The sequence below is a fragment of the Pseudomonas guariconensis genome (genome assembly GCF_024127895.1).
GTDB classification, from domain to species: domain Bacteria; phylum Pseudomonadota; class Gammaproteobacteria; order Pseudomonadales; family Pseudomonadaceae; genus Aquipseudomonas; species Aquipseudomonas guariconensis_B.
Genome location: NZ_JAMYBK010000003.1, coordinates 1 through 226109, shown reverse-complemented (window position 1 = coordinate 226109; position 226109 = coordinate 1). Strand labels below are relative to the sequence as shown.

Here is a 226109-nt window from a genome sequence, read left to right as displayed (position 1 = left end):
AGGCGCGCCTGCAGGCTGTGCAGGGTGGTGGTGCTGAAACCGGTGCCGACCTTGCCGGCATAGCGCAGCGCGCCGCTGTCGTTGTCGTGCAGGGCCAGCAGCAGGGCGCCAAGGCCGGCGCGGCTGCCCTTCGGGTCGGTATAGCCGACGATCACGAACTCCTGGCGTTGCTTGCACTTGAGCTTGATCCAGTCGCTGCTGCGCCGGCCTCGGTAGGGGCTGCCGGCGCGCTTGCCGATCAGGCCCTCGAGCTGCAGGCGGCAGGCGCTGTCGAGCAGGGCCTGGACCGGCTGCTCGAAGTCGGCGGAGTACCTGAGCAGGTCCGACTCGTGCCCGTCCAGCAACTGGCGCAGCGTCTCCCGGCGTTTCTCTAGGGGCACCTGGCGCAGGTCCTGGCCGCCGAGGAATGGCAGGTCGAACAGGTAGTAGATGATGCGTTCGTCGTGCTCGGTGTCGAAGGCGTTCTGCAAGGCTTGGAAGTCGGCCATGCCGTGTTCGCCGGGCACCACCACCTCGCCGTCGAGCCAGGCGCAGGCCAGCTTGAGTTTGCCCAGGGCGGCCACCTGGCGCGGCATTCGGGCACTCCAGTCATGGCCGTTGCGGGTGAACAGGCGCACGTCGTCGCCGTCGACGCGGGCGAGGATGCGGTAGCCGTCGAACTTGACCTCGTAGCGCCAGTCGCCGGCGGGCGGGGCGTCGACCAGCGTGGCCAGTTGCGGTTGCAGCAGTGCTGGCAGCTCGGCCTTGCCGGGGCGCTTGCGGGGGCTGGCGGGGCGTTCGCTGGCGGCGCTGGCCTTGGCTCGACGAGGCACCAGGGTGCGTTCGCTGAGGACGCTGTCGGGCTCGGCCTCGACGATGCAGTAGTCGGCCTCGCTGCGCGCCGCGCCATCGTGGGACTTGACCAGCAGCCATTGCTCCTTCTTGCCAGCCAGGTGGGTACGGAACAGGTTCCACGCACCGGCCAGCTTCTCGCCCTGCAGGCGAAAGCGCAGCTTGCCCTTGGCGTAGGCGGCGTGGGGGTCGCCCTCCGGCTGCCAGACACCGCGGTCCCAGACGATCACGTCGCCGGCGCCGTAGTGGCCTTCGGGGATGTGCCCTTCGAAATCGGCGTAGTCCAGCGGGTGGTCCTCCACGTGCACCGCCAGGCGGCGCACCGTGGGGTCGAGGGAGGGGCCCTTGGGGATGGCCCAGCTCTTGAGGGTGCCGTCCAGTTCCAGGCGGAAGTCGTAGTGCAGGTGGCTGGCGTCGTGCTTCTGGATGCAGTACTGCAGTGCGTGGGCCTGCTGCCCGTGGCGACGCTTGCCGGACGGCTCGGGCGTGGCGTCGAAGTCGCGTTTGCGCTGGTACTCCTGCAGGGGCTTGGCCATGGCGGGCTCCGGGACGGTTCGCGGGTCTCTAGAGGTGGGAGGGAGCGCTGGCGGGGAGAGTTCAAATTTTCGAGGCGGCTGGTGCCGCCATCCAGCAGAAACTCTGAATCATTGCCCCGCGTCGGCAGTCGACCAGATGAACCCACCTGACGGAGAGCCGTGATGCCCCAGCCAGACGACCCGAAACACCGGCCACAGGCCGAGATCGACGATACCGAGGACCGCATGGGCAGCGTCCGCGAACTGGACTTCAGCGACCGTCACGACGAGCGCGAGGGACGGGCCGGCGATGAGCGCCCGGCCCAGGAGGTGGCCCAGGACTACCCGCCGCGGCGGGTGGCCGAAAGCGGCATGAGCGGTGGCGAGGTCCTGAGCGACAGCTTGCACGAGGACAACGTCACCCTCGACGACCTGAGCCCCGACACCCTCCATGACCAGAGCGGCGCCCGCGACCCCCGTGAGCCGGGCGGCAGCGGAGGGCCGGCGGACAAGACCCTGCGCCGGGTCGAGGAGCACGAGATCGGCGGCGGCATCGGCCTGGACGAGGCCGAGCTGGCCCGCTCCGCGCCCCTCGACGGCGAACCCTGGACCGACCGGGTATCGCCGGTGGAAGGGGATGACGATGATCGAGAAAGGAGCTGAGCATGAGCGAGCAACGTTGTGCCTGTAACCATTGTTCCTGCACGGTGGACGCCAATGCCCTGTTGCAGGATGGCAAGGCGTACTGCTGCGAGGCCTGCGCCACCGGCCACCGCAACGGCGAGCCGTGCCGCATGGCCGACTGCAAGTGTGGCGAAGCGGTGCAGCCAAGGGAAGCCAACGTGGACAATGCGCTGGACGAGACCTTTCCGGCGAGCGACCCGATATCGCCGTGATGTACCTGGGGGCTGGTGCGTTTGGGGCTGCAAAGCGGCCCCAACTGCTCGACCGACCAATGGCGTCAGATAAAACGAACGGGCCCCCGGCGCCTTTCATCCAACCAGGTGTGATGACAGCGACTTTCCCGAGGGAGACGACGATGACCCCTGACTCGAGGCAACAAGGCGGCATGCACCCGAACGCCCCGACACCACCTGACGGCCCGATCGACCCAGAACGGCCCGATATACCCGACCCTGACGACGATCCGCTGATGAACGAGGAGGAGGGCGGTGGCAGGGAAGACGATGACCCTCGCGCGGTGAGCCAGGAACGCAAGTGGGTCGAGTCGTACCCTGGCACCTGCGCGCGCGACAAGGCCAGGCCCAAACCCGACTAGCGGCTGGCCAACACCTGGCCCTCGCCCGACCGTCCGATTCCGCGCTCGGGCCGGCCAACGGCGGTTGCGTCCTGCTGGCCTTGCGCTATGGTGCCACTACCGACACGTATAAGACTAAAGTCGTAGGAGGCGGCATGAGAATTCGCGGTGACGTTTACTGGTCTTGGGCAGACCCGACCCTTCATCATCGGACACACGACGAGACACTCGACGACGGTACCTGCATCGATGTGCGGGTGAGACTGTCGCGTACAGGCGCCACGCAGATGTTCATCGGCGTCTATGCGCCATCCGGCATGGCGATGCACGAGGAGGCGTTCGACTCCCGTCCGGGCGAGTCGATGACCCGGGCCCTGGCCTGGGGCGTCGGGCGCGCCAGGCGGATCGTCAACGACGCTGCGCTGCAGACGCCGAGGTCCCCGGCCAATGTCGAGATGGCCGTTGCCTGCACCGGCAGGTAAGTAGCCTCTGTCGGGCGGCGGGGTGCGATGCCTTCAGTCGCAACTGCCGCCCGAACCACTGTCACCGCTGTCACTGGAAGCGCCGGGGCGGTGACTATGCAATCCGACGGTGTTACGCGTACAGTCCCTCGGAATCGTTTCTTGCCGAGGAGTCCGTCATGTCCTGCGCCTTCACCCTGATGCAATCGCCCGTCGGCACCTTGACGCTGGTGGCGCGGGGCGAGCGGCTGGCTGCCGTGCTGTGGGAGGCGGAGCGGGAGAACCGGGTGCGCCTGGGCGGGCTGCACCGGGACGATAGCCACCCCGTGCTGGTGGAAACCGCCCGCCAGTTGGGCGAGTACTTCGCCGGCCAGCGTCAGCGCTTCGAACTGGACCTGGACTTCGCCGGCACCGACTTCCAGCGTCAGGTGTGGGCGGCGCTGTTGACCATCCCCTTCGGCGAAACACGCAGCTACAGCGAGATCGCCCGGCAGATCGGCAGCCCCAGCGCCGTGCGGGCGGTCGGCGCGGCCAATGGGCGCAACCCGATCTCGATCATCGCCCCGTGTCACCGGGTGATCGGCGCCTCGGGCAGCCTCACCGGTTTTGCCGGTGGCCTGCCGGCCAAGCAGTACTTGCTCGCCCTGGAGGGGCGGCAGAGCCTGGCGCTGGACTTCTAGTCGCCGGCGGCTTCACTCCAGCCAGGCCAGCAGCAGGCAGGCCAGCGCCGCCACCAGGGTACCGGCCGCCAGGCTGTAGCGCCGATGGGCACGCCGGGCGTGCTGCTCCACCTCACGCAGGTACTGGCCAGGCGGCGGGGCGTCCGGGCGGTGGCGCAGCCCCTCGGCGATGTCGGCCAGGCGCCCGCGGATCAGCAGGCCGGTCAGGTAATAGGTGCAGGCATAGCTGGCCAAGGTCGTCAGCAGGTATTTCATGCTGGCAGGTCATCCAGTGGCAGGGCTTGGGCGCTGGCCAGCGAGGTGTCCAGCAGGAGCAACCCCTGCGCGTGCCCATCCAGCGCTGCCAGCAATCGCCCCCGATCGTCCCAGGCGGCGCAATGGCCAGCGCCGACGAAAGTGTCTGCCGGGCCGACGCAGTTGGCCAGCAACACCGGCATGCCAAGGCGCCGGGCCACCTCGGGATAGTGCGTGAACCCTTCTTCGATCCCCTTGGCGGTCTTGGCCACGCTGGCCAGGTAGATGTCTGCGCCCATCGACCTGGCCTGTTCGGCATGCTCGAAGAACATCGACTCGTAGCAGATCGCCGGCGCGACATGCCGGTCGCCGAGGGGAAAGACCAGGGGACGGTCGCCTGCGACGAAAAAGGGCAGTTCATCGCTGTGCAGGCGCTGCTTGGCATAGGCCAGGCGCGGCGCGTGCGGGCGCAGGATCGGCAGGCCGATGTGCACCCCATCTGCCGCCGGTAGCGGCAGCCCGACCGCCACGTTGACGCCATGGCGATCGCACAAGGCTTGCAGGGGATCGAGCAACGCCGAATCGGCGGGGTGCGCCAGTTGGCGGGCGAGGGAGGGTTCGTAGCCCGTCAGGGACAGTTCGGGAAAGGCCACCAACTGCGCGCCCAACTCGACGGCGCGCTCGATGCAGTGCAGGTGACGGCGCAGGTTGCCTGGCAGATCGCCCTTGCGGCTGGCCAGTTGTACGGCGCATAGCTTCATGGTGCTTCCATCCCTGGTGAAGGCGAACGGCAGAGGATACCCCCGGCCGGGTCGCCTGCACCAGCGGCCATCGCGTCGGGCTCAAGAGGCCGGAAGCGGCGCGAAGCGTTGGCGGAACCAGTCGTCGAGCATGGCCTTTTCCGCATACAGGCGGTCGCTGCTGCTGGCCTGGCGGCCCGGGCGGCTGAGGTACATCTTGTCGCTGACCCGCTCCTGGGCCTGGCGATCCGGCTGCCCAGGCTGGCTCAGGGTGTAGCTCAGGTCGATGCTCGGCCAGGTGATCTCGCGCATGAAGCGCACGTCGTAGGCGCGGCCGTGCCAGGGCTCGTAGCGGCCGGCCAGGTCGATGTCGCTGATGGCGATGCGCAGCTGCTGGCCAGGCTGCAGGTAGCGCTGGCCGAGCTTCTGCAGGTGCTGGGTCAGGCTTTTCATGACGTAGGCATCGGCGCCACGCTCGTAGCCCTGGCTATCGAGGCTGGCATCGCGGAATTTCTCGGGATGGTCGAAACGGACCTCGACCTGCGCGGTCGGGGTGCCTTGTGCCATGCTGTCGAATGCCAGCACCATCAGCACGGTACAAGCGAGGGCGGTACGCATGATGCACCTCCGGTGGCGGACTGCTTTGCCCCTCTATTCTACGCCTGACGCTGGCCAGCTAGCAGAGGATCGATGCCATGAACCGTTTCAGGCGGGTAGCCGCCAATACAAGGGGACGCGACCTGGCGGTGGGCGATATCCATGGCCATTTCGCCCGCCTGCGGCAGTGCCTGGACACGCTGGGCTTCGACCCCGAGGTCGACCGGCTGTTCAGCGTCGGCGACCTGGTGGACCGCGGCCCGGACAGCCTGCAGGCCCTGGACTGGCTGGCCCGCCCCTGGTTCTACGCGGTACAGGGCAACCACGAGGCGCTGGCGATCAATCACCTGCGCGGCGGCCGGCTCGACCTGGACATGTACCGCGCCGCCGGTGGCGGCTGGTTCCTCGACCTGCCCAGGGCCGACCAGCAGCGTTATGTCGAGGGATTTGCCTCCATGCCCATCGGCATGGAGGTGCAGACCGTCGACGGGCTGGTCGGCCTGCTGCATGCCGACAGCCCGTTCGCCGACTGGCCGACGCTGCGTGCGCGCTTGCAGGCGGCGGACGACCCCGCGGTGCGTGAGGTCTGCCAGTGGTCGCGACGTCGCCTGCGCGAAGGCGATACCCAGCCGGTCGAGGGGCTGCGGGCCCTGTTGGTGGGGCACACGCCGGTGGTGCGGGCCAAGCGCCTGGGCAATGTCTGGCACCTGGACACTGGCGGCTGGAGCAGCGGGTTCTTCAGCCTGATGGCACTGGACTCCCTGGAGTTGGTCAGCCCAGCAGCAGGTGCATGAGCACGGCGGCTGCGAGCAACATCAACATGGCGCCCGATGCCCGTTCCAGCCAGGGCAGGGCCCGGGCGAAGCGACGCAGCACCCGCTGGTTGCCGATGGCAACGGCCACCAGCAAGTCCCAGAGCAGGACGATGGCGAACATCCAGCTGCCGTAGGCCAGTTTCCAGGCCGCGCTGCTGCTGGCGACCATGCTCGCCAGGCTGGCGTAGAACAGGGCGTTCTTCGGGTTGAGGATGCCGGAGGCGAAGCCCATGCCCAGGCTCTGCAGCCAGCCGTGGGCTGCCTGGGCGCAGCGCCCGGCGGCGGGTACCAGGTTGCTGTGGCCCGCGTGCCGCAGGAACAGCGCACCGATGTACAGCAGGTAGGCGCAGCCGGCCAGTTGCAGGGCAATGAACAGGGCGCTGCCGTCATGCAGGGCCGACATGCCCGTAAAGGCGGCGCCGATGAACAGGCCATTGGCCAGGGCGATGCCCAGGCAGGCCCCGCTGGCTACGCGCCAGCCGGCAGTGGCCGAGGTGCGGGCGACCAGGAAGAAGTCGGGCCCGGGGGACAGCAGGGCGAGGAAGTGGGCGGTGGCGACGATCAGGAACTGCTCCATGGGGGCGGGCTTCTGTGGCAAGGGACGAAAGCCGCAGTCTGTCGCTGGAGGCCCAGTGGCGTATTGAAGATTATTGCGGGGTAGGGACATTGCCGGTGCAGGTCCTTCTCTGGGGCCGCCTCGCGCCCCAGCAATTGCCAACCCCCTACGCTGTTAACTGACGCCCTGCCGATAATGCCCTGGCGTCACCCCCGCATGGGCCTTGAACACCCGCTGGAAATGGCTCTGGTCAGCGAACCCCAGGCGATAGGCGACATCCGCCAGCGCCAGGCCCTGGCGCAGCAGCTCGCGGGCCCGGTTGATCCGGGCATTGAGCAAGTACGCATGAGGCGTCATCCCCGTGGCGGCCCGGAAGGCGCGGATCAACTGGTAACGACCCAGGCCGGCCAGCTCCGCCAGCCGGGCGAGGCTCAGGTCCGCCTGGCTGTCCACCTGGATACGCTCGATCAGGCCGCGCAGGGCCGGCAGGTCCAGCGCCGGCACCGGTGCGGCGTCGAGGGTGGGGCAGACGGCGAAGTCATGGTCACCGATGAACGCCACCAGCGCCGCTTCCTTTTCCGCCGGGCTGGCAGCGGAAAAAAGCAGCGCGTTGAGCCGGCAGAACTGGCGATACAACGCCGCCGAGCGGGTGATACGTGCCGGCGCCCCCGGTTCGCCCGCCGCCACCCCCGACTCCAGTCGCAGGCGGCGCAGCCAGTCGGCATCCAGGTGCAGCATCTGGTAGCTCCAGGCCCGGCCCGGTTCGGGGTTGCAGGCATGCACCCGCTGCGCCGGCACCAGCACCAGGGTGCCGGGCGTGAGGCGCTGCCGGCCGGCACCGGCGCCGCTGAAATGGCTGGCGCCGGCGTCGACCGCGCCGATAGAGAACGTCGGGTGGCTGTGGGCCTTGTAGCAGGCCCGGCTGTGGCAGGCGCGGCGGCTTTCCACGAAGGGCAGGGCCGGGTCGCGCCAGAGTTCGCTGTGGGTCGAGGGCATGAGGGGGCCTGCTTGCCGGTTGCCGGGACGTGCAGTCTAGCCCCGAAGCCACTGTTACGGCCATTCGCTGCACCACTGTGCTTGACGTGGAGGGTGCCCGACGCGAGGCTGCTGTCGTTACCATGGAGAACGATGATGGACCTGTCGAGCCTGCTGCTATTCATCCCCGCCTGCTTCGCCCTGAACATGGCGCCGGGGCCCAACAACCTGCTGTCCCTGCACAACGCCAGCCGCTATGGCCTGCGCACTGCCTGTGTCGCCGGCGGCGGGCGGATCCTCGCCTTCAGCGGCATGATCGCCCTGGCCGCCATGGGCCTGGCGGTGGTGCTGCACACCAGCGAATACCTGTTCCTGGCGATCAAGGTGGTGGGCGCCGCCTACCTGTTCTACATCGCCTGGCAATTGTGGCGCGCACCGGTGGGCGAAGCCGTGGTGGTCGGCGACCATCCACGGGGCACCTGGCGCCTGGCGCGCCAGGAGTTCTGGGTGGCGGCGGGCAACCCGAAAGCCATCCTGATCTTCACCGCCTTCCTGCCGCAGTTCGTGTCCGTCGGCAGCGCCACGCCGGTGAGCGAGCAGTTCCTCTGGCTGGGCGTGCTGTTCCTGCTGCTGGAGTGGGCCGCCATCGCCCTCTATTCCGGGCTGGGCGCTTATCTGCAGCGCTGGTTCAGCCGCCCGAGGCCACGCCGGTTGTTCAACCGGGTCAGCGCGTCGCTGCTCGGTTGTGCCGGGCTGGGGCTGTTGGCGGCGCGGCGCTGAGGGTCAGTCGCGGTAGAAGGTCTGCACCAGGTGGTAGCCGAACTTGGTCTTGATCGGGCCGTGCACCACGCGCAGGGCCTTCTTGAAGATCACCTGGTCGATGGCGCCCACCAACTGGCCGGGGCGCACCTCGCCCAGGTCGCCGCCACGCTTGGCCGACGGGCAGGTGGAGAACTTCTTCGCCAGCACGTCGAAGGCCTCGCCCTTGGCGAGGCGTTGCTTGAGCTGTTCGGCTTCGGCAGCGGTCTTGACCAGGATGTGGCGGGCTTGAGCTTTCATGGGGTACCTGTGCTTCGGGCGAAAAAGGGCGCCATTATGCCTGATCGCGCAGCTCCGCGCGGTCGCGGAACTGTTCCAGGGCCTCGGGGTTGGCCAGGGCATCGGTATTGTTCACCGGCAAGCCATGGACCACGTTGCGGATCGCCAGCTCCACCAGCTTGCCGCTGATGGTGCGCGGGATGTCGCTGACCTGGACGATCACCGCCGGCACGTGGCGCGGTGTGGTGTACTGGCGGATGACCTGGCGGATGCGCTGGCGCAACGCATCGTCGAGCTGCAGGCCCTCGCGCAGGCGGACGAACAGGACCACGCGCACGTCGCCCTTCCAGTCCTGGCCGATGGCCACGCTTTCGAGCACCTGCTCGACCTTTTCCACCTGCCGGTAGATCTCCGCCGTGCCGATGCGCACGCCGCCGGGGTTGAGCACGGCGTCGGAGCGGCCATGGATCACCCAGCCGCCGCTCGGACGCTCCTCGGCATAGTCGCCCTGGGCCCAGATGCCGGGGTACTGGCTGAAATAGGCATCGCGGTAGCGGCTGCCGTCCTGGTCGCCCCAGAAGCCCAGCGGCATGCAAGGGAAGTTGCGGGTACAGACCAGCTCGCCTTTCTCGCCGGTCACCGGCTGGCCGTGCTCGTTCCACACCTCGACCGCCATGCCCAGCCCCTTGCACTGGATCTCGCCACGGCGCACCGGCAGCAGCGGGTTGCCGAGCACGAAACAGGAAACGATGTCGGTACCGCCGGACATCGAGGCCAGGCACAGGTCGGCCTTGATCCTGCCGTAGACATAGTCGTAGCTGTGGGGCGACAGCGGCGAGCCGGTGGACATGAGCAGGCGCAGGCTGTCGAGGCAGTGGCTGCGGGCCGGTTCCAGGCCTTCCTGCTCAAGGGCGGCCAGGTATTTGGCGCTGGTGCCGAAGGCCTGGATGCCTTCGGCGTCGATCAAATCGAGCAGGCGCTCGGGGCCGGGATGGAAGGGCGAGCCGTCGTACAGCACCAGGGTGGCGCCGACCGCCAGGCCGCTGGCCAGCCAGTTCCACATCATCCAACCGCAGGTGGTGTAGTAGAACAGCACGTCGTTGGCCTTGAGGTCGTTGTGCAGGCCGTGTTCCTTCAAGTGCTGCAGCAGCACCCCGCCCGCACGGTGGACGATGCACTTGGGCACGCCGGTGGTACCGCTCGAATAGAGGATGTACAGCGGATGGTCGAAGGGCAGCGCCACGAAGCGCGGTTCGCCGCCGGGTTGGAAAAAGTCCTGCCACAGGCTGACACGCGGCGCGTGGAACTCCTCGGGGCGTGTCTGCGTACGGGTATGGGGCACGACCAGCAGGTGTTCCAGGCCGGGCAACTGGGCGGTGACCTGGTTGATCTTCTCCACCTGGTCGATGGTCTTGCCGGCGTACTGGTAACCGGCACAGGCGATCAGCAGTTTCGGCGCGATCTGGCCGAAGCGGTCGATGATCCCGTGCAGGCCGAACTCCGGCGACGAGCTGGACCAGATCGCCCCGAGGCTGCTGCAGGCGAGCATGGCCACCAGGGTTTCCCAGGTGTTGGGCATCACCGCCGCGACCCGGTCGCCGACCTGGATGCCCGCTGCCTGGAGCGCCTTCTGCAGCCCGGCGACCTGGGCGGCCAGCTGGGCGTGGGTAAGTACCTGACGGGTGCCGTCCTCGCGCACGGCGACCAGCGCCGGGCGGTCATCGCGCCGGTGCAGCAGGTGTTCGGCGTAGTTCAGGGTGGCCCCGACGAACCACTGAGCCTCGGGCATGCCTGGGCCTTCGTCCAGGACCTGGGTCGCAGGTGTGTGCCAGTTGACGTGAAAATACTCGGCGAGGGCCTGCCAGAAGGCCGGGCGCTGCTCGACGCTCCAGCGGTGCAGCGCGGCATAGTCGTTGAGCTGGAGGTTGAACCGCAGGTTGACCCGGCGGCGGAAGGCATCCATCCGGCTGGCCTCGATCCGCGCCGTGGAGGGGCGCCAGAGCACATCGTTCATGCCGAAACCTCCAATGCAATCGCAGGGCTTGCCCTAATGCTAGTCGGTCAAGCGGCACTGGGGCTGCTGCGCAGCCTATCGCTGGCAAGCCAGCTCCCACAGGGCCCCCGTTGCCCTTTCGATTTCCGGAAAGGCTGGGTGACCTTCCACAGGGCAGAGAGTGAGTGGGCACCAATGGCCTGTGGGGAGCCGGCTTGCCGGCGATGGGGCGCGCAGCGCCCCTCAATGGCCGGATGCTCGCGCTTATTCAACTTTAGCCTTTTGCACATCCTCCGACGCCGACCACACCCGATAGCGCACCTCGACGCCCTCCGGCACGTACACCACCACGGGCAGCTTGCTGTTGTAGCGCAGCATGAAACCCTCGCCGACCACCGGCACGAAGGCCTCGGTCTGCTTGCCGTCGGGGCAGGCCATCAGGGTGGTGGCCGGACCGCCGACCTTTTCCAGGCGGTAGTAGCTGTAGCCCCAGCCTTCCAGGGTGTGCTCCTGGAGGCTGCCGGCCAGGCGCTGGCGGTTGCAGTCGACCATCAGGGTCTTGCCGGCCAGGATCTCCAACTGGTGCGCTGACTCGTCGGTTTGTGCCGGCAAGTGGATGACCTGGCGGGTGAAGCCTTTTTCTGCATCGGGATAGGGCGCGACGTCCTTGAGTTCGGCGGCCATCGCCGGTACGGCGCTGGCCAGGGTCAGGGAAAGGATTGCGGTGAATGGGATTGGGCGCATGGGGCCTCCTTGCAGATAAACGGATGCAAGACCGTGCCAGGCCCCGGCCGGCCCTTATTGGGCCAGCCAGCCGCCATCGACGTTCCAGGCGGCGCCGCGGACCTGGCTTCCGGCCTCGCTGCAGAGGAACAATACCAGTTCGCCGAGGTGCTGGGGTGTCACGAAGTCCAGCGAGGGCTGTTTTTCGGCCAACAGCTCACGCTGTGCCTGCTGCGCATCGCCGCTGGCCGCGGCGCGGTCGTCGATCTGTTTCTGCACCAGCGGCGTGAGTACCCAGCCTGGGCAAATGGCGTTGCAGGTGACGTTGCTGGTGGCGGTTTCCAGGCCGACCACCTTGGTCAGGCCCACCACCCCATGCTTGGCCGCCACGTAGGCGGCCTTGCCGGTGGAGCCGACCAGGCCATGCACCGAAGCGATGTTGACGATCCGCCCCCAGTTGCGCGCCCGCATGCCGGGCAGCGCCAGGCGGGTGCCATGGAACACCGCCGAGAGGTTGAGGGCGATGATCTTGTCCCAGGTCTCGACGGGGAACTGCTCCACCGGCGCCACGTGCTGGATGCCCGCGTTGTTGACCAGGATGTCGATACCGCCGAACTCGCGCTCGGCGAGGGCGAACAGCGCCTCGATCTGGGCCAGCTCGGACAGGTCCGCCGGGTGGTGGGCGACCTTGACGCCGTGGCGGGCGATGTCGGCGAGCGCTGGGGCCGGGTCACCGAAGCCGTTGAGCAGGATGTTCGCGCCCGCCGCGGCCAGCACCTGGGCGATGCCCAGGCCGATGCCACTGGTGGAACCGGTGACGAGTGCGGTCTTGCCTTTGAGTGTCATGCAGGAAGCTCCTTAGACGATGCCGGTGGCGTAGAAGGTGGCGATGACCACGAATACCGCCAGGGTCTTGATCAGGGTAATGCCGAAAATGTCCTTGTAGGCCTCGCGGTGGGTCAGCCCGGTCACGGCCAGCAGGGTGATCACCGCGCCGTTGTGTGGCAGGGTGTCCATGCCGCCGCTGGCCATGGCCGCCACCCGGTGCAGCACTTCGAGGGGAATGCCCGCGGCATTGGCGGCGGCGATGAAACTGTCGCTCATGGCTGCCAGGGCGATGCTCATGCCACCGGAGGCGGAGCCGGTGATGCCCGCCAGCAGGGTCACGGTGATCGCCTCGTTGACCAGCGGGTTGGGGATGCCGCGCAAGGCATCGGCCAGCACCAAAAAGCCCGGCAGCGAGGCGATCACCGCACCGAAGCCGTATTCCGAGGCGGTGTTCATCGCCGCCAGCAAGGCGCCGCCGACCGCGCTGCGGGTGCCGTCGGCCAGGCGCTGGCGGATGCTGCCGAAGGCGCACACCAGCACCATCAGGATGCCCACCAGCAGCGCCGCCTGTACTGCCCAGATGGCGGTCAGCTTGGCCACGTCGCTCTGCACCGGCGCGCTCATGCCCGGTAACTGCAGGGTGTGGCTGGCGCCGTACCACTGGGGGATCCAGTGGGTGAACAGCAGGTTCATCACGCCCACCAGGATCAGCGGCGAGAGGGCCAGCCAGGGGTTGGGCAGGGCTAGGTCTTCGGCGGTCTCGGGTTCGTTGCGCAGGTTCTTGCCGTAGCCTTCGCCGGCCCGCTGGGCCTTGTTGCGCTGGCGTTGCAGGTAGAGCATGCCGGTGCAGAACACGAACAACGTGCCGATCAGCCCCAGCCAGGGCGCGGCCCAGGCGGTGGTGTTGAAGAAGGTGCTGGGGATGATGTTCTGGATCTGCGGGGTGCCGGGCAGGGCGTCCATGGTGAAGGAGAACGCACCCAGGGCGATGGTCGCCGGGATCAGGCGCTTGGGGATGTCGCTCTGGCGGAACATCTCGGCGGCGAACGGGTACACCGCGAACACCACCACGAACAGCGAGACGCCGCCATAGGTGAGCAGCGCGCAGACCAGCACGATCACCAGCATGGCCTGGCGAGTGCCGAGCAGACGGATGGCGGCGGCGACGATCGAGCGCGAGAAGCCCGACAGTTCGATGAGCTTGCCGAATACCGCGCCGAGCAGGAACACCGGGAAGTACAGCTTGATGAAACCGACCATCTTTTCCATGAACACCCCGGTGAAGGCGGGCGCCACGGCGGACGGGTCGGTGAGCAGGACCGCGCCGAGGGCGGCGATGGGGGCGAAGAGGATCACGCTGTAGCCACGGTAGGCGGCCAGCATCAGCAGGGCCAAGGCGGCGAGGGCGATGAGCACGGTCATCGGGGAAGATCTCCTGGAGTGGGTCTTGTTTTTATCGGTGGCCGGGAGATAGCGGGAATCGTGCCAATTAATTAACTATATGATTTAAAAGGATTTTTACTGATTCGCCGAAAGGTGTGTCTCTGATTGGAGACCGGAGTCGCCTGCTTCGCGGGCAAGCCCGCCTCCACAGGGCCCTGCAAACCGCATCCTTTGTGGCCGGCTCGACCCCTGTGGAAGCCGGCTTGCCGGCGATGGGGCGTTAAGCGCCCCCAAGATCCGGCTCGGTCTCTATTTGGAGACGAACGTCTCTCTATTGAGATGAAACCCCCAGCGCCACCATCTTCTTGTACAGCGTAGAACGCCCCAACCCCAGCAACTTCGCAGCCTGCGGCACATTCCCGGCACACCCTGCCAATGCCTCGGCAATCAACGTGCGCTCGAACGCTTCACAGGCTTCCCGGTAGCCCAGCCGAACAGGCTCAACCGGCTCCAGCGGGCTCAACGGCCCGAGCGCCGAGCGCAGGTCGGCGGCTGTCAGCCGTGGCTGGTCGGCCAGCAAGGTCGCCCGCTCCAGCACGTTGCGCAGCTCGCGGATGTTCCCAGGCCACGCATGCCGGCCCAGTAACGCCAGGGCCTCGGGCTCCAGTTCGTACTGGCTGCCCAGTTCGGCGAGGATCGCCTCGCACAGGGCCGGCAGGTCCTCGAGGCGCTCGCGCAGCGGCGGTACCTGGATCGGCAGCACGTTGAGGCGGTAGTACAGGTCGGCGCGGAAGCTGCCACGGGCCATGGCGGCCTGCAGGTCGATAGAGGTGGCGGCGATGATCCGTACATCGCTGCGCAGCATCTGGTTGGAGCCTACCGGCTCGTACTCCTTCTCCTGCAGCACGCGCAACAGCTTGCTCTGCAGGGCCAGGGGCATGTCACCGATCTCGTCGAGAAACAGCGTGCCGCCTTCGGCCAGTTGCAGCTTGCCGCTGCGGCCCTTGCGGTCGGCGCCGGTGAAGGCGCCGGGTGCGGTGCCGAAGAACTCGGCCTCCAGCAAGGTCTCCGGGATCGCCGCGCTGTTGACGCTGACGAACGCCTTGTGCGCCCGTGGCGAGGCGGCGTGGATGGCATGGGCCAGCAGTTCCTTGCCGGTACCGGTCTCGCCCAGCAGCAACACTGGCGAGTCGCTACCCGCGCCACGCCGGGCCCGGCGCTTGGCCTCGAGGCTGGCGGCACTGCTGCCGACGAACTGGGCGAAGCTGTACTTGGCCTGTCGGGCGCGCAACTGCGAGCGCGTCGAGGCCAGTTCCTGCTGCATGCTCGAATAGCGCTTGAGCAGGGGCGAGAGGCTGCGCAGCTCGTCGAACAGGGCGAAGCCGATGGCGCCGATCAGCGTGCCCTGGTCGTCGTGGATCGGCAGGCGCATGACCACCAGCGGCTCGTTGGCCGTGTCGAGCATGTCGAGCAGGATCGGCCGGCCGTTGCTGACCACCTCGCGCATCAGGCTGCCGGGGATCACCGCCTCGCAGGGCTGGCCGATGGCACTGGCGGCGTCGGCCAGTCCGAAACGCCGGGCGTAGCGCTCGTTCATCCAGACGATGCGTGCCTGGCGGTCGACGATCACCGTGCCCTCGCTGGACTGTTCGATGATCTCGAACAGCGAGCGGATCGCCAGTTGCCGTACCTGGGGGTAGTCCTTGAGGCTGTCGCTTTCGTGCATGGGGTGGGCCTGTGGATGGCAGAGGCTGGATGATGAGTGTGGTCTGTGGGGCACTGACAACCTACCCCCGTGGATCGAACGCCTCGCGCATCGCATCGCCGATGAACACCAGCAACGACAAGATCAGCGCCAGGGCAAAGAAAGCGGTGAACCCCAGCCACGGCGCTTCCAGGTGCTGCTTGCCCTGGGTCACCAACTCGCCCAGCGAAGCGCTGCCGGCCGGCATGCCGAAGCCCAGGAAGTCCAGGGCGGTGAGGGTGGTGATGGCGCCGGTGAGCATGAATGGCACATAGGTCAGCGTGGCGTTCATGGCATTGGGCAGGATGTGCCGCAGCATCACCTGGCCATCCGCCAGCCCCAGGGCGCGGGCGGCCTTGACGTACTCCAGGTTGCGCCCCCGGAGGAACTCGGCGCGCACCACATCCACCAGCGCCAGCCAGGAGAACAGCGCCATGATCCCCAGCAACCACCAGAAATCCGGCTCGACGAAGCCGCTGAGGATGATCAGCAGGTACAGCACCGGCAGCCCCGACCACACCTCCAGCAAGCGCTGGCCGAGCAGGTCGACCCAGCCGCCATGGTAGCCCTGCAGGGCGCCGGCGGTGACGCCGATCAACACGCTCACCACGGTCAGGGCGAAGGCGAACAGCAGCGACACCCGTGTGCCGTACAGCACCCGCGCTAGCACGTCGCGGCCCTGGTCGTCGGTGCCCAGCCAGTTGCTCGCGCTCGGCGGGCTGGGCGTGGGCACCTGCAGGTCGTAGTTGGGCGTGTCGGCGCTGAACGGGATCGGCGCGAACAGCATCCAGCCCCCCTGGCCCTCGATCAACTGACGCACGTAGACACTGCGGTAGTCTGGCTGGAACGGCAACTGCCCGCCGAACTGCTGCTCGGTGTAGCGCTTGAGCGCCGGGGTGTAGAGCTCGCCCTGGTACGACAGCAACAGCGGCTTGTCGTTGGCCACCAGCTCCGCGCCGAGGCTCAACAGCAGCAGGCCGGCGAACAGCCACAGCGAGATCCAGCCCCGGCGGTTGCGCCGAAAGCGCTGCAGGCGACGGCGGGCGATGGGCGACAGCATCAGTGCGCCCTCGTGTCGAAGTCGATGCGCGGATCGAGCAGGGTGTAGGCCAGATCGCCGAGCAGGCGGATCAACAGCCCCGCCAGGGTGAAGATGAACAAGGTGCCGAACACCACCGGATAATCCCGCGATACCGCTGCTTCGTAACTCATGCGCCCCAGGCCGTCGAGGGAGAAGATCACTTCGATCAGCAGGGAGCCGGCGAAGAACACCGTGATCAGCGCCTGGGGCAGGCCGGCCACCACCAGCAGCATGGCATTGCGCAGCACATGGCCATACAGCACCCGGCGCTCGCTCAGGCCCTTGGCCCGGGCGGTGACCACGTACTGGCGGGATATCTCGTCGAGGAAGGCGTTCTTGGTCAGCAGGGTGAGGGTGGCGAAGCCGCCGATCACCAGGGCGCCGACCGGCAGCACCAGGTGCCAGAAGTAGTCGGCGAGCTTGCCCAGCAGGCTCAGCTGGTCGAAGTTGTCCGAGACCAGACCGCGCACCGGGAACCAGTTCAGCGAGGTGCCACCGGCGAACAGCACGATCAGCAACAGGGCGAACAGAAACGAGGGCAGGGCATAGCCGATCACGATCAGCGCGCTGCTCCAGGCGTCGAAGCGGCTGCCATGGTGCACCGCTTTGCGGATGCCCAGGGGGATGGACACCAGGTAGGTGATGAGCGTGGCCCAGAAGCCCAGCGACAGGGTCACCGGCAGTTTCTCCAGGATCAGGTCGGTGACCTTGGCACCACGGAAGAAGCTCTTGCCGAAGTCCAGCCGTGCGTATTGGCCGAGCATCAGCCACAGGCGCTCGGGGGCGGACTTGTCGAAGCCGTACTGGCGTTCGATCTGCGCGATCAGTTTCGGGTCCAGGCCGCGGCTGGCCCGGGACTCGCCGTGCACGGCTTCGCTGCGCGCGCCGGGTGCGCCGCCGCCGATGCCTTGCAGGCGCGCCACCGCCTGCTCCACCGGGCCACCCGGTGCGGCCTGGACGATGGCGAAGTTGACCAGCAGGATCGCCAGCAGGGTCGGCACGATCAGCAGCAGGCGGCGCAGGATGTAGGCGGTCATGGCGCAGTCTTCCGGCGTTCGGCCATCTGCTGGTTGGTCAGCGCCGTCGGGCTGACTTCCCACCAGGTATCCAGGCCCTCGTCATAGGCGGCCTGCACCTTGGGCAGGCCGAAGCGGTTCCACCAGACCGTCGAGCTGCCCGGCGGATAGTAGTTGGGGATCCAGTAGTAGTTCCACTGCAGCACCCGATCCAGAGCGCGGGCGTGACGCAGCATGGCGGCCTGGCTGTCGGCGCGGACCAGGCCATCGAGGAGCCTGTCCACGGCCGGGTCGCGCAGCACCATCAGGTTGTTCGAGCCAGGGTCGGTGGCTGCCGCCGAGCCGAAGTAATTGTACAGCTCGGCGCCCGGCGACAGGGTGACCGGGTAGCCGGTGACGATCATGTCGTAGTCGCGGGCCATCAGGCGGTTGATGTACTGGGCCGAGTCGACGTTGCGAATGTTCAGGGTGATGCCGATCTGCGCCAGGTTGCGCTTCCAGGGCAGCACCAGGCGTTCCAGCCCGGCCTGGCCGTTGAGGAAGGTGAAGCTCAGGGGCTCGCCTTGGGCGTTGACCAAGCGATCGCCCTCGGGCCGCCAACCGGCGGACTGCAGCAGCGCCAGGGCCTGCAGCTGCTGAGGGCGGATAATGCCCGAACCGTCGGTGACCGGCGCCGTGAACACCTGCTCGAAGAGCTCTTCGGGCACCTGGCCACGCAGCGGTTCGAGCAGCTTGAGTTCCTCGGCGTCGGGCAGCGCGCGGGCGGCCAGCGGGGTATTGGAGAACACGCTCTGCTGGCGGATGTACAGGTTGCGCATCATCTGCCGGTTGCTCCACTCGAAGTCCCAGAGCATGGCCAAGGCCTGGCGTACGCGGCGGTCCTGGAACAGCGGCTTGCCGAGATTGAACACGAAGCCCTGGGCGTTCTGCGGCTTGGCCGGGCCGAGGTGGGCGCGTTGCAGGCGGCCGTCGTCGAGGGCTGCGCCGTTGTAGCCGATGGTATAGGCGGTGGCGGAGAATTCGCGGTTGTAGTCGTAGCCACCGCCGCGCAGGACCTGGCGCGCCACCTCGGTGTCGCCGAAGTATTCGATGCGGATGCGCTCGAAGTTGTAGCGCCCGCGGTTGACCGGCAGGTCCTTGGCCCACCAGTGGGGATCGCGTTCGAAGGTGATGCTGCGGCCGTTGTCGATCCGCCCGATGCGGTAGGGGCCACTGCCCACCGGCTTGTCGAAGCCGGCACCGCTGGCGAAGTCGCGCGTCTGCCAGTCGTGTTCGGGCAGCACCGGCAGGCTGGCCAGGTCCAGGGGCAGGGTGCGGCCATGGGGCTGCCTGAAGTCGAAGCGCACCTGCCGTGGGTTTTCGACGGTCACCTTGGCGACGTCGGCGAACTGGGTGCGGAACTTGAGGCTGCCCTTGCTCATCAGCAGCTCGAAGGTGAAGCGCACGTCCTCGGCGCGCACCGGCTTGCCATCGGCGAAGGTGGCGCGCGGGTCGATCTCCAGGCGCAGCCAGGCATCGCCGGGGCCGCGCTCCATGCGTCGGGCGATCAGGCCGTAGACGGTGTAGGGCTCGTCATAGGCACGCACCGCCAACGGCGCATAGAGCCAGCCATCGACCTCGCTGACGCCGATGCCTTGGTCGATGTACGGCAGGATGTGGTCGAACTGGCCGATCTCCACCGCCGAACGACGCAGGCTGCCGCCCTTGGGGGCGTCGGGGTTGACGTAGTCGAAGTGGCGGAAGGATTCGGGGTAGCGCGGGGCTTGGCCATAGACGGTGAGGGCGTGGCTGGGCGTGGCCTGGGCGGTGATGGCCATGCACAGCAGTGCAAGGCAGGTCAGGAGCCGCAAGCAGCATTGCGCCTGCCCTGCAGCCCATCGCCGGCAAGCCGGCTCCCACAGGGGCCAGTGGCGTTCACGAATCATCTGCCATGCAGCGCATGCTGTGGGAGCCGGCTTGCCGGCGATGGGGCGCGAAGCAGCCCCAGATGGCCGCTTGGCTGGCCGGCATGGGAGCGAGCCCGCCCCCACGGGAGACAGCACCGGCAACGGTGAATCAGTCCTGGCGGCTGGTCACTTCCAACAGGTGGTAGCCGAACTGGGTCTTGACCGGGCCTTGCACGGTGTTGAGCGGGGCGCTGAACACGACGGTGTCGAACTCGCGGACCATCTGGCCCGGGCCGAACGAGCCCAGGTCGCCGCCCTGGCGGCTGGACGGGCAGGTGGAGTTGGCTTTGGCGACTTCGGCGAAGTCGGCACCCGCTTCGATCTGCGCTTTCAGTTCGTTGCACTTCTCTTCGGTGCTGACCAGGATGTGGCGGGCAGTGGCTCGGGCCATGGGAAACTACTCCTTGGGTGAAAAAGGCAAGCCTAGCGCACTTGTCCGCGAAATGTCTCGCAAGGCTGCCACAAGATACCTACAAGCGTTCCGCAGCCTGGCGCAGCAGCGCCTCGGTCGAACGCCAGCCCAGGCAGCCGTCGGTGATCGACACGCCATACTTCAACGGGCCCTTGCCCAGGGCTTGGCAGCCGTCGAACAGATGGCTCTCGAGCATCACCCCGACGATCGAGCGATCGCCCGCCAGGCGCTGGCCCAGCACATCCTCGAACACCGCTGGCTGGCGCGCCGGGTCCTTGCCGCTGTTGGCGTGGCTGCAATCGACCATGATCCGCGCCGCCAGCCCGGCCTTGACCAGGCCCTGGCGCGCCTGGGCGATGCTCGCCGCATCGTGGTTCGGGCCCTGGTGGCCGCCGCGCAGCACCAGGTGGGTATCGGGGTTGCCCAGGGTCTCGATGATCGCCGGGTAGCCCTGGGCATCCATGCCGAAATGGCGATGCGGGTGGGCGGCGCTGCGCATGGCGTCGCAGGCGATACCCACGCCGCCGTCGGTGCCGTTCTTGAAGCCGACCGGCAGCGCCAGGCCGCTGACCATCTCGCGGTGGATCTGCGACTCGGTGGTGCGCGCGCCAATGGCGGCCCAGCCGAGCAGGTCGTCGAAGTAGCCAGCGGCCATCGGCTGCAGCAGTTCGGTGGCGACCGGCAGGCCGCGCTCGAGCATGCCCAGCATCAGCCCGCGGGACAGGGCGATGCCGGCGTGCATGTCGTCGCTGCCGTCCAGGTGCGGATCGTATGCCAGGCCTTTCCAGCCGACCGTGGTGCGGGGTTTCTCGACATAGGCGCGCATCACCAGCAGCAGCTTGTCGTCGACCTCACGGCTGAGCTGGGCAAGGCGGTCGGCGTATTCCAGGGCCGAGCGTGGGTCGTGGATCGAACACGGGCCGACGATCACCAGCAGACGTGGGTCGCGGCCTTCGAGGATGGCGCGGATGGCCTGGCGCTGGACGTGGACCTGCTGGGCGAGTTCGTTGGCGAGTGGCATCTGCTGCTTGAGCAGGTGGGGGCTGGGCAGACGCTGGCTGACGGCGGTGTTGGCAGCCTGGGGCTGGTTCAGGGGCAGGGCGAGCGAAGAGGATTGCATGGCGTTTTTCCCTGGGCGGACGGCGGGTTCGGGCCCGCGCGGTCGGCCCTATCGAGGTGTTCGACAAATATTCGGAGTGCTGTGCACAGCGTTGCCACCAGTGGTCGACCGAACGGAGGCGGCAGGCTGGCCCGAACGGGATTGGCTAAATCGCCAGGCGTAGGTGTCGGCGTAGGAGTAGGTGGCGTAGTTCATGGATCTGTCCTCGGTATGAATCGGTGTTTTTTCAGGCCCTGGAAACGCAAAACCCCCAGTCGGGGGGCCGACCGGGGGTTTGAGTATTCTCGTGTTCGGCGGCCCCTCGAAGGTGGGCGCCGTGTGGGTATCAGCGGCGCCTAGTGGCTAAACCAATACCCAAAATAAAAGCTGGCAACGACCTGGCGACCGGCAACGGCCAGCACTGGGCGCGGGGTGCGACCGGTGTGGTTGGCGTGGTTGCGAAGGCTGTGGGTCATGATGCTCTCCAGTGAATGGTCCCGAGCTTACTGCACCTTTAGCGTTGCGTTCAATGGATAAATGCTATGGCGTTGATTGGCAGCTGCAAGCTGCAAGAAAAAGCAGACGGCGCCTGTACGAGCCGAGCACAGCCCTGACATTCTGCGCCGATCAGCTTGTAGCTTGCAGCTCGGTTAAAGCGGGTAGTGCTTCAGCTCCCGCGCGATCAGCATCCGCTGGATCTCGCTCGAGCCTTCGTAGATCTGGGTGATCCGTGCGTCCCGGTAGTAGCGCTCCACCGGATAGTCCTCCAGGTAGCCATACCCGCCATGCACCTGGATCGCCATGGAACACACCCGCTCGGCCATCTCAGAGGCGAACAGCTTGGCCTGGGACGCCTCGGACAGGCATGGCTTGCCGGCACTGCGCAGGCGCGCGGCATGCAGGATCAGCAAGCGTGCGGCATTGACCTGGACCTGCATGTCGGCCAACAGGTTGGCGATGCTCTGGTGCTCGGCGATCGGCTTGCCGAACTGCACGCGATCGCGGGCGTAGGCCAAGGCCGCCTCGAACGCGGCACGGGCGATCCCCAGCGCCTGGGCGGCGATGCCGATGCGCCCACCCTCGAGGTTGGACAGGGCGATGGCCAGGCCCTTGCCGCGCTCGCCGAGCAGGTTGGCGGCGGGGATGCGACAGTCGTCCAGGGTCACCGCGCAGGTGTCGGAGGCGCGGATGCCCATCTTGTGCTCGCTGCGGTCGACCTTGAAGCCCGGGTTGTCGGTGGGTACCAGGAAGGCCGACAGGCCCTTCTTGCCCAGCTCCGGGTCAGTGACCGCGAAGACGATCGCCAGCCCCGCGCGGCGGGCATTGCTGACGAACTGCTTGGCCCCGTTGATCACCCAGTGGCCATCCACCAGCTCGGCGCGGGTCCGCAGGTTGTGGGCCTCGGAGCCGGCCTGGGGCTCGGTCAGGCAGAAACAGCCGATCACCTCGCCACTGGCCAGGCGTGGCAGCCAGGCCTGCTGCTGCTCGGGTGTGCCGTAGGCCAGCAGCGGGCCGCAACCCACCGAGTTGTGGATGCTCATCAGGGCACCGGTGGCACCATCGCCTGCCGCGATTTCCTCCACCGCCAGGGCGTAGGCGACATAGTCGGTGTAGCTACCGCCGAAGTCCTCCGGCACGATCATGCCGAGCAGGCCCAGCTCACCCATCTTGCGCACCACGCCATCGTCGATCCAGCCGGCCTTCTCCCAGGCCTGGGCATGGGGCGCGATCTCGCCACGGGCGAAGTCCCGGGCCATGTCGCGGATCATGATCTGTTCTTCGCTCAGTTCCACGTCTTGCATCTGTGTACTCCCCGGCTCACAGGCCTTCGAAGAATTGTTCGACCCGCTGGCGCGTCAGCCCGGCGAGGGTCGGCGGGTTCCAGCGTGGCTGCTTGTCCTTGTCGATGATCAGGGCGCGCACGCCCTCGATGATGTCGCCATGCGCGAACCACTGGCGATCCAGGTGCAGTTCCATGGCGAAGCACTCCTCCAGGCCCAGGTGCCGGCCACGGCGCAGCATCTCCAGGGTAACCGCCATGGCCAGGGGCGAGCGGCTTTCCAGCTGGTCGGCAGTGGCCAGGGCCCAGGGATGGCTGTCGCCGATGCTCACGGCGCGCAGTTGCTCGATGATGCTGGGCAGGTCGGGCAGGGCGAAGAAGTGGTCGATCACCGGGCGCAGCTTGGCCAGGGGCGCATCGTCCAGCACCTGGGTGCCGAGCTTGGCGAGCAGCCCCTGCAAGTCCTTGAGCGGATGGTCGCTGAAGCTCAGGCGGTCGAGGGCGGCATCCAGGGCGGTGATCTTCTCGCTGGGCAGGTACCAGTCGGCCAGGCCGCAGTACAACGCATCGGCAGCCTGGACCTGGGTACCGCTGACCCCGAGGTAGGTACCCAGCTCCCCTGGCAGGCGCGAGAGGAAGTAGCTGCCGCCTACGTCGGGGAAGTAGCCGATGGCCACCTCCGGCATGCCCAGGCGGCTGCGTTCGGTGACCACGCGCAGGTCGGCGCCCTGGGCCAGGCCCATGCCGCCGCCCAGGGTGAAGCCGTCCATCAGCACCAGCACCGGCTTGCGGTAGCGGTGGATGCACAGGTCCAGGGCGTATTCCTCGACGAAGAAGGTGCTGTGCAAGGCATTGCCGGCCTTGAAGCTGTCGTGCAGCGAGCGGATGTCGCCACCGGCGCAGAAGCCCTTGGGGCCTTCGCCGCGCAGCACCACGGCATGCACCTGCGGATCCTGCGCCCAGTGGTCGAAGTGCTGCCGTAGGCTGCGCACCATGTCGAGGGTCAGGGCATTGAGGCCGGCGGGGCGGTTGAGGGTGAGGTGGCCAATGTGGTTGCGAACTTCGGCCAGGACATGCTCCGTTGCCGAGGTTTGAGCGTGCGCGGTCATCGCGTTCTCCCTGCTTTGTTATTGATTTTCCAAGTGAAGTCTGGAGTTCGCTGGAGGATCGCAGGATCCTGGCATGCGAATTTGCGCGGCACAATCGGCAAATCTGCAGGGTGTTCCTGCATTTTTGCCTTATGGGTGCCGCCTCCTGACCGGGTATTGCCACTTTAGCCCTGTGACACGGGCGAACAAGGTACTACTTTCGTGGATAGGCCATCGGGATGGCAGGCTGCTCCGTTCGATCGGAGCGGCCTGCGCCGGCTCACCCTGAAGGGTGATGGTCGAGCCGTGCGCTGCGTGAAACAATCCTGGCCACGATAACCCTGGCGGGGAACAAGAACATGAGCAAAGACCGGCTGAAATCGCCCGACTGGTACGCGCAGATGGCCCGTGTCATCGATGCCATCGGTACGCCCGGCTTCGTCGAGGCCCTGTTCGCCGCGCTCAACTGCCTGGCCCCCTCCCAGGCCATCACCGTCTTCCTCTACCCACGCAAGGGGCTGCCTTCGGCGCTGTTCGAGAAGGACGAAGAAGGGCCCTGGCTGCCCGAGGGCAATGTGCAGAAGTACCTCGACGGCTACTACCTGCTGTGCCCGTTCTACCGCGCCTGCATGGACGGCATCGCACCCGGTTGCTATCGCCTGAGCGATGTCGCCCCCGACCATTTCAAGCGCAGCGAGTACTACCTGTCGTTCTACCAGCACGCGCACCTGGAGGACGAACTCAACTACATCGTCCCCCTCGGTGCGCACCTGTCCATCGCCGTGGCCCTGGGCAGCACCCGGCGCCTGGCCAGCCAGCAGGTCGGCGACCTCAAGTGCGTGGCCCCCTGGGTGCAGGCGGTGGTGCAGCGGCACTGGGGGCGCCTGGATGCCGACGCGTTGGGCGGACGCTTCGAAAGCGCCCTGGGCCGGCAGATCAACGCGGCGCTGAACAACTTCGGTTCGTCCTTGCTGACCGAGCGCGAGTGCCGCGTCGCCCAGTACCTGCTGCGCGGCCACTCGACCCGCTCCCTGGCCGAGCGCCTGGGCATCAGCGAAGACACGGTCAAGACCCACCGCAAGAACCTCTACACCAAGCTGGACATCGCCAAGCAGTCCGAGCTGTTCTCCTTGTTCATCGACGCCCTGGCCCAGGCCCAGGAAGGCTTGAGCAAGGACCCGCTGGAAAGTTACCTGCGAAGGCGCTGAGCCACCGCATCACCTTACCCGAACCACCACAACGACCGGCCGCCACGGCGGCCGGTAGGGAGTCCTGCGTGCATACATTGAGCGATTGGCAGCAGCGTGCTGCACGGCAAAGCTTCATCGACACGGCCCTGATCGACGGCCGCCCCGTGGCCGCCCGCTCGGGCGTCACCTTCGAGGCGATCAACCCGGCGACCAACCAGCTACTGGCCCAGGTCGCCGCCTGCGGCGAGGCGGAGATCGACCAGGCGGTGCGCGTGGCCCGTCGCGCCTTCGAACAGGGGCCTTGGGCACGCATGGCACCGACGGCGCGCAAGCGCGTACTGCTGCGCCTGGCCGAGCTGATGCTGGCCCACCGCGAGGAACTGGCGCTGCTCGATTCGCTGAACATGGGCAAGCCGGTGATGGATGCCTACAACATCGACGTGCCCGGCGCGGCCAATGTCTTCGCCTGGTACGGCGAGGCGCTGGACAAGCTCTACGACCAGGTGGCGCCCACCGCTGCCGATGCCCTGGCCACCATCACCCGTGAGGCCCTGGGTGTGGTCGGCGCGGTGGTGCCGTGGAACTTTCCGCTGGACATGGCCGCCTGGAAGGTCGCCCCGGCGCTGGCCGCCGGCAATAGCGTGGTGCTCAAGCCGGCCGAGCAATCGCCGTTCTCGGCCCTGCGCCTGGCCGAGCTGGCCCTGGAGGCCGGGCTGCCCGAGGGCGTGCTGAACGTGGTACCCGGCCTGGGCGAGCAGGCCGGGCGTGCGCTGGGCCTGCACCCGGACGTGGATTGCCTGGTGTTCACCGGCTCCACCCAGGTGGGCAAGTACTTCATGCAGTATTCGGCGCAATCCAACCTCAAGCAGGTGTGGCTGGAATGCGGCGGCAAGAGCCCGAACCTGGTGTTCGACGACTGCCGCGACCTGGACCTGGCGGCCGAAAAGGCGGCCTTCGGCATCTTCTTCAACCAGGGCGAGGTGTGCTCGGCCAACTCCCGGCTGTACGTGCAGCGCTCGATCCACGACGCATTCGTCGAGCGCCTGCTGGCCAAGGCCCGCGACTGGCTGCCGGGCGACCCGCTGGACCCGGCCAGCCGCGCCGGGGCCATCGTCGATGCCGGGCAGAGCGCCCGTATCTGCGCCGCCATCGAACAGGCCAGGGCCGACGGTGCACGCCTGCTGTGCGGCGGTGAGCGCCTGCGTATCAACGGCTCGGACAACTTCATCGCCCCGACCGTGTTCAGCGACGTGCAGCCGGGCATGGCCCTGGCCCGCGAGGAGATCTTCGGCCCGGTGCTGGCGATCAGCGCCTTCGACGACGAGGACGAAGCCGTGCGCCAGGCTAACGACAGCGTCTACGGCCTGGCCGCCTCGGTGTGGAGCGACGACCTCAACCGTGCCCATCGCGTGGCTCGGCGCCTGAAGGCCGGCACCGTGTCGGTCAACACCGTCGATGCCCTGGACGTGGCGGTGCCCTTCGGCGGCGGCCGCCAGTCCGGCTTCGGTCGCGACCTCTCGCTGCACGCCTTCGACAAATACACCCAACTGAAGACCACCTGGTTCCAACTGCGCTGATACCCCTCCACGGAGAACAACAATGAACGCTTCTTTCCAGCCTCAACGCGAAACCCGTGACTACCAGTCCGCCGACGCCGCCCACCACATCCATGCCTTCCTCGACCAGAAGGCGCTCAACGCCGAAGGCCCACGGGTCATCGTCCGTGGCGAGGGCCTGCACCTGTGGGACAACGACGGCAAGCGCTACCTGGACGGCATGTCCGGCCTGTGGTGCACCCAGCTCGGCTACGGCCGCAAGGACCTGACCGCCGCCGCTGCCGCGCAAATGGACCAGTTGCCGTACTACAACATGTTCTTCCACACCACTCACCCGGCGGTGATCGAACTGTCCGAACTGTTGTTCAGCCTGCTGCCGGGGCACTACAGCCACGCGATCTACACCAACTCGGGCTCCGAATCCAACGAGGTACTGATCCGTACCGTGCGCCGCTACTGGCAGGTGGTTGGCCAGCCGAGCAAGAAGATCATGATCGGCCGCTGGAACGGCTACCACGGCTCGACCCTGGCGGCCACTGCGCTGGGCGGAATGAAGTTCATGCACGAGATGGGTGGCTTGATCCCTGACGTTGCGCACATCGACGAGCCGTACTGGTACGCCGAAGGGGGCGACCTGAGCCCGGCCGAGTTCGGTCGCCGCTGTGCTTTGCAACTGGAGGAGAAGATCCTCGAGCTGGGCGCCGAGAATGTCGCCGGCTTCATCGCCGAGCCGTTCCAGGGCGCCGGTGGCATGATCTTCCCGCCGGAAAGCTACTGGCCCGAGATCCAGCGCATCTGCCGCCAGTATGACGTGCTGCTGTGCGCCGACGAGGTGATCGGCGGCTTCGGCCGTACCGGCGAATGGTTCGCCCACCAGCACTTTGGCTTCGAGCCGGACACCCTGTCCATCGCCAAGGGCCTGACCTCCGGCTACGTGCCCATGGGCGGGCTGGTGCTGAGCAAGCGCATCGCCGAGGCGCTGGTGGAGCGGGGCGGGGTGTTCGCCCACGGCCTGACCTATTCGGGCCACCCGGTGGCGGCGGCGGTGGCCATTGCCAACCTCAAGGCCTTGCGCGACGAAGGCATCGTGCGCCGGGTCAAGGACGATACCGGCCCCTACCTGCAGCGTTGCCTGCGCGAGGTGTTCGGCGAGCATCCGCTGATCGGCGAGATCCAGGGCACCGGGCTGGTGGCGGCGTTGCAGTTCGCCGAGGACAAGGCCACCCGCAAGCGCTACGCCAACGAGAACGACCTGGCCTGGCAGTGCCGGACCTATGGCTTCGAGGAAGGGGTGATCATTCGCTCGACCCTGGGGCGGATGATCATGGCGCCGGCGCTGGTGGCCAGCCGCGGCGATATCGATGAGCTGGTGGAGAAGACCCGGATCGCCGTGGACCGTACCGCGCGGGGGCTGGGGCTGCTGTAAGAAGGGGCCGTTTGGCGGGCCATCGCCGACAAGCCGGCTCCCAGATATAGCGCCACCCTGAAGTTGAGCGCTATCTCTGCTGGAAGCCGGCTTGCCGGCGATGGGCTGCAAAGCAGCCCAGTCTTCACAATTCTTCACAAATATATCAAATGAGACAAAATTGACTCATTGAGGTTTCACCCATATCATTCGGGCCGTTTTTATCGAAGGCTCGGGTGAATCATGAGCAATTTACGTGCAATAGGGATGGCCGGCTGCCTGGCCATGACGGTCGTCCTGGCCGGCTGCGACCAGGCCGAAACGCCACCGGCGGCGGAAGTGGCCTATCCCGTGGAAACCGTCACGGTGGCCAGCGAGCCGCTGGCCCTGGCCTCGACCTTGCCAGGCCGGGTCGAACCGATGCGGGTGGCGGAAGTCCGCGCCCGGGTGGCCGGCATCGTCCTGCACAAGCGCTTCGAGGAAGGGGCCGACGTCAAGGCCGGGGACGTGCTGTTCCAGATCGACCCGGCACCGTTCAAGGCGGCCCTGTCGCGCGCCGAAGGCGAGCTGGCGCGGGCACGCTCGGTCATGCTCGAGGCCCAGGCCAGGGTGCGCCGCTACGCGCCACTGGTGAAGATCCAGGCGGTCAGCCAGCAGGACTTCGACACGGCCAGCGCCGACCTGCACAGCGCCCAGGCCACGGTGCGCTCGGCCCAGGCGGATGTCGAAAGCGCGCGCCTGAACCTGGGCTACGCCACGGTCAAGGCACCGATCTCCGGACGTATCGGCCGTGCCCTGGTCACCGAAGGGGCGCTGGTCGGGCAGGGCGATGCCACGCTGATGGCGCGCATCCAGCAGCTCGATCCGATCTACGTCGATTTCACCCAGCCGGCCGCCGAGGCCCTGCGCTTGCGCCAGGCGCTCAAGGACGGTGTGCTCGCCGCGGGCGACGACCAGGCGCTCAGCGTGCGGGTCGAGGGCACCGACTATGAGCGCCAGGGCTCGCTGCTGTTCACCGACGTGGCGGTGGACCGTGGTACCGGCCAGGTGATCCTGCGGGGGCGCTTCGACAATGCCGACGGTATTCTCCTGCCCGGCATGTATGTGCGCGTGCGCACCCCGCAGGGCACCGACCACCAGGCCATCCTCGTGCCACAACGCGCCGTGCGGCGCGGCAGCGATGGCGAGGCACGGGTCATGCTGGTGGGGACCGACGGCCTGGCCGAGGCGCGCGAGGTGCGCACCGGCGCCATGCACGGCGCCCGCTGGCAGATCACCGAGGGCCTGCGCCCGGGCGACCAGGTCATCGTCGGCAGCCCGGCCGGTCTTGCGCCGGGCATGCCGGTGTCGCCGGCCCAGGTACAACAGGCCGCGGCGCGGTGAGGCGGGGGTAAGCACAGATGTCCAGGTTCTTCATCGAACGGCCGAACTTCGCCTGGGTCGTGGCGTTGTTCATTTCCCTGGCGGGCTTGCTGGTGATCCCGTCGTTGCCGGTGGCCCAGTACCCCAACGTGGCGCCGCCACAGATCACCATCACCGCCACCTACCCTGGCGCTTCGGCGAAAGTGCTCGTGGAGTCGGTGACCAGCATCATCGAGGAGTCGCTCAACGGCGCCAAGCACCTGCTGTACTTCGAATCCACCAACAACGCCAATGGCATCGCCGAGGTGGTGGTGACCTTCGAGCCCGGCACCGATCCGGAGCTGGCCCAGGTCGACGTGCAGAACCGCCTGAAGAAGGCCGAGGCACGCATGCCGCAGGCCGTGACCACCCAGGGTATCGAGGTGGAACAGACCAGCGCGGGCTTCTTGCTGGTCTATGCGCTGAGCTACAAGGAGGGCGCCGGTCGCAGCGACACCACAGCCTTGGGCGACTACGCCGCGCGCAACATCAACAACGAGCTGCGCCGGGTGCCGGGTGTCGGCAAGCTGCAGTTCTTCTCCTCGGAAGCGGCCATGCGCGTGTGGGTCGATCCGCAGAAGCTGGTGGGCTATGGCCTGTCCATCGACGACGTGGGCAACGCCATCCGTGGGCAGAACGTGCAAGTGCCCGCCGGCAGCTTCGGCAGCGCACCCGGCAGCAGCGAGCAGGAACTGACCGCGACCCTGGCGGTGCACGGCACCCTGGACGACCCCGAGGCCTTCGGCCGCATCGTCCTGCGCGCCAACCCGGACGGCTCCCAGGTGCGCCTGGCCGATGTGGCGCGCCTGGAGGTCGGCCTGGAGAGCTACAACTTCTCCTCGCGCCTCGATGGCAAGCCGGCGGTGGCCGGTGCGGTGCAACTGGCGCCGGGCGCCAACGCCCTGCAGACCGCCGCGCTGGTCAAGGAGCGCCTGGCCGAGCTGTCGGCGTTCTTCCCCGAGGGCGTCGAGTATTCCGTGCCCTACGACACCTCGCGCTTCGTCGACGTGGCCATCGAGAAGGTCATCCATACCTTGATCGAAGCCATGGTCCTGGTGTTCCTGGTGATGTTCCTGTTCCTGCAGAACATCCGCTACACCTTGATCCCGTCGATCGTGGTGCCGGTGTGCCTGCTCGGTACCTTGATGGTCATGAAGCTGCTGGGGTTCTCGGTGAACATGATGACCATGTTCGGCATGGTCCTGGCTATCGGCATCCTGGTGGACGACGCCATCGTGGTGGTGGAGAACGTCGAGCGGATCATGGCCGAGGAGGGCCTGGCACCAGAGGCCGCGACCATCAAGGCGATGGGGCAGGTGTCCGGGGCGATCATCGGCATCACCCTGGTGTTGGCGGCGGTGTTCCTGCCGCTGGCGTTCATGTCTGGCTCGGTGGGCGTGATCTACCAGCAGTTCTCCCTGTCCCTGGCGGTGTCGATCCTGTTCTCCGGGTTCCTGGCCCTGACCTTCACCCCGGCGCTGTGCGCCACGCTGCTCAAGCCGATCCCCCAGGGCCACCATGAGAAGCGCGGCTTCTTCGGCGCCTTCAACCGTGGGTTTGCCCGGCTGACCGAACGCTACTCGGGCATGAACAGCGCGCTGGTCAAGCGCGCCGGGCGCTACATGTTGGTCTATGCCGGGATCGTCGCCATGCTCGGCTACTTCTACCTGCGCCTGCCGGAGTCGTTCGTGCCGGTGGAGGACCAGGGCTATGCCATCGTCGACGTGCAGTTGCCGCCGGGCGCCAGCCGCGTGCGAACCGACGCCACCGGCCAGGCCCTGGAGCAGTTCCTGATGTCGCGCGAGGCGTTGGCGTCGGCTTTCCTGGTCAGCGGTTTCAGTTTCTCCGGCATGGGCGAGAACGCCGCATTGGCCTTCCCGACCTTCAAGGACTGGTCCGAACGCAGTGCCGAGCAATCGGCGGACGCCGAGGCGGCGGCGGTCAATGCGCACTTCGCCGGGCACGGCGACGGCACCATCACCGCGGTCAACCCACCGCCGATCGATGGCCTGGGCAATGCCGGCGGCTTCTCCCTGCGCCTGTTGGACCGTGGCGGGCTTGGCCGCGAGGCCCTGCTGGCGGCGCGTGACCGCTTGCTGGCGCAGGCCAACGGCAACCCGGTGATCCTCTACGCGATGATGGAAGGCCTGGCCGAGGCACCGCAACTGCGGCTGGAGATCGACCGGGAGAAGGCCCGCACCCTGGGCGTGACCTTCGAAACCATCAACAGCACGCTGTCCGCCGCCTTCGGCTCCCAAGTGATCAACGACTTCAGCAACGCCGGCCGCCAGCAGCGGGTGGTGGTGCAGGCCGAGCAGGGCGAGCGCATGACCCCGGAAAGCGTGCTGCGCCTCTATGCCCCCAATGCCGATGGCCAGCAGGTGCCGTTCAGTGCCTTCGTCAGTACCCGTTGGGAGGAGGGGCCGGTGCAGATCGTGCGCTACAACGGCTACCCGGCGATCCGCATCACCGGCGACGCGGCGCCGGGCTACAGCACCGGCCAGGCGATGGCCGAGCTGGAGCGTCTGGTCGGCGAGTTGCCGGAGGGCATCGGCTACGCTTGGACGGGCCTGTCGTACCAGGAGAAGGTCTCCAGCGGCCAGGCCAGCCAGTTGTTCGCCCTGGCCATCCTGGTGGTGTTCCTGTTGTTGGTGGCGCTGTACGAGAGTTGGTCGATCCCGCTGACGGTGATGCTGATCGTGCCGATCGGCGCCCTGGGCTCGGTGTTGGCGGTGATGGCCACCGGCCTGCCCAACGATGTGTACTTCAAGGTCGGCCTGATCACCATCATCGGCCTGGCGGCGAAGAACGCCATCCTCATCGTCGAGTTCGCCAAGGCGCTGCGGGAGCAGGGCCGTAGCCTGCGCGAGGCGGCCATCGAGGCTGCACGCCTGCGTTTGCGGCCAATCGTCATGACCTCCATGGCGTTCATCCTCGGCGTGGTGCCCCTGGCCATCGCCACCGGGGCCGGCGCGGCCAGCCAGCGGGCGATCGGCACCGGGGTGATCGGCGGCATGCTCAGCGCCACCTTGCTGGGAGTGGTGTTCGTGCCTATCTGCTTTGTCTGGGTATTGTCGCTGCTAAGGCGCAGGGGTGTGCAAAGCGAGCGTGCGACCGAGATCGAGCACCCGTAACGGCTCCTTTGGTTGGGAAATCCAACCGCTTCGGCCCCTGGACCTGGTGTTCAGGGGCCTTTTTTGTGCCTGGCAGTCTTTGGGGCTGCAAAGCAGCCCCATGCCCACCATCAAGCCCTGGCTTGCGCCCCTTGCAGGAACAATTGCTCCAGCGCCTGCGCCGAGTTGGCACTGGCCGCCCGCCCGCGCCGCTCGGCATCGACCATGCCGTAGATCATGCTGAGGAACATCTCGGTGAACACCGCCGCGCTGATGTCGATGCGCAGTGCCCCCAACTGCTGGGCACGCAGGAAGAAAGCGTCCATCGCCTGGGTGTAGGCACGCCAGCGCTGGTTGTCGCCGCCAAGCAGCGTGTCCGGGCGGTACTGGAACATCAGGAACACCAGCATCTCGCGGTGCTTGAGGTGTTCGGCGATCAGGTGGCGCAGCCCCGCCAGCGGATCGGCGTGCTCCAGGTCGGCCTTGCCGATGACCTCGTTGAGTACCTGCTCGCCGTGGTGCTCGAGCATGTTCACCAGGTTGTCGCGGGTGCCGCAGAAACGGTGCAGGGTGGCCTTGCTGACGCCGGCCGCTTCGGCCAGCGCCTTCAGGGTGGCCCGGGGGTGGACGACGAGGGCATGGGCCAATGCCTTGAGCAGGCGTTCGTCGTGGGGCGTGGGGTGCATCGGGAGGCCTCGCGTTGCTCGCATTCATCGCATTGTGCAGAAATTGCGGGTAGCTTCAACTCATTCGGGCAAGAAAGGTGTCATTTGAGACATTCTGGTTCCGTGGCTGGCAAAAACCGCAGGCATGGGCTGGGGATTACCCAGCCCATGCACAAGGCACTTTCAGTCAGCGCAGAACCCTGCGGCTCAATGCGGTGCGCGCACGATGGTCTTGAGCAGGTCTTCCGGGCTGATGTGCCCGACCACCTGGCCCACGGCGCTGCCCGGGGTCGGCAGGTCGAGGATGTGGTCCTTGATCTTGCCGATCACATGCATCTCGCAGGGCTTGCAGTCGAACTTCAGGGTCAGGACCTCATCGCCATGCACCAGTTGCATCGGCGCGACCTTGGTGCGCACGCCGGTGACGCCCTTGGCTTGCTTGGGGCAGAGGTTGAAGGAGAAACGCAGGCAGTGCTTGGTGATCATCACCGGCACTTCGCCGTGTTCCTCGTGGGCCTCGAACGCCGCGTCGATCAACTCCACCCCATGGCGCTGGTAGAAGTCGCGGGCCTTCTGGTTGTAGACGTTGGCCAGGAACGACAGGTGCGACTCGGGGTAGACCGGCGGTGGGTCGGTCTCGGCCTTGCGCCGGCCGCGAGGGTGGGCCTTGATCCGTGCCTCGGTCAGCGCCTCGATGGCCGAGCGGCGCAGGGCCTTGAGCTGCGAGTTGGGGATGAAGTACGCCTGGGGCGCGTCCAGCGCGATGGCGGTGGCGTGGTACTGGGTGGTGCCCAGTTGGCCGAGCAGGTCGTGCAACTGCTCGAGGGCCTGCTGCGGCTTGTTGGCCACGCCGAACGGGCCGTCCAGGGCGACCTGCACGCTGACACCTTCCTCGCTGGTGGCGGTCAGTTCCAGGCGCGCCTCGCGCAGCACGGCGTTCCAGGCCACGCCGACACGGCGCTCGGCAGAGGTGCGCAGCAGCGCCTGCTGCCAGTTGTGGTCCAGGTTGCGCGACAGCGGGTGGTTCGGGCGCAGGCGGTGCAGGCCCTCGGGCATCTCGTTGGGCTCGACGCGGTAGCGGTAGCGCTTCTGGCCGTCTTCCTCGAATTCGCCCCTGGGCTCGGCGATGTTGGCACGAAAACCCACCACCTCGCGCTTGACCAGTACGTTGAGGCCGTCGCCGTTGGTCAGCGGCACCTCGGTGAGCACCTGCAGGTCACGCTTGCCGACCTTTTCCACCACGCCCACCGGCAGGCCGGTGAAGGTCGGCGAGTCGAAGGCGCCGATGTCGATCTTGCGCGCACTGACGAAATAGTCGGTGCTGCCACGGTGGAAGGTCTTGTCCGGGTCAGGCACGAAGAAATGCTCGGTACGCCCGCTGGAGGCGCGGGCCAGGTCCGGGCGGTCGTCGAGGATGGCATCGAGCAGTTGGCGGTAATGGGCGGTGATGTTCTTCACGTAGCCCATGTCCTTGTAGCGGCCCTCGATCTTGAACGAACGCACGCCGGCGTCCACCAGGGCGCGCAGGTTGGCGCTCTGGTTGTTGTCCTTCATCGACAGCAGATGCTTTTCGAAGGCGACCACGCGGCCTTGGTCGTCCTTGAGGGTGTAGGGCAGGCGGCAGGCCTGGGAGCAGTCGCCGCGGTTGGCGCTGCGGCCGGTCTGCGCATGGGAGATGTTGCACTGGCCGGAGAAGGCCACGCACAGGGCGCCATGGATGAAGAACTCGATGGCCGCCTCGGTCTCGTCGGCGATGGCGCGGATCTGCTGCAGGTTCAGCTCGCGGGCCAGGACCAGCTGCGAGAAACCGGCCTGGTCGAGGAACCTGGCCCGCTCCAGGGTGCGGATGTCGGTCTGGGTGCTGGCGTGCAGCTCGATCGGCGGGATGTCCAGCTCCATCACCCCCAGGTCCTGGACGATCAGCGCGTCGACGCCGGCGTCGTACAGCTGGTGGATCAGCTGGCGGGCCGGTTCGAGCTCGTTGTCGTGGAGGATGGTGTTGAGGGTGGTGAATACCCGCGCGTGGTAGCGATGGGCGAACTCCACCAGTTGGGCGATATCGCTGACTTCGTTGCAGGCATTGTGGCGTGCGCCGAAGCTCGGGCCGCCGATATAGATGGCATCCGCGCCGTGCAGGATCGCCTCGCGGGCGATGGCCACGTCACGGGCAGGGCTGAGCAGTTCCAGGTGGTTCTTTGGAAGGGACATGTCGTTATGGTCGGGCTGTCACGGTCAAGGCGCGCATTGTAGCGGCGAAATGGCCCGGCGGCATCCTTGGCCTGCCCGGTGGGCCCGCGGCGGCTGCGCAGCCGATCGCCGGCAAGCCGGCTCCCACACGATCCTGCCGACCCCATCACAGGTGATCGACTCGGACCAGGGAGCGGGCTTGCCCGCGAACAAGGCGCGCAATTCAGGCCTTGGCCGCCATCGCGGTCACTTCCACGCGCATGCCCTCATAGGCCAGCGACGCCACGCCGACGGCAGCGCGTACCGGCCAGGGCTTGGCGAAGAAGCGTTGGTAGACCTCGTTGAACGCCGCGCGGTCGGCCATGTCGGTCAGGTAGATGGTCAGGTGCAGCACCCGGTCCATCGAACTGCCGGCGCGCTCGAGGGCGTCCTTGAGCGATTGCAGGGTGCATTCGCTCTGCTCGACGATACCGCCCAGCTCGAGGCTGCCGTCGGCTCGGGTGGGGACCTGGGTGGTCACCAGCAGGCCGTTGAAGTCGGCGACATCGGAAGAGATGGACGCCGGGTCGGTGTCGGGGATGAAGGTGATATCTGCGTTTGCCATGGGGGTTGAACCTTGCAACGGAAGGAAACCCGCAAGCCTACGCGAGCGGCCAGGGCGGGTCGAGCGCTGGCCCCGGTCGCCAGGATTTGAAATGCACGGCATTGGCCGTCAGAATCGCGGCCCGATCCGGCCGAGCGTGCCGGGTGCTTGTCGTGAAGAAGGGGCGAGGGTTGAACGAACAGACATTGTCGATGCGCCTGGAGCGCGTGGCCGCGCACGTGCCGGCCGGAGCGCGCCTGGCCGATATCGGCTCGGACCATGGCTACCTGCCCGTGGCCTTGATGTTGCGTGGGCATATCGAGGCCGCCGTGGCCGGCGAGGCGGCGCTCACGCCGTTTCGCTCCGCCGAGCGCAAGGTGCGCAAGAACGGCCTGGACGACAGGATCAGTGTGCGCCTGGCCGACGGCCTGGAGGCCATCGAGCCGCAAGATCGCATCAGCACCATCAGCCTCTGCGGCATGGGCGGCGAGAAGATCCGCGAGATCCTCGAGCGCGGCAAACATCGCCTGAGCGGTCGGGAGCGCCTGGTCCTGCAGCCCAACGTGCGCGAAGGGACCCTGCGCGAATGGCTGATGGAAAACGGCTACCGCATCCTTTGCGAGGAGTTGCTGGAGGAAAACGAATTCACCTACGAGATCATCGTGGCCGAGCGTTGCACAGCGGTGGCGTACTCCCCCCAGGAGTTGTATTTCGGCCCCTTGCTGATGCAGCAGCGCAGCCCGGCGTTCCTCGCCAAATGGGGCCTGAACCTCAAGCGCAAGCGGCGGGTCATGGCGCATTTCGCCCGTGCGCGACAGGCGGTGCCGCAGGAGAAGGCGCAGGAAGTGGCGATGCAGGTGCGGTGGATCGAGCAGTTACTGGCGTGAAGCGGCGGGCGGCAGGGTGTCAGAGCTGCGAGCAGTTGCCCATTTCCCGGTAGTCGATCTCGCGGGTCTGGCCTTGATGGTCGACATACACCATGTGCGCGGTGCCCACCTGGCAATCGGCGGCATTGCTGGCGGGGGTGATGGAAACGACCTTGGCGATGTCCAGCGGCAAGCCGTATTCGTAGGTCTCGCTGCTGGCGGTGACCGGCGGGTTGACGGCCTGCTCGGCAAAGGTCCCGAACGAGGCAAGGGAGGCGAACAGGGCAAGGAAAGCGATCGAGCGTTTCATGATGGGCTCCTTATCTTGAATGTATGACTAATGATGTATTCATTGGTCATTCACAATAAATGGGCTATTTCGTGATAGATTCCTGCCCAGAATGTACGAATAGACCTGAGGGAGCGACGCAATCATGGATATGCTGCATGCCATGCGAACCTTTGCCCGGGTGGTGGAGTGCGGCAGTTTCGCCGCGGCCGCCAACGCCCTGGACATCTCGGCGGCGCAGGTGTCGCGGATCGTCGCGGAGCTGGAAAGCCAACTGCAGACGCGCCTGTTGCACCGTACCACCCGCCGGCTGCGCATGAGCGAGGCGGGCGAGCGCTTCCTCGAGCGCTCGCGGCAGATCATGCTGCTGACCGAGGAGGCCGTCGACGAAGCGCGTGGCGCCCACCTCACGCCCCGTGGCCACCTGCGTTTCCACTGCACCCACGGCCTGGGCCTGCTGATGATGCCGCTGGTCGCCCGCTACAACGCATCCTGCCCCGAAGTGGTGATGGAGCTGACCCTCTCCCAGCGCAATCCGGACCCGCTGGCGGAGGGGCACGACGTGGTGATCACCATGGGCCAGGGCCTGCCGGACTCCCAACTGATCGCCATCCCCCTGGGCAGCATCTACAGCATCCTCTGCGCCTCGCCGGACTACCTGGCCCGCCACGGGGTCCCCAAGCGGCCGGAAGACCTGCACCAGCACATCTGCCTGCGCACCGTGGACCCGTTGTTCGAAGAGGACTGGGCGTTCGGCCAGGCGCCGGAGAGCTGCGTGATCGTGCCCCAGGACACCTTCCTCACCAATGTGGCCGATGCCATGCTCAAGGCCACCGAGTTGGGGATGGGGGTGGGCCTGCTGCCGTACTACTCGGCCAGCCAGGCCATCGAGGAGGGGCGCCTGTGCCGTTTGCTGGCGCCACACCGGCTGCGTCAGCGGGAGATCTACGCGATCTATCCGTCGCGGCATTACCTGGATGCCAAGGTGCGCACCTGGCTGGACTTTCTCAAGGAGCAGTTGCCGCTGCTGTTCGCGGAGCACGAGCGGGTGGTGGACGAGCCACGCTACTGGCGCTGAGCGCCGCCCCGCCCGCTAGCCATTAGCGGCTGTCCTGGTCCTCGGCGGTGCCGCCGGAGCTGCCGGCGCCCGAGCCGGTGGCTTCGCCCGTACTGCCCGAGCCACCCGTGCGGCCATCGACCGCGTCGGGCTGGCTAGCGCTGTCGCTGCTGTCGTTGCCCTGGGTGCCGCCGGGGGTATTGGTGCTGCTGCCTTCGCCAGCGGTGCTGCCTTTGGAGTGGTCGCCGGAGGCGTGTTCGGTCTGAGGCTGGGCGCCGGTGCCGTTCATGTCGGTGGCGGCGAGGCTGGCGGAGGAGGCGATACCCAGGCCGAGAGCGAGGAGGAAGGGGAGCGGACGAATACGGACCATGATGAATCTCCTGTGGGGATGATCGTCATTCGTTCGGCTGCCAGGGTGGGCGTGGGGTGCCCGCAGGGCGACGGGTGGTCATGCCAGTTGGGGTTGCGTTGCAGCCCATCGCCGGCGAGCCCCATGTGTGCTCGACGCCCTGTGGGAGCCGGCTTGCCGGCGATGGGCCGCAAAGCGGCCCCAGGAGCACCAAGCCCCGCTTACTTGACCGGCACAGGGCTTTCCCCACCCAGGGCCTGCGCCATCGGCGGATGCTCCTGCGCCGCGTGCATCAGGTCCTCCGTCACCCGCAGTTCGGCACCGGTCGGCGAGAAGGTCGTCGACGGGGCGAACGGGGCGGGGTGCTCGGGCGCCGGGCGCTTGCCGCGACGCCAGAGGAAGAAGGTCACCATGCACAGGTTGACCACCGCGAAGGCCCAGAACAGCCCAGCCTCGCCGTAGGAAGTCATCACCGGCGAGATGGCCAGCGGGCTCAGGGCCGAGCCCAGTGAGTTGATCAGCAGCAAGCCCTGGATCATCGGCACCAGCGCATCGGCCGGTGCCCGGTCGGCGGCATGGCTGACCGCCACCGGGTAGAGGGCGAACACGCCGCCGCCCAGCAGGAACAGCATGGCCGGCAGCAGCGCCGAAGCAGGCGGCAGCAGCACGATCACCACCGACAGCACCGTGCACAGCGCGCCCAGGGCGATCAGCACGTCCTGGCGGTCCTTGCGGTCGGACCAACGCCCCACCGGGTATTGCAGCAGCATCGCGCCGAGGATCACCCAGGCCATCATGTTGCCGACCTCGCCAACGTCCAGGCCGATGCGCTGCAGGTACAGCGGCAGCAGGGCATACACGGCGGCGATGGCGATCCCCGAGCCGAAACAGCCGACCAGCCCGGTAGGTGCCACCCCCAGCAACTGGCGGGGCTTGAGCGGCTCGACCTGCTCCAGCAGCGGCGACACCCGTGGCAGGATCACGATCGGCAACACCGACAGCGAGGCCAGCATGCCGGCGACCATGAACGGCGCGGTGTCGCCCCAGCCGGTGATCTCGCCCAAGGCCGCCTGGCCGAGCACGCCGGCGCCGTAGAAGGCGATCATGTACAGCGCCAGCAGGCGCCCGCGGATCTTCGCATCGCCGGCCAGCAGCAGCCAGCTCTCGATGACCAGGAACACACCGACCGAGGCCCAGCCGTTGACCAGGCGCAAGGCGAACCACCAGGTGGTGTCGTAGAACAGGCCCTGCAGGAGGATGGTCGCGGCGATCAGCGAGGCGAAGCTGGTGTAGGCGCGGATGTGGCCGATGCGCAGGATCAGCCGGTCGTTGAAGATCGCCCCGAGGGTCAGGCCGATGAAGTAGGCCGACGAGACGATGCCGATCATCGTCGCCGATTCGCCGGCTGCGCCCAGGCGCAGGGTGGTCAGGGAGGACAGGAAGCCATTGCCCAGGGCAACGATAAACAACCCGAGCAGGGGTGCCAGCGCCATGGCCAGCAGACGCGCAGACATAGGTACCTCAAAGTATTCGAAAAGCGGTATAGGCGCCTTTTCGTGCCTGCATGCCTGGCCGGGGAGGATGCGACCAGGGCAAGACTCAACCGCTGGCACCTGGGGAAGGTGGCCGGGCGGGGCGGTTGAGCCTGTTGCACATGCGCGATCATGTGTTCAGGCGTGGACGCTGTCGTTGCTGCGGGTTGCCACCGTACGAGGCGACGGGTGAAAAGGCGGCGCGATTCTATGCCTTGCGCGGGATTTGCCCAAGGGGCCTGGGCCTGCGGCGAAACGACGCAGCCCTGTGCGTGGGGTGTCGAGGCGGCCCCTTCGCGGGCAAACCTACGAAGGGGCCGGTCAGGGCAACGCATTCACCGGTGACGGGCCCGACGCCATCAGGCCCCGGATTCCGGATCACTGGCCGGCACGCCAGGCCGGTCCTCTTCTTCGGTCAGGTTGGGGTCGACATCGGGATCGTCGGCCCGGTCATTGCGTTTTTCGGGATCGAGTTCTGGCCAGTCGTCCTGGGCGCTGCCACCACCCATTCGCAGTGTCTCGTTCATGACGGCTTCCTCGGCTTGGCTTCGATGGGAAAAGACCTGCCGGCGGGCGGGCCGGAAACAGGCGCGAGGGGCGAAGCCACTGACCACCCCTCATGGCATCAGAGCGGCGCAAGGCGGCTGTCGATCCCTGCCCGGGCCTGCGGCACCGACCAACGGCGCTCACGCCCGTGCGATCGACAGGGCATGTCAGGGCCTGCGACGTAACAGGATGATGAAGAAAAGCCCGCCGATGGCCGCGGTGGCGATGCCGATGGGCAGGTCCTGGGGGGCGATCAGGGTGCGTGCGCCCATGTCGACCCAGACCACGAACAGCGCACCGAGCACGGCGCAGGCCGGCAGCAGGCGGCGATGCTCGGCGCCCACCAGCCAGCGGGCCACGTGGGGCAGCATCAGGCCGACGAAGCCGATCGCCCCGGACAGCGACACCAGCACGCCCGTGAGCAGGGCGCAGCCGACGAACACCTGGGCGCGCACCCGGCGGGTGTCGAAGCCGAGGCTGACGGCGGTCTGCTCCCCGCTCATCAGCGCATTGAGGGCGCGGGCCAGGCTGAGCAGCAAGAGGAAGCCGGCCAGCACACAAACGGCCGGCAGCCACAGCAGCGACCAGTGCGCCAGGCCCAGCCCGCCGAGCATCCAGAACATGACCGAGCTGGCGGCATGGGGATCGCCGGTGTAGAGCAGCAGGTTGGCCAGGGCCATGACCACGAAGGACACCGCTACCCCGGCCAGCAACAGCCGTTCGCTCTCCAGTCGGCCACGTCGGCTGGCCACCCCCAGCACCAGCAGCATGCTGCCCAGGGCGCCGATGAAGGCCGCCAGGGGCAGGCTCAAGGCACCGGCGAAGGGGCCAAGGAACAGCACCACCAGCACCGCGCCCAACACTGCACCGGAGCTGACCCCTAGCAGGTGCGGATCGGCCAGTGGGTTGCGCGTCACCGCCTGCAGGGCGCCGCCAACCAGGGCCAGGCCGGCGCCCACCAGCGCGCCGAGCACGACCCGTGGGGCGCGGATCTGCCAGACGATCTGCGCCTGTCCGCGGCTCCAGTCGCCGCCGTCGGCCAGGCCCAGTTGCTGCAGAACGATACCCAGCACCTTGGCCAGCGGCACCTGGGCAGCGCCGAAGCCCAGCGACAGCAGGCAGGAAAACACCAGTGCCGCCAGCAGTGCGACCAGCAACAGGCGATAGCCGGCAGGGCTACGCACCGGCATCAGCGCGGCGCCCCGGCGAACCGTTGCGGATGCAGCGCGGCGGCCAGGTGCTCGATGGCAACGGCGTTGTCCACCGAAGGCGTGACCTGCAGGTACGTCAGCACCACGAAGCGCCGTTCGCGAATCGCCTTCACCTCGCCGAGGGCCGGGTGCTTGAGGAGGACGTCGCGCTTGTGCTGCCAGTGGGTGGGGCCGTAGTCGACGATGACGATCACCTCCGGGTCGCGTTCGACCAGGCTTTCCCAACTGACCTCGGTCCAGCTGGCGTTGACATCGGCCATCACATTCTCGCCACCGGCCGCCTCGATCAGCGCCTGGGGCATGCCCAGGCGGCCGGAGGTGGTCGGGCGGTCCTCGCCGCTGTCGTAGAGGAACACCCGGGGCTTGCGCTGCACCTCGCCAAGTTGGGCGGTCACCCGGGCGATGCGCTGGCGCAGTTGGCCGATCAAAGCCTGGGCCTGGGCGGGCACGGCGAAGATCCTGCCGAGGTTGTCCAGGTCCCGGTACAGGTCCTCCAGGCTGGCCTGGCGCTGGGGCATGATCCGCGAACAGGATTCGCTCAGCTCGTAGACCGGGATGCCGAAGGGCGCCAGCGTCTGTGGCGTGACCGGCCCGCCCACGTGCATGCCGTAACTCCAGCCGGCGAACAGGAAGTCGGCGTCCACGTCCAGCAGGTTTTCCAGCGATGGGTAACGTGCCGCCAGTTCCGGCAGGCCGGCCAGGGCCTGGCGCATCGACGGGTCGAGGTTCTTCCAGCCGCTGATGCCGCTGTAGCCGACCATGCGCTCGCGCAGCCCCAGGGCCAGGAGCATGCCGGTGAGGTTGACGTCGTGGCTGACCGCCCTCTGTGGCGGCTGGGTGAAGGTCACGTCGCGGTCGCAACTGTGCACGGTCAGGGGAAAGTCGCTGGCCAGAGCGGCGAGGGGCAGGGCGGTCAGCAGGGCCAGGCAGGTGACGAAGCGTTTCATGCGGGGCTGATCCAGGTGATGCGCGGGTGACAGGCGAGGGGATGACGATCGACCAGGGCGTGCACGCCGAACACCTGGGCCAGGCACTGTTCGGTCAGGACCTGCTGCGGCGTGCCATGGGCAACGATGCGGCCGGCCTCGATGACATACAGCCGGTCACAGAAGGCGGCGGCCAGGTTCAGGTCGTGGAAGCTCGCCAGCAGGCTCAGCCCGGTACCGCGCATGTGCTCGAGCAGGGCCAGTTGGTAGCGCGGATCGAGGTGGTTGGTCGGCTCGTCGAGGATCATCAGGCGCGGTTGCTGCACCCGTGCCCTGGCCAGCAGCACCCGCTGCTTTTCCCCGCCGGACAGGCTGGCGAAGCCCTGCTCGGCGCAGGCCAGCAGGCCCAGCTCGCGCAGGCAGGCATCGACCAGCGCCGCTTCGCTGTCGCCCTGGAACCAGCCCAGGTGCGGGGTACGGCCCATGGCGACGACATCGCGCACGCTCAGGCCGAAGTCCTCGGGAAACTCCTGCAGCATCACCGCGATGCGTTGCGCCACCCAGCGCGGCGGGCGCTGCCAGATGTCCTCGCCTTCTAGCGATACGCGGCCGCTGTCTGGCCGGGTGAAACGGTAGGCGCAGCGCAACAGGCTGGTCTTGCCGCTGCCGTTGGGGCCTATCAGGCCGACGAACTCGCCAGGGCCGACCTCAAGGTCGATGCCGTCGAGCAGCCGGCGTTCGCCGGGTGACGGTGACCAGTGCAGGCCTTCGATGCGCAGGGTAGGCAAAGACATGGGTGAGCGACCGTTGCGGGGTTGAGAAGACCCGACGGAGCGCACGCACGGAGCAATCGTGGGCACGAGGCTGCCCCAGGACCGGCCCGCGCCCGCCCACCGCGGGAGTTGCCAATTGCAGTGTCAGGCCGGTCTCCGGGCTTGCGAGGGGCGTGAGGCATTCACCTTCCCATGCCGGCGGCACAGTGGTGTGTCGAATGCATCGCTCGCTTACCGTTGCGGGGGCAGCGCCGGACTGGTCGCGCGAGGGCGAGGCACCGGCTTCCCGTTTAACCCCCCGCACGGCGGCGGGGGACACCTGAAACAGGGGCGCATCTGAGCATTTATGGCAGGGGGAGTCAACCGCGGTGGCAGGTGGGGGCCAGGCTTGCATCGCCATTGGGGGCCGCTTTGCGGCCCCAAGCCCTCACGGCATTCAAGTCCGCTTGAGCACCAAGGTCAGGATGTCGTAGCTGGCCACCAGCTCACCCAGCTGGTTGGTCACCTCCACGTCCCAGGCCACCACGCCCTGGGGCTGGCCCAGCGGGCTGGACTTGCCCTGGTCGATCTTGCGCTTGCAGGTCAGGCGGGCCTGGATGGTGTCGCCGATGCCCACCGGGTTGATGAAGCGCAGGGTATCCAGGCCGTAGTTGGCCAGCACCGGCCCTTCGCCCGGCGACACGAACAGCCCTGCCGCCGCGGACAGCACGAAGTAGCCATGGGCGATGCGCTTGCCGAACTGCGAGGCCTTGGCGGCGATCTCGTCGAAGTGCATGTAGAAATGGTCGCCCGACAGGCAACCGAAGTTGACCAGGTCCGCCTCGGTCACGGTACGCCGGTGGGTGAGCAGCGACTCGCCGATGCGCAGGTCGTCGAAATGACGGCGGAACGGATGCACTTCGCTCTCGATCACCTCGGCGCCACGCACGTACTCGCCGGTCACTGCCGTCAGCATGCTCGGCGAGCCTTGCACCGCCGCGCGCTGCAGGTAGTGCTTGACCGCCCGCAGGCCACCGAGCTCCTCGCCACCACCGGCCCGGCCGGGACCGCCGTGCTTGAGCTGTGGCAAGGGGGAGCCGTGGCCGGTGGATTCCTTGGCCGCCTCGCGGTCGAGCACCAGCAGGCGCCCATGCCAGGCGGCCGCCGCCGGGATGGCCTTGGCCGCCACCGCGCGATCGGCGGTGACCAGGGTCGCCACCAGGCTGCCCTTGCCACGGGCCGCCAGGGCCAGGGCTTCGTCCAGGTCGTCGTAGGCCATCAGCGTGCTCACCGGGCCGAAGGCCTCGATGTCGTGGGCGCCGCCTTCGGCATGGGGATCGCGGGCTTGCAGCAGGGTTGGGGCGAAGAACGCGCCCTCGGCCACACCCTCGCCGACCGGGGCGAAGCCGTCGCTCGCGCCGAATAATTGATCGCAGCTCTGGAGCAGGCTACGCACGCGCTCGCCAACATCACGCTGCTGGTCGTGGGAGGCCAGCGCACCCATGCGCACGCCTTCGACCGAAGGGTCGCCCACCACCACCTTGGCCAGGCGCTGGCGCAGGCGGGTGGCCACGGCGTCCAGGTGCCTGGCCGGGACGATGGCGCGGCGGATGGCGGTGCACTTCTGCCCGGCCTTGGTGGTCATCTCGCGCACCACCTCCTTGATGTACAGGTCGAACTCCTCGCTGTCGGGGCTGACGTCCGGGCCGAGGATGGCGCAGTTGAGCGAGTCGGCCTCGGCGGTGAATGGCACCGAGTGGCGCACCAGGTTCGGCGTTACCCGCAACTTGGCGGCGGTGTCGGCGGAGCCGGTGAAGGTCACCACGTCCTGGCCCTGCAGGCGCTCGAGCAAGTCGCCGGTGCTGCCGATCACCAGCTGCAGGCTGCCCGCCGGCAACAGGCCCGACTGGTTCATCAGGCGCACCACCGCCTCGGTCAGGTAGCTGGTCGAGGTCGCTGGCTTGACGATGCACGGCATGCCGGCGAGGAAGGTCGGGGCGAACTTCTCCAGCATCCCCCAGATCGGGAAGTTGAAGGCATTGATGTGCACCGCCACCCCGGCGCGCGGCACCAGGATATGGCTGCCAGCGAAATGCCCTTGCTTGCCCAGAGGGATGGCCGGGCCTTCGTGCACCAGGTTGCCCGAGGGCAGCTCGCGGCTGCCGATGCCGGCATAGGCGAACAACGTGGCATTGCCGCCTTCGATGTCGATCCAGCTGTCGGTACGGGTCGCGCCGCTGTGGTGGGAGAGGGCGTAGAGCTGCTCCTTGCGCTCGGCCAGGTACAGGGCCAGGGCCTTCAGACGGGCGGCACGCTGCTGGAAGTCCAGGGCCATCAGCGCGGTCAGGCCCTGGCGGCGGGCATGTTCGAGGGCTTCGGCGAAGTCCGGGCGCTCCTCGTGGCTGTAGGCCAGGACATGGCCGTCCAGGGCGCTGCGCAGGGCCTGGGCGCCGTGCTGGCCGATCCAGCGGCCGGCGATGAAGCTTTGCAGGGTTGGGGCGTCAGACATGCTGTTCTCCTGTTGAAGGGCGCTGTTACCACAGCGCCAGGGTGTAGCCGATGATCAGGCGGTTCTCGTCCACGGCATTGTTCAGGCCATTGCCGGAACGGAAGGTGACGTTGCGCCAGCGCAGGCTGACGTCCTTGAACGGCCCGCTCTGGATGACGTAGGTGATGTCGGTGTCGCGTTCGCGCTCGCGGCCGTTGCCCGAGGTCGGGGTCTGGGCATGGCGGCCGTCGGTGTAGCGGGTCATGAAGCTCAGGCCGGGGATGCCGAGGGCGACGAAGTCGTAGTCGTAGCGCAACTGCCAGGAGTCGATCCCGGCGCGGGTGAAGGTGTTGTAGGTGACCAGGTTGACGGTGTACGGGTCGCCGCCGTTGAGGAATGGGAAGGCACTGTCGCCGGACATCTGCTGCCAGGTGGCGGAGAACTTGTGGGCCCGCACGCCAAAGGTGAACAGGGCGTTGAAGTTACGGTTGTCGATGTTGCCGGCACGCTCGGCGCCGTCGCCACGGCTGTCGAAGTAGCGCAGGTCGGTGCGCAGGCTCACGCCTTCGGCCAGCGGCTGGGTGTGGACCAGGCCCAGGTACTGCTGGCGATAGATCTCGTCGAGCTTGGCGTAGTAGTAGCTCAGGCTGGTCTGCGGGGTGATCGCGTAGCTGCCGCCGGCGAAGTCGAAGTGGTCGCTGCTGGCCGCGCCGTAGCCGATGTCGTCGCGCCCGGAGGAATCGCGCAGGTTGGCCTTGGTCAGGCGCCCGGCGTTGACGGTCAGGCCGTCGAGTTCCTGGCTGCTCAGCAAGCCGCCCTGGAAGGTCGAGGCCAGCAGGCGGGTGTCGTTGTACACCACCACCGGCAGGATCGGCTGCAGGGTGCCCAGGCGCAGGGTGCTCTTCGACACCCGCAGCTTGCCGGTCAGGCCCAGTTCGCTGTAGTCGTCGACCGGTTCATGGCTGTTCGGGCCGAAGGGCAGCAGGCCGGTGTTGCGCCGATCGCGGCTGGCGTCGAGCTTGATGCCCAGCTGGCCGATGGTGTCCACGCCGACGCCAACCGGGCCATCGGTGAAGCCTGACTCGAGGCGTGCGGTGAAACCCTGGCCCCATTCCTCGGCCTTGGCCTGGGGCGCATTGTCCTGGCGGAAGTCGCGGTTGATGTAGTGGTTGCGCATCTCCAGCCGTGCCTGGCTGTCGCCGATGAAATCCGCCATGGCCGGCAGGGGCAGGACGAGGCTGGCCAACCAGGCGGCCGACTTGAAGCGAGTGTGGTTCATTGTTGTTGTACCCGACATTCGATGTTCAAGGATCAGTGCTTGCTGGCGCCGGCGGCGCCGATACCGGTCATGGAGCGGATGAACTGGGCCAGGTAGCGTCCGCGTTCCTGGTTGGCCCGTTCGGAGCCGTCGGTGACCGAGAACGCCCAGGCGCCGAGGAAGGCCAGGGTCATGGAGAACAGCGCCGGGTTGCTGTAGGGGAACAGCGCCTGTTCGTTGTGCAGTACGTTGACCCACACCGCCGGGCCCAGCACCACCAGGACGATCGCCGAGACCAGCCCGGCCATGCTGCCGCAGACCGCGCCACGGGTGGTCAGGCCCTTCCAGAACATCGAGAGCAGCAGCACCGGGAAGTTGACCGAGGCGGCGACGGCCAGTACCAGGCCGGAGAGGAAGGCGATGTTCTGCGACTCGAACACCAGGCCCAGGACGATGGCCAGCACGCCGATTACCAGGGTGGCGATCCGCGATACGCGCATCTCTTCCTGCTCGCTGGCCTGGCCCTTGCGCACCACGCAGGCGTACAGGTCGTGGGAGATCGCCGAGGCGCCGGACAGCGCCAGGCCTGCTACCACCGCCAGGATGGTGGCGAAGGCCACCGCCGAGATGAAACCGAGGAACAGGTTGCCGCCCACGGCCTGGGCCAGGTGCACCGCGACCATGTTGCCGCCGCCGATGATCGCGCCACTGGCGTCGCGGTAGGCCGGCTCGGTGCCGACCATGACGATGGCGCCGAAGCCGATGACGATCAGCAGCAGGTAGAAGTAGCCGATGAAGCCGGTGGCGTAGAACACGCTCTTGCGCGCTTCCTTGGCATCGCTGACGGTGAAGAAACGCATCAGGATGTGCGGCAGGCCGGCGGTACCGAACATCATGCCCAGGCCCAGGGAAATGGCGTCGATCGGGTTCGACAGCAGGGCGCCGGGGGCCATGATCGCCTGGCCCTTGGCATGCACGGCCACGGCGCTTGCGAACATTTGCTCGGTGCTGTAGCCGAAGTGGCGCAGCACCATGAAGGCCATGAAGGTGGTACCCGAGAGCAGCATGACGGCCTTGATGATCTGCACCCAGGTGGTGGCGAGCATGCCGCCGAAGGTGACGTACAGCACCATCAGCACGCCGACCAGGACCACCGCGTAGAGGTAGCTGATACCGAACAGCAGCTCGATCAGCTTGCCAGCGCCGACCATCTGCGCCACCAGGTACATCAGCGCCACGGCCAGGGTGCCGAAGGCCGAGGTCAGGCGTACCGGGGCCTGGGCCAGGCGGTAGGAGACCACGTCGGCGAAGGTGTACTTGCCCAGGTTGCGCAGGCGCTCGGCGATCAGGAACAGGATGATCGGCCAGCCGGCGAGTACGCCCAGGGCATACAGCAGGCCGTCGTAGCCGTTCATGAACATCATGGCCGAGATGCCCAGGAAGGAGGCGGCGCTGATCATGTCGCCGGCGATCGCCAGGCCGTTCTGCATGCCGCTCAGGCCGCCGCCGGCGGTGTAGAAGTCGCTGGCCGAACGGGTGCGCGCCGCGGCCCAGCGGGTCACCAGCAGGGTGAAGCAGACGAACACCATGAACATCGAGATGGCGGTCCAGTTCATTGCGCGCACTCCTGCTTGACCTTTTCGTTGAGCGGGTCGAGGACGTTGTTGGCGCGGTGCACGTAGAGGCCGGTGAGAAGGAAGGACAGCAGCACCATGAGCACGCCGACCAGCATGCCGACGCTGGTCACGCCGCCGGCGAGGGACTGGCCGAGCACGCCGGGGGCGAAGGCCACCAGCAGGACGAAGCCGTAGTAGGCCACCAGCATGGTCAGGGTCAGACTGCCGTTGAGGCGGCGCTTGTGGCGTACCAGGTGCTGGAAGTCGGGGTGGTTGCTGATGCTTTCGATGCGTTCGGGGGTCATGGGAAGCGATCTCTCTGGTGTTGTAATTGTTCTTTCAGGTCACGCGGGTGTTGCGGTGTCGCCGGGGCCCATTCGCGGGCAAGCCCGCGAAGCAGGCGCCCCGGTATCAGAGCTGGTCGAAATCGAGTACCACCTTGTCGCTCACTGGGTAGGTCTGGCACGACAGCACGTACCCGGCTGCTACCTCGTAGTCCTCCAGCGCATGGTTGCTGTCCATCTCCACCTCGCCCTCGACCACCTTGCACTTGCAGGTCGAGCAGACCCCGGCCTTGCACGAGTAGGGCAGCTCGGCACCGATGGCATTGCCGGCCTCGAGGATGTTCTGGGTGTTGCGCGGCAGGTCGAACGTCAGGGCACGGCCATCGCTGATCACGGTGATGTGGCTCAGCGCCGAGTCCACCTGCCGGGCGGCCTCGCGCGCTTCGCGGCGGGCCTGGTTGCCGGTGGCGGCGAACAGCTCGAAATGGATGCGCTCCTTGGCCATGCCGTTGGCCTGCAGGCTCTCGCGCACGGTCTCGGTCATGGCCTGGGGGCCGCAGATGAAGGCAGCGTCCAGGGCGCGTACGTCGAGCCAGCGGGAAAACAGCTGGCCGCACTTGTCGGCGTCGATACGGCCGTTGTAGAGGTCGACGTCCTGTTGCTCGCGGCTGAACACGAAGATCAGGTTCAGGCGGTCGAGGTAGCGGTTCTTCAGGTCCTCGAGCTTGTCGCGAAACAGCGCCCCGGAGCTGGAACGGTTGCCGTAGAGCAGGGTGAAGCGGCTATTGGGCTCGCTGGCCAGGGTGGTGGCGATGATCGACAGGATCGGCGTGATGCCGCTGCCGGCCGCCACGCCCAAGTAGTGGCCGTGGCGCTCCGGGTCCAGCGGCACGAAGAAGCTGCCGCTCGGCGGCATCACTTCCAGTTGCTGGCCCGCCTTGAGCGCATCGTTGGCGAAGGCCGAGAAGCGCCCGCCCGGCACGCGCTTGACGGCCACGCGCAATTCGCCGTCCTGCACCGCGCTGCAGATGGAGTAGGAGCGGCGCACTTCCTCGTCGTCCAACCGGGTGCGCATGACCAGGTACTGGCCCTGGGTGAAACGGAACTGCGCCTGCAGGTGCGCCGGCACGTCGAAGAGGATGGACACCGCGTCGCGGGTCTCGCTGCGCACTTGCTTGATGGTCAGGCTGTGAAACTGGCTCATGGCGTTCTCCACGGCTCAAATGCATTTGAAATAGTCGAAAGGCTCCAGGCACTCGCGGCAGCGGTACAGCGCCTTGCAGGCTGTGGAGCCGAACTGGCTGAGCAGCTCGGTGTGGGCGCTGCCGCACTGCGGGCAGCACACCTGGGGCGGTTGGCCGAGCAGGCTGCGCTTGCTGTGGCTGCCCTCGGGCGGGGCGATGCCATAGGCGCGCAGCCGTTCCCGGCCTTGGGGGCTGATCCAATCGGTGCTCCAGGCCGGGGTCAGGCGGCGTTCCAAGGCTGGCTCGGCGAAACCGGCCTGTTCCAGGGCCTGGCGTATGTCACCTTCGATCACCTCGGTCGCCGGGCAACCGGAGTAGGTCGGTGTCACCACCAGGTGCAGGTGTCCGGCGTGCCAGCCCAGGTCGCGGACGATGCCCAGGTCGACCACGCTGACCACCGGCACTTCCGGGTCCATCACCTGCTCCAGCACCTCCCAGGCCCGGGCCAGGTCGTCGTGCCGGGGCGCCCGGGCGCCGCGGTCGCTGGCGATCAGCTCACCAGGTCGCATCGGGATAGGCCCGCGGCAGGAACTGCATCTCGGCCAACAGCAGGCCCAGGTGCTCGGTGTGCAGACCCTTGCGCCCGTCCAGGTAGAAGTGGCTGGCGGCCTTGGGCAGCGGCAGCTCGACGCTGGCGAAGGTCGCGTTCACCTGCTTTAGCCAGGCGCTCCCGACCTGGGCCGGGTCGGCGGCGATACCGGCTTCGGCCAGGCGCGCTTCGGCATCGCTGCCGGCGACCAGTTCCACGGTGAAGCGCCACAAGGCCGGGATCGCCTCGAGCATGCGCTGGCGGCTTTCCTCGGTACCGCCTCCCAGGCGTTGCACCCATTCGCCGGAACGGCGCAGGTGGTAGGTGACTTCCTTGACCGCCTTGGCAGCGATGCCGGCGATGCGCTCGTCGCTGGAGCGGGCCAGGCCTTCGAGCATCGCCAGGTGCCAGGCGTCGTAGAAGAACTGCTTGGCCATGGTCACGGCGAAGTCGCCGTTGGGCTGCTCGACCAGCAACAGGTTGCGGTACGCCCGCTCGTCCCGGCGAAAAGCCAGGGCGTCGGCATCACGGCCGTCGTCGAGCAGCTCGGCGGCGTATTCCAGCCAGTTGCGCGCCTGGCCCACCAGGTCGAGGCCGACGTTCATCAGCGCCAGTTCTTCTTCCAGGGCCGGTGCCCGGCCACACCACTCGCACAGGCGCTGGCCCTGGACCAGGGCGCTGTCGCCGAGCAGCAGCAGGTATTGGATGAGGTCTTCTCTATGCATGGCTGGCCTCACATGTGTCCGACTTCTTCGGGCAGCTCGTAGAAGCTGGCGTGGCGATAGACCTTGTCGTCCGAGGGGGCGAACAGTGGGTCTTTCTCGTCGGGCGAGGAGGCGGTGATCAGCGCCGAGGGCACCACCCACAGGCTGACGCCCTCGCTGCGGCGGGTGTAGAGCTCGCGGGCGTTCTCGATGGCCATGACGGCATCGGCGGCATGCACGCTGCCCACGTGCTTGTGGTTCAGGCCGTGCTTGCTGCGCACGAAGACTTCATAGAGGGTCCAGACAGACATGTTCGATTCTCCGCATCAATCGCCGCTTCAGGCGGCGTTCTTGTTCTGTTGCTTGCGTGCGTAGGCCACCGCGGCCTCGCGTACCCAGGCGCCGTCTTCGATGGCCTTGCGGCGGGTGGCCACGCGCTCCTGGTTGCAGGGGCCGTTGCCCTTGATGACTTCGTAGAACTCGTCCCACTGGATCTCGCCGAAGTCGTAGTGGCCGCGAGCCTCGTTCCACTTCAGGTGCGGGTCGGGCGCGGTGCAGCCGAGCAGCTCCAGTTGCGGCACGGTCTGGTCGATGAAGCGCTGGCGCAGTTCGTCGTTGGTCTGGCGCTTGATCTTCCAGGCCATGGACTGGGCGCTGTTGGGGGAATGCTCGTCGCTGGGGCCGAACATCATCAGTGCCGGCCACCACAGGCGGTTGATGGCGTCCTGGACCATGTCCTTCTGCGCCTGGGTGCCGTGGCGCATCATGGTCAGCAGCAGTTCGTAGCCCTGGCGCTGGTGGAAGCTCTCTTCCTTGCAGATGCGGATCATGGCGCGGGAGTAGGGGCCGTAGGAGGTGCGCTGCAGCACCACCTGGTTGACGATGGCGGCGCCATCGACCAGCCAACCCACCGCGCCCATGTCGGCCCAGCTCAGGGTCGGGTAGTTGAAGATGCTCGAATACTTGGCCTTGCCGCTGTGCAGCTTGGCGATCTCCTCGTCGCGGACGGCGCCGAGGGTTTCCATGGCGCTGTACAGGTACAGGCCGTGACCGGCCTCGTCCTGGATCTTGGCCATCAATTGCAGCTTGCGCTTGAGGGTCGGGGCACGGGTGACCCAGTTGCCTTCGGGCAGCATGCCGACGATTTCCGAATGAGCGTGTTGGGAGATCTGCCGGATCAGCGTCTGGCGGTAGGCCTCGGGCATCCAGTTCTTGGCTTCGATCTTGATTTCCGCGTCGATCTTCTCCTGGAAGGCGCGCTCCTCGGGCGACATCTCTTCCAGCGACTTGACACGCTTTACACCGGTTTCCACTAGCTGTGCGTACATGTTCCGACTCCTGCCCTGGGGCTGGTTAAGGCATGAGTCATTTATAAGCGATACAAAACATAACATCAAACACATTTTGATGTATCGGATAAGATTTATGTATCGCATTCCTAGGACTGCTTTGCAGCCCATTCGCGGCGGTCCGGCGTCCCGGCAAGCCCACCGCGCATGGCCCGGCAGGCTGCATCATCTACGATCAACTCGGTCCTTGTGGGAGCGGGCTTGCCCGCGAATCGGCCGCAAGGCCTGCGCAAAAAAAAGCCCCGGACCAGGCCGGGGCGTAAAGAGGCAGCCGATGAGTCAGCTGGCCAACCGTTTGTCGTACACGTGGCAGGCCTTGCCCTCCGAGCGCCTGAGGGTGCCGCAGGGCTGCAGCACCACCTGGGTGCTGATGCCGATGTAGGTCTTGATCTGGCGGCTCAGCTCACTGGTCAACTGCTTGCGCTGCGCCTCGTCCAGTACCTGGCATTCACCGCGTAGCTCCACGTGCACCTCGACGCTGTCGAGGTTGCCATTACGATACAGATGAATCTCGTACAGCTCGGAAAATTGTTTGATTTTCAGCACCTGCTCCTCGATCTGCGTCGGGAACACATTGACCCCGCGGATGATCAGCATGTCGTCGCTGCGCCCGGTGATCTTGCCGATGCGCCGCATCGGCCGCGCCGTGCCAGGCAGCAGGCGGGTCAGGTCGCGGGTGCGGTAGCGCACCATCGGCAGGGCTTCCTTGCTCAGCGAGGTGAACACCAGCTCGCCCAGTTGGCCGTCCGGCAACACCTCGCCGGTCACCGGGTCGATGATCTCGGGGTAGAAATGGTCTTCCCAGATGGTCGGGCCATCCTTGGTCTCGAGGCACTCCATGGCCACGCCAGGCCCCATGATTTCCGACAGGCCGTAGATGTCCAGGGCGTCGATCCCCAGGCGCTGCTCGATGGAGCGGCGCAGTTCGTCGGTCCAGGGCTCGGCACCGAAGATGCCCAGGCGCAGCTTGAGGTCGTGCGGATCGATGCCCTGGCGTTCGATCTCGTCGGCCAGGTTGAGCATGTATGACGGCGTGACCATGATGATGTCGGGCTGGAAGTCACGGATCAGTTGCACCTGCTTCTCGGTCTGGCCGCCGGACATGGGGATCACCGTGCACCCCAGGCGTTCGGCGCCGTAGTGGGCGCCCAGGCCGCCGGTGAACAGGCCGTAGCCATAGGAGACATGCACCTTGTCGCCCTTGCGCCCGCCGGCGGCACGGATCGAACGGGCGACCACGTTGGCCCAGGTGTCGATGTCGTTCTGGGTGTAGCCGACCACCGTCGGCTTGCCGGTGGTGCCGCTGGAGGCGTGCAGGCGCACGACCTGCTCCTGGGGCACGGCGAACATGCCGTAGGGGTAGTTGTCGCGCAGATCGTTCTTGCCGGTGAAGGGGAATTTCGCCAGGTCGTCGAGCGTCTTCAGGTCGTCGGGGTGGGCGCCGCACGCGTCGAAGCGCTCGCGGTACAGTGGCACATGCGCGTAGGCGTGCTTCAGGCTCCAGCGCAGGCGCTCCAGCTGGTGCTGGCGCAGCGCGTCGAGGCTGGCGGTTTCCATCGGGTCAAGCAGGGCGCGTTCGGCATCGTGGTACATGTTCATGGCTTCACTCGAGTTGTTCTTGTACGCCGCCCAGGGGCGGTGAGTGTCATGGAAGGCAGCATACTGCCCTTGTTGTGTTCGGTCTCAGGCCATTGGTCAGAGGCGCTCCAGGACCAGGGCGATACCCTGGCCGACGCCGATGCACATGGTGCACAGGGCATAGCGCCCGCCACGCTCCTCCAGTTCGTGCAAGGCGGTGGTGACCAGGCGGGCACCGCTCATGCCCAGCGGGTGGCCCAGGGCGATGGCGCCGCCGTTGGGGTTGACGCGTGCATCGTCGTCCGCCAGGCCCAGCTCGCGTAGGACCGCCAGCCCTTGGGCGGCGAACGCTTCGTTGAGCTCGATGACGTCCATGTCGGCCAGCGACAGGCCGGTCAGCGCCAATACCTTGCGCGTCGCCGGTGCCGGGCCGATGCCCATGATCCGTGGCTCGACGCCCGCCACCGCCATGCCGACGATCCGCCCGCGGGCCTTCAGACCATGGCGCCGGGCTGCCGCGCTGCTGGCCAGCAACAGGGCGCAGGCGCCGTCGTTGACCCCCGAGGCATTGCCGGCGGTGACGCTGCCGCCTTCGCGAAACGGCGTGCCCAGGCGCGCCAATTGTTCAAGGGTGGTGTCGCCACGCGGGTGCTCGTCCTGCTCCACGCACCTGGCCGGGCCTTTGCGCTGGGGGATCTGCACCGCCACGATCTCCCGTGCCAGGCGCCCACGGGCCTGGGCCGCAGCGGCCTTCTGCTGGCTGCGCAGGGCGAAGGCGTCCTGGTCCTGGCGCGAGATGCCAAACTGCTCGGCAACGTTCTCGGCGGTCTCGGGCATCGAGTCGATGCCGTACTGCGCTTGCATCCGCGTGTTGACGAAGCGCCAGCCGATGGTGGTGTCGTACAGCTCGGCAGTGCGCCCGAACGCCTGCTCGGCCTTGCCCATGACGAACGGCGCGCGGGACATGGATTCCACGCCGCCGGCCAGCATCAGCCCGGCTTCGCCGCAGCGCAGGGCGCGGGCGGCGCTGCCGATAGCGTCGAGCCCGGAACCGCACAGGCGGTTGAGGGTGGTGCCCGGCACCTCGGTCGGCAGGCCGGCGAGCAGGGCGGCCATGCGGGCCACGTTGCGGTTGTCTTCGCCGGCCTGGTTGGCGCAGCCGAGGATCACGTCGTCGATGGCGCGCCAGTCCAACTCGGGGTGGCGCTCGATCAGGGCCTTGATCGGCACCGCCGCCAGGTCGTCGGCACGCACCGCGCTCAGGGCGCCGCCATAACGGCCGATCGGCGTGCGCACGGCGTCGATGATCAAGGCATCGCAGAGGGTAGGTTCAGTCATCTTGCGTCTCCTGCGCCAGCACCGTGCCGCGCACTTTGTAGGATTTACCGTGGAACAGGGCCACCAGCTCGCCGCGCTGGTTCTCCACCCGCACGTCGTACAGGCCGGTACGGCCCTTGCGGCTGAGTTCGCTGGCAGTGGCGGTCAACTGGTCGTCGCGCAATGCCGGCGCCAGGTAGTCGATGCTGCACCCCAGGGCCACGGTGGCCTCGTCGTATGAATTGCAGGCGAAAGCGAAGGCCGAGTCGGCCAAGGCGAACAGGTAGCCGCCGTGGCAGGTGCCGTGGCCCTGGATCATGTCGGCGCGCACCGGCATGCCCAGGCGGGCACGGCCGGGGCCGATCTCCAGCAGGCGAATGCCCATGGCCTGGGTCGCCTGGTCGCGGGAGAACATGGCATCGGCGCAGGCCTGGGCCAGTTCCTCGGGGGTACGGTGCGGGTCAGCCATGCAGGCGGCCTCCTTCGGCGTGGATGCGACGCAGCAGCAGAGAAGGGCGGTAGCGGGTCTCGCCGTAGCTGTGCTGCAGGTGTTCGAGCACCTTCAGGGTGTAGCCGACGCCGAGCTGATCGGCCCAGGCCAGCGGCCCCTGGGGATAGTTGACCCCGGCGCACATGGCCAGGTCGATGTCGCCCGGCGTGCCGACGCCCTGCAACATGGCGTCGGCGGCCTCGTTGGCCAGGCAGGCCACGGTACGCAGCACCACCAGGCCGGGCAGGTCGGCGACAGCGGTCACCTGCAGGCCCGCCTGGCGTAGCAGGGCCACTGCTTGGTCGCGGGCCTGGGCGGTGGTGTCGGCGGACCAACTGATGGCGATACGCGAGGCGCTGGCGTAGTCCAGGGCCAGGTCGAGCAGCACCAGGTTGCGCAGGCCGTCCTCCCGGGCACGCTGGCTGGCCAGGCGGCCATCGGACAGCGCCAGGGTGGCGTCGCCGACCCGCAGCAGTCCGCTGCCGGCCCGCTCGGTCACACCGATGCCGCTGGCCCGCAGGCGTGGCAGCAGCGCGTGCAAGGGGCCGGGCTGGCCCTCGATCACGCAGCGTTCGACACGGGCCTGGCTGTGCAGCTCGGCTGCCTGCGGGCGTTCGGCACCCGCGGCGTAGTCGTAGAAGCCCTGGCCGCTCTTGCGGCCGAGGCGTCCGGCGTCGACCAGCTCCTTTTGCACCAGCGAAGGCTGGAAGCGGAAATCGCCGTGGAAAGCATCGAAGACCGAGCAGGTGACGGCATAGTTGACGTCGTGGCCGATCAGGTCGGTGAGCTCGAAGGCGCCCATGCGAAAACCACCGGCCTCGCGCAACAGAGCGTCGAGGCTGGCGCAGTCGGCGGCACCTTCCTGCAGCAGGCGCAGGCTTTCGGCGTAGAACGGCCGCGCCACGCGGTTGACGATGAACCCGGGCGTGGAGCGGGTATGCACGGGCTGCTTACCCCAGGCCTTGGCCGTGTCGTACAGGGTGGCGGCCAGGGTCGGGTCGGTGGCCAGGCCCGAGACGATCTCCACCAGGGCCATCAAGGGGGCGGGGTTGAAGAAGTGCATGCCGATCACCCGCTGGGGCCGGCGCAGGCCGGCGGCCAGGCTGGTGATCGACAACGACGAGGTATTGCTGGCCAGGATGCAATCTACGGTGCACAGCGCTTCGAGCTGGCGCAACAGGTCCTGCTTGACCTGCAGGTTCTCGACGATCGCCTCGATCACCAGGTGTGCCTCGCCCAGTGCATTGAGGGTTTCGACCGGCTGCAGGCGGGCCGTGATCGCCTCGCGCGCGCTGGCATCGAGCCGGCCTTTTTCCACCAGGCGGCCGAGCTGGCGATCGATGCCTTGCACGGCTTGGCTCGCGGCGCCGGGGCGATTGTCATACAGCATGACCGGGTGACCGGCCTGGGCAGCGACCTGGGCGATGCCGGCACCCATGGCGCCGGCGCCGATCACGGCCACCTGGGCATTGCTCGGGAGGGCGGCCATGGTCAGCACCCCTTGAACGCGGGGGCGCGTTTGTCCATGAAGGCGCTGACGCCTTCGCGGTAGTCTGCGCTGCGCCCGGCCAGGCGTTGCAGGTCGCGCTCCAACTCCAGCTGTTCGTCGAAACGGTTATCGAAGCTGGCATTGAGGCCACGTTTGATGAGTGCCAGGCCGTAGGTCGGTTGGGTCGCCAGGTGGCGTGCGAGCTTGAGTGCCTCGTCGCGCAGGTCGGTATCGTCCACCACGCGGTGGATCAGCCCCCATTGCTCGGCCTGCTCGGCGCTCAAGCGCTCGCCGAGCATGGCCAGGGCCTTGGCCCGTGCCATACCGACCAGCCGTGGCAATAACCAGGTGCCGCCGGAGTCCGGGACCAGGCCGATCTTGCAGAATGCCTGGATGAAGCTGGCCGAACGCGCGGCAAGCACCAGGTCGCAGGCCAGCGGGAGGTTCGCCCCGGCGCCGGCGGCCACGCCGTTGACCGCGCAGATTACCGGCAGCGGCAGGTCGCGCAGGGTGCGCACCAGGGGGTTGTAGAACCGTTCGATGGACTCGCCCAGGTCGGGCATCTGCGCACCGGGTGCCACGTTGCGGTCGGACAGGTCCTGGCCGGCGCAGAAGCCACGGCCTTCGCCGGTCAGCAGCAGGACCCGGGCCTGTTCGCTCTGGCGTACCTGCTTGAGCGCCTCGCGCACCTCCAGGTGCATCTGGGTATTGAAGCTGTTCAGCTGCTCCGGCCGATTCAGCGAGAGGAGGGCGACGCCGTCCTCGATGGAAAACAGGATGTGCTCGAAAGTCATGACAGACTCGCTCCGTCAGTCGGTGGGAATAGGTGGATCAATGCCCCTGGAAGTGGGCCGGGCGTTTTTCCTGAAAGGCGCGAATGCCTTCGTCGCGGTCGGCGGTGCCGGCCAGCAGGGTGAAGGCGTGGCGTTCGAAGCGCAGGCCCGTGGCCAGGTCGGTGTCCTGGGCCTTGAGCAGGGCCTCCTTGGCCAGGCGCACCGCCAGTGGCGCCTGGCGGGCGATGGCGCGGGCCACCTGCAGGGCGCGCTCGACCGCCAGTTCCGGCTGGGTGACCTCGCTGACCAGGCCGGCCTGCAGGGCATGGCGGGCGGTGATGGCCTCGCCGCCAAGCACCATCTGCATGGCCAGCGGCTTGCCGACCGCGCGCAGCAGGCGTTGGGTGCCGCCGGCACCGGGGATGATGCCGAGGTTGATCTCGGGTTGGCCGAAGCGGGCATCCTCGCCGGCGATGACGATGTCGGCGCACATGACCAGCTCGCAGCCGCCGCCGAGGGCGAAGCCGTTCACGGCGGCGACCAGGGGTTTGGGAAACGCGGCGATGCGCTGCCAGTGGGCCACGCGGGGGTCGTTGAGGATGCCGACCAGGTCACGCTCGGCCATCTCGCGGATATCTGCGCCGGCGGCGAAGGCCTTGCGGCTGCCAGTGAGCACCACGGCGCGAGTCTCGGCGTCGCGCTCGGCCTCGTCCAACGCTGTCGCGAGTTCGGCCAGCAGCTCGGTGCAGAGGGCGTTGAGAGCTTCCGGCCGTTGCAAGGTGATGAGGCGGACGCCGTCCTCGGGCGCCTGTACAACGAGGTAACGAGGCATGCTGGGTTCCTCAGGTTGCACGCACGGCACTGTCATGGCCGGCATTTCTTGGAATTGTCTGCAGGGGCAGGGGGCTTGGTGCCGGTCATGCCCAGGTGCGATCCAGTATATGCCTATTGCGATACAAAACATCAACATCAAAATTGTATTTATGTGTCTATTCTGTTTATTTGCCTGAGGTTTTTCTGCTGAAAAACTACCTATTTTTTGTATTTTCGTGGGTTTTTCCTGCTTTATTATTCATTTTTTGGAGTATTTTCTAGTCCCCAAGAAAGCGATACAGAATGATTGGCAGTTGACGATCGTGATCATCGTGATACATGATTTGCTCAGTTCCTGAATCACTTTGGAGATGCGACATGCCCTGCTACCGCCTGGACGGCCTGACTCCTGTGGTCCACCCAAGCGCCTACGTGCATCCGAGCGCGGTACTGATTGGCGACGTGATCGTCGGTCCTCGCTGCTATGTAGGGCCGCTGGCCTCCTTGCGCGGAGATTTCGGGCGCATCGTCCTGGAAGCGGGTGCGAACCTTCAGGACACGTGCGTGATGCACGGCTTCCCGGGTGGTGACACGGTGGTCGAGCGCAACGGCCATGTCGGCCATGGGGCGGTCCTGCATGGTTGCCGGGTGGGCGAGGATGCCCTGGTCGGCATGAATGCCGTGGTCATGGATGGCGCGCACATCGCGCCACGCTGCATCGTCGCGGCCACGGCGTTCGTCAAGGCGGGTTTCATGTGTGCCGAGCAAAGCCTGGTGGTCGGATCGCCCGCCGTGGTCAAACGCCCACTCACGGAGCAGGAGGTCGCCTGGAAGCAACGCGGCACGGCCGAGTACCAGGCCCTGGCCCAACGCTGCATGACGGCGCTGGTGGAATGCCCGCCGCTGGCCGAGGTCGAACCGGCGCGCCCGCGCATGGGCGACTCGGGCTTCAGGCCCAAGGGGGAGGCGGGTGCATGAATGTCGCACTGCGCCGCAATGGCCAGGCCGCCCGGCGTACAGGTATAGTCGGGGCTTTGTCCGCTTCCAGTGCCGTCATGAGCAGCCTTGCACCCTTGAACAACCTGATCACCCGTTTCCAGGAGCAGACGCCGATCCGCGCCAGCTCGCTGATCATCACCCTGTACGGCGATGCCATCGAGCCCCATGGCGGTACCGTCTGGCTGGGCAGCCTGATCAACCTGCTCGAGCCGATCGGTATCAACGAGCGGCTGATCCGTACCTCGATCTTCCGCCTGACCAAGGAAGGCTGGCTGACCGCCGAGAAGGTCGGGCGGCGCAGCTACTACAGCCTGACCGGTACCGGCCGCCGGCGCTTCGAGAAGGCCTTCAAGCGGGTCTACAGCGCCAGCTTGCCGGCCTGGGACGGGGCCTGGACGCTGGTCCTGCTGTCGCAGCTGGATGCCGCCCGGCGCAAGGCGGTACGCGAAGAGCTGGAGTGGCAGGGCTTTGGCGTCATCGCTCCGAACGTGCTGGGCTGTCCACGCGCCGATCGCGCGGATCTTGCCGCCACCCTGCGCGAGCTGGATGCCAGCGACGACAGCATCATCTTCGAGACCCATGCCCAGGAAGTGCTGGCCTCCAAGGCCATGCGCGCCCAGGTTCGCGAAAGCTGGCGGATCGAGGAGCTGGGGCAGCACTACAGCGAGTTCATCCGCCTGTTCCGCCCGTTGTGGCAGGCCATGAAGGAACAGGAGGCGCCGAGCGCCCAGGACTGTTTCCTGGCCCGGACCTTGTTGATCCATGAATATCGCAAGTTGCTGCTGCGCGATCCACAACTGCCGGAGGAACTGCTGCCCGGTGATTGGGAGGGCAGGGCCGCGCGGCAGTTGTGTCGCAACCTTTACCGGCTGGTGTATGCCGGGGCCGAGGCCCTGTTGGGCGAGGCGCTGGAGACGGCGGATGGGCCATTGCCCGATGCCAGTGAGAGCTTCTATCGGCGGTTTGGTGGGTTGGCCTGAGCCAGCGGTTATGGTCAGCGCCACCCCATGTCGTCGACAGCGAAGAGGAGGGGATCGAGCTGGCCAACGCCGCCCCGTTCGGCCTGAGCGGCTACCTCTTCGACACTGATACCCAGCACGCCAGGCAGGTCACGGCACGTATCGATTCGGCCACGGTGTACATCAACGAGTTGATCAAGGTCGCCGAGGTTTCCTGACTCATAAAAAATAACTCGACTAAATATTCATTTAGTCGAGTTATCAATAATTTTTATAAAAAAGAAGCAGGGCGGTCACTTTAGGGGAGAGCGGCTGCCGGTTCAACCCTGGCTCCTGGAAATGCCTCCCACAGGCTTCGCCCCAGCCACTCCATGAACCACAGCGCGTCGGCGCTGAGCTGTTGCTGTGCAGGTATCAGCAACTGGTAACTCTCCAACGGCACCGCCTGTTCGACGCAGCGTACCAGTGCGCCGTCCTGCAGCTCGCGAGCGACCAGCACCTCGGTGGCCAAGGCGATGCCGTGGCCGCGCTGGGCCAGATTGAGGGCAATGTCGTTGCTCATGTGCGACGTGTCGGCCTTGACCCGAAGGCGCAGCCCGTTGGCCGCGAACCAACTGTTCCACCAGGTGCCATCGTCGACGTGGATCAATCTGCAGGCTGGCAGGTTTTCCGCAGCCAGATCCGAAGGCAAGCGCGCCAGGTAGCCTGGCGAGCAGACCGGGAACACTTCAGGGCGGATGAGCACCTCACGCACGCCCGATAGCTCGCCCGGCAAGCCGTAGGCGATGCCCAGGTCGGCCTGGCGGGCATCCACGGCGGTGAAGGTGGCGTTGGGTTCGATGGCGATCTTCAGGTCGGGCCGCAGGCTACGCAAGGTCTCGATGCGCGGTGTCAGCCAACGCGAGGCGAAGGCCGGTACGCAGAGGATACGCAGCCAGCGTTCATTGTTCCGCTGTGCCAGGCGCATGCCGGCGTCGGCGAGGATCTGCAGCGCCTCGGACGCGGCCTTGTAGTAATGCGCGCCTTGCAGGGTCAGGGTCACGCCGCGCGGGGTGCGCTCGAGCAGGCGCAGGCCGAGCCAGTTCTCGAGGTTCTTCACATGTCGTCCGATCGCCGGTTGAGTGACATGCAGCGCCTGGGATGCCGCCACGTAGCTGCCCAGTCGCGCCGCGGCCTCGAAGGCACGGACGGCATTGAGCGGAGGCACAGGACACGCGGGTGGTGGGCTTTCGCAATACCTACCGGCTGTACGAGGGCGATGTCTTCGCCGCTCGTGGAGGCACGCCATATCCGTTGCCCGAGGCCAGCCCCACATTGCGCGATGTCCAGTACAGCCTCGACGGCAAACGGCATCACCTGGCGGACTACCTGGCCAACCAGAGCGTGGCGGGGTTGCTGGTGCTCAAGGACGGCAAGATCGCCTACGAATACTATGGCAAGGGCAACACGGCGCAGACCCTGTGGACCTCACGCTCGGTGGCCAAATCGGTGGTCAGCGTACTGATCGGCGTGGCTATCAAGGAAGGAAAGATCCACTCGGTGGACGACAAGATCAGCCTGTATGTCCCGGAACTCAGGGGGTCCCAGTGGCAGGACGTGACCTTGCAGCAACTCCTGCAACATACCTCAGGCGTGGAATGGGACGAGAACTACGCTTCGAAAGACTCGGATTTCTCCCACATGACCCAGTGCGAGGCCAGGCCTGATCCTTATGACTGCGTGCTGAACCTGGTCCGCTCGGTCAAGCGCAAGCCCGGGGTGAAACCGGGTGACGTCTGGTCCTATAACACCGGAGGTGCCTGGTTGGTGGGCCGTGTGCTGGAAAACGCCACAGGCATGACCATCGCCAAATACCTGGAGAGCCGCATCTGGAGCCGCTACGGCATGCAACAGGATGGCGTCTGGCATGCGCTGGTCCCGGGCAAGGTGGACATGGGCGGCCACGGCTTCAATGCCACGCTGCGCGACTGGGGTCGTTTCGGTCAATTCGTGCTCGACGGTGGCCAACGGCCTGACGGCGAGAAACTGTTGCCGGACGACTGGATCGCAAGCTCCACGCACTGGACCCAGGCCAAGGGCTCGGTAACCGCTGCGGCGCCCAACGGCCAGTATGGAAGAACGCTGAGACACCGAGCTCGCTGTATGACGAGCAGGCGGTGTTCGTGAATGCGGTGAGCCAGGCATTGGGTCAGTAGCAAGGACTGGTGGTGTGGCTTCGGTTGTTGTTAACCGGAGCCAGCGGCTTATATGAGCATTCGCATAATGTATATTATGTTAAATTACATAATCGCTGATATGAGCAGTCGCCAGTCACTTACCCCCAAGCCGTTTCTCCATAATGATGGTGCGCTCAGCCTCATGAAACTCGTCGCGGATTTTCTGATAACCCAACGCTGCGTAGAACTTCTCCGCTGTAATCGACGACGGCACCCGCAAAACGCCAACGCCAGCACTGGCAGCATCAGCATGAATGACATCCATCAGCCGTCGACCGATACCACCACCCTGGTACGCAGGATCAACGAAAACACTTCTAACTACTTCCCCGTCGAGGCTTGCCGTACCGGTAATATTCTCGCCTAGCAAAGCGACGAAAACCTTGCGCTTATCGAGCAGTACGCTGATGGCTTCTGGAGCGAAACTACGCTCAACTTCAGCGATAACGTCAGGTGAATAATCCTGTGAATTCGACTCGCGCAGAGCGCTGACCACTACACGGCTGATCGCTTCTATATCTTCGCTGGTTGCTGGGCGAACCTGACACTTCATGATGGGAACCCCAATCCTTGACGATCACAGCGTAGCCCACCGCAAGCGGATCTTCCTTTCACGTACTGCCCGGGTCGGCCTTCGAAGTTGAAGCCCCCTACCCGCTCACCTGGGAAGTTGAACGTTTGCCTGGAGAGGGCCCGCTGGAGCAAGCAGCATCTAAAAACGCGGCATATTCTTGGTGACACAGTGAATCCCACCCCCACCCGCGGCAATCGGGTCGATATTCACCTGTTCCACCACCCGTCCCGGATAGAGTTTGCTCAACAGCTCCTTGCAATACTTATCCGCCTGCGTATCACCGAACTGGGGAGCGATCACCGCGTCATTGATCAGCAGGAAGTTGATATAGCCCGGCGCGAAATCCGGATTGTTCTTGGTGTACTGGTTGCGGCGTATCGCCAAGGGTGGCGGCAAGGTATGCACCACCAGCTTGCGCCCATCAGCGTCGGTGGCTGCATTGAGGATATCCAGGTGCTTTCGGGTCACCGCGTAGTCATAGGACTCCGGGTCGTTGTCCAGGTTGGCGATCACTACCCCAGGCTTGACGAAGCGTGCATAGAAATCGACATGCGCGTCAGTGATGTCCTGGTCCTTGATCCCCGGCAGCCAGATGATCTTGCGCAGCCCAAGTTTGGCCTTCAGCTCGGCCTCGATCTGCGCCCTGCTCATGCCAGGGTTGCGGTTGTCGTTGACCCAGCAGCTCTCGGTCATGATCGCGGTGCCATGACCATCGACCTCGATGCCTCCGCCCTCGCCGACAAGTTGGCTGCCGATGTAGGTCGCCTCGGTTTCATCGCTCAGGGTGTCGGCCACACGGGTGTCATTGGCCGACGTCTGTTTGTCGCCCCAACCGTTGAAGTTGAAATCCACCAGGCCCAGCCCACCTGAGCCATCGACCACGAAACAACCGCCGTAGTCACGTATCCAGACGTCATCCAGAGGCATGGTCAGATACTGGATATTGCGGGTGCCGCACTTGCTTTTGGCCAATGACAACAGGGACGGCCGACAGAGCACGGTCACTGGCTGATACTTGGCGATGGTCTTGGCCAACATGGCGATGGTGTTGTTCACCGCGTCTTCCCAGCCTTCCCATACCCGTGAAGAGGCCGCAAAGGCGAGGAATACGCGTTCCTGCGGTGCATGCTCATCGGGCATGTACCAATTACTGGCTGTCGCGGCACGCACCCGCGGAGCGCTCAGGCCAAGGCCCATGGATGCGACGACACCCAGGCCGGCGGCAGCTGTCAGTTGTTTCATGAAATCACGACGTGTAGGCATGTTGTTGCACTCTCATCTGCTGGTGATTGGCCGCTTGCACTCGGCCATGCCGTCCCTGGCATGGCACTGCCGCAGCGGTGTTACGAGCGACCGGCGGTTCAGTCGACCTTCACTGTCTTGAAGGTGGTCCAGGCACGCATGCGTGCCCGCATGTCGCGCTGTGGGATGTCCCTGCCGGGAATCAGCCGCTCATAGGTGGCCTCATCGACGTAGATATCCGGGTTGTTGCGCATGTCGGCCGCCACCATCGGCCTGGCCTTGGCGCTGGAGGTGGGATAGCCGGTGAAGTTGCTGATCGCAGCCATGTTCTCCGGGCGCATGACGAAGTTGATGAAGGCATAGGCGTAATCCGGACGCTGGGCGTCGACCGGGATGGCCATGGTATCCATCCACACCGTGGTGCCCTCCTTCGGGATGTGGTATTGGAAGCGCACCTTTTTGCCGGCTTCGTCCGCAGCACGCTGGGCTTGGGTCATGTCGCCGCTGTAGCCCAGGGACAGGCAGATATCGCCATTCACCAGTTGGGTGACCGGCTGCGACTGGAACTTACGGATGTATGGCTTGATGCGCTTGAGCAGCGTCGTCGCCTCGGCCAGCTCCGCCGGTTTGGCACTGCGCGGGTCGTGGCCTAAGTAGTTGAGCACCACGGCCAGCACCTCGTCGGGCGAGTCGATGATGGAGATGCCGCAATCGGCGAACTTCGCCGCCAGCTCGGGCTTGAAGATCAGGTCCAGGCTGTCGACCGGGGCATTGGCCATGCGTTGCTCGATCATCGCCTGATTGGCGGTCACGCCGATGGTGCCCCAGGTGTAGGGCACCGTCGCGTCCCGTGAGTGAGGATACTTGGCATGCAAGGTGCGCAGCCCAGGCTCGATGTCGTCCAGATGCTCGAGCCTGCCCGGGTCCAGCTTCTGCAGGGCGCCGGCGCGCATCAGCCGCTCAGCCACGGTGTCGCCGGGGAAAATGAGGTCGTAGCCGCTATGGCCGGACATCATCTTGGCCTCCAGCGTCTCACTGCCGTCCATGACGTCATAGATCACTTGGATGCCAGTCTCTTTGGTGAAGCTGGCGATGGTGTCCTCGGCGAAATAGTCCGCCCAGTTGTACAGGCGCAAGGTCTTCTGTTCAGCGTTGGCCGACAATACGGCACAACTCAGGGCCAGGCTCAATGAGCCGATCAGCAACTTGTTCAGCGCATTCATTTTCAGACTCCAGGCGTTTGCCAGTGCAATTGCTCGGCCTGGTCGAGATTCTGCTTGAGGTCCCAGCCGCACGCGAACTGGGTCGTAGCGACGGTCAGCTTGCTCATTGCCCTACCCCTTTCAGCGGCCAGGCCGGTTGCTGTTGAGTAATGCAGTGCACGCCACCGCCGCCATGGGCCAGCTCGTTGATCCGTACCGGCACCACTTCGCGGCCAGGGAAGGCCATGCGCAGCGTGGCAGCCGCCTCGTCGTCGGCAGCAATGCCATAGGCCGGCATGATGATGGCGCCATTGCAGATGTAGAAGTTGGTGTAGGAGGCGCAGAACACCTCGGCCTCGGTGTCTACCGCCTCGCTGGCCTCGAACAGCTCGAGCATCTCGAAGCGGCGGCCCCGGGCATCGGTGGCCAGCTCCAGGGCCCGGCGGTTTTCGCGCACCACTTCGGCGTACACCGAGCCCTGATCTCGGGTGGCATCCACCAACAGAGCACCGGGACGGGCAAAGGCGCACACGCCATCGACATGGCCATCGGTCATGTCGCCGGTGACGTAGTCAGGATCGCCCGGCAGCCAGATGGTCTTCTTCACGCCGAGCAGGCGGCTGAATATCTCTTCCATCTCGGCTTTGCTCATGCCGGGGTTGCGATTGGGGTTGAGCAGCACCGACTCGGTGGTGATCAGGGTGCCCTGGCCATCCACATGGATGGCGCCACCCTCGTTGGTGAGCGGTGTATCGAAGCATTCCAGGCCCAGCGTGTTGAGAATGCGCTGCGCCAAGGTCTCGTCCAGGCCATGCGCCGACTTGCCGCCCCAGGCGTTGAAGCGCCAGTTGACGCCGGCAGTGCCGAGTTGCGGATGACAGACGAAGCTCGGGCCGGAGTCGCGGCACCAACTGTCGTCGATCGCCAGCTCGATCAGTTCGATGTTCGGCCCGCACAGCTCGCGGGCGCGAGCTACCGCAGTGGGATCGACCACCATCTTCACCGGCTCGAAGCGAGCGATGGCGTTGGCCACCCGGGCGAAGTCAACCTGCACCTGGGCCAGCGTCACGCCCCAGCTGGCTTCCCACAGGGCCTGGTTATGGGGAAATGCCATCCAGGTAGCGACATGGGGTACCCATTCGGCGGGCATGAGCCAACCGTTCTGCGAATCGTTGAATTGCATACAAGCGCCTTCAGTTAAGTTTTTCTTTTGGTGGGAATTGCGACTGCGGTAATGATTTGTATGCTAGGTCTGTAAAAACGCGGAAACAAACGATAGATTTTGCGCAATTTTGATTAGGAGAGCTTATCAGGCATGCTCAAACACTGGCCTCCACTGAACGCCCTGCGTGGCTTCGAAGCCGCTGCCCGTCTGGGCAGCTTCCACAAGGCCGCGGAAGAACTCCACCTCACGCAATCGGCCATCAGCCAGCAGATCCGCAGCCTGGAAGGCTTTCTCGAACAGCCCCTGTTCTTGCGCAACGGCCGCAGGGTGGCCCTGACCGATGCGGGTTTCGACCTGCTCAGCACCACCCAGTCGCTGTTGCAGCAACTGGCGGTAGGCATCCGTCGCCTGGACCAGTACCGCAAACCGAACCAACTGGTGGTCAACACCACACCGGCCTTTGCCCGCCATTGGCTGGTACCGCACCTGGCTGACTTCCACCGGCAGCATCCCCAGGTCGATCTCTGGCTACTGACCACCGACGAAACGCCGGACATGGCCACTCAGACCATCGACATCGCGGTGCGCGATGACCTCAGCGCCCAGGCCGAATGCAGTTTTCGTGTACTGCTCGAAGACCGCCTGTATCCGGCCTGTCACCCTGACCTGCTGGACACCCCGGTGGATCGACGCACCACCTTGCATGGCGAACGCGAGATGGATTGGAGCCACTGGCAAGTACAGGGCGGTCGCGACGTCGGTCAGCACAGCCAGGGCCTGAACTTCTCTGACCCGGGCCTGCTGCTGGATGCGGCGGCTCAGGGGCTGGGGATCGCCCTCGTCAGCCAGCTTCTAGCAGCCCCAGCGCGCGAACGTGGGCTACTGGTACCGCTCGATGACCAGCGCGTGCGAGGGCCCAAGTGGGCCTGCCTGGTGCACCGTGACAGCGAGGCGGACCCGCTGAGCAAAAGCTTTTGCGACTGGCTGAGCCGCTCATTGCAGATAAGGGATGCGCTGGAATAAGCGTCCATCGATCCCCCGCGCCCCGCCTCCTACTACGCACGACATGACGGTCTCGTGACTGCGACGGGGCCACAGGATACCCCCGCCCTCACCCCGCAGGACAAGCCTTACCCACATGGAGGTGCTACCTGCACGCCTGCAGACCGTCACGATGCCCTCCCGGCTGTTATCGGTCTAGCCAATACCTACCTGCGATCAATCGATTGGAACGAAAACGACGATGACCTGAGCATGGCCACACGAACACACAACAACAAGGAACCGCCCATGCCTGCTCACTTCCACAACCCGGTCGCCACCGTTTTCGGTGGCGGCAGCCTGGACCGCATCGCCGATCTCTGCGAAGGCAAGGTCGCCCTGGTGACCTTCCCTGAAGCGGCGCAGTTGGGGCTGATCGACCGCGTGCGCGCCCAGCTCGGCGAACGCCTCGTCTACGTGATCGATGACGTGCAGCCCAACCCCGACGTGGCCTGGCTGCGCGACGTGCACGAGCGCTTCTGGCTCGAGGCGGAGGACTGCACCACCGTCTTCGCCCTCGGCGGTGGCAGTGCCATCGATACCGCCAAGGCACTGATCGTCGGCACCGCGTCCGGGCACTTCGATGAGCTGCTCGACCTGCTGGCCACCGGCAAACCCTTCGTCCCGGCCCGGCACAAGACGCTGATCGCCGCGCCGACGACCGCCGGTACCGGCAGCGAAGTGACGCCCTGGGCCACCCTCTGGGACGCGCAGCGGCAAAAGAAGTATTCGCTGCACCTGGACTGCACCTGGCCGCAGGTGGCGCTGATCGACCCAGACCTGATGCTCAGCGTGCCCGTCGGTGTGACCACCTCTACCGGGCTGGACGCACTGTCCCACGCACTGGAATCGATCTGGAACCACAATGCCAACCCGATCTCCGACACCTTCGCCGTCTCTGCCATCGAGGACATCCTCGACTGCCTGCCGCGCCTGCAGCAAGACCTGGGCAACCGCGAACTGCGCTCGCGCATGGCGCTGGCGGCGCTGAAGGCCGGCATGGCCTTTTCCAACACCAAGACCGCCCTGGCCCACTCCATCTCCTACGAGATGACCCTGCGCCACGGGCTACCCCACGGCATCGCCTGCTCCTTCACCCTGCCACTGGTGCTGGGCCTGGCCTGGGGCCACGACGCTGACCGCGACCGCACCCTGCAACGTGTCTTCGGCAGCGATCTGGATAGCGCACAGAAGCGCCTGCGTGAATTCCTCCATCGCCTGGGCGTCAAGACCGAATTCGGCGACTACGGGGTGACTGCCGCCGAAGCCGAGGCGATGATCGACGTTGCCATGCAGGGTGCGCGAGGCCGTAATTTCATCGGCTCGCAAGCCGCCTGAAGCTGTCCTTGACCGGGTGGCCCAGGCGGCCGCCTTTTCCTGTTGCACCGAACAAGAGTGCCGACACGCCGAGCCTTGCGCCGGCGCGAGCGAACAAGAAGGAAAATTGCCATGAACCGCGCACAAACCCTGCCTGGCCTCGACTCCTCCACGTCTCCCTTCCGGGCGGCGCAGTGGCGCATGCTGCTCGCCGCGATGTTCTGCTACCTGTTTTTCTATACCGGCCGCCAGACCTTCGGCTTCGCCATCCCGGGCATCCAGGCCGAGTTCGGCCTGAGCAAGGAAACCCTCGGCTGGGTGTCGAGCGCCATGCTTTGGATGTACGCCATCGGCCAGGCCATCAACGGCAACCTTGCCGACAAGTTCGGCGGCCGACGCATCATGAGCCTGGGCGCAGTGCTGTCCTGCGGCGCCAACTGGGTCACCAGTTTTGCCAGCGGTTTCGCCAGCCTGATCTTGCCCTGGGGCGTCAATGGCTACTTCCAGGCCCTGGGCTGGGCGCCAGGCAGCCGCTTGCTGTCGAACTGGTGGGGCAGCGCCGAGCGTGGCAAGGTCTATGGCTTCTACGTGTTCGCCGCGGGCTGTGCCTCGGTATTGTCGTACGTCACCTCGGTCGTCGTGATCGATGTACTGCACCTGGAATGGCGCTGGATCTTCCGCCTGCCCGTGCTGCTGATGCTCGCTGGCGGCATCGTGTTCTACCTGGTGGCACGGGAGCGTCCGCAGGACATGGGCTTCGAGCCGCTGGCCGACACCGGCGTGGCGAATGCCGAGGATCGTGCCAGCGAGGCCGCTGATGGTCAGGAGGAGTCCTCGCTGCAACGCTACCTGGCGGTGTTGAAGAACCCGCGCCTGCTGGTGGCCGCGCTGTCCCTGGGTTTCCAGAACGCCGCGCGCTATGGGCTGATCGTCTGGGTGCCGGTGCATTTCCTCGGCGCCGACTGGCAGAAAGGCCAGAGCTTCATCGACCCGAAGTGGATCACCATCGCCCTGCCCGTCGGCATGGCCGTCGGCGCGCTGAGCAACGGTTGGGTATCGGACCGTCTGTTCGGCAGCAAACGCTACCACGCGATCGTGCTCTACATGGTCCTCGGCGCACTGACCAGCCTGTGGATGTGGAGCCTGCCGGCCCACAGCAGTATCGGCCTGCTCGCCCTGTTCCTCTGTGGCTTCTTCGTCTATGGCCCGGCTTCCAGTTTCTGGGCGCTGTGCCCGGACTTGGTTGGCGCGCGCCGTGCCGGTACCGCCACCGGGATCATGAACTTCTCGTCCTATCTTTTCGCGGGCCTGGCCGAACCCCTGATCGGTCGCATGTTGGACACGACCGGCAATACTTCACTGATCTTCGTCGTGGTCACCACGGCCTGCGTGTGCAGCGCCCTGGTCGCCCTGTTCGTGCGGCGCTGAGGCACAGCCATGCGGCTGGCTGCCGGCACGCCATTGATCAACGCCCCCTGGTTCGAGAGGCTCCATGTACCAGTACCACAAGTGGTTGCGCTCCTTTCATGCCGTGGCCCGCACCGGCAGCTTCACCCAGGCGGCCGAGCTGCTGAGCATCGGCCAGCCGACCATCAGCGAGCAGGTCGGCGGCCTGGAAAAGCGCTTCTCGGTAGAGCTGTTCCATCGCCGCGGCCGCTTCATCGAGTTGAGCCCTGCCGGGGAGCAACTCTACGCCATCACCCAAGGCCTGTTCGGCCAGGAGGACGAAGCCTTGCAGCTGCTGCAGAGCTTTCAGCAGCGCAAGCAGGGCATGCTGCGCATCGGCGCGGTCTCGCCACCGATCGCCATGAGCCTGACCTATTCGCTGATGCAGCGTTACCCGCACATCGAGCTGGAAACCTCCTTCACCAGCGAGGCCGGCACCTTGGAGCGGCTGTACAACTTCGACATCGACGTGGCGATCCTCGCCCTTTCGGAGTTCGACCAGCGCCTGAGTACGCAGCTGTATCGCACCTGCCCGATCCTCGCGGTGGTGCGCGACGACCATCCCTGGGCGCGGCAGCAGGGCGTCAGCGTGCAGGCGATCGCGCAGCAGCGCGTGGTCCTGCGCGAGCCGGCCTCGCGCACCCGCCAACTGGTAGAGGAAGGTTGTCGGCGCCACGGCGTGGAACTGGATTGCGCGATGCAGTTGAACAGCCGCGAGGCCATCGTCCACGCGGTGGTACACGGTATCGGCGTGGGCTTCGTCTCGGCGGTGGAATACGCCGACAGGCCGGGCACCCGCTCCATCGCCTTTGCCGAGGACCCGTTCCACATCAGCTACTACCTGTGCTGCCTGGGCATCCGCCGCAAGCGGCCGATCATCGCCGAGCTGTTCGACGCCGCCGCCGCAGCGACCGACAGCGACCCTTGATGTCCCCTAGAACCTGCAAGCCTGCCCTATCGTCGGGCAGGCTGCGCTCACCCTGCAATTCCCTTCATCGGAGTACTGCCATGCACTACCAGCAACCCCAGCAACTGCAAGCCGCCATTCTCGACTGGGCCGGCACCGTGGTCGATTTCGGCTCGTTCGCGCCGACCCAGATCTTCGTCGAGGCCTTCGCCGAGTTCGGCGTGCAGGTCAGCCTGGAAGAGGCACGCGGCCCGATGGGCATGGGCAAATGGGACCACATCCGCACCCTGTGCGACATTCCGGCCATTGGCGAGCGCTACCGCGCCGCCTTCGGCCGCCTGCCCACGGATGATGACGTCACCGCCATCTACGAGCGCTTCATGCCGCTGCAGATCGAGAAGATCGCCGAGCACTCCGCCCTGATCCCCGGTGCGTTGGAGGCCATCGCCACCCTGCGCAAGAGCGGCCTGAAGATTGGGTCCTGCTCCGGCTACCCGGCGGTAGTGATGGAGAAGGTCGTCGCCCTGGCCGAGCGCAACGGCTACGTCGCCGACCATGTGGTAGCCACCGATGAAGTCCCCAACGGCCGTCCGCATCCCGCGCAGGCGTTGGCCAATGTGATTGCCCTTGGCATCGATGACGTCGCCGCCTGCGTGAAGGTCGACGACACCTGGCCGGGCATCCTCGAAGGCCGCCGTGCTGGCATGTGGACCGTTGCGCTGACGTGTTCAGGCAATGCCCTGGGCCTGACCTACGAGCAATACAAGGCGCTGCCGACGGACACGCTGGAGCAGGAGCGCCAGCGCATCGGCCAGATGTTCGAAGGCTCACGCCCGCACTACCTGATCGACACCATCGCCGAGCTTCCAGCGGTGATCGCCGACATCAACGCCCGCCTGGCACAGGGCGAGATGCCGCAAGGCTGCTAGTTTTCCCGCCCCAAAAGGCTTGAAACGCGGCGCTTTCCCCCTGGGGAGCGCCGCTTTCCCGAGTGTTGCGTCAGTTTGAAGTCGGTTCGCAGACTCCCTCGAATGGCACGCGCTCGCTATCGTTATCCGCAATAGGCTGGCCAGCCCCTTTGTCCTGGACGACGAAGCAGCTTTATTCACCCTCTCCGTGGTTCTCCGATCTCGGGCAACCGGCTGCGCTGCGTTGGCGCGCCTGCGGGAGCTGTTCGGCGACCCGCGGATGGTACGCAACGGCAGGGTCTACGAACCGACCCTGCGAGCCTTGACGATCCTTCGTACGCTATAGCCGGCGATGGACACCATCCCCGTGCCCTCGGTCGTGCCCGGGCGTGTGCTGCATAAGCCATCATAGAGAAATCAATTGATCGACATCTGATGATTCAGGTTTTATATATCGGCCTGAAACGACGAGCCAATTATATCCGAATAGATGATGTCATTGATGTTCACATTCTTCATAAGTGGACATCTTACTTGGCCTCATCAAATATCAAGTTCCGGGGTTTCCTTCCGATGCCCTTGCTCTGCTCAATGCCTTGTTTTAACAAGCGTCAAGCCCAACCCTCATATCGCGCCCAGGCCTTGCAAGGCCCTCGCAAGATCGTCATACCCTGCCGCCTCGAACCCAATACCGCCCTCGCCTGCTTCATTTTTATTATTGAAACGCGTTGACCCGCACAAGAAAGCGACTAGCCTGAAATACCACTCGTTGTTATTCAGCGAGTGGGCGAAACAACAAGGAACAGGAGAGACAGGGATGCTCTTATGGACACCTATCAATATGATTATTCCTATGCGTTGAGCCAGGACAAAGTCAACGACATCCTACGCAGGAACCTGGCATCCGTCGCGATGCCCGTCGCCTACACCGACCACGACCCCATGACCGGGGCCATCACCACGCTCGATGTCCACCTGGATGTATGGAGCATGGCCGACGGCGGCCAGAACAGCCTGATGAAGCTCAACGTGCCCATCAAGGATGGCAGCCTGAGCATCTCCAATCTCCCCGGTGTCAACGGCGAATGGAACATGGCCGGTGTCTCCCTGCTGCTGGAGATAACGCTGGGCTGGATGGGCCCCGGCAACCAGCAGGCACTCGACGGTGAAGGGTCACTGACCCAGTTGGTGTTCTCGCCCACCCAAGACGCGACGCCCAACGATCCCGGCTACGTTGCGATACTGACGGTCACCGACCCTTCCGGCACCTTGACCAGTGCCGCCATCGGTATGCTCAAGCAGATCATCCAGGCGGCCTTCTACGAGAACCGGGGCAACCTGCAGTATGTATTCGCCGGCGTCGTCCCGGTGCCTGCCGGCGCGACGACCTGGCTGCGCCCGTACAAGTGGCAGTACTACATCGCCTCGGGCAACATCGAGGCACTCTGCTTCCTGTCCATGCTCGACGACTCACCGTTCCCACCCACACCCGCCTTCGATTCGACGGCCCTGGTGCCGGGCGCCAACGCCGTGGCCCTCATCTCGCAGAGCGCCTTTTTCAAGAACACGCTATTGCCTGGTGTCCAGGCCACCTTCCCGGGTGGGACCTTTTCCGTCAGCCAATCGAACCAGCATTCGCTGATTTCCAACAGTGGCGCCTTCACCGTTCAGGTTGGTGGCGACGCGATCAACACCAACAGCTTCTCCCTATGGCCCTCCGATGCCGGGGACGGATTGCAGACCTCCTCCGCAGGCGGCGGCCCCCTGACCTTCCTGTTCGGCCTGGCCGACCTCCCCGATGCCTCCTACAGCTGGAGTGCCCATACGGTCAACCCACTGTCGCTGGACGTTGCAAGCGGCAGCATGACCTTCCGGCAAGACCCGAACCCGACGACCACCCACGATCAGGACATCCCCTGGTACGACTACATCATCCTGGTGGGGCTGGGCCTGACGCTGGTCGGCCTGATCGCCGACATCACCGACGCCGTCAACGGCTTCGGCGACCAGGTCAACGACGTCGGCATGTCGAACATCAATGGCGCGGTGCAATCCACCCTCGGCAACCATGCGGTCAACGTCACCGACCTGCTCGACTGGCAGGCCAACGGTCAATCGTTCGCCCTGACCGACGGTGGGCTCGACGGTGCCCTCTACTTCCGTGGAAACCTTTCCTGAGCGTTCCAGGTGCCCGGCGCGGGTGTGCAGGCCGGGAAATCGATCCACCCAGGAGGAACAGCCAATGGCCACCCCCACCGACAACACATCGCTCGCCCCTGTGCCCGTATCAGAAATCGCCACCCGTCCAACGGCCGATACCTACGACTGGGATACGGTGGTGGCCCTGCATTTCGACACCACCAACACGGCCCTCACCGACAACTGGGGCAGCGTCGACAGCCGCGCCAAGACCCTCACCCAGGCCGCCAGCGACGACCCGTCCTACCAGATCCAGGCCAGCCTCGACCCCTGGCAGCTGACCATCGGCGGTGACGGCAAGAACATCAACATGAGCGTGCCGATCGCCAGCGGTGTCTACCAGGCTGGCGCCAACAGCTATCCGCTGGATGGGCTGGGCATGAGTGCAATCATCCAGATCAACATGGACTGGATCCCCGACCCCGACCAGAAGTCCTTCGTGATCAACAGCGGGGTGGCGGCCATCGTCGCCGACCTCGACAACGACATCGTCGATGCGGCCCTCATTGCCGACTTCGCCGCCAACGGCGTCACCATCACCAGCGAGTCGAAGCTCTCGACGGTCCATCAGGGCGCCGCCTGGTTGATCGCCGCCGCCGACAACACCTTCTATTACCTGTTCTTCAGCCAGGACAAGGACCAGAACCAGTTCCTGTCCGTGTACCAGTACACCAAGTCCTTCGCCACCCAGCTTCGCGCCCTGAGCAAGGAAGCCGGTGCAACGCCAGCTGTCGTGGTGATGAACGTGCTGAATCCGCCAAATGCCGGCAGCATCGGCAACGCGGTGCTCCCTGAACTGCTGAGCGAGTGGTTCAACAGCAACATCAGCTATTTCAACTTCGTTTTCTCGGTCATCGACCTCACCCCCCAGCTCGATCAATCGCCCAGCTACACCTGGATCGACCCGACGGCCACCAGCTATGCCGTCATCGACGAGCAGACCATGACCAGCTCGGTGATGGGGGTGCTGACCATGGTCCAGAACAACCGACCCGGCGCGAACCACCAGGTATCGCCCAATGCCATTCCCACCGGTAGCGATGCGAACGGCGCCAACGTGGGGTTGCTGATCAGCGGGCAGAACTTCATGAAGAACATGATGCTCGGCGGCGCCAAGATCCTGTTCGACGATGCCAGCGACGAGGATTTCTCGATATTCAACGATGGGCTGTCCATCCAGAACGTCAACGCGCTGACCTACGGCTACTTCAAGATGGAGGACGACCCCGACGCCACCACCGCCGACAACGGCTATTCCGCCGAGCTGGACAGCGGCTCGCTGCCCCAGGGGCTGGTCGATGCCTTCAAGCACTCCGATGGCGAAGGTGGCTATTACTACAACCCTGACCTGCGCGGCGATACCGTCAAGGTCAATGTCGCCGGCAGCCAGTGGTTCCTCAGCGGCAACGGCTCGGAGTACATCGTCGACCTCAACGACGGCCAGCTCGAGTTCTATACCGCGACCCAGGTCACCATCGCCGCCGGGCAGTTCGAGATGAACCTGGAGCACAGCTTCCTCGAGATCAAATTCATCGACCTGACCTATTCGCAAAGCTGGCAGTACGACGTGCACATCAACTACACCGAGCAGGTCAACCTGGGCCTGAAGACGGTCACCACGTCGACGGGGGCGACCAAGCAGATCTTCAATTTCACCCAATCGGTGCGCAACATGACCGTCGATGTCACCAAGACCCAGGCGGAAATCACCTTCGAGATCGTGATGGGGGCGGTCACCGCCAGCCTGGCCCTGGTCGCCGTACTCGGCCCGATCGTCGACGGCCTGGCCAGTGCGGCGGAAGTGACGGTCGAGAGCGTCGAGGAAGGCAGCGCGGTCATCAACGAAACCACCTTCGTCGAAGAGCTCAGTGGCAGCGATGAAGCAGAGGAGCAGAACCTCGCCAACGAGAAGGATGCCCTGGCCAATGGCGCCGAGCAGACCGCCGGCCGGATGACCCGCATCAAGAATGCCTTCAACTCCACCCGCTGGAAGGTGTTTGGCGGCATCACCGGTGCCGTGGCGGCCGCTTCCGGTATCGAGATCGCCGTCTCGGCGATCATGGCGGCGGTGTACAACAACGAATGGGACAATGTGCCCGGCTTCGATGAGTTCGCCAACGATGCCATAGAGCCGTATACCTTCCCCGGCGTCACTGGCTATGACCTGACCTCGGCGTGGCTGGCCGACTCGCTGCAGATCGGCCTGAAAACCAAGTGAAGGCAACGGCGTACGGAACAGGAGAGGCGTCATGACGACCAGCAACGAGGGGGTCTACACCTACAATTGGGATACCGCCTTCGCCATCCCGATTCCGGACGTCAACCAGACCATTGTCGACCAGAAGTCGTCACCGCCCGGGTTCACGGTCACGGCGGCGGATGCCTACACGGTCTCGGCGAACTTCTGCGATTGGCAGATCTGCAGGGGTGGGGATGGCAAGAACGTGCGTTTTTCCATCCCCATGACCGGGATCGTGGTCGACTACAGCAACGGCCAGCGTGTGACCTGCGAGACGGGCACGGCGGTCATCGAGATCAACCTTCATTACATTCCCCATGATGCAGCGGGCGATGTCCCCTCCAACCCGGTTGCGCTGGTGGTGAAAACCACCTCGGACGACCCCTCGACACCCGTGGCCGCCCTGGTCGGCCAGGTCACCCTGTCGCCCGACCCTGGCACCGTCACCAGCGCCGTCTTTGGCCAGGCGCTGCTGGACTGGGTCAACGGCAACCTGGGGGCGTTCAACCACATCTTCTCGGTGGTCGACCTCAACCGGATGATCGACCAGCAACAATGGGGGTTCGTGACACCCAACTACACCAGCTACGCCTACCTCGACGGCAGCACCCTCGAGGACAGCGTGCTGGGCGTGCTCACCATGACCGGGGACCGCAACGGTGAATCCCTGAGCGAACAGATATCGCCGTCGGCGATTCCCGGGGGCAGTGAAGCCGGGTTCCTGGTCTCCCAGGAACGCACCCTCTACGACCTGGTGCGCCCGGCGATCATGGTCGCCTACCCGGGGCTGACCGACGACAACTTCCTGATGAGCGACGACAAGACCCGCCTCTACCTGGTGCAAGGTGTGTCCGTCGACATGCCGCCGATCGCGCATGATGGCTCGACCTACTACCCGAAGCTCACCGCGCTCACGGTAGAGACCGATGGCGAGACGTTCACCGTCACCAGTACCACCAGCACCTACATCACCTTCGGCGTGACCTCCGAGACGACAGCCACCAACTGGTACACCCTCGACCTCGGAACGTCGAACAATGGGCAGACCATCACCTTCATCCAGACCCAACCCACGGACCAGCAGTACGCCGTCCACCAGGACCCTGGCGTGATCGTCACCGAGATCATCCTGTCGATCATCATCGGTCTGGTGTCGCTGATCTGCGCCCCGCTCACCGACGGCGCATCGATCGTCTTGGGCGGCCTGGTGATCGGGCTGTTGCTGGGGGCATCGCAAATCGCCACGGCGGCCATCGAATCGGTCAACAAGGACACCTCCCCTGCCGTGGACCTGCTCATGGTCAATGCCGTCGACCCGATCAAGTGGACGGGCAGCGGCTCGTTCAAGCTCGACTACGTCCATCCGAACATATCCTTGCAACTGGGCGGTGATCCGCTGTTCGTCTAGCCCACGTGGCACCTACCGACACACACGGAACAACAGGAGGCCTGCCATGGCCAGCCAGTCGACCCACTTCGTGAAGTACCGCCTCAAAGACAGCGCCGCAGGCGAGCACTACGTCACCTTCTCTTCCCGAGGGCCACGGGCACCGGTAACCGGGGCGAATCATCCGCTCATCCGCAAGCTCGCGGAAACCGACGCCGCGGCAGCGAGCACGGTAGAGCGCCTGATCCAGGCGATGACCGCGAATGAACAGCGCTTCTTCGCCTGGCTGGGGGGCGATGCCTCACGCATGGAATATTTCATGGAGGACCCCGTCGGGGCGCTGAAACAGGCAATTCCCGACCTACCGCAGACGTTCTTCGACGAGCTCGCCGCGTTGCCGAAGCTGTTCGCGAACAGGTGAAATGCCATTGGGGCCGCTTCGCGCCCCATCGCCGGCAAGCCGGCTCCCACAGGGTTCGCCGCCGTCCCTGAGCATTGCGGTGAACCTGGGAGCGGCTCTAAAGCAATCTCAAACCGGCGATGGGCTGCCCCCCCTCTCACAGCGGTCTCTGCATGACAGTCAGCACCGCCAACCTGTGCAGGCTGTGTGAAAACCTCCAATGCTTTTTCAGGATCGCGCTTCTACGCGAAATCTGGAAAAGCTTGGCTGCTCAACTCACCCTGAATACGCGTAGAAGCGCGATGTTTAGGTTGTTTTTTGAACAGCCCGATTGCTCGGAGGGTTTTCACACAGCCTGTGTGGGAGCCGGCTTGCCGGCGATGGGACGCGAAGCGGCCCCGGTTTCCAGCGATGTCCTGAGCGCCCTGTCACGGCCCGGGCTCGGGCTCGACGTCGGCCGTGAACAGGCACACCCGGTTGCGCTGGCGCTTGGCTTGGTACATGGCCTGGTCGGCCGCCTTGACCAAGGTGTCGGGATCACGGGCATGCAAGGGATGGAGCGCGACGCCGATGCTCGGGGTGACGAAATCGATGGTCTGCGTCTCGATCTGCACAGGTGCCCCCAATACCTGCAACAGGCGCTCGGCAAGGCGCTGGGCATCGCTTGCGCCGGTGCCGGGCAGGATCAGCGTGAACTCGTCGCCGCCCAGGCGATAGGCACGGTCCGGTTTGCGCACGGCCTCGCGCAGGCGGTTGGCCATCTGCACCAGCAGGCTGTCGCCGATATCGTGCCCGAAGCGGTCGTTGACCTGCTTGAAACGGTCCAGGTCGATGAACAGCAGCGCCAGGCTACCCTTCCCCTCGGCCAGGTTGCGCGTGAGGTGCTCGTAGAAGGCCTTGCGGTTGCCGAGCCCGGTCAGGGCATCGCGATAGGCCAGGTCGAAGAGCTGGTTCTGGTATTCGACATGGCCGCTGACGTCGTGCAGGATGCCGCGATAGCCGCTGGGCCGGCCCTGGCCATCGAAGATGGGCGAGACGTGCGTTTCGTAGTACCCCAGGCTACCGTCGGCCCGGTGCAGGCGCCCATGCAGCAGCGGTGGGTCCCCCGCCGAGTGCGCCTCGACCAGCGCGCCGAGCCGTTGTTCGGTGCATGTCTCCAGCCATTGGCTGGCCGGCTGGCCGATCACGGTTTCTGGCGAGTGGCCGAGCAGCGTGGCCAGGGCCGGGTTGATGGCCAGGAAATGGCCTTGGCCGTCCAGTTCGAAATAGCCTTCCTGCATGGCCTGGAGGATTGCCCGGTCCCGCGCTTCGCTGCGCTCCAGGCGATCGAGCATGTGGTTGGTCTCTTGCCCGAGCAGGCCCAGTTCATCCGTGGCGCGATCGCTGAGGCGACGGCCGGCGGACTCAGGCCCGATGTGCAGCAGCTCCTGGTGCATCCTCGAGATGCGGCGCAGCAGGACAACGTCCAGGCCCAGGTAGGTCAGCAACCAGGCCAGCAGCGCGACCAGCGCCGACAGGCCGAGGAAAAGATCGATCTGCTTGCGCCCCTCGACGTACAGGTGCCGCTCGCGGGGCAGCTCCAGCACCAACTGCGGTTCGTCCGGACGACGGTCGAACTGCAGGAAGATGCGCTGCCGGTCGGCATCGAGGACCTGGCGCGGGCTGATGGCGATGTCTTCGTTCCCTTCGAGCGGGGCCCAGTGTGGCGGCGTCCGCTCGGGCGCGAGCAGCCGTAGGACGCCTTCGAGTTGCCGCTGCAAGGCCGTGGTGCGTTCGCTGTCGAGGAAGTGGCCGGCGAACAGGGTACCTGAGGCCGGTGGTGGCGTCTGCATGCCGACCAGGATCATCGGTACACCTTGTACCGCAACCAGCCGCCCCGGCACTTGCCGGGCCGTCCCATCACGCTCCAGGCGCTGCGCCAGGGCGAGAATATCGTCACGCAAGGCCTGGGTGCTGCGTACAGGCGCCGTGCCCAAGGTCGCCAGGTCGAGGGCCGGCACGGGTTGCCACTGGGCGGCGCTCACCTGCCCTGCCGTATCCAGGTGGAGCAGGAAGTCGAAGTTCATCCGGCTCAAGCTCGCGGAGGGCAGCGGCAGGATGTCGCCTGCCGCTGCCGAAGGCGCCAAGGAGAGCACGAAATTACGCAGGCGGTCATGGTCGCGTTCGAGCAGGTTGCCGACCAAGGCCCGGATATGCGTGGCTTCGGCCACCAGCAGTTGCTCATCCTCATGGTCCAGACGGCCCAGGATCAGCGTGTGCGCCAGCCCATGGATCACCAGCAGGACCACCACCAGCGGTGGTGCGAAAAGCCAGAACAGTCGCTTGCGTAGCGTCATCGAGCGCTCCAGCGGCAAAGGCCAGCCACTAGAGGGCCGGCGCCGGACAGCGCGTCGTGCCGGCGGCGCTGGCCTGTGCGACCATACGGGCGAACCTGCGCAGGTTGTCCTGATGCGCCGCGACCAACCCGGAGATGCTGTTGTCCGCCCTGCTTTGCAAGGTGCTGTGGCAGGACAGCTGGCTGTGCGGCGTGCCATATCCCAGCCGCCAGCTCACATCGAGCAAGGCGTGCTGGCCCGGGATCGAGTCGAAGCGCTGCACCTCCACGCGCAAGCTCGCCCGGTCGCCCGCCCCGGTCGGCGTCCCTAGCTGGTCCTGCAGGGCGCTGCGGAACTCGTCGACCAGGTTGGCCCCCCACCATTCGGTCTCTAGGATCACCAGTCCACTGTCGCCCTGGCGTATGACCAGCTGCGAACGATCGACCTGGGGCGGCAGGGTGACCTGCTGGATCGCGATATCGACGCCCGCCGGCCGCTCGGCAGGCTGCGCCGGCACCAAGGTGTGGTAGTGGATGGGGGCGCTGCTGCAACCTTGCAAGGTCACGACCAGCCCGGCGGCCAACAGCTGCTTTGCCAGCTTGTGCATAGGGGTTCACTCCTTGGTTCAAGGCCGCAGGCCATCGGCATCGACGGCCTTGGGCCGCCCGCGTATCAGCGATTCGGGGTGCCTGCCCAGGTAGTCGGACAGGTCACGCAGCGAACGCGACATGCGCTCCAGTTCGTTGAGGGTGTCGTTCATTCTCTCGCGCTGCGGAGACCCCTCCGACAGCGCGGCATTGGCGGTCTGCAACGTGCCACGCAGCGCTTCCAGAGTCTGGCTGACACCCGGCAAGGTCTGCGTGTTGAACTGCTTGAGGCTGGCCTTCAGCTCGCGCAGGTTGCCGTCCAGGTCGTTGGCGATGCGTTCGATGGGCAGTTTGCTCAGGCGCGCGACCATCTGCTGCAGTTGCTCCTGCAGTTTGTCCAGGCTGCCGGGCACCGTGGGAATCCACAGGGGGCGTGCCGAGGCATCGAAGGCGACTTTCTGTGCGTCGGGGTAGAAGTCCAGGGACACATACAGCTGGCCCGTGAGCAGGTTACCCGTGCGCGCCTGCGCCCGTAGGCCATGCGCGACAAAACTGCCGATCAGCTGGCTGCCGGCCTCCTCGTCCCCTGGCGCTCGCTTGAGCGCCCCGAACATCTTCAGGTAGACAGGCCCCAGGCGCTGCGGGTAGACCACCGCGTCCACCATGACTGGGAAGCTCTGTTTCTGTTCGTCGAAGTCGAGCTCGACCGCCGTGACCTTGCCGAACGCCACCCCCATGAACTCCACCGGCGCGCCAACGGCCAGGCCGCGCATGGACTGGTCGAAGCGCAGGCGCAGCGGCAATGCCTTGCCCGTAGGCGGTGCCAGGGCGCTGTCGCGATCGGCATACAGTTCGAACGCCTGCTGGTCTTCGGCCAGCGCAGCCCCGGTGGCCGACTCGGGTTCACCGAAGACCAGCCCGCCGACCAGGATCGACGACAGCGATTCGGTATTGACCCTCAAGCCATTGGCGCCGAGGTCGAGGTCGATCCCGCTGGCATTCCAGAAGCGCGTGTTGCGGGTGACGAAGGCATCGTTGGGCGCTTCGATGAAGATGCCGATGTCCACCCCCTTGCCATCCTCCTGCAAGGCGTAGGACACCACCTGCCCGACGGGGATCTTGCGAAAGTAGATCGGCGAGCCGATGTCGAGCGAACCCAGGTCCTGGGCATGTAGCGTGAAGCGCTTGCCCTTCTCGCCATAGGTGATCGGCGGTGGCGACTCCAGCCCGGTGAACGCCTTGGCCGGCGTCGTGGACTGGCCAGCATCGGCGCCGATGAAGTTGCCCGAGAGCAAGGTATCGACACCGGTGACACCGCCCGCCCCGATGCGCGGTCTGACGACCCAGTACTGGGCGCCCTCGGTGGCGAACGATTCGGCCTCCTTGGACAGCCGCACGGTGGCCAGCACGCTTTTCTTGTCGTCGGCCAGTTCCACCGAGGCCACTTCGCCGATCACCACGCTGCGGTACTTGACCTGTGTCTTGTGCGCCACCAGCCCCTCGCCCGTCTTGAAGGAAATGGTGATTACCGGCCCTTCCTGCATCCAGCTGCGCACCACCAGGGAGGCGCCGATCAACAGCGCGATGATCGGGACGATCCAGACCAGGGACACGTTCCAGCGCCTGCTCTGCACCTGTGCCGCGGCCGGTTGCCGCTCGCTGTCTTGCACCATTCAGGCGTCCTCCTTGTGTGAAGCGCTGTCCCAAATGAGACGCGGGTCGAAACTCATGGCCGAGAGCATGGTGAACACCACGACCAGGCCAAAGAACAGGATGCCGGCCCGTGGTTCGATGGTGCCCAGCTCGCGCATCTGCACCAGGGCCGCGACCAGCGCGACCACCAGCACATCGAGCATCGACCAGTAGCCGATCAGTTCCACGAAGCGGTAGAGCTTGGTGCGTTGCCGGCATGCCCAGTCGCTGCGCCGCTGCACCGTGACCAGCAACATCAGCAAGGCGATGAACTTGATCGCCGGCACGCCGATGCTGGCGATGAAGATGATCAAGGCGATGTCCCAGGCCCCGCTCTCCCAGAACTCCAGTACACCGCCACCGATGGTGCTGTCGGTGCCCTGGCCGAGCATCTCGGTATGCATCACCGGCAGCAGGTTGGCCGGGATGTAGAACACCAGCGCCGTGAGCAGGTAGGCCCAGGTACGGGTGACGGCCTGTGTCTTGCGCGCATGCAGGGGCGCGGCGCAGCGCTCGCAGCGATGCGGGTGGCGGGTCAGGTCGCAGGCATGGCCGCAGCCGTGGCACAGGCACAGCTTCAGTTCGGCGGCGGTGGGCGGCACGCTCATACCTGCTCCCAGAGCTGGCGGATGTCGCGCCCGGCGATGTAGATCAACAGGACGCTGAGCGCGGCCATGGCCAGCAGGCCGATGCCCGGGATCACATCGAGCAGGCCCGCGAGCTTGATCACGGCCACCAGGGCGCCCAGCAGGCAGACCTCCAGCATGCTCCAGGGCCGCAGCGCCTCGAGCCCCCGCATGCACCAGGCAAAGGCCGGCGCGCGGCGTTGGCGCAAGGCGAAGGCCAGTACCCAGATCAGCAAGCCCACCTGCATCACGGGCGCGATGATGATGGCCAGCGCCACCACCAGGGCGATGAGGGTGATGCTGCCGCGGCTGAGGATCAGCACCGAGTCCCAGAGCGTCGCGCTATTGCTCAGGCCCTGCATGTTGATGGTCATGACCGGGTAGAGATGGGCGAACGCCAGGAGCACCGCGCCGGTCACGCCCAGGGCCAGGCGTTGCTGCACGGACAAGGCGCCATGGCGCTCCAGCACGCCCGCGCAACGTACGCACACGGCGCGCTGGTGGCGAGCCAGCGGCGTGCGCTGATACACCGCGTCGCAGTATTCGCAGATGATCACGTCCTGCTTCATCGCGGGTCACCGATGAACCAGCGGTAGTAAGGGTTGCTGCCATCCTCGCGAACCACGGTCCTCACCTCCCGTGCCCAGGCCTGGCGCTCGCCACGGTAGGCGTGCAGGCCCACACCATAGAAACGCCGCAAGCTCGCCCATTGCGCGTTGACCTGGGCGCGAAACGACGGCTGCACGTTGACCAAGGGCGGCTCACGGCGCAATGCCAGCAGCTCGGGCAGTACCCGGGTGATCTCCTTGGCACGGACCCACGGGGCGTACTCGATGCGTGGCTGGTCATCCGTTACCGCCGGTGCATCGCCGGCATAGGTCTGTAGCCCTTGGCGATCGGTGATCCAGGTCGCCAGCAGCGCGGCCGCCGAGTCGATGCCCACCTCGCCCAGCACGGCAGCCACCTCGGGCTGCGAAAAGCGCTCCTGGATGCGCGCTACGTCCAGTTGCAACGGCTGCAGGGAGCCCACCAGCAGCATCTCGTGAAACTCCGTGGTCCACAGCGAGGCATGGGGAAACACGTCGATGAAGCTGCGCACCAGCGAGCGGCTGTCCTCGTCGTTCTGTGTCGGCAACGGCAACCACTGGGCAACCACGCCATGCTCGTTCAGGCGGCTGGCGGCCAAGCGGTAGAAGTCGCGCGAATACAGGTTGACCACCCCGGCAGCCGAAGGTGGCGGCGGCTCCAGGGTGATCATGTCGTAGCGGGCCTCGCTGCGCAGCAGCTCACGGCGGCCGTCGCGCAGGCGAATGTCCAGGCGTGGATCGTCGATGGCATCGAAGGTCCCACGAAAGTGTGGTGCGGCCCTCAGCACCTCGGGCAGCAGCTCGGCCACCACCGGGTGCTGCACGTCGCGGTAGCGCAGCATGGCACCGGCGGTGATGCCGGTACCGAAACCGATGACCAACGCCGAGCGGGGCTCGCCGCGGTGAATCAACAACGGCAGCAACGCCTGCAGGCGCATGTAGCGCAGCGACGGCATGGCATCGCCGGTATTGGACACGCCCTGGATGTACAGGCGGCTGAACTGCCGTTGCCCCTTGCCTTGCTGTACCACCGCCACTGTGCCGCCCCGCCCCTCCTCATAGAAGCTCAGTTGCCCGCTGCGGGTGGCAGGCATCAATTGCGCCAGGTGCCGGGGCGACGTCAACAGGCCACAGGCAAGGGTCGCGATGCCGACGAGCAGCACCCCCACGCGCATCCGGCGGCTGACCTGCGTCCCTCGCCATACCGCCACACCGCCAATGGCGGCAGCCAGCACGGCGAGCAACGCCAGGCCACGCACCAGGCCCAGCCCTGGTACCAGCAGGAACCCTGTCAGCATCACGCCAAGGATGCCACCCAGGGTGTTGAGGGCAACCACGATCCCCACATCGCGGCCGACATGGGCACTGTCTACCGCCAGGCGCAAGGCCAGGGGAAACGCCGCGCCCAGCAAGGTCGTGGGCAGGAACACCACGCTGAGCGCCGCGACGGCGAAGCGTGCGGACATGCCCGCCAGTTCGCTGCCACCGAGGGTCAGCACCCAGCGCTCGGCCAGGCTCTGCGCGCCGACCAGCCACTGCCCCAGCCCGGCGACCTGGAGAATCGCCAGCAGCCCCGCACTGGCGATCAGCAGGCCGAACACGCCCCAGGGGTCGCGAATACGGTCGGCATGCCGCGCATACAAGGCGCTGCCGAGCACGAGGCCGCAGAGATAGGTGGCCAGCACCACGGCGAAGGCGAAGGCCCGCGTGCTCATGAACTGCACGATCGACTGCGTCCAGATCACTTCGTACCCCAGCGCCACCCCGCCGGCCAGGCAATACAGGCCGATGGCCAGGCGTGCCGAGGCACTGCGTGCGGTGGTGGCCGCAGTGGCCTGGTGTGCCGGCTCGACGGGCGCGCGGGCTACCCACAGCGCGGCGACAGCAGCCAGCACGTTCAGCAATGCGGCGGCATAGGCACTGGCCAGCACACCGAGCGTTGGCAACAGCACGAACGCCGCCGCCAGGGTACCGGCGATGGCGCCCGCGGTATTGGCGGCATACAGGCCGCCACCTGCCCGGCCGAGCTCGCCCTCGACCGGGGACAGGGCGCGCACCAGCACTGGCAGGGTACCGCCCATGAAGAACGCCGGCAGGCCGACCAGCACGAAAGGCAGCACCCAGGCCAGCGGCCCCAGGCTGGCCTCCAGCCGGGCGAAGAGGCCCGCGGCAGCGCCAAGCCCCAGGGTTGCGGCGACCCCGAGGACCGCGACCAACACCTCCAGCCCGGCATACAACAGGACCGGACGGCGCAGACGGTCGGCCCACCGACCGAACGCCAGGCCCCCCAGCGCCAGGCCGGCGAAAAAAGCACTGATGGCCGTGGTGACGGCATACACCTCCACCCCCACCACCAAGGACAGTTGTTTGACCCAGAGCACCTGGTAGACCAGGGCCGCACCGCCGGAAAGGAACATCAGCAACGCGGTGATCGACAGCTGGGAACGTGCCATGGCCGAGGTTGCCTGGACTACCGCGCGACGGGGGCGCGAACGGGACTGACTGGCGGCTGATGACATGGCAAAGCCTTATCGAACGAAAGGAGGCCTGCGCCAGGAAGACTGCCGCAGGCCAGGGGACGGGCGCAGGCGCTGGCCTGCGTCCGCTTCCAGTCGGCGCTTATTTGGCGCCTTGCTTCATCTTGGCCTCGATCTGCCGGTCTACGTCGGCACGGATCTGGTCGATGCTGAAGCTCGCCGGACGCTGGCTGGGGGGATAGTCGACGAAGGTCTGCAGGAAGGCGGCGGCCCTGCGGGTGCCCTCGAAAATCAGGTAGTCGTTCTTGGCGAGCCAGTCGTAGTACTGGTCCGACACCACGTCTGCCCGCTCATATGGATCCATGCGCAGATGGAACAGCTTCGGTACCCGCAGGCATGTGAACGGCTCGCTCCAGACCTTGAAACCACCCGGGGCGCGCTGTTCGCAGAACACCAGCTTCCAGTCCTTGAAGCGCATGGCGACCAGGTCTCCATCGTCGCTGAAATAATAGAATTCCTCGCGTGCGCTCTTGTCGGTCTTGCCTGTCAGGAAGTCCAGCTGGTTATAGCCGTCCAGGTGCACCTTGAAGTTCTTGCCACCGACATCAGCCCCTTTGAGCAAGCGTTCCTTGATGTCCGCACTGCCAGCTGCCGCCAACAAGGTAGGGAACCAGTCCAGGCCGGAGAACATCTGGGTGGTCACTTCGCCCGCCTTGATCTTGCCCGGCCAGCGCACCATGGCCGGCACCCGGTAGGCGCCCTCCCAGTTGGAGTTCTTCTCGTTGCGAAACGGCGTGGTCGCCGCATCCGGCCACGACCACTGGTTCGGCCCGTTGTCGGTGGTGTAGACGACGATGGTGTTGTCGGTAAGCTTCAGGTCGTCCAACGTCTTGAGCAGCTTGCCGACGTCACCGTCGTGTTCGAGCATGCCGTCGGCATATTCGTTGCCTACCATGCCACTCTGCCCTTGCATCGACTCGCGTACATGGGTGAAGGCATGCATGCGTGTGGTGTTCATCCACACGAAGAACGGTTTGTCGGCCTTGGCCTGCTTGTCGATGAAGTTGATGGCCGCCTGGGTGGTATCGTCATCGATGGTTTCCATGCGCTTGCTGTTCAGCGCGCCGGTGTCCTCGATCTTGCCGTCGGCGGTGGAACGGATCACCCCACGCGGCGAAGCGGCCTTGACGAAGGGGTCGTTGGGGTCCTTGGGCCAATACGGGCGCTCGGGCTCCTCCTCGGCGTTGAGGTGGTAGAGGTTGCCGAAGAACTCATCGAAGCCGTGGTTGGTCGGCAGGTATTCGTCCCGATCACCCAGGTGGTTCTTGCCGAATTGACCCGTGGCGTACCCCAGTGCCTTGAGCGCCTGGGCGATGGTCACGTCGCGATCCTGCAGGCCGACCTTGACGCCCGGCATGCCGACCTTGGACAGCCCGGTGCGCAAGGCAGACTGGCCGGTGATGAAGGTAGAACGCCCCGCCGTGCAGCTGTTCTCGGCGTAGTAGTCGGTGAACATCAGCCCTTCCTTGGCGATACGGTCGATGTTCGGCGTCTTGTAGCCGACCACTCCGTGCGAATACGCACTGATATTGGTCTGGCCGATGTCATCGCCGAATATCACCAGGATGTTCGGCTTGTCCGCGGCCGTGGCCATCGAGCATCCCACTATCGCCGTCGCCGCCAGTGCGAACTGCGATAACCACCTTCCTGTGCGTTTCATTGGTGCTTCTCCGTTCTGGTTGCTTGTCGTATCCACGACTGCCTGTGCATCGAGAGACGACGCCTGCACGGACCTCTCGCAGCACTCCCTGTGGCTATCTATCAGTGTTGGCTCGCGTCCTGGTCGAAGGGGTAGACCTGTTTCCACGCTTTGGCCATGTCCACGATCACCCAGCCCTTGTCCCGGGCTTGGTCAAGCGCCTTGTCCAGCCGACCGACCTGGCTCTGCCGGTCGTAGGCCCATTCCCGCTGGGCATCGGTGTGGTGTACCAGCCCCGCCAGGCGCCGCCCTTCCCCAGCCATGGTCCACTGCAGCATCTGCATGTCGCCGTCGGAGTTGCCGAACGCCAGGATCGGCCGACGACCGATGTAGGCCTCGATGCTCTCCGGCTTGCCGGGGCCGTCGTCGTTGTGGGTGAGCTGGGCCAGGCGCTGGATCGACAACGTCCCATCCTGGTCCTGGAAGCGCTTGGCGAAGGTGGTCCCGATCACCTGTTCAGGGGGAATGCCATAGACCTCTTCGGCGAAGGTGCGCATGAAGGCCACTTCACCGCCAGAGACGATGTAGGTCTTGAAGCCATTGGCGCGCAGGTACGCCAGCAACTCCAACATGGGCTGGAAGACCATCTCGGTGTAGGGTTTTTGGCTGCGCGGGTGCTTGCTGCTGGCCAGCCAGCGGCGGGCGTTCTGGCTGAAGGTGTCGGTGCTGATGCCGGTATGGGTGGCCGTGACGATCTGCATCAGGCCTTGCATGCCACTGGCCGCCAGGGTCTTCTGGTCATCCTCCAGCACGGCCTTGAACGGTTGCTGGGTTTTCCATTCCGGGTGCTGCGGCGCCAGGCGCTTGACCTCGGCCAGGGCGAACAGCACCTGGAAATACATCGGCTGCTCGCTCCACAAGGTGCCGTCATTGTCGAACACGGCGATTCGCTCGGCCACTGGCACGTAGTCCTTGCCCTTCTCGTCGGTCACCGCCTCGACGAAGGCCACGATCGCATCACGGGATGCACTGGCGTTCCAGGATGGCAAGGCATCCGCTGCCTGGGCCAGCAACGGCAGGATCAGCAAAAGTGTGAACAACCAGCGCCCTGGGCGGGAAACAGCGTTCAGATGCATATGACTTCCTTGATGAATGCAGGCAATGGGCCGAAGTCAGGGGTTGAGCCTCTTCAGGCCGTGTCGGGGTGACGCGGGCCGGGTGTGCTCGTCGACCGCACGTCGCAGCGCTGGTAACGTCTCCATCAGTTGGCTTGCCGTCGTCGTGTCCTGAGGCGAAACGCTATAGCGCGCCCTCAGAAACGCTAGCAAACATTTACTGACAGCAACGGGAAGTGCGCCCAGGCCCGTACTCATTTCACGACAACCCGTCGCGCGCCTGAGCCACAGGTACAGCGCGCCCAACTGCGGCGGTTGCTGGGCGAGCTGGCCCGGCACCTGCCGCCAGGCGTAGGCGGCCGAGGCGAGCCAGGCCTGCCTGCGCCGCGCGCGCCAGCGCTTCCAGGCGTCCCTTGGCATTTGGCTCCAACCCCGCCCCAGGTACCCTATCACCCCCACCACCAGCGCTGCGGTAACGATGAGCAGCCAATGGCCGGCCACCTGTACCCGGGCGCCCTGGCCGAGGGCGCGCAAATCGTCGCGGATTGAAAACGGCGCCTGGTAGGCCGCCGGCCCGGATGCCTCCAGCTCCAGGGCCGGCAGCGTTGCCGTGCGGGCTTCGCCGCTCTCGGCGTCCCACCATTTCAGCTCGATGGCGGGCAAGCGATAGTGCCCCGCCTCGGTCACTACATAGGTCACGGCGTCGTCGCGACGACCGCCGCTGACGCCTCCACGGCCATCGCTCAGCGGGGCGACAACCGGCGTCTGCAGGTAACGCCGCAGCCCCTCGATGTCGGCGAAGGTCGGTGCGGGGATCAGCATGGCCTGGGCGTCCTCGGCCTGCACCTGCACACGTCGGGTGACGCTGTCGCCGACCCGTAGCGGCTGGTGGGCGTACTCCAACTGCTGGGTGAAACGCACCTGCCGGGCCACCAGATGCTGCCCCTGGCCGCCGCCGGCAGGCTGCCGGGCGACGAAGTGCTGGGCCTGGCTGTACACCTTCACGGGGCCACTGCCCTGCCCCGGCCTGACTTCGATGGCCAAGGCCGGGATGTCGAAGGCCTTGGCCTGTTGCGGCGTGATCTGGTAACTCAGGCGCAAGCCGAAGAATGCCTTGCCGTCGATCCTTTCGTTCAGGTGGGCGCCTTCGCTGCTGGGGGCGGACACCACTGCGCCTTCCAGCTTCAGGGGCGGCAGGTTCGGCGCGGCGTCGAACCAGGTGTCCACCAGCAGGTCGACCTGCAAGGTCAGGGTGCCACCGACCAGTACACCCTCGGCCGGCAGCAGTTGGCTGCGCACGCGCACCTCGGGTTCGGCCGCCTGCGCCAGCAGGGGCAGCAGCAACAGCAGCAACAGGCGTTTCATGGCGTGGCCTCCGAGGCCTGCTGGCGAGCGGCATCCTGCAGCAGGAACTTGCGCTTGAGAAATTGCGCGGGCGAGGTGGTCAGGTTGTCCAGCCAGGCCTGGTCGGCGCTCGCCTGCCCTGCCGGGCGCTGGACGTCCTTGCCTTTGCCGGAGGTGTTGTCGAACTTCACTTGGTCGGCCTTTTCATCTGGCGGCCCCGCTTCCTGTTGGGCCTCGCGGTCCTTCAGCAAGGCCTGGGCCAGGGCCAGGTTGGCACTGGCCTCGGGGAATGCCTCCTGGCGCCGCAGGGCTTGCTGGTAGGCGGCGATGGCCTGCTCGAACTTCGAAAGGCGCACATAGGCATTGCCCTGGTAGAAGTACGCGGCCGCCGTGTCCAGTTGCGCGAAGCTGCCCAGGGCTGCGTCGAAATCCGCCGCACGGTAAGCCGCCACGCCCTTCCAGTAAGGGTCGGCAAAGTGCTGCGCCGCCTGCGGGTAATGCTCATGCTCGAATGCCCAGCGCCCTTGTTGGTCGGGGGTGAAGAAGGCATCGGCCAAGGCGCCGGCCTGGACCGGCTGCGGGGCATAGCCGACAGACAGTGCGAGTAGCCAGGCGCCCAGCCAATGCACCCGCCAGCCCCGGCGCAGGCCGAGCAACGCCAGCACCAGCAAGGGCCAGCACAGCCAGTAGCCTGCGTCCTTCCAGTGCAACGGCTGGTCGTCAGCCTGGGCCGCCTGGAAGTGCCGCTGGGCATGCAGCTCGATCCAGTCGAGGTCATCGTCGTCCAGCGTGAGGCTGCCCAAAGGGGCATCGGCGGCATCGGCGAGGCCCTTGAGCCCTTCGGCATCGAAGCGTGCGTGCAACGTTCGGCCGCTGCCATCGGTACGCGGCTGGCCCTTGGCATCCAGCAGGACGTCAACGTCCCGGCTGCCTACCGCCAGCACCAGCACCTGCAGGTCGCTGCCGCGCAGTTGCGTGCCGATGGCTTCGAATTGACCGGCGTCGGCGCCGTCGCTGACCAACACCAGGGTGCCGGGGGAGCCCTCGGCGGCCAGCAGGCCCTTGGCCAGTCGCACCGCGCCGAGCGCGTCCTTCCCGGGGCTGTCGATGAGCGCGGTGGACAATGCCTGGAGGAAGCTGTCGAGCAATGCCGGGTCGTCGGTGGGGGGCAGCACGAGATGGGCACTGCCGGCATAGGCGATCAGCGCCGTACGGCTGCCGCCACGGCGCTGGATGAGGTCGTGCAGCGTGTGGCGGGCCGCGGCCAACCGCGAAGGCGGGACATCGTCGGCGTCCATCGAGGGCGACAGGTCCAGGGCCAGGATCAGCGGTGCCTTGTTGTCCAGGAACGCCGGCGTGTCCTGCTCCCAGGTCGGCCCGGCCATGGCGATGCCCCCCAGTACCAGCATCGCGCCCAGCAGATGAACCGGGCGCAGGCGTTGATTGTCCTCGGGGGTGATGACCAGGTGCTCGACCAGGTGTGGCGCGATGATGCCGTCCAGGCGCCGCAACAGGTCATGCCGGCGCGTCCATAACCAGGGCAAAAGCAGGCCCGCGACGATGGTCGACAGCCACAAGGGGCGAAGGAAATGAAAGGCGCTCAGGTCGATATCCATGTCAGCGCTCCGTGGCTTGCCCTTTGCCTGCACGGCGTGCCGTGGCCAGGGCCGCCATACCATGGCCGAGCAGCAATGCCAGCAGCGCCGCGCCCAATGGCCAGCAGAACAGCTCGCGCCTGGGCTGGTGGCTGAAGGTCTTGACCCGATGGGGCGTGATCCGGTCGAGGGTGGCATAGACCTCCTGCAACGCGGCACGGTCACCGGCATGGAAAAAACGCCCGCCTGTCTGCTGGGCGATGGCCTGGAGGGCCTGCAGGTCGACCTTGGCCTCGCCGCTGGCCTCGGGGTCGCCGATGCCGATGGTGTGCACCACGATGCCGCGCTCCCGAGCCATGCGCGCGGCATGGTCGGGCGTGATCGCGCTACCGGTGTCGTTGCCATCGGTCAGCACGATCAACACCTTTTCTTGTTCCTTGGCCTTGTCCAGCAACTTGATGGTCAGGCCGATGGCGTCGCCCAGGGCGGTGTTCGGCCCGGCCATGCCGATGCCGACTTCGTCGAGCAGGATGCCCAGGCTGGCATGGTCCAGCGTCAGCGGCGCCTGCGGATAGGCCGCGGTGCCGAACACGATCAGGCCGATACGGTCGTCCTTGCGCCGGTCGATGAACGCGCGTACCACCCCTTTGACGGCCTGCAGGCGGTCCACCCGTTGCCCGGAAGGGTCGTCGTAGTCGGTGGTGGCCATGGACTGGGAAATGTCGATCGCCAGCATCAGGTCGCGCACTGGCAGCTCGCGCTCGATGGGTTTTTCCACCAGTACCGGCCGTGCGCAGGCCAGCAGCACCAGGCCCCAGACCAGCAGGTTCAACGGCAGTTGCCAGCGATCGCCTTCGGCACGGGCACTGCCGGGTTCCTGGCCCACGGCCCGGCTCATGGCGGCGAAGAACGGTACCCGCAGGGCGCTGCGTGATTCCCGGTAGGTGCCCAGGTAACGGCGGGCCAGCCAGGGCAACGGCAGCAACAGCAGCAACCAGGGGTAGTCAAGCTGCCACACGGTGCACCTCGATCCAGTGTCGGGAGGTCGCCAGCAAGGCCTGGAGATCCGCCTCGGGCAAAGCCAGTACCCGCTCGGCTGGCGCATAGGCCAGCAGCGCCAGGCGTTCGGCGAACCACTCTGGCAGCGGTGCGCGGCTGTGGCGCTGCAAGAATGCCTGCCAGTCTTGCCCACGCAGCGTGGCCACGGCCTCCGGCGCGGGCATCGACAGGGCCACGCGCTTGAGCAACTGCGGGACCTCGCGCAGTGCCGCCAGGCGTTGCAAGGGATCGTTCGACGTCTGCACCAGCACCTCCAGGCGCGCCAGCGCCTCGCGGCGATAGAGGTTGCGGCGCCAGCGCAGGTAGCGCCAAGTGACCAACCCTGCGGCGATCGCCAGCAGGACCAGCAACACGGCCAGCCAGCCCCAGGTCTGCGGCCAGTAGCTGACGGGCATTGGCGGCAAGGCCAATTCGCGCAACTGGTCGATGTTCGGCGCGGCCACCTTGGTCATCGTGCCACCGCCGTCAGCCGTCCCAGTTCAGCGCGCAGCTGCTCGAGGCTGTCGCGCCCGGTGCTGAACATCATCAACGGCACCTGGCTGCGCCGCAGCAGCGTGGCGACATCCTTCAGCCGCCCGGCGAGAAAATCGCCCAGCGGCCGGTTGACCTGGCGACGCTCTATCTCCAGCTCGACCTGTACCTGGCCTTGGGTCACGGTCAACCGTCCACGGTCTGGCACCTGCAAGGCAATGGGATCGAACACCTGCAGGGCCAGCACGTCGTTATGAGCGGCCAGTTGGCGCAGCAACTGCAAGGTCTGCTCCGTCACGCCGGCAAAATCGCTGATGATGACGATCAGATGGTCATGCCCTGCGATGCCCAGGCAGTGGCGCAATACCCGGTCGAGCTGGCCCGCTTGCTCGTCGTCGGCCTGCATGGCATGAAGCCTGTGGTTATGCCGGACGATCGCCGCGCACAGGGCCTCGACCCGGGCCCGGCTGCGCAATGGCCGGATCGACTCGATGTCCTTGTCGCCGAACACCAGGCCCCCGACCCGATCGCCTGCGTGAAGGGCCATCCAGGCACCGATCGCCCCCAGTTCGGCGGCGGTGACCGATTTGAACACACGCTGCGAGCCGAAATACATGCTCATGCGCTGGTCCACCAGCACCAGCGTCGGGCGGTCGCGCTCCTCGGTGTAGCTGCGCACGAACGGCTTGCTGTAGCGCAACGAGGCGCGCCAGTCGAGGTGGCGCAGGTCGTCGCCGGGCGTGTACTGGCGCAGCTCGTCGAAACTCAGCCCACGGCCACGCAAGCGTGCGGCATGGTTGCCGGAGAGCACGCTGGACAATGGCTGGCGCGACAGGAAGCTCAAGCCGCGCACGCGGTGCTCCAGCAGCATCAATTGCTCCAGCGAGGCGTAGACCGCGCCGTCGGCGACAACGGGCATGGCGACCTCCCCTTCAGGCAGGGATTGCAACAGTGTCGAGCAGACGATCCAGCACCTGGTCGGCACTGACACCATCGGCCACGGCGTCATACGACAGCAGCAAGCGGTGGCGCAGCACCGGGTGCAGCACCGAGCGCACATCGTCGGGCGTCACATAGTCGCTGCCGGACAACCAGGCGTGGGCCCGGGCGACGCGGTCCAGGCCGATACCGCCGCGCGGGCTGGCGCCGACCTTGATCCAGCGCTGCAGGTCGGCGTCGTAGTCGGCCGGGTGGCGGGTCGCGTTGATCAGGTCGACTAGGTAGCGGTCGATCGCCTCGGATACGTGCACCGAACCGACTTCACGCCGTGCCGCGAAGATCGTCTCCTGCGCCATGGGCGCTGCCGGCTCGCCGCCGACCCCGGCCTGCTGGCGCTGGTCTTCGCTGCGGACCAGACGCAGGACGTGGGCTTCATCCTCGACCTTCGGGTAGTCGATGAGCAGTTTCATCAGGAAGCGGTCCATCTGCGCCTCGGGCAGTGGGTAAGTCCCCTCTTGCTCGATGGGGTTCTGCGTCGCCAGGACCATGAACAGCCCCGGCATCGCGTGGGTCTGCCCGGACACGGTGATCTGCCGCTCTTCCATGGCCTCCAGCAGCGCCGCCTGGACCTTGGCCGGCGCCCGGTTGATCTCGTCGGCCAGGATCACGTTGCCGAACAGCGGGCCTGGCTGGAACCTGAGCTGGTTGCCGGCCTCGGTCTGCTGCAGGATCTCGCCGCCGGTGATGTCCGAGGGCAGCAGGTCGGGGGTGAACTGGATACGGCTCATGCGCGCATCCAGGTGGGTGGCCAGGGCCTTGACCGTACGGGTCTTGGCCAGGCCGGGCAGGCTCTCCAGCAGTACATGACCATTGGCCAGAAGGCCCAGCATGATATGGCCAATGGTCTGCTCCTGGCCGAGGACCTGAAGCCCGACCTGGGCCTGCAGGCCGGCGATCTCATCACGAATGCTCATGCGTCGTTGTCCTTGAGTTGCGTCAATCACCCGGTGAACCGACTTCCCTGCCAGCGACCTGCCGAAACCAACCGGCACACTGCCCATGCCACGGTGCAGATGAAGATGCGTGGTAACTCTAGCTCACAGGTCATTGTTCGCCATCGAAAAGTCACCCAGGGCGTGTCGTGTAAAGAACACCCTGGGCGCCCTCGAGTCACTGTCGCGTCGGAGGCAAACGAGGATCGTCCGGAGCCACCGCGCGCATGCGCTGCGCATACTGTTCGGCCAGGCTCGCCTCGCCGGCCGTCGCATGCAGGTAAGCCAGCGCATAGAGCAGATCTGGGTCTTCGGGCGAGCCCTCCAGGCCTTTGCGCAGCGTCTGCAACGCCTCGTCACGCCGGTTCATCTGGGCCAACAGCAACCCCTGGTTGTAGTGCACTCGGGCATTGCCGGGCATCTCCCGGGCGGCCACGCCCAGCCACTCCAGGCCTTCGTCGGCCTTGCCCTGCTCGACCAGCAGCAAGGCCAGCATGTAGGCGAGGTTCCCGTGGTCGCTGGCCGGCATGTCCTTCAGCGCAAGGCCTTCGCGCAGCAGCGCCTGCGCCTCGTCGAGCTGACCTGCACCGCTGTACAGCGTCACCAGGTTGACCCGGGCGGGAGAGAAATGCGCATCCAGGCGCAGGGCCTGGCGGTATTGCTCGATGGCTTCCGGCTGCCGCCCGAGGCGTTGCAGCAGCACCGCCAGGTTGAGCCTGCCGCCGGGCAGGTCGGCGTTGTCGCGCAAACGCCGCTCATAGTCGGCCAACTGCGCCTTGAACGCCTCCCGGCGCTCGGCTGCAAGTGCTTGCGGTTGCACGTCGGCCAAGGCGCGCAGGGCCTCGTCACGCACGGCCAGCAGAGGGTCGTCCAGCAATGGCAGCAATCGCTGGATGCGCGATTGTTCAGGTACACGGGCGAAGCCGGCGGCGGCGTAGGCGCGTACCACCCCTTCCTTGGAGTTGAGCGCCCAGCTCAACGGTGTGATGGCCGGGGCGCCGAGCTCGGTCAGTTGTTGAGCGGCGGTGGCCCGAACGATCGGGGGCTTGCCGATATCGGCGATGATCGCGGTCAGCAGGCTCAACCGATCGCCCTGGCCGCTGCGCACGGCATGGAATGTCTCGCCGTAATGGGACGGACGCTGGGGCGTGCCGAACCAGTCCTGGATCGCCGTGGCCGCCCAGGCGGGTTGCTTGTCGGTGTGGCACGCCGTGCAGGCATCCGGGCTGGCGGACTTGTCAGCAAGGTCTGGCCGCGGCACCCGCAAACTGTGGTCGCGCCGGGGGTCGACGACCATGTAGGTCTTGCTCGGCATGTGGCAGTTCACGCACTGCGCACCGGCCGAGCCCTGGGCATGATGGTGATGCTCCGGGCTGTCGTAGTCCTTGCCTTGCAGGCTGGGGAAGCGGCTGGTGGGCGGATGGGGGTTGTGGCATTGCTGGCAAAGTGCATTGCCCTGGATCTTCACGCGGGTGGTGTGCGGGTCGTGACAATCGGTGCAACCCACCCCGGCGGCGAACATCTTGCTCTGGGAGAACGACCCGTAGACGTACACCTCGCCATCGATCTGGCCGTCGGCGTGGTACATGCCCTCACGCAAGGTGGCCGGTAGCGAGGCATCGAGTTGCGGTTTGCCGGGCTGCTGGCCCATACCCAGGGATTGCCGGCGGCTGTGGCAGAAGGCGCATTGCTCGACCAACCCCTTGTTGTCCAGGGCCTTGAAATCGACCTTCAAGCCCATCTGTGCGGCCGAGGCAGAGGCCTTGCCTTCGCCCTTGGCCTGCTTGGCCCAGTCCACATGGGCCTGCGCCGGGCCATGGCAGCCCTGGCAGCCGACGGTCTGTTCCTGCCAGGTGGTGGCGTAGCTGTCGTGCTGGTCGTCGTAGTGCTTGAGCAGGCGGGTCGAGTGGCAGTCGGCGCACATGGCGTTCCAGTTCTGGTAGCGTCCGGTCCAGTGCAGGGCATCATCGGGCGCGAAACGCTGCCCGGGGTACAGGGAGAACCAACGCTGGCCGCCCTCCTCCCGTGTGCGGCTATCCCACGCGATGGTCAGCGCCTGCAACCGCCCTCCGGGGAACTCCACCAGGTACTGTTGTAACGGGTAGTAGCCAAACGTGTAGCGCACCTGGAAATCCGCAGGCTTGCCGTCGGCGCCTTCCGTGTGGACGAAGTAGCGGCCGCCCTTGCGCTGAAAACGTGCCTGGACCCCAGCATCGTCGAAGGTACGCCCATCGAAGGCTCCCAGGACGCTGTCGGCATTGGCGACACGCATGGCCCAGGCATGGTCCGAGTCCTTCCATTGCCCCGCCTGCACCTGGTGGCAACCCTGGCAACTGGAGGCTTCGGCGTAGCCCTCGGCTTCCTTCGCCTGGGCCGGCGACTTCCCGGCCTGCTGCGCCCAGCTGGCGATGGGGGCGAACATCAGCAGGCACAACGACACGATCAGGGGACGACAATACACACGGTTTCCTTACTCATGCTGGGATGAGGGTGATGAATCGGTACGGCATGGCGTTCGAGGCGTCATTCATCCTGCTCCGGCGTACCTTCCACCGAGACCGCGTCCTCGGCAGCGGCAGCGGCAGCGGCAGCGGCAAGGGGCAAGGGGCAGGATGGTGATGAACATCGACAACAACGCACCGAGCAACAGCAGCGACCTCATGCTGGTCCAGCACCTCATCCCCACGCTCCGTCCCTCAGTGATCCGCTTCGCGTTTTACCGATCGAATGGGCTCTAGCGTAGTCAAATTTCGGTCATCGGCACTCGGGCTATATCCAATACGCGACAATGTCGGCCGGTTGTTTCTCGTGCTGCCCTGCGGCCACCTGGAGCCGCTGCGCGCGCCATCGCCGGCAAGCGCCCACAGGGCCAGCGGCGTTCACCAATCATGCGTCATGCGGCCCTCCGGGCTACGCTGTCGCACAGAGAACATGCGGCCGCGCCTGGCGACATGATCAGCAACGGCTTCATCGGCCCCGTGGCACTGGCCGTGCGTGATCGTCGGCTCCTCCCGCAGGCCTGCGTATCCGCGACGATACTCAAGGCGCTGCGTTTGAACCCCTGTCATATAAAGGCAAGACAAAGATATGGATAGCATTCGCGGTACCGCATTCCTGCAGTTCGGCGAGTTGCTCGCCAGCAAGTCGCACTGCTACTGGGCCTGCATGCCAGGCGTGTGCCGTTCATCCCGCCAAGTGTTTTGCCGAGTATTTGCGGGTTTTTCCATCGAATGGGGCGTGGCGGAACCTGTCGTCTAAAGTTGATGGTCCGTACGCATCTTTTTGAACGTTTTTGCCTTCCGCCGATCCTGTCGCGAAAAGACAGCCCGGGCCTGCATGGACGCCAGGAAATGCAGCTACCCTTGCCCAGCAGTACGAAACATACCGCTGGCAGTTACCGACAACGGTAGAGCGCACCCTATCGAAAGGAGCTTGTCATGATCGCCCTCGCTACACCGTTGAATCGACAAGAACGCTATTGCCTGGAATCGAGGGTGCGCAAGGCAAACTCGATGAGTTGATGAACGACATGGACAGCTTCGAATTCTGGCTCCCCGGCGTAATGCCCTGATTGCTCCATTGACGCAGTCCGGCGGCAAGCGATGCTCGGGCGGGCTGGTCAACGTCTTGTTTCTCGATTGACTTCTCTTTCCACCACCCGACGAGACCCTGTCATTTCACCACGGACAAGAGCGGACTGAAACGACATGACGAACAAGCACCGAGCCCACAGGGCACCTGTAGCCAACAGCGCGAAGGACGACACGTCGCTGGACGCTGCTTGCACGCCGGTTCCCGGCCCCCTATCGCCCTGCCCGGCCTTGCGCCGGGCACTGGCCTGCGCACTCCTGCTCACCGCCAGCCACGCGTCCGCCGGTGGCATCTTCATCTATGAAACCGGGCAGGAAGGGAACGGCCTGGCCAATGCCGGATCCGCCGCACTGGCCACCGACCCCAGCGTATTGATGAACAACCCGGCAGGCATCACCCAGCTGCAAGGCACCCAGGTCAGTGCCAACGCCCAGGTGATCCTCGGCGACCTGCGCTTCTCGCGCGGTGGCGACAATCAGTTCGAGGGCAACGAAGGGGGCAATGGCCTGGAGTACCTGCCCGGCGCAAGCCTGTTCATCAGCCATCAGCTCGACGACCGGGCGGCGATCGGCTTCGGCATGTACGGGAACTTCGGCCTGGCACTGGACTACGATGATGACTGGGCCGGTCGCTACTTCACCCAGGAGGCTGCGGTCATCGGTGTCTCGTTCCAGCCGACCCTGGCGTACAAGTTCACCGACGAGCTTTCCGTCGGTATCGGTCCACGCATCATGTATGGCTACTACCGCACCGAAATGGCGATCAACAACAACCTGCTGGGCCTGCGGAACCGCCCGGACGGCCAGCTGGAATACCAGGACACCGACGTCGGTACCGGCGTCAACCTCGGCGTGCTCTACCAACTGTCCCCGCGCACGACCGTGGGCCTGGCCTACACCAGCAAGATCAAGCTGGAGTTCGAGGACAGCCCTCATGTGCGCAACATCAGCAACCCGCTCCTCAATGCCGGCTTGCGTCGCCTCGACTCCCTGGAGCTGGACCTCAACGTGCCGCAGACCGTGACCTTCAGCGTGGCGCACGACCTCGACGAGCAATGGAAACTGCTCGGCAGCCTCGGCTGGCAGGACTGGAGCGACTTCGGCGATGTCGGGGTCGACGTGGACGCCAACGGCGGTGGCGTCAGCCGTACGGTCGATCGCAAGTACAAGGACACCTGGCATGCCTCGATCGGTGCCATGTACCAGGCCACGCCCCGGGTTCGCTGGAGCCTGGGGCTGGGGTACGACAGCTCCGCGGTGGACGATGACGACCGCACGGTCGACAACCCCATGGGCGAGGCCTGGCGCCTGGCGACCGGCATCAACTACCAGGTCGACGAAGGCCTCGACCTGCACCTGGCCTATACCCTGATCTGGCTGGGCGACATGGACGTGGAGCAAACCAAGGCACGCTCGGGCAACACGCTGTCAGGCAGCTACGACAACAGTGCCTTGCACATCATCGGAGGTGGAGCGACCTGGCGCTTTTGAGAGCGAGACCCAACACGCACTACGCATGGCTGCAGAGAATGCTGACTGTCATCAGGAGAAACCCCATGAAACTCAAGTCGATCGCTTCAACCCTGTGCCTTTCCTCGTTACTGCTTTCCGGTTGCGCGAGTAAGTACGTGGAGCCCGATCAATACTCTGGCTTCCTCAAGGACTACAGCATCCTGAAGGAAGAGAAATCGCCCAGTGGCGCCCCGGTCATGCGCTGGATCAAGCCAGGCGTCGATGTGAACAGCTATACCAGCATCTACATCGAACCCAGCCAGCTCTATCCGAGGCCGCAACCGACCGAGAAAATACCCCAATCGACCTTGCAGGGCATCACCCAGTACTACGACCAGGCGCTGAAGACCCAGTTCTCCAAGGTCCTGCCCCTGGCGCAGAGCCCGGGTCACGGCGTGCTGGTCGTACGCCCGGCGATCACCGGGGTCAGTGCCTCCACCAAAGGGCTGCGTCCTTACGAGGTCATCCCGATCGCCCTGGTGGCGGCGGGCATCAGCACGGCGACGGGCATTCGTGACCAGGACACCAGCATCGCCACCGAGGCGGCGTTCCTCGACGGCAACACCAACGAGGTGGTTGCCGAGGTCGTGCGCAAAGGCGCCGGGGCCGACCTGGATAACTCGTCCCAGGTCATGCAGGCCAAGGATGCACGGGCCGTGCTCGATGGCTGGGCACAGGACATGGTCAAGTCCTTCCAGGCCCTGAAGAAATAAACTGTGCAGCCCGCTGCGCGCCGGTGGTCGCAGCGGGCCGGCACCTCGCCTTCCTCCAGGGAATGACAACTCAGGCGTGATGAATCATGGACAGCATCCGCGGTACCGCATTGCTTCAATTTGGCGAGCTCCTGGCCGAATACGGCAGGTCGCAGCGTGACTTCCTGCGCCCGCTGCGCATCGACCTCGACGTCGTCGGAAGCTACGAGAAAACCCTGCCCTACAAAAACCTGGTGCAGCTCTTCGAAGGCAGCGCACATGCCTTGAGCCTGCCCCAGTTCGGCCTGGAGCTCGGCAAGCGCCAGGGCTCCACGCTCATGGGGCCGCTCCGCCACCTGGCCACTTCGGCACCTACCATCGGCCAGGCCCTGGTCGCCGTGATCCGCTACATGCGCAACTACAGCCCATCGATCCACTATCGGCTCGAGCATCGCCCAGGCCAGGCCCTGCTGTATTTCCACAACGCCCTGCCCGGCTCCGAAGAGACACCGCAGATCGTCGAGAAATCGGTGCTGGCGGCGCGGCTGCTGGTCGGCGAGCTGCGCGGCACGGTGTTCCGCCCGCGAGCGGTGACCTTCCGGCATGCGCCGCTGGGCGAACCAGACGGCTACCAGCGTTACTTCGACTGCCCGGTGATGTTCCAACAGGAGCACAACTGCCTGTTCTTGCCCCCGGAAATCCTGCGTGAGCCGTGCATCCGCCATGACGCGGTGCTGCATTCGATCGTGCGCTTCTACCTCGAGACCCACGACAGCCAGGCCGACGACCTGTGCGCACAGGTCGAGCGCCGGATCCAGACGATGTTGCCCAGCCACCGCTGCACCTTGGAGCAGGTGGCGCAAGCGCTCGACCTGCACCCGCGCACGCTCCAGCGACGGCTGGCCCGCGATGGCGTGGACTTCGAGGCGCACCTGGACCGTATCCGCCGCCGCCAGGCCGAGCACATGCTGCGCACGACCAGCCTGAGCGTCGGCCAGATCGCCAGCGAGCTGGGCTATCGGCGCACCACCTCGTTCTGCCGTGCCCATCAACGCTGGTTCGACATGACCCCTTCGGAACATCGCAAGGAATATGGCGACCCGCCGATCGCCAGGCTCGTGGGCGACGAAAAGGCACCTGAAGACTGATACCGCTTTCCCCTGGACCCTGCCCTGGAGGCCACCATGTTCCAATTCGTCAAGACCACGATAGCGGGCGGCGTACTGTTCATTCTCCCCCTGGTGCTGGTGGTGGTGCTGATCGAGAAGGCGATCCATTTGCTGAGCGCGCCCTTGCAGAAGGTGCTGCCGTTCTTCGCCGGCTTCAGCATCGCGGGCGTCACCGCGGTTTCGATCGTCGCTGTCATCGCCCTGGGCTGCCTGTGCTTCGTTGCCGGGCTGCTGGCGCGCACCGCATTTGCTGCCAGGGTCCTGCAAGGGCTGGAAAACCGCGTCCTGGGTAACCTGCCTGGCTACCAGTTGCTCAAGGATGCAACGGCCCGCCTCACTGGCATGGAGAACATCGACGGGGCGAAGGTCGGGTTGCTTGCGGAAAACGATGGCTACCGTTTCTGCCTGGTGCTCGAAGCCCTCGACGAGTGGCTGCTGGTGTACCTGCCGGACGGTGGGCCTGCCGGGGGCACGGCAGGCGAAGTGCGTGTGATGCCCAAGGCGCTGGTACAGATCACCGATATCCCCTGGCTTGGGTTGCTTGCGTGCCTGCGCCGAGGGGGGCGCGGGGCACTGGAACTGACGGCAGGTGTTCTGAAGGAATAGGCCATTTCAACGGCCATCCATGGCTGCCGCGCAGCCTCAGGATCTATCAGGCGCCGCCCATCGTAAAGACGATCCGCTCGCGCCCCACTCAATCCCCCTTCCCCGCCCCATGGATGAAATGCCGGATCCGCACCTCGACCCCGGCAGCCTGGAACCGCCGGGCAGCCGCCTCGATCTTCAGCTCCGCGCGGGTCACCCGCTGGTGATGCCGAAGGTGTTCGAGCCAGGACTCGTCGACGAAGAACTCCAGCCAATGGCGCGGGTTCTCGCTGTCCTGGACCAGCCCCCAGGACACCGCGCCATTGCGTTTGCGCATGCCGCGCACCTCCTGCATCGCAGCCTGGAAGGCGGCCGCGTGGTCGGGGTCGATGTCATAGTCGAGGGTGACCATGACCGGGCCACGCTCCTGGTCCATCCCTTGCGCAAGGATCGGAGCGGGCCAGTGCAGCGAAGGCGCCACGTCATCGGCCTCGGTGCTCGGCAGCCGGTAACGGAGGTTGGCCAGCAACCCGAGCAGCAGGACGCCACCGGCGACCACCAGTGCCAGGGAAATCCCCGCGTGGCTGGCAACGACGCCCCAGAGCGTGCCGCCGGCGGCCATGCTGCCGAAGAACACCAGGATGTACACGGCCAGGCCCCGCGCACGTACCCAGGCCGGCACCGAGGTCTGGGCCGCGACCTGGAAGCTGGACAACACGGCGATCCACGCCACGCCGCTGAGGAACATCACCGGCACCAGCACGTACAGGCTGCGGAAGGTCGCCAGCGCCAGCAGCACCAGGACGTAGAGCACAGTGGCCAGCATGACCAGGCGTTCGGTGCCCAGACGAGCGCGCAAGTCGGGCAGTTTCATCGCGCCCAGCACGGCGCCGACACCGACACTGGCCAGCAGCAGGCCGAACACGGTGGCATCGCCTTGCATCTGCGTGCGCACCACCAGCGGCAACAACGAGGTACCGGCGCTGGCCCCGACGAAGAAGGCGAACGCCCGTACCAGGACCGCCTGCAGCGGGCGCGAACTGCGGCTGTAGCGCCAGCCGGCGCGCAGCGCGCCGAACAACCGTTCGGCCGGCAGGACGCTGGGCGACGGCTCGCGCTTCCAGGTCAGCAACACCAGGATCACCGCGAAGAACGACACGCCATTGAGTGCGAAGGTCAGCCAGGGGCCAACCAGGCTGACCAAGGCGCCGGCGATGGCAGGGCCGATGGCTCGTGCCAGGTTGACGCCCACGCTGGAGAGCGCGACGGCCGCCGGCAGGTCGGCCTTGTCCACCAACTCAGGCGTCGTCGCGCTCCAGGCGGGCATCATCAGCGCCGTGCCGATGCCCATGCACAGGGTCAGCGTCAGCAGCAGCCAGACCCCGATCAACCCCGACAGGCTCAACCCCGCCAGCAGCACGGCGATGGTCGCCATCCACAGCTGCACCCCCAACAGATACCTGCGTTTGTCGACGATGTCGGCCAACGCGCCAGCCGGCAATGCCAGGAAGAACATCGGCAAGGCGCCGGCGACCTGGACCAGGGCGACATGCAGCGGGTTGGCGGACAGGGACGTCATCAGCCAGCCGGCACCGACTTCGTGCATCCAGGTGCCGATGTTCGAGGCGATGCTGGCCAGCCATAGCCAGCGGAAGGTGGTTTGGCGCAAGGGGCTCCAGGCGCTCGGGACAGGTGCGTTCATGGGTCAGAACCAACCGTTGAGTGGATATTCGACAACCAGGTACAAGCGATCGATGTCATCGCCGCCCTGTGCCCGGTTGCCCCGGTGGCTGACGTGCGACACGGACAGGGACAGGTCCTTCGCCACGCCGGCACTGAAGGTGTAGCGCAGGTCGAGGTCGCGCTCCCAGTGGCGCCCGCCCTTGCCTTGCAAAGGCTGGTAGCTGTCGCTCGACCGGTCCCAGGGATTGTAGGCGCCGCCCGCCGGGGCGTGGCTGCCGTCGATGTTGCGGCCGCTGACATAACGGGCCATGAAGGTCAGCCCAGGGATGGCGAATGCCGCCAGGTCGAGGTCGTAGCGCAGTTGCCAGGAGCGCTCTTGCGGGCCGTTGAAGTCAGCGTACTTGATCGAGTTGGCCAGGTAGATCGAGTCGCCACCGATGAAGTCGAACGGCGTGTCGCCGTGGATGTGCTGGTACGCCACCGACAGCGCCTGGCCGCTGAAGGCATAGCGGGCCTGCAGGCTGTAGGCCAGGGTGTCGATGGCCCCGGCCCGGGCGCGGCCTTGGTCGAGGGTCTTGTAGAGATTGCCGTCCAGGCTCCACGGGCCCTGGGCGAGATTCAGGTTCAGGTAGCCCTGGCGCCAGGTGTCGTCCAGTTGCGCCAGGTAGACCGCCGTGCCCAGGCCGTTGCCAGGCGCGAAGGTGGCCCCGGCAAAACCGAGGGCGGCCCCTTCGGTCGTTGCCCCGTAGCCGGCGAAGTCATCATGCCCCGAACTGCCGTTCTGCCGCTTGAAGCGGGTAAAACGCCCGGCCTGCAAGCGCAGGCCTTCGCGTTCTTGGCTATCGAGCAGCACGCCGGTGGCATATTCCGGTTGCAGGCGCTTGTCGCCGGTATCGAGCACGGGGGTCTGCACCGTCATCTCGCCGTAGCTGAGCAGGCTCTGGCCCACGCGCAGCTTCACTGCAGCCCCCGCATCGGCATAGTCGTCGGCATTGTCTCCCCCGCTGTCGTGAGGCAGCAGACCGGTACCGGCATGCCCTCGCCCGCCATCGAGCTTGATCCCGAGAAAGCCATGGGCATCGATGCCCAGGCCAACCGTCCCGGGCGTGAAGCCGGACTCGAGCGTTGCGATGAAGCCTTGGGCCCATTCCCGCTGGTAGCCCTGGGGCGCGCCTGGGGCATGGCGAAAGTCGTTGTGAAGAAAGAAGTTCCGGCTGAGCAGCGACCACGTGCCCTGCTCCGTGCCGGGCACGGCAGGTTCTGCGCTGGCGTGCAGGCTCGCGAGCACGAGCGCGCCGCTGGCCATGCGCCGGGCCATGATTGCCATTTGCAGAGGATCTCCAGGGAAACACGCGGGCCGGAGACCCGGCCCGCGGTGCAAGGTCAGAAGGCGAAGCAAGAGCAGCCGAACGCGCCCCAGAAGCCCTGGTAGTCGCTGACCGGTACATTGGCGCGCCGCGCCCTGTCGTGCTGGTGCGCATGCACCGCGCAGGCGCCTACGCACTGGTGCACCTGCGCCGTCAGCGGCGCCGCCGGTTTCCAGTGCCCTGGCACCTTGTTCACCGGGGACCAGTCCGGCATCACCGGCAGGGCCGGCGGTGCCAGCTTGTCGAACTCCGCCGCGGCATGGACGACCTTGCCATCCACCACCGTGAGCACCGACTCCAGCCACTTGATCGCCTCTTCCTCGACGCTGAAGTAGTCGGCGGATAGCGCGATCAGGTCGGCGAACTGGCCGACCTTGATCTGCCCCTTCTTGCCCTGTTCGCTGGAGAACCAGGCGCTGCCCTGGGTGAACAGCTGCAGGGCGGTATCGCGCCCAAGGCCCTGGGGGTACAACTCAAGGCCACCCACGGTCTTGCCGCTGACCAGCCAGTACAGGGCGGTCCAGGGGTTGTAGCTGGCCACCCGGGTGGCGTCGGTCCCCGCCCCCACCGGCACGCCTTCGGCGAGCATGCGCTGGATCGGCGGCGTCGTCTCTGCGGCCTTGGCGCCGTAGCGGTCGACGAAGTACTCGCCCTGGAAGGCCATGCGATGCTGGATGGCGATACCGCCGCCCAGCGCCCGGATGCGCTCGATGTTCCTCGGGCTGACCGTTTCGGCATGGTCGAAGAACCATGGCAGGCCATTGAACGGGATATCGCGATCGACCTTCTCGAACACATCGAGCATGCGCGAGATGGACTCGTCGTAGGTCGCGTGCAGGCGGAACGGCCAGCGCTGCTCCACCAGGTGGCGAACCACCGGCTCCAGTTCCTGCTCCATGGTCGCCGGCAGGTCCGGGCGCGGTTCGAGGAAGTCCTCGAAGTCGGCGGCGGAGAACACCAGCATCTCCCCTGCGCCGTTGTGGCGGAAGAAGTCGGAGCCGTCGCCGGGCTTGACCAGCTTGCTCCAGTTCTGGAAGTCGGCCAGTTCTTCCTTGGGCTTCTGGGTGAACAGGTTGTAGGCGATGCGCACGGTCAACTGGCCTTTGTCGGCCAGTTCCTGGATGACCTGGTAGTCGTCGGGATAGTTCTGGAAACCACCGCCGGCATCGATGGCGCTGGTGAGGCCAAGACGGTTCAGTTCGCGCATGAACTGGCGGGTGGAGTTGACCTGGTACTCCAATGGCAACTTCGGCCCCTTGGCCAGGGTGGCGTAGAGGATCATCGCGTTGGGGCGGGCGATCAGCATGCCGGTCGGCTCGCCGCTGGCATCGCGCTGGATCTCGCCGCCGGGCGGGTTCGGCGTGTTGCGGTCGTAGCCGACGACCTTGAGCGCTGCACGGTTGAGCAAGGCGCGGTCGTACAGGTGGAGCACGAACACCGGCGTGTCGGGCGCCGCCTTGTTCAGTTCCTCCAGCGTCGGCATGCGTTTCTCGGCGAACTGGAACTCGGTCCAGCCACCGACCACCCTCACCCACTGCGGTGCGGGGGTGCGGTCGGCCTGGTCCTTGAGCATGCGCAGGGCATCGGCCAGGGACGGCACGCCCTCCCAGCGCAGCTCGAGGTTGTAGTTGAGCCCCCCGCGGATCAGGTGCAGGTGGGAGTCGTTCAGGCCGGGAACCACGGTGCGCCGGTTAAGGTCGATGGTGCGGGTCGCGGCGCCGCGCAAGGCCATCGCCTCGGCATCGCTGCCGACCGCGATGAAGCGGCCATCCTTGATGGCCACGGCCGTGGCACTGGGTTTTTCGGGATCGACGGTATGCAAACGGCCATTGAAAAGAATCAGATCGGCGGTCATGGAACCCCCTGAATGGTTGGCATGGGCCGGGTCGCTGGCGCTGGCGAAAGGCAACGAGGACCAGAGCGCGCCCGCGGCCCCGAGTACGGTGGTAGCGGCAAGGAAGTGGCGACGGCTGTCGTTGGGTGGGTCCTGGTTCATGGCGTTCTACTCGCAAGGCCGACACAGGTCGGCACCGATGGCGTGGCACGGCCGCTCCAAGCAGACGGCAAGCGGTTCGCAGGCCGCACGGGTCGGAGTCAGCATAGCCCGCCATCGCTGGAATGAACGGCCCGCGGCAGCGCCCATGGCGCCACCGGCGAGCCTGTTCCGATCAGTGGCCTTCGGAGGCGTTGAACATGGTCTTGGCGTAGATCAGGCCCAGGCCATAGGCGCCGCCATGGGCGATGGAGGTCTGCACGGTCTCGTTATAGGTTTCGCCCCGGGCCCAGTCGCGCTGCAGCTCGAGCAGGTATTGCAGCGACGTCATGGGACGCGCGCCCAGCTGGATCATGCGCTCCATGGCGTGCTGGTGCGCTTCGTTGGAGACATCGCCACAGGCATCGGCGATGACATAGACCTCGAAGCCCTGGTCCAGCGCCGACAGGGCCGGACCGACGATGCACACCGAGGTCCACAGGCCGGCGAGAACGATCTTGTTCTTGCCGAATGCATTGACCTCGACGGCGATGCGTTCATCTTCCCAGGTATTCATGGTGGTGCGGTCGATCACCTTGTGTTCGGGGAATACCGAGCGGATCTCATCGAAAATCGGCCCGGAGAAGCTTTTTTCCGCCACGGTGGTGAGGATCGTCGACACCTTGAACTCCCTGGCGGCCTTGGACACCAGCGCGGCGTTGTTGCGCAGCGTCACCGCATCGATCGACTTGGTGGCGAAGGACATCTGCGACTGATGATCGATCATGATCAGGGTGTGGTTGCTCGGATCGAGCAGGGTCTTGCCAGGCGCAGCTTTTGCGATAGCCATGGGATACAGCCTCTGGTTGTGTTGTCGAGCCCAGACTGTGTGGCATGTGCCTTGGCAGCTTCTTGTACGAATGATCCTGATTTGTATGTTTGTGCCCTGGTGGCAATGTCGGCCAGCGCTGGGGGCCGCTTCGCGCCCCAGGGCTACAAATCGCCACTCAACTGCCCGGCCCGGGCCCAAGGCGCGATGGACAGATGAGCCGCCAGAAACTCCAGCAGCAGCGTGACACGAGCGGGCCGGAAGCTGCCGGGCGGTGTGACCAGGTGGATGGCGATATCGGCGAATCGCCAGTCGGGCAGCACCTCTTCCAGCACACCCGCCTGCAGCGCCTCCCAGACGATGAACTCCGGCTGCAGGGCCAGGCCCTGGCTGGCGAGCAAGGCAGGCCCCAGCAGGTCGGCATTGTTGCTGCGCAGGCTCCCCTGCACCGGCACGCTGAAATCACCCTGGGTCGCATGGCGAAACGTCCAGCGCTCGGGCGTGGGCAGGTTGGTGTAGATCAGGCACTGGTGCTGCCCCAGGTCCCGCGGGTGCTGCGGTCGCCCGTGGCGCGCCAGGTAGGCCGGCGTGGCCACCAAGGGGCGGCGCACGGCGCAAAGCCGGCGAGACCTGAGCGTGGAGTCCGGCAGCTCGGCGATGCGCAGCGCGACATCGTAACGGCCAGCCACCACGTCGACGATGCGATCGTCCAGGGACAGGTCGAGCTCGATCTGCGGGTAGCGCTGTTGAAAGACCGGCAGCAACGCTGCGAGGTACTTCAGGCCGAACGACATGGGCGCCGCCAGGCGTATCCGCCCCTTCGCCACGTTGGCCTGCAGGGAGGCCTGCGCTTCGGTGGCGCGCCCCTCCTCCAGGATGCGCTGGGCACGCTCCCAAGCCTGCTGGCACGTGCTGGTCAGCTCCAGGCGGCGCGAGGTGCGATGCAGCAGCGCGGCGCCCAGGCGCCGCTCCAGCCGGCCGATGGCCTTGGACACCGTCGGCTGGGAGATGCCCAGCACCTGCGCGGCACCGGCGAATGAACCACTGTTGGCGACCTGGGCGAAGATCGCCCAGGCTTCCAAGTCTGGAAGGTTTTTCATCGAAAAAATGGCATGCATGAAATGCCATTCATTCTATTCAGCGTATCGGCGGTTCTCAATACTATGCTTGGCAGGCCTTGGCCAAGCGAGGCTGCCACCCAGCCCCTTGGCCCTGACTGGAACTCTGAAGGGAAGGAGCACGCCCATGCGCTTTACGTTGCCAGCCAAGCGCCCGACGAACCCGGGGAAGGCTTCTCATATGGCGCAACCAGGGAACTACTCGATCGTGCGCAATCGCGAAGATCACCCCGACCCCGAGCTTCGCTTGGACATTCCCTGTGCCGACGCCTACACCGTCATCGTCCAGCTTCAGGATTTCGCCGCGCACAAGCTGTGGCGTGGCCGCGACCTGGCCTTTGTCGGCGGCCACGCACGCCAGAGCGTGTCCATCGCCAACCTGGGCGATGAGTTGCGCTGCCAGCACCTGGCGGCCTACGACAACATCAGGTTCACCGTGCCACGCCACACGATCCGCTCGTTGTTCTACGAAGCTGGCAGCCCGACGGACCAAGGGCTGGAGCGGGTCCTGAGCCAGGTCGATCCGGTCAGCTACTACCTGTCCCAAGCCTTGCTGCCAGCGATGACCCAGCCCGGCGAAGCCAACCAGCTGTTCATCGACCAGGTGGTGCTCGCCCTGCTCACCCACCTCGACGATCGCTACGGCAAGGCCGTGCTGGCCAACGAGAACGGCAAGGGACTGTGCCCTTGGCAGTTGCGCCGGGCCAAGGAGATGATCGCCAGCCACTTGGTCGAGGGCCTTTCGGTCGAACGCCTGGCGCAGTAATGCTCGCTGTCGCGCAGCTATTTCACCCGGGCCTTCAAGCGCAGCACCGGCCTGTCTCCCCATGAATGGCTGATGAAGCTGCGTATCGACAAGGCCAAGACGCTGATGACGCAGAGCCACCTGCCCCTGTCGCAGATCGGCCTGGAATGCGGTTTCGCCGACCAGTCGCACCTTTCCCGGGTGTTCCTCAAACAGGTTGGCGTCGCGCCGGCCAGCTGGCGTCGCGCCCAGCGACACGGCAACGACGAGCAGGGCACATAGGTGCAAAGCCGGCACATTCATTCAAGAAACCTCGCACGGACGAGGCTAGCGTAGTCACCAGCACCGCAAACCGAGGGCGGCCCGATGACCCATGACCTGTCTCAAGATGTCGCGACATTGCTGGTACGCCACTGTGTGAAACAAGGCGCGGAACAGGACTATGAGCAGTGGCTGCGCCGCACCGTGGCCACGGCCAAGCGCTACCCGGGCCACCTCGGCGTCGATGTGATGCGTAACCGCGACGCCGGCCAGCATCAATTCACCTCCGTCATTCGCTTCGCCAGCACTGCCCAACTGCAGGGCTGGCTCGACTCCGACGAGCGTCGCCAACTGGTCGCGCAAGTGGCCCCGCTGCTGGTCGATGGCGACCGCACCGAGGCGAACGCCGACCGCGAGTTCTGGTTCACGCCCTCCGAGCAAGGCAGCGCGCCGGTGCGCTGGAAGCAGGCCTGCGTCACCTTCCTGGTGATCCTACCCCTGAGCCTGGGCGTGCCGCTGCTGTGGCAGCCGCTGTTCGCCCGCTGGCCCTGGCTGGGGGGTTATGTGGCCAGCAACGTGCTGATCACGCTCAGCATCGTGCTGCTGGTGGTGTATATCTTCATGCCCCAGGTCACACGCTGGTTCGCCCCCTGGTTGGAGAACAAGCGCAGCGGGGCGTAGCCCTGATCGTGGTCGCGTAGGTGTTTTCCTTGGCCTGGGTTGTCGCGTAGAGTTTCCCCACGCGAACCAAGGCACCGCATCACGCATGGACAAATACGCGCCACGCCAGTGGTTTCCCCACGAAAAGCCCAGCCTGCCCGGCTCGCCATCGACCCCTTTGCATGCCCCGGCCAAGCGCCTGGCCTTTGGCGTGGTCGGCCTGCTGGTGGCCATCACCGGTGGTTTGGGCAACGCCCTGGTGGTCGCCAACCTGCCGTTCCTGCAAGGCGCCCTGGGCGCGACCAGCGCGGAAATGGCCTGGCTGCCCGCCGCCTTCGTGATGACCAACGTGTCGATGAACCTGCTGCTGGTGAAGTTCCGCCAGGAGTTCGGCCTGCGCGCCTTCACCGAAGTGTTCCTGGTGCTCTATGCCCTGGTGACCTTCGCCCACCTGTTCGTCAACGACCTGAACTCGGCCATCGCCGTGCGCGCGGCCCACGGCATGGTCGGGGCGGCGCTGAGCTCGCTGGGCCTGTACTACATGATCCAGGCCTTCCCCGCGCAGTGGCGCCTGAAGGCCATGGTGCTGGGCCTGGGTGCCTCGCAGCTGGCGGTACCGCTGGCCCGGGTGTTCTCCGAGGACTTGCTGCAGATCGCCGAGTGGCGCGGCCTGTACCTGTTCGAGCTGGGCCTGGCGCTGGCCGCGCTGGGCTGCGTGCTGCTGCTCAAGCTGCCGCCGGGCGACCGCTTCAAGACCTTCGAACCGCTGGACTTCCTGACCTTCTCGCTGATGGCCAGCGGCACCGCCCTGCTCTGCGCCGTGCTGTCGCTGGGACGCATCGACTGGTGGCTGGACGCGCCGTGGATCGGCGTGGCCCTGGCTGCGTCCATCGCCCTGGTGTGCTCGGGGCTGGCCATCGAGCACAACCGCCGCAACCCCTTGCTGATGACCCGCTGGCTGGGCAGCGCCGCGGTGATCCGCCTGGCCCTGTGCGTGATCCTGATCCGCATGGTCACCTCGGAACAGTCCACCGGCGCGGTGGGCTTCCTGCAGGGGTTGAACATGGGCAGCGAGCAGATGCGCACCCTGTACGCGATCATGCTGCTGGGCGCGGTCTGCGGGCTGGTCACCAGCGCCCTGACCATCAACCCCGCGCACCTGGTCACGCCGCTGTTCATCTCGCTGGCGGCGATGGCCACCGGGGCCTTCATGGACAGTGCCTCGAGCAACCTGACGCGCCCCGGGCAGATGTACCTGAGCCAGTTCATGCTGGCCTTCGGCAGCACCTTCTTCCTCGGCCCGTCCATGGCCCTGGGCATCAGCCATGTGCGCACCAACCCGCGCAATCTGGTGAGCTTCTCGGTGATGTTCGGGATCTGCAACAACCTCGGCGGCTTGATCGGCTCGGCCCTGCTGGGCACCTTCCAGACCGTGCGCGAGAAGTTCCACTCCAGCAACCTGGTCGACCAGCTGAGCGCCCTCGAACCGTTGGTCGCGGCGCGGGTCCAAGGTGGCGGCGCCAGCTACGCCGGCATCATCCATGACCCGGCCCTGCGCAACGAGGTCGGCATGCGCCTGCTGGCCAACGCGGCCACCCGCGAGGCCAATATCCTCGCCTATAACGATGTCTTCATGCTGATCGGCGCCGTTGCCGTCGCGACCATGATCTGGATCCTCATCCGCGGCAGCTGGGTCAAGTACGCGACCCGGCAGGCCCCCTCCCCCGACACCACCAGTGGCGCTTCGACCCGATGACCCAACCGACCCAGTCCACGACCACCACCGCCATCGCCGAGACCCCGGAAGGCACCACGCCACCCAGCGAGCCGAGCAGCCCGGTACGCTCGCGGCGCGTGCGCATCCTCTCGTCGGTCAGCTTCGCCTGCGTGGCCCTGGCCGGCATCCTGCTGGTGCTCTATGCCTGGCGCCTGCCGCCGTTCAGCAGCGCCATCGAAAGTACCGAGAACGCCCTGGTGCGTGGCCAGGTGACGATCATCGGCCCACAGCTGGGCGGCTATATCGTCGAGGTGCCGGTGCACGACTTCCAGTTCGTCAAGGCTGGCGACCTGCTGGTGCGCCTGGACGACCGCATCTACACGCAGCGCCTGGCCCAGTCCATCGCCCAGTTGCAACAGCAGCAGGCGGCACTGGCCAACAACCTGCAGCAGCGCAAGAGCGCCTTGGCCACCATCGCCCAGCGCCAGGCGGCCATCGACGATGCTGCGGCGCAGGCCGCCAAGGCCCAGGCCGACCTGCGGCGCAACGAGGCGCTGGTCAGCGATGGCTCGGTGTCCCAGCGTGAACTGGACCTGAGCCGGGCCAGCCATGCCGCGGCGATCGCCAGCCTGGCCCAGGCCAGGGCGGCGCTGGAGATCGCCCGCCAGGACCGGGAGACGGTGATCGTCAACCGCGCTGCCCTGGAAGCGGCGGTGGAGAATGCCAAGGCCGCCGTGGAGCTGGCCCGCATCGACCTGGACAACACCCGGGTGACGGCCCCGCGCGATGGCCAGCTGGGGCAGATCGGCACCCGCCTGGGGGCCTACGTCAACCCGGGCGCGCAACTGATGGCGCTGGTGCCCGATACCCTGTGGGTGATCGCCAACATGAAGGAAACGCAGATGGCCAACGTGCGCATCGGCCAGCCGGCGACCTTCACCGTCGATGCCCTCGATCATTTGCGGTTGCGCGGCCACGTGCAGCAGATCTCGCCGGCCACCGGCTCGGAGTTCGCCCTGTTGCAGGCGGACAACGCCACCGGCAACTTCGTCAAGATCGCCCAGCGGATCCCGGTACGGATCACCGTCGACCCCGACCAGCCCGAGGCACAGCGGCTGCGGCCGGGGATGTCGGTGGTGGTCAGTATCGATACGCGGGAGCAGTGACGGCTGGCCATTGGGGGCTGCTTTGCAGCCCCCAATACTCAGGGCGTCCAGTCCACGCCATGGTCATCCAGGTAGTCATCCACCGCCGCCCCCACCGTTGGGTGGAAGATGTCGGTGCCGATATGGCTGAGCACCTCCAGGCGCAGCAGCTTGTCCTTCACCGGGTCTTTCACCTCCGCCAGGTGCAGCTCGATGCCCGCATTGCGCAGCAATTGCTCCAGCTCGACGAGCATGTCGGCCGAGGTCACGTCCACGCTGGTGACCGGCTCCGCCGCCACCACCACCCGCCGCACCCCGGCCCCGGCGTCGGCGACGGCGTCCAGCACGCAGCGCTGGAACAGCTCGGCATTGGCGAAGAACAACGGCGCATCCCAGCGAAACAGCACCAGCCCCGGCACCCGTCGGGCATGGGGGTAGCGCGACACGTCGTGGTAGCCGCGAATGCCGGCGACCCGGCCAAGCACGGCATAGTGCGGGCGCCAGCCATCCCAGAGGAACTCGATCACCGCGATGACCACCGCCAGGCCAATGCCTGGGACCGCACCGAACACCGCCACGCCGACGAAGCAGGTGATCGACAGCCAGAACTCCCAGCGCTGAATGCGGTAGATGCGCCGCAGGTCCTTGAATTCGAACAAGCCAATCGCCGCCGCGATGACCACCGCCGCCAGGGCGCTTTCCGGCAGGTGGTGCAGCAGGTCGGGCGCCAGCAACAGCAGCAGCGCCACGCCCAGCGCACCGACCACACCGGCCAGTTGGGTCTTCGCCCCTGCCGCCTCGGCCACCGGCGTGCGTGACGAACTGCTGCTGACCGGAATGCCCTGGAACAACCCGGTCGCGAGGTTCGCCAGGCCCAGGCCGAGCATTTCCTGGTTGGGGTCGACCTGGGTGCGGGTCCGGGCGGCGTAGGTCCGCGACAGCACGCTGGTATCGGCGAACGACACCAGCGCCACCGCGGCACCGCCGATCAGCACGGTGGCCAGGTCATCCAGGCCGATCGAAGGCAGGGAGAACCCCGGCAGCCCCTCGGGCAGCGCGCCGACCACCGCCACCCCATGACTGGCCTCCAGGCCCAGTCCACCAGTGGCCAGGGTCGCGAGCAGCACGGCGATGAGAATGCCCGGCACCCGCTCGTAGCGCTTGCACGCGAGGATGATTGCCAGGGTCGCGGCGCCCAACGCGAAGGCGTGCCAGTTGGCCGCGCCATCGAGCAAGGCGCGCAGCAGTTGCGTGGTATCGCCCAGCGGGCCGCTGCTCTGGCTGGAGATACCGAACAACTTGGGCGTCTGGCTGATCAGTACCGTGAGGGCGATGCCGTTCATGTAGCCGTAGCGGATCGGCTTGGACAACAGCTCGGTGACGAACCCCAGCCGCAGCAGGCCGGCAGCGATGCAGATCAGCCCCGACACCAGGGCCATGGCACTGGCCAGGGCGATCGCGCGCATCGGGTCGCCGGCGGCCAAGGGTAGCACGACGGCCAGGATGATGGGCACCAGCGCCGAGTCCGGCCCCAGCACCAGGATGCGGCTGGGCCCGAACAGCGCATAGGCGAGCAAGGGGACGATGGTGGCGTACAGGCCGTAGATGCCCGGCACGCCCGCGGCCTGTGCGTAGGCGATACCGACCGGCACCAGCATGGCCGTCAGCACCAGGCCGGCGAGCAGGTCCCGGGGCAGGCAGCCCGGCGGGTAGTGGCGCAACAGGCGCAGGCCGGGCAACCAGCGCTGCCAGCCGCCGGCTGGCGCAGCGGCCTTGTACGGTGGCGGCGGGTCCTGCCGGCTCGGTGAGCGATTGTCCATGGGCCCCCTGGCTCAGAAGCGCGGCCCCTCCCCCCCGAAGAGCTTCCAGGCCGCCGATCACTGCAGTATGGATGACGCACGGCGCCTTGCCGGCTCACGCGCAGGCCATGACAAACATCGCCCCAGCGTTTACTGTCGCGCACGCACGCCCTGCCTGCCGGAGTTGTCCCCATGCAACTGAACAACCTGATCCGCCGCCTCGACCTGGTCACCCTGCAACTGTTCGTGGCCATCCACGAGGAAGGCAGCCTGACCCGCGCCGCCACCCGCGAGGCTATCGCGGTCTCGGCGGCGAGCAAGCGCCTGAACGAGCTCGAGGGGGCCCTGGGCTCGCCACTGTTCGTCCGCCAGGCCCGTGGCATGCAGTTGACCCCAGCCGGCGAGACCCTGCTCCACCATGCCCGGCGCATGCTGTTCAACCTGGAGAAGATCGGCCTGGAGCTGGGTGAGCACCTGCAGGGCGTGCGCGGCTACGTGCGCATGCTCGCCAACCTGTCGGCGATCATCCAGTTCCTGCCCGAGGACCTGGCGCTGTTCTGCGCGCACCACGAGCGGATCAAGGTGGACCTGGAGGAGCGGCCGAGCAACGGCGTGATCCAGGGCCTGCTCGACGGGGTCGCCGACCTGGGGATCTGCTCCAGCGACAGCGACACCCGCGAGCTGCTCAAGGTGCGCTACAAGCGCGACCAGCTGGTGCTGGTGCTGCGCGCCGGGCACCCGCTGGCAGGGCATGGCCAGGTGGCCTTCGTCGATGCCCTGGACAACGACTTCGTCGGCCTGCACGCGGCCAGTTCCATCAACATGCGCACCCATGAGGCGGCGCGCCGTGCCGGCAAGGTGCTGCGCCTGCGTATCCATGTGCCGAGCTTCGATGCCGTGTGCCGCATGGTGCAGGCAGACATGGGCGTGGGCATCCTGCCGCGCCAGGCCTTCGAACTGTTCGGCGGTGCGCTGGGGCTCCAGGCCGTGGCGCTCAGCGACGACTGGGCCGAGCGCGAGCTGCTGCTGGTGGCGCGCGACCTCGACTCGCTGTCGCCGGTCAGCCGGCTGCTGTTCGAGCATTTGCGCGGTGACAGGGGTTGAGAATGGGCTGACAGGCTCACCGGACACCTCGACCGTTCGCATTTGGCGAACGGTAGTTGCCGACACAGGATTGGTGCCCTCGCCCGCGTCGCCGTAGCCTCTGGCACATAGTCCAAGAACAAGAGGTACGCACCATGCCCGCCCCACTCGAAGGTATCAGGGTCCTGGAAATAGGCACACTGATCGCCGCCCCGTTCGCCGCTCGCCTGCTCGGTGAGTTCGGTGCCGAAGTAATCAAGATCGAAGCCCTCGGCCAAGGCGATCCCCTTCGCAAGTGGCGAAAGCTGCACCAGGGCACCTCGCTCTGGTGGTACCTGCAGTCGCGCAACAAGAAATCCCTGGCGCTCGACCTCAAGGCCGCCGAAGGCCTGGAGATCGTCAAGCGCCTGTTGCAAGACACCGATGTACTGATCGAGAACCTGCGCCCCGGCGCCCTGGAGAAACTCGGCCTGGGCTGGGACGTGCTGCACGCGCTGAACCCCAGGCTGACCCTGGTGCGCATCTCTGGCTACGGCCAGAGCGGTCCCTACCGCGACCGCCCGGGCTTCGGCGCCATCGGCGAGGCCATGGGCGGCATCCGCTACACCACCGGCGAACCGGGCTCGGCCCCGGCCCGCGCCGGCGTCAGCCTGGGTGATTCGCTGGCCTCGCTGCACGCCGTCATGGGCGCCCTGCTCTCGCTGTTCAACGTGCGTGCCAACGGTGGCGAAGGCCAGGTGGTGGATGTGTCGCTGGTGGAAAGCGTGTTCAACCTGATGGAGAGCCTGGTCCCCGAATACGACCTGCTCGGCCATGTACGTGAGCGCAGCGGCGGTGCCCTGCCCGGCATCGCACCGTCGAACACCTACCGCACCGCCGACGGCGCCTTCGTGGTCATCGCCGGCAACAGCGACCCGATCTTCCGCCGCCTGATGCACACCATTGGCCGTCCGGACCTGGCCGAGGCCGCCGAGTTCGCCCACAACGATGGCCGCGCCGCCCAGGCCGCGCTGCTCGACGAGGCGATCGAGGGCTGGACCCGTCGCCATCCCATCGCGCAGGTGCTGGCCGCGCTGGAGGCCGCCGAGGTTCCTGCCGGGCGCATCTACTCGGTCGCCGACATCGTCGCCGACCCGCACTACCAGGCGCGCGGCATGCTGCTCGACAGCCAACTGCCAGATGGTACCCCGGTGCGCATGCCGGGCATCGTGCCCAAGCTGTCCGCCACCCCGGGGCGGGTCGACTGGCAAGGCCCGGCGCTGGGTGAACACACCGATGCCCTGCTCGCGGGCATCGGCCTGGGCGAGGACGACATCGCCCGCCTGCGTACCGAGGGGGTGGTGCAATGATCCCGGCCAATCCCGACTTCATGCTGATCCAGGAAGTCGCCCCCCGCGACGGCCTGCAGATCGAACCGACCTGGGTGCCCACCGAAGAGAAGATCGAGCTCATTGACGGTCTCTCGGGCCTGGGGTTCTCGCGTATCGAGGCGGGCTCGTTCGTCTCGCCCAAGGCGATCCCGGCGCTGCGCGACGGCGACGAGGTGTTCCGTGGCATCCGCCGCCAGCCCGGGGTGGTCTACGTCGCCCTGGTGCCCAACCTCAAGGGTGCCGAACGCGCCCTGGCCGCCGGCGCCGACGAGCTGAACCTGGTGCTCTCGGCCAGCCAGTCGCACAACCTGGCGAACATGCGCATGCGCCGCGAGCAGTCCCTGGCCGGTTTCGGCGACATCGTCCAGGCGGTGCACGGGCGCTCGGTCAGCCTCAATGCCACGGTCGCCACCGCCTTCGGCTGCCCGTTCGAAGGGCATATCGACGAAGACCTGGTGCTGCGCCTGCTCGATGCCTACCTCGAACTGGGCGTGCAAGGCGTGACCCTGGCCGATACCACCGGCATGGCCAACCCGCGCCAGGTCGCGCGCCTGGTGCGGCGTAGCCTGGAACGCCTGCCCGCGGCCATGCTCACCCTGCACTTTCATAACACCCGTGGCCTGGGCCTGTGCAACGTACTGGCCGCCTACGAAGCCGGGGCCCGGCGTTTCGACGCGGCCCTCGGCGGGCTCGGTGGCTGCCCCTTCGCCCCAGGCGCCTCGGGCAACATCTGCAGCGAGGACCTGGTCAACCTGTGCGCCGAAACCGGCATCCCCACCGGCATCGATCTGGACGGCCTGCTGAGCCTGTCACGCAGCCTGCCGGCGCTGCTCGGCCACGAGGTGCCCGGGCAACTGGCCAAGGCCGGACGCAATTGCGACCTGCACCCGTTGCCGGAGCACCTGCCCGGCTGAAACACCGCGCCATCCGGGGGCCCCCGGCCCCCACCAGACAACAAGAACAACAGGGCCGCCTGTAGTGCGGCCGACTGGAGAATGAACGATGAGTCTTTCCGCCCTGCAACTGGGCGCCAGCGATGGCGCCGACAGCGAAAAAGCCCTGGTGCGCAAGGTCGCCTGGCGGCTGATGCCGCTGATCATGGTCTGCTACCTGTTCGCCTTCTTCGACCGCATCAACATCAGCTTCGCCAAGTTCCAGTTGCAAACCGACCTTGGCTTCAGCGATACCGCCTACGGCCTGGGCGCCAGCCTGTTCGTGGTCGGCTATGTGCTGTTCGAGGTGCCCAGCAACCTGATGCTGTACAAGGTCGGCGCGCGCCGCTGGATCGCCCGCATCATGATCTCCTGGGGCCTGGCCACCGCGGCCATGGTGTTCGTCACCAGCGAGTGGCAGTTCTATGCCCTGCGCTTCATCATCGGCGCCATGGAAGCCGGCTTCGCGCCGGGCGTGCTGTACTACCTGACCCTGTGGTTCCCGCGTCACTACCGGGGCCGCATCACCTCGCTGCTGTTTCTCGCCTCGGCCTTCGCCGGGTTGTTCGGCGCCCCCTTCTCGGGGCTCGTGCTCGACCACCTCGACGGGGTGATGCAGATCCGCGGCTGGCACTGGCTGTTCCTGCTCGGCGGCCTGCCCTGCGTCGGCCTCGGCCTGCTGGTGCTGACCCTGCTCAAGGACCGTGTCGAGGATGCCGGCTGGCTGGACGCCCGGGAGAAACAACTGCTGCTCTCGCGCATCGACCCGCCCCAGGCCGCCCACGGCCAGGGCTCGCTGCTGCAAGCGATCCGTATTCCCGGCTTCCTGACCTTGGGGCTGATCTACTTCCTGATCCAGATCGCCTCCTATGGCCTGAACTTCTGGGCACCACAGCTGATCCGCAGCGCGGGTACCGAGAACCCGTCGATGATCGGCCTGCTCACCGCGGTGCCCTATATCTGCGGCGCCATTGCCATGGTGATCTGCGGCAGGCTGTCGGACGCCACCGGCGAACGCCGCTGGTTCACCGCCGGGCTGGGCGCCCTCGGGGCGCTGGGTTTCCTCTGCGCCGGGCTGTTCGATGACAACACGCCGCTGCTGATCCTCTCCCTGGGCCTGCTCGGGGCTGGCGTGGTGGCCTCGATCCCGAGCTTCTGGGCGCTGCCGCCGAAACTGCTGGCCGGCGCTGGCGCCGGGGCTGCCGGTGGTATCGCCCTGATCAACACCCTTGGCCAGTTGGGCGGCATCGTCAGCCCGGTGCTGGTGGGGCGCATCCGCGACCTGACCGGCAGTACCACCCCGGCGCTGTACCTGATCGCCCTGACCTGCCTGGTCACCGTCGCCCTGGTGCTGTTCGCCCTGCCGCAGAAGCTGCGCACGCGGGATGTGCCCCATCAGTGATGGGGCCCGCCGATTGCGCAGATGCCGTCCTGCCATGATTGCGCACCCTCTGGCCCGCGGGTTCTAATTCTGCCCGCCGGCCACGCCGGAGCCTTACCTTCGCAATCAAGGACGCTTTACCATGCACAGGAAGATCGTACCGCTGGCACTGCTGGCCACCTTGGCCGGCTGCTCGGATACCAAGGATGCCAGCGAGGCCAATTTCCAGAAGGCCGCCCAGGCCTACCTCGACACCCAGTACCCCCGCTGCTTCGTGATCACCTCGTTCCCGACCAAGACCCGCGACTTCGACCTCAACGGCACCAACAAGGCGCTGCATGCCCTGGCCCAGGTCGGCGTGGTCAGCGAAAAGGAGATCTCCCGCACGCAAGTGCCCGAGCGCCTGTGGCAGCCGGCCCGCACCGACATCTACTACGCCTACGACCTGACCGACGAAGGCCGCAAGTACTACAAGGCCGATGCGCAGCAGAGGATGAACGGCACCACCTCTGGCGGCCTGTGCTTCGGCAAGGCCCAGGTCACCGCCATCGAGCGGTTCAGCGAGCCGGGCGAGATGATGGGCCAGCAGATCTCCCGCGTGACCTACGCCTACAAGGTCACCGACCTGCCCGCGTGGGCCGGCGATGACAACGTCAAGGCCGGCATCTCGGGCCTGGACAAGATCGTCGCCAGCGCCCAGACGCCGCTGAAGGAAACCCGTGCCATGGTCCTGACCAACAAGGGCTGGGTGCACGAGCGGCTGTTCGGCAAGTAGCCATCCGAGGCGCAGGGCCCGCCCTGCGTCTACAACCACCAGGCCAGCACTGCCGGCAACCAGGCGAACGACAGCACCGTCGAGCACATCACCAGGTTGGCCACCTGCTCCGGCGAACGGTTCGCCCGCACCGCCAGCAGGTAGTTGAACACCGCCACCGGCATCGACGACTGCACCACCAGCACCGCCCGCTCCAGCGGCTCCAGGCCGAGCGCCGCGCCCACGCCCCAACCCACCGCCGCCCCCAGCACGATGCGCAGCCCGCCGAGCAGCAGGCCGTTGCCTACATGGCGCAGGCGGATGCTGGCCAGTGACACGCCCAGGGTCAGCAGCATCAGCGGGATGGTCATGCCGCCCAGCAGGTCGACGGTGTTGGCCAGCCAGCGCGGCAGCTCCAGGTCGAGGAAGATGATCGGCATGGCCCCGACCAGGCTGATCACGATCGGGTTGCGCAGCAACGCCTTGAACGACGCAGCGCTGCCGGACATGGCCAGGCCCACGGTGAACTGGAAGATCGACAGGGTCAGGAAGAACGCCACGGCCAGGGCCAGCCCGTGTTCGCCGAAGGCATACAGGCTGATCGGCAGCCCCATGTTGCCGGTGTTGGGGAACATGAAGGCCGGCAGCAGCACTCGCCAGTGCTGGCCCGACGCACGGCAGACCAACAGGCCGGCCAGGGCCATGCCGAGCATGCACAGCACGCAGCCCAGGGCCATGCTGGCGAAAGCCGTCGGGTCGAGGTCGGTGCGGCTCAGGGTCGACAGCACCAGGGACGGAGTGCCGACCGTCATGACGATCCCGGCGATGAACTCGGTCGGGTAGTCGAGCCCGCGGCGGGCCCAGGCATAGCCGATGCCGGCGACGATGAAGACAGGCGCCAGGACGGCGAACAGCGAAGCCAGCATGTGTTCTCCCTGAACCGGATTAGAGAAGGCAGCCGCCATTATGCGGGGGGTGGCCCCTTCTCGGGCAAGCCTTGCTGCCAGTTTTGCGGCCGCTTCGCGCCGGCTTCCACAGGTTTCCCACTGCCCTCAGACGCGATGGAGTACCTGTGGGAGGATAGGGCTGGTACAGACAAACAAGACAATCGACGATCAGGCAATGACCGCAGCTTCCCCCTCCCCTGGCAACGGCGAATCGCCCGGCAAGGCTGCCGCCACCCCGGGCCCGGACTTCGGCACGAACTGCGCCCCGCTGCCCGACAAGCGCCAACTCACCTCGGTGATCCCGTAGCGCTCGGCCATCGGCCGGCTCACTTTCCTGATCCGCTCCCGCCCGAATTTCGGAATGATCCCGACCCCGGCATCACAGCTGGCCCAATGCCAGGCCTCGGCGTTGTCCATGCGTTCCAGGCGAATGATGAAGCTGCGCTGCTCGCCATGCAGTCGATAGTCGATGATGTACAGCTGTGGGGTTGGCATCGTAGGGGCCCTCCTCTTCTCCATGGATGACTTCCTGATTGATCGGGGTTTTCCGTGAAGATTCAAAAGATTGTCGAACAATGTGAATGAGTGGGCTGAAACCCTCGCCGCGGCCTGCATCCCTGTGCCAGGAGGGTATGGATCGATCCGGGGCGGCGGCCCCTGGCCACCACCCCGGATCGCTGCCCGGCCGGTTCAGCGCCGGGCCTCAGCGAACGCAGGCCTTCACCGGTTGTGGCCGCCGCCGTGGCTGTGCTGGCCACCCTTGCGGCCGGCCTCGGAAGCGCGCTCACGGTCATTGGCGAAGTTGCCCCCGGAGTTCTGGCCGCCTTTGTGGCCGGCGCGGGAGGCTTTTTCGCGGTCGTTGGCGAAATTGCCCGGGTTGGTTTCCTTGGTGCCGCCACGTTGGCCGGATCGCTCTTGGTCACGCGCCATGTCGTTTCTCCTTGCTAGTGGAATTGGCTTGGCACGGAATTGCGCCATGCAGTACTTCCGAACCGGCGCTGGCGGCCTCTGCTCAATCGACATGGCCCAGGGCTGACGAGTGGCGCCAAACGCCCGCTTGGCCAAAAGCTTGTGCGCCAGCGTCTGGCGCAGGGACGCTTGCCGGCGATGGGGCGCGCAGCGGCCCCGAATGGCTTGCCCGCAGTTTTTTCGCACTTCCCCGCCCCAGCCGCTGTCACACCTCAGGATGCCGTTCCCCCAACACCAGGAAGACCGTCATGACACCGACCCACGCCACCCGCCAGGCCTGCCGCCAGCTCGCCCTGGAGCAGAACCAGCGCCTGTTCGCCCAGGCCTACCAGCTCGACCACGCGGCCTTCGCCCTGCTCGAGCGCCCCGGCCTGGATGCCGGTCGCTTCGACCACTACCAGTCGCTGCGGCGCAAGGCCGCCGAACGCTACGAGGAGGCCCTGGAGCACCTGGCGCTGATCGACCAGAGCTTTGGCGCGCGTTCACCGGCGATCGCTCGCCGCTGAGCCGAAGGGCGGCCTATAATCGCGCATCACACGCCCGGCGATGCTTCCAAGGGCCGAACCTTCAGGTCTGTACAAGGCTCCGTTCCATGAAGTCGTCCTCCAAGCAGTCCCCAGCCGCCCCGCAGAACCCAGCGCTGAGCCCCAGCCACCTGGACTTCCCGGTGGTTGGCATCGGCGCCTCGGCAGGTGGCCTCGAGGCCATCTGCACCTTCTTCCGGCAGATGCCTGCCGACTGCGGCATGGCCTTCGTCGTGGTGCTGCACCTGTCTCCCGACCACCAGAGCGTGGCCGACCGCATCATCCAGGAAACCACCGCCATGCCGGTGCGCCAGGTCAGCGAGCCGGTGCCCATCGAGCGCAACCATGTCTATGTGATTTCCCCGGCCAACCGCCTGTCCACCAACGACGGCTACCTGCGGGTCAGCCCGGCCAACCGCCGACGTGGCGACCATGTGGCCATCGACCTGTTCTTCCGCGACCTGGCCGACGTGCACAAGGACCACGCCTTCTGCGTGGTGCTTTCGGGCACCGGTGCCGATGGCGCGGTGGGCCTGTCGCGGATCAAGGAGCAAGGCGGCGTGACCCTGGTGCAGGCGCCGGACGATGCCCAGTACGATGGCATGCCCCGCGCGGCGCTGGAGACCGGCATGGTCGACCTGGTGCTGCCGGTGGCCGACATGCCACAGAAGCTCATGGAACTGTGGCACAACGCCCGCCAGGTCCGGCTGCCGGAAATCGAGGACGACACCCTGCCGCCGGCGCTGGGCAGCCGCCGTGGCGACGCGCGTCAGGCCGAGCCGCTGCTGGAGGAGATCCTGCTGCTGTTGCGCACCAATACCGGCCACGACTTCCAGCACTACAAGCGCGCCACCGTGCTGCGCCGCCTCGAGCGGCGCTTGCACGTCACCGGCCAGGCCGACCTTGCCGCCTACTACCGCTACCTGGAGCAGCACCCGGAGGAGTCCGCGGCGCTGCTGGCCGACATGCTGATCGGCGTGACCAACTTCTTCCGCGACCGCGAAGCCTTCGAGGCGCTGGAGCGCCATGTGCTGCCCGAGCTGGTCAGCGACGGCGAAAGCGGCGACGGCCCGGCCGAGATCCGCGTCTGGTCGGCTGGCTGCTCCACCGGCGAAGAGGCCTACAGCCTGGCCATGCTGGTCTGCGAGCAACTGGCCGTGGAGCAGCGCGCGGCCAAAGTGCAGGTGTTCGCCACCGACCTGGACGAACGCGCCATCACCTTCGCCCGCAGTGGCAGCTACCCCGAGGCGATCGTCACCGACGTGCCGCCGGCACGGCTGCGCCAGTTCTTCGTCAAGGAAGACCAGCACTACCGGGTACGCAAGGAAATCCGCGAGAAGGTCCTGTTCGCCCGCCACAACCTGCTGTCCGACCCGCCCTTCTCGCAGATCGACCTGGTGGTCTGCCGCAACCTGCTGATCTACCTGGACCGCGAGGTGCAGCACGACATCCTGCAGATGTTCCATTTCGCCCTGCGCCCTGGCGGTTACCTGTTCCTCGGTTCGTCCGAGTCGGCCGACGTGGCCGGCGAGCTGTTCACCCCGGTGGACAAGCGCAACCGGATCTTCCGGGCCCGTGCGACCAACCCCGCCAGCCGGCGCTCCGGGCGCGAGTTGCCCGGCGCCGAGGTGCAGGCACCGATCCCGGACAACCGCACCAAGGCCCGCCCCGGGCGCAAGCTGTCCTACGCCGAGGTGCACCACCGTGCCCTGGCCCGGCGCACGCCTCCGAGCCTGATCGTCGACGGCGACGGCAACATCCTGCACATGAGCGAAGGGGTCGGCCGTTTCCTGCACCTGGTAGGCGGCGAACCCAGCCGCAACCTGCTCAACCTGGTCCTGCCACCCCTGCGCCTGGCCTTGCGCAGCACGCTGTTCCAGGCCCGCCAGGGCTCCCAGGCGGTCACCTCGCGGCCGGTGGAGCTGGTCGAGGGCGAGCGCAGGCTGCAGGTGGAAGTGGTGGTCCAGCCGCACAAGGACGAGCCCAGTGCCAGCGAGTACCTGCTGGTGGTCTTCGAGGAGCGCCTGCCAGACCCATCACTGCTGCCGGCCAGCGGCATCCGCCAGACCGACAGCATGGTCCTGGCCAACCTGGAGCGCGAGCTGCAACGCACCCGCCTGCAATTGCAGGAAACCATCGAGCAGTCGGAGATCTCCAGCGAGGAGCTGACCGCCTCCAACGAAGAGATGCAAGCCATCAACGAGGAGTTGCGCTCGGCCAGCGAGGAGCTGGAGACCAGCAAGGAAGAGCTGCAGTCGATCAACGAAGAGCTGCTGACGGTCAACTACGAACTCAAGAACAAGGTCGAGGAAACCGACAAGGTCAACGACTACCTGAGCAACCTGATCGCCTCCACCGCCATCGCCACGGTGTTCGTCGACCGCAACCTGCACATCCGCTGGTTCACCCCACGCGCCACCGACATCTTCAACATGCTGCCGGTCGACACCGGCCGCTCCCTGCTCGACATCACCCACCGCCTGGACTACCCGGAGCTGGCCGACGACGCCCGCGCCGTGGCCCAGGGCGAGACCACCATCGAGCGCGAGGTGGGCGGCGAGAACCAGCGCTGGTACCTGGCACGCCTGCTGCCCTACCGCTCCAGCGAGCAGAAGATCGACGGCACGGTGCTGACCTTCATCGACATCAGCAAGGGCCGCGCCGCCGAGGAGCGGTTGCGCCTGGGCGAGGAACGCATGCGCCTGGTGGCCGAGAGCACCCATGACTTCGCCATCATCCTGCTCGACGAGCACGGCCTGGTCACCGACTGGAACACCGGCGCGACGCTGATCTTCGGCTACGCCAAGGCCGAGGTGATCGGCCGCCACTACGCATTGATCTTCACCGAGCAGGACCGCCGCGAGGGCGTGCCGGAGCGTGAGCTGCGCGCGGCCCGGCTCAACGGTCGCGGCCAGGACGAGCGCTGGCAGGTGCGCAAGGATGGCAGCCGGTTCTACTGCAGCGGCGAGATCTCCCTGCTCAAGGGCAGCAGCTTGCGCGGCTACGTCAAGATCGCCCGCGACCTGACCGGGCACAAGCGCCTGCACGACGAGCAGAGCAAGCAACTGGCCGAGTCGCAGAACACCAGCCACATGAAGGACGAGTTCTTCGCCATCATGTCCCATGAGCTCAAGCACCCGCTGAACCTGATCCAGCTCAACGCCGAGATCCTCCGCCGCCTGCCGTCGGTGAAGCACACCAGCGCCGCCAGCAAGGCGGTTGGCACCATCTGCGACGCGGTGTCCAGCCAGGCGCGGATCATCGACGACCTGCTCGACGTGGCACGCATCCGCACCGGCAAGCTCAAGCTCAAGACCGAGCCGGTGGACCTGTGCGCCATCCTGCGGGGCATCCATGCGGTGGTGGTCAGCGAACAGCACCCCTGCAACGTGGTGCTGGAGATGCCGGCCGATGACCAGGCGCTGTTCATCGAGGGCGACAGCACGCGCCTGGAACAAATCATCTGGAACCTGCTCAACAATGCCTTGAAGTTCAGCCCCACTGGCAGCGACATCCGCCTGGTGCTGGGCCGCCAGGGCGAGCAGGCCTGCCTGCAGGTGATCGACCAGGGCATCGGCCTGAGCGAGCAGAGCCTGGAGTGCATCTTCGACCTGTTCAACCAGGGGGTCCCGCAACCGGTCGGCCACAGCCGCGAGGGGCTGGGGATTGGCCTTTCGCTGGTGCGCCAGCTGGTGCAGGCCCATGGCGGCAGCGTCCAGGCCAGCTCGGCGGGGCTCGGCAAGGGCTGCACCTTCGTCGTGTGCCTGCCGTTGTGCGACGCCGACCAACCCGCCTGTGCCCCGGCCGGCGAGCAGCAGGCCGAGGGCCGCTTGAGCGGTATCCGGGTGCTACTGGTGGACGACTCGATCGAGGTGCTGGAGGTGATGCAGCAGTTGCTGGAAATGGAGAGCGCCGACGTGCAGGCCTACAGCGACCCACGCGCGGCGCTGGAAGCCGCCGGGGGCGAGCGCTACGACATCATCCTCTCTGACATCGGCATGCCGGGCATGGACGGCCACGCCCTGATCAAGGCGCTACGCGGCCATGCCCACCTGCGCTACACGCCAGCCATCGCCCTGACCGGCTATGGCGCCAGCGCCGACCAGTACAAGTCGCGGCAATCTGGCTTCGACCGCCACCTGAACAAGCCGGTGGGTTATGACGAACTGGTGGAGGCGATCGAGGCATTGAGCGGCTCGGTGCCCTACTGACCGCTCATCCGGCCGGTGGCGGATCGGGCACGACATTCAGGGCATCGCGCCACCGTCATCTGCCGTCATGGCAAGAAAACCCACAAGCGACTCCGAGTTCGCGAGCCCAAGGCACAGGATGCGATGGGCGCGGCCCGAGAATGAACTCCCGAGGCCCCTAGGCATGCACGCTCCACTGGCAGGCATCCGCTGCGATCGGCATCTCGTCGATGGCATGGATCATCCCGCTCTGCAACGCTTCCTTGGCCCCGAGGATACGCGGATAGGCCATCAGGTAGCGGGGCACGTCGAGCACCTCGGTGGCGCCCTCGGTGCGCTCGGCGACGATCTGCGCGTAGAGCTGCAGGTCGTAGTCCAGGCTCATGGCGTATTCGGCCATCCGGGCATGGTCCACCGAGCCATGCAGGGTCCAGTGGAACGGATGGAACAGGAACTTGCTCATGGCGCAGGCGGTACGGCGCTCGCCGGCCAGGAACAGGATGTTGCCCATGGACTCCACCGTGCCCAGGTTGTGGGTGTGCACCGGCACCGGCAGCGAGCGCAGGAAGTTGTACAGGGTGAAACCGTAGCTGCACTCCCCGCCCATGGTGGCGATGTTGACCTGCAGCACCTCGGCGCCCTGCTGCAGGGCACGGGAACAGGTGTTGATCAGGTTGCCGCAGGTGGATGAGTTGATCGGGCCGGTGTAATGGATGATGTGTCTGGCCATGCGTGCCTCCAGGGTTGGCAGATCATTCCAGTGGAACGGGCTGGCCTTCAGCCCGCTTCGCCATCGCGAGGCGGGTGGGCCGCATCGTTTCGCTCGCCCTGCTCGCCCAGGCGCTGGTACTGCTTGCGCAGTGCATGCAGCTGGGCCGGGTCCATGTCTTCCAGGTCGAGCAAGGCCTTGTGCGCCTTGCGGGTGGTGCGCAGCAGCTCGTCGATCTTGATGTGCAGTTCGTCGTTGTCGCGGTTCTGGGTGTTCTGGATCAGGAACACCATGAGGAAGGTGACGATGGTGGTCGAGGTGTTGATCACCAGTTGCCAGGTGTCATTGAAGTCGAACAACGGCCCGCTCACGCCCCAGGCCAGGATCACTACGAGGGCGATGGCGAAGGTCAGCGGGCGGCCGGACCAGTTGGCCAGCCATTGGGCGAAGCGGTCGAATTTCATGTTGGCGGTCCTCCCGCGCTGCCTGGGCCTCAGCCCGGCAGCTTGTCCTCGCCGGGCAGGCCTTGCAGGTCGGGGTCGTCCGGCAGGACCTCCGGCTCGTCGTCGATCGGCTGCGGCTGGGTCGTACCGGGCAGTTCGTGCAGTTCGTCGAAAGCGTCGTCGGTCTTCATCGCAGGTTCTCCTCTGGCTGACGAGGCGCGGTTTCGCGGCCCCGGCATCCGGTGGAGAGACAGGCCACGGCAAAGTTCCAATTGTGAGCGCCGTGGTTGAAACCCAGGGGCTGCTTTGCAGCTCAACCCCAAGCCACGACCGAAAGGCCACTCGTCAATCCTGCTGAACCTGGCCACGCCTGCCCAGTCGCACATTCAAGAGCTGCCCGCATCCGTGGCCAGGTTTTCCAGGACGCGGGCGATATCCTCCACGAGCGAAGGAAGGCACCGTGAGCGAGATCCGCATTGGCATTTCCGGTTGGCGCTATGGCCCCTGGCGCAAGGATTTCTACCCCACCGGCCTGCGCCAGGACGACGAACTGGCGTTCGCCTCGCGGGCGGTCAACAGTATCGAGATCAACGGCTCGTTCTACGCCCTGCAAACACCCGAGCGCTACCGCAATTGGCACGACCAGACACCCGAGGGCTTCGTCTTCTCGGTCAAGGCGCCGCGCTACATCACCCATGTGCGACGGCTCAAGGAGATCGAGCAGCCGCTGGCCAACTTCTTCGCCTCCGGGCCGCTGCTGCTGGGCGACAAGTTGGGGCCGATCCTCTGGCAGTTTCCGCCGAGCCTCAGGTACGACGAGGCGAGCTTCAGCCATTTCCTCGAGTTGCTGCCGCACCGGCGCAAGGCCGCACGGGCTTGCGCCGAGCAGTGCAGCGAACAGCTGAAGGGCAACGGCGCCACCGCGCTCAAGGGTGACGGGGCCCTGCGCCATGCCGTGGAGATCCGCCACGACAGCTTCTGTTGTACGGCCTTCGTCGAGCTGTTGCGCCGCCACAACGTCGCCCTGGTGGTGGCCGACAGTGCAGGCAAGTGGCCCTATGTCGAGGATGTGACGGCCGATTTCGTCTACCTGCGCCTGCACGGCGACGTCGAGCTCTACAGTAGCGGCTATACCGCCCGTGCCCTGCGCCGCTGGCAGGCGCGCATCGAAGCCTGGAGCCGGGGCGGACAGCCCGACGATGCCCAGCTGGTCGTCCAGCGCGCCCCGCGCAAGCGGGCCTCGCGGGACGTCTACTGCTATTTCGACAACGACCAGAAAGTCCACGCGCCCTACGACGCCCGGCGCTTGCTGGAAAGGCTCAAGCTGGACGGCGAGCTGCTCACCGAGCCGGGCGTGGAACCGGAGGTCGAGCTGTGAACAAGACCCTGCCCGCCCCCCGCTGCATCATCGACCGGGTCACCGCCGTGCATCGGCTGAACGTGCTGACCATCAACGTGCATAAGGGCTTCACCCTGTTCAACCGACGCTTCATCCTGCCCGAGCTGCGCGAGGCGGTGCGTGCCACCGGCGCCGACCTGGTGTTTCTCCAGGAGGTACACGGTAGCCACCAGGAACACGCCCTGCGCCATCCGGCCTGGCCGGCCACCCCCCAGTACGAGTTCCTCGCCGACAGCATGTGGCCGCAGTTCGCCTATGGGCGCAACGCCGTGTACCCCCACGGCGACCACGGCAATGCCCTGCTGTCGAAGTTTCCCATCGCCGAGCACCACAATCTCGACGTGTCGATCCAAGGCAACGAGCAGCGCGGCCTGTTGCATTGCCGGCTGGAGGTGCCCGGGCACGAGCAAGTGCATGCCGTCTGCGTGCACCTGGGCTTGCGCGAGGCCCACCGGCAGAGCCAGGTACGCCTGCTGCTGGAGCTGCTCGACAGCCTGCCGCCCAAGGCCCCGGTGATCGTCGCCGGTGACTTCAACGACTGGCGGCTGAAGGCCGATGCAGTGCTGTCCCAGCGCCTGGTGGAAGCCTTCGGGGAACACTTCGGCACACCGGCGCGCAGCTTCCCGTCGCGCCTGCCGCTACTGCGCCTGGACCGCATCTACCTGCGCAACGCCATGCCGTGCGCGGCCCAGGTCCTGTCCAAGTACCCCTGGTCGCACCTCTCCGACCATGCGCCCTTGGCGGCAGAGGTGAGCCTGTGAACAGACCCTGGGTGGATGGCAACCATGTCGAGCTGCTGATCAACGGCGAGCAGTACTACCCGCGCGTGTTCGAGGCCATGGCCCAGGCGCGGGAAGAGATCCTGCTGGAAACCTTCATCATCTACGACGACAAGGTCGGCCAACAGCTGCAGCAGGTGCTGATCGATGCCGCCCGGCGAGGTGTACGGGTCGAGGTGGCCGCCGACGGCTACGGCACCGCCGACCTGCCGGATAGCTTCGTCTCGGCCATGACCGAGGTCGGCATCCGCTTCCATGCCTTCGACCCGCACCCGCGCCTGGCGGGCATGCGCACCAACCTGTTCCGCCGCCTGCACCGCAAGATCGTGGTGATCGACGGCAAGCGGGCATTCATCGGCGGCATCAACTACAGCGCCGACCACCTCGGCGACTATGGCCCGATGGCCAAGCAGGACTATGCCGTGGAAGTCACCGGCCCGGTGGTCGCCCAGTTGCATGCCTCCAGCCGCCGCCTGTTGGCGCCAGTACTGCAGCCGCCGAGCCAGGTGCGCCCGGTCACCCAGCCCTGCGGCCAGGCCAGCGCCGTGTTGGCCGAACGCGACAACGGCCGTCATCGCAACGACATCGAGGCCTATTACCTGGAGGGCTTTCGCCTGGCGCGCCGGCGCATCCTGGTGGCCAACGCCTACTTCTTCCCCGGCTACCGGTTGATGCGCGAACTGCGCAATGCCGCCCGACGGGGCGTGGAGGTGACCTTGATCCTCCAGGGGCAGCCAGACATGCGCTGGGTCAGGGCCCTGTCGCGATTGCTGTACAACTACCTGCTGCGCGACGGCGTGCGCATCCACGAATATTGCCAGCGCCCCTTGCACGGCAAGGTCGCGCTGGTGGACGAAGAGTGGGCCACGGTGGGTTCGAGCAACCTCGACCCGTTGAGCCTGTCATTCAACCTGGAGGCCAACCTGCTGATCCGCGACCGCGCGTTCAACCAGCAGCTGTATCGGCGCCTGAGCGAACTGGCCAGCCAGCAATGCAGGGCGGTCACCCTGGAGCGGATGATCCGTGGCTACTGGTGGCGGGCGCCGCTGATCTTCCTGTGCTTCCACATCATCCGCCATTTCCCGCGGATCGCCGGCTGGTTCCCGGCCCATCGCCAGGAACTGCAATCGCTGCGCCCGACCCAGGAAGACGAGTCCACCTACCACGAGGGCAAGACCTGATGGAGCGAAAACCATGGCAGACCTGGGGCAAGCGCCTGCTCACCCTGGCGTTCCTGGTGCTGGTGCCGGCGCTGCTGTACATGCTGGCGCGCAACCTGGACTGGAGCGAAGTGCGCCAGTCGCTGCTGGCCTACAAGCCCGCGACTCTGGCGGTGGGCCTGGCCCTGGCCCTGGCCAGCTACCTGGTGTTCGCCAGCTACGACCTGCTCGGCCGTGCCTATACCGGCCACCATTTGCCCGTGCGCCAGGTATTGCCGGTGGCGTTCGTCTGCTATGCCTTCAACCTCAACTTCACCACCTGGGTCGGCGGCGTGGCCCTGCGCTACCGGCTGTACAGCCGCCTGGGCCTGGACACGCCGACCATCACGCGGATCCTGACCCTGGGGCTGTTGACCAACTGGGTCGGCTACATGCTGCTGGCGGGCACGGTGTTCGCCCTGCGCCTGGTCAAGCTTCCGGACGACTGGGCGGTGGGCGTCGTCGGCCTGCAACTCATCGGTTTCCTGTTGCTGGCCGTGGCGCTGGGCTACCTGCTGGCCTGCGGTTTCGCCAAGCGGCGCACCTGGCGCTTGCGCGCGCATGAAATCACCCTGCCGTCGCTGCGCCTGGCGCTCTGCCAGGTGACCTTGGGCGCGAGCAACTGGGCGCTGATGGCGGCGTTGATCCACTGGCTGCTGCCCCAAGAGCTGTTCTTCCCATCGATCCTGGGCATCCTGCTGATCAGTTGCGTGGCCGGGGTGGTGGCGCACATTCCCGCCGGGCTCGGGGTGCTGGAGGCGGTGTTCCTCGCCCTGCTCCACGGCCAGCTCGGCCAGGGCAGCCTGGTGGCCGCGTTGCTGGGTTACCGCACGTTGTACTACCTGATTCCGCTGTTGCTGGCGGTGCTGGTCTACCTGGTGCTGGAAAAGCGCGCCAAGGCCATGCGCCGGCGCGGCAAAGCGACATTGCGCAAGACCTGACGACGGCCGCGAGGCCAGGAGGTGTGCCATGCGTTTTCCCGTTCTGCTGCTGATGCTGGGCAGCCTGGTCAGCACCCAGGTGCTGGCCGAGGCCTGCGAGGTCTTCACCCGCTCCTCCAGCGATGCGGTGACGCCCGTGGAGCGGCGCACCTGCTACAGCTTCAGCGACATGCCCGCCGAGGCCATCGCCTGGTCGTGCAGCAACGAGAGCAAGGAGATGGTCAATACCCGCAAGCACCCGGTTTCGCGCTGCGCCGATGGCAGCGTCGGCAGTTGCATCGCGCCCTTGACCCAGGAATCGCTGGCCAACCCGAAATCCATCGGTCGCGACCAGCCCCCGACCCACCCGGCGGTGCCCAAGGACGCCCGGGTCATCACCTACTACTACGACACCCCGAGCCTGGCTCAGGCCCGCACCGACTGCGAGCGCAACGACGGCATCTGGCAGCCCCATTGAACCGAAGGAGAACGACCATGCCACGTGGAGACAAAGACAAGTACACCGACAAGCAAAAACGCAAGGCCGAGCACATCGAGGAAAGCTACGAGGCCAAGGGCGTGCCCAAGGACGAAGCCGAGGCGCGGGCCTGGGCGACGGTCAACAAGCAGTCCGGCGGTGGCGAGCGCAAGGGCGGCTCCGGGCAGAAGAAAAGCCCGCAGGCCAAGGAGAAGGCTCGTGAGTCCTCGGCCAAGCGCGCCGCCGCCACCCGCCGCGGCGTGCCACGGCCCGGCCAGCGCCTGGAGGACATGAGCAAGGCCGAGCTGATGGACCGGGCGCGCAAGCAGAACATCGCCGGACGCTCGACCATGCGCAAGGCGGCGCTGGTCGAGGCGCTGCGCCGTGCGGCGTGACGGTGGCCCCAATGCCTGCCCGCCGAGCGGCATTGGGGCTGCTTTGCAGCCCATCGCGACCCACAGGGTCTGAGTCGATCACGCATGATGCGGTTTGCAGGGCCAAAACGGGCGGCCCATCGGCTAGCCCCGCTTCTTCTTCACTCCTCCCTGTCGCGCCTTGAAACGAGGATTGGATTTGCAGATCACATAGATCCTTCCGCGGCGTTTGACTACCTGGCAATCACGATGACGGCGCTTGGCTTGCTTGAGTGACGACAGTACTTGCATGGGAGTCTCCGATTACGTAATAACATAACATTAACGCAAATCATTCCCATCTCGCAATCACCCCGTCACAGCGCATCCTTTGCCATTGCAAGATCCAATCTTCAACTACTTTCTATAGAACTTTGAATACTTAATTGATTTAGAAGCATTTTTTATCTGAATTACCCGCGAAGAGGACACCGAGCTGTATGGCACGGGCTTCGCCCATGTTCGCGCCCTCGAGGAAGACCGTCCCTTGTGCAACCTCAACCAGACCGTTGCGAGTGGAACACCAACGGCAACCCCTGGCAGCTGTCGACCACCCGGCCGCCATGCCAGGCAAGCTGACCGGACACCAGGGTGGTGGTCACCCGATGATGAAACCGATGCTGGATGAACGGCGTCCACTGACAGTGGGCCAGCACCGGATCGAGGGTGACGGCCCGAGGCTCGGGCAGGCGTTCGATCAAGACCAGGTCTGCCCAGTAGCCTTCGCGCAAATATCCCCTGCCCTGGATTGCGAACAGGTCAGCGACCGAGTGACTGGTCTTGCGCACCAGTTGGGCAACCGACAGCACGCCCTCCTCGACCAACTCCAACAGTGCCGGTAATGCATGCTGGACCAGCGGCAATCCAGCGGGCGCCAACGCGTAGGAGCGTTGCTTCTGCGTCAGTGTGTGCGGTGCATGATCGGTCCCGATGACATCGATACGGTCGCACTGCAGCGCCTGGCGCAGGGCATCGCGGTCTGCCCGGGTCTTGATGGCGGGGTTGCATTTGATCAGGTGCCCGAGGCTTGCATAGTCGCGGTCATCGAACAGCAGATGATGCACGCACACTTCCGCGGTGATCCGCTTCCCTGCCACGGGGCCAGGTTCGAACAGTTGCAGTTCCTGTGCTGTGGTCAGGTGCAGCACGTGCAAGCGGGTGCCGAATTGCCTGGCAAGTTGAACGGCCAGTGTCGAGGAACGTAGGCACGCGGCAGCGTCCCGAATGAGTGGGTGCATGGCCGGTGGGATGAAATCACCGTATCGCTCGCGCAGTCGCGCCTCGTTGGCCAGGATCGACGGCGTGTGCTCGCAATGCGCCAACAGGATCGTCGGCACGTTGGCGAACAGCCGTTCGAGGGTTCTCGGGTCATCCACCAGCATGTCCCCGGTGGATGCCCCCATGAACACCTTCACCCCCGCCACGGAACCTGGATCGAGCGATGCCACGATATCGAGGTTGTCCTTGCTTACCCCGAAGTGAAAACCGTAGTTGGCAACGGAGGTCGCGGCGGCGCGCGCTTTTTTCTCCTGCAGCGCGGCAAGGTCCAGGGTGGGTGGGCTGGTGTTGGGCATGTCCATGAAACTGGTAATGCCTCCGGCGACCGCTGCGCGCGATTCACTGGCGATCGTCCCCTTGTGCGCAGCGCCAGGCTCGCGGAAATGCACTTGATCATCGATCATGCCGGGCACGAGCCACTGGCCACAGGCATCGATTTCAGTGGATGCATTGATGCCTTCGATACTGCGGCCGATCTTTTCGATCCGGCCGTGGACGACCAGTACATCGGCATCCTCGACCGCCCCTTCGTTGACCAGGCGAGCGTTGCGAATGATGACGCTACTCATGCCTTCACCCCGCTCCCCACAACGTGATCGGCCTGGATGACGTTGTAAAAGCCGCTTCGACGGCCGATATGGCCGACAAAGCGGGGGCCTGCTGCTACCTGTTCGAGCATTGAAAACATGGGATGGCGTCCTGAATAATTTCGTTATAACGTAACATAAATTAAAAATAGACCACCGCTTTCCGCCTGTGCAGGTATCCGCCATGAATGAAGCCCAAACCTCAGCCAACACTCAGCCCTACGCCGACGTCGAACTGGCCTGCCTGGCAGGCGCCAAGGCTGCGCTCTATCGATGGGCTGCCACCGTGGCCTCGCGGGATGTGGACAAAGTCCTGGCGCTTTACGCCCCGGACGCGATCCTTGTACCGACCCTGTCCAACGAGGTCCGCGACTGCGACGATAGCCGGCGCAGTTATTTCGAAAGTTTCTTCGCCAACGAAGGGCTGGTCTGCGACATCCGCTTCTTCAAGAAACGCGTCAGCCGCAAGCTGGGCACCGTGGTCGTCGGCGGCCAGTACACGTTCGTATTCCGCGAGGCGGGCGAGCAGCGGATCGTGCCCGCCCGCTTTCTCTTCACCTTCGAGCGGATCGAACAGCAGTGGCTGATTACCGGCCATCATTCCTCCATCGAAGCCTGAAAGCGACTCAGCAGCCCTGCTTGCCTGCTCAGCGCTCCAGATCCCCGTTGCCAATGGCGATGGTGATGGCCTGGGCCGTCGTTGCAACGCCTAGCCGGCGACGCGCCGAACGCAATAGATACGTTCGACCACCTCGTCTCGTGCCGATGTGGCAGAAAACAGGACGAAGCGGTTACAGGGAACGGAACGTTATCGAGCGGCTGTTCGGCTGGCTGAAGGAGCATCGCCGCCTGGCAACCCGTTACTGCAAGCTTGCGAAAAGCTATGCCGCAATGGTCACGCTAGCCTGCTGGCGGCGGTGTCTACGACAGGCAAGTGCCTTCCTCCATCCATGCCTATCGCCCTATTAAACTTGCCAGTGACATTTGACAAATTTCACTGATAACTCACCGTCACCGTGGCTATCCCCTTGACCAGGCCGGGAGAGACGCAGCGCCCCCCAGCTTCGCTCTGGTAATAGCGCACCTGATCCAGCAACACTGCCCACCACCACCTTCTTGCGCGGAGCGATGTTAGTGAAAATGCCAGTGATGGGGTCGTAGTGCAGGAGTTCGCGCAGGCGTTGTGCGGTCAACATATCAACGGCCTCCTACTGCGGCGCCCAGCGATGGGGCGCGGACAAGAGAAGGGTCAGAAAGTGTGGTACAGCTGCCTGAACGACAGCCTTGATGCATTCGAAACGCATAGGCTTGCTCCTTTGTGGATGGGGCAAGCCTATGGGTCGGAAGTAGACGGTTTCCCAACTATTTAGCTACCTGGATACGCAATTGTTACCCCGCCACTGCCAGCTGGTAATGACATCGGCGGTGATCTCAAATGTAGTGGTGCAGGACAGCTGAATATTCATAGCGGGGGTTCCGCCATACGAGTTGGTGTATGCGGTGTTGCCCACGACCGTGGTCTGGTACGTAGGCGCACTACCTGGCAGATACATGTCATTGCTACTCGAGTAGATCAGAAATTTCCTGTCACTTGCTTCATATGTTTGCTGCGGCGGCCCCCAGCTTCGCACCAAATCCAGCTCACTAGAGCCAACCCAGCTTTGTAGAACCTTCTCATATTTACCGGTCGTAGCGCACCCGGACACCATGAGCGGGAGCATTAGCAGCGGAAGCCATTTCATGATGGTTTCTTCTCATTGTGGTGGCAGATTGAGCTCAGTCTAAACCACGCTGCAGGAAGCAGGCGGCGGCAGCGGCTAATCCTCGGGCATCCTGCTGGGCAGCCTTGATGTTTTCGTCGGCCTGGACCAGCAGCTCGCGGGCAGAGACAGTGACCGGCAGTCCTTCATTGTCCAGCGCCCCCGTTGGCAGCCGAATATCCTCAACGCGAGCCATGATCTCGTCGGCCAGCTGGATGGTCGGATCAGCATCGGCCTGGCTAGGGCTGGCCATGTCGCGTTCACTTTCGGGAGCGACCCGAGCCTGCCACCGCCGTCCTTTCGGACCGGAGGTGGACAAAGCCTCGGTGCATTGCTTGCCGCTGGCTTTGTAGGTCTGCTCTGGCTAAGCGGCCTGTACTTCGCGACCGTCGCTCGCCGCTGTTACGACCTGATTGTCGAGAGAAATTTCCGGTAACCCCAAGCCCGGCCAAGCGCCGGGCCGCCCTGCTCCTGCCGAATCCACCCATATCCTTGACGAACTCCCGCCGAACGTTGCGTAACGCACCATTTTTGGTACACTCAACACATGAGTGAAATCCCACCAACATTGCACGTCAGTTTTTATCGCACGGAAGCGGGCAATGAGCCGGTGCGCGAATGGCTGACCGACCTGCCTCGCGATCACAAGCGGATGATCGGAACAGAAATCAAAACGGTCCAGATCGGCTGGCCAATCGGAATGCCAGTTGTCAGAAAGCTTGATAAAGGCCTCTGGGAGGTCAGGGTCAACCTAGTCGATACCATCGCCCGCGTGCTCTTCACCGTGGACGGGAACGTCATGGTTCTGCTTCACGGCTTCATCAAGAAGAGCCAGAAAACACCCGCGTCTGACTTGGAAACCGCCAGGCAACGCAAAGCAACACTAGAGAGGAACAAGCAATGAACCAGCACATCGGCTCCGATTTCGACGATTTCCTTGCAGAGCAAGGTCTCGCAGAGGAAGTGTCCGCTGCTGCCCTCAAGCGAGTCATCTCTTGGCAAATCGCTGAAGCCATGAAAAGCCAGAAGGTGACAAAGAAAGCCCTGGCTGCGCGCATGCACACCAGTCGTACCGCAGTGGACCGCGCACTAGACCAAGACGACCCAGGCATGACGCTGGCGACCCTAGCCAGCGCCGCTCGTGCACTGGGCCAACGCGTTGAGGTGCGACTGGTGCCGGAGCAAGAGGCTGCTCACGCATAACCTCGCCCTGCTCCAGTGAGCCCGGTCAAGCGCCGGATCTTTCCCACTCGCCCCATACACATGGACCCCATTCTATAGCTTATAGAATGGGGTCCATGTGTATACACGGCCAGCCCTACGGCAGCCTCTGGAGCCCAGCATGACCGAACCCACCCTCACCTTCAAATGCCTCGGCCACACTGAGCGCGTCGACGGCACGATCGCGAGCTACACGATTGAGGTGACCAGCTCGCGTAATGGTCGAGTTGAGGTACTGGAGGTAGAGCCCGATCACCTCGTCTCGGCCCGAAGCATGAAAGATTTCTCTTAAACCGATGCATGTTTTACTCGACCACTCGCAACGACTCTGCTCCGCAGCGTCATCTCGCAGATTCAGTGGACTTCAGTAGGTGTGAAGCGAAACGCGATCATCAAGTTGTCGAGCGTATTCAAAACGGCCGTGCTGGACGGGCTGATCGCCAAGAACCCGACTGCTTCCCTGGACAAGCCAAAGGCCGTAAAGAAGGTCGTCGATCCATACACCAGGACCGAGGCGGAAGCGATCATTGCTCACCTTTACGGCAGCCTGCGCAAGTACTCCCAAATCTACGCAGCCTTCTTCGAGTTCTGCTTCTTCACGGGGGTTCGGCCTGGTGAGGCAATGGGCCTTCAGTGGGATGACGTCGATCTGGAGGAGCGAACTGCAGTCATACGCCGGATCATCATCAATCGAGCGCCACAAGAGCGCACCAAGACCAAGAATCACCGAACCATCCTGCTCAACGAGCGGGCGCTCAATGCCGTCAGCCAGGCCCGGCGAGTGGCAAACTTGAAGCGCATGGCTTCCAAATCGGCCAATCCGGTCAGCCCCTTCGTCTTCCAGCCAAGCAAAGGTGGGCTGTGGATCAACGAGCCAAGTGTTACAATCCGCCCCTTCAAAGCAGCGCCCAAGGCGCTGGACATCCGTGAACGCCGGCAGTACGACACCCGCCACACCTACGCACCCCTGTGCCTGATAGCTGGAATGAACCTCGCGTTCATCGCCAACCCGCTCAGCCACTGCGTCGAGATGTTGCTCTCTACCTACGCGAAATGGATCAGCTCCTCCTCGGACTGGAGGGAGCTGGAGAAGCTGCCGCCCCGAGTCGAATTGGCCCGAAATTGGCCCAAAACGCACGAGAGGGGCCTAAATACACCTCTGGAACCCCCGCAGGACAAGCACTTGATTTCTACCGCCAACATCACCATGCAATTCGGCGCCAAGCCGCTCTTCGAAAACGTCTCGGTCAAATTCAACAACGGCAACCGCTACGGCCTGATCGGCGCCAACGGCTGCGGCAAGTCGACCTTCATGAAGATCCTCGGCGGCGACCTGGAGCCGTCCGCGGGCCAGGTGATGCTCGAACCCAACACCCGCCTGGGCAAGCTGCGCCAGGACCAGTTCGCCTACGAGGAATTCACCGTGATCGACACGGTGATCATGGGCCACGAGCAGCTGTGGAAGGTCAAGGCCGAGCGCGATCGCATCTACTCCCTGCCGGAAATGACCGAGGAAGACGGCATGGCCGTCGCCGAGCTGGAAACCGAATTCGCCGAGATGGACGGCTACACCGCCGAGTCCCGTGCGGGTGAACTGCTGCTGGGCCTGGGGATTCCGCTGGAGCAGCACTTCGGCCCGATGAGCGAAGTGGCGCCGGGCTGGAAGCTGCGGGTGCTGCTGGCCCAGGCGCTGTTCTCGGATCCGGACGTGCTGCTGCTCGACGAGCCGACCAACCACCTGGACATCAACACCATCCGCTGGCTGGAAAACGTGCTGACGGCGCGCAACAGCACCATGGTGATCATTTCCCACGACCGGCACTTCCTCAACAGCGTCTGCACTCACATGGCCGACCTGGACTACGGTGAGCTGCGCCTGTTCCCGGGCAACTACGACGAGTACATGACCGCAGCCACCCAGGCCCGCGAGCAGCTGCTGGCCGACAACGCCAAGAAAAAGGCGCAGATCGCCGAGTTGCAGAGCTTCGTCAGCCGCTTCTCGGCCAACGCCTCCAAGGCCAAGCAGGCCACCTCGCGGGCACGGCAGATCGACAAGATCCAGCTGGCCGAGGTCAAGCCTTCGAGCCGGGTCAGCCCGTTCATCCGCTTCGAACAGACCAAGAAGCTGCACCGCCAGGCGGTGACCGTGGAGAAGATGGCCAAGGCCTTCGACGACAAGGTGCTGTTCAAGGATTTCAGTTTCGTCGTCGAAGCCGGCGAGCGGGTGGCGATCATCGGCCCCAACGGCATCGGCAAGACCACCCTGTTGCGTACCCTGGTCGGCGAGACGACGCCGGACGCCGGTGCGGTGAAATGGACCGACAGCGCCGAGGTGGGCTACTACGCCCAGGACCACGCCCATGACTTCGAGGAGGACCTGAGCCTGTTCGACTGGATGGGCCAGTGGACCCAGGGCGAACAGCTGATCCGCGGCACCCTGGGGCGCATGCTGTTCTCCAACGACGAGATCCTCAAGTCGGTGAAGGTGATCTCCGGTGGTGAGCAGGGCCGCATGCTGTTCGGCAAGCTGATCCTGCAAAAGCCCAACGTGCTGGTGATGGACGAACCGACCAACCACTTGGACATGGAGTCGATCGAGGCGCTGAACCTGGCCCTGGAGAACTACCCAGGGACCTTGCTGTTCGTCAGCCATGACCGCGAGTTCGTGTCGTCGCTGGCCACCCGGATCATCGAGCTGACGGCGGATGGAGTGGTGGACTTCAGCGGCACCTACGACGATTACCTGCGTAGCCAGGGGGTCGTGGTCTGACCTCGTCCGGCATCGCTTGGTCGTGCCTGGGGCCGCTTGCGGCCCCAAGGCCTCAAGCCCCACCCGACTGACCGGCAGACGAAAAAATCGTTAGCCTGCTTTCTTTTCCATCCGGCACCCGCCATGATGGGCTCCTGCCCCACCGCCCACCCGCGAACGAGCCCATGACCGCGCATCAGCCCGCCCCCAGCAGCACCTTCGGCATCACCCAGCAGATCCTTTCGATCGTCTTCTATACCTTCATCGCCTTCCTCTGCATCGGCCTGCCGATCGCCGTGCTGCCCAGCTACGTGCACGACCGACTGGGTTTCGGTGCGGTGATCGCCGGGCTGACCATTGGCCTGCAATACCTGACCACCCTGCTCAGCCGGCCTTTCGCCGGACGGGTGGCGGACGGCCTGGGCGGCAAGCGGGCGATCCGTTATGGCTTGTACGGCATCGCCGGTTGCGGCGTGCTGACCCTGCTCTCGGCCTGGACCCTCGCCCTGCCCTGGCTGAGCCTGTTGCTGCTGCTGGGTGGGCGGCTGCTGCTAGGCATCGCCCAGGGGCTGATCGGCGTGGCCACCTTGAGTTGGGGGATCGGCCAGGTGGGCAGCGAGCACACGGCGCGGGTGATCTCCTGGAACGGCATCGCCTCCTATGGCGCCATCGCCATTGGCGCGCCGGCAGGCGTGCTGCTGGTGGACGGGCTGGGCTTCAGTGCACTCGGCCCGGCCCTGCTGGCACTGGCCCTGCTCGCCTTGCTAGTGCTGCGTACCCGGCCGAACGCGGTGGTCGTGCAGGGCGAGCGGCTGCCCTTCTGGTCGGCTTTCGGCCGGGTGGCGCCCTGTGGCCTGGGGCTGACCCTGGCGTCGATCGGCTATGGCACCCTGACCACCTTCGTCACCCTCTATTACCTGGAACGCGGCTGGGTTGGCGCGGCCTGGTGCCTGAGCGCCTTCGGCCTGTGCTTCATCCTCTCCCGGCTGCTGTTCGTCAACGCGGTCAACCGCTTCGGCGGCTACAACGTGGCCATCGCCTGCATGGCCACCGAGGTGCTGGGGCTGACCTTGCTGTGGCTGGCGCCTTCGCCGGCCTGGGCGCTGCTCGGCGCCGGCCTCACCGGCTTCGGCCTGTCGCTGGTGTATCCGGCCCTGGGCGTGGAGGCGATCAGGCAGGTGCCCAGCAGCAGCCGAGGTGCGGGGCTCGGCGCCTATGCGGTGTTCTTCGACCTGGCCCTGGCCATCGCCGGCCCGGTGATGGGCGCGGTGGCCGTGCACCTGGGCTATGCCTCGATCTTCTGTGCCGCCGCCCTGCTCGCCCTGGCAGGGGTGGGCCTGAGCCTGTTGCTCGCCCGCCGTGGCCGACGCTTGCAAGCCCCATGAAAAAATCGGCTGACGCACGAGGCGCCAGCCGGTTTTCTACAAGACCACGATCACGCGGCGGCGAACAGCTCGTTGGCGATCCGCGCCTGGGCGGCGTCGATGGCCTGGCTGCGCTGCTCCGGGCCGTAGGCCAGGCCATGGGCGCGGACGATCTCCAGGTCGGTGATGCCGATGAAGCCAAGCAGGACCTTGAGGAACTCCTCGTGGCCGACGCCAGTTGGCTGGCCATGGTGCAGGCCACCGGAGGTGGAGACCAGGATCACCTTCTTGTCGCCGCACAGGCCCTCCGGGCCGGCTTCGGTGTAGCGGAAGGTCTTGCCGGCGACGGCGATGCGGTCGATCCAGGCCTTGAGCTGGGTCGGCACGGTGAAGTTGTACATCGGCGCACCGATCACCACGGCGTCGGCGGCGAGGAATTCGTCCAGGGTTTCCTGGCTCAGCTTGGCCTCGAAGGCCTGGGCGGCGTCGCGCATGTCCTCGGGGGTGCCGGCGGCGACCAGGGTGGCGGCGGAGAAGTGGGCGATGGCGTCGGCGGCCAAATCGCGATAGACCACCTCGATGCTCGGGTCGGCGGCTTTCCAGGCCTCGACCACTTCGCGGCTGAGCTGGCGGGAGGCGGAATTGTCGCCCAGGATGCTCGAATCGATATGCAACAGTTTCATGGGACTCTCCTGTGAATGAAGACCGCGGCGGTGGGCGATCACGATGGAGAGAATCCTATAGGCCCATCGAATGGCTGATAAGCCTGCAAAAATGCATTAGTTTGTCCTATGTATGGAACGATGAGATACGCCAATGCAAGACTTCAATGACCTGTTCTACTTCGCCAAGGTGGTTGAGGCCGGTGGCTTCGCCGCCGCCGGCCGCCAGTTGGGCATCCCCAAGTCGCGCCTGTCGCGGCGTATCGCCGAGTTGGAGGAGCGCCTGGGCACCCGCCTGCTGCAGCGCACCACCCGGCAACTGAAGCTGACCGTCGTGGGCGAGCGCTACTTGCACCATTGCCAGGCGATGCTGCTGGAGGCAGAGGCCGCCGACGAAGTGGTGGCGAGCATGAGCAGCGAGCCGCGCGGGCGCCTGCGGGTGTCGTGCCCGGTGGCCCTGGCCCATGCCTTCCTGCCAGAGATCATCAGCCGCTTCCTCGCACAGTATCCGCTGGTACAGCTGGACATGGTCTTGCTCAACCGCCGGGTCGACCTGATTTCCGAGGGCATCGACGTGGCCCTGCGGGTGCGTGACCTGGGGGACGAAGAACCGGCCCTGGTCACCCGCCGGTTGCGCCAGGCACAGATGCAACTGGTGGCCGCCCCGGGCTTCGCCGACCACCTGCAAGACCCGTCGGAGCTGGCCAGCCTGCCGGTGCTGGGGGCGACCGAGGCCGATCGGCTGGTGCATTTTCGCCTGATCGGGCCAAATGACCAGCAACAGGAAGTGGCGCTGGAGCCACGCCTGGCCATCGACGACTTCGTCGTGCGCAAGGCGGCCGTGCGCGCCGGGCTGGGTTTCACGGCCCTGCCGAGCATGTTCTGCGAAGAGGAACTGGAGCGTGGCGAACTGGTACGCCTGCTGCCTGACTGGTCGCTGCCAGGCGGGTGGCTGCAGGCGGTCTACCCTCACCGGCGTGGGCTGCTGCCGGCGATGCGCGTGTGGATCGACCACCTGGCGGCGTCGTTCGAGGGTTGTGGAGAGCGCTATGTCTAGGAAGATGACACCGGACGAAGTGGCGGCCTTCTGCCTGGGGCTGCCCGGGGCACGGGAAGACTACAAGTGGGGCGGTATCCGGGTGTTCTCGGTGGCAGGCAACAAGATGTTCGCGGTGCTCGACCTGGCGGGAGCGGGGTTGTCGTTCAAGGTGGCCGACGACCTGTTCCTCGGCTACTGCGACCGCCCTGGCATCCGCCCGGCGCCCTACCTGGCACGGGCACGCTGGATCAGCATGGCACCGCCCTACCCCATGGGGCGCGAAGAGCTGTGCGAGCTGTTGCAGCGCTCGCACCAGTTGGTGGTGAGGCGGCTGCCCAGGCGGTTGCAGGTGGGATTGCTGATCGAGTGAGGGGACTTGCGGGCTGCTTTGCAGCCCATCGCCAGCAAGCCCCCACAGGTCCCTGCAAACCGCATCATGTGTGCTCGACTCACCCCGGTGAAGCAGTGCTGCTCGCAAATCCGAGCCCTGTGCCACTGTGGCGCCAAGCCGATCACGCATGGGTGGCTTGCAGGGCCCGTGTGGGAGCGGGCTTGCCCGCGAACAAGGGCGCAGCCCTTGCCATACACCGATGCTGTCAGAGCCGGCCCATTCGCCGGCAAGCCGGCTCCCACACGGGCCAGCGGTGTTCCCGAATCTGCGCCATGCACAGAAATCTGTGGGGGCTTGTCGGCGATGGGGACGACGCCAGCTCAACCACTAACGCCCATGAACCCCAGCCAGCGCCCGCCCAGCACCAGATGGTCGATCCAAAACACCTGGTGCAAGCCAACGATGCCCCAGAAGGTCAACTGATACGACAGCTTGCGCGTCTTGTGGCGGAACAGTTGCTGGGCCAGCAGAGCCCCCGGCCAGCCGCCGCACAGCTCACTGGCATGCAACACCTTCTCCGGCGTACGCCAGGCCTGGGTACGGGCCTGGTGCTTGTCCTGCCAGTAGAGCAGCAGGCTGACCAGGCTCACCGCTGGATAGAGCGCCAGCGGCAACCAGGACTGCCCACTCCAGGCCATCTGCGCCGCGCCCAGCCCCGGCAGCAGGCACAATCCGGCCAACGCCAGCAGCTTCAGGCGCAGGTTACGCACGCCCGCTGCCTCGCGGCCGGCGCCCCGCCGTGCCGCACTCTGCACCCGCGCCATGTCAGCCCTGCGCCGTGGCCCAGTCGACCCAGCCGAACTGCCAGGTCGCCAGGATCAGCAGGCCGAAGACGATACGGTACCAGGCGAACACCGCATAGCTGTGGTTGGCGATGAACTTGAGCAGGCCACGCACGGCGATCATGGCGAAGATGAACGAGACCACGAAGCCGATGGCGAACACCGGCAGGTCGTCCGGCTGGAACAGCTCGCGGTACTTGTAGCCCGAATACACTGCGGCGCCGACCATGGTCGGCATCGCCAGGAAGAACGAGAACTCGGTGGCGGCCTTGCGCGACAGGCCGAACAGCAGCCCGCCGATGATCGTCGAGCCCGAGCGCGAGGTCCCCGGGATCATGGCCAGGCACTGGACGAAGCCGATCTTCAAGGCGTGGCTCCAACGCATGTCGTCGACATGGTCGACCTCGATGCGATGCTCGCGTCGCTCGGCCCAGAGCATGATCACCCCGCCCAGCACCAGGGCCGCGGCCACGGTGATCGGGTTGAACAGGTAGGCGTGAATCAGGTCGGCGAACAGCACCCCCAGCACCACCGCCGGCAGGAAGGCCAGCAGCAGGTTGCTGGTGAAACGGCGCGCCGTGGGCTGGCTCGACAGGCCAAGCACCACGTCGAAGATCTTGCGGCGAAACTCCCACACCACCGCCAGGATCGCTCCCAGCTGGATGATGATGTTGAAGGCCATGGCGCGCTCGCCACCGAAGCCGATCAGGTCGGCCACGATGATCTGGTGGCCGGTACTGGAGATCGGCAGAAACTCCGTCAATCCCTCGACGATCCCCAAGATGATTGCCTGGAAGGCATTCCAAAAATCCATCGTTCCCCCAATGGGGCGCTGCGGCGTGCAGGCCCCTTGTTCTTGATTTGCTTATGAATTGCCGCGCACGGCCCGGCTGTATTACAGCGACAGTCGATCGCCAAGCCAGTGGAAAAGTTCGGCGAGCCTAAAGGTTTCATCTTGCGCGGCCGAGATCCTATCAGAGCGGCCTGCCAATGGCTTGTGCCGCATGCAACACGGATCGCCGCGCCAGGCACTTAGCCCTTGGTCGAGTGTGTGGCCGCCGCGAAAGCGTGCTTGGATGCGCCTGATAACAAGAACGAATACGGGAGTGAGCCTCATGAAGACCCTGAGGTCGATGTCGATCAGCCGGCGTCTGTCGTTGATCCTGGTGGTGGCGGTGGCCATGCTGGTGATCCTCGGCCTGCTGATGTTGCGCCAGTTGCACGGCAGCCTGTACCAGGCCAAGGCCGAGAAGACCCGCCACGTGGTGCAGACCGCCGCCGGCGTGCTGGCCTACTACCAGGGCCTGGAAGCGGCCGGCACGCTGGGCCGCGAGGCCGCCCAGCAACAGGCGTTGCAGGTGATACGCGGCCTGCGCTACGACAAGGACGACTATTTCTGGATCAATGACCTGGGGCCGAGGATGGTCATGCATCCCGTCAACCCCAAGCTCGACGGCCAGGACCTCTCCGCCGTCCGCGACCCCGACGGCTTTGCCGTGTTCAACGAGATGGTCGCCCTGGCCCGCAGCCAGGGCGCAGGCCCGGTCGACTACCGCTGGCCCAAGCCCGGCGCCAGCGAGGCCGTGGCCAAGACCTCCTACATCCAACTGTTCGAGCCTTGGGGCTGGATCATCGGCTCGGGCGTGTACATCGATGACGTGCAGGCCGAATTCGCCCGCCAGGTGCGCGATGCGTCCCTGGTGGGCCTGGGGATCGCCCTGCTGATGGCCCTGCTGGTCGTGCTCATCGCCCGCAGCATCGCCCGCCCGTTGCAGGAGGCGGTGCACGCCATGGGCAACATCGCCAGCGGCGAGAGCGACCTGACCCGGCGCCTGGACACCCATGGCCGCGACGAGATCACCCACCTGGGCGAGCACTTCAATCGCTTCAACGGCAAGCTGCAGGGCGTGGTCGGCCAACTGCAGGGGGCCGCCCATGCCCTGGCCCAGTCCGCCAGCCACGTCGGCGACAACGCAGGCTCCGCCCAGGAGCGCAGCGCCCAGCAGTCGCTGCAGATGGACCAGGTCGCCACCGCTGTCAACGAAGTCACCTACGCCGTGCAGGACGTGGCCAAGACCGCCGAACAGGCCGCCAGCGAGATGCGCGCCGCGCAGCAGCAGGTCGGCCACGGCCAGCAGGCGATCCACGGCAGCCTGCAGCAGATCGACCGGCTTTCGACCACGATCGACCAGGCAGTCCAGGTGATCCGTGAACTGGCCGGGCACAGCACCCGGATCGGCGGCGTGCTGGAAGTGATCCGCTCGATCGCCGAACAGACCAACCTGCTCGCCCTCAATGCCGCCATCGAGGCGGCTCGCGCCGGCGAGCAGGGCCGTGGCTTCGCCGTGGTCGCCGACGAGGTGCGCCTGCTGGCCCAGCGCACCGCGCAGTCGACCGCCGAGATCCAGACCATGATCGAGCACCTGCAAGGCCAGTCGGAAGCGGCGGTCAGGGCCATCGACACCAGCGCCGAGGCCTCGCGCCAGACCGTCGAGCAGGCCCGCGAAGCCGGCAGCAGCCTGGACGCGATCAGCCAGGCGCTGCACAACCTGACCGCGCTCAATGCCTCGATCGCCAGCGCGACCTTGCAGCAGTCCCATGTGGTCGAAGAGATCAACCGCAATGTCCTCGATACCGCCGGGTTGTCCCAGCAGACCGCCGAGGCGGCGTTGCAGTCGCGCGATGCCGGGGCGGCCCTGGCGCGGCTGAGCGAGGAGCTGGAGCAGTTGCTGCGCCAGTTTCGGGTCTGAGCCTTGTAGCCTGGGGCCGCTCTGCGGCCCTTCGCGGGCAAGCCCGCTCCCACAGGGTCCTGCGTCAACCGTCACAGGTTCCGAGTGGATCGCGTATGATGCGGCTTGCAGGGCCATGTGGGTGCGGGCTTGCCCGCGAATAGGCCAGACCGAACACCTCCTGCATAAGGCGATCACCTCGAAGCAGCCCCACGATTCACCTTCCCCGCCCCACAAGCTACAATCGCGCCCTTTCCCTCCCCCAAGGATCGCCGATGTCCGGCCTCGAACTCTTCGCCGCCGCGCTCGGCGTCATCGCCGTATGGCTCACGGTCAAGCAGAACCCCTGGTGCTGGCCGATCGGCCTGGTGATGGTGTTGCTCTACAGCTGGGTCTTCTACGAGGTGAAGCTGTATTCCGACATGCTCCTGCAACTGGTCTATGCCGTGCTGCAGCTCTATGGCTGGTGGCAATGGACGCGCCCGGACCGGGTCGAGGACGCGCGCCAGGTGACCCGCCTCGGCACCGCGCCGTTGCTCGGCGGCCTGGGGATCGGCCTGCTGGCCGGCCTGGGCCTGGGCGCGGCCATGGCGCACTGGACCGACGCCGCCCAACCCTGGCTGGATGCCACCCTGACCGGCCTGAGCCTGGTGGCGCAGCTGTGGATGGCGCAGAAGCGCCTGCAGTGCTGGGCGCTGTGGGTCGTGGTGGACGTGGTCTTCGTCGGCCTGTTCCTGCACAAGGCCCTGTACCTGACCGCCGCGCTCTATGCCCTGTTCACCCTCATCGCCTTGCGCGGCTGGCTGGAATGGCGGCGCGACCCGGCGCTGGCCTGCGCCGCATGAAGGTCCTGGTGCTGTGCGGCCCCGAGTCCAGCGGCAAGAGCTGGCTCAGCGGCGAGCTCCAGGCGCATTTCGGTGGCCTGGTGGTGGGCGAGTACGTGCGTCACTTCATCGATCGCGAGCAACGCGATACCTGCTACGCCGATATTCCGACGATCGCCCGCGGCCAGCTCGCCTGGGAAGACCTGGCCCGCCAGCAGGCACCCGAACTGCTGATCCTCGACACCCACCTGCTCAGCAACCTGCTCTGGAGCCGCGTGCTGTTCGGCGACTGCCCGCCCTGGATCGAACAAGCCCTGCTCGCACGCCGCTACGACCTGCACCTGCTGCTCAGCCCGCACGGCGTCGACTGGGTCGGCGACGGCCAGCGCTGCCAGCCAGGCCTGCCGCAGCGCCAGGCGTTCTTCGCCGACAGCCTGGACTGGCTACGCCGCCACCGCCAGCCGCTACAGGTGATCGAGGGCGGCTGGCCGCAACGTCAGGCCCAGGCCCTGGCCGCGGTGTCGAAGCTGCTCGATGGCCAGCTGCCAGCCTGTGCCACCGAGTGTTAACGCGCTGATACAGCGACGGGGACGCAAAGCCCCATTTCTGGGGCCGCTGGCGCAAATCCGGGGGAAGTGTCTCAGGGCTGATACAGCGCTGCGAATAGCCCTCGGGGCCAGGTTCTTCAACGCTTGGCGGCTCACCGGGGGCCGTGGTGTATCAACCGTGACACAGGTCAACACCGGCATCGCCCTGTTCACACCACAAGCTATTGATTAACAAGCAAAAAGCAAAAGCGGCACGGCTTTCGCTCTACCTCTGCCAACGCTCAAGGGCCAGCGTACAGAGAAAGGGAGCATCGCCGTGGGGAACAAGAACAATACACTGCCTGCACTGCTTGTCCTGGGTTGCCTGACCGCCGCAACCCTTCCTCTTCCGGCCGAGGCCGGCGGCAACGGGATCATCGTCCTGACCCGCGACGTCCAGGCCCGCCAGGCCGCCCGAGCGACCGGCACACCCGACCCCTACCCCACCACCGTCAACACCGACCAGTCGCCTCGGGTGATCGCCCAGACCAACGAGCTGACCGATGGTGACTTCGCCAACGTGGCCAGTGGCTCGACCTTCAACCGCATGCTCACCCCCGACCACTCAGGCAACCTGCGCGGCATGGGCACCGTCCAGTCGCAACTGCCGGGCATGGCCGGCGGTTCGGCCGCCGGTGCCAGTGGCGGCAACAGCATCGCCAACACGGTCAACCAGAACGTCCAGCGCGGCCTGGCGCCGCTGCAGATCCTGACCCGGGGCCAATGACATGCGCGCACTCACCCTCTCCCTGCTGTGCCTGGCTGCCTCCGCAGGCCATGCCTTGGCCGCATCGCCGGTGGTGGACAACGCCACCCTCGATGCCAGTGGCCGCGCTTACCAGGGCAACCTGAGCATCAACCAGGCCGCCGGCGATGCCCTGCAACAGGCCAACGCCCGGGCGATCGCCATCGGCACCCAGGCCAACGCCTCGACGCAGATCCGCCAGCGCAGCGACTTCCAGGCCAATCCGGCACTGGATGCCCGCGCCAGCATCAGCGGCAATGCCTTCAGCCACGGCAGCGGCATGCTCGGCATCAACCAGTCCGCCGGTGCCGCCACGCAACAGGCCAATGCCGTGCGGATCGGCATCAGCGCCGCGCCGCAAAGCATCGACGACAACCTTCTCAGCCAGCAGAACGTCTCGCTGGCCAACGGCTCCGACGCAACTGATCGCGCACCCGGCAGTCGCCAGGTCACCACCAGTGACCAGGCCTTCACCGGCAGCCGCGGAGTGATCCAGTTGAATCAGAGCGCCGGGGTGGGCAACCGAATGGCCAACACCCTGAGCGTACGGGTCGCGGATTGACCCGAGTGGCAACACAACACTTAACAACGAAAAGCGGAGAAACACCATGAAACCAAAAATGGCACTCAAGCCTCTGGTATTCGCCCTCGCTGCGGTCATGGCAGTTGCTGCACAAGCCGGCGGACGTGGTCACGACAACCACGGTGGCCACAACGGCGGCCATAACGGCCACAACAACAACGACAACCTGCTCCTGCAACTGCTGATCACTGCCGGCTCCGCCGCCACCGTGACCGACATCCAGAGCAATGGTGGCAACCAGGTGCTCAACCAGGCCACCCGCAACGATGCCCGGATGGACAGCTCCGCCAACGGCTCCCAAGGCAACCTGGGCGCCAACGTGGCCGCCGGTGACGGCAACCAGCAGGACAACGTCGCCGCCATCGCCACCGCCGACGAAAACTTCATCTTCGGCAGCGCCATGGCCCTGTCCACCGCGACCCAGACCAACGGCGGCAACACCGTTGCCAACTACTCCACCTACAACAACGCCAGCCTGACCAATTCGGCCAATGGCAGCTCGGGCAACATCGGCGTCAACGTCACCGCTGGCGACTTCAACCAGCAGAAAAACAACCTGGCGATCGCCGTGTCCGGCGGCCGTGTAGCCGTGGCCAGCGCCGGCGCCAACCAGACCACCAGTGGCCTGAACGTGCAGAACAACGCCGACCGCACCTACAGCAAGGACACCCTGCATGCAGGCTTCGCCGCCTGGGGCAGCTACGAGGGTAACGGCTGGGGCTACGTGGAAGACGAACGCAGCGGTGGCCATGGCCACAAAGGCGGCAAGGTCGACAAGGATCCTCTGAAGTTCCACGAAGAGGGCACCTTCGGCCTGGCTGGCGTCGCCTCCTACCAGGTCCTGACCCCCAACGGCTGGAAAAACCCTGTGACCAACACTGCCGTCATGTCCAACTCGCTCAACGGCGTGTCGGGCAACGTCGGTGCCAACGTCTCGGCCGGTTCCGGCAACCAGCAGAGCAACTCGCTGTCCATCGCCGCAGGTTGCAAAGCCTGCATGTAACACCAGTCGATCGGGGCCCTTCGGGGCCCCTTTCCCTGTCTCTGCCAGGTGGAGAGGGTCATGCGCATTGTCCTGCTTGCCACGCTCGTGTTCCTTGCCGGCATCGTCGAGGCCGCGCAGATGCCTATCGCAGCACTGCCTGGCGGTACCCTCGTGTACAAGCCGGTGCAGAGCATACGGGAGCGGCGCTTCGCCGACCTGGTGCAACAGAAGACCGATTTCAGCTGCGGCGCCGCCGCCCTGGCGACCATCCTCAAGCAGGCCTACTGGCTGGACGTGGATGAGCACCAGGTCATCGAAGGCATGCTCGCCCATTCCGACCAGGACACCGTCCAGGTCCAGGGCTTTTCCATGCTCGACATGAAGCGCTACGTGGAAAGCATCGGCATGCGTGCCCGTGGCTACCGCGTCGACCCCGACAGCCTGCACCGGGTGAGCATCCCGGTGGTGGTGCTGATGGACATCCGTGGCTACAAGCACTTCGTCGTGCTGCAGCGCATCGACAAGGGCTGGGTCTACATCGGCGACCCGGTGCTGGGCCACAAACGCTACACCTTCGACGATTTCGTAAAAGGCTGGAACGGCATCATCTTCGCCGTCATAGGCCCTGGCTACGACAAGGCCAACGCCCTGCTCGACCCGCCGGCGCCGGTGACCGCCCGCAACCGTATCAACGGTTTCTACCCGGTGGATGACGCGCAGTTGATGGAGTTCGGCTTCATCCAGAGCGATTTCTTCTAATGATTACAAGGGGCATGGAGCCCCGGGGAGCAGCGATGAAGACTACCACCTGGCTGGTCGCCGCGTGCCTGGCCACCAGCCTCCCCGCCCAGGCGCAATTGTTCAAGCCCATCGAGATCAAGGACCAGGAACTGGCCGAGCTGCGTGGGCGTTATGTGATGCCCGGGCGGATCATCAGTTTCGGCGTGGTCATGAGCAGTACCTGGCAGAACGCCGCCGGTGACCGTATCGGCGCGACCACGACCTTGCAGGTCCAGCAGAACACCTTCAAACCCCAGTTCTACGTGTCCATGTCCGGGGACAACGGCAGCGGCGCGGCGCCTGGGCGCGGCAACGGCCTGGTCAACGGCGGCGCCGGGCTGGTCAATACCCAGGGGGTGACCCAATCGGTACGTGCCGCCGGCGACAACAATAGCGCCTACAACGACGTGGCCATCAACGTCAGCGAAGGCGGCAAGGCGCCCACGGCCGTGCCGCAAGGCCAGGTCCTGGCCGCCGGCACCACCCTGACCAACAGCAACAACGCCGGCACCCTCAGCGTGTCGAACACCGGCAAGGGCATCCAGATGTCCATCCAGGCCAACAACAACCAGGGGCAGAGCCTGCAACGCCTGTCCAATGGCGGCCTGTTGCAGACCACCACCTTGCTCGGCGGCAGCAACGCGGTCAACAACCTGACCCAGCTCAACGTGGTGCTGCGCGACAACCTGCCTTCGGCCGGTGCGCTGAACTGCAACCTTGATCAGCTCAAGGGCCTACGGATCTCGGGATATTGATCTACGCTTCGTCTCAATCATCGCAGTTGGAAGGGACGGCTAACTTATGCATCGTTCGATGTCGTTGAAAGCAGTTGTCTGCCTGGGGACCCTGTTACCTTCTTCGCTGCTGTACGCGGCAGCCGATCCCCAGGTGGAAGCCCTCAAAGCCGAACTGGCGGCGCTCAAGGCGCGCTACGAGGCCCAACAGCAGGCCCTGATGGTCCTGGAACAGCGGGTCCGCCAGGTGGAGGAACAGCCCGCCACGCCGCAACCCCAACGCCTGACCCGTTCACCCGCCTCGCAGCCGCGCAACAACCAGGCCATCGCCGCCTCCGGCACAGGCTCGTCCTACGGTGAGTCGCTCAAGGAAGATTCGGAACCGGCGCAGAGCGTTTCCAACCTGTACGACGAGGCCAGCGGCTTCTTCGGCGGCGGCAAGTTCAGTGTCGAGACTGGCATCACCTATGCCCGCTACGACACCCGCCAGCTGATCCTCAACGGTTTCCTGGCGCTGGACTCGATCTTCCTGGGCAACATCAACCTGGACCGGATCAAGGCCGACAACTGGACCCTGGACCTGACCGCCCGCTACAACTACGACCAGCGCTGGCAGTTTGACGTCAACGTGCCGATCGTCTACCGCGAGTCGACCTACCAATCCGGCGGCGTCGGCGGCAACGCCCAGGGGGTTTCCGAGCACACCGTCACCCGCGACCCGACCCTGGGCGACGTCAACTTCGGCATCGCCTACAAGTTCCTCGACGAGTCGGAGAACACCCCCGATGCGGTGTTCAGCGTGCGAGTCAAGGCGCCCACCGGCAAGGACCCGTTCGGCATCAAGCTGCTGCGCGACGCGGAGAACGACAACCTCAGCTACCCCGAGGACCTGCCCACCGGCAACGGTGTCTGGTCGATCACCCCGGGGATCTCGCTGGTCAAGACCTACGATCCGGCGGTGCTGTTCGGCAGCCTGTCGTATACCCACACCTTCGAGGAGTCGTTCAGCGACGTCAGCTCCACGGTCAACCAGAAAGTGCCGGGCAAGGTGAAGATCGGCGACAGCTTCCAGATCGGTGCCGGTATCGCCTTCGCCCTCAACGAGAAGATGTCCATGTCGTTCTCGGTCTCCGACCTGATCGCCCGCCGCTCGCGGATCAAGTCGGCGGAAACCGGCGACCGCTGGGCCGACGTCAAGAGCAGCGACGCCAACGCCGCCTACTTCAACATCGGCATGACCCTGGCGGCCACCGACAACCTGACCATCGTGCCGAACCTGGCGATCGGCTTGACCGACGACGCCCCGGATTTCACCTTCAGCCTGAAGTTCCCGTACTACTTCTGAGCCGGCCCGGGAGGCCCTGCCTGGCCGGCCAGCGGCCCTCCCGACACCACCGGTGCCTGGCAAGGGCTTCGCCCTTGTTCGCGGGCAAGCCCGCTCCCACAAGGTCCGAGTGGATCGTCTGAAGATGCGATTATGCAGGGAGAGCGGAGCTTGGCCCGCAGTTCCTCTGCCCCACCCACGCCCCGCCCAAGCGGCAGGCCGTCCTGTAACCCCCGCCTTCTGCCGAGCGCCTGTTATCATGGAGCACATCTCTGTGACAGCTTCATGGCAAGAAGGAACTTTTTTGTGAACGATAGGCTCGGCCATCCCCGCACCCGGCTGCTCGCCCTGGCGGGCCTGGTACTGGCGCTTCCCCTGGGCATCCGAGCCCTGCTCGGCTGGTCCGACCCGCTCGGCTACCTGTCCGACCTGGCCATCGGCAGCCTGCTGCTCCTGCTGCTGCACCGCCGTGCCTGGTGGCTGGCATTGCCGGTACTGTTGGCCTGGGGCGCCTTGATGGTGGGCTCGGCGGAACTGGTCAGTGCCGTGGGCAGGCTGCCCACCAGCGCCGACCTGACCTACCTGCTCGACCCACAGTTCATGGAGAATTCCACCGGCGGCGCCCTCGCCCACCCATGGCTGCCCTGGGTCCTGGTCGCGGGCCTGGCGGCCTGGCTGCTGGCCGTCTGGCGCAGCCGCGGCCGGCCTGCCATGGCGTTGTCGCGCAAGGCCTGGGCCATCCCCTTGCTACTGCTGGGCGCGCACTGGGCCAGCCAGCACCTGGTCCCCTCCGAGGCCGACCAGTGGCGCCAGTACAACCTGCCGCACCAACTTCTATCCGCTGGCGTCGGCGACCTGCAGCGCCAGGCCCGTGGCTGGCTGGGCGACGAGCCGACGGTCCCCCCCCTGCCCACCGCCGGCCTGGTGCAGTCGGACCTCAACGGCCGCAAACTGCTCGCCACACCCGGTCAGGCCCGCAACCTGCTGGTGATCACCCTCGAAGGCATCCCCGGCGCCTACGTACGCGCCAACCGCCAGGCCCTGCACAGCCGCTTCGACGAAGAGCTCATGCCCAACCTCAGCCGCTGGGCCGAGCGCGGCATGAACACGCCCGACTACGTGTTGCACACCCACCAGACCATCCGTGGCCTGTACGCCATGCTCTGCGGCGACTACGACAAGATGGCCAACGGCACGCCCAAGGGCGTCGAACTGCTGACCCAGGACCTGCGCAACCAGGCCTGCCTGCCGGCCCAGTTGCGCCAGGCCGGCTTCACCACCCACTACCTGCAAGGCGCGGGCCTGCGCTTCATGGCCAAGGACCGGATCATGCCGCACATCGGCTTCGACTCGGTCCACGGCCAGGAATGGTTCCGCAACGCCAACTACCTCGACTTCCCCTGGGGCAAGGACGACCGAGCCTTCTTCGAAGGCGCCCAGGCGTACGTGGCAAAGCTGCGCAAGCAGAAACAACCCTGGATGCTGACCCTGCTGACCGTCGGCACGCACCAGCCCTATTCGGCACCGGCGCACTACCTGCGCCGCTACGCCACGCCCAAGCAGGCGGCAGTGGCCTACCTGGACGATGCCCTGGGCCGCTTCCTCGACGACCTGGAGCGCCAGGACGTGTTGAAAGACACCCTGGTGGTCATCACCTCCGACGAGTCCCACGGCATCGATGGCGTACGCCTGGCCTCGTCCTGGGGTTTCAACCTGACCCTGGCCCCGGAACAGGCGCAGTTGCCACGCATCAAGCAGGGCACCTATGGCCATGTCGACCTGGCCACCTCCCTGCTCGACTACTTCAGCCTGCCGATCCCGGCAGCCCTGGGCGGCCGCTCGCTGTTTCGCGACTACGACAGCGGCCGCGAGATGATTTCCTTCACCAACGGCATGCTGCGCTACCACGACGGCCACGGCACCCTGACCGAGTGCGATTTCCAGCAGCGCTGCCGGCGTTATGCCAGCCAAGGCTTCATCGCCGATCGCGCCAAATACCTCGGCCGCGGTGACGAAGCCACAGGCCAGCAGCTCACGGCCTTGGCCAGCGCACTGGACCAGTCCCTGCTGCAAACCCCGCTCAACCTGCGCTACCAGTTCGGTGGCCCGGCCGCCATCCCACTGCACAAGCGCATCCGCGACGACTGGGCCGACAACCTGATCGGCGCCCAGTACCTGGAGATGCCCGAAGGCTCCCATACCCGCGTACGGCTCAAGGTGCGCTCCCTCGACCCACGGCACGTGGCCTACATCCGCCTCAAGGCCAAGGAGTTCGAACAGGACGTGCCGCTCGGGCTGCCCGAAGAGATGAGAGTGACCACCAAGAAGCCGCTGGTGCTGGAGTTCAGCTTCGACAACCCTTCCCAGCGCAAGGCGTTTTCCTTCCACCTGCTGGGTTATGGCGGAGGCAAGGTCGAGGTCAGCGACTTCAGTGTGATCACTGCGTTGCCGGGGGAAGACGAGACGGTCGAGGAATTCCAGGACGGGCGAGTCGCCCACTCTGGCTGAACGCTGCGCAGGCAGGCTCCGCCCACGCTATCAGCGGATCTGGTGCTTGTGCAGCAAGCGGTAGAAGGTGGGCCGGGAAACCCCCAGCACCTTGGCGGCGATGCTCAGGTTGTCGCTGTGCCGGCTGAGCACGTCGCACAGGGCCTGGCGCTCGGCCCGGTGCTTGTAGTCCTCCAGGGTGCCCAGCGGCTGATCTTCCTGCTCCAGGGTCTGCAAGCCCAGGTCCTGGGCCTCGATCTGCCGCCCCTCGGCCAGCACCAACCCGCGCCGCACCCGGTTGGCCAGCTCGCGCACGTTACCTGGCCAGTCGTGCCGGCCCATCGCCGCCAAGGCGCTGTCGCTGAACGAGCGCGGCCGGCGGCCGGTCTCCAGGCTGTAGAAATGGGCGAAGTGGCTGGCCAGCATCGACAAATCGCCATGCCGATCACGCAGCGGTGCGGTGACCACTTGCAGGACGTTGAGCCGGTAATAGAGGTCTTCACGGAAACGTCCCTGCTCGATGGCTTTCTCCAGGTCCACGTGGGTCGCGGCCAATACCCGCACGTCCACCGGGATCGGCTGGTCCCCGCCCACCCTTTCGATGTGCTTCTCCTGCAGAAAGCGCAGCAGGTTGGCCTGTAATTCCAGGGGCAGGTCGCCGATCTCGTCGAGGAACAAAGTGCCGCCGTTGGCCGCCTCGATGCGTCCCACCTTGCGCTGGTGGGCACCGGTGAAAGCACCTTTCTCGTGGCCGAACAGCTCGGACTGGATCAGGTGTTCGGGAATGGCGCCGCAGTTGATCGCGATGAAGGGCTTGTCACACCGTAGCGATTGCCGATGCAGGGTGCGCGCCACCAGCTCCTTGCCCGTCCCGCTCTCGCCACGGATCAGCACCGGCGACTCGGTGGGCGCCAGCTTGCCCAGCAACTTGCGCAGTTCGCGGATCGGCCGGCTGTCGCCCAGCAGCTCGTGCTCCGGCTCGTCCACCCGCACCGAGCCCTTGCCGCGCAGGCGCGCCATGCCGAAGGCACGGCCCAAGGTGACCTGGACCCGCGACACATCGAACGGCAGGGTGTGGAAATCGAAGAACCACTCGCAGACGAAATCCCCGACGTTCTGCATGCGCAGCTCCTCGGCGCTGAGCACGGCGATCCATTCGGTGTTGCTGCGCTTGATCATGTCCTTGACCGCATCGGGGTGACGCAGGTGCGAGGCCTGCAGACGCAGCAGGCCGACATCGCAGCGATGCTCCAGCGCGGCCGCCAGGGTACAGCTGTGTACATCCCAGCCGACGCTTCGCAGGCCCGGTAGTAGACGGTGGCAGTCGTCGCAGGGATCGACGATCAGCAAGCGGCGTTGAGAGGCGGTTTCGAGCATGACCGTTCCTTGGCGCCAATTTTTGGTTTTTCACGTAGAAACAGTAAGTTGCAGCGCCCGAATTAACAGTAGCAATGAACCTGACGCTCCCCACTACCGTTTGTCTGCCGGTTGCTGTCATCAGCGGGTCATCCGGGAATTTTTCAAAGTTATCGACGTCACAGGCGGCACAGGCCACGGCAACACTTTTGCAGACTAAAAAAAATTTCAACGACCCTGTGACTTCACCCCCAACATGGAGCATCAGTACAAGTAACCCCGCGCTGCCTACCTTCGACCTTGAGCAACGCGGACTTCATTTCGCTGTTTGGGACCATAGAGAGACCGAACCATGAATGCCCCGCTCCGTGTCAACGAAGCACTGCTGATCGCCGACCACGCCTTCGAACCCTTCCAGTGCGTAGCCTGGGATGCACCCAATGGCACTGGTGAGCTGAGCCTGGCAGTGATCGACCGGACCAGCACCCGTATCGGCAGCAAGCAAGTTTCCTCGCGTATCTATTCCGACCCCGCGCAGTGGGCCTGCCTGATCGAGGAAGTACGCGCCGAACTTTGCGAAAAAGGTTACGACCTGCAACCCTGGTCGATGCCCAAGTAATATCGCGGCCACTTGCAAGTGCGTGCCGAGCCACGCACTTGTGCAACTTTCTACCGCCCTGGCCTGGCAACTTTCTTTAATTGCGACATTGCGCCGCAGGCGCGACTTCCCTTCTTTAATCAGTCACGTACCCTGAACTGCTGGATGTGCCGGTATTCGGCCTGCAGTTGTTCGGCCAGCCGCTGTGCCCGCCCCAGACGTACCGCTGTCAGCTCCATGTCCACCAGCACAGTCGCGCAGGGCATCGGCCGTGGTGCGTTCCAGCGTTGCAGGCGGCCATCGGTGAGCACCAGGCAGCGCTGTGTCTCCTGGGGGTGACGCTTGCCCCGGGCCAGCAGCCACTGGTGCGCCTGCTCCAGTGCCGCGATCAGCGGTGTGCCGCCCCCCGCCCCCAGCGCCTGCAACCAGGGTTGCAATGTCCCCGACGCCTTGAGCCCCTGGCGCTGCCAGCGCGGTGCGCCGCCGCTGGCGGTCACCAGGGCCAGGCGTGCACGCTGGCGGTAGGCCTGATCGAACAGTTCGGCCAGCAGCCCCTTGGCCTGGGCCAAGGCCTGGTGACGACGGGTGGAGGCCGAGGCATCGACGATCACCAGCCATAATTCCGGCGCCTGGGCCTGGCGCTGCTGCCAGCACAGGTCCTGGCGCTGGCGGGGCCGGCCCTTGAGCAGGGTCGGCAACCAGGCCACCTTTCCCGCACCCGCCATCCGCGCTCGTCCACGGGGCGCACCTGCCAGCTTTCCGACGCGGGGCCTGGCATCCGCCGCCAACGCGTCGGGCTGGCGAATGCTCAGGGCTTTTTTGCCCAGTTCGGCACCTCGCGCCGGGCACCGCTGGGCACGGCCTGCGGCGGCAACGCCCCCCAATCGCCCGGCCCACCCTGAAGCTCGGTCTGCCCATTGCCGGCACTGGTTGCCGCATGGGGGGGCGTGTCCGGCGGCGAGGCGCGGCGCCGGTGACGCAAGGCGAACTCCGCTACCGCCTGCACGTCGTCTTGCCCGATCGTTTCGCCCCCGCGCCAGGCAGCGTGGGCCCGGGCCGCACGCAGCCAGACCAGGTCGGCGCGCAGGCCGTCCACGCCAGCGGCGAAACAGCGTTCGGTGATCCAGGCCAGGGCCTGGTCGTCCAGCGGGATGCGCTCCAGGCGCTGGCGCGCGCCGTGGCAGCGTTCACGCAATTGCGCCTGGGCCTGGGCCCATTGCGCGCAAAAGGCCTGCGGATCGCTGTCGAAGGCCAGGCGCCGGCGGATGATCTGCTGACGCGCCTCGGGTTGCGCCAGCCCTTCGAGGGCGACGTTGAGGCCGAAGCGGTCGAGCAACTGCGGGCGCAGCTCGCCTTCCTCCGGGTTCATGGTGCCGATCAGCACGAAGCGCGCCGCATGGCGATGGGAAATGCCGTCGCGCTCGATACGATTGGTGCCGCTGGCCGCCACGTCGAGCAGCAGGTCCACCAGGGGGTCGGGCAGCAGATTGACTTCGTCGACGTAGAGCACGCCGCCGTCGGCCTGGGCCAGCACGCCCGGGGAAAACTGGGCCTTGCCCTGCCCCAGCGCGGCATCCAGGTCGAGGGTGCCGACCAGCCGCTCCTCGGTCGCCCCCAGCGGCAGGGTCACGAAGGGGCCTTCGCCCAGCAGGTCGGCGAGGCCCCGGGCCAGGGTGCTCTTGGCCATGCCGCGCGGGCCTTCGATCAGCACACCGCCGATCTTCGGGTCGATGGCCGTCAGGCACAGGGCCAGCTTGAGGTCGTCGGCGCCGACCACGGCAGCCAGTGGAAATTGCAGGGGTTCGCTCATGTCAGGCCTGTTCCTCGCCGTCCAGCAGTTGCTCCTCGAGGGCCTCGCGATACGCGCCCGGAGCCTGCCAGAGGCCACGCTGCTGGGCCTCCAGCAAGCGTTCGGTGAGGTCGCGCAAGGCGTCGGGGTTGTGCTGGCGCATGAAATCGCGGGTCGCCGGGTCGAGCACGTAGGCGTCGGCCAGGGACTGATAGTGATGGTCGTCGATCAGGTGCGTGGTGGCATCGAAGGCGAACAGGTTGTCGACCGTCGCTGCCAGTTCGAAGGCACCTTTGTAGCCGTGGCGCTTGGCGCCTTCGATCCACTTGGGGTTGAGCGCGCGGGCGCGGATGACCCGGTTGAGTTCTTCCTTGAGGGTACGGATGCGTGGCCGGTCGGCCTGGCTGTGATCGCCGTGGTAGCTGGCCACCGTGGCGTCTGCCAGGGTCTCGGCCGCCGCCAGCATGCCGCCCTGGAATTGGTAGTAGTCGTTGGAATCGAGCAGGTCATGCTCGTGGTTGTCCTGGTTCTGCAACACCGCCTGCACCTGGCCCAGGCGTCGGGCGAATTCGGCACGGGCCGGCGTACCGTCGTCGGCACCGCCGTAGGCATAACCGCCATGGTTGAGGTAGACCTCGGCCAGGTCGTCGCGGTTGTGCCACAGACGCCCATCGATGGCGTTCTGCACCCCGGCGCCGTAGGCCCCGGGCTTGGCGCCGAACACGCGCCAGCCTGCCTGACGCGCCGCCTGCTCGGCGTCCGCGCCCGCGGCCAGCAGCGCCTCGCGCTCGGCACGCACCCGGGCCGCCAGGGGGTTGAGGTCGTCGGGTTCGTCCAGGGCCGCCACGGCCTGCACCGCCGCGTCGAACAGGCGGATCAGGTTGCCGAAGGCATCGCGAAAGAAACCCGAGACACGCAGGGTCACGTCCACCCGTGGGCGGTCGAGCAGGCTCAGGGGCAGGATCTCGAAGTCGTCGACCCGCTGGCTGCCAGTGGCCCATACCGGGCGCACGCCCATCAACGCCATGGCTTGGGCGATATCGTCGCCACCGGTACGCATGGTCGCCGTGCCCCACACCGACAGCCCCAACTGGCGCAGGTGGTCGCCATGGTCCTGCAGGTGACGCTCGAGGATCAGGTTGGCCGAGGCGAAACCCAGGCGCCAAGCAGTGGTGGTGGGCAGGTTGCGCACGTCCACGGTATAGAAGTTGCGCCCGGTGGGCAGTACGTCCAGGCGCCCCCGGCTCGGTGCACCACTGGGGCCGGCCGGGACGAAACGCCCGGCCAAGGCGGCGAGCAGGCCATCGAGCTCAGCCGCACCGCAGCCATCGAGGTTCGGCGCCACCGACTCGACCAGCGTCTGCAGCACACTGCGCACCGGCTGCCAGGGGGCCTCGTCGGGCAGTTGCAGGCAGCCGTCCAGCCCTTGCTCGATCAGCGCCAGGGCCAGCAGTTCGAGGCGTTCGCGGGTATCGCCGCAGGTCCGCCAGGGGGGTGGGGCCAGCGCCTCCAGTATGGCCGGGCGCGGCCCCTGCCAGGGCTGGCCGAGGTCGCAGTCCAGAGGATCGAAGCTCAGCGCCAGGGCCTTGGCCAGGGTACGGATGAGGCTGGCATTGCCGCCCTTGCCGTCACCACGCTCGACACGTACCAGGGCCAGCAGGGTATCGCTGCGCAGCCGCCCTTCGGGCGATTGGCCGAACACATGCAGGCCATCGCGGATCTGCGACTCCTTCAGGTCGCACAGGTAGGTGTCCAGCCGTGGCAGCCAGAGTGCCGCATCGTCCAACTGGCCTTCCAGTTGCAACTCACGGTCGATGTGGTTGGCTTTGAGCAACTCGAGGATGTCGTGCTGCAGCTCCCGGGCACGGCGTGGGTCGAGCAGTTGCGCTTCGTAGTATTCATCGGCCAGGCGCTCCAGGTCGCGCAGCGGGCCGTAGGTCTCGGCACGGGTCAGCGGCGGCATCAGGTGGTCGATGATCACCGCCTGGGTACGCCGCTTGGCCTGGGCGCCCTCGCCTGGGTCGTTGACGATGAACGGGTAGATGTTGGGCAGCGGCCCGAGCAAGGCATCTGGCCAGCACTGGGCCGACAGGCCGACGCCCTTGCCGGGCAGCCACTCCAGGTTGCCGTGCTTGCCGACGTGGATCACCGCGTCGGCGGCGAAACCATTGCGCAGCCAGAAGTGGAACGCCAGGTAGCCATGGGGCGGCACCAGGTCGGGGTCGTGGTACACGGCGCTGGGGTCCACCTGGTAGCCCCGGGCCGGCTGGATGCCGACGAACGTCAGGCCGTAGCGCAGGCCGGCGATCATCATGCGCCCGCTGCGGTACATCGGGTCTTGTTCAGGGGCGCCCCAGCGCGCCAGCACCGCCTGCTGGTTGGCCTCGGGCAGGTCGGCGAAGGCCGCCTGGTAGTCGGCCAGGGCCAGGCTCTGGGCGCAGGGGCGCTGGTCGAGGTGCTCCAGGTCGTTGCTCACGCCGCCCAGCAATTGCTGGATCAGCGCGGTGCCGCTGTCGGGCAGGCCAGCCACCGGGTAGCCCTCGGCCTGCAAGGCGCGGAGGATGTTCAGGGCCGCGCCGGGGGTATCCAGGCCCACGCCGTTGCCGATGCGCCCGTCGCGGGTCGGGTAGTTGGCCAGCACCAGCGCCACGCGCTTCTGCGGGTTGGGCAGGCGCGCCAGTTCCACCCAGCGCCGCGCCAGCTCGGCGACGAAGTCCATGCGCTCAGGGTGGGCCCTGTAGCAGACCACGTCCGACTGGCTGCGCTCGCTGCGCCAGGCCAGGTCCTTGAAGCTGACCGGCCGGGTGATGATGCGCCCGTCCAGCTCCGGCAAGGCGATATGCATGGCCAGGTCACGGGCGCCCAGGCCCTGTTCGCTGGCCTCCCAGCCCGGCTGGTTGTCCTGGGCGCAGATCGCCTGCAACACCGGGACGTCGCGACGCAACGGGCGCAGGTTGGGCTGCTCCGGGCTGGACAGGGCAAAACCGGTGGTGTTGATCACCACGTCGGCGCCGACCTCGTCCAGCCAGGCCTCGACCTGGTCGAGGCAGGCGCGCTCCTTGAGGCTGGCCACAGCGATCGGCAGCGGGTTCAGGCCCATCGCCTGCAAACGTGTGCAGAAGGTATCGATGAAGGCGGTGTTGGCCGCCTGCAGGTGCGAGCGGTAGAACAGCAGCGGCGCCACCGGCTGCTGCGGGTGCCACTGGCCGTACCAGTCCTCGAGCGTGGCGCTGGCCTTGGCGGGGTGATACACCGCCGTGCGCGGCAGCGGCTGCGGTTCGTCCCAGGCATAGGTACGCCCCAGCCACAGGCTGGCCAGGCAGTTGAACAGGTTCAGGGCATTGGCCTTGCCGCCCTGGCGCAGGTAGTGCCAGAGCCGTTCGGCCTGCTCGCCGGTCACCGTGCCCAGGCCGGTCAGCTCGGGGTCGGGGCGGTCATCGCCTGGCACCAGGATCAGCCGTACACCGCGGTTGGCCAGCTCGACCAGTTGCTCGACGCCATAGCGCCAGTAGCCGACCCCGCCGTGCAGCGACACCAGGATCACCTTGGCGTGGCGCAGCACCTGGTCGACGTAGAGGTCGACCGAGGCGTGGTTCTGCACCTGCATGGGGTTGGCCAGGCGCAGGCTGGGGAAGTCGTCTGGCAACTGCTCGGCGGTTTCCGCCAGCAGCGCCAGGTGCGAGTCGCCGCTGCAGAGGATCACCAGCTCAGCGGGCGTCTGGCCGAGGTCGGCGATGCTGTCGTCCGGCACGAAGCCGCCGGGCTGGGTCCGCAGCAGGTGCATGGATCAGGCGCCCAGGGCCTGGCGCAGGCGCGCCTCCAGTTGCACGGCATCCAGGTCCTGGCCGATCAGCACCAGGCGCGTCAGGCGAGGCTCGTCGGCACGCCAGGCGCGGTCGAAGTGTTTGTCGAAACGGGTCCCCACGCCCTGCACCAGCAGACGCATCGGCTTGCCGGGAATGGCCGCGAAGCCCTTGGCGCGCAGGATGCCGAACTCCACCACCAGTTGCGTCAAGGCGTCGAGCAGCAGGCTTTCGTCGGCCTCGGGCAGGTCGATGGAGATCGAGTCGAAGGCGTCATGGTCATGATCGTCGTGATCTTCGCCAGCGTGATGGGCATCGTGGTGGGTGCGCCGGCCATCGATGTGCGCCTCGGCCTCGGCGCCCACGCCAAGCAGCACCTCCAGCGGCAGGCGCCCGCTGCTGGCCTCGATCACCTTGACCGCCGGCGGCAGTTCCTCGGCCACCTCGGCGCGGACCTTGGCCAGGCCTTCGGCATCGATCAGGTCGGCCTTGTTCAGGACCACCAGGTCGGCGCTGGCCAACTGGTCGGCGAACAGCTCGTGCAGCGGCGACTCGTGGTCCAGGTTGGGGTCGAGCTTGCGCTGGGCGTCCACTTGCTCTGGGTAGGCAGCGAAGGTACCCGCCGCCACCGCCGGGCTGTCGACCACGGTGATCACCGCATCGACCGTGCAGGCATTGCGGATTTCCGGCCACTGGAAGGCCTGCACCAGCGGCTTGGGCAGGGCCAGGCCGCTGGTTTCGATGAGGATGTGGTCCAGGTCGCCACGGCGTGCCACCAGTTCGCGCATCACCGGGAAGAACTCTTCCTGCACGGTGCAGCACAGGCAGCCGTTGGCCAGTTCGTAGACGCGGCCGCTGGCCTCTTCCTCGGTGCAGCCGATGCTGCACTGCTTGAGGATCTCGCCGTCGATGCCCAGCTCGCCGAACTCGTTGACGATGACCGCGATGCGGCGGCCCTGGGCGTTGTCGAGCAGGTGCCGGAGCAAGGTGGTCTTGCCCGAGCCGAGGAAGCCAGTGACGATGGTGACGGGGAGCTTGGCCAGTGTTTTCATGTCGCGATGCCCTTGGCAGGATGGCGCGGGCATGCAGGACGAAAGCCTCGTGCCACCACGGCCGGGCCCGTTCGCCACCGGATCACCCCGCCCGGTTGAAAGTCGAAAGCGTTTCGAGGCAGGTCTCCTGGCTTGCACCGTACCGGCCCCGGGCCGGTTGGATGACGCCTTCCCGCGCTGGCGCAGTGGCTGTGTCGATCCTGTTCAGTGCTTACAGTTGCGGGGGCAGCCGCGGCTTGGACCGCGTTCCCATCTTAGCTCCGGCGGCGGCCGGAGAACCTCGAAGCGGCAAGGCTACGCAGTGGTTGGCAGGCGGTCAACCTTGGCAGCCCTAAAGCCTTGCCTATCCTGCGATTGACGGGGAAACCGCCCCATGATTTGCTAATGCACTGCGTTCAGGTGCCCCTTCGGGGGTGAAACGGGAAACCGGTGCGTCCCAGGCCCCCAAGGGGTCGGACAACGCCGGTGCTGCCCCCGCAACGGTAAGCGAGCGAAGCGTCTTGACCACTGTGCCACGTCGTAGGGCATGGGAAGGTGACGCTCCCCCCCAGGAGCCCTGCTCCTCCTCGCAAGCCCGGAGACCGGCCTGACGTCGAATGATCACCCCGCGGTGGGCGGGCGCTGTCGCATCTCCCTGGGCCCGTTGCGCCCGGGGCTGTCGCGCTTGTCCGCCGCCTATGACAAAGCAGAGGAAAGCGTCATGCCCGTCACCAGCGCCAAACACAGCGTCAGCACCCCCGTCAGCCTCAGCCAACGCATCGTCATCGCCGCCGGCGCCAGCCTGCTGGGCCTGTGCCTGATCTACTTCGCCGGTTTCTCGCACATCGAGGCCGTGCACAACGCCGCCCACGATACCCGCCACAGCGCCGCCTTCCCTTGCCACTGAGTACGCCTGCATGATCAAGCGCATCGCCCGTACCGCCGGCTTCAGCGGCCTGCTCGCCGCCCTGCTGCTGACCTTCTTGCAAAGCCTGTGGGTCAGCCCGCTGATCCTCGAGGCGGAAACCTATGAAAGCGCGGCCCCCGTCGCCGAACACCACGGCCACGGCGATGCCGTCGCCGCCCATGAACACGACGCCGAAGCCTGGGCACCGGAAGACGGCTGGCAGCGCCTGCTCTCCACCACCGGCGGCAACCTGGTGGTCGCGGTCGGTTTCGCCCTGATCCTCGCGGCCCTGTACAGCTTGCGCGAACCGGGCCGCGTGGCCACCGGCGCACTGTGGGGCCTGGCCGGGTTCGCGGTGTTCTGCCTGGCGCCGACCCTGGGGCTGCCGCCAGAGCTGCCGGGTACCGCCGCTGCCGACCTGGGTCAGCGCCAGGGCTGGTGGATCGGCACCGCCGCCGCCACCGCGGCAGGCCTGGCCCTGCTGGTGTTCGCCCATCACTGGCTGTTCAAGGTACTGGGCCTCGCCCTACTGGTCGTGCCGCACCTGATCGGCGCGCCGCAACCGGCGACGCACGAGAGCCTGGCGCCCGAAGCCTTGGAAACCCAGTTCAAGATCGCCTCCTGGGTGACCAACGCCGCCTTCTGGCTCGCCCTGGGCCTGCTCAGCGCCTGGCTGTACCGTCGCACCAGCCAAGCCTGATGCGCCTCGCCCCTCCTGCGCCGGCGTTGTACGCCGGCTTCGGCTGCCGCCAGGGCTGCCCGGCCGACACCCTGCAGGCCCTGCTGCGCGGGGCCCTCGCGGCGCACGGGCTGGCCCCGGCGCTGCTGCGCGGCATCGCCAGCATCGACCTCAAAGCCAACGAACCCGGCTTGCAGGAACTGGCCAGGCGCCTGGCATTGCCCCTCGTGCTGTTCAGCCCCGCGCAACTGCACGCTTTCGAACCCCAGCTCAGCCACCGCTCGGCAACCACCTTCCAGCACAGCGGCTGCTGGGGGGTGGCCGAAAGCGCAGCCCTGGCCCTCGCCAGCCAGGCCCAGGGCCCGGCCGCCCTACGGGTAACACGCCAGGTCCTCGGCCCGGCTACCCTCGCCCTGGCCAGTGGCGGATAATCGCCTCCCCCGCTCACCCGCAAGGACTCCCCATGACGGTCTACTTCATCGGCGCCGGCCCCGGCGATCCGGAACTGATCACGGTCAAGGGCCAGCGCCTGATCCGCCAGTGCCCGGTGATCATCTATGCCGGCTCCCTGGTGCCGCCGGCGGTGCTCGAAGGGCACCGTGCCGAAACAGTGATCAACAGCGCCGAACTGCACCTGGAGCAGATCATCGCCGCCATTCGCAGTGCCCATGACAAAGGCCAGGACGTGGCCCGGGTGCACAGCGGCGACCCCAGCCTGTATGGCGCCATCGGCGAGCAGATCCGCTACCTGCGCGAGCTGGGCATCGACTACCAGATCGTCCCCGGCGTCACCGCCACGGCGGCCAGCGCCGCCCTGCTCGGCTGCGAGCTGACCCTGCCGGCGGTGGCACAGACGGTGATCCTCACCCGCTACGGCGACAGCTCGCCCATGCCAGCCGGCGAGCAACTGGCCGACCTTGCCCGGCACCGCAGTACCCTGGCCATTCACCTGGGCGTCAAGCACCTGGCACGCATCATCGCCGAGCTGCTACCGCACTACGGCGCCGACTGCCCGATCGCCGTGGTCCATCGTGCCACCTGGCCCGACCAGGACTGGGTCATGGGTACCTTGCAGGACATCGTCGAACGCACTGCGGCCAAGGGCTTCCGGCGTACGGCGCTGATCCTGGTGGGCCATGTGCTGGGCGATGCGCCGTTCGCCGAGTCAGCCCTGTACCGAGCCGGGCACGCCCACCTCTATCGCCCCGCGGACCAATAACCTGTCGGCTGATTCCGGCACGCGAATACCTGTGCAGGAATCAGCCGAAGACGCTGCCAGCCCCCGCCTACTGAAACCCCTTAATCGTGTAGGGTTTTTCAACAAACCAACCTCGCTTTTTCAACACCCCTATACTCGCCATTACCAACGCTCCTGAATCGACGTATCTTGCGCGCTGCCACGCAGGCCCCCAGACATATTCCTGGGTGATTTCAGGAAACGGACCACACCCAGACAGGAGTTCCCCAATGACAACCGTACTGTTGGTCGATGACCACCCCACCGTTCGGCTGGCCGTACGCATGCTGCTCGAACGCGAACGCTTCCAGGTCGTTGGCGAAGCCGGCAGCGGCATCGAAGCGGTACAGATGGCTCGCCAATTGCAGCCCGACGTGGTCATCCTCGATATCGGCCTGCCAGGGCTGGATGGCATGGAAGTGATCAAGCGCTTGCAACTGCTCGAGCCGGCGCCAAAGATCATGGCCCTGACCGGCCAGCCCGCCGACCTCTACGTGCGCCGCTGCCTGGACGCCGGCATCTCCGCCTTCGTGCGCAAGGACGAGGACCTGGAGGCGCCAGTCTTCGCCCTCAAGGCCCTGGTCAAGGGTTACTCGACCTTTCCGCAGATGTCGGTCAACAGCAGTTCGCTGGAAAGCGAGAGCGTACGCCTGGACAGCTTGTCCAACCGCGAGATGGAAGTGCTGCGCCGACTGGCACGCGGCGAGAGCAACAAGCACATCGGCCAGTGCATGAGCCTGAGCGCCAAGACTATCAGCACCTACCGCGGCCGCATCATGGAGAAACTCAAGACCGAGTCGCTGGTCGAGATGGTCGACCTGGCCAAGCGCAACAACGTCGCCTGAGCCATGCCACCGCCATGAAAGGCACGCTGCCGAGCCTGCTGCTGGCCATGTTCCTGAGCGTGCCGAGCCTGGTGCTCGGCGATGCCGAGCCACGCCACCTGCTCGCCCGCTCGGCCAGCGTCGCCCCGCCGCTGCACCTGCCCCAGGACGACCGGCAATGGCTGCTGCAACGCAAGGTACTGGTGCTCGGCAGCTCCCGCCCCGACTACCCGCCCTTCGAGATCAACGTCAGCCAGCGCGACTACGAGGGCCTGAGCGCCGACTATGCCGGGCTGATCGGCGAGCAACTGGGCGTGGCGATCGAAGTCCGCCGCTTCCCCAGCCGCCAGGCGGCGATCGAGGCGCTGCATGCCGGGCAGATCGACCTGCTCGGCAGCTCCAACGGCTTCGAGGCGGCCGATGCCCAGCTTGCCCTGAGCCAATCCTATGCCGATGACCTGCCGGTGATCGTCACCCGCCAGGGCCGCTTGCTGCAAAAGGATGAAGACCTGGCCGGCCTGCGCCTGGCGATGGTCGACCACTACCTGCCCGAAACCTCGGTGCGCGAGCTCTACCCACAGGCGCAACTGCAGCTGTATCGCTCGACCCTGGCCGGCCTGTCCGCCGTTTCGCTGGGCGAAGCCGATGCCTACCTCGGCGACGCCATCAGTACCGACTTCCTGATCGGCAAGAGCTACCAGGGGCAGGTGCGCATCGATCACTTCGTGCATGGCCCCACGGATGCCTTCGCCTTCGCCCTGGCCCACGACAACCACAGGCTGCGCCGCTTGGTCGACCAGGCGCTGGCACGGATCAGCGACAGCGAGCGAATGACCATCCTACGTCGCTGGACCAGCGGCAACACCAGCCTGCTGCTCGAGCGCCACCTGTCCAGCCTGAGCGACGAAGAGCACGACTGGATCGCCCGCCACCCCACGGTACGTGTGCTGATCAACAGCGCGCTGGCGCCGCTGACCTTCAACGATCGCCAACAGCAGGCCAATGGCATCACCCTCGACCTGCTCAAGCAGATCAGCCTGCGCACCGGGCTGCGCTTCCAGATGCTCGAGCGCGACTCGGTGCCGGAGATGGTCGACGAAGTGGCGCGCGGCGACGCCGAGATGATCGGTGCGCTGGACTACGGTCCCGGACGAGCGGCACGCCTGCGCTACACCCGCCCCTACCTGGTCACCCCAGGGGTGATAGTGGCGCGCAGTGACGCCGGCGCGAGCGAGCTGCTCGACGGGCAGCGCGTGGCGCTGGTGCGCGGCTCCTCCCAGCACGTCGCCCTGCAACAGCACGCGCCACGGGCGCGGGTGGTCGAGACGGACAATGCCCTGACGCTGATGGAAGCCGTGGCCAGCGGCCACGCCGACGTCGCCCTGATTCCCCATATCACCGCGGCCTACTACATTGCCCACGTGTTCAAGGACACGCTGCGCATCGCCGGGCTGCAGGGCGATGACCCGGCGGTCGCGGCCTTCGCCGTGGCGCCGGGGCAGCCCCAGCTGCAATCGATCCTGGACAAGGCCCTGCTGAGCATTCCCCCGGAGGAGCTGGACCAGTTGGTCAATCGCTGGCGCACCAGCACGGTGGTCAGCGACAGCCTGTGGGGCGATTATCGCTCGCTGGTGCTGCAGGTGCTGGTGCTGGCCGCCGCGCTGCTGGCCGGCGTGGTGTTCTGGAACAGCTACCTGCGCAAGTTGATCCAGCAGCGCGGCGAAGCCCAGCGTGCCCTGCAGGCACAGTTGGCGTTCAGCCGCAGCCTGCTCGAACAACTGCGCCAGGCCAAGGACGATGCCGAACAGGCCAGCCAGGCCAAGAGCAGTTTCCTGGCGATCATGAGCCACGAGATCCGCACCCCGATGAACGCCGTGATCGGCCTGCTGGAGCTGGCCCTGGAGGACAGCCGCCAGGGCCGCAGCGACCCGCAGGGCCTCAAGACCGCCCATGATTCGGCGCTCGGCCTGCTCGAGCTGATCGGCGACATCCTCGACATCTCGCGCATCGAATCCGGCCACATGACCTTGCAGCCGGTCGCCACCGAGCTGGTCGAGCTGGTGCGCGCCACCCTGCGGGTGTTCGAGGGCAATGCGCGGATCAAGGGCCTGGCCTTGCGCGCCGAACTGCCCCAGGCGCCGGCCTGGGTGATGGTCGACCCGGTGCGTTTCAGGCAGGTGCTGTCCAACCTGGTGAGCAACGCCATCAAGTTCACCGACCAGGGCCATGTCGAAGTCAGGCTGGCGCTGACCCCCAGCACGCCCGGGCACGTCACGCAGGTGGCGCTGCACGTGCAAGACAGCGGTATCGGCATCAGCCCCCAGGACCAGGCCAGGCTGTTCGAGGCCTTCGCCCAGCTCGACAACCACCGTGCCCGCCAGGGCGCTGGCCTGGGCCTGGTGATCAGCCGCACCCTGTGCCAGCTCATGGGCGGCGAGCTGCAGCTGCACAGCGCGTCGGGGGTCGGCACCCGGGTCGAGGTGCACCTTGGCCTGGTGCCCGCCACTGCGCCGGTAGCCGAACCGATAGCCGGGCCGGTCGCGCAGCCGAGCGCCGGGCCATTACAGATCCTGGTAGTCGACGACTACCCCGCCAACCTCATGCTGCTGGACAAGCAGTTGCGCAGCCTCGGCCACAAGGTCACCCTGGCCGAACACGGCGAGGCGGCGCTGGAGCGCTGGCAGGGCGGTCGCTTCGACCTGGTGATCACCGACTGCAGCATGCCGGTGATGGACGGCCATCAACTGACCCGGCGTATCCGCGCGCTGGAGCAGGTACATGGAGGGCCGCCCTGCCGCATTCTCGGCGTTACCGCCAACGCCCAGGCCGAAGAGCGCGAGCGCTGCCTGGCCAGCGGCATGGACGACTGCCTGTTCAAGCCGATCGGCCTGCAGGTGCTCAGGGCACGCCTGTCCCGGATCGCTCCCAACGACGCCATGGCTGCCCCCGAGGAGGAGCCCGCCAGTGGGTTCGACCTCGGCCAACTACGCCACCTGACCCAGGGCGACGAACAACTCACCCGGCGCCTGCTCGCGCAACTGGCGCAAAGTACCGCCGAAGACCTGCAGGGCTTGCGCGGTCTCGGCCCGCAACCCGATGTCCAGGCGCTGCGGGCCCTGGTGCACCGCATCAAGGGTGGTGCCAGGATGCTCAAGGTACGCGGCGTGGTAGGCGATTGCGAAGCCATCGAGCAGGCGATTGGCCAGGCGCAGCCGACCGAGCGGCTGTGCCAGCGGCTGGAGGCGAACCTGGAGGGGTTGGCGCGGCAGTTGCGCGATGGGCTGGAGGCGATCGACGGGGCCGGCTGAGCGAGGTCATGAAACCCTGGGGCGCGCAGCGGCCCCAACCCAGCTCCCGCCGGCTTCAGGAACTCTCGCGCACCATCAGTTCGAACCCCAGGTCCTGCTCCTCGACCGCCACGCGCTTGCCGTCGAGCAGTGCCAGCAGCGCCTGGGCCGCGCCCCGGCCGACCGCGGCGCGCGGGGTACGGATCGAGGTCAGGCGCGGCACCATGTGCGCCGAGGCCGGCAGGTCGTTGAAGCCGACCATCGCCACCTGGCGCGGCACTTCGATGCCCTGGCGCAAGGCCTGGAGCACCGCCCCCTGGGCCAGGTCGTCGTTGCAGAAGAAAATCCCATCCACCTCCGGCGCCTGCTCGAGCAAGCGGCTGAACAACTCGCCACCCAGGCCGATCGACGAAGGCTGCGACGTCAGCAACTCCAGCTCCGGCGCCTGCAGGCCGGCCTCGGCCAGGGCCTGGCGGAACCCTTCGGCACGCTGCATCACCCGTGGGTCGAGCTGCGCGGCGATGAACGCCAGGCGCCGCCGGCCACGTTCGATCAGGTGGCGGGCCGCGGCACGCCCGGCCTGCTGCTGGGAGAACCCCACCGACAGCGCACCGGCCTGCCCGCCCAGCTCCATCATGTGCACGCACGGCACACCGCTGGCAGCCAGCATCTGCCGGGCAGCGTCGCTACGCTCGAAGCCGGTGAGCAGCATGCCGCAGGGCTGGTAGGCCAGGTAGTTGCGGATCAGATTCTCTTCCTCGGCGATATCGTAGTGATAGTTGCCGATCAGCACCTCCAGCCCACGCGGGCGCATCACCTCGTGGATGGCCTCCAGGGTGTCGATGAACAACTGGTTGGACAGCGACGGGATCAACACCACCACCGATTGGCTGCGCGCCGAGGCCAGGGCGCGTGCCGCCGGGTTGGCGACATAGCCCAGGCTGGCAGCGGCGGCCATGACCTTTTCCACCAGCGCCGGCGCGACCGTGCTGACGCCGCGCAGGGCGCGCGAGGCGGTGATGGGGGAAACCCCCGAAAGCCTGGCGACTTCAGCCAGGGTGGGGCGACCGGTAGTGCGCGAGCCTGTGCGAGACATGGGTGTTGTAATTTTACTACTTGCCAGAAAAAGGAACGGCCACTAAGGTAGCGCTGTCTCAGGACGCAGGCAACGTAATCTTGAGTAGCGGCTATGTGCCAAGCGTCCATACTGCGAAAAGACAAGACCAATAACACCCGGGAGGGTGGCGCTCGCGACAACGCCTCGTCCATCACGAGACAGCGCTATCTCGCCCCGCAGGAGGTACTGATGAACTCTCCCCTGTCCGCGATTGTGGTAATGGGCGTAGCTGGCTGCGGCAAGAGCTGCGTCGGGGCCGCCATTGCCAGCAGAAGCGGCGGTCGCCTGATCGAAGGCGATGCCTTTCACCCTGCCGAAAACATCCGCAAGATGAGTGCCGGTATTCCCCTGGACGACGATGACCGTGCCGGCTGGCTGGTGCGCCTGGGCCAGGAACTGCAGGCCACCCTCGCCGCTGGCGAACGCCCCATCCTCACCTGCTCCGCACTCAAGCGTCGCTATCGCGACACCCTTCGCCAGGCGGTGCCCGGCCTGGCCTTCGTCTTCCTCGAACTGAGCCCGGCCGAAGCCGAGAAACGCGTGCTCGCCCGCCCAGGCCACTTCATGCCGGCCAGCCTGATCGACAGCCAGTTCGCCGCCCTCGAGCCTCCCCATGGCGAACCGCTGACCCTGGCGCTGGATGCCACGCGGCCGATCGAGGCCCTGGCCGAAGCGACCCACGCCTGGCTAAAGCCCTGCGGTGACCGGAGCCTGGCGCGGACCGCCTGAACAGGTGGTTTTCCCGGCTCACCAAAGACAGCGCTATCTCGGTGCCATCAGGCACCGAGCGTTTGACCAAGAACAACGATAAGATCGAGGCACATGAACCATGTTCGGACTCGCTACTGATACCTACCTGCTGCTCGATGCCCTGGTGACCATCGTCGGGCTCGTCCTGCTGATCACCCATTTCAAGGTCCACCCCTTCGTCGCCCTGACCCTGGCAGCCGGCTTTCTCGGCCTGACCTCCGGCATGCCGGTGGCCAAGGTCATGAAGTCGTTCCAAGACGGCTTCGGCGGCGTGCTCGGCTTCGTCGGCATCGTCCTCGCCCTGGGCACCATGCTCGGCAAGCTGATGGCCGACTCCGGCGGCGCCGACCAGATCGCCCGCACGCTGATCCGGGCCTTCGGCAAAGAAAAAGTGCACTGGGCGATGATGTTCGCCGCCTTCCTGGTGGGCATCCCGCTGTTCTTCGAGATCGGCTTCGTGCTGCTGATCCCGCTGGTGTTCATCGTCGCCCGGCGCTCGGGGGTGTCGCTGGTGAAGATCGGCATCCCGCTGCTGGCCGGCTTGTCCGTGGTCCATGGCCTGGTGCCACCGCACCCGGGGCCCTTGCTGGCGATCGGCATCTTCAACGCCGACATCGGCAAGACCATCTTCTACGGCCTGCTGGTGGCCCTGCCCACCGCAGTGATCGCCGGCCCGCTGTTCGGTAACTTCATTTCCCGTTACATCCCCGGCAACCCTTCCCAGGAGCTGATGGACCAGATCGCCCGCGAGTCGGACCAGCAGAACCTGCCGAGTTTCAGCGTGACCCTGATCACCGTGCTGCTGCCGGTGGTGCTGATGCTGCTCAAGACCTTCGCCGACGTGGTGCTGCCGACCGAGCACATCGTGCGCCAGTGGATGGACCTGATCGGCCACCCCATCAGCGCCCTGCTCGCCGCCCTGCTGCTGGCCTTCTACACCTTCGGCGCGGCCCGTGGCTTCTCGCGCCAGCAGATCATGAAAATGCTCGACCAGAGCCTGGCCCCCACCGCTGCGATCGTGCTGATCGTCGGTGCCGGTGGCGGCTTCAAGCAGATGCTGGTGGACACCGGAGTCGGCAACGTGATTGGCGAAATGGCGGTACAGGCGCAGATCTCGCCGATCCTGCTGGCCTGGCTGGTCGCAGCGGTGATCCGCATCGCCACCGGTTCGGCGACGGTGGCCACCATCACCGGCGCGGGCATCGTGGCACCGGTGATCGACCTGGTCCCGGGCGTCAACCGCGAGCTGCTGGTGCTGGCCACCGGCGCCGGCTCGCTGATCCTCTCCCACGTCAACGACGCCGGTTTCTGGCTGGTCAAGCAGTACTTCAACATGACCGTGGCCGAGACCTTCAAGACCTGGAGCATGATGGAAACCCTGCTGTCGGTGGTCGGCATCATCTTCATCATGCTGCTGTCGCTGGTGGTCTGACCGCCTGTCGCAGTGATGGCACCTCGCTGACGAGGACATGGCCCAACGCAGGAAGAGGCCTTGCGCATGCAGTCGCGTGCGCTACAGGCCTCCTTCCCCAAGCAAAGGAGCCTGCCCATGAAAGCCACCTACCTACTGGCCGCCCTGCTCGCCTCGCCCCTGGCCCTTGCCGTCGGCACGGGCCCGACCCATCCGGACAATCCGCACACCCCGGCGCCCAACCCGGGCGCCGACAGCACCCTCAACCCGGTCGAGAGGCCCATGCCCCGGGATACCGACCCGCGTATCCAGGGCAACGACCCGGACAGCCCGCCCGCCGAGCAAACCGACGACCGCAACCTGCCGGGGATGGATGGCGGGGGTTCGGAGGGCATGCGGGGCCAGGACGATGCTGACTACAATGGCCAGCGCTAGGGGCATTGGGGCTGCGGTGCAGCCCCAACCGCTCACCACTGCCGCTTGTCCGGCCGCGTCAGCCCAAGCTTCTCGATCCGATAGCGCAGCATGTCCCGTGACAACCCCAGCAAGCGCGCCGACTTGGTGACGTTCCAGTCGGTACGGTCCAGCGTCCGGCACACCAGGTCGCGTTCCATGTCCGGCAGGCTGGTGCCCGCCTCCGGCTCGTGCCGCGGCGCCTCGAAAACCGGTGGCGCAGCCTGGGCCAGGGGTTCGTCGACCAGTGTCATGCACAGGTTCAACTGGTGCGCAGCAATTACCTCGGTGGGCGCCAGCAGCACCGTCTGCTCGAGCATGTTGCGCAGCTCGCGCACGTTGCCCGGCCAGCTGTAGCCGAGCATCAGCGCCTCGGCCTCGGTGGAGAAACGCAGGTTGGGCTTGCCGTAGCGGCGCCCATGGTAGGCGAGGAAATGCCGCGCCAGCAGCAGGATGTCCTGGCCGCGGGCGTACAGCCGTGGCACCTTCAGGGCAATGATGCGCAGGCGGAAGAACAGGTCGCGGCGGAACTTGCCCTGCTGCACCATCTGCTCCAGGTTGCAGTTGGTGGCGCTGATCACCCGCAGGTCGACCTTGCGCTCCTTGACCGCGCCGATACGGCGGATGCAGCGATCCTCCAGCAGCTTGAGCAGCTTGGCCTGCAGCACCAGGTCCATTTCGCCGATCTCGTCGAGGAACAGCGTCCCCCCGTCCGCCGCCTCGACCAGGCCCACCCGGCGCTCCTTGGCATCGGTGAAGGCCCCCTTCTCATGCCCGAACAGCTCGGCTTCCAGTAGGTTGGCAGGGATCGAGGCGCAGTTGAACTCGATGAACGGCCCCTTGCTGCGCGTGCCGTCGAAATGCAAGGCACGCGCCACCAGTTCCTTGCCGGTGCCCGTCTCGCCCTCGATCAGCACCGGCGGCAGGTCGCCGCTGGCCATGCGCTGCTCGGCATCGAGCAACTGCCGCAGGGTGTGCTTGAGGCCCTGCATGGCCGGCGATTCGCCGATCAACGCCTGCAAGCCGGAGCGCTGCGCTTCGCGCTCCTGGTAGAACGACAGGGTGCGCTCCATGCGCTCGGCAGCCAGGGCCTTGTCCAGCATCAGCTTGAGTTCGGCCAGCACCACCGGCTTGGTCAGGTAGTGGAAGGCACCCTCCTTCATGGCCAGCACGGCATCCTCGACGTTGCCATAGCCGGTCATCATGATCACCTTGAGCGCCGGCGCCTGGGCCACCAGGTTGCGCAACAGGTCATGGCCGCTCATGCCAGGCAGCGAGTTGTCGGTCAGCACCGCATCGGGCTGGACCCGCCTGACCTGCTCCAGGGCCTGTTCCGCGCTGTGGCAGACCGTGACCTCGAAGCCCTTGAGGCCGAGGTAGGTGCGGATGTTGTCGGCGAGGATCTCGTCATCCTCGACCACCAGAATGCTGGGCTCCATGGTCCCCTCCCGCTGCGATATTGAAGATCAGGCTGACGCGGGTTCCTTCCTCTTCGCGGCTGTGAAGGCTGACCGAGCCGCCAAAGCGTTCCATGATGCGCTTGACCAGGGCCAGGCCCACGCCGAGGCCGCCCTGCTTGGTGGTGAAGAACGGCTTGAACACCATTCGCTCCTGCTGCTGGCTCATGCCCTTGCCGGTGTCGCTGAGCAGCAACTGCACCCGCTGCCCCTCCAGGCGCCTGACCTCGGCCCGCAGGTGGCCGCCCTGGGGCATCGCCTCCAGGGCATTGGCGAACAGGCTGTTGAGGATCTGCGTCAGTTGCAGTGGCTGGCTGGCCACCCACTGCAATGCGGGCCCTGCGAAGCTGAACTGCACGCCATGGCGCTCGATCTGCTGGGCGAAGGCCAGGCGGGTGTCCTCCACCGCCGCCACCAGGTCCACCGCCTCGACCTCGTCGCTGGCCGGGCGCAGCGACACCAGCAGGTCGCGCACCCAGCGCGACATGCGGTCGACCTGGCTGATGATGTCGTTGATGTTCTTGCGCGCCGGCTCGCTGGCGATGTCCTGGGCCAGCTCGGCGCTGGAGCGGATGTTGGCCAGCGGGTTGCGCAGGCTGTGGGCCACCGCCGAGGACATCTCGCCCAGGGCCACGTAGGTCTCGCTGGCCACCAGGCGGTCCTGCTGGTGATGCAGCAACAGCGCCGCGCGGCGCACGATCCAGAACAGGCCGAAGTAGATCAGCGCCCCACCCAGCAGGGTCGAGACCCAGATCAGCACATAACCGCGCTGGATGCGCCGCACCAGGTCCTGCGGCTCCTTGTAGATCTCCACCATCGACAGCACCTGCTCGCCCTGGCTGTCGAACAGCGGGATGTAGTTCTCGATGAACAGGTAGCGGGGTTCGCGCAGGAATTTCTGTTCCTCGCGGTCGTCCTCGGCCTGGTGGTAGCTCGCCGAGACGGCCTTGCGCGAGCGGAAGGCATGGTCCAGGTCGCCATCGGCAGAGATGCGCTTGCCGATCAACTGGGGATTGGTGGACCAGACGATCGTCCGATCACGGGCATAGACATTGGCCAGCAGGGTATCGGGCAGGTGCTCGACATGGTCGAGGAACTCCGTGCGGGTCGACCGCGCCAGCGCCGGGCTCACCTGCAGGTGCTGGCTGTCCAGCCGTGGGTCGAGCAGCTCGCCCATGGTGGTGCCCGGCGGCAACTGCGAATGGCGCACTTCGGCCTGGGCCATGGCCTGGATGAACTGGGCAGTGAGCATGGCGTCGCGCTCGACGCTGTCGCGCACCACGAAGCGGGTCGAGACGTAGCCCAGCCCGCCGGCCACCGAAGCGATGATCAGCAGGCTGATGAGGGAGAACCAGCGCAGCAGGTTGAACTCGCGCAGCGGCGCAGCCAGCCCACTGGATGGGAGGGAGGCCTTGTCGGGGACATCGTGTTCCAGCGTCTGCATCGCGTCGTTCCCGCCTGGAGGCCTTCGGTGGATGTCGCCACGGTATCGTTACCGCACGTAGCAAGGTGATAGCAGTTCGCCAGAGCAGCTGCAGCCGCCGTTGGTCGTCATGGCTGCTGTGCAAGAAATCAGCCAGCAATCATTTTTAATGAAATTTTCTTTACTATCAAATAGATAGAAAAATTACTTCTCATTGATTGGAGGTTGATTCCCCACATTTGGGTAATGTTCACCCCAAAACCATTAATCCATTTTAAAACAATAAGTTACTAGATAAATAGAAAGTCAATTATCAGGACTTGGCCAGTCGGAAACTGAGTGAGACACAGGTCCCCTCGCCTTCACGACTGCTCAGGCGAATCGAGCCGCCGAAGCGCTCCATGATCCGCTTGACCAGCACCAGCCCCACACCCAACCCACCCTGCTTGGTGGTGAAGAATGGCCGAAAGGCCATGCGTTGCTGTTGCTCGCTCATGCCCTTGCCGGTATCCGACAGGCGTAGGGTCAGGCTGCGCCGGTCCTGGCGCACCACCTCCACGCGCAAGTGCCCACCCTGCTCCATCGCCTCCAGGGCATTGGCGATCAGGCTGTTGAAGATCTGCCCGATCAGTACCGGGTGACCCAGCACCCGCAGTGACGGCAATGGGCAGACATCCAGGCTCACACCACTGCGCAGCAGGGGCACGGAGAACGCCTGCAGGCTTTCCTGCAAGGCCTGGGGCAGGTCCACCGGCACTGCCTCGTCGTTGAGCGGACGCAGCGACTGCAGCAACTGGCGCACCCATTGGGCCATGCGGTCGACCTGGCTGATGATGTCGCTGATGTTCTTCTGCGCCGGCCCTTCGTCGAAGGCCTGGGCCAGCTCGGCGCTGGAACGGATGCTGGCCAGCGGGTTGCGCAGGCTGTGGGCCACCGCCGAGGACACCTCGCCCAGCGCCACGAAGGTCTCGTTGCTGATCAGCCGCTTCTGCTGGACCTCCAACGTGCGTGCGGCACGGCGCATGATCCCGTACAGGCCGAGGTACACCACCGCGGCGCCCACGGCGATGGCCAGCCAGATCAGCAGCAGCCCATGCTCGATGCGCACGATCAGGTCGTGGGGTTCCTTGTAGATCTCCACCATGGCGGCGACCCGTTCGCCATCGGCATCGAACAGCGGGATGTAGTTCTCGATGAACAGCTGCTGGGGCGGGGTCACGAATTTCTGCTCGCTGCGGGCGTCGTCGAAGTCGTGGTAGCTGGCCGAGACCCGCATCTTGTATTCGAAGGCCCGCTCCAGGTCGTCGTCGGACTCGATCACCTTGCCGGTCAGCGCCGGGTTGCTCGACCAGATCACCGTGCGGTCGGGGGCATAGATGTTGGCCAGCAGCATGTCCGGCAGGTGGGCGATGTGGTCGAGGAACTCACCCCGGGCCTTGCGCCGGGCATCCGGGTCGACGTCGGGCATGGCCTGGTCCATGCGCGGGTCGAGCAGCTCGCCCATGGTGCGCACGTTGGGGATCGCCACATGGCGCACTTCCGCATCGGCGATTGACTGGATGAACTGGGCGGTGAGCAGCGCGTCGCGCTCGACGCTCTCGTTGATGATGAAGCGGCTGGAAATCAGCCCCAGCCCGACGGCCACCGAGACGATGATGGCCAGGCTGACCCAGGCGTACCAGCGCAACAGGTCGAACGGCTTGCGCACCGCCCCGGCATCGCCGTCGCTAGGTACAACCAGGGTGTCGGAACGGGGAGCGATGTCCATGGCGGACTCCAGCGGTGGGCGCCTTTTTCAAGGTTATAGCCCAGAGTTGGGGAACCATGGAGCACTTGTGGCTTTTCGCCCCTACAACGGCGCATCCTCGGCCAGCCCCTGCAGCCGGCGGTACTCGTTCAGCACATTGGGCACGTAGCGGCGCGTCTCGGCGAACGGCGGCACCACCCGGCCACGGCTGAGCACCGCCTCGGGCCCGGCATTGTAGGCCGCCACCGCCAGGGTGATGTCGTTGTCGAACAGGGTGAGCATGCGTTTGAGGTAACGCGCCCCGCCCTGTAGGTTGTCCTGCGGGTCGAGCACGTCCTTGACCCCCATTTCCCGCGCGGTATCCGGCATCAGCTGCATCAGCCCCTGTGCACCCTTGGGCGAGCGTGCCTTGGGGTTGTAGCCGGATTCGGCCTTGATCAGCGCATGCAACAAGGCCTGGGGCACACCGTGGGCCTGCGCCGCGGCGGCCACCAGGTCGGCGTATGGCCGGCCGGTGACCAGTTGGGCATCGACGGGCCCGGCCTGGGCCAGCGACTCACGGATGACCTTCTCGTAGTGCCGCCCTGGCCGATGCACGTTGGACAGCACATAGACGCCCTGGGCGTCGCGGGAAATGTACACGTCGGCCTGGGCGATCCCTGCCGCCAGCCAGATCAACCCAAGGATGACTCCACGCATGTCGGCCGCCTCCCCGTCGAGCCCCCGAAGTGGGGGAAATGCCCCGGAAAACCCAGGGTTTGCAGCTACGACGCAAGCACTGTGCCGCCTGCCGTGCCGCATGGCGCAAGGCCGCGCAACAGACGTGCACGGCTGTTGCATGGTGCTGGCAAAGACCTGCCCACACGCCCTGGAGGGTTTCACCATGCAGCGCAGATCCATCCGCCAACGCGGCTTCACCCTGCTCGAACTCCTGGTGGTCCTGGTGGTGCTTGGCCTGCTGGCCGGCATCGTCGCGCCCAAGTATTTCAGCCAGCTCGGCCGCTCCGAAGCGAAGGTGGCCCGGGCGCAGATCGAAGGCCTGGGCAAGGCCCTGGACCTGTACCGCCTGGAGGTCGGCCACTACCCTAGCAGCGAGCAAGGCCTGCAGGCGCTGGTCAGCGCCCCCAGCGGCGAGCCACGCTGGTCGGGCCCCTACCTGCAGAAAGCGGTGCCCCATGACCCCTGGGGCCGCCCGTACATCTATCGCCAGCCCGGCGAGAACGGCGGCGAGTACGACCTGCTGTCCATGGGCAAGGACGGCCAGCCTGGCGGCGACGGGGAAAACGCCGAAATCACCAGTTGGCAGTAGGGAGAGGCAACCATGCGCTACAGCCTCAAGGCCCTGGGCCGGCATGGCATCGTCCAGTTGCAGGTCGATGCCGAGGATGCCGAGCAGGCACGCCGCCAGGCCGAGGACCAGGGCCTGCGGGTGGTCAGCGTGCGCGGCGCTGGCGGCCTGCTGCATGCCCTGCCCTGGCGCCGGGCGGCGGATTTCGACCTGGTGCTGTTCAGCCAGGAGTTGGGCACCCTGCTCGAGGCTGGCCTGCCGCTGATCGATGCCTTGGAGAGCCTGGCCGAGAAAGCGCCCAGCGCGTCGGCGCGCAAGGTCCTCGAGGCGCTGGTGCGCCAGCTCTACGAGGGCCGCTCCTTGTCCCAGGCCCTGGGGCAGCAGCCACGGGTGTTTCCCGCCCTGTACGTAGCGCTGGTGCAATCGAGCGAACGCACCGGCGCCCTGGGCGACGCCCTGGCCCGCTACATCGGCTATCGCCAGCGCCTGGACCTGGTCCGGCAGAAGCTGGTCGGCGCCTCGGTCTACCCCCTGCTCCTGCTGCTGGTGGGCGGCGGCGTGGTGCTGTTCCTGCTGGGCTATGTGGTGCCGCGCTTCAGCCTGGTGTTCGAAGGCATGGGCAGCGAGTTGCCCTGGTTGTCGCGCGGGCTGATGCAGATCGGCCTGTTCCTGCACGCCCAGCGACTGCCCCTGGCACTGGCGACGCTGGCCGGTATCGCGGCCCTGGTCCTGCTGCGCCGGCATCCAGCGCTGCGACGCTGGGCAGGCCGCCAGGTGCGCCGTTGGCCCGCCCTGCACCAACGCCTGGTGATGTACGAACTGGCGCGCTTCTACCGTTCGCTGGGCATTCTCCTGCAGGGGGGTATCCCCATCCTCACCGCCATGGACATGGCCCGCGGCCTGCTCGGCAGCGCCGCGGCGGCCGGCCTGGCGCAGGCCCGTCAGCGGGTCGGCGAAGGCCTGCCGCTGTCCGACGCACTGGAAGCCGGGCAACTGGTGACACCGGTGTCCCTGCGCCTGCTGCGGGCTGGCGAGCAATCAGGCAACCTCGGCGAGATGCTCGAGCGCTGCGCCGACTTCCACGATCAGGAAATCGGCCGCTGGGTGGAATGGTTCGTGCGCCTGTTCGAGCCGCTGCTGATGACCTTCATCGGCCTGCTGATCGGCCTGATCGTGATCCTCATGTACATGCCGATCTTCGAACTGGCCTCGAGCATTCACTGAATGCCAGCTGCACGCTTCAAACTACACGCTGGAGCTCAGTAATCGAAGCGGTCGACGGCCCGCCGCCGCTCGTTGTCGTCGCGCCGGTCATAGCTCGCGGTGGTCTGGATGTTGGCGTGATGCGCCAGCTTCTGGGCGATCGACAAGTCGTGCTCCTCGATGACCCGGGTGATGAAGGCGCGGCGGAAATCGTGCGGCATGATCTTCACCCCTACCTGGGCACCGCGCTGGCGGGCGATGTAGTAGATGGCGTGCTTGGTGATCCGCGCGCGGGTGATGTGGTTGCCACGGCGGATACGGTTGAACAGGAACGGATCGTCCGGCTCGCCAGCAGGCAACTGTGCGCGCCGCAGGTCGAGCCAGGCCTGCAACTTCTCGAAGGCCCAGGTCGGCGCGTACTTGATCAGCTGGCGATTGCCCTTGCCCACGACTTGCAGGCTGCGCGCCTGGAAGTCCACCTGGTCCAGGTCGATGTCCACCGATTCCGACTTGCGCATGCCCGTGCCATACAGCAAGGCGATGATCGCCGCGTCGCGCACACCCTGCGGCCGTGGGTCGGCGGCGCAGAGCTCCATCAATTCACGGATCAGGCTGCGCCGCAGGTTGCGCCCCGGCGGCAGGCGGCTGCCGCTGGCCGGCTTGACCTCGCGGATGCGCAGCAGCCGCTCATGGTCGATCTGGCCCTGGCGCCAGGCCTCGTTCATCACCCCGCGCATGGCGTTGACGTACAAGGACGAGGTATTGGGCGCATAGCCATCGGCACGCAGCGCTGCCACCAGGGCAACGACGTGGCCGGGTTCGAGGCGGTGCCAGGGCACCTCGGCGATATCGCAGTCGACGAAGCCCAGCCGGTCGGCGGCATCCTGGAGGATGTAGCGCATGGTCAGCTGGCTCGAAGGCGCCAGGCGGGCCAGGTACTGCAACAGTGGATTGAGCAGAAGATCGGACAAAACGTGGATCCTGTAGCGCAGCAGGGGGCTGCAATGCATCAAGCGAGTCATTTCGACCTTTATGGATGTCGAATTGACAGCGAAACATGGAGTCATAGCGACTCCGCACCATGCCATCACCTTGATATACAAGGCTTTTGCCGATGGCACGGTTCGTGATGGTACCTCATTAGATGCCCACTGTTCGAACGAAGGTCCGCCATGCTCGCCCAGCCGATCGCTTCCCGCCCGCGCCAGGCCCTCTGGGCCCTGGGTTTTCGTCCGTTCTTCCTCGGCGGCAGCCTGTTCGCCCTGGTCGCCCTGCTGCTGTGGGGCGGCGTGCTGCTTGGCGTGCTCGCACCAACGCCGCCCGGCGGCATGCTGGCCTGGCACCGCCACGAGATGCTCTACGGCTTCGCCGCGGCCATCGTCGCGGGCTTCCTGCTCACCGCCGTGCAGAACTGGAGCGGCATCGCGGGCCTGAGCGGGCGGCCCTTGGCAGGCTTGTTCCTGCTCTGGCTGCTGGGCCGGGCCAGTTGGTTCCTGCCCCTGCCGGGCTGGCTGCTGGTACTGGTGCAAGGCAGCTTCCTGCCCCTGGTCGCCCTGGCCCTGGCGCAGCCCATCGTGCGGCGGCGCCTGCGCAACAATTACCCGATCGTCGGCTTGGTCCTGCTGTTGGCCGCCTGCCAGTGGCTGACCCTGGTTGGCTGGCTGCGCCAGGACGAACTGTGGCAACGTCGCGGGGTTTTCGCCGGCCTGTGGTTGGTGGCGGCGATGATGACGGTGATCGGCGGGCGGGTCATTCCGTTCTTCACCCGCCGCGGCCTGGGCGATATGACACCCGCCCCCGCCCGCCCCTGGCTGGACCGGCTGTGCCTGGCGCTCAGCGTCGCCGTGCCGCTGACCTTCGTCGCCGGCCTGGGCGATACGCCTCGCCTGCCCTTGGCCGTCTTGTTCGCCGCCCTGGCCGTGCTTCATGCGGTACGCTTGGCGCACTGGCACGCCCGGGGTATCTGGCGGGTACCGCTGCTATGGTCGTTGCACCTGGCCTATGCCTGGCTGCTGCTGGCCTGCCTGGGCATGGCCCTGTGGCACGCCGGGCTGGCACTGAACCCGAGCCTGGCCACTCATGCCCTGAGCGTCGGCGCCATGACCGGCTTGATCGTGGCGATGATGGCGCGAGTCAGCCTCGGCCATACCGGCCGCCCGCTGCAGGTGCCCGCCCTCATCGCCTGGGCCTTCGCCCTGATGCAGCTGGCGGCGTTGGCGCGGGTGCTGCTGGCGCCTTTCACACCGCTGGGGCTGAGCCTGTCGGTGCTGGGCTGGAGCCTGGCGTTGCTGCTGTTCCTCTGGCATTACCTACCGATCCTGCTGCGCCCGCGGATCGACGGCATGCCGGGGTGACGCAGGCCGGGCGAGCGGCACCGTTGGTCCGAAACCCCGCTGGGCAGTGAACTCACGTCGCCCCAAGCGCCTCGGCCGCCGCTCACCGCAGAAAACGTTTGCCAGGGCCTTCGGCCTGGCCCTGGTCATCCCTACCGGGGCTGTGATCGACATCATGCGTTCGCACATTTGTCATGTTTTCCACGGGACACTGGCGATGCAGCTGCTATCGTTACATTCCCACCGGCCAAGCGAACGGCCGCCCGATCACCGCGTTCAGGATCAGGACAAGGAGGCTGGCATGAACAAGATGACGTTCCCCAACGCCTGCCAGGTGATGCGCTGGCACTTCCACCCCTTGGGCTTCGAGGCGAGCATGGATGCGCCGCGCAGCATGGTCGCCCGATTGTTCGACCGCGCCACCGGCGAGACCTTGCTGGCCATCGCCGGTATCCCCTGCGCGACCATCATGGCCGCCGCCGATGTCGAGCGCATCATCGAGGCCGTGGAGGCCGAGATGGAGGCGTTCGTGCCGTTCTGTACCTTGCGTGACGCCAGTTAGCTCGCCTCGGGCTGGCGCGTCGCGTCCAGCCCGGCCATGAACTGCTCGGCCGGCACTGGCTGGCCGAGCAGGTAGCCCTGCAGCGAATCGCATCCCAGGCGGGTCAGGAACGCCTGCTGACGGTCGGTTTCCACCCCTTCGGCGACGATACGCAGGCCCAGCGCCTGGCCAAGGGCGACGATGGCCGAGACGATCGCGGCGTCGTCGCTGTCCTGCTCCAGGTCGCGGACGAAGCCACGGTCGATCTTCAACTCGTTGGCCGGCAGGCGCTTGAGGTACATCAGGCTGGAATAGCCCGTGCCGAAATCGTCGATGGACAGGTCCACGCCCATGTCGGCGAGCTTCTGCAGCACGGTCAGGCTGGCGTCGGCATCGCGCATGGCGGTGGTCTCGGTGATCTCCAGGGTCAGGTGGTTCGGCGGCAGGCGGTTGGCCTCCAGGGCGCGGGCCACGCTGGCGACCAGGCCAGCGTGGCAGAACTGGATGGCCGAGAGGTTGACCGCCATGCGCCAGCCCTCGTGCCCCTGGTCGAGCCACTGACGCATCTGCCGGCAGGCCTCGTCGAGCACCCACTCGCCAATGGGAATGATCAGCCCGGTCTTCTCCGCCAGCCCGATGAAGCGCTCCGGCAGCAACAGGCCGTGCTGCGGGTGTTCCCAGCGCAGCAATGCCTCGGCACCGATCGGCTGGCGGGCGACGGCATCGAACTTGGGCTGGTAGTGCAGGCGGAACTGGCCCAGCTCCAGGGCCGCGCGCAGGTCCTGGAGCAACTGCAGCTGCTGGCGGGCGTTGCTGTTCATCGAACTGTCGAAGAAGCTGTAGCCGTTCTTGCCGGCGCTCTTGGCGTGGTACATGGCGGCATCGGCGTTGCGCAGCAGTTCGTGCTGGTCCTGGCCATTGCCCGGGTAGAGCACGATGCCCAGGCTCGCCGACAGCTGCAGGTCGTGCTCGGCCACGCGGAACGGGCGCGACACCAGGTTGACCTGCTTGACCGCCACGTCCATGGCATCGTCCGGCTCGCGCAGTTGCACCAGCAGGACGAACTCATCGCCGCCGATGCGTGCCAGGGTGTCCTGGCTGTGCAGGTGGCCGCGCAGGCGCGCCGCCACGGCCTTGAGCAACTGGTCGCCGACATGGTGGCCGAAGGCATCGTTGACCGGCTTGAAGCCATCCAGGTCGATGAACATCAGGGCGAAACAACCGCCCTGCTCCGCCACCTTGCCGATGGCCTGCTCGATGCGGTCTGCCAGTAGGGTGCGGTTGGGCAGCCCGGTCAGGGTGTCGTGCAGCGCCAGCTGGATCAGTTCCTGGTTGGCCAGGGTCAGCGACTGTGCCAGCTCCGCGGTACGCGCCTCCAGGCGGGCGTCCAGCACCGAGGTGAGCAGTGCCACGGCGAGCACCGCCAGGGTGGTGATCAGCACCAGGTAGTCCAGGCCATCGCCGCGCAGGCCACCGGCCAGTGCACCGCAGAAACTGCCCTCGGGGAAGTTCGCCGCCGCCATGCCGGTGTAGTGCATGCCGACGATGGCGATGCCCATCAACACCGCCGCCGCGCCACGTACCTGGCGCACGTAGGGCGTGTGCCGGCGCAAGCGGAAGGCGATCCACAACGCCGCCGCCGACGCCCCCACGGCGATGGCCAGGGAGGCGCCGAACAGCGTCGGGTCGTAGTCGATGCCCGGCTGCATACGCAACGCGGCCATGCCGGTGTAGTGCATGCTGGCGATCCCGCCGCCCATGATCAGCGCGCCGAACGCCAACGACGGCCAGGGCAGGCTCGGTTGGCTGACCAGCCACAGGGCGAAGCCCGACGACAGCATGGCGATCAGCAAAGACAGCGCGGTCAGGGCCAGGTCATAGCCCAGGTCGATGGGCAGGCTGAAGGCGAGCATGCCGATGAAGTGCATCGACCAGATGCCGATGCCCATGGCGAACGCGCCCCCGCCCATCCACAGCCAGGCCGCCTGGCCCTTGGCCGTGGCGATGCGTCCGGTGAGGTCAAGGGCGGTATAGGACGCCAGGATGGCCACGCACAGCGAGATCAACACCAGCGAAGAGGAGTAGCTACCGATCAGCATTTGCAGTTCCAGCGGCAGGCCCGGAGTGGGTCCGGAAAAAGCCGATGATTGTACTCAAGCCTTGCTGAAACGCACGGGTTTTCGCGAATGAGAATGGATCCATTCTAGGAAGGGGATTGGGGCCGCTTCGCCCCCCCAAAAACCCAGGCTCAGTCCTGTCCGCTCTCCTGCGCCTCGGCAAACGCCTGCTGCGCTTCCCATCCGCCGCCCAGCGCGGCGATCAGTTGCACGCTGGCCACCAACCGCCCCTGCAGCAAGGTCAGCACGCTGCGTTCGTTGCTCAGCGCCGTGGTCTGCACATTGACCACGTCCAGGTAGCCGATCAGCCCGGCACGGTACTGGTTCTCGGTCAGGCGCAGCGACTCGCGGGCGGCATCCAGCGCCTCCTGGCGCACCACCGCCTCGTCCCCGTACACCTTCAGTTGCACCAGGTAGTTCTCCACTTCCCTGAAGCCATCGAGCACGGTCTGCCGGTATTGCGCCACGGTCTGGTCATACACCGCGACCGTGCGGTCGACTTCGGCACTGCGCCTGCCGGCATCGAACAGCGTCATGGCCAGTTGCGGCCCTACCGACCAGTAGCGGTTGGGCAGCTCGATCCAGTTGCTGAAGCTGCTGCTGGAGTAACCGCCACTCATGCTCAGCGTCAGGTCTGGGAAGTAGGCCGCACGGGCCACGCCGATATTGGCGTTGGCCGCCATCACATTACGCTCGGCCGAGGCGATGTCCGGGCGCCGCTCCAGCAACTGCGACGGCAGCGCCAGGGGAATCTGCGGCAAGGCCGGGATGTCGTTGCTGTCGGCCAGGGCGAAATCGGCCGGCGCCTTGCCCAGCAACACGGCGATGGCGTTCTCGTACTGGGCGCGCTGCCAGGCCAGGTCGATCAGGTCGGCCTGGGTGCTCTTGAGCTGGGTCCGCGCCTGGGCCACCGCATCCGGGCCGGCGACGCCCGCGCGGTACTGGTTCTCGTTCATCCGCAACGAACGCGCGTAGGCGGCGACGGTCGCTTCCAGCAGCCGCTTCTGCTCATCGATCACCCGCAGTTGCAGGTAGTTCTGCACCAGCTCCGACTGCAGGCTCAGGCGAATCGCCGCAAGGTCGGCGAAGCTGGCTTCGGCGCTGGCCTCGTTGGCGTTGAGCGTTTCGCGCAGTTTGCCCCACAGGTCCAGCTCCCAGCTCACACCGAGCTGGGCGTTGTAGGTATTGCGGATACCACTGCTGTTGTTCGACAGGCTCGAGCTGCTGCTGCCGGTGCCCTGGGCCGAGCGGGTCTTGCCCACGGACAGGTCGAGGCTGGGGAACAGCGCGCCACGGCTGCTGCGTACCAGTGCCTGGGCCTGGCGGTACTGGGCTTCGTACTGCGCGACAGTCTGGTTGTTGCGGTTGAGCTCCTCGACCAGCGCGTTGAGCCCGGCATCGCCGTAGATCTCCCACCAGGCTCCACGCGCCAGGGCGTCGGACGGCTTGGCCTGGGTCCAGCCTTCGGCCTGCTTGAACTGGGCCGGCGTGCTCAGTTCGGGCCGATGGTAGTCCGGGCTCAAGGTACAGGCACTGAGCATCGCCACGCACAGCCCGGCGCCGAGCAGGCGCGAGCCGCGCCCGCGGGTCAGCCGCGTGAAGGCACGATGAAGTGGGGTCTGGGCAAAGTTCATAGCGGGGTTTCCAGTGCGGCGTCGGTGCGCACGCCGCGCCAATGGTTGAAGCGGTGGCGCAGGCGGTCGAGGTACAGGTAGACCACAGGCGTGGTGTAGAGGGTCAGGACCTGGCTGAAGACCAGGCCGCCGATGATGGTCAGGCCCAGGGGCTGGCGCATCTCGGCGCCCTCGGCGCGGCTGAGCAGCAGCGGCAGTGCGCCGAGGATGGCGGCCAGGGTGGTCATCAGGATCGGGCGCAGGCGCAGCAGGCAGGCGCGGCGGATCGATTCCTCCGGGCTCATGCCGTCGTTACGTTCGAACTGCAGGGCCAGGTCGATCATCAAGATGGCGTTCTTCTTCACCACGCCGATCAGCAGGAACAGCCCCAGCAGCGAAATCAGGCTGAACTCCCCGCCTGTGGCGTAGAGCGCGAGCAAAGCGCCGACGCCGGCCGAGGGCAAGGTCGAGAGGATGGTCAGCGGGTGGATGTAGCTCTCGTAGAGGATGCCCAGTACCAGGTACACCAGCACCAGGGCGCCGAGGATCATGAACGGCTGGCCTTCCTGGGTCTTGGCAAAGGCATCGGCGGTGCCGCCGAGCTTGGCGATCACCGACTCCGGCAGGCCGACCTTGGCCACCGCGCGCTCCAGTGCGGCCATGGCCTGGTCGGGGCTGTAGCCCTCGGCGACGTCGAAGGCGATGTCCTCGGAGGCGAACTGCCCCTCGTGGCTGACCCGATCGTTGGCCAGGCTGTTCTCGTAGCGGGCGAAGCTCGACAGCGGCACCCGCGCCCCCTCGGCGGTGATCACCTGGACCTGCTCCAGGGTGCTCGGGTCCCAGGCGTACTTCGGGTTGATCTCCAGCACCACCTGGTACTGGTTGAGGCTGTCGTAGATGGTCGAGATCTGGCGCTGGCTGTAGGCGTTGTTCAACACCGTGGTGACCATGTCCATGTCGATCCCCAGGCGCTTGGCCTGGTCGCGGTCCACCACCAGGGTCACCTGCTGGGTGCCGGCGCCGTCACGGGCGTCGATGGCGGTCAGCTCCGGCAAGGCGCGCAGGGCCGTGGTGACTTTCGGGAACCACTCGCGCAGGGCCGCCAGGTCGCCGCTCTGCAGGGTGTACAGGTACTGCGAGGTGCTCTGGTCGCGGCCACCGCCACCCAGTTGCAGGTCCTGGTCGGCCATCAGGTACAGGCGCCCGCCAGGCACCTTGGGCAGTTCCTTGCGCAGGCGCTCGATCACCTGCTGGGCCGATATCCGGCGTTCGCTGATCGGTTTGAGGCGCACCAGCACCATGGCGTTGTTGGTACCGCTGTTGCCACCGATGAAGCCGGCCACGCTCTGTACCGCCGGATCCTGCAGCAATGCCCGGCGATAGACCTCCATCTTCGGCTGCATCACGGTGAACGACAGGCTGTCGTCGCCACGGATGAAGCCCATCAGCTGGCCGGTGTCCTGTTGCGGCATGAGGGTCTTGGGCACCACCACGTACAAGGCAATGTTGACGGCGATGGTCACCAGCAGGCTGACCAGGGTCAGGCGCTTGTGGCGCAGGGCCCAGCCCAGGCTGCGGTCGTAGGCGCCGACCATGCGCTGGTGCACCTGCTCGCTCCAGCGCTGCAGGCGGTTCTGCTCCTCGCGGTGCGGCTTGAGCCAGCGTGCGCAGAGCATCGGCGTGAGGGTCAGGGACACCACCAGCGAGACGATGATCGCCGCCGCCAGGGTGATCGAGAACTCCTGGAACAGGCCGCGCACGATGCCCCCCATGAACAGGATGGAGACGAACACCGCCACCAGCGAGACGTTCATCGACAGCAGGGTGAAGCCCACCTCCTTGGCGCCGAGGAAGGCCGCGCGCATCGGTGGCTGGCCGTCCTCGATGTGCCGGGAGATGTTCTCCAGCACCACGATGGCATCGTCCACCACCAGGCCCGTGGCGAGGATCAAGGCCATCAGCGACAGGTTGTTCAGGGAGAAGCCGCACAGGTACATGACCGCGAAGGTGCCTACCAGCGACACCGGTACCGCAAGGCTCGGGATCAGCGAGGCACGCAGGTTGCCGAGGAACAGGTAGACCACCAGGATCACCAGGGCCACGGCGATCAGCAGGGTGTGCTCGGCTTCCTTGAGGGTCGCTTTGATCACCGGCGAACGGTCCATGGCCACGTCCAGCTTGACGCTGGCCGGCAGCAGCGACTGCAGGGCAGGCAACTGGGCCTTGATCTGCTCGACGGTCTCGATGATGTTGGCGTTGGTCTGGCGGTTGACCACCATCAGCACGGCGCTCTGGTCGTTGAAGAAGCCGCTGTTGTAGCGGTTCTCCACGCCGTCGGTGACGCTGGCGACATCCGACAGGCGCAGGATCGAGCCATTCTCCTGGCGGATCACCAGGGGCTCGTAGTCCTTGGCCTTCTCCAGCTGGTCGTTGGCGCGCACCTGCCAGTTGCGCTCGGCGTCCTCGACGAAGCCCATGGGCCGGCGCTGGTTGGCGTTGGCCACGGCGGTGCGCACCTCGTCCAGGGACAGGCCGTACTGGTTGAGCAACTGCGGCTCCAGGGAGATACGCACCGCCGGCAGGGAACTGCCGCCGATCTGCACTTCCCCTACCCCGCTGACCTGGGCCAGGCTCTGGGCCAGGATGGTATCGGCCAGGTCGTAGAGCTGGCCTTTCTGCAGCACGTCGGAGGTCAGCGACAGCACCATGATCGGCGCCTGGGACGGGTTGATCTTCTTGTACGTGGGCATGCTGCGCATGCCGCTGGGCAACAGGTTGCGGGTGGCGTTGATGGCCGCCTGCACTTCGCGTGCCGCACCGTCGATGTCACGCCCCATCTCGAAGCCGATGATCACCCGGGTGGAGCCCTGGTTGGAACTGCTGGTCAGGGTGCTGACCCCGGCGATGCTGCCAAGCTTGCGCTCCAGGGGCGTTGCGACGGTGGCAGCCATGACCTCGGGGCTCGCGCCCGGCAGGTTGGCCTGCACCACGATCACCGGGAAATCCATCTGCGGCAGCGGCGAAACCGGCAACAGGCCGAAACTGACGCCACCGAGCAGCATGATCGCCAGGCTCAGCAGCATGGTCGCCACCGGCCGGCGGATGAACGGGCCGGACAGGTTCATGGGCGACCCCGGGCGGCGAAATGCAAGCGGCAAGCGTCAAGCTGCAAGCCGCACGAGAAAACCAGGCCAGCCACAAGCTCGACGTGCACACCGATCAGCTTGCCGTTGCTCATGCCGGCTCCTCCGTCAGGCGCTGCTTGCCGAAGCGCCGTGCAAGGCGGTCGAAGTAGAGGTAGATGACCGGGGTGGTGAACAGCGTCAGCACCTGGCTGACCAGCAGGCCACCGACCATCACCAGGCCCAGGGGCTGGCGCAACTCGGCGCCGGAGCCGGTGGCGAGCATCAGCGGCACGGCGCCGAACAGCGCGGCCAGGGTGGTCATCAGGATCGGCCGGAAGCGCAGCAGCGCCGCCTGGTAGATCGCATCGCGCGGGCTCATGCCCTGCTGGCGCTCGGCCTCCAGGGCGAAGTCGATCATCATGATCGCGTTCTTCTTGACGATGCCGATCAGCAGGATGATGCCGATGATGGCGATCATCCCCAGGTCGTTGCCGCTCAGCAGCAGCGCGAGCAAGGCCCCCACCGCCGCCGATGGCAGGGTCGAGAGGATGGTCACCGGGTGGATGTAGCTCTCGTAGAGCACGCCCAGCACGATGTACATGGTCACCACGGCGGCGAGGATCAGCAGCAAGGTGCTCGACAACGACGCCTGGAACGCCTCGGCGGCGCCCTGGAAGCGGGTCTGCACGCCCAGCGGCATGCCGATCTGCTGCTGCACCTGCTCGATCACCTGGACCGCCTCGCCCAGGGACGCACCGTGGGCCAGGTTGAACGACATCATCACCGCCGGGAACTGGCCGATATGGGAAATGGCCAGTTGCGCCTGGCGCTGCTCGATGCGCGCCAGGGCCGACAGGCGCACCTGGCCGCCATCGCTGGCCTTGACGTGGATCGACTCCAGCGCCTGCGGGCCGATGCTCGACGCGGCCTGGGACTGCAGCACCACGCGGTATTGGCTGGCCTGGGTATAGATGGTGGAGATCTGCCGCTGGCCGAAGGCGTCGTACAGGGCGTTGGTGATCTGCGACACGCTGATGCCGAGGCGGCTGGCCATGTCGCGGTCGATCACCAGGTAGACCTGCAGGCCCTTGTCCTGCAGATCGCTGGCCACGTCCATGAGCTCGGGCCGTTGCTGCAGGGCCTGGACCAGCTTGCCGCTCCATTCGGCGAGCATGTCGGCATCGGGCGAGGACAGGCTGAACTGGTACTGGGTGCGGCTGACCCGGTCCTCGATGCTCAGGTCCTGCACCGGTTGCATGAACAGGCGGATGCCCACCAGCTTGTCCAGTTGCGGCTGCAGGCGGTCGATCACGTCGCTGGCGGTGACGTCACGCTCGGTATGGGGCTTGAGGTTGATCAGCAGGCGGCCGCTGTTGAGGGTGGCGTTGTCGCCATCGACGCCGATGTAGGACGACAGGCTCTGTACCGCCGGGTCCTGCAGGATCACCTTGCTCAAGGCCTGCTGGCGCTCGCTCATGGCGGCGAACGACGTCGACTGCGGCGCCTCGGAGATGCCCTGGATCACCCCGGTGTCCTGCACCGGGAAGAAGCCTTTGGGCACGATCAGGTAGAGGAACACGGTCAACGCCAGGCTCGCCACCGCCACCATCAGGGTCAGCGGCTGGTGCTTGAGTACCCACTGCAGGGCGCTGCCGTAGTGCTCGATCAGCCAGTCGATCCAGGCGCCGCTGGCGCGGTAGAAGCGCCCCTGCTCCTCGGCCTTGGGCTCGCGCTTGAGCAGGCGGGCGCACATCATCGGCGTCAGGGTCAGGGACACCACCAGGGAGATCAGGATCGCCACCGCCAGGGTGATGGCGAACTCGCGGAACAGCCGGCCGACCACGTCGGCCATGAACAGCAGCGGGATCAGCACCGCGATCAGCGAGAAGGTCAGCGACACCAGGGTGAAGCCGATCTGCCGGGCGCCCTTGAGCGCCGCCTGCATCGGCGTCTCGCCCTCCTCGATGTGCCGGGAGATGTTCTCCAGCATGACGATGGCATCGTCCACCACGAAACCGGTGGCGATGGTCAGGGCCATGAGGGTGAGGTTGTTGATCGAGAAACCGGCCAGGTACATCACGCCGAAGGTGCCGATCAGCGACAGCGGCACGGCGATCGACGGGATGATCGTGGCGCTGACGCGGCGCAGGAAGACGAAGGTGACCATCACCACCAGGGCGATGGCGATCAGCAGCTCGTGCTGCACGTCCTTGACCGCGGCACGGATGGTCTGGGTACGGTCGGTGAGGACCATGACATCCAGGCCGGCCGGCAGGTTGTCGGTGATCGACGGCAGCATCTGCTTGATCCGGTCGACCACCTCGATGACATTGGCCCCCGGCTGGCGCTGGATGTTCAGCAGCACCGCCTGGTTCTCGTTGGCCCAGGCCGCCAGACGCTCGTTCTCGGCACCGTCGACGATCTCGGCGACGTCCTTCAGGCGCAGCGGTGCACCGTCGTTGTAGGCCAGGATGAGGTTGGCGTACTCCTCGGGCGAGCGCAGCTGGTCGTTGGCGTCGAGCATCGACACCCGGGTCGGGCCGTCGAAGTTGCCCTTGGGCTGGTTGACGTTGGAGGCACCGATCAGGGTGCGCACATCGTCCAGGTTCAGGCCGTTGGCGGCCAGGGCATCGACGTTGACCTTGATCCGCACCGCCTGGCGCTGGCCGCCGGCGATGCTGACCATGCCCACGCCGCTGATCTGGGCGATTTTCTGGGCCACGCGGGTATCGACCAGGTCGTTGAGCTTGGGCAACGGCATGGTCTTCGACGAGATGGCCAGGGTCAGCACCGGGGTGTCGGCCGGGTTGACCTTGTTGTACACCGGCGGTGCCGGCAGGTCGCTGGGCAGCAGGTTGCTGGCGGCATTGATCGCGGCCTGCACCTGTTGCTCGGCGACGTCCATGTTCATGTCCAGGCTAAAGCGCAGGGTCAGCACCGAGGCGCCGCCGGAACTGGTCGAGGCCATCTGGGTCAGCCCCGGCATCTGTCCGAACTGGCGCTCCAGTGGCGCGGTGACCGCGCTGGTCATCACCTGGGGGCTGGCACCGGGGTACAGGGTCATGACCCGGATGGTCGGGTAGTCGACCTGGGGCAAGGCCGAGACCGGCAGCAGCTTGTAGGCGATCAGGCCGGCCAGGACGATGGCCAGCATGCTCAGCGTGGTGGCGACCGGACGGAGGATGAACAGGCGCGACAGGTTCATGCGCCCGCCTTGCGCGGCTCATCGGCCTGGGCCGAGCCCTTGGCGTCCTGGCCCTGCAGGTGCTGGCCGGGGGTGGTCGGGACTTGCGAGCTGTCTTCCACCACGTCCACCAGGCTGCCCTCGCGCAGGCGGTCGGTGCCTTCGAGCACCAGGCGATCGCCGGCGGCCAGGCCCTCGAGGATCACGCTGCGCTCGCCATCGCTGGCACCCACCTTGAGCTTGCGGATGTTGACCTTGTTCTGGGCATTGACCACGTAGGCGAAGGTACCGTCGTTGCCGAACTGGATCGCCGCGGCCGGGGCCAGGACCACCTGTTTGAGGGTATCGGCCAGCAGGCGCACGTTGACGAACTGGTTGGGGAACAGGGCCTGGTCCTTGTTCTCGAAGCGGGCCTTGAACTTCAGGGTGCCGGTGGTGGTGTCGATCTGGTTGTCCGGGCTGCCCAGCACGCCGGTGGACTGCAGCTTGGCATCGCCACGATCCCAGGCCTCGACCGGCAGGCTGGCGCCGCTGCGGTAGCGCTCGAGCACGGTGGCCAGTTCCGTCTCCGGCAGGGTGAAGGCGACGTTGATCGGTTCGGTCTGGGTGATCACCGCCAGCGCGGTGGTGTCGTTGGCCGCCACCAGGTTGCCCAGGTCGAGCTGGCGCAGGCCCACGCGGCCGCTGATCGGCGCGCGGATCTGGGTGAATTCGAGGTTCAGACGGGCATCGTTGACCTGCGCCTGGTTGGTCTTGACCAGGCCCAGGAACTGCGCCACCTGGGCCTCGGCGGTGTCCAGGGTCTGCTTGGCGATGCTGTCTTCGGCGTACAGGCCCTTGTAGCGCGCCAGGTCGACCTGGGCGTTCTTCAACTGGGCCTGGTTCTGCGCCAGGGTGCCTTCGGCCTGCTGCAGGGCGATGCGGTAGGGGCGCGGGTCGATCTCGGCAAGCAAGTCGCCGGCCTTGACCTGCTGGCCTTCCTTGAAGTGGATCTTGACCAGCTCGCCGGCCACCCGGCTGCGCACGTTGACCGTGTTGGTCGCCGTTACCGTGCCTAGGGCCTTGTAGTACAGCGGGAAGTCACCGACGCGCACCGGCTCCACGCGCACCGGCACCGGGTCGGCGGAGGCGCCGAAGCCAGGACGCCCGCCTGGGCGCCCGCTCGCTTCCTTGTTGGCCGGCGATGCAGGCCACAGCCACCAGGCCAGCAGGGCCATCAGCAGCAGGATCAGCAGGCCGACGAGCCAGCGACGAGGGGAACGGGAGACGGAAGCTTGCATGGGTTGAACGAACCTTGTTCAGGAAATGGCGGCTTGGGGAGGTTGAACGATAAGCACTGGCACCGTTTTAGCAAAGGGCCTTTACCAGGGATTTACCTTCGGCTTACGTTGCCAAGACGCTGAACTTTAAATGAAAACGGCCTGGAAAGCGTTCCAGGCCGTTACAGGGTGTAACCCCAGGGGGCTGCACGGCAGCCCCGGTACATTTATTTCAATACAGCCAGCGCCGCGTCGTAGTTCGGCTCGTCGGCGATTTCGCCGACCAGTTCGCTGTGCAGGACCTTGTCGTTCTCGTCCAGCACCACCACGGCGCGGGCAGCCAGGCCGGCCAGGGGGCCGTCGGCGATGGCCACGCCATAGTTCTCGAGGAACTCACGGCCACGCAGGGTCGACAGGTTCTTCACGTTCTCCAGGCCTTCGGCGCCGCAAAAGCGCGCCTGGGCGAACGGCAGGTCGGCGGAGATGCACAGCACCACGGTGTTGGCCAGGTCGTTGGCCTGGGCATTGAACTTGCGCACGGAGGTGGCGCAGGTCGGGGTGTCGACGCTCGGGAAGATGTTCAGCACCTTGCGCTTGCCGGCGTAGTCCTTCAGCGACTTGTCGGCCAGGCCTTCGCCAACCAGGGAGAAGGCCGGCGCCTGGGCACCGGCCTGCGGCAGGTTGCCGTTGACCTGTACGGGGCTGCCTTTGAGGGTCACTTGAGCCATGACATGAATCCTTATGCGAGGTTTGAAAAGGACACCGAGTTAAGCACGAAGGCGCCCGGGTGCCTAGTGGCCCCTCGAGCTGCAAGCGACAAGCCAAGGCGCACCACGTCGCTTTTACTTGAAGCTTGCAGCTCGAAGCCGCCCCCTCACCCCAGCAGGCTATCGACCACCGAGTAGACCACCGAGGACATGGCCATCAGGCCAAGCACCACGACGAAGACGTTGGACAGCGCGCCGCTGTACTTGCGCATCGACGGCACGCGGCGGATGGCGTACATCGGCATGAGGAACAGCAGCGCAGCGATGATCGGGCCGCCGAGGGACTCGATCATGCCCAGGATGCTCGGGTTGAGGGTGGCGACGATCCAGCACACCACCAACATCAGCGCAGCGACTACACGGTCCATGGCCTTGGCGTCTGGGCGCAGGCCGGTCTTGGCGATGATGCCCTTGAGGCCTTCGCTGGCCCCGATGTAGTGCCCCAGGAACGACTTGGCGATGGCGATGAACGCGATCAACGGCGCGGCGAAGGCGATGGTCGGGTTGCTGAAATGGTTGGCCAGGTACGACAGGATCGACAGGTTCTGCGCCTTGGCCTCGGCCAGTTGGGCGCTGCTGAGGGTCAGCACGCAGCTGAAGACGAAGAACAGCACCATGGCTACCATCAGCAGATGGGCGCGTGCCAGGATCTGGCCGCTGCGCTCATCGGCATGTTCGCCGTAGCGACGCTTCTGGTCGACGGCGAAGGCCGAGATGATCGGCGAGTGGTTGAAGGAGAACACCATCACCGGGATCGCCAGCCACAAGGTGTGCAGGAAGGCCGAGCCTGACGGCAGCTGGGTGGCGCTGTCGAGGATGCCGCCATTCCAGTGCGGCACCAGGTACAGGGCCAGCAGCGCCAGGGCGACGATGAACGGGTACACCAGCAGGCTCATGACCTTGACCGTGGCCTGTTCACCGCAGCGCACCACCAGCAGCAGGCCGAAGATCAGCAGGAACGACAGGAGCGCCCGCGGTGGCGGGGTCATGTGCAACTGGTGTTCCATGAAGCTGCTGACGGTGTTGGTCAAGGCCACGCTGTAGATCAGCAGGATCGGGAAGATGGCGAAGAAGTACAACACGGTGATCAGGGCACCGGCCGTGATGCCGAAGTGTTCCTCGACCACCTCGGTGATATCGCCGCCGTTGCGCCCGGAGAGCACGAAGCGGGTCAGCCCGCGGTGGGCGTAGTAGGTCATGGGGAAGGCCAGCACGGCCAGGATCAGCAGCGGCCAGAAACCGCCGAGGCCGGCGTTGATCGGCAGGAACAGGGTTCCGGCGCCGATCGCCGTGCCGAACAGGCCCAGCATCCAGGTGGTGTCTTGTCGCGACCAGCTGCCGAGGGTGGCGGGGGTCGATTCTTCGAAGCGCCGTTCGACGCTTGGGGCCTGCTCATTCATTCCGGGTGCAACTCCACTCGCAAGACTGCAACAGGCTGAGAGCGGCGAAACACAAGGCCTCGCGCACCTCAACCGAAAAAGAGGGGCGCGATTGTGCGCTGATTGGGTTGCACTTGCATAGCCCTGCCCGAGGGACGGTTGCACCTTGGGTGGGAATTTTCTGAAACCAGGCGTTACCTGATTGGAGGAATGGGTTGCACCTTCACACAGGAAGCCTGGCGGCGAACGCACTCGCGGGCAAGCCCGCTCCCACAGGGGCCGAGCCGGTCGCCAACGATACGACTGGCAGGATCATGGGAGCGGGCTTGCCCGCGAATGTGATCGACCAGGCACCCCGAAAGGGTGCCCGCCTGCATCAACCCTGTTGAACGGCCGCGAATGCCTCGGCCACACGGCGCAGGTTGGCCGGGCGCAGGCCCGACATGCACACCCGGCCGCTGTCGATCAGGTACACGCCGAACTCGTCCCGCAGGCGACGTACCTGCTCGACGCTCAAACCGGTGTAGCTGAACATGCCGCGCTGGCGCAGGAAGAACTGGAAGTCCTGGCCCGGCAGCAGTTCACCGAGCAGGTCCACCAGCCCCTGGCGCATGTCGAGGATACGCTTGCGCATCGCTTCCACTTCCGCCACCCACTGGGCATTGAGCGCGGCATCGCCGAGCACGCCGGCGACCAGTTGGGCGCCGTGGCAGGGCGGGCTGGAATAGTTGCGGCGCACGGTGGCCTTGAGCTGGCCGAGCACGCTCTGAGCGGTGGCGTCGTCGTCGCAGACCACCGACAGGCCCCCTACCCGCTCGCCGTACAGCGAGAAGATCTTCGAGAACGAGTTGCTGACCAGGCACGGCACCCCGGCGCGGGCCATTTCGCGGATGGCGTAGGCGTCTTCCACCAGGCCTTCGCCGAAGCCCTGGTAGGCGATGTCGAGGAACGGGATCAGCTGGCGCGCCTTGACCACCTCGACCACCTGCTGCCACTGGTTCTGGTCCAGGTCGACGCCAGTGGGGTTGTGGCAGCACGGGTGCAGCAGGACGATGCTGTTCTGCGCCAGCCCCTGCAAGGTGGCGAGCATGCCGGCGAAGTCCAGGCCACGGCTGGCCGGGTCGAAGTACGGGTAGGTGTGGACCTTGAAGCCCGCGCCCTCGAAGATCGCCCGGTGGTTGTCCCAGGTCGGGTTGCTGACCCAGACCTCGGACTGCGGGAAGTAACGCTTGAGGAAGTCCGCACCGACCTTCAGCGCCCCGGAGCCGCCCACGGTCTGCACGGTGGCCACGCGACCGCCTGCCACCGCCGGGTGATCGGCACCGAACAGCAGGGCCTGGATCGCCTGGCGATAGCTGGCCAGACCTTCCATCGGCAGGTACAGGGAAGCCTCGTGGGGCTGGCCGGCCAGGCGCTTCTCCACCTCGCCCACCGCCGCCAGTTGCGGCACCACGCCAGCCTCATCGTAGTACAGGCCGATACTCAGGTTGACCTTGTCGGCACGTGGGTCGGCCTTGAAGGTCTCCATCAGCGAGAGAATCGGGTCGCCGGCATAGGCATCGACATGTTTGAACACAGCGCACAGCTCCTTGGATCAGGACAGTTCGGGAAATGCTGCCCCCGAGGATACCTGCAGTGGCGCCACAGGAACATCACTGATGTGCAAGGTGTTCAGTGCAGGCCTGCACGACATAAGGACAGCGGTATGCTCTGAGCGGCCATTGGGCCGTGTCAGCCAGCCAGCGCCTCGAGCCCCTGCAACTCCTGCTCGCTCAGTGCCACGCCTTCCCGCTCGGCCACCTCCCGCTCGCGGTAGCGCCGCTCCCCCGGCATACGGGTCAGCCCCACCGCCTGCATCTGCTCCACCAGCTCCCGGCTGCGCTGGGCAAACCGCTGCCCTTGTGCCTTGCTCGGGTCGATGACGATGATCAGTTGCCCGGTCCAGGGCGTCTTCGCCCCCGGATGCCCGGACCAATCGAACTCCCAGGAGAAATGCCCACCGGTCAGCGCCGCCGCCAGCAACTCGACCATCATCGACAGCGCCGAGCCCTTGTGCCCGCCAAACGGCAGCAGCGCGCCGCCTTCGAGGATCGCCGCCGGGTCGCAGGTCGGCTGGCCCTCGGCGTCCACGCCCATGCCCGGCGGCAACGTCTCGCCCGCCCGGGCGGCGATCTGCACGTCGCCATGGGCCATGGCGCTGGTGGCCATGTCGAAGACGATCGGATCATGCCCTGCGCAAGGCGCGGCAAAGGCGATGGGGTTGGTGCCGAACAGCGGCTTACGCGCCCCATGGGGCACCACGCAGGTCATGCTGTTGACCACGCTGAGCGCCACCAGCCCTTCGTCCGCGAAGGGCTCCACGTCCGGCCAAAGGGCGGCGAAGTGGTGCGAGTTGTGGATCGCCAGCACCGCGATCCCGGCGCTGCGAGCCTTCTCTACCAGCAGCGCCCGGGCCGCCGCCAGGGCCGGCTGGGCGAAACCGCCAGCGGCGTCGACGCGCACGTACCCCGACGCCACGTCACTCACCTGGGGCTGGGCACGGCCATCGACCCAGCCGCTGGCCAGGGTAGAGACGTAGCCGGGCATGCGGAACACGCCATGGCTGTGGGCGCCATCGCGCTGGGCGCTGGCGCAGTTGTGGGCGAGCACCGCGGCCACCGCCTCGGAACAGCCGTGACGCAGGAAGATACGTTGCAGCAGCGCCTGCAGCTCGGCAAAAGGCACGCGCACGACGGGGCTGGCGGAAGGTGCGGACATCTGGAGCTCCTTTCTTGGCATTGGAATGGCTACAGCGTAAGGCAATGGCGAAGACTTTCCCGCGAATGGCAGTTATCTGTCAAATATTGACTTAGTGACAGAAAACATCCATTTTCTATCCCACGCCTCAGCCAGCCCGGAGCCGCGACATGAGCCAACCGATCAAGCAACGCCTGGAGAACAGCCTGCACGGCGCCGCCGCCTCGGGCCGCAAGATCGCCAGCTACATGCTCGCCAACCTGCACGAGCTGCCGTTCCAGACCTCGGCCAGCATCGCCGCCAAGCTGGGCGTCAGCGAGTCCAGTGTCGGCCGCTTCTGCCGCGCCCTGGGCTATGCCCACCTCAAGGCGCTCAAGCAAGACCTGCAGAGCGACCTGGGCGACGGCCCCTGGCTGGTGGGGGATCGCCTGCAAGCCTACCGCCAGAACCGCGAAGCTGCCGACAGCGCCGGCAGCCTGGAGCTGGAGATCGCGGCACTGGTGCGGGTGCACGAATACAGCCGTGGCCAGGCCTGGCAGCAGGTGGCCCAGCGCCTGGCGGACAAGCCGCGGGTGTTCGTCGCCGGTTTCCAGACCGAACGCGGCATCGCCATGTGCATGAGTCACCTGATGCAGTACCTGCGCGACGGTGTGCAACTGGTCGATGGCAGCGCCGGGCACTTCGGCGAGGTCTTGCTTGGCCGCGCCGAGGACAGCGCCTTGCTGGTGTTCGAGGCGCGCCGCTATTCACGCCATGCCCTGCAGCTGTGCCAGAAGGCACGCCAGGCCGGCATTCCGGTCACCTTGGTGACCGACACCTTCTGTGACTGGGCCGAGGCCAACGCCGACGAGGTGTTCCGCATCCCCACCGAATTCAACCTGTTCTGGGAGTCCACCTCGGCGATGCTGTCGTGGGTGCACCTGATGGTCAACGAGGTCTGCAGGAAACTCGGGCCCGATGTTGAAAGACGCTTGGAAGCGACTGCCGCTCTACATAACGAGTTCGTCGGCTACACCTCGTGGCCAGCGGGCAAACAACAATAGCAAGAGTGCAAGTACAGAGGTGCGAAATGAAAAAGACCATGGCTGTGGTGGGTGCGTGCGCCCTGCTGCTGGCGGGCGCCGCCAGTGCCGAGACCTTGCGGTTCGCCACCGAGGGCGCCTACCCGCCCTTCAACTATGTCGACGCCGATAACAAGCTGCATGGTTTCGACATCGATATCACCCATGCCCTGTGCGCGCAGATGAAGGTCCAGTGCACCCTGGTGGCCCAGGACTGGGAAGGCATCATCCCGGCGCTGATGGCCCGCAAGTACGATGCCGTGGTCGCCTCGATGATCGATACCGAGGAACGGCGCAGGAAAATCGCCTTCAGCGACCCTTACTACCGCACCCCGCTGGCCGTCGCGGTGGCCAAGGACAGCCCGATCACCGATGCCCAGACCGACTTCAAGGGCTATACCGTCGGCGCCCAGTCTTCCTCGACCCAGGCCATCTATGCCGAGGACGTCTACGCCAGGGCCGGCGCCGACGTGAAGCTCTACCCCACCATGGACGAGGCCAACGCCGACCTGGCCTCCGGCCGCCTGGACGGGGTGATCGCCGACAAGTTCCCCCTGCACGAGTGGATGGACAAGAACGGCCAGGCCTGCTGCCGGATCCTCGGCGACGTCGCCGGCACCAAGGCCAACGCCGCCATCGCCGTGCGCAAGGACGACGACGCCCTGCGCCAGCGCCTGAACCAGGCGTTGGCCGAGATCGTCGCCAACGGCACCTACCAGAAGATCGCCAGCAAGTACTTCGACTTCGATATCTACAACTGACCTGCGACCGCCCTCTCCCATGGAGGCTGCGCCGCTCTTGAGCTCGGCGCCGCCCCTGTGGGAGCGGCCTTGCGTCGCGAAAGGGGCACGAAGCGCCCCCGATAGCGACAGTGTGGAGATACACCATGCTCGATCAATTGTCCTTGCTGTCTTTCGCCAGTGGCGGCTGGGGCCAGGCGCTGCTGGCCGGCGCCCTGGTGACCCTGTCGCTGGCCCTGGCTTGCCTGCCCATCGGCCTGCCCCTGGGCCTGCTCGTGGCCCTCGCCGCGCGTTCGCGCAAGCGCCTGCCCCGCGCCTGGGCGACCACGTTCTCCACCGTGTTCCGTGGCCTGCCCGAGCTGTTGACCCTGCTGATCATCTACTACGGCTGCCAGATCGCCGCGCAGACGCTGCTGGCGGCCCTGGGCTATGAAGGCGAGGTGCTGATCAACACCTTCCTCGCCGCGATGATCGCCTTCAGCCTGGTGTTCGCCGCCTTTTCCAGCGAGATCTGGCTGGCCGCCTTCAAGACCCTGCCCAAGGGCCAGGTGGAGGCTTGCGCCGCCCTGGGCCTGAGCCGGCGCACGGGGTTCTTCAAGGTGGTGCTGCCGCAACTCACCCGCATCGCCCTGCCTGGTCTGTCCAACAACTGGCTGTCGTTGCTCAAGGACACCTCGCTGGTGTCGACCATCTCCCTGGTCGACCTGATGCGCCAGACCAACCTGGCGGTCAGCGTGACCAAAGAGCCGATGTTCTTCTACGGCGTGGCCTGCCTGGGCTACCTGCTGTTCTCGGCGCTGTCGGGCAGGGTCTTCGCCCTCATCGAACGGCGCTGCAACCGCCACCTGCAAGGAGCCCAGGCATGAGCGTCGAACAATGGCTGACCATGGTGTTGGACCCCGACCTGCTGGAGCGCTACGGCCCGCGCTTTCTCGACGGCCTGTTGGTGACCGCCAAGCTGGTGGCGATCTCCTTCAGCCTGGGCGCGGCGCTCGGCCTGCTGCTGGCCCTGGCGCGCCTGTCGCGCAGCCAACTGCTGCAACGCCTGGCCGCCGGCTACATCTACTTCTTCCGTGGCTCGCCGCTGCTGGCCCAGCTGTTCTTGCTGTACTACGGCCTCGGCTCGCTCAAGGGCTTCTGGCAGGAGCTGGGTCTGTGGTGGTTCTTCCGCGAAGCCTGGTACTGCACCCTGCTGGCCTTCACCCTGAACACCGCCGCCTACCAGGCGGAGATCTTCCGCGCCAGCCTGCTGGCCATCGCCCCCGGCCAGTACGAGGCGGCGCGGGCCCTGAACCTGAAGCGCTCGACCACCTTCTTCAAGGTGATCCTGCCGCAGTCGCTGCTGGTGGCCATCGGCCCACTGGGCAACGAGCTGATCCTGATGATCAAGGCCAGCGCCATCGCCTCGCTAGTGACCATCTACGACCTGATGGGCGTGACCAAGCTGGCCTTCTCGCGCAGCTTCGACTTCCAGATCTACCTGTGGGCCGCCGTGCTCTACCTGGTGATCGTGGAACTCGTGCGGCGCGCCCTGAAACACCTGGAAGCCCGCCTGGGCCGCCACCTGAACTGACCGAAGGATACGCCCCATGCACTGCCAAACCCTTGTCCTCGGCGCCGGCATCGTCGGCGTCAGCACCGCGCTGCACCTGCAGGCGCGCGGACGCCAGGTGATCCTGCTCGACCGCGACACGCCCGGCAGCGGCACCAGCCATGGCAACGCCGGGCTGATCGAGCGTTCCAGCGTGATTCCCTATGCCTTCCCGCGCAACCTCGGCGCCCTGCTGCGCTATGGCCTGAACCGCCAGCCAGACGTGCGCTACAGCCTGGTCCACCTGCCCAAGGCCGCGCCCTGGCTGTTGCGCTACTGGCAGCAATCGGCCCCAGGGCGCCTGGCCGGCGCGGCGGCCGACATGCTGCCGCTGGTGCAACGTTGCGTCGAGGAGCACGACGCCCTGATCGAGGCCGCCGGCCTCGGTGCACTGGTGCAGGCCAAGGGCTGGATCGAGGTGTACCGTGACCCACGCCTGTTCGACCGGGCCAAGGCCGACCTGCACGGCCTGGCGCGCTACGGCCTGCAGTACGAAATCCTCGAGCGCGAGCAACTGCAAGCCCGCGAGCAGCGCCTGGAGGGCGACGTGCTGGGCGGCATCCACTGGCTCGACCCGAAGACCGTGAGCGACCCCGGCGCCCTGACCCGCGGCTATGCCGCACTGTTCGTCCAGCGTGGCGGGCAGTTCCTGCAGGGCGATGCGCGTAGCCTGCGCCGGCTCGGCGAGCGCTGGCAGGTGGACAGCCGCCGTGGCCCGCTTGAGGCCGACGAAGTGGTGGCCTGCCTCGGCCCACAGTCGGCCGAGCTGTTCGAACCGCTGGGCTACCGCTTCCCGCTGGCGATCAAGCGCGGCTACCACATGCATTACGCCACCCGCGACGGTGCCGAGCTCGGCCACTCGATCTGCGATACCCAGGGCGGTTATGTGCTGGCGCCCATGGCCCGGGGCGTGCGCCTGACCACCGGCATCGAGTTCGCCGCTGCGGATGCGCCGGGCAACGAGATCCAGCTAGGCCGCTGCGAAGCCCTGGCGCGCAAGCTATTCCCGGCGCTGGGCGAACGCCTCGACGACAGGCCCTGGCTGGGCCGGCGTCCGTGCCTGCCAGACATGCGCCCGGTAATCGGTCCGGCGCCGCGCCACGCCAACCTGTGGTTCAACTTCGGCCATGCCCACCACGGCCTGACCCTGGGCCCGGTCAGCGGCCGCCTGCTGGCCGAGCTGGTCACCGGGCAGGCGCCCTTCACCGACCCGGCGCCCTACAGCGCCACTCGCTTCGACTGAACCTATGCGGGAGAACAACAAGATGACCGCCCCACTGAGCCTTGCCAGCCTCGCCCCTGAAACCGACCCGCGCCCGGTGCTGATCCGTATCGAGGGCCTGAACAAGCACTACGGCGCCTTCCACGTGCTGCGCGATATCGACCTGGAGGTACGCGAAGGCGAGCGTATCGTGCTCTGCGGCCCATCCGGCTCGGGCAAGTCGACGCTGATCCGCTGCATCAATCGCCTAGAGATCGCCGAGCAAGGCAGCATCCGGGTTGCCGGCACCGACCTGGCCGCCACCACTGGCCAGGCCGCCCAGGTGCGCAGCGAGATCGGCATGGTGTTCCAGCACTTTAATCTGTTCCCGCACATGAGCGTGCTGGACAACTGCCTGCTGGCGCCCACCAGCGTGCGTGGCCTGTCGCGCAAGGACGCCGAGGAGCGGGCGCGGATGTACCTGCGCAAGGTCGGTATCGAGAACCAGGCGCACAAGTACCCCAGCCAGCTGTCCGGCGGCCAGCAGCAGCGCGTGGCCATCGCCCGGGCGCTGTGCATGAAGCCGCGGATCATGCTGTTCGACGAGCCCACCTCGGCGCTCGACCCGGAGATGGTCGCCGAGGTGCTGGACGTGCTGGTGCAGTTGGCGCAGACCGGCATGACCATGCTCTGCGTCACCCACGAGATGGGCTTCGCCCGCCAGGTGGCCGAGCGCGTGTTGTTCCTCGAAGGTGGGCAGATCATCGAGGACAGCGCGCCGGAGGTGTTCTTCAACCAGCCCCGCACGGTGCGGGCGCAGGCGTTTCTCAAGCAGATCCTGCACTGACCAGGGGGGCTGCAAAGCAGCCCCAAGCTTGTCGGGCCGACGAACCGCCAGGAATGAGCCCGCACCGCCCTTTCATTGCAGCCACGCAAAGACCCAACTGCATCGTTAAATATTATTGACCTCAACCTCCGCCAAACCCTTGCCACCTCAGGCTTGTACGCCCTGCAGCCCCCGAAAACCGGCGCCAGACCGCCCTGCCAGTCGTTTGACATATCGAACGGCTCTGGCAAGCTATGAATCAAGCCCCGACCGGAAACGCCCCTCCGGCGAGCCGGCAGTGCTCGGGGCCCCAGGCCGCACACAAGGCCCAGGCCGTGCGCCTGCACAACAACGACAGGTAGAACCTGTCCTAAGGTGACATATGTCCAACAGCAACATTGGCAACAAGCAACCCACCCTGCGCAAACCCGTCGTCCTGATGACCATGGGCACCCAGGAGCGCAAGGGCCATGACTACCAGGTCATGACCCACAAATACATCACCCCGCTGGTCGAATTCTCCGGTTGCGTCCCGGTCCTGGTCCCCACCTGCTGCGGGACCGAAGACCTCGAGACTTACCTCGACATGGCCGACGGCGTCTACCTCACCGGCGCGGGCAGCAACATCGACCCGGCCCTCTACGGCCAGGAAAACCTGACCCCGGGCAAGGCCCAGGACAAGGACCGCGACCTGTTCGACATCCCCCTGGTGAAGATGGCCATCGCCCGTGGCCTGCCGATCTTCGGCGTCTGCCGGGGCATGCAGGAAATCAACGTCGCCCTGGGCGGCGACATCTACCAGACGGTCTACGCCGAGCCTGGCTTCAACGACCATCGGGAAAACCCCGAGGACCCGGTCGAGATCCAGTACCAGGCCGTACACAGCGTGAAGATCCAGCCTGGCAGCTGGCTGCGCGAGACCCTCGGCACCGACGAGATCCGCGTCAACTCGCTGCATGGCCAGGGCCTGCGCAACCTGGGCAAGGGCATCGAGCCGATCGCCCATGCCGAGGATGGCCTGGTCGAGGCGATCCACGCCCCGGGCATCTCGCCGTTCCTGTTCGCCGTGCAGTGGCACCCGGAATGGCAGGCCGCGAAGAACCCTGACTCGATCAGGATCTTCCAGGCCTTCGGCGACGCCTGCCGCGCCCAGGTGCGCAAGGCCCAGGTCAAGCGCAACCAGGCGGCCTGACCCGTTCTTCGTTAGCTTTGATCGCGGGGCGGCGCAAGGTCGCCCCCGTTTCCCCAGGTCACCCTCTGCTGGTCCCAGAACATCTCCTGTGGAAACGGGCGGCGGGCTTGTGCCTGTCTGCGCGATCTTTTTTTATCCCTACTGCCAATGCCCTGCTCCTGGGGCTGCAAGGCGGCCCAAATGCTCTCTCAGCCCCCCTCGCGCCGGCTGAACGCCGACGGCGCCCGCCCCATGACCCGGCGGAACATGCTGGAAAAAGCGCTGGGGCTGTCGTAGCCCAGGTCCAGGGCAATCCGGGTGACCGCCTCGCCCGCCGATAACCGGGTCACTGCCGCCATCACACACGCCTGCTGGCGCCAGGCACCGAACGACAAGCCAGTCAGTTGGCGAAACCGGCGATTGAAGGTGCGCAGGCTCTGGTTCGATTGCCGGGCCCAGCCCTCGGCATCGACGCGGATGTCCGGGGCACGCAGGAACGCCCGGCACAGCCCCGCCAGCCGAGGCTCGGCGGGTATCGGCGCGAACAGTGGCAGGCGCGGCGCTAGGCTCAGCTCATGGAGAATCAGTGCCAGCAATACCCCGTCCCGCCCCTGCACGTCATACAACGGCGGTATCTCCACGCTGGCCAGCAGCAACTCATGCAACAACGGGCTGACCCGTAGCGCCTCGCACGAGGTGCCCGCGCGCGGCGCCGCCTGCGGCTCGATGTACAGGCTGCGCGTGCTCACCCCCTGCATGCGCACCTGGTGCGGCTTGCCCGGCGGGATCCAGACGCCGTTGTGCGGCGGGATGACCCAGGAGCCATCGTCGGTCTGCACCTCCATCAGCCCACTCATGCCATAGAGAAACTGGGCCCGCCGGTGGGTGTGGCTGGGCAACAGCGTGCCCGGCGCGTAATCGGTGCCGATCGCCAACACAGGCCGGGGGGTGGCATCGACCTGGGCCAAGGGGATGTTGCGCATGGCTGAAGCCTCTGGCCTGAACACGATGATTATTGGCCGATTCGCGCATGCCGGCCAAGCCTGCTCGCTCTACGCTGCCGGCCTCCATACGCCTGGGAGGCAGATCGATGCTGTATCCATTGCTCGGTGCATTCGGCCTGTGTGCCGGTATCACCACCCTGCTGTTCGGCTTCGGCGGTGGTTTCTTCGCCGTACCGCTGCTGTATGCCCTGCTGCTGGCCAACCATGAAGCCAGCTCGCTGGTCGGCCAGCAAGCCATGCAGGTCGCCGTCGCGACCTCCTCCGCCGTGATGATCGTCAGCAGCGCCCTGGCGACCTGGCGCCATCATCGCGCGGGTAGCCTGCGCTGGGGCCTGGTCCGCCCGCTCGCGCCCGGCATCGCCCTGGGCGCCCTGCTCGGTGCCTTCGCGGCACTGCACCTCGACAGCACCTGGCTGCGTTGGGTGTTCGTCGCCTATCTGGTGGCCAGCCTGCTCGATGGCTGGCTGCGCCCAGGCTTCCTCCACGAAGGGGCCAGGCTGCGCCCCTTGGGCCGAGCGGGTGCGACCCTGGCCGGCCTGCCCATTGGCGCGCTGGCAGCCTTGCTCGGCGTGGGCGGCAGCGTGATGACCGTGCCGCTGATGCGCAGGCGTGGCGCGAGCATGCTCAGCGCCACGGCCATGGCCAACCCGCTCTCCCTGCCCATGGCGCTGGCGGCCACGCTGGTCTATGCCGTATTGCCGGCATCGGGCCGAGGCCTGGGCGATGGTTATCTTGGCTTCATCGACCTGCCGGCCGCGGCTGCCCTGGTGCTCGGCGCCTGGCTGGGCATGCGCCTGGCCGCACCGCTGGTCGGGCGGATCGCCGATGGCCTGCACGCGCGCGCCTACCTGGTACTGCTGGGGATCGTGTTGCTGACGATGCTGCTGGTAGGCCCCTGACGGCAAATTGCTGGCCCCCGGCCACTCCAAGCGAAGGCAAACTCCCTTTTCCTTCATAAGCTTAGGACAGCAACATGCGGGTATTTCTAGCAACGGTCGCCGGCTGCCTGTTGATCACGGTGGCTTCCGGTGTCCAGGCCAGGGCCTTGAACCAGAACGATCGCCATGTCTGCAACTGGGGTTCGCAGATCGCCGCCGAGGCGCAGCACGCCAAGCTCTCTGGCGTTACCTTGTATGCCACACGCAAGAAACTGCAGGCACGCAAGTTCCCCAAGCCATGGATGCGTATGACCGCCTTCGGGATTACCGAACAAACCTACAACAGCCGCTCGCGGCTCAAGCCGGCAGCGATCAAGCAGACGTACTACGAGCAGTGCGTCCAGCATGCTGTCGCCAGAAGATAATTCTCTATAAAAACAATAAGTTAATTGATTTTTATAAAGTAATTACGAGATTTAGTTAATGTAATTTCTCAAAATGCTCCACTCAAGCCTGACCTCACAGGTCAGGCTCGCGGGGTGGCGCTGGCCCTGAACGGCCAGCGCGCGGGGGAAGGCTCAGCAGCCGCTCAGCGCCGGTGCTCGTCGCTCGCCCGCGAAGAACAGCGGTCGCAGGCGTACGCCGACCAAGTTGCCGGTGTAGGCCGCTACCAACCACAGCCAGCCGTGCACGCTGCCCGAGGCGATGCCGCTGAAATAGGCGCCGATATTGCAGCCATAGGCCAGGCGCGAGCCATAGCCGAGCAACAGGCCGCCGATCACCGCGGCGACCAGCGACGGCAGCGGGATCTTCAGGCTCGGTGCGAAACGCCCGGCCAGACCCGCGGCCAGCAGCGCGCCGAGGACGATGCCGATGTCCATCACGGTGGTGATGTCTTGCCACAGGGGCGCGGCCAGGGCCTTGGCGTTACCCGGCATCTGCCAGAAGGCCCAGCTGCCGACATCGATGCCCAGGCCGCCCAGGGTCTTGGCGCCCCACAGGGCGAAGGCCGAGGTGATGCCCCAGGGGCGCCCGGCCAGGGCCAGGGTGGCGTAGTTGAGCAACGCCAGGGCAACGGCGCCCCACAGCAGCGGCCAGGGCCCGCGCAGGAAGCGGCGCAGGCCCTGGTGCTCGCTGCGCACCGGGCTTTCGAGCTGGCCGTGGCGGCGCTTCTCCAGCACCATGGTGGCCCAGGCGATCAGCCCGAACAGCGCCAGGCTTGCCAGCAGCGCCGGCGCCACGCCCCATGTCTGGACGATCGACGTGGCCGGGAACGAAGGCAGGGCGAACCACCAGTCGACATGGTGGGTGGCGGTCACCGAACCGATGATGAAGAACAGCAAGGTGACCAGCATCCGGGCATTGCCGCCGCCGACGGTGAACAGCGTGCCGGAGGCGCAACCGCCGCCCAGTTGCATGCCGATGCCGAAGATGAACGCACCGAACACCACCGACACCCCTGCCGGCGCCACCAGCCCGGTGACCGGGGTGCCGAACAGGCTGCCAGCCGACAGCGCCGGGAAGAACAGCAGCACGGCCAGGGCCAGCATGACCATTTGCGCACGCAGGCCGGCGCCACGGCGTTCGTTGATGAACACCCGCCAGGCCGAGGTGAAGCCGAAGGCGGCATGGTAGAGCGTCAAGCCCAGGGCGGCACCGACGATCAGCAGCAGCACCTGCTTGGCGCCGGCGTTGAGGTTGAGGAACCAGGCGCCGGCCAGCAGCAGGGCCAGGGCGATCAGCGGCGCGCCGAGGCGGCGCGGTTCGGGTGTGGCAGTTGCGCAAAGACCCATCGGAATACTCAGATACAGTGGAACGGGGCCGCGAGTATAACGCCCCAGACGCCAGGGCACGACTGCGACGAGGTCACGAACCTGGCCTATCCTTTTGCAGCCAACCCTCCAGATCGGGCGCCCGCCATGTCACCTAGCGAAACCACGGTCCTGCACACCTGGCACCACAACGCGCAGGCCTGGATCCAGGCCGTGCGCGAGGGCGGCATCGAAAGCCGGCGCCAAGTCACCGACCAGGCCATCCTGCTGGCCATACTCGGCCGGCAGCCACAACGGGTACTGGACCTCGGCTGCGGTGAGGGTTGGCTGCTACGTGCCCTGGGCGAGCGCGGCATCGAGGCGGTGGGCGTGGACGGCGATGCGACGCTGGTCGAGGCCGCGCGGGCGGCGGGTCCGGCCAGCGTGCACCTGGCTACCTACGCGCAACTGACCAAGTCCCAGGTGGATATTGGTCGCGGCTACGACCTGGTCTGTGCCAACTTCGCCTTGCTGCACCAGGACATCATTCCGTTGCTCGCCGCCCTGAACGCGCTGCTCGCCGCAGACGGCGCGCTGATCATCCAGACGCTGCATCCGTGGAGCATGGCCGAGGGCGATTACCAGGATGGCTGGCGCGAAGAGACGTTCGTGGCGCTCGCCGGGCAGTGGGCACCCATGCCGTGGTATTTCCGCACCTTGTCCAGTTGGTTGAACGCCCTGGAGATGGCGGGCTATCGCCTTGCCGGCCTGCAGGAGCCGCAACACCCGCAGCGTGCACTGCCACAATCGTTGCTGCTCACGGCAGTAGCAGCACCGGAGGCAGGGATACCTTGAAAAACAAAACGATATATAAAGAACAAAACAATCTAACAAATTGGAATTAAAAAATTGAAAGCACCCAGACGCCTCCTTAGGCTGGGCAGGCCATTTTCCTTGCCCTCCAGGAGATCTTCCCGTGCCTGCCCGTGCCTTCTCTCCCCTGCGCCGCCTGCTCCTCGGCGGCCTGCTGGCCGGTGTCGCCAGCGCCCTGCTACCCTGGTCCAGCGCCTTGGCCGATGAGGCCAGGACCCTGCGCATCGGCTACCAGAAGTTCAACAGCATCAATATCCTCAAGGGCAGTGGAGCCCTGGAGAAGGCCCTCGCCCCACAGGGCGTGAAAGTCAGCTGGCACGAGTTCGCCGCCGGCCCGCAGTTGCTCGAAGCCTTGAGCACCGGCGCCATCGACCTGGGCCATGCCGCCGACGCCCCCTCGGTGTTCGCCCAGGCAGCCGGCAAGCCGGTGGTCTACCTGGCGGCAGAGCAGCCCTACCCGCGCGGCATCGGCCTGGTGGTGCGCGAGCAGGACCACCTCGCCAGCGTCCAGGACCTCAAGGGCAAGCGCGTGGCCACCGGCCGCGGCTGGAACGCCCAGTACCTGCTGGCCGTCGCCCTGGAGCAGGCCGGCCTGAGCTACAAGGACATCACCCCCGCCTACGTCAACAACGCCGCCGATGCCGTGGCGGCGCTGCAGTCGGGCAGCGTGCAGGCCGTGACCCTGTGGGACCCGTTCCTCGCCGCCGCGCAGCGACAGCCAGGTCTGAAGAACCTGCGCGATGGCAGCGGCCTGTCGAACAACCGCACCTTCTACCTCTCCACCGCCCGCTTCGCCGACCAGCACCGCGAACTGCTCAAGACCTTCTTCGCCGAACTGGGCAAGGTCAGCCAGTGGGCCAATGCCAAGCCTGCCGAAGTCGCCAGCCTGCTGGCACCACAACTGGGGATCAGCGCCGACATCCTGGAAGTGGCCAGCGAGCGGCGCAACTACAACGCCGTGGCCATCACCCCGCAGATCGTCGCCGAGCAACAGAAGCTGGCCGATACCTTCCAGGGCCTGGGCCTGATCCCACGCAAGCTGCAGGTGGCCGACGCGGTCTACCCGGCTTCCGTGCTGCCCTGACGCCAAGGAGATGCGCATGCCACGCCCGATCCGCTTCAACGCCTTCAGCATGAACGCCGCCAGCCACCAGTCCCCCGGCCTGTGGCGCCACCCCCGCAACACCAGCGTGGATTTCAACCGCCTGGACTACTGGACCGACCTGGCCCGCCTGCTCGAGCAAGGCCTGTTCGATGCCCTGTTCATCGCCGACGTGCTGGGCATCTACGACGTCTACCAGGGCAGCCCCGAGGCGGCCCTGCGCGGCGGCGTGCAGGTGCCGGTCAACGACCCGCTGCTGCTGGTCCCGGCCATGGCCGGCGTCACCCGGCACCTGGGCTTCGGCGTGACCTTCTCGCTGACCTACGAGCACCCCTACCCCTTCGCTCGGCGCATGTCGACCCTCGATCACCTGAGCGATGGCCGGGTCGGCTGGAACATCGTCACCGGCTACCTGGACAGCGCCGCCCGCAACCTGGGCCTGGCGCGCCAGCTCGGCCACGACCAGCGCTACGACCTGGCCGAGGAGTACCTGCAGGTGCTGTACAAACTCTGGGAAAAAAGCTGGGACGACGACGCCGTGCTGCTGGAGCGCGAGACTGGCCGCTACCTCGACCCTGCTCGTGTGCACCCCATCGGCCACCATGGCGAGCACTTCCAGGTGCCCGGCATGCACCTGTGCCAGCCCTCGCCCCAGCGCACGCCGGTGCTGTTCCAGGCCGGCGCCTCGGCCCGTGGCCAACAGTTCGCCGCGCGGCACGCCGAGTGCGTGTTCATCAGCGGGCCGACCCCCACCGTGCTGCACCGCTACGCCGACGGTATCCGCCAGGCCAGCGAAGCGGCCGGCCGGGGCCGCGACGACGTACTGATCTATGCCCAGGCACTGCTGATCGTCGCCGACACGCGCGAAGCGGCCCAGGCGCGCTTTGCCGATTACCGCCGGCACGTGGACCTGGATGCCGCCCTGGCCTTGCTGTCGGGCTGGACCGGCATCGATTTCGCCGGCCTCGACCCCGACGCGCCCATCGAGTACGTGGAGAACGATGCCGGCCGCGCCGCCCTGGCCGCGTTCACCGCCGCCGACCCGAACCGCCGCTGGACGGTGCGCGAGGCCGCCGCGTTCGTCGGCCTCGGCGGACGCGGGCCGGTACTGGTGGGCTCGCCCGCAGAGGTCGCCGACCAGTTGGAACACTGGCTCGACCAGACCGGCATCGACGGCTTCAACCTGACCTACGCCGTACAGCCGGACGACCTGCGCCACGTGGTCGAGCTGCTGGTGCCCGAGCTGCAACGCCGTGGCCGCTACCCTCGGGCTTATACCGACGGCACCTTGCGCCACAAGCTGTTCGGCCGTGGCAACCGGCTGCCGGAACAGCACGCGGGGCGCCAGGTCGACATTCAGTGAATGAATACCGGATATTTCAACATTTAATTTGTGGATACCCGGCAAAGGCTCATATTCTGTCCGTGCATCCCCTGCGGCGCACCGGCCGGTGCGGCTTACGGCACGGGGACAGAACAACAAGTCGAGACCCTCCATGTCGAACCATTCCTACTTCGCCCCCCACGGTGGGCACCCAGCCCAGACCGAGCTGCTGACTGACCGTGCCATGTTCACCGAAGCCTATGCCGTCATCCCCAAGGGCGTGATGCGTGACATCGTCACCAGCCACCTGCCGTTCTGGGACAAGATGCGCATGTGGGTCATCGCTCGCCCATTGACCGGCTTCGCCGAGACCTTCTCGCAGTACATCGTCGAAGTCGCCCCGGAAGGCGGCAGCGAGCGGCCGGAACTGGACCCGAACGCCGAAGCGGTGCTGTTCGTGGTCGAAGGCGAGATCGACATCACCGTCGAAGGCAAGCACCACACCCTGGTCCCGGGCGGCTATGCCTTCCTGGCCCCAGGCGCCGAGTGGAGCCTGCGCAACAACAGCAAGGCCAACGTCACCTTCCACTGGCTGCGCAAGCACTACCAGAAGGTCGAGGGCCTGGCCGTTCCGGAATCCTTCGTCACCCACCGCGACAAGGCCCAGGTCATCGAGATGCCGGGCACCGAAGGCCGCTGGGTCACCACCCGCTTCGTCGACATGGCCGACATGCGCCATGACATGCACGTGAACATCGTGACCTTCCAGCCCGGCGGCGTGATTCCGTTCGCCGAGACCCATGTCATGGAACACGGCCTCTACGTGCTGGAAGGCAAGGCGGTGTACCGCCTGAACCAGGACTGGGTCGAGGTCGAGGCCGGCGACTTCATGTGGCTGCGCGCCTTCTGCCCGCAGGCTTGCTACTCTGGCGGCCCGGGCCCGTTCAGCTACCTGCTGTACAAGGACGTCAACCGCCACGTGCACCTGACCCTCAACCCCCAACGTTGAAGTAAGCGAACAGGGCGCGCTTGGCGCCCTGTTCGCGGGCTGCAACACAGCCCAACAGCTCGACAGCGCAGATCTTCATGGCACCTCTGCCTCCAGCGGCCATACTTGCCTGACGCCTTCCCACCCGGCCGCCGCCCCATGCCCTCCTTGCACCGATTGCTCGCCGTGCTGCTCCTGCTGGCAGCGCCCACGCTGCTGGCCGACGACTGGCGCCTGGCGCACCAGGAAGACGGCATCGATGTCTACCTGAGCGCGGTACCCGGCTCGCCCTACCAGCGGTTTCGCGGCGTCACCCGCATCAAGGCCAGCGTACGCATCCTGGCCGACCTGCAGGAGAATCTGCGGGTCGCCTGCAAATGGCTGTACGCCTGCGCCACGATGCGCCTGCTGGAAGTCGATGGCGACACGACCTGGGTCTACCTGACCACCGAGCTGCCCTGGCCGGCACGCCCGCGTGACATGGTGCTGCGGGTACGCAGCGAACGGCTGGACGACGGCACCCTGTTGCGCCACCTGAGCGCCGAGCCGGGCAAGGTGCCGGTAGTGCCTGGGCAGATCCGCGTACGGCGGTTGCGCGGGGAGTGGATCATGCGCCCCCTGGGCGCGCGCGAGACCGAGGTGACCTACCAGCTGCAGGCCGACCCTGCCGGGGACGTGCCGGGCTGGCTGGCCAACCGCTTCGTGGTGGATGCCCCCATGGTGACCCTGCGCACGCTCAGGGCCGTGGCCGAGCGGCAACCCTGAGGGCCCTTGCCATGCACAGGCGATATCAGGCCCCGCCCCCTGATGGGCAGAAATAATTTGAACGCCACCCCAGAGCAGGCTATCGAAATAGAGATAGCCCATTTTTCACGCAAGGAGCCAGCCCATGCCGTCACCCCAGTGCCATGCCCGGGGCCTGCTGCCATGAAAATGAGCTGCCGCGCGCCCAGCGCCTGCCTGGAACTGGACTTCGTCCGCGACACCCTGTTCGGCCCCGTGGCCCAGCGTGCCGAGTGCCATGTCCAGGTCGCCGCCCTCAACCTGCAGGGCTGCCCCGCCCTGCGCCTGCATATCAACCCGCCACTGCCAGACAAGCTCGAGCGCGCCCATAGCGTCGCCTTCGTCTGGGACGGGCGCAGCTATCATGGCGTGGTACGCGATCATGGCAAATGTGGCGACGGCAGCCTGAACCTGGTGCTGGAACTGCAGTGAAGCGATCAACGGCGGCGAAACAGTCTGAACCCCCAAGGGCACCCGCTTCTCCATAACAAGAGGACACGCTCGCCAAGCGTCCCGAGGAGAACGCCATGAACAGTCCCTTGCTCAAGCTCTTCACCCACCCCGCCGAAGCCTGGCTGGACATCCGCCGCGCCGAGGAAGCCCACCCGCAACAATACCTGCCCCGCCTGCTGGCCCTGGCGCTGATCCCTGCCCTGTGCCTGTTCGTCGGCACCACCACCTTCGGCTGGAGCCTGGCAGGGGAAGAACAGGTGCGCCTGAGCATGGCCAGCGCCGCGCAACTGGCCGGCCTGTTGTATGCGACCACCGTGGTCGGGGTGATGCTGATGGGCGTGATGATTCGCTGGATGTCCCGGGGGTTCGATGCGCAGCCCAGCCTGAACCAGTGCATCGGCTTCGCCGCCTACTGCGCCACCCCCTGGTTCATCGCCGGGGTCGTCGGCCTGGTGCCGATGCGTTGGCTGGCGGTCGTGGCCCTGCTGGCCGCCTCGGCCTATGCCACTGTGCTCTTGTATGGCGGGTTGCAGACTTTCCTGCGGCTGCGCAAGGAACAGGCCATGCTATTGGCCACCTGCGTCTGGGGCGTGGGCCTGCTGGTGCTGGTGACCATCCTGGTGTCGATGATCCTGTTCTGGTTCAACGGCTTGATGCCAGAGTACGTGCGCCCGGCCAGCCTTGGCTGACCGGGCTGCGGCCGCCGTCAGGCGATGGCCTTGAGCGGTGGCTTGTGGTTCGCGCGCTGTTCCTTGCGCAACTGCGCCACCAGCTCCGCGATGTCCCGGCAGCTGTTGAGGCTGTCGAGCGCGATCCCGCTCACGGTCAGGCAATCGTCCAGGCTGTCGCCCTGGCCGAGGCGGATGGTCAGGCTGACACCGTCCGGGCAGGTGACTTCGCAGCGGTCCGGCAGGCAGGCCTGCTCGATCAACTGACGCAGCTCTAGCATCGAAACTCCGATCAACGACATGGTACGACCCTCTCTGTACTGGATGGCCTGTTGTGTGTGAGTACGCCTTAAGCGGGCGGGGTGCCAATTGATATTGCACATATCCAAGCGGCGGACCATGCGCCAGGACAATGATCGTGCACGAATCCTCTAGCACCTTAGTGGAAGAACCCAGGCGCGCGGCGACTGTTCGATCGGATGCCTGCACGGGACGACGGGCGGTCGCCGCGTTGCCATTCGTCGTGCCCTGGGAATATTTTTCAAACTTTTGCGGGCCTTGCGCATTCCCACGGACAGGGCCAGGGTACGTCCGTGCCTGGCCTGTGACCGAGCCTGCGCAAAGGATGTGGATGCCCGATGATCGACGCAAAACTCTTCGTGATCGACTACCAACTGCACGGCCAGCACAAATCCTTCGTGATTCGTGCCGAGCGCATGGACAACGCCGAGGCCTGGCACTGGGCCAGTTGCGATGCGGGGGTTGGCCGCATCGGTCGCTATGGGCGGGAGAAGATCAGGAAGGTCAGCAAGCCGGTGGCCGAGCGCTACGGCATCAGCGAGGTGCACTGGCGCCAGTCGGGTTGATCAACCCGTGGCGCCAGCGGGGCGATGCCTCAGTGGCGAGCCCCCTCTCCGGCGCCGGCCATCTGGCCGAAACGTCCGGCGTGGAAATCGTCGAACGACTCGGCGATTTCCGCCTGGCTGTTCATCACGAACGGTCCGTAGCCGACGATGGGTTCGTCGATCGGCTCGCCGCTGAGCAGCAACACGCTGGCATCCTCCAAGGCCTCGACCTGCACATGCGCCCCCTCGCGCTGCAGCAGCACCAGGCTGGCCGGCCCGGCTTCGCGCTCAGCGTTGACCTGCACGGTACCGCGCAACACCACCAGGGCGGCATTGCGCCCCTCGGCGACCGGCAGTTGCACGCGGGCACCGGCTTTCAGGCGCAGGTCCCAGACATCCATGGCGGTGAAGGTCCGCGCCGGGCCGGGGTGGCCCTGGTAGCTACCAGCGATCACCCGCAGGCTGCCGGCATCGCCTTCCAGCGCCAGCACCGGGATGTCTGCCGCCAGCAGGGTCTGGTAACCCGCGGCGGCGCGCTTGTCCCGGGCCGGCAGGTTGACCCATAGCTGCACCATCTCCAGGGTACCGCCGCTGCGGGCGAAGGCCGGCGAATGGAACTCCTCGTGAAGGATGCCGTTGGCGGCGGTCATCCACTGCACATCGCCCGGGCCGATCAGGCCGCCGGCGCCGGTGGAGTCACGGTGTTCCAGTTCGCCCTGGTAGACGATGGTCACGGTCTCGAAGCCCCGGTGCGGATGCTGGCCGACCCCACGGCGGGCGTCGGTCGGCGTGAAGTCGTGGGGGCCGGCGTAGTCGAGCAGCAGGAACGGGCTGATATGCCGGGCCAGGTTGTCGTAGGTGAACAGGCTGCGCACCGGAAAGCCGTCACCCACCCAATGGGCATGGGGGCTGCGGTGGATACCCAGGATCTTTTTCATGAGAAGTCTCCTCTCTTGGCTGGGTATAACCTTATCGGCGGCACCAATCTTTCGCTAGATAGCCTAAATGGCATTGTTCGTTCCAAAAATGGGACGAATGGACAGCCGACCTTTCACGCGCTCAAGGCTGCAGGAAGGCCAGCACCTGCTCCGCCGCCGCCACGGGATCTTCCTGCATGAAGCAGTGCCCGCCGGGCACCTGCTGGGCGCTCACCTGTGGGTTGATGGCCGCCAGGCGCCGCACCGAGTGCGCGACGAAGGGGTAGCTCTGTTCGCCATGCAGGATGTGCGTCGGTGTGCGGATTTGCGCCAGGCTCGGCCACATCCGCGCCGGGAACGAGCTGAAGATCTCCACCTCGCGGCTGGGACGACACTTGAGCACCACGCCTTCGCCGCAGTCGCCGATGGCGTGTTCCACATAGGCCTGCAATGCCGCATCGCTCCAGCCCTTGAAGATGCCCCGCCCCTGCAGCGAAGCCAGCGCCGCCTCGCGGTCGGGCCAGTGGCTGCGGCGGGTGGCGGCCTTGCGTGCCAGGGCATGGCGCCGATGCAGGCCGACCAGGGCGGCAGCGCCCATCACGCCGATCATGCGCCGGCTGAACAACACCGGGTCGAGCAGCACGGCGCGGCTGAACAGCTGCGGCTCGCTCGCCAGGATCAGACCCGTCAAGACGCCACCGAAACTGTGGCCGAGCGCCATGCGCGGCACCTCGCCGTACTCGCCGCGCCCGGACTCGAAGGCCTCCACCGCCAGCGCAGCGCTACGGTTCCAGCCACGAAAGGCACCGCCATGGTCACTGTCGCCGTGGCCCTGGACATCGCTCAGCCACAGGTCGAAGTGTTCGCCCAGGCGCATCAGCAAAGGCTGGTAGGCCAGGCTGCAGAAGCCGTTGCCATGCAGAAAGTGCAGCAATGGCCGGCCGCTTGCCGGCGAACGCCAGCCACGCAGGGTGAAGCCTTCGGCGCAATCATGGGACCAGGGGATCAGCTGCATCGTCCTGCTGTACTCATCGGTTCAAGAAAACGCCGATTCTACAAACAGCAGCGGGTATAGCGAAATCACCAGCAACAGGGCCATCAGGACATTGAACAGCATCAGCCAACGCGGGTTCTGCAAGAAGTTGCGCAAGGCGCTGCCGAACATCACCCAGACCCCGACACTGGGCAGGTTGACCAGGGCGAACAACCCGGCGATGACGATGACGTTGAGGACATAGCCCTGGGCCGGCGTGTAGGTGGTGATCGCCCCCACCGCCATCACCCAAGCTTTAGGGTTGACCCACTGGAACGCCGCCGCGCCCCAGAAGCCCAGCGGCTTGCCCGTGCCCGCGGCCTCGCCGCCGATCGGCCCGGCGGTGGCGATCTTCCAGGCCAGGTACAGCAGGTAGGTGGCGCCCACGTAGCGCAGGATGCTGTACAGCGGCGGCCAGGCCTTGAACAACTCGCCCAAGCCAAAGCCCACCGCCAGCACCATGACCATGAAGCCGATGCTGATACCCAGGGCGTGCGGGATCGAACGCCGCACCCCGAAGTTCACCCCCGAGGCCAGCAGCATGGTGTTGTTCGGCCCGGGAGTGATCGAAGAGACGAAGGCGAAGAGCACGAAGGCGGTGAGCAGATCGAGAGAACCGAGCATGGCGGGCTTCCAGAAGGAGGGTTGTGTTGCCACACTAGCGGAGTGATTTTTCCTACAACCTATACAGTTACAAGAAATTAAACCAATACACCTCACTGTACCGTTACAGTTTCAGAGCCAGAGATAGAACCTGCCCCAGCACAAGGAAGCCCCATGAGCCTGACCATTCGCCCCGCCGTGCCTGCCGATGCCGCACAGATCCTGGCCTTCATCACCGAGCTGGCCGACTACGAGCGTGCCCGCCACGAGGTGGTGGCGACCCTCGCCGACATCGAGCACAGCCTGTTCGGCGAAGGCAGCGCGGTGCGCAGCCTGATCTGCGAACGGGATGGTCGGGCCATTGGCTTTGCCGTGTATTTCTACAGTTATTCCACCTGGCTGGGGCGCAATGGTATCTACCTGGAGGACCTGTATGTGACCCCTGAACAGCGTGGGGATGGTGCTGGCCGCCAGTTGCTGCGGCACATCGCCCGCGAGGCCGTGGAAAACGGCTGCGGCCGCCTGGAGTGGAGCGTGCTGGACTGGAACGAGCCGGCGATCGGCTTCTACCAGTCGCTCGGGGCCGAGCCGCAGGACGAGTGGGTCCGCTACCGGCTGGACGGGGAACGCCTGGTGCGCTTTGCCGAGGGTTGAGCGTTCATAGGATGGCGGCTGCTTCCAGCCCCTTCGCGGGCAAGCCCGCTCCCACAGGGCTGAGTCGTTCACAGATGATGTGATTTGCAGGACCATGTGGGAGCGGGCTTGCCCGCGAAGGGGGACTGTCAGATTTTTTGTGTGCGGGCCGGTAACGGCCTGCCGTCAGGCAGGCCCTGATTCTCACCAGGTCGGCCTGATGAACCGGTCTCCGTACAGAATCGCAAATTGA

At 66.2% G+C, this 226109-nt stretch carries 207 protein-coding genes, 5 pseudogenes and 3 riboswitches (1 of these 215 running past the window's edge); of the genes and pseudogenes, 103 read left to right on the top strand and 109 right to left on the bottom strand.

Going from position 1 to position 226109, the window contains the following annotated elements:
- A protein-coding gene (ligD, locus tag NJF35_RS05830) for a DNA ligase D (protein ID WP_253090806.1) crosses the window boundary here: on the bottom strand, positions 1-1367 show its 5' portion. 1129 nt of this gene lie to the left of the window's left edge; 1367 of the gene's 2496 nt are visible here — the first part of the coding sequence; it begins with the start codon at positions 1365-1367; the stop codon falls past the left edge of the window.
- Between the two features lie 162 nt (positions 1368-1529).
- Between ligD and NJF35_RS05825 the strand changes: the two genes are divergently transcribed.
- The 5 genes from NJF35_RS05825 (at position 1530) to NJF35_RS05805 (ending at position 3745) form a co-directional block, all read left to right on the top strand.
- Entirely contained in the window at positions 1530-2009 is a 480-nt protein-coding gene (locus tag NJF35_RS05825) for a phosphotransferase system, HPr-related protein (protein ID WP_225787855.1), read from the top strand.
- A 2-nt stretch (positions 2010-2011) separates the two neighbouring features.
- A complete protein-coding gene (locus tag NJF35_RS05820) occupies positions 2012-2242 on the top strand; it encodes a metallothionein (protein ID WP_225787854.1) in 231 nt (76 codons plus the stop codon).
- Positions 2243-2385: 143 nt separating this feature from the next.
- Positions 2386-2625 (top strand): hypothetical protein, encoded by a 240-nt coding sequence (locus tag NJF35_RS05815; RefSeq protein ID WP_225787853.1) that lies wholly within the window; start codon positions 2386-2388, stop codon positions 2623-2625.
- Between the two features lie 134 nt (positions 2626-2759).
- A complete protein-coding gene (locus NJF35_RS05810) occupies positions 2760-3086 on the top strand; it encodes a hypothetical protein (RefSeq protein WP_225787852.1) in 327 nt (108 codons plus the stop codon).
- 158 nt (positions 3087-3244) lie between these two features.
- The gene (locus tag NJF35_RS05805) at positions 3245-3745 is read left to right on the top strand and encodes a methylated-DNA--[protein]-cysteine S-methyltransferase (protein WP_253090805.1); all 501 of its coding nucleotides are present in this window, start codon (positions 3245-3247) and stop codon (positions 3743-3745) included.
- A gap of 12 nt (positions 3746-3757) precedes the next feature.
- On the opposite strand, the gene NJF35_RS05800 is transcribed toward NJF35_RS05805, so the two are convergent.
- From NJF35_RS05800 to NJF35_RS05790, 3 genes are all read right to left on the bottom strand, one after another.
- Positions 3758-4000 (bottom strand): hypothetical protein, encoded by a 243-nt coding sequence (locus tag NJF35_RS05800; RefSeq protein ID WP_225787850.1) that lies wholly within the window; start codon positions 3998-4000, stop codon positions 3758-3760.
- Positions 3997-4740: a carbon-nitrogen hydrolase family protein gene (locus NJF35_RS05795; protein WP_225787849.1), complete on the bottom strand. Its 744-nt coding sequence runs from the start codon at positions 4738-4740 to the stop codon at positions 3997-3999. The genes NJF35_RS05800 and NJF35_RS05795 overlap by 4 nt, the downstream gene beginning before the upstream one ends.
- A gap of 81 nt (positions 4741-4821) precedes the next feature.
- Positions 4822-5337, bottom strand: coding sequence for a DUF3016 domain-containing protein (locus NJF35_RS05790; protein ID WP_225787848.1), 516 nt, complete (start codon positions 5335-5337; stop codon positions 4822-4824).
- Between the two features lie 77 nt (positions 5338-5414).
- On the opposite strand from NJF35_RS05790, the gene NJF35_RS05785 reads away from it, so the two are divergent.
- Positions 5415-6110 carry a metallophosphoesterase gene (locus tag NJF35_RS05785; RefSeq protein WP_253090804.1) on the top strand — a complete coding sequence of 232 codons (696 nt, stop codon included), beginning with the start codon at positions 5415-5417 and terminating at the stop codon, positions 6108-6110.
- On the opposite strand, the gene NJF35_RS05780 is transcribed toward NJF35_RS05785, so the two are convergent.
- Together NJF35_RS05780 and NJF35_RS05775 are read right to left on the bottom strand one after the other, a co-directional pair.
- The gene (locus NJF35_RS05780) at positions 6088-6708 is read right to left on the bottom strand and encodes a LysE family translocator (protein ID WP_253090803.1); all 621 of its coding nucleotides are present in this window, start codon (positions 6706-6708) and stop codon (positions 6088-6090) included. The two genes, NJF35_RS05785 and NJF35_RS05780, sit on opposite strands and share 23 nt — an antisense overlap.
- A 153-nt stretch (positions 6709-6861) precedes the next feature.
- On the bottom strand, positions 6862-7683 hold the full coding sequence (locus tag NJF35_RS05775; protein WP_253090802.1) for an AraC family transcriptional regulator: 822 nt from the start codon (positions 7681-7683) through the stop codon (positions 6862-6864).
- A gap of 135 nt (positions 7684-7818) precedes the next feature.
- On the opposite strand from NJF35_RS05775, the gene NJF35_RS05770 reads away from it, so the two are divergent.
- Complete coding sequence (locus NJF35_RS05770; protein WP_253090801.1) at positions 7819-8442, top strand: LysE family translocator; 624 nt, start codon at positions 7819-7821, stop codon at positions 8440-8442.
- A gap of 3 nt (positions 8443-8445) precedes the next feature.
- On the opposite strand, the gene NJF35_RS05765 is transcribed toward NJF35_RS05770, so the two are convergent.
- The 13 genes from NJF35_RS05765 to NJF35_RS05705 all read right to left on the bottom strand — a co-directional run bounded on the left by NJF35_RS05765 (position 8446) and on the right by NJF35_RS05705 (position 23814).
- Positions 8446-8721 (bottom strand): peptidylprolyl isomerase, encoded by a 276-nt coding sequence (locus tag NJF35_RS05765; RefSeq protein ID WP_225787843.1) that lies wholly within the window; start codon positions 8719-8721, stop codon positions 8446-8448.
- Positions 8722-8755: 34 nt separating this feature from the next.
- A complete protein-coding gene (locus tag NJF35_RS05760) occupies positions 8756-10714 on the bottom strand; it encodes an acetoacetate--CoA ligase (protein ID WP_253090800.1) in 1959 nt (652 codons plus the stop codon).
- Between the two features lie 243 nt (positions 10715-10957).
- Positions 10958-11437 (bottom strand): serine protease inhibitor ecotin, encoded by a 480-nt coding sequence (eco, locus tag NJF35_RS05755; RefSeq protein ID WP_253090799.1) that lies wholly within the window; start codon positions 11435-11437, stop codon positions 10958-10960.
- A 54-nt stretch (positions 11438-11491) separates the two neighbouring features.
- Entirely contained in the window at positions 11492-12262 is a 771-nt protein-coding gene (hbdH, locus tag NJF35_RS05750) for a 3-hydroxybutyrate dehydrogenase (protein ID WP_225787840.1), read from the bottom strand.
- Between the two features lie 12 nt (positions 12263-12274).
- Positions 12275-13666 carry a GntP family permease gene (locus NJF35_RS05745; RefSeq protein ID WP_225787839.1) on the bottom strand — a complete coding sequence of 464 codons (1392 nt, stop codon included), beginning with the start codon at positions 13664-13666 and terminating at the stop codon, positions 12275-12277.
- Positions 13667-13958: 292 nt separating this feature from the next.
- A complete protein-coding gene (locus NJF35_RS05740; RefSeq protein WP_253090798.1) occupies positions 13959-15353 on the bottom strand; it encodes a sigma-54 interaction domain-containing protein in 1395 nt (464 codons plus the stop codon).
- Between the two features lie 61 nt (positions 15354-15414).
- On the bottom strand, positions 15415-16431 hold the full coding sequence (locus NJF35_RS05735) for an ABC transporter permease (protein WP_225787837.1): 1017 nt from the start codon (positions 16429-16431) through the stop codon (positions 15415-15417).
- Positions 16431-17489 (bottom strand): microcin C ABC transporter permease YejB, encoded by a 1059-nt coding sequence (locus NJF35_RS05730; protein WP_225787836.1) that lies wholly within the window; start codon positions 17487-17489, stop codon positions 16431-16433. The genes NJF35_RS05735 and NJF35_RS05730 overlap by 1 nt, the downstream gene beginning before the upstream one ends.
- Positions 17486-19285 (bottom strand): extracellular solute-binding protein, encoded by a 1800-nt coding sequence (locus tag NJF35_RS05725; RefSeq protein ID WP_253090854.1) that lies wholly within the window; start codon positions 19283-19285, stop codon positions 17486-17488. The genes NJF35_RS05730 and NJF35_RS05725 overlap by 4 nt, the downstream gene beginning before the upstream one ends.
- Positions 19286-19523: 238 nt before the next feature.
- Entirely contained in the window at positions 19524-19805 is a 282-nt protein-coding gene (locus NJF35_RS05720) for a peptidylprolyl isomerase (protein ID WP_225787834.1), read from the bottom strand.
- A 79-nt stretch (positions 19806-19884) separates the two neighbouring features.
- Entirely contained in the window at positions 19885-20946 is a 1062-nt protein-coding gene (locus NJF35_RS05715) for a 3-deoxy-7-phosphoheptulonate synthase (RefSeq protein ID WP_253080127.1), read from the bottom strand.
- Between the two features lie 629 nt (positions 20947-21575).
- On the bottom strand, positions 21576-22727 hold the full coding sequence (locus tag NJF35_RS05710) for an acyl-CoA dehydrogenase family protein (RefSeq protein ID WP_253080126.1): 1152 nt from the start codon (positions 22725-22727) through the stop codon (positions 21576-21578).
- 16 nt (positions 22728-22743) lie between these two features.
- Positions 22744-23814: an enoyl-CoA hydratase/isomerase family protein gene (locus NJF35_RS05705; RefSeq protein WP_253090797.1), complete on the bottom strand. Its 1071-nt coding sequence runs from the start codon at positions 23812-23814 to the stop codon at positions 22744-22746.
- A 338-nt stretch (positions 23815-24152) separates the two neighbouring features.
- Here NJF35_RS05705 and NJF35_RS05700 point away from each other — a divergent pair, with 338 nt between their 5' ends.
- The 5 genes from NJF35_RS05700 to NJF35_RS05680 all read left to right on the top strand — a co-directional run bounded on the left by NJF35_RS05700 (position 24153) and on the right by NJF35_RS05680 (position 32479).
- On the top strand, positions 24153-25001 hold the full coding sequence (locus NJF35_RS05700; protein WP_225787830.1) for a helix-turn-helix transcriptional regulator: 849 nt from the start codon (positions 24153-24155) through the stop codon (positions 24999-25001).
- A 68-nt stretch (positions 25002-25069) separates the two neighbouring features.
- Positions 25070-26560, top strand: coding sequence for an aldehyde dehydrogenase (locus NJF35_RS05695; RefSeq protein WP_225787829.1), 1491 nt, complete (start codon positions 25070-25072; stop codon positions 26558-26560).
- Positions 26561-26582: 22 nt separating this feature from the next.
- Positions 26583-27965: an aspartate aminotransferase family protein gene (locus tag NJF35_RS05690; protein ID WP_225787828.1), complete on the top strand. Its 1383-nt coding sequence runs from the start codon at positions 26583-26585 to the stop codon at positions 27963-27965.
- A 222-nt stretch (positions 27966-28187) separates the two neighbouring features.
- Positions 28188-29327, top strand: coding sequence for a MexC family multidrug efflux RND transporter periplasmic adaptor subunit (locus NJF35_RS05685; protein WP_225787827.1), 1140 nt, complete (start codon positions 28188-28190; stop codon positions 29325-29327).
- Between the two features lie 17 nt (positions 29328-29344).
- Positions 29345-32479 (top strand): efflux RND transporter permease subunit, encoded by a 3135-nt coding sequence (locus tag NJF35_RS05680; protein ID WP_253090796.1) that lies wholly within the window; start codon positions 29345-29347, stop codon positions 32477-32479.
- Positions 32480-32589: 110 nt separating this feature from the next.
- On the opposite strand, the gene NJF35_RS05675 is transcribed toward NJF35_RS05680, so the two are convergent.
- From NJF35_RS05675 to NJF35_RS05665, 3 genes are all read right to left on the bottom strand, one after another.
- Entirely contained in the window at positions 32590-33144 is a 555-nt protein-coding gene (locus tag NJF35_RS05675) for a TetR/AcrR family transcriptional regulator (protein ID WP_225787825.1), read from the bottom strand.
- Between the two features lie 186 nt (positions 33145-33330).
- Positions 33331-35331 carry a peptidase U32 family protein gene (locus NJF35_RS05670; protein WP_253090795.1) on the bottom strand — a complete coding sequence of 667 codons (2001 nt, stop codon included), beginning with the start codon at positions 35329-35331 and terminating at the stop codon, positions 33331-33333.
- A gap of 202 nt (positions 35332-35533) precedes the next feature.
- Positions 35534-35914 (bottom strand): RidA family protein, encoded by a 381-nt coding sequence (locus tag NJF35_RS05665; protein ID WP_225787823.1) that lies wholly within the window; start codon positions 35912-35914, stop codon positions 35534-35536.
- Positions 35915-36084: 170 nt separating this feature from the next.
- On the opposite strand from NJF35_RS05665, the gene NJF35_RS05660 reads away from it, so the two are divergent.
- Positions 36085-36780 carry a tRNA (adenine(22)-N(1))-methyltransferase gene (locus NJF35_RS05660; RefSeq protein WP_317235046.1) on the top strand — a complete coding sequence of 232 codons (696 nt, stop codon included), beginning with the start codon at positions 36085-36087 and terminating at the stop codon, positions 36778-36780.
- 19 nt (positions 36781-36799) lie between these two features.
- Here the strand turns inward: NJF35_RS05660 and NJF35_RS05655 are convergent, their stop codons facing one another.
- Positions 36800-37069, bottom strand: coding sequence for a DUF2790 domain-containing protein (locus tag NJF35_RS05655; protein WP_253090794.1), 270 nt, complete (start codon positions 37067-37069; stop codon positions 36800-36802).
- A gap of 124 nt (positions 37070-37193) precedes the next feature.
- Between NJF35_RS05655 and NJF35_RS05650 the strand changes: the two genes are divergently transcribed.
- Positions 37194-38126, top strand: coding sequence for a LysR family transcriptional regulator (locus NJF35_RS05650; protein ID WP_225787821.1), 933 nt, complete (start codon positions 37194-37196; stop codon positions 38124-38126).
- Between the two features lie 22 nt (positions 38127-38148).
- On the opposite strand, the gene NJF35_RS05645 is transcribed toward NJF35_RS05650, so the two are convergent.
- The 21 genes and pseudogenes from NJF35_RS05645 to paaF form a co-directional block, all read right to left on the bottom strand.
- A complete protein-coding gene (locus NJF35_RS05645) occupies positions 38149-38475 on the bottom strand; it encodes a hypothetical protein (protein WP_225787820.1) in 327 nt (108 codons plus the stop codon).
- A gap of 200 nt (positions 38476-38675) precedes the next feature.
- Positions 38676-39968: an MFS transporter gene (locus NJF35_RS05640; protein ID WP_225787819.1), complete on the bottom strand. Its 1293-nt coding sequence runs from the start codon at positions 39966-39968 to the stop codon at positions 38676-38678.
- Between the two features lie 377 nt (positions 39969-40345).
- Positions 40346-40513, bottom strand: a complete 168-nt coding sequence (locus tag NJF35_RS05635; RefSeq protein ID WP_225787818.1) for a hypothetical protein — start codon at positions 40511-40513, stop codon at positions 40346-40348.
- Positions 40514-40699: 186 nt separating this feature from the next.
- The gene (locus NJF35_RS05630) at positions 40700-41722 is read right to left on the bottom strand and encodes a FecCD family ABC transporter permease (protein WP_253080122.1); all 1023 of its coding nucleotides are present in this window, start codon (positions 41720-41722) and stop codon (positions 40700-40702) included.
- Entirely contained in the window at positions 41722-42690 is a 969-nt protein-coding gene (locus NJF35_RS05625) for an ABC transporter substrate-binding protein (protein WP_253090793.1), read from the bottom strand. The genes NJF35_RS05630 and NJF35_RS05625 overlap by 1 nt, the downstream gene beginning before the upstream one ends.
- The gene (locus NJF35_RS05620) at positions 42687-43463 is read right to left on the bottom strand and encodes an ABC transporter ATP-binding protein (RefSeq protein WP_410045952.1); all 777 of its coding nucleotides are present in this window, start codon (positions 43461-43463) and stop codon (positions 42687-42689) included. Before NJF35_RS05620 ends, NJF35_RS05625 begins: the two co-directional genes overlap by 4 nt.
- 108 nt (positions 43464-43571) lie before the next feature.
- Positions 43572-43780: riboswitch (cobalamin riboswitch) on the bottom strand.
- 98 nt (positions 43781-43878) lie between these two features.
- The gene (paaZ, locus tag NJF35_RS05615; protein WP_253090792.1) at positions 43879-45930 is read right to left on the bottom strand and encodes a phenylacetic acid degradation bifunctional protein PaaZ; all 2052 of its coding nucleotides are present in this window, start codon (positions 45928-45930) and stop codon (positions 43879-43881) included.
- Positions 45931-45955: 25 nt separating this feature from the next.
- Positions 45956-47188, bottom strand: a complete 1233-nt coding sequence (locus NJF35_RS05610; protein WP_253090791.1) for an OprD family porin — start codon at positions 47186-47188, stop codon at positions 45956-45958.
- Positions 47189-47220: 32 nt separating this feature from the next.
- Positions 47221-48789: pseudogene (locus NJF35_RS05605) on the bottom strand (cation acetate symporter); the annotation flags it as partial.
- On the bottom strand, positions 48780-49088 hold the full coding sequence (locus NJF35_RS05600; RefSeq protein WP_253090790.1) for a DUF485 domain-containing protein: 309 nt from the start codon (positions 49086-49088) through the stop codon (positions 48780-48782). The pseudogene NJF35_RS05605 and the gene NJF35_RS05600, both read right to left, overlap by 10 nt.
- 106 nt (positions 49089-49194) lie before the next feature.
- Positions 49195-50271, bottom strand: coding sequence for a 1,2-phenylacetyl-CoA epoxidase subunit PaaE (paaE, locus tag NJF35_RS05595; protein WP_253090789.1), 1077 nt, complete (start codon positions 50269-50271; stop codon positions 49195-49197).
- A gap of 15 nt (positions 50272-50286) precedes the next feature.
- On the bottom strand, positions 50287-50820 hold the full coding sequence (paaD, locus tag NJF35_RS05590) for a 1,2-phenylacetyl-CoA epoxidase subunit PaaD (protein ID WP_225787810.1): 534 nt from the start codon (positions 50818-50820) through the stop codon (positions 50287-50289).
- Complete coding sequence (gene paaC, locus NJF35_RS05585) at positions 50807-51565, bottom strand: 1,2-phenylacetyl-CoA epoxidase subunit PaaC (protein ID WP_253090788.1); 759 nt, start codon at positions 51563-51565, stop codon at positions 50807-50809. Before paaC ends, paaD begins: the two co-directional genes overlap by 14 nt.
- Before the next feature lie 8 nt (positions 51566-51573).
- Positions 51574-51855, bottom strand: a complete 282-nt coding sequence (paaB, locus tag NJF35_RS05580; RefSeq protein WP_225787808.1) for a 1,2-phenylacetyl-CoA epoxidase subunit PaaB — start codon at positions 51853-51855, stop codon at positions 51574-51576.
- A gap of 27 nt (positions 51856-51882) precedes the next feature.
- Complete coding sequence (paaA, locus tag NJF35_RS05575; RefSeq protein ID WP_253090787.1) at positions 51883-52872, bottom strand: 1,2-phenylacetyl-CoA epoxidase subunit PaaA; 990 nt, start codon at positions 52870-52872, stop codon at positions 51883-51885.
- Between the two features lie 300 nt (positions 52873-53172).
- Complete coding sequence (gene paaK, locus NJF35_RS05570) at positions 53173-54492, bottom strand: phenylacetate--CoA ligase PaaK (protein WP_225787806.1); 1320 nt, start codon at positions 54490-54492, stop codon at positions 53173-53175.
- Positions 54493-54588: 96 nt separating this feature from the next.
- Positions 54589-55809 (bottom strand): 3-oxoadipyl-CoA thiolase, encoded by a 1221-nt coding sequence (gene pcaF, locus NJF35_RS05565; protein WP_225787805.1) that lies wholly within the window; start codon positions 55807-55809, stop codon positions 54589-54591.
- A complete protein-coding gene (gene paaI / locus NJF35_RS05560) occupies positions 55802-56257 on the bottom strand; it encodes a hydroxyphenylacetyl-CoA thioesterase PaaI (protein ID WP_225787804.1) in 456 nt (151 codons plus the stop codon). Before paaI ends, pcaF begins: the two co-directional genes overlap by 8 nt.
- Positions 56250-57767 carry a 3-hydroxyacyl-CoA dehydrogenase PaaH gene (paaH, locus tag NJF35_RS05555; protein ID WP_225787803.1) on the bottom strand — a complete coding sequence of 506 codons (1518 nt, stop codon included), beginning with the start codon at positions 57765-57767 and terminating at the stop codon, positions 56250-56252. The genes paaI and paaH overlap by 8 nt, the downstream gene beginning before the upstream one ends.
- 2 nt (positions 57768-57769) lie before the next feature.
- Positions 57770-58561, bottom strand: a complete 792-nt coding sequence (paaG, locus tag NJF35_RS05550) for a 2-(1,2-epoxy-1,2-dihydrophenyl)acetyl-CoA isomerase PaaG (protein ID WP_225787802.1) — start codon at positions 58559-58561, stop codon at positions 57770-57772.
- Positions 58562-58598: 37 nt separating this feature from the next.
- Complete coding sequence (gene paaF, locus NJF35_RS05545) at positions 58599-59372, bottom strand: 2,3-dehydroadipyl-CoA hydratase PaaF (RefSeq protein ID WP_225787801.1); 774 nt, start codon at positions 59370-59372, stop codon at positions 58599-58601.
- A gap of 359 nt (positions 59373-59731) precedes the next feature.
- Here paaF and paaY point away from each other — a divergent pair, with 359 nt between their 5' ends.
- The 3 genes from paaY to NJF35_RS24810 all read left to right on the top strand — a co-directional run bounded on the left by paaY (position 59732) and on the right by NJF35_RS24810 (position 61529).
- On the top strand, positions 59732-60331 hold the full coding sequence (paaY, locus tag NJF35_RS05540; RefSeq protein WP_225787800.1) for a phenylacetic acid degradation protein PaaY: 600 nt from the start codon (positions 59732-59734) through the stop codon (positions 60329-60331).
- Between the two features lie 77 nt (positions 60332-60408).
- On the top strand, positions 60409-61332 hold the full coding sequence (paaX, locus tag NJF35_RS05535; protein WP_225787971.1) for a phenylacetic acid degradation operon negative regulatory protein PaaX: 924 nt from the start codon (positions 60409-60411) through the stop codon (positions 61330-61332).
- On the top strand, positions 61329-61529 hold the full coding sequence (locus NJF35_RS24810) for an aldehyde dehydrogenase family protein (RefSeq protein WP_410896922.1): 201 nt from the start codon (positions 61329-61331) through the stop codon (positions 61527-61529). The genes paaX and NJF35_RS24810 overlap by 4 nt, the downstream gene beginning before the upstream one ends.
- An 80-nt stretch (positions 61530-61609) precedes the next feature.
- On the opposite strand, the gene NJF35_RS05530 is transcribed toward NJF35_RS24810, so the two are convergent.
- On the bottom strand, positions 61610-62518 hold the full coding sequence (locus NJF35_RS05530; protein WP_225787799.1) for a LysR substrate-binding domain-containing protein: 909 nt from the start codon (positions 62516-62518) through the stop codon (positions 61610-61612).
- Between the two features lie 14 nt (positions 62519-62532).
- Between NJF35_RS05530 and NJF35_RS05525 the strand changes: the two genes are divergently transcribed.
- Complete coding sequence (locus NJF35_RS05525; protein ID WP_253090786.1) at positions 62533-63477, top strand: serine hydrolase domain-containing protein; 945 nt, start codon at positions 62533-62535, stop codon at positions 63475-63477.
- Positions 63478-63621: 144 nt separating this feature from the next.
- On the opposite strand, the gene NJF35_RS05520 is transcribed toward NJF35_RS05525, so the two are convergent.
- From NJF35_RS05520 to NJF35_RS05505, 4 genes are all read right to left on the bottom strand, one after another.
- Positions 63622-64080, bottom strand: coding sequence for a GNAT family N-acetyltransferase (locus tag NJF35_RS05520; RefSeq protein ID WP_253090785.1), 459 nt, complete (start codon positions 64078-64080; stop codon positions 63622-63624).
- Positions 64081-64239: 159 nt separating this feature from the next.
- The gene (locus tag NJF35_RS05515; RefSeq protein ID WP_253090784.1) at positions 64240-65364 is read right to left on the bottom strand and encodes an agmatine/peptidylarginine deiminase; all 1125 of its coding nucleotides are present in this window, start codon (positions 65362-65364) and stop codon (positions 64240-64242) included.
- Between the two features lie 98 nt (positions 65365-65462).
- Positions 65463-66566: an extracellular solute-binding protein gene (locus NJF35_RS05510; protein ID WP_253090783.1), complete on the bottom strand. Its 1104-nt coding sequence runs from the start codon at positions 66564-66566 to the stop codon at positions 65463-65465.
- 103 nt (positions 66567-66669) lie between these two features.
- Entirely contained in the window at positions 66670-67728 is a 1059-nt protein-coding gene (locus tag NJF35_RS05505) for an agmatine/peptidylarginine deiminase (protein WP_253080116.1), read from the bottom strand.
- Between the two features lie 132 nt (positions 67729-67860).
- On the opposite strand from NJF35_RS05505, the gene NJF35_RS05500 reads away from it, so the two are divergent.
- The 9 genes from NJF35_RS05500 (at position 67861) to NJF35_RS05455 (ending at position 79575) form a co-directional block, all read left to right on the top strand.
- Entirely contained in the window at positions 67861-68733 is an 873-nt protein-coding gene (locus NJF35_RS05500) for a LysR substrate-binding domain-containing protein (RefSeq protein ID WP_225787792.1), read from the top strand.
- A gap of 267 nt (positions 68734-69000) precedes the next feature.
- On the top strand, positions 69001-70089 hold the full coding sequence (gene psrA / locus NJF35_RS05495) for an iron-containing alcohol dehydrogenase PsrA (RefSeq protein WP_225787791.1): 1089 nt from the start codon (positions 69001-69003) through the stop codon (positions 70087-70089).
- Positions 70090-70200: 111 nt separating this feature from the next.
- Positions 70201-71496, top strand: a complete 1296-nt coding sequence (locus tag NJF35_RS05490) for an MFS transporter (RefSeq protein ID WP_225787790.1) — start codon at positions 70201-70203, stop codon at positions 71494-71496.
- 64 nt (positions 71497-71560) lie between these two features.
- Entirely contained in the window at positions 71561-72442 is an 882-nt protein-coding gene (locus tag NJF35_RS05485) for a LysR substrate-binding domain-containing protein (protein ID WP_253090782.1), read from the top strand.
- A gap of 80 nt (positions 72443-72522) precedes the next feature.
- Positions 72523-73350, top strand: coding sequence for a phosphonoacetaldehyde hydrolase (gene phnX / locus NJF35_RS05480; protein ID WP_253080113.1), 828 nt, complete (start codon positions 72523-72525; stop codon positions 73348-73350).
- An 804-nt stretch (positions 73351-74154) separates the two neighbouring features.
- The gene (locus NJF35_RS05470) at positions 74155-75507 is read left to right on the top strand and encodes a TULIP family P47-like protein (RefSeq protein ID WP_225787787.1); all 1353 of its coding nucleotides are present in this window, start codon (positions 74155-74157) and stop codon (positions 75505-75507) included.
- 64 nt (positions 75508-75571) lie between these two features.
- A complete protein-coding gene (locus tag NJF35_RS05465; RefSeq protein ID WP_225787786.1) occupies positions 75572-77746 on the top strand; it encodes a TULIP family P47-like protein in 2175 nt (724 codons plus the stop codon).
- A 31-nt stretch (positions 77747-77777) separates the two neighbouring features.
- On the top strand, positions 77778-79175 hold the full coding sequence (locus NJF35_RS05460; protein ID WP_253090781.1) for a TULIP family P47-like protein: 1398 nt from the start codon (positions 77778-77780) through the stop codon (positions 79173-79175).
- Between the two features lie 46 nt (positions 79176-79221).
- Positions 79222-79575 carry a hypothetical protein gene (locus NJF35_RS05455; RefSeq protein ID WP_253090780.1) on the top strand — a complete coding sequence of 118 codons (354 nt, stop codon included), beginning with the start codon at positions 79222-79224 and terminating at the stop codon, positions 79573-79575.
- Between the two features lie 407 nt (positions 79576-79982).
- Here NJF35_RS05455 and NJF35_RS05450 read toward each other — a convergent pair whose 3' ends face one another.
- The 15 genes from NJF35_RS05450 to NJF35_RS05380 all read right to left on the bottom strand — a co-directional run bounded on the left by NJF35_RS05450 (position 79983) and on the right by NJF35_RS05380 (position 99474).
- The gene (locus NJF35_RS05450) at positions 79983-81890 is read right to left on the bottom strand and encodes a diguanylate cyclase domain-containing protein (protein WP_253090779.1); all 1908 of its coding nucleotides are present in this window, start codon (positions 81888-81890) and stop codon (positions 79983-79985) included.
- 28 nt (positions 81891-81918) lie between these two features.
- Entirely contained in the window at positions 81919-82476 is a 558-nt protein-coding gene (locus NJF35_RS05445) for a membrane integrity-associated transporter subunit PqiC (RefSeq protein WP_253090778.1), read from the bottom strand.
- Between the two features lie 18 nt (positions 82477-82494).
- Positions 82495-84129, bottom strand: a complete 1635-nt coding sequence (locus NJF35_RS05440) for an intermembrane transport protein PqiB (protein ID WP_253090777.1) — start codon at positions 84127-84129, stop codon at positions 82495-82497.
- Positions 84130-84756 (bottom strand): paraquat-inducible protein A, encoded by a 627-nt coding sequence (locus NJF35_RS05435; RefSeq protein WP_253090776.1) that lies wholly within the window; start codon positions 84754-84756, stop codon positions 84130-84132. It lies immediately after the preceding gene.
- Positions 84753-85343 carry a paraquat-inducible protein A gene (locus NJF35_RS05430; RefSeq protein ID WP_225787779.1) on the bottom strand — a complete coding sequence of 197 codons (591 nt, stop codon included), beginning with the start codon at positions 85341-85343 and terminating at the stop codon, positions 84753-84755. The genes NJF35_RS05435 and NJF35_RS05430 overlap by 4 nt, the downstream gene beginning before the upstream one ends.
- A complete protein-coding gene (locus tag NJF35_RS05425; protein WP_253090775.1) occupies positions 85340-87814 on the bottom strand; it encodes a fused MFS/spermidine synthase in 2475 nt (824 codons plus the stop codon). Before NJF35_RS05425 ends, NJF35_RS05430 begins: the two co-directional genes overlap by 4 nt.
- 166 nt (positions 87815-87980) lie before the next feature.
- Entirely contained in the window at positions 87981-89558 is a 1578-nt protein-coding gene (locus NJF35_RS05420) for an arylsulfatase (RefSeq protein WP_225787777.1), read from the bottom strand.
- A 101-nt stretch (positions 89559-89659) separates the two neighbouring features.
- Positions 89660-90673, bottom strand: a complete 1014-nt coding sequence (locus NJF35_RS05415) for an HAD family hydrolase (RefSeq protein WP_253090774.1) — start codon at positions 90671-90673, stop codon at positions 89660-89662.
- A 36-nt stretch (positions 90674-90709) separates the two neighbouring features.
- Positions 90710-92017, bottom strand: a complete 1308-nt coding sequence (locus NJF35_RS05410; RefSeq protein ID WP_225787775.1) for a hypothetical protein — start codon at positions 92015-92017, stop codon at positions 90710-90712.
- On the bottom strand, positions 92014-93612 hold the full coding sequence (locus NJF35_RS05405; RefSeq protein ID WP_225787774.1) for a VWA domain-containing protein: 1599 nt from the start codon (positions 93610-93612) through the stop codon (positions 92014-92016). The genes NJF35_RS05410 and NJF35_RS05405 overlap by 4 nt, the downstream gene beginning before the upstream one ends.
- Position 93613: 1 nt before the next feature.
- A complete protein-coding gene (locus NJF35_RS05400) occupies positions 93614-94609 on the bottom strand; it encodes a vWA domain-containing protein (protein WP_225787773.1) in 996 nt (331 codons plus the stop codon).
- Positions 94596-95102, bottom strand: coding sequence for a DUF4381 domain-containing protein (locus tag NJF35_RS05395; protein ID WP_225787772.1), 507 nt, complete (start codon positions 95100-95102; stop codon positions 94596-94598). The genes NJF35_RS05400 and NJF35_RS05395 overlap by 14 nt, the downstream gene beginning before the upstream one ends.
- A complete protein-coding gene (locus NJF35_RS05390) occupies positions 95099-96040 on the bottom strand; it encodes a DUF58 domain-containing protein (protein WP_225787771.1) in 942 nt (313 codons plus the stop codon). Before NJF35_RS05390 ends, NJF35_RS05395 begins: the two co-directional genes overlap by 4 nt.
- A gap of 13 nt (positions 96041-96053) precedes the next feature.
- Positions 96054-97034: an AAA family ATPase gene (locus NJF35_RS05385; protein ID WP_225787770.1), complete on the bottom strand. Its 981-nt coding sequence runs from the start codon at positions 97032-97034 to the stop codon at positions 96054-96056.
- Positions 97035-97230: 196 nt separating this feature from the next.
- Positions 97231-99474 carry a tetratricopeptide repeat protein gene (locus NJF35_RS05380; RefSeq protein WP_253090853.1) on the bottom strand — a complete coding sequence of 748 codons (2244 nt, stop codon included), beginning with the start codon at positions 99472-99474 and terminating at the stop codon, positions 97231-97233.
- A 71-nt stretch (positions 99475-99545) separates the two neighbouring features.
- Between NJF35_RS05380 and NJF35_RS24660 the strand changes: the two genes are divergently transcribed.
- From NJF35_RS24660 to NJF35_RS05360, 5 genes are all read left to right on the top strand, one after another.
- Entirely contained in the window at positions 99546-99671 is a 126-nt protein-coding gene (locus NJF35_RS24660) for a hypothetical protein (RefSeq protein WP_262924571.1), read from the top strand.
- Between the two features lie 1088 nt (positions 99672-100759).
- Positions 100760-102133, top strand: a complete 1374-nt coding sequence (locus NJF35_RS05375) for an OmpP1/FadL family transporter (RefSeq protein ID WP_253090773.1) — start codon at positions 100760-100762, stop codon at positions 102131-102133.
- Positions 102134-102198: 65 nt separating this feature from the next.
- Entirely contained in the window at positions 102199-102867 is a 669-nt protein-coding gene (locus NJF35_RS05370) for a DUF3313 domain-containing protein (RefSeq protein WP_225787767.1), read from the top strand.
- 86 nt (positions 102868-102953) lie between these two features.
- Positions 102954-103994, top strand: coding sequence for an AraC family transcriptional regulator (locus NJF35_RS05365; protein ID WP_253090772.1), 1041 nt, complete (start codon positions 102954-102956; stop codon positions 103992-103994).
- A 36-nt stretch (positions 103995-104030) separates the two neighbouring features.
- Positions 104031-104621, top strand: coding sequence for a hypothetical protein (locus tag NJF35_RS05360; protein WP_225787765.1), 591 nt, complete (start codon positions 104031-104033; stop codon positions 104619-104621).
- 88 nt (positions 104622-104709) lie between these two features.
- Here NJF35_RS05360 and NJF35_RS05355 read toward each other — a convergent pair whose 3' ends face one another.
- The 5 genes from NJF35_RS05355 to NJF35_RS05335 all read right to left on the bottom strand — a co-directional run bounded on the left by NJF35_RS05355 (position 104710) and on the right by NJF35_RS05335 (position 111569).
- Positions 104710-106302, bottom strand: coding sequence for an MFS transporter (locus NJF35_RS05355; RefSeq protein ID WP_225787764.1), 1593 nt, complete (start codon positions 106300-106302; stop codon positions 104710-104712).
- A gap of 3 nt (positions 106303-106305) precedes the next feature.
- Positions 106306-107601 carry an OprD family porin gene (locus tag NJF35_RS05350; protein ID WP_253090852.1) on the bottom strand — a complete coding sequence of 432 codons (1296 nt, stop codon included), beginning with the start codon at positions 107599-107601 and terminating at the stop codon, positions 106306-106308.
- Positions 107602-107666: 65 nt separating this feature from the next.
- A complete protein-coding gene (locus NJF35_RS05345; protein WP_253090771.1) occupies positions 107667-109646 on the bottom strand; it encodes an amidohydrolase in 1980 nt (659 codons plus the stop codon).
- Between the two features lie 172 nt (positions 109647-109818).
- Positions 109819-110472, bottom strand: coding sequence for a hydrolase (locus NJF35_RS05340; RefSeq protein ID WP_225787762.1), 654 nt, complete (start codon positions 110470-110472; stop codon positions 109819-109821).
- Between the two features lie 143 nt (positions 110473-110615).
- Positions 110616-111569: a LysR family transcriptional regulator gene (locus NJF35_RS05335; protein WP_253090770.1), complete on the bottom strand. Its 954-nt coding sequence runs from the start codon at positions 111567-111569 to the stop codon at positions 110616-110618.
- Positions 111570-111750: 181 nt separating this feature from the next.
- Here NJF35_RS05335 and NJF35_RS05330 point away from each other — a divergent pair, with 181 nt between their 5' ends.
- The 5 genes from NJF35_RS05330 (at position 111751) to NJF35_RS05310 (ending at position 116118) form a co-directional block, all read left to right on the top strand.
- Positions 111751-112335, top strand: a complete 585-nt coding sequence (locus NJF35_RS05330) for a hypothetical protein (protein ID WP_253090769.1) — start codon at positions 111751-111753, stop codon at positions 112333-112335.
- A gap of 6 nt (positions 112336-112341) precedes the next feature.
- On the top strand, positions 112342-112596 hold the full coding sequence (locus NJF35_RS05325; RefSeq protein WP_253090851.1) for a helix-turn-helix domain-containing protein: 255 nt from the start codon (positions 112342-112344) through the stop codon (positions 112594-112596).
- A gap of 84 nt (positions 112597-112680) precedes the next feature.
- Positions 112681-113256, top strand: a complete 576-nt coding sequence (locus NJF35_RS05320; protein WP_225787759.1) for an antibiotic biosynthesis monooxygenase — start codon at positions 112681-112683, stop codon at positions 113254-113256.
- Positions 113257-113341: 85 nt separating this feature from the next.
- Entirely contained in the window at positions 113342-114991 is a 1650-nt protein-coding gene (locus tag NJF35_RS05315; RefSeq protein WP_253090768.1) for an MFS transporter, read from the top strand.
- A complete protein-coding gene (locus NJF35_RS05310; protein WP_225787757.1) occupies positions 114988-116118 on the top strand; it encodes an HlyD family secretion protein in 1131 nt (376 codons plus the stop codon). Before NJF35_RS05315 ends, NJF35_RS05310 begins: the two co-directional genes overlap by 4 nt.
- A gap of 38 nt (positions 116119-116156) precedes the next feature.
- On the opposite strand, the gene NJF35_RS05305 is transcribed toward NJF35_RS05310, so the two are convergent.
- Positions 116157-117917, bottom strand: a complete 1761-nt coding sequence (locus NJF35_RS05305; RefSeq protein WP_253080529.1) for a SulP family inorganic anion transporter — start codon at positions 117915-117917, stop codon at positions 116157-116159.
- Positions 117918-118088: 171 nt separating this feature from the next.
- Between NJF35_RS05305 and NJF35_RS05300 the strand changes: the two genes are divergently transcribed.
- From NJF35_RS05300 to NJF35_RS05280, 5 genes are all read left to right on the top strand, one after another.
- Positions 118089-119000 (top strand): LysR family transcriptional regulator, encoded by a 912-nt coding sequence (locus NJF35_RS05300; protein WP_225787755.1) that lies wholly within the window; start codon positions 118089-118091, stop codon positions 118998-119000.
- A gap of 134 nt (positions 119001-119134) precedes the next feature.
- Positions 119135-120328, top strand: a complete 1194-nt coding sequence (locus NJF35_RS05295) for a CaiB/BaiF CoA transferase family protein (RefSeq protein WP_225787754.1) — start codon at positions 119135-119137, stop codon at positions 120326-120328.
- On the top strand, positions 120325-121263 hold the full coding sequence (locus tag NJF35_RS05290) for a hydroxymethylglutaryl-CoA lyase (protein WP_225787753.1): 939 nt from the start codon (positions 120325-120327) through the stop codon (positions 121261-121263). The genes NJF35_RS05295 and NJF35_RS05290 overlap by 4 nt, the downstream gene beginning before the upstream one ends.
- Before the next feature lie 88 nt (positions 121264-121351).
- Positions 121352-122683, top strand: coding sequence for an MFS transporter (locus tag NJF35_RS05285; protein ID WP_253080528.1), 1332 nt, complete (start codon positions 121352-121354; stop codon positions 122681-122683).
- A 121-nt stretch (positions 122684-122804) separates the two neighbouring features.
- A complete protein-coding gene (locus NJF35_RS05280; protein ID WP_225787751.1) occupies positions 122805-123437 on the top strand; it encodes a hypothetical protein in 633 nt (210 codons plus the stop codon).
- A 29-nt stretch (positions 123438-123466) separates the two neighbouring features.
- Here NJF35_RS05280 and NJF35_RS05275 read toward each other — a convergent pair whose 3' ends face one another.
- From NJF35_RS05275 to NJF35_RS05265, 3 genes and pseudogenes are all read right to left on the bottom strand, one after another.
- Entirely contained in the window at positions 123467-124342 is an 876-nt protein-coding gene (locus NJF35_RS05275) for an AEC family transporter (RefSeq protein WP_225787750.1), read from the bottom strand.
- A gap of 189 nt (positions 124343-124531) precedes the next feature.
- Positions 124532-124858: a DUF6555 family protein gene (locus tag NJF35_RS05270; protein ID WP_225787749.1), complete on the bottom strand. Its 327-nt coding sequence runs from the start codon at positions 124856-124858 to the stop codon at positions 124532-124534.
- 225 nt (positions 124859-125083) lie between these two features.
- Positions 125084-125239 (bottom strand): annotated as a pseudogene (locus NJF35_RS05265) (general stress protein); the annotation flags it as partial.
- A 341-nt stretch (positions 125240-125580) separates the two neighbouring features.
- Here NJF35_RS05265 and NJF35_RS05260 point away from each other — a divergent pair.
- Together NJF35_RS05260 and NJF35_RS05255 are read left to right on the top strand one after the other, a co-directional pair.
- Positions 125581-125838, top strand: coding sequence for a hypothetical protein (locus tag NJF35_RS05260; protein ID WP_225787747.1), 258 nt, complete (start codon positions 125581-125583; stop codon positions 125836-125838).
- 86 nt (positions 125839-125924) lie between these two features.
- Complete coding sequence (locus NJF35_RS05255) at positions 125925-130067, top strand: CheR family methyltransferase (protein ID WP_253090767.1); 4143 nt, start codon at positions 125925-125927, stop codon at positions 130065-130067.
- A gap of 157 nt (positions 130068-130224) precedes the next feature.
- On the opposite strand, the gene NJF35_RS05250 is transcribed toward NJF35_RS05255, so the two are convergent.
- The 3 genes from NJF35_RS05250 to NJF35_RS05240 are packed head-to-tail and all read right to left on the bottom strand — an operon-like array spanning position 130225 to position 131389.
- Complete coding sequence (locus NJF35_RS05250; protein ID WP_253090766.1) at positions 130225-130776, bottom strand: ATP-dependent Clp protease proteolytic subunit; 552 nt, start codon at positions 130774-130776, stop codon at positions 130225-130227.
- A gap of 47 nt (positions 130777-130823) precedes the next feature.
- Complete coding sequence (locus NJF35_RS05245) at positions 130824-131219, bottom strand: low affinity iron permease family protein (protein ID WP_253090765.1); 396 nt, start codon at positions 131217-131219, stop codon at positions 130824-130826.
- Positions 131220-131248: 29 nt separating this feature from the next.
- Positions 131249-131389, bottom strand: a complete 141-nt coding sequence (locus NJF35_RS05240; protein WP_225787743.1) for a hypothetical protein — start codon at positions 131387-131389, stop codon at positions 131249-131251.
- A gap of 269 nt (positions 131390-131658) precedes the next feature.
- Between NJF35_RS05240 and NJF35_RS05235 the strand changes: the two genes are divergently transcribed.
- Genes NJF35_RS05235 through NJF35_RS05210 form a run of 6 tightly spaced genes read left to right on the top strand, consistent with a single transcriptional unit; the run spans position 131659 to position 136368 of the window.
- Positions 131659-132576 carry a DUF72 domain-containing protein gene (locus NJF35_RS05235; RefSeq protein ID WP_253090764.1) on the top strand — a complete coding sequence of 306 codons (918 nt, stop codon included), beginning with the start codon at positions 131659-131661 and terminating at the stop codon, positions 132574-132576.
- Positions 132573-133358 carry an endonuclease/exonuclease/phosphatase family protein gene (locus NJF35_RS05230; RefSeq protein ID WP_253090763.1) on the top strand — a complete coding sequence of 262 codons (786 nt, stop codon included), beginning with the start codon at positions 132573-132575 and terminating at the stop codon, positions 133356-133358. The genes NJF35_RS05235 and NJF35_RS05230 overlap by 4 nt, the downstream gene beginning before the upstream one ends.
- Positions 133355-134557, top strand: coding sequence for a cardiolipin synthase ClsB (clsB, locus tag NJF35_RS05225; protein ID WP_253090762.1), 1203 nt, complete (start codon positions 133355-133357; stop codon positions 134555-134557). The genes NJF35_RS05230 and clsB overlap by 4 nt, the downstream gene beginning before the upstream one ends.
- On the top strand, positions 134557-135516 hold the full coding sequence (locus tag NJF35_RS05220; RefSeq protein WP_253090761.1) for a lysylphosphatidylglycerol synthase domain-containing protein: 960 nt from the start codon (positions 134557-134559) through the stop codon (positions 135514-135516). The genes clsB and NJF35_RS05220 overlap by 1 nt, the downstream gene beginning before the upstream one ends.
- 28 nt (positions 135517-135544) lie before the next feature.
- Positions 135545-135973 carry a hypothetical protein gene (locus NJF35_RS05215; protein ID WP_253080522.1) on the top strand — a complete coding sequence of 143 codons (429 nt, stop codon included), beginning with the start codon at positions 135545-135547 and terminating at the stop codon, positions 135971-135973.
- A 17-nt stretch (positions 135974-135990) separates the two neighbouring features.
- Positions 135991-136368, top strand: a complete 378-nt coding sequence (locus NJF35_RS05210; protein ID WP_225787737.1) for a termination factor Rho — start codon at positions 135991-135993, stop codon at positions 136366-136368.
- 123 nt (positions 136369-136491) lie between these two features.
- Here NJF35_RS05210 and ykgO read toward each other — a convergent pair whose 3' ends face one another.
- Positions 136492-136638, bottom strand: a complete 147-nt coding sequence (ykgO, locus tag NJF35_RS05205) for a type B 50S ribosomal protein L36 (protein ID WP_023632134.1) — start codon at positions 136636-136638, stop codon at positions 136492-136494.
- Positions 136639-136883: 245 nt separating this feature from the next.
- On the bottom strand, positions 136884-138233 hold the full coding sequence (locus tag NJF35_RS05200; protein WP_225787736.1) for a dihydroorotase: 1350 nt from the start codon (positions 138231-138233) through the stop codon (positions 136884-136886).
- 202 nt (positions 138234-138435) lie between these two features.
- Between NJF35_RS05200 and NJF35_RS05195 the strand changes: the two genes are divergently transcribed.
- Together NJF35_RS05195 and NJF35_RS05190 are read left to right on the top strand one after the other, a co-directional pair.
- On the top strand, positions 138436-138870 hold the full coding sequence (locus NJF35_RS05195; protein WP_253090760.1) for a nuclear transport factor 2 family protein: 435 nt from the start codon (positions 138436-138438) through the stop codon (positions 138868-138870).
- Between the two features lie 173 nt (positions 138871-139043).
- Positions 139044-139220 (top strand): annotated as a pseudogene (locus NJF35_RS05190) (transposase); the annotation flags it as partial.
- On the opposite strand, the gene NJF35_RS05185 reads toward NJF35_RS05190, so the two are convergent.
- Both NJF35_RS05185 and NJF35_RS05180 read right to left on the bottom strand, forming a co-directional pair.
- A complete protein-coding gene (locus NJF35_RS05185; protein WP_225787734.1) occupies positions 139217-139447 on the bottom strand; it encodes a hypothetical protein in 231 nt (76 codons plus the stop codon). The pseudogene NJF35_RS05190 and the gene NJF35_RS05185 overlap by 4 nt on opposite strands.
- Positions 139448-140027: 580 nt before the next feature.
- Positions 140028-140264: a hypothetical protein gene (locus NJF35_RS05180; protein ID WP_253080520.1), complete on the bottom strand. Its 237-nt coding sequence runs from the start codon at positions 140262-140264 to the stop codon at positions 140028-140030.
- 294 nt (positions 140265-140558) lie between these two features.
- Here NJF35_RS05180 and NJF35_RS05175 point away from each other — a divergent pair, with 294 nt between their 5' ends.
- From NJF35_RS05175 to NJF35_RS05150, 6 genes and pseudogenes are all read left to right on the top strand, one after another.
- Positions 140559-140915: a type II toxin-antitoxin system RelE/ParE family toxin gene (locus NJF35_RS05175; RefSeq protein ID WP_225787733.1), complete on the top strand. Its 357-nt coding sequence runs from the start codon at positions 140559-140561 to the stop codon at positions 140913-140915.
- The gene (locus NJF35_RS05170) at positions 140912-141214 is read left to right on the top strand and encodes an XRE family transcriptional regulator (protein ID WP_186663749.1); all 303 of its coding nucleotides are present in this window, start codon (positions 140912-140914) and stop codon (positions 141212-141214) included. Before NJF35_RS05175 ends, NJF35_RS05170 begins: the two co-directional genes overlap by 4 nt.
- 139 nt (positions 141215-141353) lie before the next feature.
- The gene (locus tag NJF35_RS05165) at positions 141354-141524 is read left to right on the top strand and encodes a hypothetical protein (RefSeq protein WP_253080519.1); all 171 of its coding nucleotides are present in this window, start codon (positions 141354-141356) and stop codon (positions 141522-141524) included.
- An 81-nt stretch (positions 141525-141605) separates the two neighbouring features.
- Positions 141606-142196 (top strand): annotated as a pseudogene (locus NJF35_RS05160) (tyrosine-type recombinase/integrase); the annotation flags it as partial.
- A gap of 219 nt (positions 142197-142415) precedes the next feature.
- Positions 142416-144002, top strand: coding sequence for an ABC-F family ATPase (locus NJF35_RS05155; RefSeq protein ID WP_225787967.1), 1587 nt, complete (start codon positions 142416-142418; stop codon positions 144000-144002).
- 164 nt (positions 144003-144166) lie between these two features.
- Positions 144167-145366, top strand: coding sequence for an MFS transporter (locus NJF35_RS05150; RefSeq protein WP_253090759.1), 1200 nt, complete (start codon positions 144167-144169; stop codon positions 145364-145366).
- 50 nt (positions 145367-145416) lie between these two features.
- On the opposite strand, the gene NJF35_RS05145 is transcribed toward NJF35_RS05150, so the two are convergent.
- Positions 145417-146028, bottom strand: a complete 612-nt coding sequence (locus tag NJF35_RS05145) for an FMN-dependent NADH-azoreductase (RefSeq protein WP_225787731.1) — start codon at positions 146026-146028, stop codon at positions 145417-145419.
- 133 nt (positions 146029-146161) lie between these two features.
- Here NJF35_RS05145 and NJF35_RS05140 point away from each other — a divergent pair, with 133 nt between their 5' ends.
- The gene (locus tag NJF35_RS05140) at positions 146162-147064 is read left to right on the top strand and encodes a LysR substrate-binding domain-containing protein (protein WP_225787730.1); all 903 of its coding nucleotides are present in this window, start codon (positions 146162-146164) and stop codon (positions 147062-147064) included.
- A gap of 4 nt (positions 147065-147068) precedes the next feature.
- The gene (locus NJF35_RS05135; protein ID WP_253090850.1) at positions 147069-147416 is read left to right on the top strand and encodes an MmcQ/YjbR family DNA-binding protein; all 348 of its coding nucleotides are present in this window, start codon (positions 147069-147071) and stop codon (positions 147414-147416) included.
- A gap of 341 nt (positions 147417-147757) precedes the next feature.
- Here the strand turns inward: NJF35_RS05135 and NJF35_RS05130 are convergent, their stop codons facing one another.
- Together NJF35_RS05130 and NJF35_RS05125 are read right to left on the bottom strand one after the other, a co-directional pair.
- Entirely contained in the window at positions 147758-148201 is a 444-nt protein-coding gene (locus NJF35_RS05130; protein ID WP_225787729.1) for a DUF1294 domain-containing protein, read from the bottom strand.
- A 1-nt stretch (position 148202) separates the two neighbouring features.
- Complete coding sequence (locus NJF35_RS05125; protein ID WP_225787728.1) at positions 148203-149033, bottom strand: undecaprenyl-diphosphate phosphatase; 831 nt, start codon at positions 149031-149033, stop codon at positions 148203-148205.
- Between the two features lie 190 nt (positions 149034-149223).
- Here NJF35_RS05125 and NJF35_RS24805 point away from each other — a divergent pair.
- The 11 genes and pseudogenes from NJF35_RS24805 to NJF35_RS05075 form a co-directional block, all read left to right on the top strand.
- Positions 149224-150096, top strand: a pseudogene (locus NJF35_RS24805) (cache domain-containing protein); the annotation flags it as partial.
- A gap of 138 nt (positions 150097-150234) precedes the next feature.
- On the top strand, positions 150235-150969 hold the full coding sequence (locus tag NJF35_RS24800) for a methyl-accepting chemotaxis protein (RefSeq protein ID WP_410046047.1): 735 nt from the start codon (positions 150235-150237) through the stop codon (positions 150967-150969).
- A 254-nt stretch (positions 150970-151223) separates the two neighbouring features.
- The gene (gene pnuC, locus NJF35_RS05115; RefSeq protein WP_225787727.1) at positions 151224-151793 is read left to right on the top strand and encodes a nicotinamide riboside transporter PnuC; all 570 of its coding nucleotides are present in this window, start codon (positions 151224-151226) and stop codon (positions 151791-151793) included.
- Positions 151790-152341, top strand: coding sequence for an AAA family ATPase (locus NJF35_RS05110; RefSeq protein ID WP_225787965.1), 552 nt, complete (start codon positions 151790-151792; stop codon positions 152339-152341). Before pnuC ends, NJF35_RS05110 begins: the two co-directional genes overlap by 4 nt.
- A gap of 295 nt (positions 152342-152636) precedes the next feature.
- A complete protein-coding gene (locus NJF35_RS05105) occupies positions 152637-153086 on the top strand; it encodes a hypothetical protein (protein ID WP_225787726.1) in 450 nt (149 codons plus the stop codon).
- Position 153087: 1 nt separating this feature from the next.
- Positions 153088-153666, top strand: a complete 579-nt coding sequence (locus NJF35_RS05100) for an adhesin (RefSeq protein WP_225787725.1) — start codon at positions 153088-153090, stop codon at positions 153664-153666.
- A gap of 46 nt (positions 153667-153712) precedes the next feature.
- Positions 153713-154690: a heme utilization protein gene (locus NJF35_RS05095; RefSeq protein WP_225787724.1), complete on the top strand. Its 978-nt coding sequence runs from the start codon at positions 153713-153715 to the stop codon at positions 154688-154690.
- 60 nt (positions 154691-154750) lie between these two features.
- Positions 154751-155431, top strand: coding sequence for a C39 family peptidase (locus NJF35_RS05090; RefSeq protein WP_225787723.1), 681 nt, complete (start codon positions 154751-154753; stop codon positions 155429-155431).
- A gap of 35 nt (positions 155432-155466) precedes the next feature.
- Complete coding sequence (locus NJF35_RS05085) at positions 155467-156207, top strand: hypothetical protein (RefSeq protein ID WP_225787722.1); 741 nt, start codon at positions 155467-155469, stop codon at positions 156205-156207.
- A gap of 46 nt (positions 156208-156253) precedes the next feature.
- A complete protein-coding gene (locus tag NJF35_RS05080; protein ID WP_225787721.1) occupies positions 156254-157531 on the top strand; it encodes a hypothetical protein in 1278 nt (425 codons plus the stop codon).
- A 285-nt stretch (positions 157532-157816) separates the two neighbouring features.
- Entirely contained in the window at positions 157817-160018 is a 2202-nt protein-coding gene (locus NJF35_RS05075; RefSeq protein ID WP_410897086.1) for an LTA synthase family protein, read from the top strand.
- Positions 160019-160048: 30 nt separating this feature from the next.
- Here NJF35_RS05075 and NJF35_RS05070 read toward each other — a convergent pair whose 3' ends face one another.
- On the bottom strand, positions 160049-161374 hold the full coding sequence (locus NJF35_RS05070; RefSeq protein WP_253080248.1) for a sigma-54 dependent transcriptional regulator: 1326 nt from the start codon (positions 161372-161374) through the stop codon (positions 160049-160051).
- Between the two features lie 331 nt (positions 161375-161705).
- On the opposite strand from NJF35_RS05070, the gene NJF35_RS05065 reads away from it, so the two are divergent.
- Positions 161706-161972, top strand: a complete 267-nt coding sequence (locus NJF35_RS05065) for a hypothetical protein (protein ID WP_016392598.1) — start codon at positions 161706-161708, stop codon at positions 161970-161972.
- A 119-nt stretch (positions 161973-162091) separates the two neighbouring features.
- On the opposite strand, the gene NJF35_RS05060 is transcribed toward NJF35_RS05065, so the two are convergent.
- The 4 genes from NJF35_RS05060 to cobW form a co-directional block, all read right to left on the bottom strand.
- Positions 162092-162676, bottom strand: a complete 585-nt coding sequence (locus NJF35_RS05060) for a vWA domain-containing protein (RefSeq protein ID WP_225789110.1) — start codon at positions 162674-162676, stop codon at positions 162092-162094.
- 83 nt (positions 162677-162759) lie between these two features.
- The gene (locus tag NJF35_RS05055; RefSeq protein WP_225789109.1) at positions 162760-163761 is read right to left on the bottom strand and encodes an ATP-binding protein; all 1002 of its coding nucleotides are present in this window, start codon (positions 163759-163761) and stop codon (positions 162760-162762) included.
- 1 nt (position 163762) lies between these two features.
- Entirely contained in the window at positions 163763-167524 is a 3762-nt protein-coding gene (gene cobN, locus NJF35_RS05050) for a cobaltochelatase subunit CobN (RefSeq protein WP_253090756.1), read from the bottom strand.
- A 3-nt stretch (positions 167525-167527) separates the two neighbouring features.
- Positions 167528-168595: a cobalamin biosynthesis protein CobW gene (gene cobW / locus NJF35_RS05045; protein ID WP_225789107.1), complete on the bottom strand. Its 1068-nt coding sequence runs from the start codon at positions 168593-168595 to the stop codon at positions 167528-167530.
- A gap of 99 nt (positions 168596-168694) precedes the next feature.
- Positions 168695-168893: riboswitch (cobalamin riboswitch) on the bottom strand.
- Positions 168894-168975: 82 nt separating this feature from the next.
- Positions 168976-169200, top strand: a riboswitch (cobalamin riboswitch).
- Positions 169201-169295: 95 nt separating this feature from the next.
- On the opposite strand from cobW, the gene NJF35_RS05040 reads away from it, so the two are divergent.
- The 6 genes from NJF35_RS05040 (at position 169296) to NJF35_RS05015 (ending at position 175529) form a co-directional block, all read left to right on the top strand.
- A complete protein-coding gene (locus tag NJF35_RS05040; protein ID WP_253090755.1) occupies positions 169296-169481 on the top strand; it encodes a CbtB domain-containing protein in 186 nt (61 codons plus the stop codon).
- A gap of 10 nt (positions 169482-169491) precedes the next feature.
- Positions 169492-170181 (top strand): CbtA family protein, encoded by a 690-nt coding sequence (locus tag NJF35_RS05035; protein ID WP_253090754.1) that lies wholly within the window; start codon positions 169492-169494, stop codon positions 170179-170181.
- On the top strand, positions 170181-170591 hold the full coding sequence (locus NJF35_RS05030; RefSeq protein WP_225789104.1) for a cobalamin biosynthesis protein: 411 nt from the start codon (positions 170181-170183) through the stop codon (positions 170589-170591). The genes NJF35_RS05035 and NJF35_RS05030 overlap by 1 nt, the downstream gene beginning before the upstream one ends.
- A gap of 32 nt (positions 170592-170623) precedes the next feature.
- Positions 170624-171379, top strand: coding sequence for a precorrin-4 C(11)-methyltransferase (cobM, locus tag NJF35_RS05025; RefSeq protein WP_225789103.1), 756 nt, complete (start codon positions 170624-170626; stop codon positions 171377-171379).
- Between the two features lie 248 nt (positions 171380-171627).
- Entirely contained in the window at positions 171628-172242 is a 615-nt protein-coding gene (locus NJF35_RS05020; protein ID WP_225789102.1) for a response regulator transcription factor, read from the top strand.
- Positions 172243-172256: 14 nt separating this feature from the next.
- Complete coding sequence (locus tag NJF35_RS05015) at positions 172257-175529, top strand: transporter substrate-binding domain-containing protein (protein WP_225789101.1); 3273 nt, start codon at positions 172257-172259, stop codon at positions 175527-175529.
- A 55-nt stretch (positions 175530-175584) separates the two neighbouring features.
- On the opposite strand, the gene NJF35_RS05010 is transcribed toward NJF35_RS05015, so the two are convergent.
- A complete protein-coding gene (locus tag NJF35_RS05010) occupies positions 175585-176604 on the bottom strand; it encodes a LacI family DNA-binding transcriptional regulator (protein ID WP_225789100.1) in 1020 nt (339 codons plus the stop codon).
- Positions 176605-176814: 210 nt separating this feature from the next.
- Here NJF35_RS05010 and NJF35_RS05005 point away from each other — a divergent pair, with 210 nt between their 5' ends.
- From NJF35_RS05005 to NJF35_RS04995, 3 genes are all read left to right on the top strand, one after another.
- Positions 176815-177354: a gluconokinase gene (locus NJF35_RS05005; protein ID WP_225789099.1), complete on the top strand. Its 540-nt coding sequence runs from the start codon at positions 176815-176817 to the stop codon at positions 177352-177354.
- Between the two features lie 100 nt (positions 177355-177454).
- A complete protein-coding gene (locus NJF35_RS05000; RefSeq protein WP_253080247.1) occupies positions 177455-178807 on the top strand; it encodes a GntP family permease in 1353 nt (450 codons plus the stop codon).
- 117 nt (positions 178808-178924) lie between these two features.
- On the top strand, positions 178925-179221 hold the full coding sequence (locus tag NJF35_RS04995; RefSeq protein WP_410896931.1) for a hypothetical protein: 297 nt from the start codon (positions 178925-178927) through the stop codon (positions 179219-179221).
- Between the two features lie 32 nt (positions 179222-179253).
- Here the strand turns inward: NJF35_RS04995 and NJF35_RS04990 are convergent, their stop codons facing one another.
- From NJF35_RS04990 to NJF35_RS04975, 4 genes are all read right to left on the bottom strand, one after another.
- Positions 179254-180678, bottom strand: coding sequence for a sigma-54-dependent transcriptional regulator (locus NJF35_RS04990; protein WP_253080246.1), 1425 nt, complete (start codon positions 180676-180678; stop codon positions 179254-179256).
- The gene (locus tag NJF35_RS04985; RefSeq protein WP_225789096.1) at positions 180647-182140 is read right to left on the bottom strand and encodes a sensor histidine kinase; all 1494 of its coding nucleotides are present in this window, start codon (positions 182138-182140) and stop codon (positions 180647-180649) included. Before NJF35_RS04985 ends, NJF35_RS04990 begins: the two co-directional genes overlap by 32 nt.
- A gap of 292 nt (positions 182141-182432) precedes the next feature.
- Positions 182433-183887 carry a sensor histidine kinase gene (locus NJF35_RS04980; RefSeq protein WP_225789095.1) on the bottom strand — a complete coding sequence of 485 codons (1455 nt, stop codon included), beginning with the start codon at positions 183885-183887 and terminating at the stop codon, positions 182433-182435.
- An 81-nt stretch (positions 183888-183968) separates the two neighbouring features.
- A complete protein-coding gene (locus NJF35_RS04975) occupies positions 183969-184565 on the bottom strand; it encodes a lytic transglycosylase domain-containing protein (RefSeq protein WP_225789094.1) in 597 nt (198 codons plus the stop codon).
- 184 nt (positions 184566-184749) lie between these two features.
- Here NJF35_RS04975 and gspG point away from each other — a divergent pair, with 184 nt between their 5' ends.
- Both gspG and NJF35_RS04965 read left to right on the top strand, forming a co-directional pair.
- Positions 184750-185175 (top strand): type II secretion system major pseudopilin GspG, encoded by a 426-nt coding sequence (gspG, locus tag NJF35_RS04970; protein WP_225789093.1) that lies wholly within the window; start codon positions 184750-184752, stop codon positions 185173-185175.
- Between the two features lie 12 nt (positions 185176-185187).
- Entirely contained in the window at positions 185188-186378 is a 1191-nt protein-coding gene (locus NJF35_RS04965) for a type II secretion system F family protein (RefSeq protein ID WP_225789092.1), read from the top strand.
- Positions 186379-186413: 35 nt separating this feature from the next.
- On the opposite strand, the gene xerC is transcribed toward NJF35_RS04965, so the two are convergent.
- A complete protein-coding gene (xerC, locus tag NJF35_RS04960; protein ID WP_253090753.1) occupies positions 186414-187328 on the bottom strand; it encodes a tyrosine recombinase XerC in 915 nt (304 codons plus the stop codon).
- A gap of 201 nt (positions 187329-187529) precedes the next feature.
- Here xerC and NJF35_RS04955 point away from each other — a divergent pair, with 201 nt between their 5' ends.
- Together NJF35_RS04955 and NJF35_RS04950 are read left to right on the top strand one after the other, a co-directional pair.
- Positions 187530-188711 carry an NnrS family protein gene (locus NJF35_RS04955; RefSeq protein WP_225789090.1) on the top strand — a complete coding sequence of 394 codons (1182 nt, stop codon included), beginning with the start codon at positions 187530-187532 and terminating at the stop codon, positions 188709-188711.
- 280 nt (positions 188712-188991) lie between these two features.
- Positions 188992-189252, top strand: coding sequence for a DUF1652 domain-containing protein (locus tag NJF35_RS04950; protein WP_225789089.1), 261 nt, complete (start codon positions 188992-188994; stop codon positions 189250-189252).
- Here the strand turns inward: NJF35_RS04950 and NJF35_RS04945 are convergent.
- The 9 genes from NJF35_RS04945 to NJF35_RS04905 form a co-directional block, all read right to left on the bottom strand.
- A complete protein-coding gene (locus tag NJF35_RS04945) occupies positions 189249-191330 on the bottom strand; it encodes a putative bifunctional diguanylate cyclase/phosphodiesterase (protein ID WP_225789088.1) in 2082 nt (693 codons plus the stop codon). The genes NJF35_RS04950 and NJF35_RS04945 overlap by 4 nt on opposite strands.
- A 149-nt stretch (positions 191331-191479) precedes the next feature.
- Complete coding sequence (locus NJF35_RS04940; protein WP_225789087.1) at positions 191480-192982, bottom strand: efflux transporter outer membrane subunit; 1503 nt, start codon at positions 192980-192982, stop codon at positions 191480-191482.
- The gene (locus tag NJF35_RS04935; protein ID WP_253090752.1) at positions 192979-196086 is read right to left on the bottom strand and encodes an efflux RND transporter permease subunit; all 3108 of its coding nucleotides are present in this window, start codon (positions 196084-196086) and stop codon (positions 192979-192981) included. The genes NJF35_RS04940 and NJF35_RS04935 overlap by 4 nt, the downstream gene beginning before the upstream one ends.
- 109 nt (positions 196087-196195) lie before the next feature.
- Positions 196196-199291, bottom strand: coding sequence for an MdtB/MuxB family multidrug efflux RND transporter permease subunit (locus NJF35_RS04930; protein ID WP_253090751.1), 3096 nt, complete (start codon positions 199289-199291; stop codon positions 196196-196198).
- Complete coding sequence (locus NJF35_RS04925) at positions 199288-200550, bottom strand: MdtA/MuxA family multidrug efflux RND transporter periplasmic adaptor subunit (protein ID WP_253090750.1); 1263 nt, start codon at positions 200548-200550, stop codon at positions 199288-199290. The genes NJF35_RS04930 and NJF35_RS04925 overlap by 4 nt, the downstream gene beginning before the upstream one ends.
- 206 nt (positions 200551-200756) lie before the next feature.
- Positions 200757-201257 carry a thiol peroxidase gene (gene tpx, locus NJF35_RS04920; protein WP_225789083.1) on the bottom strand — a complete coding sequence of 167 codons (501 nt, stop codon included), beginning with the start codon at positions 201255-201257 and terminating at the stop codon, positions 200757-200759.
- Between the two features lie 146 nt (positions 201258-201403).
- Positions 201404-202696, bottom strand: coding sequence for a serine/threonine transporter (locus NJF35_RS04915; protein WP_225789082.1), 1293 nt, complete (start codon positions 202694-202696; stop codon positions 201404-201406).
- 355 nt (positions 202697-203051) lie between these two features.
- The gene (locus NJF35_RS04910; protein ID WP_225789081.1) at positions 203052-204251 is read right to left on the bottom strand and encodes an aromatic amino acid transaminase; all 1200 of its coding nucleotides are present in this window, start codon (positions 204249-204251) and stop codon (positions 203052-203054) included.
- Positions 204252-204406: 155 nt separating this feature from the next.
- A complete protein-coding gene (locus NJF35_RS04905) occupies positions 204407-205432 on the bottom strand; it encodes an Ldh family oxidoreductase (RefSeq protein ID WP_225789080.1) in 1026 nt (341 codons plus the stop codon).
- A gap of 149 nt (positions 205433-205581) precedes the next feature.
- Here NJF35_RS04905 and NJF35_RS04900 point away from each other — a divergent pair, with 149 nt between their 5' ends.
- From NJF35_RS04900 to NJF35_RS04870, 7 genes are all read left to right on the top strand, one after another.
- Entirely contained in the window at positions 205582-206454 is an 873-nt protein-coding gene (locus tag NJF35_RS04900; protein ID WP_225789079.1) for a MurR/RpiR family transcriptional regulator, read from the top strand.
- Between the two features lie 26 nt (positions 206455-206480).
- Entirely contained in the window at positions 206481-207233 is a 753-nt protein-coding gene (locus NJF35_RS04895; protein WP_225789078.1) for a transporter substrate-binding domain-containing protein, read from the top strand.
- A gap of 125 nt (positions 207234-207358) precedes the next feature.
- Positions 207359-208078 carry an ABC transporter permease gene (locus NJF35_RS04890; RefSeq protein ID WP_225789077.1) on the top strand — a complete coding sequence of 240 codons (720 nt, stop codon included), beginning with the start codon at positions 207359-207361 and terminating at the stop codon, positions 208076-208078.
- Positions 208075-208785: an ABC transporter permease gene (locus NJF35_RS04885; RefSeq protein ID WP_225789076.1), complete on the top strand. Its 711-nt coding sequence runs from the start codon at positions 208075-208077 to the stop codon at positions 208783-208785. Before NJF35_RS04890 ends, NJF35_RS04885 begins: the two co-directional genes overlap by 4 nt.
- Before the next feature lie 16 nt (positions 208786-208801).
- A complete protein-coding gene (locus NJF35_RS04880) occupies positions 208802-210046 on the top strand; it encodes an NAD(P)/FAD-dependent oxidoreductase (RefSeq protein WP_225789075.1) in 1245 nt (414 codons plus the stop codon).
- A gap of 22 nt (positions 210047-210068) precedes the next feature.
- Complete coding sequence (locus NJF35_RS04875; RefSeq protein WP_317235045.1) at positions 210069-210851, top strand: amino acid ABC transporter ATP-binding protein; 783 nt, start codon at positions 210069-210071, stop codon at positions 210849-210851.
- A 361-nt stretch (positions 210852-211212) separates the two neighbouring features.
- On the top strand, positions 211213-212022 hold the full coding sequence (locus NJF35_RS04870) for a gamma-glutamyl-gamma-aminobutyrate hydrolase family protein (RefSeq protein ID WP_253090749.1): 810 nt from the start codon (positions 211213-211215) through the stop codon (positions 212020-212022).
- A 188-nt stretch (positions 212023-212210) separates the two neighbouring features.
- Here NJF35_RS04870 and NJF35_RS04865 read toward each other — a convergent pair whose 3' ends face one another.
- A complete protein-coding gene (locus NJF35_RS04865) occupies positions 212211-212984 on the bottom strand; it encodes an AraC family transcriptional regulator (protein ID WP_225789073.1) in 774 nt (257 codons plus the stop codon).
- A 107-nt stretch (positions 212985-213091) separates the two neighbouring features.
- Between NJF35_RS04865 and NJF35_RS04860 the strand changes: the two genes are divergently transcribed.
- Together NJF35_RS04860 and NJF35_RS04855 are read left to right on the top strand one after the other, a co-directional pair.
- Positions 213092-213904 carry a sulfite exporter TauE/SafE family protein gene (locus tag NJF35_RS04860; protein WP_253090748.1) on the top strand — a complete coding sequence of 271 codons (813 nt, stop codon included), beginning with the start codon at positions 213092-213094 and terminating at the stop codon, positions 213902-213904.
- Positions 213905-213978: 74 nt separating this feature from the next.
- Entirely contained in the window at positions 213979-214308 is a 330-nt protein-coding gene (locus NJF35_RS04855; protein ID WP_225789071.1) for a hypothetical protein, read from the top strand.
- A 153-nt stretch (positions 214309-214461) separates the two neighbouring features.
- Here the strand turns inward: NJF35_RS04855 and NJF35_RS04850 are convergent, their stop codons facing one another.
- Positions 214462-215676 (bottom strand): YeeE/YedE family protein, encoded by a 1215-nt coding sequence (locus NJF35_RS04850; protein ID WP_253090747.1) that lies wholly within the window; start codon positions 215674-215676, stop codon positions 214462-214464.
- A 126-nt stretch (positions 215677-215802) separates the two neighbouring features.
- Here NJF35_RS04850 and NJF35_RS04845 point away from each other — a divergent pair, with 126 nt between their 5' ends.
- From NJF35_RS04845 to NJF35_RS04815, 7 genes are all read left to right on the top strand, one after another.
- A complete protein-coding gene (locus tag NJF35_RS04845; RefSeq protein ID WP_225789069.1) occupies positions 215803-216489 on the top strand; it encodes a class I SAM-dependent methyltransferase in 687 nt (228 codons plus the stop codon).
- Between the two features lie 121 nt (positions 216490-216610).
- Positions 216611-217591: an aliphatic sulfonate ABC transporter substrate-binding protein gene (locus NJF35_RS04840; RefSeq protein ID WP_253090746.1), complete on the top strand. Its 981-nt coding sequence runs from the start codon at positions 216611-216613 to the stop codon at positions 217589-217591.
- 16 nt (positions 217592-217607) lie between these two features.
- Positions 217608-218972, top strand: coding sequence for an LLM class flavin-dependent oxidoreductase (locus NJF35_RS04835; protein ID WP_225789067.1), 1365 nt, complete (start codon positions 217608-217610; stop codon positions 218970-218972).
- 133 nt (positions 218973-219105) lie between these two features.
- Positions 219106-219942 carry a bifunctional allantoicase/(S)-ureidoglycine aminohydrolase gene (locus tag NJF35_RS04830; RefSeq protein WP_225789066.1) on the top strand — a complete coding sequence of 279 codons (837 nt, stop codon included), beginning with the start codon at positions 219106-219108 and terminating at the stop codon, positions 219940-219942.
- Positions 219943-220080: 138 nt separating this feature from the next.
- Positions 220081-220686 (top strand): START domain-containing protein, encoded by a 606-nt coding sequence (locus tag NJF35_RS04825; RefSeq protein ID WP_410896930.1) that lies wholly within the window; start codon positions 220081-220083, stop codon positions 220684-220686.
- Positions 220687-220848: 162 nt separating this feature from the next.
- Positions 220849-221136 (top strand): hypothetical protein, encoded by a 288-nt coding sequence (locus tag NJF35_RS04820; RefSeq protein WP_253080236.1) that lies wholly within the window; start codon positions 220849-220851, stop codon positions 221134-221136.
- 95 nt (positions 221137-221231) lie between these two features.
- The gene (locus NJF35_RS04815) at positions 221232-221846 is read left to right on the top strand and encodes a Yip1 family protein (protein ID WP_225789064.1); all 615 of its coding nucleotides are present in this window, start codon (positions 221232-221234) and stop codon (positions 221844-221846) included.
- A 17-nt stretch (positions 221847-221863) separates the two neighbouring features.
- Here NJF35_RS04815 and NJF35_RS04810 read toward each other — a convergent pair whose 3' ends face one another.
- Positions 221864-222127 carry a DUF1652 domain-containing protein gene (locus NJF35_RS04810; RefSeq protein ID WP_225789063.1) on the bottom strand — a complete coding sequence of 88 codons (264 nt, stop codon included), beginning with the start codon at positions 222125-222127 and terminating at the stop codon, positions 221864-221866.
- A 336-nt stretch (positions 222128-222463) separates the two neighbouring features.
- Here NJF35_RS04810 and NJF35_RS04805 point away from each other — a divergent pair, with 336 nt between their 5' ends.
- The gene (locus NJF35_RS04805) at positions 222464-222691 is read left to right on the top strand and encodes a DUF6555 family protein (RefSeq protein WP_225789062.1); all 228 of its coding nucleotides are present in this window, start codon (positions 222464-222466) and stop codon (positions 222689-222691) included.
- A 29-nt stretch (positions 222692-222720) separates the two neighbouring features.
- On the opposite strand, the gene NJF35_RS04800 is transcribed toward NJF35_RS04805, so the two are convergent.
- The 3 genes from NJF35_RS04800 to NJF35_RS04790 form a co-directional block, all read right to left on the bottom strand.
- Complete coding sequence (locus tag NJF35_RS04800) at positions 222721-223608, bottom strand: pirin family protein (protein ID WP_225789061.1); 888 nt, start codon at positions 223606-223608, stop codon at positions 222721-222723.
- A 121-nt stretch (positions 223609-223729) separates the two neighbouring features.
- A complete protein-coding gene (locus NJF35_RS04795) occupies positions 223730-224602 on the bottom strand; it encodes an alpha/beta fold hydrolase (RefSeq protein WP_253080234.1) in 873 nt (290 codons plus the stop codon).
- A gap of 21 nt (positions 224603-224623) precedes the next feature.
- Positions 224624-225244 (bottom strand): LysE family translocator, encoded by a 621-nt coding sequence (locus NJF35_RS04790; protein WP_225789059.1) that lies wholly within the window; start codon positions 225242-225244, stop codon positions 224624-224626.
- Between the two features lie 153 nt (positions 225245-225397).
- Between NJF35_RS04790 and NJF35_RS04785 the strand changes: the two genes are divergently transcribed.
- Positions 225398-225877 carry a GNAT family N-acetyltransferase gene (locus NJF35_RS04785; protein ID WP_225789058.1) on the top strand — a complete coding sequence of 160 codons (480 nt, stop codon included), beginning with the start codon at positions 225398-225400 and terminating at the stop codon, positions 225875-225877.
- Positions 225878-226109: the final 232 nt, after the last annotated feature.

Bases quoted from the DNA above. Each gene is read 5' to 3' on its own strand.
- paaD (WP_225787810.1), bottom strand. From the start codon at position 50,820: ATGCGACCTGGTGAGCTGATCGCCAGCGACCGCGGCGCCCGGGCGCCC.
- NJF35_RS04865 (WP_225789073.1), bottom strand. From the start codon at position 212,984: ATGCGCAACATCCCCTTGGCCCAGGTCGATGCCACCCCCCGGCCTGTG.
- NJF35_RS05635 (WP_225787818.1), bottom strand. From the start codon at position 40,513: ATGAACGAGACACTGCGAATGGGTGGTGGCAGCGCCCAGGACGACTGG.
- psrA (WP_225787791.1), top strand. From the start codon at position 69,001: ATGCCTGCTCACTTCCACAACCCGGTCGCCACCGTTTTCGGTGGCGGC.
- NJF35_RS05375 (WP_253090773.1), top strand. From the start codon at position 100,760: ATGACGAACAAGCACCGAGCCCACAGGGCACCTGTAGCCAACAGCGCG.
- NJF35_RS24660 (WP_262924571.1), top strand. From the start codon at position 99,546: ATGAATCGGTACGGCATGGCGTTCGAGGCGTCATTCATCCTGCTCCGG.
- NJF35_RS04785 (WP_225789058.1), top strand. From the start codon at position 225,398: ATGAGCCTGACCATTCGCCCCGCCGTGCCTGCCGATGCCGCACAGATC.
- NJF35_RS05030 (WP_225789104.1), top strand. From the start codon at position 170,181: ATGCGCCTCGCCCCTCCTGCGCCGGCGTTGTACGCCGGCTTCGGCTGC.
- NJF35_RS04845 (WP_225789069.1), top strand. From the start codon at position 215,803: ATGTCACCTAGCGAAACCACGGTCCTGCACACCTGGCACCACAACGCG.
- NJF35_RS05100 (WP_225787725.1), top strand. From the start codon at position 153,088: ATGCGCGCACTCACCCTCTCCCTGCTGTGCCTGGCTGCCTCCGCAGGC.
- NJF35_RS04795 (WP_253080234.1), bottom strand. From the start codon at position 224,602: ATGCAGCTGATCCCCTGGTCCCATGATTGCGCCGAAGGCTTCACCCTG.
- NJF35_RS05715 (WP_253080127.1), bottom strand. From the start codon at position 20,946: ATGCAATCCTCTTCGCTCGCCCTGCCCCTGAACCAGCCCCAGGCTGCC.
- NJF35_RS04800 (WP_225789061.1), bottom strand. From the start codon at position 223,608: ATGAAAAAGATCCTGGGTATCCACCGCAGCCCCCATGCCCATTGGGTG.
- paaE (WP_253090789.1), bottom strand. From the start codon at position 50,271: ATGAGCCAGTTTCACAGCCTGACCATCAAGCAAGTGCGCAGCGAGACC.
- cobW (WP_225789107.1), bottom strand. From the start codon at position 168,595: ATGAAAACACTGGCCAAGCTCCCCGTCACCATCGTCACTGGCTTCCTC.
- NJF35_RS05625 (WP_253090793.1), bottom strand. From the start codon at position 42,690: ATGAAACGCTTCGTCACCTGCCTGGCCCTGCTGACCGCCCTGCCCCTC.
- NJF35_RS05180 (WP_253080520.1), bottom strand. From the start codon at position 140,264: ATGGCCAGCCCTAGCCAGGCCGATGCTGATCCGACCATCCAGCTGGCC.
- NJF35_RS05200 (WP_225787736.1), bottom strand. From the start codon at position 138,233: ATGAGTAGCGTCATCATTCGCAACGCTCGCCTGGTCAACGAAGGGGCG.
- NJF35_RS05390 (WP_225787771.1), bottom strand. From the start codon at position 96,040: ATGCCCGTTGTCGCCGACGGCGCGGTCTACGCCTCGCTGGAGCAATTG.
- cobM (WP_225789103.1), top strand. From the start codon at position 170,624: ATGACGGTCTACTTCATCGGCGCCGGCCCCGGCGATCCGGAACTGATC.
- NJF35_RS05760 (WP_253090800.1), bottom strand. From the start codon at position 10,714: ATGAACGATGTGCTCTGGCGCCCCTCCACGGCGCGGATCGAGGCCAGC.
- NJF35_RS04860 (WP_253090748.1), top strand. From the start codon at position 213,092: ATGCTGTATCCATTGCTCGGTGCATTCGGCCTGTGTGCCGGTATCACC.
- NJF35_RS04885 (WP_225789076.1), top strand. From the start codon at position 208,075: ATGAGCGTCGAACAATGGCTGACCATGGTGTTGGACCCCGACCTGCTG.
- paaI (WP_225787804.1), bottom strand. From the start codon at position 56,257: ATGGCTGACCCGCACCGTACCCCCGAGGAACTGGCCCAGGCCTGCGCC.
- paaZ (WP_253090792.1), bottom strand. From the start codon at position 45,930: ATGTCTGACGCCCCAACCCTGCAAAGCTTCATCGCCGGCCGCTGGATC.
- NJF35_RS05450 (WP_253090779.1), bottom strand. From the start codon at position 81,890: ATGACGCTACGCAAGCGACTGTTCTGGCTTTTCGCACCACCGCTGGTG.
- NJF35_RS05620 (WP_410045952.1), bottom strand. From the start codon at position 43,463: ATGTCTTTGCCTACCCTGCGCATCGAAGGCCTGCACTGGTCACCGTCA.
- NJF35_RS05645 (WP_225787820.1), bottom strand. From the start codon at position 38,475: ATGGTCCGTATTCGTCCGCTCCCCTTCCTCCTCGCTCTCGGCCTGGGT.
- NJF35_RS04980 (WP_225789095.1), bottom strand. From the start codon at position 183,887: ATGGACATCGCTCCCCGTTCCGACACCCTGGTTGTACCTAGCGACGGC.
- NJF35_RS05820 (WP_225787854.1), top strand. From the start codon at position 2,012: ATGAGCGAGCAACGTTGTGCCTGTAACCATTGTTCCTGCACGGTGGAC.
- cobN (WP_253090756.1), bottom strand. From the start codon at position 167,524: ATGCACCTGCTGCGGACCCAGCCCGGCGGCTTCGTGCCGGACGACAGC.
- NJF35_RS05420 (WP_225787777.1), bottom strand. From the start codon at position 89,558: ATGAAACGCACAGGAAGGTGGTTATCGCAGTTCGCACTGGCGGCGACG.
- NJF35_RS05455 (WP_253090780.1), top strand. From the start codon at position 79,222: ATGGCCAGCCAGTCGACCCACTTCGTGAAGTACCGCCTCAAAGACAGC.
- NJF35_RS05440 (WP_253090777.1), bottom strand. From the start codon at position 84,129: ATGGTGCAAGACAGCGAGCGGCAACCGGCCGCGGCACAGGTGCAGAGC.
- NJF35_RS05135 (WP_253090850.1), top strand. From the start codon at position 147,069: ATGACACCGGACGAAGTGGCGGCCTTCTGCCTGGGGCTGCCCGGGGCA.
- NJF35_RS05245 (WP_253090765.1), bottom strand. From the start codon at position 131,219: ATGAAATTCGACCGCTTCGCCCAATGGCTGGCCAACTGGTCCGGCCGC.
- tpx (WP_225789083.1), bottom strand. From the start codon at position 201,257: ATGGCTCAAGTGACCCTCAAAGGCAGCCCCGTACAGGTCAACGGCAAC.
- NJF35_RS04930 (WP_253090751.1), bottom strand. From the start codon at position 199,291: ATGAACCTGTCGCGCCTGTTCATCCTCCGTCCGGTCGCCACCACGCTG.
- NJF35_RS05335 (WP_253090770.1), bottom strand. From the start codon at position 111,569: ATGCATGCCATTTTTTCGATGAAAAACCTTCCAGACTTGGAAGCCTGG.
- eco (WP_253090799.1), bottom strand. From the start codon at position 11,437: ATGCGCCCAATCCCATTCACCGCAATCCTTTCCCTGACCCTGGCCAGC.
- NJF35_RS05680 (WP_253090796.1), top strand. From the start codon at position 29,345: ATGTCCAGGTTCTTCATCGAACGGCCGAACTTCGCCTGGGTCGTGGCG.
- NJF35_RS05210 (WP_225787737.1), top strand. From the start codon at position 135,991: ATGCCACGTGGAGACAAAGACAAGTACACCGACAAGCAAAAACGCAAG.
- NJF35_RS05470 (WP_225787787.1), top strand. From the start codon at position 74,155: ATGGACACCTATCAATATGATTATTCCTATGCGTTGAGCCAGGACAAA.
- NJF35_RS04995 (WP_410896931.1), top strand. From the start codon at position 178,925: ATGAAAGCCACCTACCTACTGGCCGCCCTGCTCGCCTCGCCCCTGGCC.
- NJF35_RS04905 (WP_225789080.1), bottom strand. From the start codon at position 205,432: ATGTCCGCACCTTCCGCCAGCCCCGTCGTGCGCGTGCCTTTTGCCGAG.
- NJF35_RS05220 (WP_253090761.1), top strand. From the start codon at position 134,557: ATGGAGCGAAAACCATGGCAGACCTGGGGCAAGCGCCTGCTCACCCTG.
- NJF35_RS05055 (WP_225789109.1), bottom strand. From the start codon at position 163,761: ATGAGCGAACCCCTGCAATTTCCACTGGCTGCCGTGGTCGGCGCCGAC.
- NJF35_RS05110 (WP_225787965.1), top strand. From the start codon at position 151,790: ATGAAGGTCCTGGTGCTGTGCGGCCCCGAGTCCAGCGGCAAGAGCTGG.
- NJF35_RS05005 (WP_225789099.1), top strand. From the start codon at position 176,815: ATGAACTCTCCCCTGTCCGCGATTGTGGTAATGGGCGTAGCTGGCTGC.
- NJF35_RS05460 (WP_253090781.1), top strand. From the start codon at position 77,778: ATGACGACCAGCAACGAGGGGGTCTACACCTACAATTGGGATACCGCC.
- NJF35_RS05425 (WP_253090775.1), bottom strand. From the start codon at position 87,814: ATGGCACGTTCCCAGCTGTCGATCACCGCGTTGCTGATGTTCCTTTCC.
- NJF35_RS05730 (WP_225787836.1), bottom strand. From the start codon at position 17,489: ATGACCGCCTACATCCTGCGCCGCCTGCTGCTGATCGTGCCGACCCTG.
- NJF35_RS05370 (WP_225787767.1), top strand. From the start codon at position 102,199: ATGAAACTCAAGTCGATCGCTTCAACCCTGTGCCTTTCCTCGTTACTG.
- NJF35_RS04815 (WP_225789064.1), top strand. From the start codon at position 221,232: ATGAACAGTCCCTTGCTCAAGCTCTTCACCCACCCCGCCGAAGCCTGG.
- NJF35_RS05130 (WP_225787729.1), bottom strand. From the start codon at position 148,201: ATGGCGCGGGTGCAGAGTGCGGCACGGCGGGGCGCCGGCCGCGAGGCA.
- NJF35_RS05790 (WP_225787848.1), bottom strand. From the start codon at position 5,337: ATGCGTACCGCCCTCGCTTGTACCGTGCTGATGGTGCTGGCATTCGAC.
- NJF35_RS05650 (WP_225787821.1), top strand. From the start codon at position 37,194: ATGGATATGCTGCATGCCATGCGAACCTTTGCCCGGGTGGTGGAGTGC.
- NJF35_RS05085 (WP_225787722.1), top strand. From the start codon at position 155,467: ATGAAGACTACCACCTGGCTGGTCGCCGCGTGCCTGGCCACCAGCCTC.
- NJF35_RS04965 (WP_225789092.1), top strand. From the start codon at position 185,188: ATGCGCTACAGCCTCAAGGCCCTGGGCCGGCATGGCATCGTCCAGTTG.
- NJF35_RS05355 (WP_225787764.1), bottom strand. From the start codon at position 106,302: ATGAACGCACCTGTCCCGAGCGCCTGGAGCCCCTTGCGCCAAACCACC.
- NJF35_RS05520 (WP_253090785.1), bottom strand. From the start codon at position 64,080: ATGAAGTGTCAGGTTCGCCCAGCAACCAGCGAAGATATAGAAGCGATC.
- NJF35_RS05290 (WP_225787753.1), top strand. From the start codon at position 120,325: ATGATCCCGGCCAATCCCGACTTCATGCTGATCCAGGAAGTCGCCCCC.
- NJF35_RS05785 (WP_253090804.1), top strand. From the start codon at position 5,415: ATGAACCGTTTCAGGCGGGTAGCCGCCAATACAAGGGGACGCGACCTG.
- pnuC (WP_225787727.1), top strand. From the start codon at position 151,224: ATGTCCGGCCTCGAACTCTTCGCCGCCGCGCTCGGCGTCATCGCCGTA.
- NJF35_RS05185 (WP_225787734.1), bottom strand. From the start codon at position 139,447: ATGTTGACCGCACAACGCCTGCGCGAACTCCTGCACTACGACCCCATC.
- NJF35_RS04935 (WP_253090752.1), bottom strand. From the start codon at position 196,086: ATGAACCTGTCCGGCCCGTTCATCCGCCGGCCGGTGGCGACCATGCTG.
- NJF35_RS05350 (WP_253090852.1), bottom strand. From the start codon at position 107,601: ATGGCCCGGCGCATGGCCAGCGGCGCGCTCGTGCTCGCGAGCCTGCAC.
- NJF35_RS05310 (WP_225787757.1), top strand. From the start codon at position 114,988: ATGACCCAACCGACCCAGTCCACGACCACCACCGCCATCGCCGAGACC.
- pcaF (WP_225787805.1), bottom strand. From the start codon at position 55,809: ATGACTGAACCTACCCTCTGCGATGCCTTGATCATCGACGCCGTGCGC.
- NJF35_RS05260 (WP_225787747.1), top strand. From the start codon at position 125,581: ATGACACCGACCCACGCCACCCGCCAGGCCTGCCGCCAGCTCGCCCTG.
- NJF35_RS05700 (WP_225787830.1), top strand. From the start codon at position 24,153: ATGAGCAAAGACCGGCTGAAATCGCCCGACTGGTACGCGCAGATGGCC.
- NJF35_RS05270 (WP_225787749.1), bottom strand. From the start codon at position 124,858: ATGCCAACCCCACAGCTGTACATCATCGACTATCGACTGCATGGCGAG.
- NJF35_RS04790 (WP_225789059.1), bottom strand. From the start codon at position 225,244: ATGCTCGGTTCTCTCGATCTGCTCACCGCCTTCGTGCTCTTCGCCTTC.
- NJF35_RS05430 (WP_225787779.1), bottom strand. From the start codon at position 85,343: ATGAAGCAGGACGTGATCATCTGCGAATACTGCGACGCGGTGTATCAG.
- NJF35_RS05445 (WP_253090778.1), bottom strand. From the start codon at position 82,476: ATGCACAAGCTGGCAAAGCAGCTGTTGGCCGCCGGGCTGGTCGTGACC.
- NJF35_RS05300 (WP_225787755.1), top strand. From the start codon at position 118,089: ATGCAACTGAACAACCTGATCCGCCGCCTCGACCTGGTCACCCTGCAA.
- NJF35_RS05720 (WP_225787834.1), bottom strand. From the start codon at position 19,805: ATGGCCCGAGCCACTGCCCGCCACATCCTGGTCAGCACCGAAGAGAAG.
- NJF35_RS05740 (WP_253090798.1), bottom strand. From the start codon at position 15,353: ATGCACGAAAGCGACAGCCTCAAGGACTACCCCCAGGTACGGCAACTG.
- NJF35_RS05015 (WP_225789101.1), top strand. From the start codon at position 172,257: ATGAAAGGCACGCTGCCGAGCCTGCTGCTGGCCATGTTCCTGAGCGTG.
- NJF35_RS05770 (WP_253090801.1), top strand. From the start codon at position 7,819: ATGGACCTGTCGAGCCTGCTGCTATTCATCCCCGCCTGCTTCGCCCTG.
- NJF35_RS05675 (WP_225787825.1), bottom strand. From the start codon at position 33,144: ATGCACCCCACGCCCCACGACGAACGCCTGCTCAAGGCATTGGCCCAT.
- NJF35_RS05385 (WP_225787770.1), bottom strand. From the start codon at position 97,034: ATGAGCATTCGTGATGAGATCGCCGGCCTGCAGGCCCAGGTCGGGCTT.
- NJF35_RS05020 (WP_225789102.1), top strand. From the start codon at position 171,628: ATGACAACCGTACTGTTGGTCGATGACCACCCCACCGTTCGGCTGGCC.
- NJF35_RS05805 (WP_253090805.1), top strand. From the start codon at position 3,245: ATGTCCTGCGCCTTCACCCTGATGCAATCGCCCGTCGGCACCTTGACG.
- NJF35_RS04830 (WP_225789066.1), top strand. From the start codon at position 219,106: ATGTCGAACCATTCCTACTTCGCCCCCCACGGTGGGCACCCAGCCCAG.
- NJF35_RS05250 (WP_253090766.1), bottom strand. From the start codon at position 130,776: ATGGCCAGACACATCATCCATTACACCGGCCCGATCAACTCATCCACC.
- NJF35_RS05510 (WP_253090783.1), bottom strand. From the start codon at position 66,566: ATGAATGCGCTGAACAAGTTGCTGATCGGCTCATTGAGCCTGGCCCTG.
- NJF35_RS04820 (WP_253080236.1), top strand. From the start codon at position 220,849: ATGAAAATGAGCTGCCGCGCGCCCAGCGCCTGCCTGGAACTGGACTTC.
- NJF35_RS05735 (WP_225787837.1), bottom strand. From the start codon at position 16,431: ATGCTGTCGCCCATCGCCCGCCGTCGCCTGCAGCGCTTTCGGCGCAAC.
- NJF35_RS04870 (WP_253090749.1), top strand. From the start codon at position 211,213: ATGTCCAACAGCAACATTGGCAACAAGCAACCCACCCTGCGCAAACCC.
- NJF35_RS05380 (WP_253090853.1), bottom strand. From the start codon at position 99,474: ATGTTCGCCCCCATCGCCAGCTGGGCGCAGCAGGCCGGGAAGTCGCCG.
- NJF35_RS04955 (WP_225789090.1), top strand. From the start codon at position 187,530: ATGCTCGCCCAGCCGATCGCTTCCCGCCCGCGCCAGGCCCTCTGGGCC.
- NJF35_RS05405 (WP_225787774.1), bottom strand. From the start codon at position 93,612: ATGGATATCGACCTGAGCGCCTTTCATTTCCTTCGCCCCTTGTGGCTG.
- NJF35_RS05725 (WP_253090854.1), bottom strand. From the start codon at position 19,285: ATGGCCATCACCGCCCAGGCCACGCCCAGCCACGCCCTCACCGTCTAT.
- NJF35_RS05140 (WP_225787730.1), top strand. From the start codon at position 146,162: ATGCAAGACTTCAATGACCTGTTCTACTTCGCCAAGGTGGTTGAGGCC.
- NJF35_RS05165 (WP_253080519.1), top strand. From the start codon at position 141,354: ATGACCGAACCCACCCTCACCTTCAAATGCCTCGGCCACACTGAGCGC.
- NJF35_RS05125 (WP_225787728.1), bottom strand. From the start codon at position 149,033: ATGGATTTTTGGAATGCCTTCCAGGCAATCATCTTGGGGATCGTCGAG.
- NJF35_RS05280 (WP_225787751.1), top strand. From the start codon at position 122,805: ATGCACAGGAAGATCGTACCGCTGGCACTGCTGGCCACCTTGGCCGGC.
- NJF35_RS05415 (WP_253090774.1), bottom strand. From the start codon at position 90,673: ATGCATCTGAACGCTGTTTCCCGCCCAGGGCGCTGGTTGTTCACACTT.
- NJF35_RS05815 (WP_225787853.1), top strand. From the start codon at position 2,386: ATGACCCCTGACTCGAGGCAACAAGGCGGCATGCACCCGAACGCCCCG.
- paaY (WP_225787800.1), top strand. From the start codon at position 59,732: ATGCCCTGCTACCGCCTGGACGGCCTGACTCCTGTGGTCCACCCAAGC.
- NJF35_RS05255 (WP_253090767.1), top strand. From the start codon at position 125,925: ATGAAGTCGTCCTCCAAGCAGTCCCCAGCCGCCCCGCAGAACCCAGCG.
- paaG (WP_225787802.1), bottom strand. From the start codon at position 58,561: ATGACTTTCGAGCACATCCTGTTTTCCATCGAGGACGGCGTCGCCCTC.
- NJF35_RS05670 (WP_253090795.1), bottom strand. From the start codon at position 35,331: ATGTCCCTTCCAAAGAACCACCTGGAACTGCTCAGCCCTGCCCGTGAC.
- NJF35_RS05640 (WP_225787819.1), bottom strand. From the start codon at position 39,968: ATGTCTGCGCGTCTGCTGGCCATGGCGCTGGCACCCCTGCTCGGGTTG.
- NJF35_RS04985 (WP_225789096.1), bottom strand. From the start codon at position 182,140: ATGCAGACGCTGGAACACGATGTCCCCGACAAGGCCTCCCTCCCATCC.
- NJF35_RS04915 (WP_225789082.1), bottom strand. From the start codon at position 202,696: ATGAATGAGCAGGCCCCAAGCGTCGAACGGCGCTTCGAAGAATCGACC.
- NJF35_RS04945 (WP_225789088.1), bottom strand. From the start codon at position 191,330: ATGCTGATCGGTAGCTACTCCTCTTCGCTGGTGTTGATCTCGCTGTGC.
- NJF35_RS05800 (WP_225787850.1), bottom strand. From the start codon at position 4,000: ATGAAATACCTGCTGACGACCTTGGCCAGCTATGCCTGCACCTATTAC.
- NJF35_RS04835 (WP_225789067.1), top strand. From the start codon at position 217,608: ATGCCACGCCCGATCCGCTTCAACGCCTTCAGCATGAACGCCGCCAGC.
- NJF35_RS05765 (WP_225787843.1), bottom strand. From the start codon at position 8,721: ATGAAAGCTCAAGCCCGCCACATCCTGGTCAAGACCGCTGCCGAAGCC.
- NJF35_RS05395 (WP_225787772.1), bottom strand. From the start codon at position 95,102: ATGACCAAGGTGGCCGCGCCGAACATCGACCAGTTGCGCGAATTGGCC.
- NJF35_RS05410 (WP_225787775.1), bottom strand. From the start codon at position 92,017: ATGAAACGCCTGTTGCTGCTGTTGCTGCTGCCCCTGCTGGCGCAGGCG.
- NJF35_RS05240 (WP_225787743.1), bottom strand. From the start codon at position 131,389: ATGAAGACCGACGACGCTTTCGACGAACTGCACGAACTGCCCGGTACG.
- NJF35_RS05655 (WP_253090794.1), bottom strand. From the start codon at position 37,069: ATGAAACGCTCGATCGCTTTCCTTGCCCTGTTCGCCTCCCTTGCCTCG.
- NJF35_RS04890 (WP_225789077.1), top strand. From the start codon at position 207,359: ATGCTCGATCAATTGTCCTTGCTGTCTTTCGCCAGTGGCGGCTGGGGC.
- paaA (WP_253090787.1), bottom strand. From the start codon at position 52,872: ATGTACGCACAGCTAGTGGAAACCGGTGTAAAGCGTGTCAAGTCGCTG.
- NJF35_RS05080 (WP_225787721.1), top strand. From the start codon at position 156,254: ATGCATCGTTCGATGTCGTTGAAAGCAGTTGTCTGCCTGGGGACCCTG.
- NJF35_RS05345 (WP_253090771.1), bottom strand. From the start codon at position 109,646: ATGAACCAGGACCCACCCAACGACAGCCGTCGCCACTTCCTTGCCGCT.
- NJF35_RS04940 (WP_225789087.1), bottom strand. From the start codon at position 192,982: ATGAACTTTGCCCAGACCCCACTTCATCGTGCCTTCACGCGGCTGACC.
- NJF35_RS05090 (WP_225787723.1), top strand. From the start codon at position 154,751: ATGCGCATTGTCCTGCTTGCCACGCTCGTGTTCCTTGCCGGCATCGTC.
- NJF35_RS05330 (WP_253090769.1), top strand. From the start codon at position 111,751: ATGGCGCAACCAGGGAACTACTCGATCGTGCGCAATCGCGAAGATCAC.
- NJF35_RS05035 (WP_253090754.1), top strand. From the start codon at position 169,492: ATGATCAAGCGCATCGCCCGTACCGCCGGCTTCAGCGGCCTGCTCGCC.
- NJF35_RS05275 (WP_225787750.1), bottom strand. From the start codon at position 124,342: ATGCTGGCTTCGCTGTTCGCCGTCCTGGCGCCTGTCTTCATCGTCGCC.
- NJF35_RS04855 (WP_225789071.1), top strand. From the start codon at position 213,979: ATGCGGGTATTTCTAGCAACGGTCGCCGGCTGCCTGTTGATCACGGTG.
- paaC (WP_253090788.1), bottom strand. From the start codon at position 51,565: ATGCATAGAGAAGACCTCATCCAATACCTGCTGCTGCTCGGCGACAGC.
- NJF35_RS05150 (WP_253090759.1), top strand. From the start codon at position 144,167: ATGACCGCGCATCAGCCCGCCCCCAGCAGCACCTTCGGCATCACCCAG.
- NJF35_RS04900 (WP_225789079.1), top strand. From the start codon at position 205,582: ATGAGCCAACCGATCAAGCAACGCCTGGAGAACAGCCTGCACGGCGCC.
- NJF35_RS05295 (WP_225787754.1), top strand. From the start codon at position 119,135: ATGCCCGCCCCACTCGAAGGTATCAGGGTCCTGGAAATAGGCACACTG.
- NJF35_RS05175 (WP_225787733.1), top strand. From the start codon at position 140,559: ATGAGTGAAATCCCACCAACATTGCACGTCAGTTTTTATCGCACGGAA.
- NJF35_RS04825 (WP_410896930.1), top strand. From the start codon at position 220,081: ATGCCCTCCTTGCACCGATTGCTCGCCGTGCTGCTCCTGCTGGCAGCG.
- NJF35_RS05060 (WP_225789110.1), bottom strand. From the start codon at position 162,676: ATGGCGGGTGCGGGAAAGGTGGCCTGGTTGCCGACCCTGCTCAAGGGC.
- NJF35_RS05710 (WP_253080126.1), bottom strand. From the start codon at position 22,727: ATGCAAGACGTGGAACTGAGCGAAGAACAGATCATGATCCGCGACATG.
- NJF35_RS05215 (WP_253080522.1), top strand. From the start codon at position 135,545: ATGCGTTTTCCCGTTCTGCTGCTGATGCTGGGCAGCCTGGTCAGCACC.
- NJF35_RS04925 (WP_253090750.1), bottom strand. From the start codon at position 200,550: ATGCAAGCTTCCGTCTCCCGTTCCCCTCGTCGCTGGCTCGTCGGCCTG.
- hbdH (WP_225787840.1), bottom strand. From the start codon at position 12,262: ATGACACTCAAAGGCAAGACCGCACTCGTCACCGGTTCCACCAGTGGC.
- paaB (WP_225787808.1), bottom strand. From the start codon at position 51,855: ATGTCTGTCTGGACCCTCTATGAAGTCTTCGTGCGCAGCAAGCACGGC.
- NJF35_RS05745 (WP_225787839.1), bottom strand. From the start codon at position 13,666: ATGACCGTGCTCATCGCCCTCGCCGCCTTGGCCCTGCTGATGCTGGCC.
- paaH (WP_225787803.1), bottom strand. From the start codon at position 57,767: ATGGCCGCCCTCCCGAGCAATGCCCAGGTGGCCGTGATCGGCGCCGGC.
- NJF35_RS05315 (WP_253090768.1), top strand. From the start codon at position 113,342: ATGGACAAATACGCGCCACGCCAGTGGTTTCCCCACGAAAAGCCCAGC.
- NJF35_RS04975 (WP_225789094.1), bottom strand. From the start codon at position 184,565: ATGCGTGGAGTCATCCTTGGGTTGATCTGGCTGGCGGCAGGGATCGCC.
- NJF35_RS04850 (WP_253090747.1), bottom strand. From the start codon at position 215,676: ATGGGTCTTTGCGCAACTGCCACACCCGAACCGCGCCGCCTCGGCGCG.
- NJF35_RS05365 (WP_253090772.1), top strand. From the start codon at position 102,954: ATGGACAGCATCCGCGGTACCGCATTGCTTCAATTTGGCGAGCTCCTG.
- NJF35_RS05795 (WP_225787849.1), bottom strand. From the start codon at position 4,740: ATGAAGCTATGCGCCGTACAACTGGCCAGCCGCAAGGGCGATCTGCCA.
- NJF35_RS05485 (WP_253090782.1), top strand. From the start codon at position 71,561: ATGTACCAGTACCACAAGTGGTTGCGCTCCTTTCATGCCGTGGCCCGC.
- NJF35_RS05630 (WP_253080122.1), bottom strand. From the start codon at position 41,722: ATGCCGGTGCGTAGCCCTGCCGGCTATCGCCTGTTGCTGGTCGCACTG.
- NJF35_RS05775 (WP_253090802.1), bottom strand. From the start codon at position 7,683: ATGCCCTCGACCCACAGCGAACTCTGGCGCGACCCGGCCCTGCCCTTC.
- NJF35_RS05145 (WP_225787731.1), bottom strand. From the start codon at position 146,028: ATGAAACTGTTGCATATCGATTCGAGCATCCTGGGCGACAATTCCGCC.
- paaX (WP_225787971.1), top strand. From the start codon at position 60,409: ATGAGCAGCCTTGCACCCTTGAACAACCTGATCACCCGTTTCCAGGAG.
- NJF35_RS05490 (WP_225787790.1), top strand. From the start codon at position 70,201: ATGAACCGCGCACAAACCCTGCCTGGCCTCGACTCCTCCACGTCTCCC.
- NJF35_RS05465 (WP_225787786.1), top strand. From the start codon at position 75,572: ATGGCCACCCCCACCGACAACACATCGCTCGCCCCTGTGCCCGTATCA.
- NJF35_RS05305 (WP_253080529.1), bottom strand. From the start codon at position 117,917: ATGGACAATCGCTCACCGAGCCGGCAGGACCCGCCGCCACCGTACAAG.
- NJF35_RS05070 (WP_253080248.1), bottom strand. From the start codon at position 161,374: ATGCTCGAAACCGCCTCTCAACGCCGCTTGCTGATCGTCGATCCCTGC.
- NJF35_RS04895 (WP_225789078.1), top strand. From the start codon at position 206,481: ATGAAAAAGACCATGGCTGTGGTGGGTGCGTGCGCCCTGCTGCTGGCG.
- gspG (WP_225789093.1), top strand. From the start codon at position 184,750: ATGCAGCGCAGATCCATCCGCCAACGCGGCTTCACCCTGCTCGAACTC.
- NJF35_RS05665 (WP_225787823.1), bottom strand. From the start codon at position 35,914: ATGGCAAACGCAGATATCACCTTCATCCCCGACACCGACCCGGCGTCC.
- NJF35_RS04875 (WP_317235045.1), top strand. From the start codon at position 210,069: ATGACCGCCCCACTGAGCCTTGCCAGCCTCGCCCCTGAAACCGACCCG.
- phnX (WP_253080113.1), top strand. From the start codon at position 72,523: ATGCACTACCAGCAACCCCAGCAACTGCAAGCCGCCATTCTCGACTGG.
- NJF35_RS04880 (WP_225789075.1), top strand. From the start codon at position 208,802: ATGCACTGCCAAACCCTTGTCCTCGGCGCCGGCATCGTCGGCGTCAGC.
- NJF35_RS05435 (WP_253090776.1), bottom strand. From the start codon at position 84,756: ATGAGCGTGCCGCCCACCGCCGCCGAACTGAAGCTGTGCCTGTGCCAC.
- NJF35_RS05320 (WP_225787759.1), top strand. From the start codon at position 112,681: ATGACCCATGACCTGTCTCAAGATGTCGCGACATTGCTGGTACGCCAC.
- paaF (WP_225787801.1), bottom strand. From the start codon at position 59,372: ATGCCTCGTTACCTCGTTGTACAGGCGCCCGAGGACGGCGTCCGCCTC.
- NJF35_RS05810 (WP_225787852.1), top strand. From the start codon at position 2,760: ATGAGAATTCGCGGTGACGTTTACTGGTCTTGGGCAGACCCGACCCTT.
- NJF35_RS05600 (WP_253090790.1), bottom strand. From the start codon at position 49,088: ATGACCCCCGAACGCATCGAAAGCATCAGCAACCACCCCGACTTCCAG.
- NJF35_RS05285 (WP_253080528.1), top strand. From the start codon at position 121,352: ATGAGTCTTTCCGCCCTGCAACTGGGCGCCAGCGATGGCGCCGACAGC.
- NJF35_RS05690 (WP_225787828.1), top strand. From the start codon at position 26,583: ATGAACGCTTCTTTCCAGCCTCAACGCGAAACCCGTGACTACCAGTCC.
- NJF35_RS05340 (WP_225787762.1), bottom strand. From the start codon at position 110,472: ATGGCTATCGCAAAAGCTGCGCCTGGCAAGACCCTGCTCGATCCGAGC.
- NJF35_RS04810 (WP_225789063.1), bottom strand. From the start codon at position 222,127: ATGTCGTTGATCGGAGTTTCGATGCTAGAGCTGCGTCAGTTGATCGAG.
- NJF35_RS05095 (WP_225787724.1), top strand. From the start codon at position 153,713: ATGAAACCAAAAATGGCACTCAAGCCTCTGGTATTCGCCCTCGCTGCG.
- NJF35_RS05685 (WP_225787827.1), top strand. From the start codon at position 28,188: ATGAGCAATTTACGTGCAATAGGGATGGCCGGCTGCCTGGCCATGACG.
- NJF35_RS04950 (WP_225789089.1), top strand. From the start codon at position 188,992: ATGAACAAGATGACGTTCCCCAACGCCTGCCAGGTGATGCGCTGGCAC.
- ykgO (WP_023632134.1), bottom strand. From the start codon at position 136,638: ATGCAAGTACTGTCGTCACTCAAGCAAGCCAAGCGCCGTCATCGTGAT.
- NJF35_RS05610 (WP_253090791.1), bottom strand. From the start codon at position 47,188: ATGAACCACACTCGCTTCAAGTCGGCCGCCTGGTTGGCCAGCCTCGTC.
- NJF35_RS05825 (WP_225787855.1), top strand. From the start codon at position 1,530: ATGCCCCAGCCAGACGACCCGAAACACCGGCCACAGGCCGAGATCGAC.
- NJF35_RS05040 (WP_253090755.1), top strand. From the start codon at position 169,296: ATGCCCGTCACCAGCGCCAAACACAGCGTCAGCACCCCCGTCAGCCTC.
- NJF35_RS05000 (WP_253080247.1), top strand. From the start codon at position 177,455: ATGTTCGGACTCGCTACTGATACCTACCTGCTGCTCGATGCCCTGGTG.
- NJF35_RS05065 (WP_016392598.1), top strand. From the start codon at position 161,706: ATGAATGCCCCGCTCCGTGTCAACGAAGCACTGCTGATCGCCGACCAC.
- NJF35_RS05500 (WP_225787792.1), top strand. From the start codon at position 67,861: ATGCTCAAACACTGGCCTCCACTGAACGCCCTGCGTGGCTTCGAAGCC.
- NJF35_RS05515 (WP_253090784.1), bottom strand. From the start codon at position 65,364: ATGCCTACACGTCGTGATTTCATGAAACAACTGACAGCTGCCGCCGGC.
- NJF35_RS05170 (WP_186663749.1), top strand. From the start codon at position 140,912: ATGAACCAGCACATCGGCTCCGATTTCGACGATTTCCTTGCAGAGCAA.
- paaK (WP_225787806.1), bottom strand. From the start codon at position 54,492: ATGAACATGTACCACGATGCCGAACGCGCCCTGCTTGACCCGATGGAA.
- NJF35_RS05780 (WP_253090803.1), bottom strand. From the start codon at position 6,708: ATGGAGCAGTTCCTGATCGTCGCCACCGCCCACTTCCTCGCCCTGCTG.
- NJF35_RS05010 (WP_225789100.1), bottom strand. From the start codon at position 176,604: ATGTCTCGCACAGGCTCGCGCACTACCGGTCGCCCCACCCTGGCTGAA.
- NJF35_RS04990 (WP_253080246.1), bottom strand. From the start codon at position 180,678: ATGGAGCCCAGCATTCTGGTGGTCGAGGATGACGAGATCCTCGCCGAC.
- NJF35_RS05195 (WP_253090760.1), top strand. From the start codon at position 138,436: ATGAATGAAGCCCAAACCTCAGCCAACACTCAGCCCTACGCCGACGTC.
- NJF35_RS24800 (WP_410046047.1), top strand. From the start codon at position 150,235: ATGGACCAGGTCGCCACCGCTGTCAACGAAGTCACCTACGCCGTGCAG.
- NJF35_RS05505 (WP_253080116.1), bottom strand. From the start codon at position 67,728: ATGCAATTCAACGATTCGCAGAACGGTTGGCTCATGCCCGCCGAATGG.
- NJF35_RS05705 (WP_253090797.1), bottom strand. From the start codon at position 23,814: ATGACCGCGCACGCTCAAACCTCGGCAACGGAGCATGTCCTGGCCGAA.
- NJF35_RS05360 (WP_225787765.1), top strand. From the start codon at position 104,031: ATGTTCCAATTCGTCAAGACCACGATAGCGGGCGGCGTACTGTTCATT.
- NJF35_RS04805 (WP_225789062.1), top strand. From the start codon at position 222,464: ATGATCGACGCAAAACTCTTCGTGATCGACTACCAACTGCACGGCCAG.